The organism is Mesorhizobium sp. M1329 (assembly GCF_040318035.1).
GTDB lineage: Bacteria > Pseudomonadota > Alphaproteobacteria > Rhizobiales > Rhizobiaceae > Mesorhizobium.
On the sequence record NZ_JAMYLN010000009.1, the window covers coordinates 55,120 to 218,797 of the forward strand.

Annotated in this window: 145 protein-coding genes, 1 tRNA gene, 1 pseudogene and 1 riboswitch (1 of these 148 cut by a window edge); of the genes and pseudogenes, 70 read left to right on the forward strand and 77 right to left on the reverse strand. The window is 62.6% G+C overall.

Going from position 1 to position 163,678, the window contains the following annotated elements; genetic code table 11:
- Both NKH21_RS11500 and coaD read right to left on the reverse strand, forming a co-directional pair.
- On the reverse strand, nt 1-123 hold the start of the coding sequence (locus tag NKH21_RS11500; protein ID WP_352491575.1) for a peptidylprolyl isomerase. 468 nt of this gene lie to the left of the window's left edge; only the first 123 of its 591 coding nucleotides appear in the window; the start codon lies at nt 121-123; its stop codon lies off the left edge, out of view.
- Between the two features lie 75 nt (nt 124-198).
- Nucleotides 199-699 (reverse strand): pantetheine-phosphate adenylyltransferase, encoded by a 501-nt coding sequence (gene coaD, locus NKH21_RS11505; protein ID WP_352666537.1) that lies wholly within the window; start codon nt 697-699, stop codon nt 199-201.
- A 196-nt stretch (nt 700-895) separates the two neighbouring features.
- Here coaD and NKH21_RS11510 point away from each other — a divergent pair, with 196 nt between their 5' ends.
- Nucleotides 896-1,048: a hypothetical protein gene (locus NKH21_RS11510; protein ID WP_254817366.1), complete on the forward strand. Its 153-nt coding sequence runs from the start codon at nt 896-898 to the stop codon at nt 1,046-1,048.
- Nucleotides 1,049-1,104: 56 nt separating this feature from the next.
- On the opposite strand, the gene gyrA is transcribed toward NKH21_RS11510, so the two are convergent.
- A complete protein-coding gene (gene gyrA, locus NKH21_RS11515) occupies nt 1,105-3,891 on the reverse strand; it encodes a DNA gyrase subunit A (protein WP_352666535.1) in 2,787 nt (928 codons plus the stop codon).
- Nucleotides 3,892-4,039: 148 nt separating this feature from the next.
- Nucleotides 4,040-4,867 carry a helix-turn-helix transcriptional regulator gene (locus tag NKH21_RS11520; protein WP_352666534.1) on the reverse strand — a complete coding sequence of 276 codons (828 nt, stop codon included), beginning with the start codon at nt 4,865-4,867 and terminating at the stop codon, nt 4,040-4,042.
- Nucleotides 4,868-4,953: 86 nt separating this feature from the next.
- On the opposite strand from NKH21_RS11520, the gene NKH21_RS11525 reads away from it, so the two are divergent.
- Together NKH21_RS11525 and NKH21_RS11530 are read left to right on the forward strand one after the other, a co-directional pair.
- The gene (locus NKH21_RS11525) at nt 4,954-5,484 is read left to right on the forward strand and encodes a hypothetical protein (protein WP_352666532.1); all 531 of its coding nucleotides are present in this window, start codon (nt 4,954-4,956) and stop codon (nt 5,482-5,484) included.
- A 74-nt stretch (nt 5,485-5,558) separates the two neighbouring features.
- On the forward strand, nt 5,559-6,188 hold the full coding sequence (locus tag NKH21_RS11530) for a MarC family protein (protein ID WP_023674869.1): 630 nt from the start codon (nt 5,559-5,561) through the stop codon (nt 6,186-6,188).
- An 8-nt stretch (nt 6,189-6,196) separates the two neighbouring features.
- Here the strand turns inward: NKH21_RS11530 and NKH21_RS11535 are convergent, their stop codons facing one another.
- Nucleotides 6,197-6,622: an OsmC family protein gene (locus NKH21_RS11535; protein WP_352666530.1), complete on the reverse strand. Its 426-nt coding sequence runs from the start codon at nt 6,620-6,622 to the stop codon at nt 6,197-6,199.
- 123 nt (nt 6,623-6,745) lie between these two features.
- Nucleotides 6,746-7,258, reverse strand: coding sequence for a single-stranded DNA-binding protein (locus NKH21_RS11540; protein WP_352448761.1), 513 nt, complete (start codon nt 7,256-7,258; stop codon nt 6,746-6,748).
- A 209-nt stretch (nt 7,259-7,467) separates the two neighbouring features.
- On the opposite strand from NKH21_RS11540, the gene NKH21_RS11545 reads away from it, so the two are divergent.
- The 9 genes from NKH21_RS11545 to NKH21_RS11585 all read left to right on the forward strand — a co-directional run bounded on the left by NKH21_RS11545 (nt 7,468) and on the right by NKH21_RS11585 (nt 15,125).
- On the forward strand, nt 7,468-7,857 hold the full coding sequence (locus NKH21_RS11545; protein ID WP_352666528.1) for a cupin domain-containing protein: 390 nt from the start codon (nt 7,468-7,470) through the stop codon (nt 7,855-7,857).
- A gap of 82 nt (nt 7,858-7,939) precedes the next feature.
- Nucleotides 7,940-8,254 carry an ArsR/SmtB family transcription factor gene (locus NKH21_RS11550; RefSeq protein WP_352666526.1) on the forward strand — a complete coding sequence of 105 codons (315 nt, stop codon included), beginning with the start codon at nt 7,940-7,942 and terminating at the stop codon, nt 8,252-8,254.
- Nucleotides 8,251-8,775 carry an SRPBCC family protein gene (locus tag NKH21_RS11555; RefSeq protein WP_352666524.1) on the forward strand — a complete coding sequence of 175 codons (525 nt, stop codon included), beginning with the start codon at nt 8,251-8,253 and terminating at the stop codon, nt 8,773-8,775. The genes NKH21_RS11550 and NKH21_RS11555 overlap by 4 nt, the downstream gene beginning before the upstream one ends.
- 26 nt (nt 8,776-8,801) lie before the next feature.
- Nucleotides 8,802-9,407: an ATP-dependent Clp protease proteolytic subunit gene (locus NKH21_RS11560; RefSeq protein WP_254817374.1), complete on the forward strand. Its 606-nt coding sequence runs from the start codon at nt 8,802-8,804 to the stop codon at nt 9,405-9,407.
- 87 nt (nt 9,408-9,494) lie between these two features.
- Nucleotides 9,495-9,791 carry a hypothetical protein gene (locus NKH21_RS11565; protein ID WP_352666522.1) on the forward strand — a complete coding sequence of 99 codons (297 nt, stop codon included), beginning with the start codon at nt 9,495-9,497 and terminating at the stop codon, nt 9,789-9,791.
- A gap of 700 nt (nt 9,792-10,491) precedes the next feature.
- Complete coding sequence (uvrA, locus tag NKH21_RS11570) at nt 10,492-13,413, forward strand: excinuclease ABC subunit UvrA (RefSeq protein WP_352666520.1); 2,922 nt, start codon at nt 10,492-10,494, stop codon at nt 13,411-13,413.
- Nucleotides 13,413-13,823, forward strand: coding sequence for a DUF302 domain-containing protein (locus tag NKH21_RS11575; RefSeq protein WP_352666519.1), 411 nt, complete (start codon nt 13,413-13,415; stop codon nt 13,821-13,823). The genes uvrA and NKH21_RS11575 overlap by 1 nt, the downstream gene beginning before the upstream one ends.
- Nucleotides 13,820-14,290, forward strand: coding sequence for a GNAT family N-acetyltransferase (locus NKH21_RS11580; protein WP_352864994.1), 471 nt, complete (start codon nt 13,820-13,822; stop codon nt 14,288-14,290). The genes NKH21_RS11575 and NKH21_RS11580 overlap by 4 nt, the downstream gene beginning before the upstream one ends.
- 28 nt (nt 14,291-14,318) lie before the next feature.
- Nucleotides 14,319-15,125, forward strand: a complete 807-nt coding sequence (locus tag NKH21_RS11585; protein WP_352666515.1) for a DUF72 domain-containing protein — start codon at nt 14,319-14,321, stop codon at nt 15,123-15,125.
- A gap of 46 nt (nt 15,126-15,171) precedes the next feature.
- Here NKH21_RS11585 and NKH21_RS11590 read toward each other — a convergent pair whose 3' ends face one another.
- The 6 genes from NKH21_RS11590 to urtA all read right to left on the reverse strand — a co-directional run bounded on the left by NKH21_RS11590 (nt 15,172) and on the right by urtA (nt 21,366).
- The gene (locus NKH21_RS11590) at nt 15,172-15,372 is read right to left on the reverse strand and encodes a hypothetical protein (RefSeq protein WP_352666514.1); all 201 of its coding nucleotides are present in this window, start codon (nt 15,370-15,372) and stop codon (nt 15,172-15,174) included.
- A 217-nt stretch (nt 15,373-15,589) separates the two neighbouring features.
- The gene (urtE, locus tag NKH21_RS11595) at nt 15,590-16,285 is read right to left on the reverse strand and encodes an urea ABC transporter ATP-binding subunit UrtE (RefSeq protein WP_352491592.1); all 696 of its coding nucleotides are present in this window, start codon (nt 16,283-16,285) and stop codon (nt 15,590-15,592) included.
- A gap of 70 nt (nt 16,286-16,355) precedes the next feature.
- Nucleotides 16,356-17,102, reverse strand: a complete 747-nt coding sequence (urtD, locus tag NKH21_RS11600) for an urea ABC transporter ATP-binding protein UrtD (RefSeq protein ID WP_352666513.1) — start codon at nt 17,100-17,102, stop codon at nt 16,356-16,358.
- Between the two features lie 7 nt (nt 17,103-17,109).
- Complete coding sequence (urtC, locus tag NKH21_RS11605) at nt 17,110-18,342, reverse strand: urea ABC transporter permease subunit UrtC (protein ID WP_352666511.1); 1,233 nt, start codon at nt 18,340-18,342, stop codon at nt 17,110-17,112.
- Nucleotides 18,339-19,955 carry an urea ABC transporter permease subunit UrtB gene (gene urtB / locus NKH21_RS11610; protein ID WP_352864999.1) on the reverse strand — a complete coding sequence of 539 codons (1,617 nt, stop codon included), beginning with the start codon at nt 19,953-19,955 and terminating at the stop codon, nt 18,339-18,341. The genes urtC and urtB overlap by 4 nt, the downstream gene beginning before the upstream one ends.
- A gap of 100 nt (nt 19,956-20,055) precedes the next feature.
- On the reverse strand, nt 20,056-21,366 hold the full coding sequence (gene urtA / locus NKH21_RS11615) for an urea ABC transporter substrate-binding protein (RefSeq protein ID WP_376704326.1): 1,311 nt from the start codon (nt 21,364-21,366) through the stop codon (nt 20,056-20,058).
- Nucleotides 21,367-21,667: 301 nt separating this feature from the next.
- Here urtA and NKH21_RS11620 point away from each other — a divergent pair, with 301 nt between their 5' ends.
- Nucleotides 21,668-22,063, forward strand: coding sequence for a hypothetical protein (locus tag NKH21_RS11620; protein WP_352666508.1), 396 nt, complete (start codon nt 21,668-21,670; stop codon nt 22,061-22,063).
- 50 nt (nt 22,064-22,113) lie between these two features.
- Here NKH21_RS11620 and NKH21_RS11625 read toward each other — a convergent pair whose 3' ends face one another.
- Nucleotides 22,114-22,824 (reverse strand): purine-nucleoside phosphorylase, encoded by a 711-nt coding sequence (locus NKH21_RS11625; RefSeq protein WP_352666506.1) that lies wholly within the window; start codon nt 22,822-22,824, stop codon nt 22,114-22,116.
- 83 nt (nt 22,825-22,907) lie between these two features.
- The gene (gene cckA / locus NKH21_RS11630; protein WP_352865002.1) at nt 22,908-25,481 is read right to left on the reverse strand and encodes a cell cycle histidine kinase CckA; all 2,574 of its coding nucleotides are present in this window, start codon (nt 25,479-25,481) and stop codon (nt 22,908-22,910) included.
- Nucleotides 25,482-25,683: 202 nt separating this feature from the next.
- Between cckA and NKH21_RS11635 the strand changes: the two genes are divergently transcribed.
- Nucleotides 25,684-26,436 (forward strand): hypothetical protein, encoded by a 753-nt coding sequence (locus NKH21_RS11635; protein WP_352865004.1) that lies wholly within the window; start codon nt 25,684-25,686, stop codon nt 26,434-26,436.
- A gap of 82 nt (nt 26,437-26,518) precedes the next feature.
- On the opposite strand, the gene dksA is transcribed toward NKH21_RS11635, so the two are convergent.
- The gene (dksA, locus tag NKH21_RS11640) at nt 26,519-26,935 is read right to left on the reverse strand and encodes an RNA polymerase-binding protein DksA (RefSeq protein ID WP_023674847.1); all 417 of its coding nucleotides are present in this window, start codon (nt 26,933-26,935) and stop codon (nt 26,519-26,521) included.
- 260 nt (nt 26,936-27,195) lie between these two features.
- Between dksA and NKH21_RS11645 the strand changes: the two genes are divergently transcribed.
- The 4 genes from NKH21_RS11645 (at nt 27,196) to NKH21_RS11660 (ending at nt 30,977) form a co-directional block, all read left to right on the forward strand.
- Nucleotides 27,196-27,702, forward strand: a complete 507-nt coding sequence (locus NKH21_RS11645) for a SixA phosphatase family protein (RefSeq protein WP_352666501.1) — start codon at nt 27,196-27,198, stop codon at nt 27,700-27,702.
- Nucleotides 27,703-27,765: 63 nt separating this feature from the next.
- Nucleotides 27,766-29,244 carry a YcjX family GTP-binding protein gene (locus NKH21_RS11650; protein ID WP_352666499.1) on the forward strand — a complete coding sequence of 493 codons (1,479 nt, stop codon included), beginning with the start codon at nt 27,766-27,768 and terminating at the stop codon, nt 29,242-29,244.
- Nucleotides 29,241-30,335 carry a YcjF family protein gene (locus NKH21_RS11655; protein WP_352666497.1) on the forward strand — a complete coding sequence of 365 codons (1,095 nt, stop codon included), beginning with the start codon at nt 29,241-29,243 and terminating at the stop codon, nt 30,333-30,335. The genes NKH21_RS11650 and NKH21_RS11655 overlap by 4 nt, the downstream gene beginning before the upstream one ends.
- 87 nt (nt 30,336-30,422) lie before the next feature.
- Nucleotides 30,423-30,977, forward strand: a complete 555-nt coding sequence (locus NKH21_RS11660) for a hypothetical protein (RefSeq protein WP_352666495.1) — start codon at nt 30,423-30,425, stop codon at nt 30,975-30,977.
- A gap of 63 nt (nt 30,978-31,040) precedes the next feature.
- On the opposite strand, the gene NKH21_RS11665 is transcribed toward NKH21_RS11660, so the two are convergent.
- The gene (locus NKH21_RS11665) at nt 31,041-31,307 is read right to left on the reverse strand and encodes a hypothetical protein (protein ID WP_352491603.1); all 267 of its coding nucleotides are present in this window, start codon (nt 31,305-31,307) and stop codon (nt 31,041-31,043) included.
- 229 nt (nt 31,308-31,536) lie between these two features.
- On the opposite strand from NKH21_RS11665, the gene NKH21_RS11670 reads away from it, so the two are divergent.
- Both NKH21_RS11670 and NKH21_RS11675 read left to right on the forward strand, forming a co-directional pair.
- Nucleotides 31,537-33,372, forward strand: a complete 1,836-nt coding sequence (locus NKH21_RS11670) for a monovalent cation:proton antiporter-2 (CPA2) family protein (RefSeq protein WP_352865010.1) — start codon at nt 31,537-31,539, stop codon at nt 33,370-33,372.
- 17 nt (nt 33,373-33,389) lie between these two features.
- On the forward strand, nt 33,390-33,941 hold the full coding sequence (locus NKH21_RS11675; protein WP_502903419.1) for a DUF924 family protein: 552 nt from the start codon (nt 33,390-33,392) through the stop codon (nt 33,939-33,941).
- 24 nt (nt 33,942-33,965) lie between these two features.
- Here the strand turns inward: NKH21_RS11675 and folK are convergent, their stop codons facing one another.
- From folK to folP, 3 genes are read right to left on the reverse strand one after another with little or no spacing between them, the layout of a single operon-like run.
- Nucleotides 33,966-34,490, reverse strand: a complete 525-nt coding sequence (gene folK, locus NKH21_RS11680; protein WP_352666494.1) for a 2-amino-4-hydroxy-6-hydroxymethyldihydropteridine diphosphokinase — start codon at nt 34,488-34,490, stop codon at nt 33,966-33,968.
- Complete coding sequence (folB, locus tag NKH21_RS11685; RefSeq protein ID WP_023674838.1) at nt 34,474-34,833, reverse strand: dihydroneopterin aldolase; 360 nt, start codon at nt 34,831-34,833, stop codon at nt 34,474-34,476. The genes folK and folB overlap by 17 nt, the downstream gene beginning before the upstream one ends.
- A gap of 3 nt (nt 34,834-34,836) precedes the next feature.
- Nucleotides 34,837-35,682: a dihydropteroate synthase gene (gene folP / locus NKH21_RS11690; RefSeq protein WP_352666492.1), complete on the reverse strand. Its 846-nt coding sequence runs from the start codon at nt 35,680-35,682 to the stop codon at nt 34,837-34,839.
- Between the two features lie 96 nt (nt 35,683-35,778).
- On the opposite strand from folP, the gene NKH21_RS11695 reads away from it, so the two are divergent.
- Nucleotides 35,779-36,396, forward strand: a complete 618-nt coding sequence (locus tag NKH21_RS11695) for a DUF922 domain-containing Zn-dependent protease (protein ID WP_352666491.1) — start codon at nt 35,779-35,781, stop codon at nt 36,394-36,396.
- Nucleotides 36,397-36,597: 201 nt separating this feature from the next.
- The gene (locus NKH21_RS11700) at nt 36,598-38,079 is read left to right on the forward strand and encodes an MDR family MFS transporter (protein ID WP_352666489.1); all 1,482 of its coding nucleotides are present in this window, start codon (nt 36,598-36,600) and stop codon (nt 38,077-38,079) included.
- Between the two features lie 27 nt (nt 38,080-38,106).
- Here NKH21_RS11700 and NKH21_RS11705 read toward each other — a convergent pair whose 3' ends face one another.
- The 3 genes from NKH21_RS11705 to NKH21_RS11715 all read right to left on the reverse strand — a co-directional run bounded on the left by NKH21_RS11705 (nt 38,107) and on the right by NKH21_RS11715 (nt 40,004).
- On the reverse strand, nt 38,107-39,135 hold the full coding sequence (locus NKH21_RS11705) for an NAD(P)/FAD-dependent oxidoreductase (protein ID WP_352865015.1): 1,029 nt from the start codon (nt 39,133-39,135) through the stop codon (nt 38,107-38,109).
- Between the two features lie 82 nt (nt 39,136-39,217).
- Nucleotides 39,218-39,538 carry a 2Fe-2S iron-sulfur cluster-binding protein gene (locus NKH21_RS11710; RefSeq protein ID WP_023674833.1) on the reverse strand — a complete coding sequence of 107 codons (321 nt, stop codon included), beginning with the start codon at nt 39,536-39,538 and terminating at the stop codon, nt 39,218-39,220.
- Nucleotides 39,539-39,635: 97 nt separating this feature from the next.
- Entirely contained in the window at nt 39,636-40,004 is a 369-nt protein-coding gene (locus tag NKH21_RS11715; RefSeq protein ID WP_292660938.1) for an Hpt domain-containing protein, read from the reverse strand.
- A 284-nt stretch (nt 40,005-40,288) separates the two neighbouring features.
- On the opposite strand from NKH21_RS11715, the gene NKH21_RS11720 reads away from it, so the two are divergent.
- Nucleotides 40,289-46,870 (forward strand): apolipoprotein A-IV repeat region-like domain-containing protein, encoded by a 6,582-nt coding sequence (locus tag NKH21_RS11720; RefSeq protein ID WP_352865018.1) that lies wholly within the window; start codon nt 40,289-40,291, stop codon nt 46,868-46,870.
- A 211-nt stretch (nt 46,871-47,081) separates the two neighbouring features.
- Nucleotides 47,082-47,267, forward strand: a complete 186-nt coding sequence (locus tag NKH21_RS11725) for a macro domain-containing protein (RefSeq protein WP_352666486.1) — start codon at nt 47,082-47,084, stop codon at nt 47,265-47,267.
- A gap of 41 nt (nt 47,268-47,308) precedes the next feature.
- Here NKH21_RS11725 and NKH21_RS11730 read toward each other — a convergent pair whose 3' ends face one another.
- From NKH21_RS11730 to NKH21_RS11745, 4 genes are read right to left on the reverse strand one after another with little or no spacing between them, the layout of a single operon-like run.
- Nucleotides 47,309-47,965, reverse strand: coding sequence for an ABC-type transport auxiliary lipoprotein family protein (locus NKH21_RS11730; protein ID WP_352666609.1), 657 nt, complete (start codon nt 47,963-47,965; stop codon nt 47,309-47,311).
- A 37-nt stretch (nt 47,966-48,002) separates the two neighbouring features.
- The gene (locus NKH21_RS11735; RefSeq protein ID WP_352666484.1) at nt 48,003-49,376 is read right to left on the reverse strand and encodes an MlaD family protein; all 1,374 of its coding nucleotides are present in this window, start codon (nt 49,374-49,376) and stop codon (nt 48,003-48,005) included.
- 13 nt (nt 49,377-49,389) lie between these two features.
- Entirely contained in the window at nt 49,390-50,208 is an 819-nt protein-coding gene (locus NKH21_RS11740; protein ID WP_352666483.1) for an ABC transporter ATP-binding protein, read from the reverse strand.
- A 1-nt stretch (nt 50,209) separates the two neighbouring features.
- Entirely contained in the window at nt 50,210-51,394 is a 1,185-nt protein-coding gene (locus NKH21_RS11745; RefSeq protein WP_352666481.1) for an ABC transporter permease, read from the reverse strand.
- 78 nt (nt 51,395-51,472) lie between these two features.
- Here NKH21_RS11745 and dgcA point away from each other — a divergent pair, with 78 nt between their 5' ends.
- Nucleotides 51,473-52,456 carry an N-acetyl-D-Glu racemase DgcA gene (gene dgcA, locus NKH21_RS11750; RefSeq protein ID WP_352865022.1) on the forward strand — a complete coding sequence of 328 codons (984 nt, stop codon included), beginning with the start codon at nt 51,473-51,475 and terminating at the stop codon, nt 52,454-52,456.
- Here the strand turns inward: dgcA and NKH21_RS11755 are convergent.
- Nucleotides 52,427-53,644, reverse strand: coding sequence for an MFS transporter (locus tag NKH21_RS11755; RefSeq protein ID WP_352865025.1), 1,218 nt, complete (start codon nt 53,642-53,644; stop codon nt 52,427-52,429). The two genes, dgcA and NKH21_RS11755, sit on opposite strands and share 30 nt — an antisense overlap.
- A 127-nt stretch (nt 53,645-53,771) precedes the next feature.
- Complete coding sequence (locus tag NKH21_RS11760) at nt 53,772-54,593, reverse strand: UDP-2,3-diacylglucosamine diphosphatase (protein ID WP_352666476.1); 822 nt, start codon at nt 54,591-54,593, stop codon at nt 53,772-53,774.
- A 119-nt stretch (nt 54,594-54,712) separates the two neighbouring features.
- Between NKH21_RS11760 and NKH21_RS11765 the strand changes: the two genes are divergently transcribed.
- From NKH21_RS11765 to NKH21_RS11775, 3 genes are all read left to right on the forward strand, one after another.
- Nucleotides 54,713-55,492: an SDR family oxidoreductase gene (locus NKH21_RS11765; protein ID WP_352666474.1), complete on the forward strand. Its 780-nt coding sequence runs from the start codon at nt 54,713-54,715 to the stop codon at nt 55,490-55,492.
- Between the two features lie 20 nt (nt 55,493-55,512).
- A complete protein-coding gene (locus tag NKH21_RS11770; RefSeq protein WP_352666473.1) occupies nt 55,513-55,890 on the forward strand; it encodes a hypothetical protein in 378 nt (125 codons plus the stop codon).
- A gap of 200 nt (nt 55,891-56,090) precedes the next feature.
- A complete protein-coding gene (locus NKH21_RS11775; RefSeq protein WP_352666471.1) occupies nt 56,091-58,415 on the forward strand; it encodes an NADP-dependent malic enzyme in 2,325 nt (774 codons plus the stop codon).
- A gap of 12 nt (nt 58,416-58,427) precedes the next feature.
- Here NKH21_RS11775 and NKH21_RS11780 read toward each other — a convergent pair whose 3' ends face one another.
- On the reverse strand, nt 58,428-59,048 hold the full coding sequence (locus NKH21_RS11780) for a DUF1287 domain-containing protein (protein ID WP_352666470.1): 621 nt from the start codon (nt 59,046-59,048) through the stop codon (nt 58,428-58,430).
- A 266-nt stretch (nt 59,049-59,314) separates the two neighbouring features.
- Between NKH21_RS11780 and NKH21_RS11785 the strand changes: the two genes are divergently transcribed.
- Nucleotides 59,315-60,508, forward strand: coding sequence for a DUF2865 domain-containing protein (locus NKH21_RS11785; protein WP_352666469.1), 1,194 nt, complete (start codon nt 59,315-59,317; stop codon nt 60,506-60,508).
- Here NKH21_RS11785 and gltX read toward each other — a convergent pair.
- The 5 genes from gltX to NKH21_RS11810 form a co-directional block, all read right to left on the reverse strand.
- Nucleotides 60,426-61,799, reverse strand: a complete 1,374-nt coding sequence (gltX, locus tag NKH21_RS11790) for a glutamate--tRNA ligase (RefSeq protein ID WP_352865029.1) — start codon at nt 61,797-61,799, stop codon at nt 60,426-60,428. The genes NKH21_RS11785 and gltX overlap by 83 nt on opposite strands.
- A 133-nt stretch (nt 61,800-61,932) precedes the next feature.
- Nucleotides 61,933-63,738, reverse strand: coding sequence for an ABC transporter ATP-binding protein (locus NKH21_RS11795; RefSeq protein ID WP_352865031.1), 1,806 nt, complete (start codon nt 63,736-63,738; stop codon nt 61,933-61,935).
- A gap of 384 nt (nt 63,739-64,122) precedes the next feature.
- Entirely contained in the window at nt 64,123-64,536 is a 414-nt protein-coding gene (locus tag NKH21_RS11800) for a GNAT family N-acetyltransferase (RefSeq protein ID WP_352666463.1), read from the reverse strand.
- Nucleotides 64,537-64,562: 26 nt separating this feature from the next.
- Nucleotides 64,563-66,278 (reverse strand): NAD+ synthase, encoded by a 1,716-nt coding sequence (locus NKH21_RS11805; RefSeq protein WP_352666461.1) that lies wholly within the window; start codon nt 66,276-66,278, stop codon nt 64,563-64,565.
- A 65-nt stretch (nt 66,279-66,343) separates the two neighbouring features.
- Nucleotides 66,344-67,057: a DNA-3-methyladenine glycosylase I gene (locus NKH21_RS11810; protein ID WP_352666459.1), complete on the reverse strand. Its 714-nt coding sequence runs from the start codon at nt 67,055-67,057 to the stop codon at nt 66,344-66,346.
- Between the two features lie 83 nt (nt 67,058-67,140).
- On the opposite strand from NKH21_RS11810, the gene NKH21_RS11815 reads away from it, so the two are divergent.
- Both NKH21_RS11815 and NKH21_RS11820 read left to right on the forward strand, forming a co-directional pair.
- Nucleotides 67,141-67,704, forward strand: a complete 564-nt coding sequence (locus tag NKH21_RS11815) for a DUF1003 domain-containing protein (RefSeq protein ID WP_352666457.1) — start codon at nt 67,141-67,143, stop codon at nt 67,702-67,704.
- A complete protein-coding gene (locus NKH21_RS11820) occupies nt 67,701-68,288 on the forward strand; it encodes a DedA family protein (protein ID WP_352666455.1) in 588 nt (195 codons plus the stop codon). The genes NKH21_RS11815 and NKH21_RS11820 overlap by 4 nt, the downstream gene beginning before the upstream one ends.
- A gap of 3 nt (nt 68,289-68,291) precedes the next feature.
- Here NKH21_RS11820 and NKH21_RS11825 read toward each other — a convergent pair whose 3' ends face one another.
- From NKH21_RS11825 to NKH21_RS11850, 6 genes are all read right to left on the reverse strand, one after another.
- Nucleotides 68,292-68,879 carry a hemerythrin domain-containing protein gene (locus NKH21_RS11825; RefSeq protein ID WP_352666454.1) on the reverse strand — a complete coding sequence of 196 codons (588 nt, stop codon included), beginning with the start codon at nt 68,877-68,879 and terminating at the stop codon, nt 68,292-68,294.
- Between the two features lie 36 nt (nt 68,880-68,915).
- The gene (locus tag NKH21_RS11830) at nt 68,916-69,275 is read right to left on the reverse strand and encodes a diacylglycerol kinase (protein WP_352666453.1); all 360 of its coding nucleotides are present in this window, start codon (nt 69,273-69,275) and stop codon (nt 68,916-68,918) included.
- Between the two features lie 76 nt (nt 69,276-69,351).
- The gene (locus NKH21_RS11835; protein ID WP_352666451.1) at nt 69,352-69,771 is read right to left on the reverse strand and encodes a GFA family protein; all 420 of its coding nucleotides are present in this window, start codon (nt 69,769-69,771) and stop codon (nt 69,352-69,354) included.
- A gap of 149 nt (nt 69,772-69,920) precedes the next feature.
- Nucleotides 69,921-71,294, reverse strand: a complete 1,374-nt coding sequence (locus NKH21_RS11840; protein WP_352491633.1) for a class II 3-deoxy-7-phosphoheptulonate synthase — start codon at nt 71,292-71,294, stop codon at nt 69,921-69,923.
- A 179-nt stretch (nt 71,295-71,473) separates the two neighbouring features.
- A complete protein-coding gene (gene mfd, locus NKH21_RS11845) occupies nt 71,474-74,971 on the reverse strand; it encodes a transcription-repair coupling factor (protein ID WP_352666448.1) in 3,498 nt (1,165 codons plus the stop codon).
- Nucleotides 74,972-74,984: 13 nt separating this feature from the next.
- A complete protein-coding gene (locus NKH21_RS11850) occupies nt 74,985-75,272 on the reverse strand; it encodes an FAD assembly factor SdhE (RefSeq protein WP_352666447.1) in 288 nt (95 codons plus the stop codon).
- Nucleotides 75,273-75,363: 91 nt separating this feature from the next.
- On the opposite strand from NKH21_RS11850, the gene recG reads away from it, so the two are divergent.
- Nucleotides 75,364-77,472 carry an ATP-dependent DNA helicase RecG gene (recG, locus tag NKH21_RS11855; protein ID WP_352666445.1) on the forward strand — a complete coding sequence of 703 codons (2,109 nt, stop codon included), beginning with the start codon at nt 75,364-75,366 and terminating at the stop codon, nt 77,470-77,472.
- Here the strand turns inward: recG and NKH21_RS11860 are convergent.
- From NKH21_RS11860 to NKH21_RS11880, 4 genes are all read right to left on the reverse strand, one after another.
- Nucleotides 77,424-78,176: a DUF502 domain-containing protein gene (locus NKH21_RS11860; protein ID WP_352491637.1), complete on the reverse strand. Its 753-nt coding sequence runs from the start codon at nt 78,174-78,176 to the stop codon at nt 77,424-77,426. The genes recG and NKH21_RS11860 overlap by 49 nt on opposite strands.
- Before the next feature lie 80 nt (nt 78,177-78,256).
- On the reverse strand, nt 78,257-80,080 hold the full coding sequence (glmS, locus tag NKH21_RS11865; protein WP_352865036.1) for a glutamine--fructose-6-phosphate transaminase (isomerizing): 1,824 nt from the start codon (nt 80,078-80,080) through the stop codon (nt 78,257-78,259).
- A gap of 556 nt (nt 80,081-80,636) precedes the next feature.
- A complete protein-coding gene (gene glmU, locus NKH21_RS11875; protein ID WP_352865038.1) occupies nt 80,637-81,998 on the reverse strand; it encodes a bifunctional UDP-N-acetylglucosamine diphosphorylase/glucosamine-1-phosphate N-acetyltransferase GlmU in 1,362 nt (453 codons plus the stop codon).
- A gap of 130 nt (nt 81,999-82,128) precedes the next feature.
- The gene (locus NKH21_RS11880; protein ID WP_352667870.1) at nt 82,129-83,076 is read right to left on the reverse strand and encodes an AraC family transcriptional regulator; all 948 of its coding nucleotides are present in this window, start codon (nt 83,074-83,076) and stop codon (nt 82,129-82,131) included.
- Nucleotides 83,077-83,205: 129 nt separating this feature from the next.
- On the opposite strand from NKH21_RS11880, the gene NKH21_RS11885 reads away from it, so the two are divergent.
- Nucleotides 83,206-84,099 carry an SDR family oxidoreductase gene (locus NKH21_RS11885; protein WP_352667872.1) on the forward strand — a complete coding sequence of 298 codons (894 nt, stop codon included), beginning with the start codon at nt 83,206-83,208 and terminating at the stop codon, nt 84,097-84,099.
- A gap of 65 nt (nt 84,100-84,164) precedes the next feature.
- Here the strand turns inward: NKH21_RS11885 and NKH21_RS11890 are convergent, their stop codons facing one another.
- Complete coding sequence (locus NKH21_RS11890) at nt 84,165-84,911, reverse strand: cytochrome c biogenesis CcdA family protein (RefSeq protein ID WP_352667875.1); 747 nt, start codon at nt 84,909-84,911, stop codon at nt 84,165-84,167.
- Nucleotides 84,912-85,099: 188 nt separating this feature from the next.
- Between NKH21_RS11890 and NKH21_RS11895 the strand changes: the two genes are divergently transcribed.
- The 9 genes from NKH21_RS11895 to rpmG all read left to right on the forward strand — a co-directional run bounded on the left by NKH21_RS11895 (nt 85,100) and on the right by rpmG (nt 94,795).
- Nucleotides 85,100-85,477 (forward strand): COG4315 family predicted lipoprotein, encoded by a 378-nt coding sequence (locus NKH21_RS11895; RefSeq protein ID WP_352667876.1) that lies wholly within the window; start codon nt 85,100-85,102, stop codon nt 85,475-85,477.
- Between the two features lie 447 nt (nt 85,478-85,924).
- The gene (gene topA / locus NKH21_RS11900) at nt 85,925-88,540 is read left to right on the forward strand and encodes a type I DNA topoisomerase (protein ID WP_352667878.1); all 2,616 of its coding nucleotides are present in this window, start codon (nt 85,925-85,927) and stop codon (nt 88,538-88,540) included.
- Between the two features lie 6 nt (nt 88,541-88,546).
- The gene (rnr, locus tag NKH21_RS11905; protein ID WP_502903443.1) at nt 88,547-90,853 is read left to right on the forward strand and encodes a ribonuclease R; all 2,307 of its coding nucleotides are present in this window, start codon (nt 88,547-88,549) and stop codon (nt 90,851-90,853) included.
- Entirely contained in the window at nt 90,853-91,305 is a 453-nt protein-coding gene (locus NKH21_RS11910; RefSeq protein WP_352667881.1) for a DUF983 domain-containing protein, read from the forward strand. The genes rnr and NKH21_RS11910 overlap by 1 nt, the downstream gene beginning before the upstream one ends.
- A gap of 72 nt (nt 91,306-91,377) precedes the next feature.
- A complete protein-coding gene (locus NKH21_RS11915) occupies nt 91,378-92,112 on the forward strand; it encodes an NUDIX hydrolase (RefSeq protein ID WP_352865044.1) in 735 nt (244 codons plus the stop codon).
- Nucleotides 92,113-92,128: 16 nt separating this feature from the next.
- Nucleotides 92,129-93,304, forward strand: coding sequence for an MFS transporter (locus NKH21_RS11920; RefSeq protein ID WP_352667885.1), 1,176 nt, complete (start codon nt 92,129-92,131; stop codon nt 93,302-93,304).
- Between the two features lie 110 nt (nt 93,305-93,414).
- Nucleotides 93,415-93,876: a YqfO family protein gene (locus NKH21_RS11925; protein ID WP_352667887.1), complete on the forward strand. Its 462-nt coding sequence runs from the start codon at nt 93,415-93,417 to the stop codon at nt 93,874-93,876.
- Between the two features lie 51 nt (nt 93,877-93,927).
- Nucleotides 93,928-94,296 (forward strand): YybH family protein, encoded by a 369-nt coding sequence (locus tag NKH21_RS11930; RefSeq protein WP_352865047.1) that lies wholly within the window; start codon nt 93,928-93,930, stop codon nt 94,294-94,296.
- Nucleotides 94,297-94,627: 331 nt separating this feature from the next.
- Nucleotides 94,628-94,795, forward strand: a complete 168-nt coding sequence (gene rpmG, locus NKH21_RS11935; RefSeq protein ID WP_006201775.1) for a 50S ribosomal protein L33 — start codon at nt 94,628-94,630, stop codon at nt 94,793-94,795.
- A gap of 68 nt (nt 94,796-94,863) precedes the next feature.
- Here the strand turns inward: rpmG and NKH21_RS11940 are convergent, their stop codons facing one another.
- From NKH21_RS11940 to NKH21_RS11975, 8 genes are all read right to left on the reverse strand, one after another.
- A complete protein-coding gene (locus tag NKH21_RS11940) occupies nt 94,864-95,931 on the reverse strand; it encodes an ABC transporter ATP-binding protein (protein WP_352865050.1) in 1,068 nt (355 codons plus the stop codon).
- Nucleotides 95,932-95,935: 4 nt separating this feature from the next.
- Nucleotides 95,936-96,784, reverse strand: a complete 849-nt coding sequence (locus tag NKH21_RS11945) for a carbohydrate ABC transporter permease (RefSeq protein WP_352667893.1) — start codon at nt 96,782-96,784, stop codon at nt 95,936-95,938.
- Nucleotides 96,784-97,707 carry a carbohydrate ABC transporter permease gene (locus NKH21_RS11950; RefSeq protein WP_352667896.1) on the reverse strand — a complete coding sequence of 308 codons (924 nt, stop codon included), beginning with the start codon at nt 97,705-97,707 and terminating at the stop codon, nt 96,784-96,786. Before NKH21_RS11950 ends, NKH21_RS11945 begins: the two co-directional genes overlap by 1 nt.
- Before the next feature lie 172 nt (nt 97,708-97,879).
- Nucleotides 97,880-99,157 carry an ABC transporter substrate-binding protein gene (locus NKH21_RS11955; protein WP_254820140.1) on the reverse strand — a complete coding sequence of 426 codons (1,278 nt, stop codon included), beginning with the start codon at nt 99,155-99,157 and terminating at the stop codon, nt 97,880-97,882.
- Between the two features lie 29 nt (nt 99,158-99,186).
- Nucleotides 99,187-100,374, reverse strand: a complete 1,188-nt coding sequence (locus tag NKH21_RS11960; protein WP_352667898.1) for a PLP-dependent transferase — start codon at nt 100,372-100,374, stop codon at nt 99,187-99,189.
- Nucleotides 100,371-101,105: a FadR/GntR family transcriptional regulator gene (locus NKH21_RS11965; RefSeq protein ID WP_352865055.1), complete on the reverse strand. Its 735-nt coding sequence runs from the start codon at nt 101,103-101,105 to the stop codon at nt 100,371-100,373. The genes NKH21_RS11960 and NKH21_RS11965 overlap by 4 nt, the downstream gene beginning before the upstream one ends.
- A 462-nt stretch (nt 101,106-101,567) precedes the next feature.
- Nucleotides 101,568-102,941, reverse strand: coding sequence for a PleD family two-component system response regulator (locus NKH21_RS11970; protein WP_352667901.1), 1,374 nt, complete (start codon nt 102,939-102,941; stop codon nt 101,568-101,570).
- Between the two features lie 33 nt (nt 102,942-102,974).
- On the reverse strand, nt 102,975-103,391 hold the full coding sequence (locus NKH21_RS11975) for a response regulator (protein WP_352493125.1): 417 nt from the start codon (nt 103,389-103,391) through the stop codon (nt 102,975-102,977).
- A gap of 172 nt (nt 103,392-103,563) precedes the next feature.
- On the opposite strand from NKH21_RS11975, the gene NKH21_RS11980 reads away from it, so the two are divergent.
- Nucleotides 103,564-103,863: a DUF3572 domain-containing protein gene (locus NKH21_RS11980; RefSeq protein WP_352667903.1), complete on the forward strand. Its 300-nt coding sequence runs from the start codon at nt 103,564-103,566 to the stop codon at nt 103,861-103,863.
- Nucleotides 103,864-104,054: 191 nt separating this feature from the next.
- Here the strand turns inward: NKH21_RS11980 and NKH21_RS11985 are convergent, their stop codons facing one another.
- Both NKH21_RS11985 and NKH21_RS11990 read right to left on the reverse strand, forming a co-directional pair.
- The gene (locus NKH21_RS11985; RefSeq protein WP_352865057.1) at nt 104,055-105,593 is read right to left on the reverse strand and encodes a hypothetical protein; all 1,539 of its coding nucleotides are present in this window, start codon (nt 105,591-105,593) and stop codon (nt 104,055-104,057) included.
- Between the two features lie 82 nt (nt 105,594-105,675).
- Nucleotides 105,676-106,251, reverse strand: a complete 576-nt coding sequence (locus NKH21_RS11990; RefSeq protein ID WP_352667908.1) for a GNAT family N-acetyltransferase — start codon at nt 106,249-106,251, stop codon at nt 105,676-105,678.
- A 68-nt stretch (nt 106,252-106,319) separates the two neighbouring features.
- Between NKH21_RS11990 and NKH21_RS11995 the strand changes: the two genes are divergently transcribed.
- Nucleotides 106,320-107,648 (forward strand): DNA polymerase IV, encoded by a 1,329-nt coding sequence (locus NKH21_RS11995; protein WP_352865059.1) that lies wholly within the window; start codon nt 106,320-106,322, stop codon nt 107,646-107,648.
- Between the two features lie 3 nt (nt 107,649-107,651).
- On the opposite strand, the gene NKH21_RS12000 is transcribed toward NKH21_RS11995, so the two are convergent.
- Complete coding sequence (locus NKH21_RS12000) at nt 107,652-108,158, reverse strand: hypothetical protein (RefSeq protein WP_352865062.1); 507 nt, start codon at nt 108,156-108,158, stop codon at nt 107,652-107,654.
- 171 nt (nt 108,159-108,329) lie between these two features.
- Here NKH21_RS12000 and NKH21_RS12005 point away from each other — a divergent pair, with 171 nt between their 5' ends.
- Complete coding sequence (locus NKH21_RS12005) at nt 108,330-109,211, forward strand: DMT family transporter (protein WP_352865064.1); 882 nt, start codon at nt 108,330-108,332, stop codon at nt 109,209-109,211.
- A gap of 14 nt (nt 109,212-109,225) precedes the next feature.
- Here the strand turns inward: NKH21_RS12005 and dnaE are convergent, their stop codons facing one another.
- Nucleotides 109,226-112,753: a DNA polymerase III subunit alpha gene (dnaE, locus tag NKH21_RS12010; RefSeq protein ID WP_352865066.1), complete on the reverse strand. Its 3,528-nt coding sequence runs from the start codon at nt 112,751-112,753 to the stop codon at nt 109,226-109,228.
- 470 nt (nt 112,754-113,223) lie between these two features.
- A complete protein-coding gene (locus NKH21_RS12015; protein WP_352865068.1) occupies nt 113,224-115,236 on the reverse strand; it encodes an acetyl-CoA carboxylase biotin carboxylase subunit in 2,013 nt (670 codons plus the stop codon).
- A 212-nt stretch (nt 115,237-115,448) separates the two neighbouring features.
- Here NKH21_RS12015 and NKH21_RS12020 point away from each other — a divergent pair, with 212 nt between their 5' ends.
- From NKH21_RS12020 to NKH21_RS12045, 6 genes are all read left to right on the forward strand, one after another.
- Nucleotides 115,449-116,576, forward strand: a complete 1,128-nt coding sequence (locus tag NKH21_RS12020; RefSeq protein ID WP_352865070.1) for an S-(hydroxymethyl)glutathione dehydrogenase/class III alcohol dehydrogenase — start codon at nt 115,449-115,451, stop codon at nt 116,574-116,576.
- Nucleotides 116,577-116,647: 71 nt separating this feature from the next.
- On the forward strand, nt 116,648-117,217 hold the full coding sequence (gene gfa / locus NKH21_RS12025) for an S-(hydroxymethyl)glutathione synthase (protein WP_352492736.1): 570 nt from the start codon (nt 116,648-116,650) through the stop codon (nt 117,215-117,217).
- A gap of 66 nt (nt 117,218-117,283) precedes the next feature.
- The gene (locus NKH21_RS12030; RefSeq protein WP_352865072.1) at nt 117,284-117,751 is read left to right on the forward strand and encodes a YaiI/YqxD family protein; all 468 of its coding nucleotides are present in this window, start codon (nt 117,284-117,286) and stop codon (nt 117,749-117,751) included.
- 5 nt (nt 117,752-117,756) lie between these two features.
- Nucleotides 117,757-118,434 carry a DUF1345 domain-containing protein gene (locus NKH21_RS12035; RefSeq protein WP_352865075.1) on the forward strand — a complete coding sequence of 226 codons (678 nt, stop codon included), beginning with the start codon at nt 117,757-117,759 and terminating at the stop codon, nt 118,432-118,434.
- 101 nt (nt 118,435-118,535) lie between these two features.
- Nucleotides 118,536-119,414 carry a cytochrome b/b6 domain-containing protein gene (locus NKH21_RS12040; protein ID WP_352865077.1) on the forward strand — a complete coding sequence of 293 codons (879 nt, stop codon included), beginning with the start codon at nt 118,536-118,538 and terminating at the stop codon, nt 119,412-119,414.
- Between the two features lies 1 nt (nt 119,415).
- On the forward strand, nt 119,416-120,225 hold the full coding sequence (locus tag NKH21_RS12045) for a molybdopterin-binding protein (RefSeq protein WP_352865079.1): 810 nt from the start codon (nt 119,416-119,418) through the stop codon (nt 120,223-120,225).
- A 25-nt stretch (nt 120,226-120,250) separates the two neighbouring features.
- On the opposite strand, the gene NKH21_RS12050 is transcribed toward NKH21_RS12045, so the two are convergent.
- Nucleotides 120,251-121,249, reverse strand: coding sequence for a hypothetical protein (locus tag NKH21_RS12050; RefSeq protein ID WP_352865082.1), 999 nt, complete (start codon nt 121,247-121,249; stop codon nt 120,251-120,253).
- A gap of 213 nt (nt 121,250-121,462) precedes the next feature.
- Nucleotides 121,463-121,549, forward strand: a riboswitch (glycine riboswitch).
- Between the two features lie 148 nt (nt 121,550-121,697).
- On the opposite strand from NKH21_RS12050, the gene gcvT reads away from it, so the two are divergent.
- From gcvT to gcvP, 3 genes are read left to right on the forward strand one after another with little or no spacing between them, the layout of a single operon-like run.
- Nucleotides 121,698-122,816, forward strand: coding sequence for a glycine cleavage system aminomethyltransferase GcvT (gcvT, locus tag NKH21_RS12055; protein WP_352865085.1), 1,119 nt, complete (start codon nt 121,698-121,700; stop codon nt 122,814-122,816).
- Nucleotides 122,817-122,821: 5 nt separating this feature from the next.
- Nucleotides 122,822-123,190 carry a glycine cleavage system protein GcvH gene (gene gcvH / locus NKH21_RS12060; protein WP_352865088.1) on the forward strand — a complete coding sequence of 123 codons (369 nt, stop codon included), beginning with the start codon at nt 122,822-122,824 and terminating at the stop codon, nt 123,188-123,190.
- 16 nt (nt 123,191-123,206) lie between these two features.
- Nucleotides 123,207-126,017, forward strand: coding sequence for an aminomethyl-transferring glycine dehydrogenase (gcvP, locus tag NKH21_RS12065; protein WP_352865091.1), 2,811 nt, complete (start codon nt 123,207-123,209; stop codon nt 126,015-126,017).
- Between the two features lie 71 nt (nt 126,018-126,088).
- Here gcvP and NKH21_RS12070 read toward each other — a convergent pair whose 3' ends face one another.
- A complete protein-coding gene (locus tag NKH21_RS12070) occupies nt 126,089-127,258 on the reverse strand; it encodes a GGDEF domain-containing protein (protein WP_352865093.1) in 1,170 nt (389 codons plus the stop codon).
- Nucleotides 127,259-127,531: 273 nt separating this feature from the next.
- Between NKH21_RS12070 and parE the strand changes: the two genes are divergently transcribed.
- Together parE and NKH21_RS12080 are read left to right on the forward strand one after the other, a co-directional pair.
- A complete protein-coding gene (gene parE / locus NKH21_RS12075; RefSeq protein WP_352865096.1) occupies nt 127,532-129,583 on the forward strand; it encodes a DNA topoisomerase IV subunit B in 2,052 nt (683 codons plus the stop codon).
- A gap of 42 nt (nt 129,584-129,625) precedes the next feature.
- Nucleotides 129,626-131,692 (forward strand): FUSC family protein, encoded by a 2,067-nt coding sequence (locus NKH21_RS12080; protein WP_352865098.1) that lies wholly within the window; start codon nt 129,626-129,628, stop codon nt 131,690-131,692.
- On the opposite strand, the gene NKH21_RS12085 is transcribed toward NKH21_RS12080, so the two are convergent.
- A complete protein-coding gene (locus tag NKH21_RS12085; protein ID WP_352667944.1) occupies nt 131,689-132,810 on the reverse strand; it encodes a DUF2336 domain-containing protein in 1,122 nt (373 codons plus the stop codon). The genes NKH21_RS12080 and NKH21_RS12085 overlap by 4 nt on opposite strands.
- 110 nt (nt 132,811-132,920) lie before the next feature.
- On the opposite strand from NKH21_RS12085, the gene NKH21_RS12090 reads away from it, so the two are divergent.
- Both NKH21_RS12090 and NKH21_RS12095 read left to right on the forward strand, forming a co-directional pair.
- A complete protein-coding gene (locus tag NKH21_RS12090) occupies nt 132,921-133,412 on the forward strand; it encodes a MaoC family dehydratase (RefSeq protein ID WP_502903444.1) in 492 nt (163 codons plus the stop codon).
- Between the two features lie 3 nt (nt 133,413-133,415).
- Nucleotides 133,416-134,297, forward strand: coding sequence for an HpcH/HpaI aldolase/citrate lyase family protein (locus NKH21_RS12095; protein ID WP_352865100.1), 882 nt, complete (start codon nt 133,416-133,418; stop codon nt 134,295-134,297).
- A gap of 19 nt (nt 134,298-134,316) precedes the next feature.
- Here the strand turns inward: NKH21_RS12095 and NKH21_RS12100 are convergent, their stop codons facing one another.
- Nucleotides 134,317-134,901, reverse strand: a complete 585-nt coding sequence (locus NKH21_RS12100) for a nitroreductase family protein (protein ID WP_352667950.1) — start codon at nt 134,899-134,901, stop codon at nt 134,317-134,319.
- A 156-nt stretch (nt 134,902-135,057) separates the two neighbouring features.
- Here NKH21_RS12100 and NKH21_RS12105 point away from each other — a divergent pair, with 156 nt between their 5' ends.
- A complete protein-coding gene (locus NKH21_RS12105; RefSeq protein ID WP_352865103.1) occupies nt 135,058-136,023 on the forward strand; it encodes an RgsD C-terminal domain-containing protein in 966 nt (321 codons plus the stop codon).
- 118 nt (nt 136,024-136,141) lie between these two features.
- Here the strand turns inward: NKH21_RS12105 and thrS are convergent, their stop codons facing one another.
- From thrS to yidD, 3 genes are all read right to left on the reverse strand, one after another.
- The gene (gene thrS, locus NKH21_RS12110; protein WP_352865106.1) at nt 136,142-138,115 is read right to left on the reverse strand and encodes a threonine--tRNA ligase; all 1,974 of its coding nucleotides are present in this window, start codon (nt 138,113-138,115) and stop codon (nt 136,142-136,144) included.
- Between the two features lie 167 nt (nt 138,116-138,282).
- On the reverse strand, nt 138,283-139,098 hold the full coding sequence (gene blaOXA, locus NKH21_RS12115; RefSeq protein WP_352865108.1) for a class D beta-lactamase: 816 nt from the start codon (nt 139,096-139,098) through the stop codon (nt 138,283-138,285).
- 143 nt (nt 139,099-139,241) lie between these two features.
- Nucleotides 139,242-139,616 carry a membrane protein insertion efficiency factor YidD gene (gene yidD / locus NKH21_RS12120; RefSeq protein WP_352865141.1) on the reverse strand — a complete coding sequence of 125 codons (375 nt, stop codon included), beginning with the start codon at nt 139,614-139,616 and terminating at the stop codon, nt 139,242-139,244.
- A gap of 336 nt (nt 139,617-139,952) precedes the next feature.
- Between yidD and NKH21_RS12125 the strand changes: the two genes are divergently transcribed.
- Nucleotides 139,953-140,867, forward strand: a complete 915-nt coding sequence (locus NKH21_RS12125) for a LysR substrate-binding domain-containing protein (RefSeq protein ID WP_352865111.1) — start codon at nt 139,953-139,955, stop codon at nt 140,865-140,867.
- On the opposite strand, the gene NKH21_RS12130 is transcribed toward NKH21_RS12125, so the two are convergent.
- The gene (locus NKH21_RS12130) at nt 140,864-141,310 is read right to left on the reverse strand and encodes an iron-sulfur cluster assembly scaffold protein (RefSeq protein WP_352667962.1); all 447 of its coding nucleotides are present in this window, start codon (nt 141,308-141,310) and stop codon (nt 140,864-140,866) included. The two genes, NKH21_RS12125 and NKH21_RS12130, sit on opposite strands and share 4 nt — an antisense overlap.
- A 240-nt stretch (nt 141,311-141,550) precedes the next feature.
- Between NKH21_RS12130 and folE the strand changes: the two genes are divergently transcribed.
- The 3 genes from folE (at nt 141,551) to NKH21_RS12145 (ending at nt 143,748) form a co-directional block, all read left to right on the forward strand.
- Nucleotides 141,551-142,186, forward strand: coding sequence for a GTP cyclohydrolase I FolE (gene folE, locus NKH21_RS12135; RefSeq protein ID WP_352466975.1), 636 nt, complete (start codon nt 141,551-141,553; stop codon nt 142,184-142,186).
- A gap of 35 nt (nt 142,187-142,221) precedes the next feature.
- On the forward strand, nt 142,222-142,692 hold the full coding sequence (gene hisI, locus NKH21_RS12140) for a phosphoribosyl-AMP cyclohydrolase (RefSeq protein WP_352865113.1): 471 nt from the start codon (nt 142,222-142,224) through the stop codon (nt 142,690-142,692).
- Nucleotides 142,693-142,776: 84 nt separating this feature from the next.
- A complete protein-coding gene (locus tag NKH21_RS12145) occupies nt 142,777-143,748 on the forward strand; it encodes a patatin family protein (protein ID WP_352667965.1) in 972 nt (323 codons plus the stop codon).
- A 19-nt stretch (nt 143,749-143,767) separates the two neighbouring features.
- Here NKH21_RS12145 and recJ read toward each other — a convergent pair whose 3' ends face one another.
- From recJ to NKH21_RS12170, 5 genes are all read right to left on the reverse strand, one after another.
- The gene (gene recJ / locus NKH21_RS12150; RefSeq protein WP_352865117.1) at nt 143,768-145,552 is read right to left on the reverse strand and encodes a single-stranded-DNA-specific exonuclease RecJ; all 1,785 of its coding nucleotides are present in this window, start codon (nt 145,550-145,552) and stop codon (nt 143,768-143,770) included.
- 60 nt (nt 145,553-145,612) lie between these two features.
- On the reverse strand, nt 145,613-146,596 hold the full coding sequence (glpX, locus tag NKH21_RS12155) for a class II fructose-bisphosphatase (RefSeq protein ID WP_352865119.1): 984 nt from the start codon (nt 146,594-146,596) through the stop codon (nt 145,613-145,615).
- Between the two features lie 199 nt (nt 146,597-146,795).
- On the reverse strand, nt 146,796-148,109 hold the full coding sequence (locus NKH21_RS12160; RefSeq protein ID WP_352865122.1) for a homoserine dehydrogenase: 1,314 nt from the start codon (nt 148,107-148,109) through the stop codon (nt 146,796-146,798).
- A 276-nt stretch (nt 148,110-148,385) separates the two neighbouring features.
- Nucleotides 148,386-149,603 (reverse strand): LL-diaminopimelate aminotransferase, encoded by a 1,218-nt coding sequence (locus tag NKH21_RS12165; protein WP_023678886.1) that lies wholly within the window; start codon nt 149,601-149,603, stop codon nt 148,386-148,388.
- Nucleotides 149,604-149,643: 40 nt separating this feature from the next.
- The gene (locus NKH21_RS12170; RefSeq protein ID WP_352865124.1) at nt 149,644-149,964 is read right to left on the reverse strand and encodes a hypothetical protein; all 321 of its coding nucleotides are present in this window, start codon (nt 149,962-149,964) and stop codon (nt 149,644-149,646) included.
- A gap of 163 nt (nt 149,965-150,127) precedes the next feature.
- Between NKH21_RS12170 and phaC the strand changes: the two genes are divergently transcribed.
- From phaC to NKH21_RS12185, 3 genes are all read left to right on the forward strand, one after another.
- A complete protein-coding gene (gene phaC, locus NKH21_RS12175; RefSeq protein WP_352865127.1) occupies nt 150,128-151,963 on the forward strand; it encodes a class I poly(R)-hydroxyalkanoic acid synthase in 1,836 nt (611 codons plus the stop codon).
- Nucleotides 151,964-152,290: 327 nt separating this feature from the next.
- A complete protein-coding gene (locus NKH21_RS12180; RefSeq protein WP_352865143.1) occupies nt 152,291-153,409 on the forward strand; it encodes a YcbK family protein in 1,119 nt (372 codons plus the stop codon).
- Between the two features lie 176 nt (nt 153,410-153,585).
- Nucleotides 153,586-153,660, forward strand: a tRNA-Glu gene (locus NKH21_RS12185).
- Nucleotides 153,661-153,785: 125 nt separating this feature from the next.
- Here NKH21_RS12185 and NKH21_RS12190 read toward each other — a convergent pair.
- Nucleotides 153,786-154,082 carry a DUF982 domain-containing protein gene (locus tag NKH21_RS12190; protein ID WP_023678889.1) on the reverse strand — a complete coding sequence of 99 codons (297 nt, stop codon included), beginning with the start codon at nt 154,080-154,082 and terminating at the stop codon, nt 153,786-153,788.
- 296 nt (nt 154,083-154,378) lie between these two features.
- Here NKH21_RS12190 and map point away from each other — a divergent pair, with 296 nt between their 5' ends.
- Entirely contained in the window at nt 154,379-155,206 is an 828-nt protein-coding gene (map, locus tag NKH21_RS12195) for a type I methionyl aminopeptidase (RefSeq protein WP_352865130.1), read from the forward strand.
- A gap of 52 nt (nt 155,207-155,258) precedes the next feature.
- Nucleotides 155,259-156,005 carry a RadC family protein gene (radC, locus tag NKH21_RS12200; RefSeq protein ID WP_352865131.1) on the forward strand — a complete coding sequence of 249 codons (747 nt, stop codon included), beginning with the start codon at nt 155,259-155,261 and terminating at the stop codon, nt 156,003-156,005.
- 78 nt (nt 156,006-156,083) lie between these two features.
- On the opposite strand, the gene NKH21_RS12205 is transcribed toward radC, so the two are convergent.
- Nucleotides 156,084-157,613, reverse strand: coding sequence for an MFS transporter (locus NKH21_RS12205; protein WP_352865133.1), 1,530 nt, complete (start codon nt 157,611-157,613; stop codon nt 156,084-156,086).
- A 61-nt stretch (nt 157,614-157,674) separates the two neighbouring features.
- Entirely contained in the window at nt 157,675-158,118 is a 444-nt protein-coding gene (locus tag NKH21_RS12210) for a DUF417 family protein (RefSeq protein ID WP_352865135.1), read from the reverse strand.
- Between the two features lie 73 nt (nt 158,119-158,191).
- Here NKH21_RS12210 and NKH21_RS12215 point away from each other — a divergent pair, with 73 nt between their 5' ends.
- Both NKH21_RS12215 and NKH21_RS12220 read left to right on the forward strand, forming a co-directional pair.
- Complete coding sequence (locus NKH21_RS12215; protein WP_352865137.1) at nt 158,192-158,731, forward strand: MarR family winged helix-turn-helix transcriptional regulator; 540 nt, start codon at nt 158,192-158,194, stop codon at nt 158,729-158,731.
- Nucleotides 158,732-158,963: 232 nt separating this feature from the next.
- A pseudogene (locus NKH21_RS12220) lies at nt 158,964-159,128 on the forward strand (JAB domain-containing protein); the annotation flags it as partial.
- Nucleotides 159,129-159,209: 81 nt separating this feature from the next.
- Here NKH21_RS12220 and NKH21_RS12225 read toward each other — a convergent pair.
- From NKH21_RS12225 to NKH21_RS12235, 3 genes are all read right to left on the reverse strand, one after another.
- Nucleotides 159,210-161,789 (reverse strand): bifunctional diguanylate cyclase/phosphodiesterase, encoded by a 2,580-nt coding sequence (locus NKH21_RS12225; RefSeq protein ID WP_352667989.1) that lies wholly within the window; start codon nt 161,787-161,789, stop codon nt 159,210-159,212.
- A gap of 481 nt (nt 161,790-162,270) precedes the next feature.
- The gene (locus tag NKH21_RS12230) at nt 162,271-163,137 is read right to left on the reverse strand and encodes a class I SAM-dependent methyltransferase (protein WP_352865139.1); all 867 of its coding nucleotides are present in this window, start codon (nt 163,135-163,137) and stop codon (nt 162,271-162,273) included.
- Between the two features lie 233 nt (nt 163,138-163,370).
- On the reverse strand, nt 163,371-163,678 hold a 308-nt coding region (locus tag NKH21_RS12235; protein WP_352667984.1), incomplete at its 5' end, for a glycosyltransferase.

A 163,678-nucleotide genomic window follows, 5' to 3' on the forward strand; every position in this document is an offset into this window, starting at 1 on the left:
CACGTCACCGTCCTTCAACGTTACGATCATGGTGTTTTCCGGATCGGCGGCAAAGGCCGAGACGGATGCGGTCACAAGACCGGCGAGCACGGCAAGCAAGAAGGCAAGCTTTTTCAGCTGCATGGGATCTTTCTCCGAATATCTTCGTTCATGCATGGCGTTACCCAAAGCCGGGTTCCACTTTTGGGTGACATGCATTTATTTCGCGAATTTGGCGGTGAGCGCGCCGGCCACGGCCGCCGGCACGAAGGGGCGGATGTCGCCTCCCATCGAAGCTATCTGGCGTACAAGTGTGGCGGTAATGGTGCGCACTGAAGGGCTGGCCGGCAGGAAAACCGTCTGCAGCTCCGGCGCCATGGTCTCGTTCATGCCGGCCATCTGCATCTCGTAGTCGAGATCGGTACCGTCACGCAGGCCGCGGATCATGATCGACGCGCCATGCTTCCTGGCCGCGTCGATGACCAGCCCGTCGAAGGCGACAACCTTGATGCGCGCACCGTCGCTGCCGAATTCTGCCTTCGTTGCCGTTTCGATCAGATCGACCCGTTCCTCGAAGGAAAACAACGGCTTCTTGCCGGGATGGATGCCGATCGCCGCATAGATGGTGTCCGCCACGGCCAGCGACGCCTTCAGCACGTCGAGATGGCCGTTGGTCAGCGGGTCGAAAGAGCCGGCATAGAGGGCGATGCGTTCGGTCATGGCAGGTGCTTCTAGCGAGCCTCTCCCCTAAAGGCAAATCCGATCGGCAGGCCCTCCCCATGAACCTTTTGGCCGACGTGAACGACAGATGAATGTGCCGCTCACAACGGCTTCACGCAGTGTTCACTAAGTTGCAGCTGCAGAAGATGAAACCAAACACCCATCTAATCGTTGTTAGGCGCAGGAGAACACGCACATGCTGATCTACATGCTCGCCACCGCAATGACCGTCGCCATGCTGATCGCTACCGTATTCGGGTTGCATCAGGAAGCACAGCGCGTCCGCGCCAAGGCCAATACCAAGCGGTTCGAAGGCTTCGGCAACCGCAAGCCTTATCGCCACTTTTAGATTGCGGGGGTTTCTTCACAGCGCCGGCCCATAGGGCTGGCGTCGTCGTGGCAAACTCACTCGACGGTAGCGTCAGACTCCCCACCTTCGGCATCGACACTCTCTTCGATCTCTTCATCCGCTTGCGGTTCTGAAATTCGCTCCACCGAAACGACCTTCTCGCCCTCTGCGGTATTGAAAATGGTAACGCCCTTGGTGGCGCGGCTGGCGAAACGAATACCGTTCACTGGAACGCGGATAACGGTACCGCCATCCGAAACCAGCATGATCTGATCGTCATTGCCGACCGGGAAGGTCGCCACCAGGCGGCCGATTTCAGCCGTTTTCGAGACGTCGGTGGCGCGGATACCCTTGCCGCCGCGACCGGTCAGGCGGAAATCGTAGGACGACGAACGCTTGCCGTAGCCATATTCCGTCACCGTCAGCACGAACTGCTCATGCGCCTTGAGGAATTCATACCGCTCGTCGGACAGCTCCGCCTCTTCGCCGACCTCTTCATTGGTGAGCTGGATTTCTTCCTCCTCGCCGGCCGCGATGTCGGCAGCGAGCCGGCGTTCGGCCACCAGCCGCTTGAGGTAAGCGGCACGCTCCGCCGGCGGCGCATCGACATGCTCGATCACCGCCATCGAGATCACCCGGTCGCCATCGGCCATCGCAATGCCGCGCACGCCGACCGAATTGCGGCTCTGGAAGACGCGTACGTCGCTGACCGGAAAGCGGATGCACTGGCCGGAACTTGCCGTCAAAAGCACGTCATCATTGTCGGTGCAGGTCTCGACGCCGAGGATCTCGTCGCCTTCCTCGTCCAGCTTCATGGCGATCTTGCCGTTGCGGTTGACCTGGACGAAGTCCGACAGCTTGTTGCGACGCACGGTGCCGCGCGTGGTGGCAAACATGACGTCGAGTTCGCCCCAACTCGTCTCATCCTCCGGTAGCGGCATGATCGTGGTGATGCGCTCGCCCTGTTCGAGCGGCAGCATATTGATCAACGCCTTGCCGCGCGATTGCGGATTGCCGATCGGCAGGCGCCAGACCTTTTCCTTGTAGACGATGCCGCGCGAGGAGAAGAACAGCACTGGCGTGTGCGTGTTGGCGACGAACAGCCGGGTGACGAAATCCTCTTCCTTGGTCGACATGCCGGAGCGGCCCTTGCCGCCGCGGCGCTGCGCCCGGTAGAGCGACAGCGGCACGCGCTTGATGTAGCCGGAATGGCTGACCGTGACGACCATGTCCTCGCGCTGGATCAGGTCCTCGTCTTCCATGTCCGCCCCGCCCTCGGCGAGCTCGGTGCGGCGCGGTGTGCCGAACTCGTCGCGCACGGCGATGAGTTCGTCCTTGACGATCTGCTGGATGCGGGCGCGGGACGACAGGATGTCCAGGTAATCCTTGATCTCGTCGCCGATCGTATTCAGCTCGTCGGCGATCTCGTCGCGGCCGAGCGCGGTCAGGCGCTGCAGGCGCAGTTCGAGGATGGCGCGGGCCTGCTCCTCGGAGAGATTGTAGGTTCCGTCCTCGTTGATGCGATGGCGCGGATCGTCGATCAACAGAATCAGCGATTCCACGTCGCCCGAAGGCCAGCGACGCTCCATCAACTGCTCGCGCGCCGTCTGCGGGTCTGGCGCCGTGCGGATCAGCTTGATGACTTCATCGATGTTGGCAACGGCGATGGCAAGGCCGACCAGCACATGGGCACGGTCGCGCGCCTTGCGCAGCAGGAATTTCGTGCGCCGGCTGATCACCTCTTCACGGAAGGCGACGAACGCCTTCAGCATGTCGGTCAGCGTCAGCAATTCCGGCTTGCCGCCGTTCAGCGCCACCATATTGGCGCCGAACGACGTCTGCAGCGGCGTGAAGCGGTAAAGCTGGTTGAGGATGACATCGGCGACCGCGTCGCGCTTCAGCTCGATGACGACGCGGTAGCCCTGGCGGTCGCTCTCGTCGCGAATGTCGGAAATGCCTTCGATGCGCTTGTCGCGCACCAGTTCGGCCATCTTCTCGATCATCGACGCCTTGTTCACCTGATAGGGAACCTCGGTGATGACGATCGATTCACGGTCGTTGCCGCGCGCCTCGACGTTGACGCGGCCGCGCATGACGATGGAGCCGCGGCCGGTCGAATAGGCGCTGTAGATGCCGGAACGGCCAAGCACGATGCCGCCGGTCGGGAAATCCGGCCCCGGAATGATCTCCATCAGCGCCGGAAGGTCGATCGCCGGATTGTCGATGAGGGCAATGGCGCCGTTGCAGACCTCGCCCAGATTGTGCGGCGGGATGTTGGTGGCCATGCCGACTGCTATACCGCCGGAGCCGTTGACCAACAGGTTCGGGAAGCGCGCCGGCAGGACTTTCGGTTCGCTGCCCGACGCATCGTAAGTGTCCTGGAAATCGACGGTGTCCTTGTCGATGTCTTCCAGCAACTCATGCGCGACCTTGGTCAGCCGCGATTCCGTGTAGCGCATCGCCGCCGGAGGATCGCCGTCGATCGAGCCGAAATTGCCCTGCCCGTCGATCAGCGTCACGCGCAGCGACCAATCCTGTGCCATGCGCACCAAAGCGTCGTAGATCGAGGCGTCGCCGTGCGGATGGTATTTACCCATCACGTCGGCGACCGGGCGTGCCGATTTCACATATTTGCGGTTCCAGTGATAGCCGCTCTCATAGGCGGCGTAGAGGATGCGGCGATGCACCGGCTTGAGGCCGTCGCGCACGTCCGGCAGCGCACGGCTGACGATCACGCTCATGGCGTAATCGAGATAGGAGCGCTGCATCTCCTCAATGATGGATATCGGCTCGATGCCGGTGGGGCCGCCGTCGGCGCCGCGCGGTGTCTTTTGGTCGGTCAAATCGGATCACAATCTAATCAGGAATCACTTGGTGCTTATATAGGAAGCCGGCCCGAAACTCCAACAATCGCGGCCGTTTTCCAGTGTGGTTTTTAGCGGCAAATTCAAAAGGATAAACCAATTGCGACGATATGGCCGTGGCACCCTTTCACGGGCGTCGCCGGCGGGCGCGATAAGTACCCGGCGCCTCGCCCATCAGCCGCCGGAAACGACGATTGAAGGTTGATAGATCGTTGAATCCCGCTGCAAAGGCGATCGCCGAAATCGTCTGATCCGACGTCCGCAGCCCCACGGCTGCCCTGTGCAGCCGCGCTCTCAGCAGGAACTGGTAGGGCGTCATGCCGGCGACGTGCCGGAAGGTGCGCAGGAAATGGTAGGGGCTGGTAGCGGTCTCGTCGGCGAGTTCGGCAAGCGAGATCGGCCGGTCGGCATCGAGTTCGAGTCGCCGCACCGCTTCGGCAACACGCTTCTGGTCACGGCGGCTCGGCGTCCGTCCCCGATCCGTGGCGCTGCAAGCCGCTGTTACCGCTGCACCGGCAATGCGCAGCGCGAGTTCCTCGAACGAGCCGGTGTCAGCCATCTCGCGCGCCGCCTCCGCTTCGGCGAGCAGCGGCACCAGCGCCGGCGAGGGCGGCAGGCGTGGCGTGCCGAAATCGAGCGTCTTCGCGCCCGGCACGTCGGCGACGATCCGCTCCATATAGGCCGGTCCGAAATGGAAGGAGAGGCAGCGGTCGCCAGCGCAATGCTCATGCCCGCATTCATAGCATGTGCCGGGATTGCCGAGCAGGAGCGCGCCCGGCGCCAGCATCGCCGTGCCCTGGCGCGCACGATAGCGGAAGGTGCCGCTGGTTACGGCGGCAATGCAGAAATCCCGATGCTCCTCCTCGAATGGCCTGTCGGCGGCGCTGGCGGTGCAGATGACATCCGACACCTGCCAGCCTCGGCCCGACGCAAGCCTGTGCGCGCTCGTCGCCATCGCCGAAATATAGCAATTTTTCCCAAGCGCAGAACCCCTGTCGGCCTCTATGCTTGCCGGTCTCCTGACAAGATGAGAGCGAAGCCATGTCCAATTCCTTTGCCAAGGCCCTGCACAGCGATGGACCCGTACCGGCCCTTGCCGAGAAACTGAACCTTTACGGCCGCTTCGTCGGCGCCTGGACGTTCGACGCCACGCGCCATCTCGAGGACGGCCAGGTGCTGACCGGGCGCGGCGAGGTGCATTTCGGCTGGGTGCTCGAAGGCCGGGCCATCCAGGACGTATGGATTCTGCCCGCCCGTGACGCTGGCGCCTCGCCGTCGCTCGGCAAATGGACCTTTTATGGCACGACTTTGCGCGTCTACGACCCCGACGTCGACGCCTGGCACATCTTCTGGAGCGATCCGCGCAGCCAGTACTACAGCCGCCAGCTCGGCCGTGCCGAGGGCGACACCATCATCCAGCAAGGCGCAGACGGCACTGGATCTGCTGTGCGCTGGAGCTTTTCGCGCATCACCGAAAATTCGTTCCGCTGGCTGGGCGAACGCTCACAGGACGACGGCGCCACCTGGCGTCTCGAAGTCGAGTTCCTGGCGCGGCGCGCCGCGAGCCCGTGATCCGCACGGTTTCCACTGGCTCCGCTTTGCTCTACCAATCCCGATATCCGGCATTGCCGGCGGGGAGGGTCAGCATGCCGAGCTTCGACAGCCTGTTCAACGCCTTCGTCACCATACTTGTGACGATCGATCCGCCCGGCCTGGCGCCGCTCTTCCTCGCCGTGACCCGCGGCATGAACCGCGAGGAACGCAACCAGGTCTCCGTGCGCGCCTCGGTCATCGCCTTCCTGGTGATGGCGTTGTTCGCAATCGCCGGCGCGTCGATCCTGTCGGTCTTCGGCATCACCCTGCCGGCCTTCCGCGTCGCCGGCGGCTTTCTGCTGTTCTTCATCGCCTTCGAAATGGTGTTCGAGCGCCGGCAGGACCGCAAGGAGAAGATCGGCGACGTCGCCATCACCAGGGACATGATCCACAACATCGCCGCCTTTCCGCTGGCGATCCCGCTTATTGCCGGTCCCGGCGCGATTTCGGCGACCGTCCTGCTCTCAAGCTCGTTTCAGGGTTTGGGCGCGCAGACAGCCCTTGTCGGCATCATCGCCATCTGCCTCGTCATCACTTACCTGGTGTTCGTGCTGTCAGAGCGCATCGACCGTATCCTCGGCCAAACCGGCCGTTCGATCCTGACGCGGCTGCTCGGCGTCATCCTGGCGGCGCTCGCCGTACAGTTCGTCGCCGACGGCATCAAGGCGCTGATGGCGACTTAGGAGCTGCCCTACTTCGCCGTCGTTTCAATGACTTCGAAGTCGTGGGTAATCTCGGCAGTCTTGGCCATCATTGCCGAGGCCGAGCAGTATTTCTCGATCGAAAGCCCGATTGCCCGCTTCACCTTGTCGTGTGACAGCGCCCGGCCCTTGACGACAAAATGCATGTGGATGCGGGTGAACACCTTGGGATCGGCTTCTGCACGGTCGGCATCGAGTTCGACCACACAATCTTCAACTGCCTCGCGCCCCTTTTCCAGGATATGGACCACGTCATAGGCCGAGCAGCCGCCGGTGCCGATCAGCACCAGTTCCATTGGGCTCGGCCCCGGTGTCTTGCCCTCCGGCCCAAACGCAGTGCCTAGCACCAGCTTGTGCTCACTGGCGGACTCGCCAATGAAAGTGCGCTCCTCGACCCATTTGACCCTTGCTTTCAACTGATACGTCCTTTCACCGCTCAAACGCACAACGTCCCGAAAATCCAAGACAGATTTTCGGGACGCCATTTCGTGGCCAAGATGCCGGCGCTTTTCGCCGCAAGGGCAGTCCGCCCCGAGAAATCAGAACGGAATTTCGTCGTCCAGCTCGCGCGACGAACCACCGCCGCCGCCCTTGTTGGCGCCACCGCGATTGAAACTTTCGCCCGGGCCGGACTGGCCGAAATCGGAACCGCGGCTCGCACCACCACCGGCATAGTTGCCGACCTGGCCGCCGCCCTCGCCCCGCGCATCGAGCATCTGCAGCTCGCCGCGGAATTTCTGCAACACGATTTCGGTCGTATAGCGGTCATTGCCGGTCTGGTCCTGCCATTTGCGCGTCTGCAGCTGGCCCTCGACATAGACCTTCATGCCCTTCTTCAGATACTGCTCGGCCACCTTGGCGATCTGGTCGTTGAAGATCACGACATTGTGCCATTCGGTCTTTTCCTTGCGCTCTCCGGATGTCTTGTCGCGCCAGCTTTCCGACGTCGCGATGCGGATGTTGACGACCGGGTCACCCGAATTCAGGCGGCGGATTTCAGGGTCCGCCCCGAGATTGCCCACCAGAATGACCTTGTTGACACTACCCGCCATGACACTTCTCCGCGCTCATCCGAAACCAAAATTTTGTCGCTGCACCTTACAGGCTATGGATAATCCCTGCCTGATGTGGCTGCCTTTTCCCACAAGGTTTTTGTTCTCTATTCGTTCTAGGTTAAAGGCCCTGCACTCTCAATAGATGTCAGTAACAAGTAGTGTCCTGGCGTCGAATTTCCACGAACCCTGAGATCGAGGCGAACTCAATGAAGATGGTCGAGCATGACGATCAGCCGCAAGAAGAATGGCGAACGGGAGTAAAGACCCGCATGCATGTCTCGGCCTGCAACGGCGCAACTCAACTTTGCATATTTGAACAATGGGTCGAACCCACGGTTGGCGCCCCGACACATTGGCACCCGGTCGAGGAAGTGCTTACCGTCATCGCCGGCAGGGCCGAGATGTGGATCGATGATGAGCATCTCGTCTTGACTGCCGGACAGTCGCTTGTTGTTGCCGCGCACAGGCAACATGGCTTCCGAAACGTCGGCTCCGAACTGCTTCATATCCGTGCCGTGCTCGCGTCACCCGTTTTCGAGGCGACATTTAACGGATCTCCAGACATGGTGAGACGCTGGCTTCCGACGCGTTTGTAAAATCTCGCCCGTCGTAAAAAAACACTGCCTGTCCTCGAAACGCGACTTGCCAAACCGATAAGTATCGACTTATGCTTTTAGCATGATCGAAGCAGACATTTTTCGGGCACTGGCCGATCCAACGCGTCGCGCCGTCTATGAGCGGCTCGCCGACGGCGAGATGACGGTGTCTGAACTGCGCACTGACATGCCGGTATCGCAGCCGGCGGTATCGCAGCATCTCGCCGTGCTGCGCGGCGCCGGCCTCGTCATCGAGCGGCGGGCCGGCCGCAACGCCTATTACCGCGCCGATCCGAAGGGGCTTGCGCCGCTGCTCGGCTGGATCGAACGCTACCGTGCGTTCTGGCCAGAGCGCATCGAAAGGCTCAAGACGGTGTTGAAGGACATGGACCAATGACCAGCCGAGGCAAAGAACGCGCGGAAATGGCCGCAGACAAGATCGAGTTCGAGTGCGAACTGCCCGAGCCGCCGGAAAAAGTGTGGAGGGCGCTGACGGTGCCGGACCTGCTCGCGGCCTGGATGATGCCGAACGACATCAAGCCCGAAATCGGCAACCGCTTTGCCTTTAAAGCGCCGAATGCGCCGATCGAGTGCGAAATCCTCGACGCAGATCCAGGACGGCTGCTGCGCTATTCCTGGCGGGAGCGGCCGGCGCCCGGCGATACGCAGGTGCCGCCCGGCAGCCCCCTGGACAGCCCAATGAGCGACAACCCAGTGGACAGCATCGTCACCTTTACCCTCGACCGCACCGTTTCCGGCGGCACGCATCTGCGCATCGTCCATGATGGTTTTGCTCGGGCAGCAGTGCCGGAGATCGCGATGGCATGCGCCGGTTGCCGACTCTCGTTTGAAGCGCGTGCTCCCAGGCACAAGCAGATCGCCGCAAACACCCCGCGCCTCCTTCTGCGCGCGGCCTGAACACGATCAGCCTACGGAGAAAAATAATGAGCGGCCTTGCCAATTTGGTTCCGATGGTGATCGAGCAGTCGAGCCGCGGCGAACGTGCCTTCGACATATTTTCGCGGCTGCTGCGCGAGCGCATCGTCTTCATCAACGGGCCGATCGACGACGGCACCTCGGCGCTAGTCTGCGCCCAGCTTCTGTCGCTGGAATCCGACAATCCCGACAAGGAGGTCTCGCTCTACATCAACTCGCCGGGCGGCGTGGTGACCAGCGGTTTCGCCATCTATGATACGATGCAGTATATCAGCTGCCCGGTCTCCACCGTTTGTATGGGTTTCGCCGCCTCGATGGCCTCGTTCCTTTTGATGGCCGGCACACCGGGGCGGCGCATCGCGCTACCCAACACCAGCATCGTGCTGCATCAGCCTCTCGGCGGCTTCCAGGGCCAAGCCTCCGATATCCAGCGCCATGCCGAGGGCATCCTTCGCACCAAGCGGCGCATGACCGATCTTTACGCCCACCATTGCGGCCGCACCTACGAAGAAGTGGAACGCACGCTCGACCGCGACTTTTTCATGACTGCGCAGGAGGCCAAGGATTGGGGCCTCGTCGACCATGTTTTCGACACTCGCAAGCAGGCCGCATGAACGAGCCGGGCCGGCGGACGATCCGGCGCCTGCAATTTCAGCGCCATCGGTCTGGTCTTGCCGCTATCACGGCACTATACTCCGGCGATGACTGCCAGCCGTTCATCCAGCCTGTTATGCCTTGCTATCGCTACCGTGGCCGGCACGAACATGCTGGTGGACATGGCATTTGCCCAAGATAATTCGACGTCTTCGCAAAAGGGCGCCCTGCCCGGCGTGACCGGCGACTATCGCATCGCCGAGCCTACCCCGCAGCCTGAGCCAGACGACGCGGTTCCAAGCAGCGGCAACGGCACGTTCAAGATCGGCGATACCGACGTTCGCATTTCCGGCAGCATAACCATCGACGTCGCTACCGGCGGGATCAGGCCCCCCAGCCGGTAAGTTCGCCTGGTATGCACCACAAATGTGCGCTTCAAACGAACAGCCCCGCCATTGCTTGTGCAACTGACGGGGCTTCTTGGATCTGAAATCCAAATTGCCGGGAGTTTCATGCCGGCTTTTCATTTCGGATGCTTCGCGGCGTTCAGCCGACGATCCGACTAGCAGTCTCTGATTGTTGTGGGGATCGGCAAGTCAACGTTGGCAGGTAGCGCGCAAAACGCCTGACCTGGCCACTTATACCTGCCGCGGCTCCAGCGACACGTGGAGCCTCAAGGAACTATCCGGTGGAGTCATGCCTCTGCTCTCCTTCTGTTCGTTGCGACTGTCGTCGTCGAAGCGCTCATCGCAAACCCGCGGCGTCTCGCAGGCTAGCCCCAGGCCGCGAGGCCATCGAAAGACGGCCGGCTTCGTTGACGTCTGGAGTCTGCCCCCGTGACGCATTGACGTCAACCTTGAATAGCCGATTACCGAAAAATGTGATCGCGAGACGCGCTTTGTGAAGCCGGCTGTACGGGCAGCTTTTGTCAGGAGCGTGTTCGGCCTTTGTTCTTTCCGCTTGCCCGTTCGCGCGAAAGGCGGTTAAACGCTTTGGTCGAGAGTTGTGGCGTCTCTCGAAAAGGCGGCGAAATTACCTACATAGGGGATGGTCGGGAAAACCCGCCCATCCCACGAATTCCAGATTCTGAGGCGGCGACCGGCGATGGCCGACCATAAATATCTCTCCATTCGCGGGGCACGCGAACACAATCTGAAGAACGTCGATCTCGACCTGCCGCGTGACAGCCTGATCGTCATGACCGGCCTGTCGGGGTCGGGCAAGTCGTCGCTTGCCTTCGACACCATCTACGCCGAGGGCCAGCGCCGCTATGTCGAGAGCCTTTCGGCCTATGCACGGCAATTCCTCGAAATGATGCAGAAGCCGGACGTCGACCAGATCGACGGCCTGTCGCCGGCCATCTCCATCGAGCAGAAGACCACCTCGAAGAACCCACGTTCGACGGTCGGCACCGTCACCGAGATCTACGACTATATGCGGCTTTTGTTCGCCCGCGTCGGCGTACCCTATTCACCGGCCACCGGCCTGCCGATCGAGAGCCAGACGGTTTCGCAGATGGTCGACCGGGTGCTTGCAGTCGAGGAAGGCACCCGGCTGTTCATCCTGGCGCCGATGGTGCGCGGCCGCAAAGGCGAGTACCGCAAGGAACTGCTGGAGCTGCAGAAGAAGGGGTTTCAGCGCGTCAAGGTCGATGGCGTCTTCTACGAGATCGCCGACGTGCCGGCCTTGGACAAGAAGTACAAGCATGACATCGACGTTGTCGTCGACCGCATCGTCGTGCGCGGCGATCTGGCGACGCGGCTCGCCGATTCCATCGAGACCGCGCTGAAGCTTGCAGACGGACTGGCGGTAGCGGAATTTGCCGACAAGCCGCTCGACGCCAGCCAGACCGGCGAGGATTCGGTCAACAAATCGAAGAACGAGACGCATGAACGCATGCTGTTCTCGGAAAAGTTCGCCTGCCCGGTATCCGGTTTCACCATTCCCGAGATCGAGCCCAGGCTGTTCTCCTTCAACAATCCGTTCGGCGCCTGCCCGACCTGCGACGGGCTCGGCAGCCAGCGCGCCATCGATGCCAGCCTGGTCGTGCCCGACGAGAATGTCTCGCTGCGCGCCGGCGCCGTCAGCCCGTGGGCGAAGTCGACCTCGCCCTATTATGCGCAAACGCTGGAAGCGCTGGGCGTTGCCTATGGCTTCAAGCTCGGCGACAAGTTCAAGGATCTGAGCGACGAGGCAAAGCAAGCCGTCCTGCACGGCACCGGCGAGCGCGAAATCACCTTCCACTACGATGACGGCCTGCGCTCCTACAAGACGACGAAAACCTTCGAGGGCGTCATCCCCAATCTCGAGCGCCGCTGGAAAGAAACCGAATCCGCCTGGATGCGCGAGGAGATCGAGCGCTTCATGTCGGCCACACCGTGCCCGGCGTGCCGCGGCTATCGGCTGAAGGCCGAGGCGCTCGCGGTCAAGATCGCCGGCAAGCACATTGGCGAGGTCACCGAGCTGTCGATCCGCAAGGCCGACCAGTGGTTCACCGATCTGCCCGCTTCGCTCAACGACAAGCAGAACGAGATCGCGGTGCGCGTGCTCAAGGAAATCCGCGAGCGGCTGCGCTTCCTCAACGATGTCGGGCTCGATTATCTGACGCTGTCGCGCAACTCCGGCACGCTTTCGGGCGGCGAGAGCCAGCGCATCCGTCTTGCCTCGCAGATCGGCTCCGGCCTGACCGGCGTGCTTTACGTGCTGGACGAGCCATCGATCGGTCTGCACCAGCGCGACAATGCCCGCCTGCTCGATACGCTGAAGCATCTGCGCGACATCGGCAACACGGTGATCGTCGTCGAGCACGACGAGGACGCCATACTGCATGCCGACTACGTCGTCGATATCGGCCCGGCCGCCGGCATTCATGGCGGCCACATCATCGCCCAGGGCACGCCGCAGCAGATCATGGCGACGCCCGCTTCGATCACCGGCAAATATCTGTCGGGCGAGCTCGAAGTGGCAACGCCGGCAGCGCGGCGTGAGGCCAGGAAGAACCGCCGGCTGAAGGTCGTCGGCGCGCGCGGCAACAATCTGAAGAACGTCACCGCCGAAATCCCGCTCGGCACGTTTACCGCCGTCACGGGCGTATCCGGCGGCGGCAAGTCGACCTTCCTGATCGAGACGTTGTTCAAGGCGGCGTCGCGCCGTATCATGGGCTCGCGCGAGCATCCGGCCGAGCACGACCGCGTCGAGGGGCTGGAATTCCTCGACAAGGTCATTGATATCGACCAGTCGCCGATCGGGCGCACCCCGCGCTCCAATCCCGCCACCTATACCGGCGCCTTCACGCCGATCCGCGACTGGTTCGCCGGCCTGCCGGAGGCCAAGGCGCGTGGCTACCAGCCGGGCCGCTTCTCGTTCAACGTCAAGGGCGGCCGCTGCGAGGCCTGCCAGGGCGACGGCGTCATCAAAATCGAGATGCACTTCCTGCCCGACGTCTACGTTACCTGCGACGTCTGCCACGGCAAGCGCTACAACCGCGAGACACTGGACGTCCTGTTCAAGGGCAAGTCGATCGCCGACGTTCTCGACATGACGGTCGAGGAAGGCGTCGATTTTTTCGCTGCCGTGCCCGGCGTGCGCGACAAGCTGGAGACGCTGAAACGGGTCGGCCTCGGCTACATCCATGTTGGCCAGCAGGCAACGACCTTGTCGGGCGGCGAGGCGCAGCGCATCAAGCTTGCCAAGGAACTGTCGCGCAAGGCGACGGGCAAGACGCTCTACATTCTCGATGAGCCAACCACCGGCCTGCATTTCCACGACGTCGCCAAGCTGCTTGAAGTGCTGCACGAGCTGGTCGACCAGGGCAACACGGTCGTCGTCATCGAGCACAATCTAGAGGTGATCAAGACCGCTGACTGGGTTCTCGATCTTGGCCCCGAAGGTGGTGACGGCGGCGGCGAGCTGGTGGCGTCCGGCACGCCTGAGGACATCGTCCGCGAAAAGCGCAGCTATACCGGGCAGTTCCTGAGGGAATTGCTGGAGCGGCGCCCCGGAGGCAAGCGCGAAGCGGCGGAGTGATGGCAAAGAACGGTCTCATCACGGTCGAAAGCCATTTCGGCGTGACCGAAACCATCGATCGCCTGGTCGAGACTGTGGAACGTGCAGGATTGCTGGTCTTCGCCCGCATCGATCACGCCGCTGGTGCGCGCAGTGTCGAAGCTTCCCTGCGTCCGACCCAGCTCCTGATTTTCGGCAATCCGAAAGGCGGTACGCCACTGATGCAGGACCGGCAGCTTGCCGGTATCGATCTGCCGGTCAAGGCACTGGCCTGGGAGGACGAGCAAGGCAAGGTCTGGCTCTCCTACAATGACGCACACCGGCTCGCTGAGCGCCACGGCTTGGGCGACAGCAGTCGCAATGCCGTTGCCGCGATAGCGGCCGGCATGGACAAGGTGATTGCGGCCGCTGCCGGCGCGGGCCAGTTTTGATCATGAGAGCCGCTCGGGCCGATGATCTCCTCACGGTGATCTCGCTCACCACCGACGCCTACGCGCCCTACACTGCCCTGTTCGAAGCGCCGCCGATCCCCGTCACCGAAGACTATGCGCCGCGCATAGAACGCGGCGAGGTCTGGCTTTCGGAGCAGGACGGACAGCCGGCCGGCTTGATCGTTCTCGAACGACATGCGGACCATACAATGATCTTCAGCGTCGCCGTTGCGCCCGCCTTTCAGGGCAAGGGTTTCGGCATCGGGCTGCTCGACTGGGCCGAGCAACAGACGCGCCTGTGGAGCTTGCCTGAAATCCGACTCTACACCAATACCAGAATGGAACGGAACGTTTCGTTGTATAAGGCCTACGGCTTTCGCGAAACGGGTCGCCGGCCCAATCCATATCGGCCGGGATGGACGGTCGTCGACATGGCGAAAGCTATCGAGACGACCGCCATCGCGTGATCCTTTTCTGCAAACCGGGAGGACGACCATGACTCAATCAGGAACAATCCGCGCCGGCATGGGCGGCTGGACCTTCGAGCCGTGGGACACGTCCTTCTACCCGGACAAATTGTCGAAGGCCAAGCAACTGCATTATGCCAGCCGGCAGGTGCCCACTATCGAGGTCAACGGCACCTATTATTCGAGCTTCAAGGAGCCGACCTTCGTCAAATGGGCCAACGAGGCGCCGGATGGTTTCGTCTATTCGCTGAAGGGCAACCGCTTCGTCACCAACCGCCGGGTGCTCGGCGAGGCCGGGGAATCGATTATGCGCTTCCTCGGGTCGGGCGTCGCGGCACTTGGCGACAAGCTCGGGCCGATCCTGTGGCAATTCGCGCCGACCAAGAGATTCGACCCGGACGACTTCGAGGCCTTCCTCAAGCTGTTGCCGGAAAAGCAGGACGGCGTTGCGCTGCGCCACGCGGTCGAGGTGCGCAACGACAGCTTCGTCGTGCCGGAGTTCGCCGCCTTGGCGCGAAAGCACAAGGCCGCCATCGTCTATGCCGACCACGCCAAATATCCGGGGATTGCCGACGTCACCGGCGATTTCATCTATGCGCGGCTGCAGACCGGCAGCGACGACAATCCCGATTGCTACACGCCAAAGGCGCTCGACGAATGGGCGGCGCGCGCAAAAACCTGGGCGGAAGGCAAGGTGCCGGCCGACCTGTCACGCGCCGATCCTTCAACCGACGCGCCGGTCAAGCCACGCGATGTGTTCGTCTACTTCATCACAGAGGGCAAAGTCCGCGCTCCATTCGGCGCCATCGCGCTGATGAAGCGGGTCGCCGGCTGACGCCCCCGCTGTCGGTGGTCTGCCTGGCCGGGTCCGAAACTACCGGCTATGCGGCGCGCTCGTCCGGACGGCGATCAACCCTGAGGATCTCGTTAAAGGCATCAAGATCGACATAGAAGACCTTGGTGATCTCCGCGATGAGTTCGTCGTGTTCATATCCTTGCGATTTCAGAATGTTAATGGCTGTCAGGATGTCGACGCGCTCCGTGAGCCGTCGTTTCTGGTAGTCCTCGACATAGCGCTCCATCGACTGGCCCTGGCTCCCAAGCACCCGAAATGTTAGACGACAACAGACCGCTGGAAGGGAACGGCTTGCGCGCAAGCATGCCGACGCGAGCCGCGCCTTCCCCTGATCTGCCAAGTTGAAACTGGTACGGAAAGCGGCCGACTCACCAAGGCCAAGCAAAATCTAGCACGCAATCTGCAGCGCGCCAGAGTTGCAAAGTAATGGAATCAATAAGAATTCAGACAGTCAGGAATTTGCGGACGTCCGCCCGGTCGAGATCCTCGGCGGGGCCGGTATGGACGATCTGGCCGCGGTCCATGATGTTGACCTCGTCGGCCAATTCCCGGCAGAAATCGAGATATTGTTCGACCAAAAGCACGGCGATACCGGCCTGGTCGCGCAGATAGCGGACGGCGCGGCCGATATCCTTGATGATCGACGGCTGGATGCCTTCGGTCGGCTCATCGAGCACCAGCAGCTTCGGCCGCATCACCAGCGCCCTGCCGATAGCAAGCTGCTGCTGCTGGCCGCCGGAAAGATCGCCGCCGCGGCGCGCGAGCATCTGCTTCAGCACCGGAAACAATTCGAAGACGTGACCGGGAATGTTGCGATCGGAGCGCTTCAACGGCGCAAAACCTGATTCGAGGTTTTCCCGCACCGTAAGCAGCGGAAATATCTCCCTGCCTTGCGGCACGAATGCGATGCCCGACCGGGCGCGATCATACGCCGCGCTCCGGTCGAGCGCCTTCCCCTCGAAGGCAACGCTTCCGCTCGTCAGCCGATGATGGCCGACGATCGATCTCATCAAACTGGTCTTGCCGACGCCGTTGCGGCCGAGCACGCAGGTGATCTTGCCCGCCCCGGCCTTCAGCGAGACGCCGCGCAGCGCCTGGGCAGCGCCGTAGTGCAGCGTGGCATTGGAAACTTCGAGCATGGTCAGCGCTTTCTCCAACGCGTGAAGAACGAAAGGTCGAAATGATGGAACGGAACGCGCCAGACCATGCTCATCTCCCCAGATAGACTTCGACGACGCGTTCGTCGGCCGAGACGAAGTCGAGGCTGCCCTCGGAAAGCACCGAGCCTTCGTGCAGGCAGGTAACCTTGGCGCCGAGCTCACGCACGAAATGCATGTCGTGCTCGACGACGATGACCGAATGGTCGCGCGCGATGTCTCTGAGCAGCCGCGCGGTTTCCTCGGTCTCGGCGTCGGTCATGCCGGCAACCGGTTCGTCGACCAGCAGCAGCTTCGGATCCTGCGCCAGAAGCATGCCGATCTCGAGCCATTGCTTTTGGCCGTGGCTCAAATTGGCGGCGAGCTCGTCACGCTTGTCGCCAAGCCGGATGATGCCGAGAATGTCGTTGATCTGCCGCACGTCCGCGGCCGAGCGACGATGGAACAGTGCCGGGAAGATCGAGCGCGGGCCTTTCAGCGCCAGCATCAGATTGTCCTCGATCGTGTGGCTTTCGAAGACGGTCGGCTTCTGGAATTTACGGCCGATGCCCATCATGGCGATTTCGGCCTCGTCGTGTTTGGTCAGGTCGACCTCACCGTCGAAGAAAACCTCGCCAGCATCGGGTCGCGTCTTGCCGGTGACGATGTCCATCATCGTCGTCTTTCCGGCGCCGTTGGGGCCGATGATCGCCCGCATCTCGCCTTTGTCGAGCACCAGCGAAAGGTTGTTGATGGCGCGAAACCCGTCGAAGGAAACCGACACGCCGTCGAGATAGAGGATGGTGTTGCTCTTCGACATCAGGCCATCACTCCGCCGGCTGCGGTTCGGCGCCGGAGGCCGACCAGTCGCCCGGCCTTCTCGCCGCCGAGCGATCGGTTTTCGGCGGCACCGGCGTGTCAGGATCGATGCCGGCTTCCTCGGCGACCGAGGCCGCCCGCAGCGCCTTGGCGTTGCCGCGCCAGGAATCCCACATGCCGATGATGCCCTTGGGCAGGAACAGCGTGACGGCGACAAACAGTCCGCCTAGCGCAAACAGCCAGAATTCCGGCAGCACACCGGTGAACCAGGATTTACCGGCATTGACCAGAAGCGCGCCGATGATCGGCCCGACGATGGTGCCGCGCCCGCCGACGGCCGCCCACACCACCACCTCGATCGAATTGGACGGCTCGAATTCGCCAGGGTTGATGATGCCGACCTGCGGCACGTAAAGCGCACCGGCGATGCCCGCCATCACCGCCGACACGGTGAATGCGAACAGTTTGACGTTCTCCGCCCGCCATCCGAGGAAGCGTGTGCGGCTTTCGGCGTCGCGCACCGCCATCAAAAGCTTGCCGTACTTGGAACCGACGATTGCCCAGGTGACGAAGACGGCAAACGCCAGCATGACGGCGCTGGCCGCGAACAGCGCCGACCGTGTCATGTCGGCCTGCACGTTGAAGCCTAAAATGTCCTTGAAATCAGTCAGGCCGTTATTGCCGCCGAAGCCCATATCGTTGCGGAAAAAGGCAAGCAGCAGCGCATAGGTCATCGCCTGGGTGATGATCGACAGATAGACGCCGGTAACGCGGCTGCGGAAGGCGAACCAGCCGAAGACGAAGGCGAGCAGGCCAGGTACCGCAAGCACCATGATCGCCGCGAACCAGAAATGGTCGAAACCATACCAGAACCATGGCAATTCCTTGTAGTTCAGGAACACCATGAAATCCGGCAGCAGCGGATTGCCGTAGACGCCGCGCGAGCCGATCTGGCGCATCAGATACATGCCCATCGCATAGCCGCCGAGCGCGAAGAAAGCGCCGTGGCCGAGCGAGAGGATGCCGCAATAGCCCCAGACGAGATCGAGCGCCAAGGCGAGCAGCGCGTAGCAGAGGTATTTGCCGGTGAGCGCGACGATATAGGACGGCACGTAAAACGCACTTGTCGGCGAGACCGCAAGATTGAGCAGCGGCACGATGATGGCGACCGCCAGCAGGATGAAGATGGTGATGGCGACGCGGCGGTCGGCGCCGGCGGCAAAGAAGCGTCCCGTGATCATGCTTCCACCGACCTGCCCTTGAGCGCGAACAGGCCGCGCGGGCGTTTCTGGATGAACAGGATGATGAGAACCAGGACGACGATCTTGCCGAGGACTGCCCCAGCGTAGGGTTCGAGGAACTTGTTGACGATGCCAAGGGAGAAGGCACCGACCAGCGTGCCCCAGAGATTGCCGACGCCGCCGAAGACGACGACCATGAAGCTGTCGATGATGTAGCCGCGGCCGAGATTGGGCGAGACATTGTCGATCTGGCTGAGCGCGACGCCGGCAATGCCAGCTATGCCGGACCCCAATGCAAAGGTCAGCGCATCGACCCATGGCGTCCTGATGCCCATCGACGCGGCCATGCGGCGGTTGGCGGTGACGGCGCGCATCTGCAGGCCCCAGGGCGTGCGCTTCATCACATAAAGCAGCACCGCGAACACGCAGAGCGCGAATACCAGTATCCAGAGCCGGTTCCAGGTCACTGCAAGCTGGCCGATATCGAACGAACCGGACATCCATGACGGATTGCCGACTTCCTGGTTCGTCGGCCCGAAGATCGTGCGCACGGCCTGCTGCAGGATCAGCGAGACCCCCCACGTCGCCAGCAGGGTTTCCAGCGGCCGACCGTAGAGGTAGCGGATCAGCCCGCGCTCGATGACAAGGCCGACGAGCGCCGCCACCAGGAAGGCCAGCGGCAGGGCAATGACCAGCGACCAGTCGAACAGGCCGGGAAAGGAATTGCGGATCACCTCCTGCACAACGAAGGTCGTGTAGGCGCCGAGCATGACCATCTCGCCATGCGCCATGTTGATGACGCCCATGACGCCGAAGGTGATGGCCAGGCCAATCGCCGCCAGCAGCAGCACCGATCCGAGCGATATGCCGTACCAGACATTCTGGCCGGCATCCCACAGCGCCAGCGTCGAATTGATGTTGGCGATCGCCGCCGTCGCCGCGTCCTTCACCGCACCTTCGGAATTGGCCTCCACCGACGTGAGCAGCGACACCGCATCGCGGTCGCCGCGCGCGCCGATGAGCGCGATCGCCGCCAGTTTGTCGGCCTCCGGCCTGTCTGAAACGAGAACCGAGGCGGCGCGTGCCTGTTCGAGCAGCGCCTTGACGCTTGCCACGCTCTCATTGGCGATCGCGGTGTCGAGCGGCTCGATGTTCGCCGCGTCCGGCGTCTTGAACATGGTGTCGGCGGCGGCAATGCGCACGGCCGGGTCCTTGGAGCCAAGCGTCAGCGTGCCCAATGCATCGCGAATGACGCGGCGCAGCGTATTGTTGACCTTAATCTTGGTGATGTCGGCCTTGGCAACTTCGCCCGATCTTTCGCCGGTGAGCGCATCGAGCAGCTCGATGCCGCCGCCGCTCTCCTTGCCGACAAAGACCAGTGAATCGGCCTTGCGGACGTAAAGGCTGCCCTCCGCAAGCGCGGCAAGCGGCCGTTCTACGGCTGGATCGCCGGATGCCGCAAGCTCGCGCACCACGGCTTCGATCGCCGGAAAATTGGCGGTGGTGGCGAATTTGGCGACGACGGCGCGCAAATCTGCCTCGCTGGCGTTCGACGGCGCCAGCGTCCCCAGGAGGAGCAGCAGCATCAGGCCAATCGCGCGGATCAGGATCATTGGTTTCTGGTGGCTGTTGAAGGTTGAATGTCGCCTCCGGGCAGGCTGGAGGAGGAGCCTGCCCGGAGGCTTGCGGGTCTGGGAGGACAGACCGGGAGGATCAGTTGGTTCCCTTGCCGCCGCATTTGCCGGTGGCAACGTTGAAGTTGCCGCAGGACAGAGGCGCGCGCCAATCGGAGATCAGGTCCTTGGAGTCAGGCAGGTAGTCGGACCACTCGTCGCCCATCACGAGGCCCGGCGTCTGTGAGACGGTTTCGAACTGGCCGTCGGCCTGGATTTCGCCGATCAGCACCGGCTTGGTGATATGATGGTTCGGCATCATGGTCGAATAGCCGCCGGTCAGGTTCGGCACCGAGACGCCGACCATGGCGTCGATGACCTTGTCCGGATCGGTGGTACCGGCCTTCTCGACCGCCTTCACCCACATGTTGAAGCCGATATAGTGGGCTTCCATCGGATCGTTGGTGGTGCGCTTGTCGTTCTTGATGAACTTGTGCCAGTCGGCGATGAACTTCTCGTTCTCGGGCGTATCGACGCTTTCGAAATAGTTCCAGGCGGCGAGATGGCCGACCAGCGGCGCGGTGTCGAGACCGGCAAGCTCTTCCTCGCCGACCGAGAAGGCCATGACCGGGATGTCCTCGGCCTTGATGCCCTGGTTGCCGAGCTCCTTATAGAACGGCACGTTGGCGTCGCCGTTGACGGTCGAGACGACAGCGGTCTTCTTGCCGGCCGAGCCGAACTTCTTGATCGCCGAGACTTCGGTCTGCCAGTCGGAAAAGCCGAACGGCGTGTAGTTGACCATGATGTCTTCCGCAGCAACGCCCTTTGCTTTCAGATAAGCCTCGAGGATCTTGTTGGTGGTGCGCGGGTAGACGTAGTCGGTGCCTTCGAGCACCCAGCGCTTCACCGAACCGCCATCCTCGCTCATCAGATAATCGACGGCCGGAATGGCCTGCTGGTTCGGCGCCGCACCGGTGTAGAACACATTGCGCTCGCTTTCCTCGCCCTCATACTGGACCGGGTAGAACAGGATGTTGTCGAGTTCGCTGAACACCGGAAGTACCGACTTGCGCGACACCGAGGTCCAGCAGCCGAACACCGCCGCGACCTTGTCCTTCGAGATCAGCTCGCGCGCCTTTTCGGCGAACAGCGGCCAGTTCGAAGCCGGATCGACGACCACCGCCTCGAGCTTCTTGCCGAGCAGGCCACCCTTGGCATTCTGCTCTTCGATGAGCATCAGCATGGCGTCCTTCAGGGTCGTCTCCGAGATCGCCATGGTTCCCGACAGCGAATGGAGGATGCCGACCTTGATGGTGTCGTCGGCCGCCTTGGCGGGAACGCTCATCAGCAGGCCGGCGGTGACCACGCCGGCCGAAAACATTTTTGCTATTGTCGAGAAACTGCCCCTCATACTTTTAAACTCCCAAGCTGGTTAACTGCATCGGAACAGACCATGCAACGGCTGTGCCAATCACGGGAGCAAGCTCGGAGGATTTGAGATTTCCCAGCTCTGTCAGTCGGTTAATGTATTAGCCGCAGGAGATGAACCTCGCCTGCCATGTTCGAAACGAGAAAGGATCACCCATATCAGCCTAAGTTTTACTCACATACAGGCCAATGCCCGAATTTTGAGCAGCATCATATGAGCGCTGGCGAGGATTGCAGCGCCGCAGCGAAATGAGGCAAGTTCGAACCCTTAAGCGAGCGACGCCATGGCCTTCAGAACTTCTTGCACTTTCACCGCCATTCTTCTGCTGGCGACGACGACCGTAGCGCGCGCCGGCTTCAGCGACGGCAAGCTGCCGGACGGCTCCTATCATTGCGAAGTCTATCTGCTTGGCATGTTCCTCAGCCTCGGCGACATCACCATCAAGGGAAACGTCTATAGCGGTCCGGTGAGCTTCGGCATCGCGCCGCAAAGCTACAATTACCAGATGGATGCAGACGGCGTGATCACCTGGCTAGGTCCGCTGGGCGGCTACACCAGTGGCGGCAACTCGATCTCGCTTACGCAGGCGACGCTGGAAAGCGGAACTACCCCGTCCTTCGACATCATCATGAAGCAGCCAGACGGCGCCTTTACCGCCTCGACCTGCACGAAGCGTTGAAAAAGAGTACGGAACCGGGCGAGGTTTCGTACCCCGAAGCAGAAAGCCGCCTAGCTCTCCGCCGCCAGGTCGAGCGCCAGCCGGGTCATATCGGTGAAAAGCCCCTGGCGTTCGGAATAGTCGGTTTGCTCGCCGGTTGCCACGTTATCGACGACGGTCAGGACCGACAGCGCCCGGGCACCGAAATCGGCCGCAATGCGGTAGAGCGCGCTGGTTTCCATATCCACGGCGAGCGCGCCCTGGGCCTGCGCTTCGGCAAAACGTTCGCGCCCCTGCGGATGATAGAAAATGTCGCTGCAGATGGTCAGCCCGGCGCAATAGTCGATGCCGAGTTCAGCAGCCCGGGCCAACGCCTGGGCCAACAATGCCGGATCGGGGCCGGCATCGGCACGATAGAGCCCAAAAACCTGGCCGCTCTCGGCATTTTCGCCGCGCACCGATTGTGCGATCACCAGGCTGCGCAGCGCCATCTCGGCGGTCAGGCCACCGCAGGTACCAGTGCGGATCAACGTTTTCGCACCATAAGAGTCCAGCAGCTCATGCACATAGACCAGGAACGAAGGGACGCCGATGCCGGTGGACTGGATGCTGACAGGTTTGCCGCGAAACAACCCGGTAAAGCCGAGCGCGCCGCGGCGGTGGTTGACGCAGCGCGGCGCTTCCAGAAAAGTCTGCGCCATCCATTCAGCGCGCTGCGGATCGCCCGGCAGCAGCACCGTGCTTGCGTAGTCGCCCTTGCTTGCCTCGTTGTGTGGCGTCACGGCATGCTTTCCAAAACCCGTCGCCCGTTTCGCCTGCAATCATGGCAGTCTCACGACATTGCGCAAGCGGAGCATTGGAAAGGTCAGGATTCCAGCATGTCCTTTACAATGGTGGCCAATTGCTTGAGCGAAAACGGCTTCGGCAAGAAGCCGAAATGTGCGTCGGCCGGCAAGTTCTTGGCGAACGCGTCTTCGGCATAGCCGGACACGAAGATAAACTTGATGTCGGGCTGCCGTTTGCGCAATTCGCCAAGCAGCGTCGGGCCATCCATTTCCGGCATCACCACGTCCGACACCACGACGTCGACCTTGCCGCCGAGCGCTTCGTAGACTTCAAGCGCCTCGACGCCCGACGACGCCTCGTGGACGGTGTAGCCGCGCGACTTCAGCGCCCGCATGCCGCCCATGCGCACGGCGTCCTCGTCCTCGACCAGCAGCACCGTAGCCGAGCCCGACAGGTCCTTGGCTGAGTCGGCGATCTTGGCAGGGGCGGCCGGCACTTCTCCAGCCTCGCCCGCCTTCCTTGCCTCCGCAATGTGCCGCGGCAGGAAGATGCGGAACACGGATCCCTTGCCGACTTCGGAATCGCAGAAGATGAAGCCGCCTGTCTGCTTGATGATGCCATAGACCATGGACAGGCCGAGGCCAGTTCCCTTGCCAACCTCCTTTGTCGTGAAGAAGGGCTCGAAGATCTTTTTCAGCACATCAGGCGCGATGCCGCTGCCGCTGTCCTCAACCTCGACCAGCACATAGTCGGCCGGAGTAAGTTCGCGGTAGGAAAAGGTCTTGCACTCTCCGGCGCTGACGTTGCGGGTGCGTACGGTGAGGTCGCCGCCGGCCGGCATCGCATCGCGCGCATTGACCGCCAGATTGACCACCACTTGCTCGAACTGCCCGATATCGACCCTGACCGGCCACAGGTCGCGGCCATGGTCGATCTTGAGCTTGATGTCGTTGCCGACCAGCCGGGCAAGCAGCATTCTGAGATCGGCCAGCACGTCGGTCAGGTTGAGCACCTCCGGCCGCAGCGTCTGCTTGCGCGAGAAGGCCAGCAACTGCCGTACCAGCGAGGCCGCCCGGTTGGCATTCTGCTTGATGTTCATGATGTCCGGGAATGACGGATCGGACGGCCGGTGATTGGTCAACAGCAGGTCCGAGGCCATGATGATGGCGGTCAGCACATTGTTGAAATCATGCGCGATGCCGCCGGCGAGTTGGCCGACCGCCTGCATCTTCTGGCTCTGCGCCATCTGGCCCTCGAGGGCCTTTTGCTCCGTGGTCTCCACGGCATAGACGATGGCCGATTCCTCGGCGCCCTCGCCACCGGTACCGTCTGCGACCGCATTGACGTAGAAGCGTATGTGGCGCTCCTCATTTCCGGGCAGCACCGTATCGATCGGCTCGATGTCAGCCTGTTGCTGGCGCGCCTTTTCGAAGGCCGCGGCGAAAGCCGGCCGGTCGCGCTCGTGGATCACCGTATCCAGCCGCACACGCCGATCGACCGCGTCGCGGTCGACGACCGAGGAAAACAGCGACAGGAACGGCGCATTGGTGCGCAGGATGCGACCGGCATGGTCGACGCCGGCTATCGCCATCGGCGTCGAGTTGAAGAACCGCGTGAAGCGTATTTCCGATGCGCGGAGGTCGGCCGAAGCGTCCTCGCCTTGCGTCCGGTTGAGCACGATGGTGCGAGTCGGGCCGTTGAGGCCCTCTCGGCTGGCCGAGACACGATGCATGAAGCGCACCGGCAGCGCCTCGCCGGTCATCGTCGTCAGATCGAGGTCAATAACGGCATTGCGCGTGGTACCCGCGTCGGCCTTGACCGAACGGACCAGCGCCATGCCGTCGCCGGCGACGATCTCTGGCAGCGTGATGGCGCCGGGGGTGAAGCTGGCCAGGTCGATGCCAAGCCACTCCGCAAGGGTCGCGTTGATATAGGTGACGCGGCCTTCCTGGTCGGCGGAAAAGAACCCGGCCGGCGCATGGTCGAGATGATCGATGGCCTTTTGCAGGTCGAGAAAGAACCGCTCCTGCTCGGCCCGTTCCTGCGAGATATCGGCAAGCTGCCAGGCAAGCATGGGCAGCCGCTGGCCGGGAACGCTGAACGCGCGGGCCCGGACGCGGTACCAGCGGGCGCCCGGTTCGGCGCCTGGCCGAATGGACTGCGCGAGCCGAAACTCGCCGTCGCCCGGCTGGCCGTCGCGCAGGCCTGACGCCAACCGGTATATGGTCACCGAGGCCTCGGGAGCGTCTGAAAGCAAACCTTCGACTGTTTTGAGGTCGGCGGCCGACTCGGCACCCGTCATATCGGCATAGGTCCGGTTGGCGTAGATGATACGGCCTTTGGTGTCGGTGACCAGGAGACCCTGCGACATCGAATCGACGAAAGCTTTCGACAGTTCGTCGCTTGTCGAGCGCGGCGTGATGTGCACGAAGCCGATCGCAGTGGCGAATAGAAAGCCGACGCCGATCATCGCCAGCACGCCAAGCATGCCGAGCAGGAATGGATCGCCAAGTCGCTCGCGGAAAACGCCGAAGACGACCGCTGCCCCTGTCAGGACGACGATGAAAACGATGAGCCGGGTGACCGCTCCCGGTCGCGTGTTCTGGTCGACGATAGGTACCGGATAGAAATCGCCGCGCGCTTCCTTGGCCATGTGCCCCCTGCTCGTGAATACCGGTGTCGGTTGAATCATATTCTCAGGGTCGGGAAAAGGCCCGGCTGCAGATGTCCGCTAAAAATGACGCCGTTCGGCTTCCGGCGTTCAAGCTGTTCACGAAGCGTGAAAGGCAACTTGCGGTGGCCTGCCGCAACAGTCTAGTGTCGCCTCTCTTCGAAAGCTGATTTTGGGGGAACCAATGCTGCAATGGCTGGATGGCGTGGCGGGTCCTGGTTATGCCGCAGCAATCCTATGGACGTTTGCAGTACTTGTCCTTCTGCTCATCATTCTTCTTATCATCAGGCTGGTCCGCAGCCTGACATTCGGAACATTCGTCGCCGGCGGCAGGAACCGCAAGACGCGGCTGGCCGTCATGGATGCCACAGCGGTCGACAGTCACCGGCGGCTGGTGCTGGTGCGCCGCGACGATATCGAGCACCTGCTCTTGATCGGTGGTCCGACCGACGTCGTCGTCGAGCGCGACATCAGGCTCTCGGCGCTGCGCCGCCCGGCATTGACCGCAGACACCAGCCACCAGCCGGCAGCAAGGCCAGCTCAGACCACAGCCGCGCCGGTGAGGCAAGCGCCACCGCAGCCGGCAAGCGTGGCCGCAACCCCCGTCCGAGCCCGCCAGACGGCGACGATACCGGCAACAATGCCGGCGCCGGCGCCGAAACCGGCATCGAACGTCACACCGTTGCCAAGTTATGGATCCGTCAACGCCAATGCCTCGCGGCATGGGCAGCCGCCGGCAAGACAGGACTCCCCGGGAAGATACGAGCCGCCGGCACAGCATGAGTCGATTGACGATGCGCTGATGAAGGAGCTGGAGGTTTCCCTCGACGAGCCACGCTTCAGCCAAACGCCGAGCAAGCCGGTGGCGAAGGCATCGCCCTCTCTCGACGACGAGATGACGAAGCTCCTCGGCGAGTTGTCCAATCAGAAAAGATAGGCGGATAGCGAACGGCCAATGAAAATGGCCGGAAAACCGGCCATTTTGAACGCTTTACCGATGCCGCTGCTTTCCCGGCGACTCAGTCGTCGCGGTAGACCTTCTCGCGCCGCTCATGGCGCTCCTGCGCCTCGATCGACAAAGTCGCGATCGGTCGCGCGTCGAGCCGTTTCAGCGCGATCGGCTCGCCCGTCTCCTCGCAATAACCGTAAGTGCCTTCGTCAAGGCGCTGGAGGGCGGAATCGATCTTCGAGATGAGTTTTCGCTGGCGATCGCGGGCACGAAGTTCGATGGCGCGGTCGGTTTCCGAGGAGGCGCGATCGGCGAGGTCGGGGTGGTTGGCGTTTTCCTGCTGCAGGATTTCGAGAGTTTCGCGCGCTTCGCGCAAGATGTCGTTCTTCCAGGTGACGAGCTTCATGCGAAAGTAGGATTTCTGCCGCTCGTTCATGAACGGCTCGTCTTCGGAGGGCACGTAATCGGCGGTAACGATGTCGTTCATTCGACTCACCCAACAAACCCCAAATTTGGCGCCTATATATTCGCGGACCGAAAGCTGCACAAGGTCAATCGACGACAGTTTCACGCAATTGTTAGTCCCGGACAAACCAGCATCTGCGATGCCCTTTTTGCAAAGAATACGACCGAATCCGTACATGATTCGCTATGCTTGAGGGGCGCTTGCCATTGCGCACGGAGCTCTTCTGATGACAAATCCTGCGGCGTGCTGACGGGTTCGGTGCCCGGCACAACGGGGATCCGGTGACCAGACTTTACCTGCTGAGGCATTCGAAGGCCGGCTGGGCGCTGCCTGGCGTGGCTGACTTCGACCGCCCGCTCGATCCATCCGGCTTCGCCGATGCCGAAGCGATGGGCGTGCTGATGCGTTCCCGCAAATACGCACCGGCCCTCACGCTTTGCTCAAGCGCCAGGCGTGCCCGCCAGACGCTGGAAGGCTTGGCTGGCCACACCGACAAGGGCCGCCGGGTGCTGTTCCTTGACGCGCTTTACAACGACGATGCCGCCGCGTACCTCGCTGCCACCCGGCAGAATGGCGGGCTGGATGCCCTGCTCGTCATCGGCCACAATCCGATGATTGAGGATCTCGCCATGGCGCTCTCAGGCGACGGCGACGAGACCGCGCGGGCCATGCTGAACCACGGCTTCCCGACCTCCGCACTTGCGGTGGTCCGGTTCAACGGCAGTCTTGCCGAGGCTGCGCCGGGCGCCGGCTATCTCGAAGCCTTCCTGACGCCTGCCGATATCTGAGGCCATTTCAAAGCCGCGCATCAAAGCCTATATCGGGTCCTGACCGGCCCGCGAGAACAGATTTTGGCATCATCGCTGACGACTTTCACCGACGAGGCGAAGATTGCCTTGGATACGTTGTCAGGCCGCGCTGCGGGGCTTTTCGCTCCGTCGCTGCGTCTTGGCGTGACCGGGCTGTCCCGCGCCGGTAAGACGGTATTCATCTCGGCCCTTGTGCACAATCTGGTCCATGGCGGACGCTTGCCGCTGTTTGAGGCACAAAAATCGGGGCGCATCGCCCGCGCTTTTCTGGAAGAGCAGCCGGACGACGCCGTACCACGCTTTCAATACGAGGATCACATCGCGGCTCTTGTCGACGATCGCGTCTGGCCGGATTCGACGCGTGCGATTTCCGAGTTGAGGCTCACCATCGAATACGAATCGGCCTCTGGCTGGAGCCGCATGTTTTCCGCCGGAAAATTGTCGGTCGACATCGTCGATTATCCCGGCGAATGGCTGCTCGACCTGCCACTGCTCGGCAAGTCCTACGCCGATTTTTCGCGTGAGGCTTTCGAGATGGCCGTGTTGCCGGTGCGTGTCGATCTTTCGCGGGAATGGCGGGCGCTCTCCAATCCGGTCGACCCCAGCGCCGACGCCGACGAGATGACGGCGCGCCGTCTCGCCGAGAGCTTCGCCGCCTATCTCAAGGCCTGCAAGCTCGACGAGCGGGCGCTTTCGACCTTGCCGCCCGGCCGCTTCCTGATGCCCGGCGATCTTGAAGGCTCTCCAGCTCTCACCTTCGCGCCGCTCACGAATCTGGGCGGCCGGCGCGCCCGCTCGGGATCGCTGCAGGCTATGATGGAGCGGCGCTACGAGGCTTACAAGACGCATGTCGTCAAACCGTTCTTTCGCGAACACATCACGCGTCTCGACCGGCAGATCGTGCTCATCGACGCCTTGCAGGCATTGAATGCCGGCCCCGGCGCGATGGCCGATCTGGAACGCGCAGTCACCGAAATCCTGTCCTGTTTTCGGCCCGGCCGGGGCAACTTCCTGACCGACCTGTTTTCGAGGCGCATCGACCGCATATTAGTGGCCGCGACCAAGGCCGACCATCTGCACCACGAAAGCCACGACCGCCTGCAGGCGATCGTGCGGCGACTAGCCGACCGCGCCGTGGCGCGGGCGAATTTCACCGGCGCCGACGTCGACGTCGTGGCCATGGCGGCCATGCGCGCGACCCGTGAAGGCACGGTCAAGCAGGGCCGCGAGACTTTGCCGGTCATTATCGGTACGCCATTGCGTGGCGAAAAAATCAATGGCGAAACCTTTGACGGAAAGACCGAAACAGCCATATTTCCCGGTGACTTGCCGGAGAAAGCTGATGCGGTGTTCGACGTTTCCGAATCGGCCCGCCGGCAGAACAATGACGACCCCGCGATCCGCTTCGTGCGCTTTCGCCCGCCGAAACTCGAGCGCACCGCCGAGGGCGTCACGCTCTCGCTGCCACATATCAGGCTCGACCGCGCGCTGCAGTTCCTGATTGGAGATCATCTCGCATGAGTGCGCCCCGCAGACCGGCGGCCTTTCGCATCGAGCCGGAGGCCCAGCAAAAGGAAGATCCGACGGCTCGCCATGCTGCGTCCGAGGCCGCGCCGGCGCGAAAGCCGCGTACTGTGAAGGCGGATCTAGCCGTGGTCACACCGGCGGAGATCGACGTCTTCGACGAGCCTGATATCGTCGCTGCCGAACCGCCGCCGGCGATTGCGCCGCGAAAACGTTCGCTGCTTGGCAGCCTGTTCTTCGGCGCGCTTGGCGTTCTGGCTTCGCTCACTGTCGGCCTCTGGACCGACCAGCTGATTCGCGACCTGTTCGAGCGCGCCGAGTGGCTGGGCTGGCTGGCTGCCGGTATGGCCGCGATCGCCATCCTGGCGCTTCTGATCATCCTCGTGCGCGAATTCATGGCGATTGCCCGCCTTGCCGAGGTCGAAAAGTTGCAGAAGCGGGCGCTGGATGCGATTGCCCGTGACGATCCGAAGGCCGCCCGCGCCGTGGTCGACGAGTTGTCGGTCTTTGTCTCGGCCAAGCCTGAAACCGCGGCCGGCAGGCGCTCGCTGGCCGAATTGCGCGGCGAGATCATCGACGGCGGCAATCTGGTGCGCCTGGCGGAGACCGAGATCCTCGGCCCGCTCGATGCCCGCGCCAGGGTGATGATCCTCGAAGCGGCGAAGCGCGTCTCCCTCGTGACCGCGGTCAGCCCCCGCGCGCTGGTCGACGTCGCTTATGTGGTGTTCGAAGCCGGCCGGTTGATTCGCCGGCTGTCGGAGCTTTATGGCGGCCGCCCCGGCACGCTTGGCTTTTTTCGCCTGGCGCGCAGCGTTCTCGCCCATCTCGCGGTCACCGGATCGATCGCAGTCGGCGACAGTTTCGTCCAGCAGATCGTTGGCCACGGCCTTGCCGCCCGGCTCTCGGCCAAGCTCGGCGAAGGCGTCGTCAATGGCATGATGACTGCGCGCATCGGCATTGCAGCGATGGAAATCGCAAGGCCCCTGCCCTTTTACGCAGTCAGGCGGCCCGGATTGGGCGATTTCCTCTCCGCGCTGACCTCCTTTGCAGCAAAGAAAGAAAAAGAAACATCCGCTTCCGGAACGTGACTATTGCCTTGGGGTGACAAAGCATTAACCAATCTTGTCCATGGTCGGAAGCGTCCAAACCAGTCTCTTTGTTGCCGGGTGTCGTCGATGAAAAGCGTTATTCTGTCCAGCGGGCTGCCCGTGGCGCTCGCGCTTGTCGCAACCGTCGGCATTGCCGGAAAGACCTCGGCGGCGGAACCGGACAAGCAGTTCTTTCGATCGGTCGAAGGCAAATGGGTCGGCCCCGGGGAAATCGTTGCCGGCAAATACAAGGGCACGAAATTCACCTGCAGCTTCATCGGCTCGACGCCTGACGGCAAGGTCGGCATGTCGCTCGACGGCGGCTGCCGGGTAGGCATGTTCACCCAGCAGATGTCGGCAACGATCGAACACAAGGGCCGGCAGGGATACAAAGGCAGCTTTATGGGCGGGGCCGCCGGCTCCGGCCTCGACATTATCGGTGGCAATGTCGTCGATTCGCACAAGGTGGTTTTCACCATAAATCGCAATCAGTTGCGCGGCGTTATGCAGGCGCTTGTCCCCGACGACAATTCGATGACGGTGACCGTCGCCGTGCGCGTCGACCAGCAGTTGGTCCCGGTCATCGGCATGAAGCTGAAGCGGATCGATGCAGTCGAGGTCGGCTCCATAACTCCGAACTGACTTTCAGCGTGAGAAAAGGCGGCAACCAAACGGCGCCGCCTTCTTTAACATGCAAATGGGCGCTCAGCCCTTGATCGCGGCAATCACGTCGTCGTAGGCCTTGCAGGCCTCGGCCGCTGTCGTGCCGCCCTGATATTTGGTTGTGACCGCCTGGACCTTGGCCGTGAGGTCGGCTGCCTTGGCCGGATCCTTGGTAATTGCAGCCTGAAGTGCCGCAGTCATGTCCTGGGCCTTCTTGGTCAGCATCTCGGTCGTGCACTCGGGTGCCTTCGAACAGGCAGAGCCGGCAAGCGCCGCGATGCCAACGGCAACCAGCAAAAACGTCTTCATGTCAGTCATCTCCTCAAAAAAGGGCCGCGACCTAATCGTCGCTCACCCTCCACTGGCCGAAGCCGGGCGTCCTTAGCGCCGGATCGCTGAAACAAGCAACGCCAGGCACTCCATTATCCTGTGCAGTGCGCCTGCAATATCGCCTTCACAATGCGCCGCATTCGCACTGTTCGATCCGCCCCGAAGCCCCTATCTTGGCCGCTTGTTGCAAGAGAGCGGAATGGCAGGCATGGCGGCAGAGGCATCGAACAGCGATCTGATCCAGGTGGTGGCGCTGCTTGCCGCCGGCGTCGTTGCGGTACCCATCTTCAGGCGCATCGGACTTGGCTCCATCCTTGGCTATTTGACGGCCGGCGTCGTGATCGGCCCGTTCGGACTGCGCATCTTTTCCGAATCGGAAGCCATCCTTCATGTCGCCGAACTCGGCGTCGTCATGTTCCTGTTCATCATCGGGCTGGAGATGCAGCCGTCACGGCTATGGGGCATGCGCCGCGAGATTTTCGGGCTTGGCGCGCTGCAGGTCGGCGTCTGCGCGGTCCTGCTGACCGGCGTCGGGCTGGCGGGAGGTTTTCCTATCGCGCAATCCTTCGTCGCCGGCGCCGGTTTCGTGCTCACCTCGACGGCAATCGTCATGCAATTGCTGGAAGAACGCGGCGAACTGGCCACGCCCAAGGGCCAGCGCATCGTCTCGATCCTGCTCTTGGAAGACCTGGCCATCGTGCCATTGCTGGCGCTGATCGCTTTCCTCGCGCCGGGCGGCGCCGATATGAGCCTGTCGGATCGGTTGACGGAGGTCGGCATCGGCCTCGCCGCGATCGTCGGGCTGGTGCTTGCCGGGCGCTATCTGCTCAATCCGTTCTTTCGTATCCTGGCGGATGCGCGCGCCCGTGAGGTGATGACCGCTGCCGCCCTTCTGGTCGTTCTCGGGTCAGCGCTCGCCATGCAGCTTTCCGGCCTGTCGATGGCGATGGGCGCCTTCCTGGCCGGCGTGCTTTTGTCGGAATCGACCTTCCGCCACCAGCTGGAGGCCGACATCGAACCGTTCCGCGGCATTCTGCTCGGGCTGTTCTTCCTAGCCGTCGGCATGTCGCTTGACCTGCATGTGGTCGTCGTCAACTGGCAGCTCATTGCCATCTATGTCGTCGCCTACATGGTGATGAAAGCGATCGGCATCTATATCGTCGCCCGCGTCCTCAAAACCGGCCACCGGGAAGGGCTCGAGCGCGCGGTCTTCATGGCGCAAGGCGGCGAATTCGCCTTCGTCCTCTATTCCGCTGCGGCAGCGGTCGGGATCATCGACAGCCAGGCCAATGCGATGCTGACCGCCATCGTCATCATTTCCATGGTGCTGACGCCGTTGGCAATCATAGCCCTGCGGTATTTGACACCGCGTGACGAGCAGTCGCTTGAAGGCGTCGATGTCGCCGAAGGCCTGACCGGCAGCGTGCTGATCATCGGCTTTGGCCGGTTCGGCCAGATCGCAAGCCAGCCGCTTTTGTTGCGCGGGATTGATGTGTCGATCATCGATAATGAGGTCGAGATGATCCAGGCGGCAGCCGATTTCGGCTTCAAGGTCTATTATGGCGATGGCACGCGGCTTGACATCCTGCGTGCCGCGGGAGCCGGGCGCGCACGCGCCGTGCTGATCTGCGTCGACAAGCCCGATGCCGCCGTGCGCATCGCGGAACTGATCAAGGCGGAGTTTCCCTTGCTGACAGTGCTGGCGCGGGCCTTCGACCGCGGCACGGCGTTGCAGCTCATTCGTGCCGGCGTCGACTATCAGCTCCGCGAGACGTTCGAATCGGCGCTTGTCTTCGGCGGCTCGACACTGGAAGCTCTCGGCGTCGACCCGGAAGAGGTCGCCGAGGTAGTCGAGGACGTCCGCCGCCGCGACGCTGCCCGTTTCGAACTTCAACAGGCCGAAGGCATCCGCGCCGGACGGCGCTTCCTCAAAGGCAATATCGGCACGCCCATCCCGACGCCGCTCAGCACGCCACGGCGCGCGGGCCAGGCGCTCAACGAAGAGACCGCCGGCGTGCTGCAGAAATCCGAGCCGGCCGATTAAACCCTGGAAAGACGCGAATGATGAACGAACTGGACGAGCGCGCTCTCTCCGTCAGCGGATTCTGGCGCGACGCAGGGGAGGACGCGTGGTTCGAGAAGAACGACGCCTTTGATGCCGACTTCCGCACCCGGTTTCTCGATCTGCATTTTGCCGCCGCCCGCCGCGAATGCGACGGCTGGTCCGAACACGCGGAAGGGTCGCTCGCACTGATGATCCTGCTCGACCAGTTTCCGCGAAACTGCTTTCGCGGCACCGGCCACATGTACGCCACGGACCCGCTGGCGCGGCATTTCGCCGGGAAGGCGATCGCTGCCGGCCATGACCTGGCGCTCGACGAAGAGCTCCGCGTTTTTCTCTATCTGCCCTATGAGCATTCGGAGGACCTCGCCGATCAGCTCAAATCGGTGGAGCTTACCGCCGCCAAAGCCCCGACCTATCTGAAATATGCGATCGAGCATCGCGACATCATCCAGCGCTTCGGCCGCTTTCCGCATCGAAACAGGATGCTTGGCCGCGAGACGACACCGGACGAACAAATGTTCCTCGACGGAGGTGGGTTTTCTGGCTGACTTCGGGCATCGATGGCGGCAGCGTTAAGCCTTCCACCAATCCCGGCCCGACGGCAGCCGTTCAATGCCCGATGTGTCGACGGCGGCCAGCCGCTCCGACACGCTCTTGCCGTCGACCACAAGCTCCGGCGCAATTTCTGCCAGCGGTGCCAGCACGAAGGCGCGCTCCAGCATGCGCGGATGCGGCACCTCCAGTCCGGTCTCGTGGATGATGCGGTCGCCGAACACCAGAATGTCGATATCGATCAGGCGTGGACCCCAGCGCTCCTCGCGCACCCGCTTCAGTTTTCGCTCGGCGTCGAGGCAAAGGTCGAGCAAAGCCCGCGGCGCGAGCGCGGTCGAGATTTCGGCCGCCGCGTTGAGGAAATCCGGCTGATCGAGCTTGCCCCAGGGCGGCGTCCGGTAGAGCGACGAAACGGCAACGACGCGCGTGCTCTCGTCGGCATCCAGAATGCCCAGTGCCGCAGCCATCGACTTCGCCGGATCACCGAGATTACCGCCGAGGCTGAGATAGACAGTGTTACTGCTATTGCTATTCTGGCCAGACAACGGTCACCTCGACATGATCGAGCACACCCGGCACCGGAGCGTTCGGCTTGCGCACCGTGATCTCGGCCTTTTTGATCTGCGGAAACCGAGCCGTCAGCGCCCTCGCCACTTCGAGCGCCAGCGCTTCGATCAGAAAGCGCCGCTCGCCGGTAATGATCTTCTCGATGACCGCAAAAGCGATGCCGTAATTGACGGTGTCCTCGATGGAATCCTCGACCAGCGCTCGCCCGGGATCCACCGTGAGTGCCGCATCGACATAAAAGCGCTGGCCGAGCGTCTCTTCTTCGTCCAGCACACCGTGCCGGGCAAAGAAGGCGCAGTTTTTCATGCGGATGACATACATGGCTCAGCTTTCCCCGATCTCACGTGCCAGCATAGCATCGGCGATGGCCAACGCATCCACGTTGATTGCGACATCGTGGACGCGAAAGAGATGCGCGCCTTTGAGCCTCAGGATGACGCTGGTGGCCGCGGTTCCGGCGCCCCTTGCGGCTGCGTCGCGGCCGGTGACGGTGCCGATAAAGCGCTTTCGCGATGTGCCGGCCATCAGTGGAAAACCTAGCGCACGAAGCTCGGAAAACCGTGCCATCAGGTCAAGGTTTTCCGCTGCCGTCTCCTTGGCGAAGCCGAAGCCTGGATCGAGCACGATATGGTCGTCGGCAACACCGCTCCGCCGCCCGATTTCCAGCGACTTCCTGAGGAAGAAGAGCTGATCGGCAATCACGTCGGGCAGTTTCTGCCGGTCCCGTCCCGTGTGCATGATGACAAGCCCGGCGCCGGTTTCCGCCGCGACGCGGGCAATGCCCGGTTCGCGCTGCAGGCCCCAGACGTCATTGACGATATGCGCGCCGGCTTGGACGGCAAGCCGGGCCGTGTCCTCGCGGTAGGTATCTACCGAGATCAGCGTTCCGCCAGACGTCGCGAGCGCCTCGATGACCGGCAATATGCGGGCCTGCTCTTCCTTTGCGGAGACCGCAGACGCCCCGGGACGTGTCGATTCTCCGCCGATGTCGATGACGGAGGCGCCCTCCTCCACCATGCGGCGCGCCTGGGCCACCGCTTTTTCCGGCACATCGAACAGGCCGCCGTCGGAAAAACTGTCAGGCGTGATGTTGAGGATGCCGACGACCACGGCCTTGCCGCCAAGGTCGAGATGGCGTCCGTGCGCCAACTGCCATCGCCCTGTCATCATTGCCCATCAACCATGTTCGATCCCGCGGCGTGGCCGGGGATCAATTCCGTTGCGCCGGAGACGGCGGTAAAGCAAGGTGGGCAAAGAGGCAACACGATGAAACGATCCCTCCTCTGCGCCCTGATGCTCGCTCTGACCGCATTCCCGGCCGGCGCTGCAACTCTCGTCAAGACATATAGCTATTTCCCGATCGGCGGCAGGACGCTCGACGACATCGAGACCCAGCTGTCGAAACTCGGGCCTCAGGTGAAAAGCACCGGGTCGCGGCATCCAGGCGCTACCCAAATGGCGTTCACCACCCGCGTCAGCTATGCGCAGAAGCCGGGCTCGTGCTGGATTGCCGACGCTGTCGTCACCGTCAAGGTCAAGGTGATCCTTCCGCAGTGGCGCCGCCCGCGCAAAGCCGATGCCGGCGTCAGGCTGTTCTGGGATACGTTGTCCGCCGACATCAAGCGCCATGAGGAACGCCACGTCGAGATTGCCAAGAACCATGGCCGCGAACTCGAAGACGCCTTGAAGGCGAGCTACCCGGAAAACACCTGCGAACTGGCCAAAGCCAAGGCCGCGAAAATCACGGCGGCCATGCTCGCCAAGCACGACCAGGACCAGATGCGCTTCGATCGTGTGGAAAGCGTCAATTTCCAAAGCCGCATCCTGCGGCTTCTGCACTATCGCATCGAGCGCGTTGAGAACGGCCGGCTCGCACCCGGCTGAACTCCGCGTCGTTGGACAAAGCCAATTTTGCCGAAACATAGTGCCAGCTTCGGAAAACTTTCGAGCCGCTGTCGAAATCGGCCTATAGCGAACGACATATGCCAGGTTCGCAGGGATCAGCCTCCGGCAAACGCCAATCGGCGTACTGGATGCTTCCCAGCCCGTCGCGGAAGTGCACGCAGGCATAATGGATGAACAGATATGGACCAGGCTGTCGACAAGCAAGCGATGGTGGAAACCAGCGCGCCGCTGACCGAAACCGAGAAAAACGCCATCATCGGCGGCGTGCTTTTGTCGATGCTGCTGGCGGCGCTCGACCAGACCATCGTTGCGCCGGCGATGCCGACGATGGCACGTCTGCTCGGGCATGCCGAATATCTGCCATGGATCGTGACCGGCTATCTGCTGACCGCGACCGCCGTGGCGCCGCTCTACGGCAAGATCTCCGACATTTATGGTCGCCGGCCGACCGTCTATGCTGCAATCCTGATCTTTCTCGCCGGGTCGCTGGTTAGCGCCACGGCGCCCAACATGCTGGTCCTGGTTGTCGGCCGGGCGATCCAGGGCGCCGGTGGCGGCGGTCTTTTCGCCCTGACGCAGACCGTGATCGGCGACCTCGTGCCGCCGCGCGAGCGAGCTCGCTACGCCGCCTGGATCTCAGGCACCTGGGCTGTCGCCAGCATCGCCGGGCCGCTGCTCGGCGGCACCTTCGCCGAACATCTGCATTGGTCGCTGATCTTCTGGATCAACATTCCGCTCGGCCTGCTAGCGATGGCGATCATCAACAACCCGCTCAAGAAGCTGCCGATCGCCGCAAAACATCACCGCATCGACGGCCTCGGCGCGCTGCTTCTGGTCGCGGCCACCTCGCTGCTGCTGCTTGCCTTGAACTGGGGCGGCAGCGAGTATCGGTGGCTGTCGCCTGAAATCCTTGGACTGCTCGCCTGCTCGGCGGTGTTCTGGAGCGCGTTCGCGCTGCGGCTGATGCGCGCGGCCGAACCGCTGATCTCGCTCGAAGTGCTCGGCAATCCGATCGTTCTCGCCGGCACGCTGTCGATGTTCCTGCTGCAGGCCGCCAATGTCGGCTTATCGGTCTATCTGCCGGTCTACCTGCAATCGGTCGTCGGCCTGTCGGTCAGCGAATCGGGCACCGCATTGCTTGGGCTGATGCTCGGCACGGTGGCCGGTGCGACATTCAGCGCGCGAATGATCCCGCGCTTTTTCCACTATAAGCGCATCGCCATGATCGGAACTGTTTTCTCGATCCTGTGCCTCGGCGTGCTCAGCCTGGTCGCCGGGCATGCCTCGCTATTGCTTGTCGAGGTGTTGACGACCTGCATAGGGCTGGGCACAGGCACGACCTTTCCGGTTGCCACTGTCTCGGTCCAGAACGCCGTCGATCGTATGCACCTTGGCGTGGCGACCGGCGTGCTCACGTTCCTGCGCTCGCTGGGCAGCGCGCTTGGCGTCGCTATGCTCGGTGCCGTCGCCCTTGGTTATGGGCTGCCGCTGGCCAGCGAAGGCACGCAGCCGGCCGGCCATATCGCCTCGGCCATGCCGTTCGTGATGATCTTTCTTGCCGCGGCCGCGACCTTGCTGTTGTCGTTCATCACGCTCTGGCTGATGCCGGAAAAAACGCTTCGCGGCCATGCCGAGGCTGTGGCCCCAGCCCTGGCGGAGTAGACCGGCCCGACGAGCGTATAGCGAGGTTCAGTCGAGCACGCCGAGCTTCTTGTGCAGACTGGTCGACGAGGTCGTATACTGGAATACAATGCGCTCGCCGGGGCTGACGATGCGCTTGGCTGCTTGCGCCATCAAGGCGACCTCATGGAAACCCGACAGGATCAGCTTCAGCTTGCCGGGATACCAGTTGATGTCGCCGACGGCGAAGATGCCGGGCACCGACGTCTGGAATTTTTCGGTGTCGACCGGGATCAGGTTCTCGTGGAGATTGAGGCCCCATTCGGCGATTGGGCCGAGCTTCATCGTCAGGCCGAAAAACGGCAGCATCCGCGTACACGGCACTTCGATATCGCCCTCCGGCCCTTTGATGATGGCGGAGGCGAGATGGCCGTCGGCGCCGGTCAGGCCGGTCACCTGTCCGACCTGGAATTCCAGCTGCTTCATCTCCTGCATGGCATACATCTTGTTGACGCTGTCGGGCGCTGCACGGAATTCGGGCCGCCGGTGCACCAGCGTCACGCTCTTGGCCACCGGCTGCAGATTCAGCGTCCAGTCGAGCGCCGAATCGCCGCCGCCGACGATGACGAGGTCATGGCCGCGAAAGTCCTCCATCCGGCGCACCGAGTAGAACACGCTCTTGCCTTCATAGGGTTCGATGCCCGGAATCGGCGGCCGCTTCGGCTGGAAAGAGCCGCCGCCAGCGGCGATCACAACAATTTTGGCTTCGAACACCTCGTTTTCGTCGGAAGTGACGCGGAAGCTGCCGTCCTCCAGTCTTTCCAGGCTCGAAACCATGCGGTTATAGGTGAATTCGGGCTTGAACGGCGCGATCTGCTCAAGCAGCTTGTCGACCAGACCTTGCGCCGAGATCGAGGGCCAGCCCGGAATGTCGTAGATCGGCTTTTCCGGGTAGAGTTCGGCGCACTGCCCGCCGGGCCGGTCGAGTATGTCGATCAGATGGCACTTCATGTCGAAGAGGCCGAGCTCGAATACCGCAAACAGGCCGACTGGCCCTGCCCCGACAATGAGTACGTCCGGCTTGGTGATAGCAGTCATGAAGCATGCGCCTTTATGGGAAAACGGCGCGACACTGCATGACCATTGGCCCGCTGCCAAGCGGCAGCGGCAAAAATCGGCATCAGCCCTGGCGGGCCGGCACGCGCACGACCAGCCCGTCGAGGGCGTCGCGCACCTTGATCTGACATGACAGCCGTGAGTTCGGCTGGACCTCGTAGGCGAAATCCAGCATGTCCTCTTCCATGGCTTCCGGCTCGCCGACCTCCGCCGTCCAGGCTTCGTCGACATAAACATGGCAGGTCGCGCAGGCGCAGGCGCCGCCGCATTCCGCTTCTATTCCCGGCACCGCATTGCGGATCGCATTTTCCATGACGGTCGAGCCGTTTTCGGCATCCACGTCAAAATGCGTGCCGTCATGGGCGATGAAGGTCAGCTTGGTCATTTGTCACCTGAAGGGAGTCTGAGCCGACATAATCACTCTGCCGGACAAGTCAACTGCGGCGCGAAAGCGCCGCTGCGTGGCGTTTTGGAGATAAGTCCTATCGGCTGATGGCGGCGACGAAATCCCGCACTTCTTCGATCAGCGAGCCAAGCCGCTTCAGCGTGCTGGCGTCTTCTGGCCGGCATTCGATCGCGCTGGCGCAATCGGCAATGGCAAAGGCGCCGACCCCGCGCGCCGAGCCTTTGAGCCCGTGTGCCAATAGCAGCCGCTGTCTAACATCCGCATCGACGATCTTGTCGCGCACCGACAACGCCTGCTGCACGAACAGAGCCAGCACCTCCTGCTCGAGGCTCCGATCGCCCATCGTCTGGCGCGCAAGATGCGCCAGGTCGATCGGCCGCGCCCCGGCCGTTCCCGACACGTCGCCGCCGGGCATCGAGAAGGCAATGCCGTTTTCGCCACGTATCACTTTGAGACTCCGCTCTTCGACCGCCGCAAAAATAGGCGTATCCAGTGGACAACGGGTTAATGATTGGCCCGGAAAAATGTCGCGATAACGGCGCCGGAATCACGGCTGTGTTAACCTTATATTTAAAGTTTTACGTATCGGCCGGAATGCATGTTTTCTTTACCCGGCTGTGTCATTACGATACGACAGGTCCATTTTCAGCCTCCTGCGCGGGACACGCTAGGCAGAATCAATAAGCAGAACCATAAGTCCCGCCGCAGCTTGTACAGGGTAGCGAAGGCATGGCGAAGAAACCAACGACGACAAGAACGCTCGACAGCGACGTAGCCAGGGAACTCGAAAAGGCACTTGATATCGATCTGAGCGGCGATGCCGGCGGCGACTTCGACATGGCGGCATCCATGGAAGATCTGGAAGCGCAAATATCGCAAGCCGCCGACGAGCTGGCGCGCGAAGGTCGCAGCCAGAACGAACCGCCTGCCCCGGACCAGCCCCAGAACGCGGCACCAGCCGCCAATCAAAGCCAGAACGCAAATTCCGCGCCAAAGGCCAAGCCGGCTGAGTTGCGTCCTGTCGCAACGCGCAATGGCTCGCAGCCGGCAGCTTTCTCGCCGGCCAACGACGATCGTCAAAAAGACTATAAGACGCTCCTGCACACCCTCAATCGGCGCGCCTCGAACACGATCTATTGGGTCGTGGCTTTCGTTTCGCTGGCCTGGATCGCCGGCGCCGGCGGCCTTGCGAACCTGTTGTTCGGACCTGGCATCTGGAACATCCGCACCTTCGATCAGTTTTTCGCCCGTCCCGAACTGATCGGCCTGGCGGTCGCGGCAATCGTGCCCGTCATCCTGTTCTGGGCATTCGCAGTGATGATTCGCCGCGCTCAGGAGATGCGCCTTGCCGCGCAGTCGATGACCGAGGTGGCCTTCCGTCTGGCCGAGCCGGAAAATCTTGCCCAAGATCGCGTCATGATGATCGGCCAAGCGGTTCGCCGCGAGGTGGCGGCCATGGGCGAAGGCATCGAACGCACGCTTGCGCGTGCCGTCGAGCTCGAAACGCTGGTTCACAGCGAGGTGAACCAGATCGAGCGCTCCTATTCGGAGAACGAGTCCCGCATCCGCTCGCTGGTCGACGGGCTGGGCAGTGAGCGCGAAGCGGTCGTCACCCATGCCGAGCGCGTGCGCGCCTCGATCACCGGCGCCCACGAGACGCTGAAAGACGAGATCAACGCCGCCAGCGATATCATTCGCGACAGCATTCTCAACGCCTCGACCAAGCTGTCGATGACGATCAATGAATCCGGCGACACGCTGATCGACAGGATCAACGGAAGCTCGATGTCGATCTTCGATTCGGTGGAAGGCCGGCTCGAATCGATCACCGATCGGCTGTCGACGTCGGGCGAGGCCTTCGCCAGCCTGCTCGACACCCGCATCGCCAAGCTGACGGACACCACCGATGGCCTGACGCGGTCGCTGACCGACCTGCTCGACGACCGCACGAGCGGCATGGTGTCGCTGCTCGGCGGTGCTGCCCGCACACTTAATTCCGAATTCGAAGCCAGCCTCAACGGCATCGAGCGGACGCTTGCCGAACGTGGCCAGGCGCTGATCAGCGAATTCCAGACCCGCGCCGAGGCGCTCGACACCGGTACGCAGAAGCTCAACGCCGCGCTGGAGGCTCGCGCACGCCAGATCAACGAGACGCTGGTCGAGCGCGCGCGCGAAATCGCCCACACCTTCCAGGATAGCAAGGAGACGCTGTCGGCAATGATCGATCAGGGCAAGACCCAGATCGGCGCCGACATGGCCGACATCATTTCATCGACCTCGACGATGCTTGAGGCCCGCGCCGGCGATTTCGCCGGGCGCATGGAGGCGGCGCGCCATGTCGTATCGCGTTCGTTCGATACGGACATCCAGCGGCTTGCCGAGGCTCGCGCCGGCATCGAGGAAGCCGTCGAAAACCACAGCCACAAGCTTTCCGAAAGCCGCGACCGGATGGCGGCGGCAATGCAGGCCGATCTGGCGAAGTTCGCCGAGGGTCGCGCCGAAATCGACGCAGCGGTGGCCAACCAGGTGCAGAAGCTTGCCGAAGGCCGCAGCCTTATCTCGCGTGCCCTTGAGGAGGATCTGCGCAAGGTCAACGAATCGCGCGCAGCGATCGACGCTTCGCTGGGCAGCCATCTCGAAAGCCTTGAAGAGGGTCGCAACAGGCTTGCCCAGGCCTTGAACGAAGACTCTGGAAAACTCGTGCAAGCTCGTACGATAATTGATGAAATGGTTGCCGGGCACGTCGGCAAGCTCGCCGAAGGCCGCAGCATCCTTTCGCGCGCGCTCGAGGCCGACCTCGGCAAGCTGGCAGAGAGTCGCGCCAGCATCGACGGCCTAGTCGCCGGTCAAGTCGAAAAGATCGCCGAGGGCCGCGCCATACTCGCCAGTGCGCTGGAAGCCGACATCGCCGGCATCAATGGCCTCATCGAGGCGCATTCGGCCAAATTGGCGCAAGACCGCAGCGGCCTTTCCCAGTCGCTCGATAACGACCTGTCCGACATCAGGAGCCTGATCGCCGATCATTCTGGCAGGCTCGCCGATGACCGCAGCCTGCTCTCGAAGACGCTTGAAGACGATCTTGCCAAGTTGGCGGAAAGCCGGTCGAGCATCGATGGGCTGGTTGCCGGCCAGGTCGAGAAGCTGGCCGAAGGCCGCGACATCCTCAAGCGCGCGCTTGAATCGGACCTGAACGCGGTCAAGGGCGTCATCGCCAGCCAGTCCGAAAAGCTGGCGGAAGACCGTGGCCAGCTGTCACGGGCACTGGAGAGCGACCTGGAGACTGTGCGGGGCGTTGTCTCCGATCACATGAACAAGCTCACAGAGGACCGTTCGACCCTTTCGAAGGCGCTCGAAGACGATCTCGCCAAATTGGCCGAAAGCCGCTCGAGCATCGATGTGATGGTTGCCGGCCAGGTCGAAAAGCTGGCAGAAGGCCGCGACATCCTCAAGCGCGCGCTCGAAGCCGATCTGAGCACCGTCAAGAGTGTCATCGCCAGTCAATCCGAGAAGCTGGCGGAGGATCGCGGTCAGCTGTCGCGGGCACTGGAGACCGATCTCGAGGCCGTGCGGGGCGTCGTCTCCGATCATATGAACAAGCTCGCCGAGGACCGTTCGGCCCTGTCGAAGGCGCTCGAGGACGATCTCGCCAGGCTGGCAGAGAGCCGGTCGAGCATCGACGGGCTGGTCTCCGGCCAGGTCGAGAAGCTGGCCGAGGGTCGCGACATCCTGAAGCGCGCGCTGGAAGACGATCTTGCCAAGCTGGCCGAAAGCCGCTCGAGCATCGACGGACTGGTTTCCGGCCAAGTTGAGAAACTGGCCGAAGGCCGCGACATTCTCAAGCGCGCTTTGGAGGCCGATCTCAAGACCATCAAGGATGTTATTGCGGGCCAGTCCGAGAAACTGGCGGAAGATCGCTCAACCTTGACCAAGGCGCTGGAAGACGACCTTGCCAAGCTGGCCGAAAGCCGCTCGAGCATCGACGGACTGGTTTCCGGCCAGGTCGAGAAACTGGCCGAAGGCCGCGACATCCTCAAGCGCGCCTTGGAGGCGGATCTCAACACGATCAGGGGCGCCATCGCCGACCAATCGCAGCTATTGACTGATAATCGCGCGCAGTTTTCGCGTGCGCTGGAAGCCGATCTCGGTAACGTCAACAGCCTTGTCGCAACCCACGCAGAGAAGCTCGTCCAGGACCGCTCGACCCTGTCGAAGGCGCTCGAGGACGATCTCGCCAAGCTGGCCGAAAGCCGCTCGAGCATCGATGGGCTGGTCGCCGGCCAGGTCGAGAAACTGGCGGAAGGCCGCGACATCCTCAGGCGCGCGTTGGAAGCCGACCTGGAAAGGCTTGCAGTGAGCCGCAGCGAGGTCGACGAGATCGTCGCCGGTCATGTCGGCAAGCTGAGCGAGGGCCGCGACATGCTGACCCGCGCATTGCAGGACGATCTCTCCAGGCTCGCCGAAACGCGCAAGGATGTCGACCGTTCGCTGTCCGGCCATATCGACCAGATCGCCGCCAGGAGCACCGACATCTCCGATGCAATCGCTGCCGACGTAGAAAAGATCGAGCAGGTGTTCAGCCGGCAGACAGGCGTCATCGAGGAGCGCGCCAGCACCATGGAGCGGGCGCTGTCGACGGGTGTCGACAACGTTCGCAGTGTGCTCGAAAGAAGCGCGGTCTTCGTCGCCGGGGCGCTGCGCGAAAAGGTCATGGAAGTCACCAGCGCACTGCATGAGCAGGCGGGCGCGGCATTCAGCGATGCCGACCGCAAGATCGCCGAGCGCGCCGAGCAGACCTCGGCGGCCCTGCTCGCCAGGGCGGAGGACATCGCCCGCACCTTTGAAGAGGCGGATCGTCGCCTCGCCGCGCGCGCCGAGGATACGTCGAGCGCACTGATTGCCCGCGTCGACGACACGTCGAACACCTTGCTTGCGCGTGCCCAGGAGACGGCCGATCAGCTGGCAGCCAGAGCAAGTGAGATTGCCGGCACCTTCGACGCGGCGGACCATAGGCTGGTCTCTCGCGCCATCGAAACGGCCCAGTCGCTGGCTGCACGTGCCGGCGACATCCTGCGCAATTTCGAAACAGCCGACGAGCGGCTGGGCGTGCGCATCGGCGAATCCGCCGAAGCTCTCGCGGCACGCGCGTCGGACCTCGGTCGCATTTTCGATGCCGCCGACCAGCAACTTATCTCGCGCATTGCAGAAGGGTCCGAAGCACTTTCGGCCCGCGCGTCCGAGATCGGCCGCATCTTCGAGGAGGCGGATCATCGCCTGGTGTCCCGTATCGCCGACAGCAGCACCGCCATCGGCGAACATGCCGACACCATTGTCGGCGCCTTCACCAGCACCGAGCAGCGGGTTGCCGAACGCGCCAGGCAGACTGGCCAGGAACTCGCCGTCCATGCCCGTGAGATCGAGCAGGTGCTTGCCGGTGCCGACGAACGCCTGGCATCGAGTGCTGCTGTTACAGCCGCCCGCGTCGAGGAGCAGGTCGCCAGCGTCGAGAACCGCCTCGCCTACTCCGCCGAGACAATGGGCCAAAAGCTCAACGAACAGGTTTCGAATGCCGAGGCGCAGCTGGTCTCGCGTGCCAACACGATCGCCGAAACCTTCACCGCGGTCGGCCAGCATATCGGCCAGAGCACCAACGACGCTGCAAAGACCATCGGTGCCAATACTCGCGAGCTCAGTACGATGCTTGCGGCACGTTCGGCCGAAATATCGAAAATCCTGGACGAGACGGCACGGCCTCTGGTCGAGCGCTTCGCCCAGGGCGGCTCCGAGCTGCAAAAGAGCATGGAAGAGGTCACCGAACGTGCGACCGAGAAGCTGCGCACTCAAAACGCTGCCCTCGTCGACGCCCTCGCCAGCCGTACGGCCGAAACTCTGTCGGCCGTCGAAGGTGCGCGCTCGACGCTTGCCGACAGCGTTGCCGACCTCATCGGCCGCATGACCACCTCCAGCTCGCAGCTCGGTCAGTTGATCGAGCAGGCGGCGACCAATCTCGGCCAGGTCGACGAACGCCTGACCGGCAGCACGCAAAGCTTCGCGGCGACCACGGAAAAGACCGCGCAGACCTTCGCCAGTTCGGCGCGTCTGGTCGATTCGAACACGACGCGGCTCACCGAGCTGTCGTCGTCGACCTTGCGCGAGGTTGCTTCAATCGCGACCAAGTTCGACGAGCACAGCCGGTTGCTTTCCAGTGCCTCGGACCTGTTGAGCTCGGCCCAGAGCAATCTCGAGCACACGCTCGAAAGGCAATCGTCGCTGGAGGACCTCGCCGTCGGCCTTGTCAAGAAGTCGGAAGATCTCGAAAGGGTCATGCGCTCGTTCGAGAATCTGGTCGGCCAGACGCTGCAGAACGCCGAAGGCAAGACGCTGGAGTCCGCCGACAAGATCCGTACCGCGATTTCCGAAGTGGTCGATTCGGCCACCAAGCGCTTTGCCGATGCGACCGAGGAGATGCGGCGCACCGCCGGCTCGATCAAGAGCGAGCTCGACCTCACCCGAGCCGAGCTTAAGAAAGGCGTCATCGAGATGCCGGAAGAGGCAAAGGAATCAACCACGGCTATCCGCCGTGCCGTTTCCGAGCAGATCAACGCGCTGAAGGAACTTTCTGAAATCGTTGCCAAATCTGGCCGCAGCACCGACAGCTCGGAACAGCGCAACCTGCGTCCGGCGCCGCAAGCGCCTGCCGCACGCGCTGCTGAACCGCCACGTCGCCCGGCTCCGGCTCCCGAACAGCGCCGTCCGCCGCAGGCGCCTTCGGGCGAGACGGCGCTACGCGGCACGCTCGACCTCGAACGTCCCGCGGACCAAGCGCCGCGCCAGCGCGACCCCAACGGCCGTACGCCGCAGGGCGGCTGGGTGCGCGACCTCCTGACCGGTGCATCGCGCGAAGACGACGCCAAACCGGCGGCGGCTGCCGAAGCGCCGCGCCCGGCTCCCGCTGCGCGTTCGCCGCTTCATGTCGTGGAATCGCTGAACTCACTCTCTGTCGATATCGCCCGCGCCATCGATCACGATGCCTCGATCGAGCTGTGGAACCGCTACCGGCGCGGCGAGCGCGACGTCTTCACGCGCCGTCTTTACACGCTGAAGGGCCAGCAGACGTTCGACGAGATCCGCCGCAAGTATCAGTCGGAGGCGGAGTTCCGCGCTGCTGTCGATCGTTACTGCGACGATTTCGAAAAGCTGCTCAAGGACGTGTCGCGCAACGACCGCGACAACATCATGGCACAGACCTACCTGACTTCGGATACCGGCAAGGTCTACACCATGCTGGCCCACGCCAGCGGCCGCCTGCACTAAGCGGGCGACAGGAAAACTGGAAGGGCGTTCTGCCCTTTCAGTTTAGACCCGATATTGAAAAGATTGTCCCACTGCGCAAATCATCTGATCTGGTCGGATGTTTACGCGCAGGAGTTGAGGCCGGGATGTCGTGCAATGCAGACAATTCGCGGCGATCTACTTCAGCTTGCGCTCGACGGAACGTTCTCAGTTCCATTGGCAGGGCAAAGGCGTGAAGGCTGACTACCAGGCAATCCGAAAAGTCATGCAGGCAGTCAAAGGCAGATTCGCGGGCAAAAGAATCGGCTACCCGAAAATTGGCGCGGGGCTGGCTGGAGGTGATTGGGAAATCATAGGCTCAATCATCGATGACGAGCTTGCGGGCGAAGATCACACGCTCGTCGAATATGCTCCGTGAGTTGCTTCGGTCTTTGGCCGCTTCATAGCAGCTAGCCCGGTTTAGATCACAGTGTCGGTCCAGCGGACGATTTGCCCGGCCGCATCGCCGAACGCGGCATCGAGCGCGCCGACATAGGCCTGGTTGCCATTGCCCGAAACGGGCGCGATGGCGCTAAACGTCTTCGAAGCGCGCACTTCACCGTTGCGGTCGTTCAACAGGCGCACGAACAGCTCGACCTCGGCATGTTGGCCGCCATCGACACGCACCTCGAACGAGCGGATCTCGACGATCACCTGATAGTCGATCGCCAGCCCCTCGCCTGGCTTGCCGACGCCGGTGAAGCTGCCCGAGCGCTGGAACGTCTCTGCCAGCCGCGCCTGTACGATCATCGGCAGCCGGTCGGCCCATTGCGCGCCCTTGAGATACTGGATCGATCGCGGCGATGGCTTGATGACGATGTTCTGGCTATCCAGCGCCTTGAGCGCCGATGGCTGGGCGATGAGGATCTGGCGACGGCTGTGGGCACGCGCTTCCAGCGACGGCGCCGAAAGCTCGAACGTATCCAACGGCGCCGGTCCGCCGCCCGGCAAGGCCGCGCAGCTTGCAAGCGAAAGCGCCAGCAACACCGCCCCAACCTTAGACCCACCCGATGTGATGCTGCCTGAACTGATCGACTTCAAACGCGATCCCCCCCGGATCGTGGAAACAACGCGCATCTGCAAGCTATGTTCTTGCGGTGGTCGGGGATCGAAGTCAACGGCGCACCCTGCCGTCGAACTGCCGGACCTCGCCCTCGCCGCCGGACAAGATCCGTTGTGGGTTGCGGCTGAGATCGGTTACCGCCTCTTCGATGCGGGTGATCGAACGACGGCTGTCCTGGACCAGCGCTTCGACGTTTTGCAGCCCCTGTCCCGAGAATCGCGCCAGATTGTCGGTGATGGTACCGAGGCGGGCGTTCAGCGTATCGGCGACCTGCTTGAATGATCTCAGCGTCGCTCTCGCGTCGGCCATGACGCCGTCGGCCTGGCCGGAGCCGAGCAGTTTGTCGACCTTGGCAAGGATACCGTCGACTCGCACCGAGGCATCGTTGAGGCGTCCTGCGAGCTGGTGCGCGTCTTTGATGGTTTCGTCGATGTCGTCGGCTCGGTTGGCGAACTTGTTGGTCACCTTGGCGATGTCGGCGGCAGCCTCGTTGGCGTTTTCACTGGCCTTCTGGATATTGGCCAGCGCGGTGCGAACCTCAGCCGGATCGATGCCGTCGAGAACGCCGTCGACCTTGGCCAGCGTGCCTTGCGTCTTCTGGGCGAAGTCGTTGATCGAGCCGACCGCCGTGTCGACGTTCTTGATGACCGTGTCGAACTGCTTGCTGGTTTCCTTGAGATTAGCGGTGACCGTGTCGACGTTGGCGACGATGCTCTTGATCTGGTCCTTGTCGACGGCGTTGAGTAGCCCTTCCGCCGCCTTCAGCGTGCCGTCGAGCTTGCCCGAAACACCCTTCAGTTCGTCCGCCAGCGAGCTGACGCTGGCCAGGAACTTGTCGACGCCGTCCGCATTCCTGGCCAGTGCGTCGGAGAAGGTCTGGACATTGGTGACGGTCTGCGTCAGCGGCCCGCGAACATCCTTGGTGAAGCCTTCGAGCTCCGAAAGGACCTTGTCGGCGCGGGTGAAGATGTTCTGCGCCGTCTGCAGCAGGTTGGTGACCGCCGACGGGTTGGCAACGATCTCGGCGACACGGCCTTCCTTTTCCGCCTCGTCGAGGAGTTTTGGCTCCTTGGGGTCGGCGCCCTTGAGCTCGATGTTGGCCTGGCCGGTGAGGCCGGCAAGCCCGATATCGGCCTGCGTCGACTTGGTGATAGGCGTATTCCGGTCTATTTCGGTGTCGGCGATGGCAGCGGTCGGATTGTCGACGTCGATATAGACACGGCGCACGTCGCCGACTTTGACGCCGTTGAACAGCACGAAGCTGCCACGACCGAGCCCCGAAGCGGAGCCTGGAATGCGCACGCGCAGCACCGTCGTCTCACCCTTTTCGCCGATTGCCGCCGTCCAATAGACGAAAGCGAAAGCCGCGAGGATCGCGGCCAGCGTGAAAATGCCGACAATGACGTAGTTGGCCCTGGTTTCCATTGCTCACTTATGGCTATGCGCGCGCCGCAAGATCAAGTTGCCGGGCGCGTTTTCCGCGGAAATAGGATTTTACCCAGGGTTCCTCGCTCCTGAGCATGTCGTCGATCGTGCCCTCGACCAGCACTTTCTTGTTGCCAAGCACCGCCACGCGGTCGCACGCCGTAAACAGCGTGTCGAGATCGTGCGTGACCATATACACGGTCAAATCCATCGTATCGCGCAGCTTGACGACCAATTCGTCGAACTCAGCCGCACTGATCGGATCAAGCCCGGACGTCGGCTCGTCGAGGAAAACGATATCCGGATCGAGCGCCAGGGCGCGCGCCAGCGCAGCACGCTTGATCATGCCGCCTGAGAGCTCGGAGGGGAATTTTTGCGCCGCATCCGGAGGCAGTCCGACCAGCTCGACCTTGAGCATGGCAAGTTCGTCCATCAGCTTCTTCGGCAAATCGAGATATTCGCGCATCGGCACCTGAACGTTTTCGAGGACCGTCAGCGCTGAAAAAAGGGCGCCATGCTGGAACAGCACGCCGAGCCGCATGTCGATGCGAAGGCGCTCCCTTTCGGTTGCCTTCTCGACGTCGACGCCGAACAGTTTGATTGTTCCCGATTGCTTGCGCGTCAAGCCAAGGATGGTGCGCAAGAGAACAGATTTGCCGGCACCCGAGGCACCGACGAAGCCGAGAATCTCCCCGCGCCAGATATCGAGCGACAATTTGTCGAGAACGACCTGGTCGGCGAACGACACCGTGATGTCGTGCGCCGACAGCACGATCTCGTCTTCTTTGGCTTTCTCGGCCACCTTGGTCGTGTTTGTGCCCGGCAGCGCCATGTCAGAACTCGATCGCTGCATAGAACATGGCGAAAAGCCCGTCGAGGATAATGACCACGAAGATCGACTTCACCACTGAGGCGGTCACATGCTGGCCAAGCGATTCGGCGCTGCCGCCAACCTTCATGCCCTCGACCGAGGCAATTATGCCGATGATCATGGCCATGAACGGCGCCTTGATCAGGCCGGCAAAGATGGTGCTGAGGTCGATTGCGACACGTAGCCGGTCGATGAACGCTGCCGGTGCAATATCGGAGTAGAGCCATGCAGCCAGAATGCCGCCGCCGAGCGCGGCAAAGTTGGCGATGATCGTCAGGCAAGGCAGTGCGATCACCAGCGCGACCAACCGCGGAAACACCAGCACGCCGATGGGATTGAGGCCAATGACCTTCAGCGCATCGACCTCCTCGCGCATTTTCATCGAGCCGATCTCGGCGGTGATCGCGCTACCGGAGCGGCCGGCGATCATGATCGCCGTCATCAGCACGCCGAGCTCGCGCAGGATCAGCACGCCGACCAGGTCGACGACGAAGATGTCGGCGCCGAAATAGCTGAGCTGATAGGCGCCTTGCTGGGCAACGATTGCGCCAACGATAGCCGACATCAGCACCACCACTGGTATGGCGCCGACGCCCATGCGATCGATCTGGTTGAAGATCGCCGCCATATTGACGCCATGGCCGCGCCCAAGCTTCATCTGCGAGCCGCGTATCGTGGCGCCGAGGATGTTCATTGCGGCCAGGAAATCGTCGCGCATCTCATAAACACGCCGGCCAACCGCCTCGAGCCCACGAACGATGAAGTTGGGCGGCTTTGCCGGACCTGATTCGGGCTCCCGTCGAACGGCATCCCCGACGGCGCCAAGCAGGATCGAGGCGATCTCGCTTTGCCCCTGCATCGTGATCTCGACGCCCTTCTTTTCGAAGCTGCTAACCAGGCGGTCGATCAGCCACGCCCCGGCAGTGTCCATCTTCTCGATTTTTGAAAGGTCGAGCGCCAGCGTCTTGAAGCCGCTGCGCTTCTCGATCTTGCGCATCTCGGCATCGACCAGAGCCACGGTGCGTGTCGTCCAGGTTCCCGAGAAAACGCAGCCGAGAACACCGCCCTCCTCGCCGATCGCGACGCGCGGCTGGTGGTCGGGCTCCTTGGCAGGGCCGCTTGCGTCGCGTTTGCGGATGGTCAACATGGCGTCCTGTTTAGCCTGACGGGGCCGACCTGTCGATTTGCCGACATCCTCCTTGTTGCACAGCCGGAGCAGAAAAATATGGCGCGTGTCATTTCGGTCGAGGCCGAGCGCTTTCCCATCGCCGGAACTTTCACTATTTCGCGCGGCTCGAAGACCGAAGCTGAGGTGATTTCCTGCGCCATTGCCGAAAACGGCCAGACAGGGCGCGGCGAATGCGTCCCTTACAAGCGCTATGGCGAGACCATGGAGGGTGTGCGTGACGCGATCGAGGCGATGCGCAGCGAGATCGCGCGCGGCATCAGCCGCATCGCCCTGCTCGATGCCATGCATGCGGGTGCGGCACGCAACGCCATCGACTGCGCGCTCTGGGACCTGGAAGCGAAGATCAGCGGAACGCCGGTGGCGCATACGATACGAACCGTTCCGTTACGGGTGCTTGAGACGGCGTATACATTGTCGCTCGCCGAGCCGGAGGCGATGGCGGCGCAAGCCCGCGCCAACGCCCAGCGCCCGCTGCTCAAGGTCAAGATCGGCGGCGACAACGACATCGCCCGCATCCGTGCAGTGACGGCCGCAGCACCCGACAGCCGAATCATTCTCGACGCCAATGAGGGCTGGAATGACGGCAATATCGTCGCAAACCTCGCCTTTGCCGCCGAGCACGGTATCGCCTTGATCGAACAGCCGCTGCCGGCGGGACATGACGGTATTCTTCGCCACATCGCGCATCCGGTGCCGATCTGTGCCGACGAAAGCGTGCACGAGGCGAAGGACCTTGAAGCGCTTGTCGGCCTTTACGACGCCGTCAACATCAAGCTCGACAAATCGGGTGGCCTGACCGCTGCACTCGTGCTTCGCGACCGCGCCCGCGAACTGGGTCTTGGCGTCATGGTCGGCTGCATGGTCGGTACATCGCTTGCGATGGCGCCGGCCGTGCTGTTGGCGCAGGGTGCCGATTTCGTCGATCTCGATGGTCCGTTGCTGTTGGCCCGCGACCGCGTTCCAGGTCTCGTCTACCAGGGTTCGCTGGTGTCACCGCCCGAGCCGGCGCTGTGGGGCTGAACGCGCCGCAAGTCCGATCAGCACCAGGCCCGTCAGGGCGATCGGGATCATGGCAAAAAAGCCGTGTGCGCCGAAGCGATCGTAAAGAGGACCTGAAATCAGTGTCGCCACGGCCATGAAGAAGCCGTTGGAGAAATAGGCGATGCCTTGCGCCGCCCCGGTGCGTTCTTCCGCGATTGTCTCACCGATCATCTTTTGCAGGCCGATCAGCACGAGCGCCACCGAAAGCGCGTGCAGTGTCTGGATCGCGAAAAACCCGCCAACGCCAAGCCCAAGCGGCCAGATCAGAGGGAAAGCAATCCAGCGCACGATCGCGCCTGTCCCGGCAATCAGCATGATCGAGACAACCGAGAAGGAGGCGAAAGCCCGGGTGAAGACGACGAACATGCATATCTCGGCGACGACGCCCCACCCCCACAGCAGCCCGACAACCGAATCGCTGATGCCGATCGACTTCCAGTAGATCGACACGAAGCCGTAGAGAAATGCGTGGCTGGCGGTGATGACGCCGACTCCTGTCGAAAAATAGAGGAAGTACCGGTTGAGGAGTTTCGGTGCCGATTGCTGCATATCGGCGGCCGAAAGCGGCGAGGCGCGGCGCGGACGGCCGAGGCGCGGCGCGATCAGTCCGGCGGCCAGCGCGGCACACAGCGCCGCGAAGATAATCACCGGGACAGCCTGGGCACCGCTTGCCGAGAGGATGAAACCGCCGGCGAGATTGGCGCAGAGATATGAGATCGAGCCCCATTTGCGCATGCTTGCGTAATTCGAGCCGAAGCGGCGGACACCTGAAAGGGCGAGCGAATCGGCAATCGGCGAATGCGGCGTCCAGACGACCGTCAGCGCCAGGGATACGGCAAGTACCATTGCGTAGGTCGGCGGCAGGAAGTAGCCGGCGGACAGGATCAACGATGCGGCGACCAGCGCAACATAGACATTGGCGCGGTCGCTCGCTTTGTCTGCCAGAGCGGTAAGAAAAGGCGTCGTCGCCACGCGCAGGAACATCGGCGCGGCGAGGATCACGGCTATCTGCTCGGCGTGGAACCCCTTCGCCTGCAGCCACAGCGGGAAATACGGCACATGCGTCCCGAGCGGAACGAAGAGCGTGAAGAAGATCAAGCTCATGCGCAGTTCGAAATGGCGTGGCTTGACGAGCTGTTCGGGCGAAAGCGGCGGCAGCGAGGACATTAACAGGCGATCCGTCGGCACGGCATTCAGCCGGGTCGGCCCGCCACACCTGCCGCTGCTTAACACGGCGAAAAAGTCGATGAAACCGCTGGACTAACCGATTAAAGCGAGATGCGGCCGGATTTGGTCAAGCCGCCTGGACTGCCCTGCCCTTGATGTCGATCGGCACGAGCACCTCGCTGCCGACCGGAGCCTCCGGAAGGACATGCGCCCAGTGCAGGATCTCCATCCGGCCGTCAAAATGCTCGACCACCGCCGTGCAGCTCTCCACCCAATCGCCGGTGTTGATGTATTGCACGTCCTCGTAGCTTTCGATCGCGGCATGGTGGATGTGCCCGCAGATCACGCCGTCGACATGCGAGCGGCGCGCCTCCTCGGTCAGCACGGTCTGGAACGAGCCGATGAAGTTCACCGCCTTCTTGACCTTGACCTTGGCCCAGGACGAGAACGACCAGTAAGGCAGGCCGAGCACTTGGCGCAGGCGCGTGATGACGCGGTTGACCAGCATCGCCGCGTCATAGGCATAGTCGCCGAGATAGGCGAGCCAGCGCGCATTGTGGACGACGGTGTCGAACTGGTCACCATGGATGACAAGAAGGCGTTTGCCATCGGCGGTCTCATGGATGGCGCGGTCGGCGACGACGATGCCGCCGAAATGAACGCCCTGGAATTGGCGCGCGAACTCGTCGTGATTGCCGGCGATGTAGGTGATGTTGGCGCCCTTGCGCGCCTTGCGCAGCAACTTCTGGACGACGTCATTGTGGCTCTGCGGCCAATGCCAGCTCCGTCTCAAGCGCCAGCCGTCGACGATGTCGCCGACGAGATAGATGATATCGGCATCGTGATGGCGCAGGAAATCGATCAGGAACTCGGCCTTCGCCGCCTTCGATCCGAGATGGACGTCGGAGATGAACATGCTGCGGAAAGTGCGGGGCTCTGCGCCGGACATTATTTGTCACCGTTGCTTTCGGTGAGGCTATGCCCCGATTCATGCAACAACCGTATGACGGTTGCGATTGGTCCAGCCATCCGGATACGTTGCCGCGGCAATCAGAGGAGAAAATCACCATGGATCTCGGCATTCGCGGCAAGAAGGCCATCGTCTGCGCTTCGAGCAAAGGCTTGGGGCGCGGCTGCGCCATGGCGCTGGCGGAGGCAGGCTGCGATCTTGTCGTCAACGGCCGCAACGCCGACGTGCTGGCCAAAACCGCCGCCGAGCTGCGCGAGAAATTCGGCGTCAAGGTGACCGAGATTGTTGGCGACGTATCCAACCCCGACGTCCAGAAGGCGCTGCTTGCCGCCTGCCCCGATCCCGACATCCTCGTCAACAACAATGGCGGTCCGCCGTTTCGCGATTTCCGCGCGCTCGACCGGGCAAAGATCCTCGAAGGCGTCACCCAGAACATGGTGACCCCTGTCGAGCTGGTTCAGGCGGTAATCGACGGCATGGCGGCGCGCGGCTTCGGCCGCATCGTCAACATCACCTCGCTGTCGGTCTATGTGCCTATCCCCGGCCTCGACCTGTCGTCCGGCGCCCGCGCCGGCCTCACTTCGTTCCTGGCCGGCGTCGCGCGGACGGTGATCGACCGCAATGTAACGATCAACAACATGCTGCCGGGAAAACTCGATACCGACCGGCTGCGCGGCCCGCACGAGGCCGGCACGCCCGAAGATCCGGCCGCCGCTGCCTCGCGCAAGGCCAAGGCCGCGGCCAATGTTCCGGCCAAGCGACTCGGCACGCCGGAGGAATTCGGCCAGATCTGCGCCTTCCTGTGCTCGGTTCATGCCGGTTACCTGACCGGGCAGAACATACCGGTGGATGGCGGCCTCTACGTCAGCGCGTTCTAGCGGTGGAGTACAAGGTCGCAATGCAACATTCGTCCCTCATATCCTTCCTCAACGGCGAGAAACCAGCCGACGAACTTTGGCAGGAGATCGAAACCGAAGTGACCGAGTGCGCGACCGCCTCGACTACGCCTGGCTGCGTGGGGCATGTCATCATCACTGACGGACCAGATACGATCGTTAATCGTCAACATGTGGACGTGCTGCTTAGTCGGCTGGCCGACGGCATCCTGCCGGTCCAAGCGGCTGCCTACATCGCCGATGCACTGATAATGAGCGACGACTTCAACTTTGCGGACGATGGTGTCTCGGAGGCTTTGTTCTTCCTGTCAGACGAGAGCGCGCCCCTTTCGCGAGAAGATGTGCAAGCCCTGCGGAGCCGCCTTTCGACGGGAAAGTAATGCCCGCTTTGGAACAGGACGGCGGCATAGCTCGCCGCGGCACCCCCGCCTGCCGTCCCGACACTTCAGTGTCAGACACAGGCCGGGCGGCGATCCAAAGCGATAAGCTCGCGCTTGCGACATATCACCTCTCGAAAAGCCTCGGCTGCATGCTAAGAGACTCAAAACACCAAACGGACTGAACTGAGGAGGCGGCCGTCATGACAGGCGAAAGCAAGAAGGCGGCCCGATCCGACCTCGACGAAGCAGCGCTCTATTTCCATAAGCACCCCCGTCCCGGAAAGCTTGAAATCCAGGCGACGAAGCCGCTCGGCAACCAGCGCGACCTGGCGCTTGCCTATTCGCCGGGGGTCGCCGCCCCCTGCCTTGAAATCCGCGACGACCCGGCAACCGCCGCCGATTATACAGCCCGCGCCAATCTTGTCGGCGTTGTCACCAACGGTTCGGCGGTGCTGGGCCTTGGCAATATCGGTCCGCTCGCCTCCAAGCCGGTGATGGAAGGCAAGGCGGTGCTGTTCAAGAAGTTCGCCGGCATCGATGTCTTCGACATCGAGATCGATGCACCCGGCATCGAGCGCATGGTCGAGACGATCTCGGCGCTGGAACCAACCTTCGGCGGCATCAACCTGGAAGACATCAAGGCGCCCGAATGCTTCGAAGTCGAGGAGCAGTTGAAAGCCCGCATGGGCATACCGGTCTTTCATGACGACCAGCACGGTACCGCCATCATCGTCGCCGCCGCTGTGCTTAACGGGCTGGAATTCGCCGGCAAGTCCATATCCGACATCAAGATCGTCACGTCGGGCGCCGGCGCTGCGGCGCTTGCGTGCCTCAACCTTCTGGTCTCGCTCGGCGCGCGGGTCGAAAACATCTGGGTCACCGACCGGTTCGGCGTCGCCCATAAGGGCCGCGTCGAGGAGATGGATCGCTGGAAAGACCCCTATGTGAAGGAGACCGAGGCGCGTACGCTGGCCGACGTTCTGCCCGGCGCCGACGTGTTTCTCGGCCTGTCTGCCGCTGGCGTGCTGAAACCGGAACTGCTCCATCACATGGCGCCCAAGCCGCTGATCCTGGCGCTGGCCAATCCCAATCCCGAGATCATGCCAGAAGCGGCACGGGCGGCGCGACCCGACGCGATGATCTGCACCGGCCGCTCCGATTTCCCCAATCAAGTCAATAACGTACTCTGTTTTCCTTACATCTTCCGTGGTGCCCTGGATTGCGGCGCAAGCGCCATCAACGAAGAGATGAAAATGGCCGCCGTGCGAGCGATTGCAGCGCTTGCCCGCGAAGAGCCATCCGACGTTGCCGCGCGTGCCTATTCCGGCGAGACGCCGATCTTCGGTCCGGACTTCCTGATCCCGTCACCTTTCGATCCGCGGCTGATCCTGCGCATCGCCCCTGCCGTCGCCAAGGCAGCCTGCGAGACCGGCGTCGCGACCCGGCCGATCACCGATTTCGCCGCCTATATCGACAAGCTGAACCGCTTCGTCTTCCGCTCCGGCCTGGTCATGAAGCCGGTGTTCTCGATGGCCAAGACGTCGAGCGCCAAGCGCGTCATTTATGCCGACGGCGAGGACGAGCGCGTGCTTCGCGCCGCGCAAGTCGTGCTCGAGGAAGGCATTGCCGAACCGATCCTGATCGGCCGCCCGCATGTCATCGAGGTGCGGTTGAAACGCTATGGGCTGCGCATCAAGCCGGGCGTCGATTTCGGTTTGATCAACCCGGAAGACGATCCGCGTTACCGCCATTATGTCGATCTCTTGATCGAGCTTGCCGGCCGGCGTGGGGTGACGACGGAAGCGGCGCGCACCATGGTGCGCACCGACAACACGGTGATCGCCGCCCTTGCCCTGAAGCGCGGCGACGCCGACGCCATGGTCTGCGGCCTCGAAGGCCGTTTCGAGCGCCATCTGCGCAACGTCACGCTGATCATCGGGCCGCGCGCCGGCATTAGGGATCGCGACCTGTCGACGCTTTCCATGCTGATTTCGCAGCGCGGCATCATTTTCCTTACCGATACCCATGTCTCCGTCGATCCGACCGCCGAGGAGATTGCCGAGATGACCGTTTTGGCGGCCGAGGAGATTCAGCGTTTCGGCATCGAGCCCAAGGCAGCGCTGCTGTCGCATTCGGATTTCGGCTCCCGCGATTCGCCAAGCGCCATGAAGATGCGGCAAGCGGCAGCGATCCTGGCGCGCATCGCACCCGACCTGCAATGCGACGGCGAGATGCATGCCGACTCGGCACTGTCGGAACAGCTGCGCCAACGCGTCTATCCGCATTCGCGGCTGAAGGGCGAAGCCAATCTGCTGGTGTTTCCCAATCTCGATTCGGCGAACATCACGCTGACGGCACTGCGCACGATGATGGACGCGCTGCATGTCGGCCCGATCCTGCTCGGCACCGACAGCCCGGCGCACATATTGACGCCGTCAGTCACGTCGCGCGGCGTCGTCAACATGACCGCACTGGCCGTGGTCGAAGCCGCGCACAAGGCGCAGGCAATCGTTGAACTGGGCTAGCCATGGGCTTTCTCAGACTGGCTTGAACCGGAAATGCCCTGTCTGCCTGAAGGCAAACAAAGTGTCCTCTTCCCTGGCGCCGCCGCCGATATTGTGAATAACCAGCCTTCTTGTCGGCACCACAGTGGAGTGATTGGACGATACGATGGCAATATGCGACAGATTGCCGGGCAGCATCTGGGCGACGAGATCCCCAGGCCGATAGTCGGCGGGGTCTTGGCTGACGGGCAAGGCGGCACCGCGCCGCTCGAAATAGACCGCAAGATTGGGCACACGGCGGTGATCGATGTTGCGGTCCGGTGCTTTCAAGCCCCAAGCCTTCGGATAGGCGGCAAAATTGGCCCGCATATCCTCATGTACCAATTTTTGCAGGTCGAGATCGAAGGCGCGGCGATAGGCACGGATCACGACATCCGTGCACACCCCCCGCTCGGGCTCAACGTCCCCTCCCGGATAGGCCAGGCGTGTATAGGTCGGATCGTAGAGCGTGGTGACGCCGATCTGCTCACGGGCAGCTTCGACCAATTTGGTGCCCCAGTCCGGCGTGACGGGCTTTTCCTGCGCCATGGCGACCGGCATCGCCAGGCACAAAAGACCAAATTGCACCGCGGCTCGACGGGTAATCGCGGTCATGCCAAGCCTCCGGGCGCTACTGAATCCAGGCATTCTTCGGGGCGAATACGCCTTTTTCGTGCAACGCCAGGATGTCGCCGTTCTGGCTCGGTCCGAATACGTCGCGGGGCGTGGTCAATATGACAGCATTGGTCGTGGTCGAAGCCGCGCACAGGCCTAAGCCATCGCGCATTTGGGCTGAAGCCGGAATCGGCGGTATGCTAAACAAACGGTTAACCGCAAGCGCGGTAGCTTTCTGAACGATAGGCAGGCGGAGTTTCGGAGGGATGACGGGCGCAAGTTGGAAGCTGACGCGGGCCGCCGCGCTGCTCGGCGCCCTGCTACTGTGCGGCATTGCCGTCACTCAGGCGCAAGCCGCTTCGCGCCTCTGCCGCCAGCTTGAAGCCGATCTTGCCGCCGCTTCTCGTGGTGGCGGCGGCAAACCGGCCTTGCTCAGGAAATATGACGACGCGATCGTCCGGCAGCGCCAGCAGATTTCAAAGGCCGTCAGCCAGTCCAGCAGCGCCGGCTGCGGCTTTTCGCTGTCTCGCCGCAACGCCAACACATGCGCAGCACTCGACGCCACCATCAATCGCATGGCAGCCAATCTCGACGCCCTGCAGGCCAAGCGCGCCGATCTTGCCGGCGGTGGTTCGCGACGCGATCGCGCGCGCATATTGACCTTGCTTGATGCCAATGGCTGCCGCGATGATGCGGCGGCGCGGACGCGCGCGCCGGTCCGCGAAGCCAGCCGTGAAAACGGCAACCGAAACCTGCTTGACCAGCTTTTGGGCAGCCAGCCCGAAGAGCCCGACCAGGCTGAAGAACTAAGTCAGCCGCGCAACATCCGCACCGTGCTCAACAACGCCGATGAGTTGGGCCAGCCGCGAGGCGAATTCCGCACTATGTGCGTGCGGACCTGCGACGGCTATTTCTTCCCGATGTCGAATGCTGCCTCGCTGGGCGATTTCGAGCGCGATCAGAAGAATTGCGAATCGAGCTGCCCCGGCACCGAGATGCAGGTTTTCTACACGCGCGGCATGAACAGTGATTCGGCGTCCATGACGTCTTCGGTGACCGGCAGGCCTTATATCGAACTGCCGACCGCCTACCTCTACAAGCAGTCCGACATGCCGCGGCCGCCGGCCTGCGGCTGCAACGCCGCGCAGAATTTCGAAATCATCGCCGGCAACCCGCCCCCGCCCAGCCCGGAACAATCCGAAGCGAACGTGGGGGCCACTCCGTTCATTCCGCTGCCGGTTGCCAGGCCTGATGCGGGCGCCGACCCGGAGACCTTGGCCAATTCGGAGGGCGGCCTAGACCGCGAGGCGATCAGACGGCTTGCCGCCAAACCTGTGCCCTCGCCGACATCGTTGCCGCCGCCTGAGCAGCGCAAGGTCAGGGTCGTCGGGCCAACGTTCCTTCCCGACCCAGCAGCGGCAACAGATCTGCAAGCTCCGGACCCGAAGGCTGTCCCGTAAGCGCCAGCCTGAGCGGCATGAATAGCGCCTTGCCCTTGCGGCCGCTCGCCGCTCGGATCTTGCCGGTCCAGTCCTTCCAGACCGTGCCGTTCCAAGGCTCCTCCGGCAGCAGTTCGAACGCCTGGCGAAGAAAGTCGCGGTCATCGTCAGAAAACTCCGCCGGCTCCTCTGGACCGTCTCGAAGCGTACGCCACCAGATCGCCGCATCGGCCAGCCTGTCGAGATTGCCGCGCACCGCCAGCCAGAAAGGCTCGGCCTGTTCGCCAGAGATGCCGAGCACGATCAGCCGGTCGCGCGCCTCGGAAAACGGCATGTGGTGCAGCAGCGTCCGGTTGAGCACGAAGAGCTCGTCCGGATCGAATTTGGCGGCGGATTTCGATGTTGCCGCCGGATCGAAGCGCTCGGCAAGTTCAGCCATCGTCGGCACCGCCACGACGTTTTCCGAGGTACCGACGAGCACCGCCAGCGAAGCGACCGCCATTGGCTCGATGCCGCTCTCGCGCAGGCTCTGGATGGACAGCGCGCCGGTGCGCTTGGAAAGCCCCTCGCCTGATGCTGTTGTCAGAAGATTGTGATGGCCGAACACCGGCGGCTCCGCGCCAAGTGCTCGGAACAGGGCTATTTGGACGCCGGTATTGGTGACGTGGTCGTCGCCGCGAATGACATGGCTGACGCCCATGTCGATGTCGTCGACAACCGAAGGCAATGTATAGAGGTAGGTGCCGTCCTCACGCCGCAGAACCGGGTCTGAAAGCGAGGCGAGGTCTACGGTCTCTTCGCCGCGCACCAGGTCGTTCCAGTGGATTTCGGTGCGCTCCGGCTGCAGCGGATCGCTGCTGAAGTTGGGCAGCAGAAAGCGCCAGTGCGGCCGCCGGCCATCGGCCTCATATTCCGCGACCTGCTCGGGTGCCAGCGTCAGCGCCTCGCGGCCATAGACTGGCGGCAAGCCACGCGTGCGGCGCACCTTGCGCCTCAGGTCGAGCTCTTCAGGCGTCTCATAGCACGCATAGACGAGGCGGGCCTCCTTCAGCCTCTCCAGTGCGGCATCGTAGATTTCGACCCGCCGCGACTGATACTCCGTGGCATCGGGGAAGATGCCCAACCAATGCAGGTCGTAAAGGATGGCGTCGGAAAATTCCTGCGTCGAACGGGCGACGTCGGTGTCGTCGAAGCGCTGGATAAAGCGGCCTTTGTTCTTGATGGCGAACAGCCAATTGAACAAAGCGGTGCGCGCATTGCCGATATGGATGCGGCCGGTCGGTGACGGGGCGAAACGGACGGTAACTGTCATGAGCGGGGCGTACCGGATGGTTTTGCTGTTGACAAGACGCGCCCCCGCGCTCCGCGGCAGACATAGAACATGACGAAGGCGAAGAAAAGACGGCAGCGCCGCGCGTCTATCAAGACACGCGGCGCCGTAGCCGTCAGATCACCAGGCCTTTGGTCAGTTCAAGCGCCTGGCGTTCGAACAGCCGGCGGTAGATGCCGCCTTGCAGCCGGATTAGCTGGTCATGCGAGCCCTCTTCGACGATGCGGCCGCGATCGAACACCAAAAGCCTGTCCAGCGCCCGCACCGTCGACAGCCGGTGGGCAATGACCAGCGTCGTGCGGCCGACCATCAACCGCTCCATCGCCTGCTGAATCAGCACCTCCGATTCCGAATCGAGGCTCGACGTTGCCTCGTCGAGGATGAGAATGCGCGCATCGGCAAGGAAGGCGCGTGCGATTGCAACGCGCTGACGCTCACCACCCGACAGCTTTACGCCACGCTCGCCGACCAGCGTGCCATAGCCTTTCGGCAAATTGGCGATGAAGTCATGCGCGCTGGCCAACCGCGCCGCGTGCTCGATCTCGACCTGCGTGGCGCTCGGCCGGGCATAGGCGATGTTTTCGGCCAGCGACCGGTGAAACAGGATCGGCTCCTGCTGGACAATCGCGATCTGTGCGCGCAGCGACGCCTGCGCCACATTGGCAATATCCTGGCCGTCGATCAGGACATTTCCCGCAGTCACGTCATAGAGGCGCTGGATCAGCTTGACGAACGTCGTTTTGCCGGAGCCCGAATGGCCAACCAGCCCGACGCGTTCGCCCGGCGCGATGTCCACCGAAAACTCGCGATAGAGCGGCAAGCGGTGGCTGCCATAATGGAACGTGACATTGTCGAAGGTGATACGGCCATCGGTGATCCGGATCGGTTTGGCGCCGGGCCGATCCTCGATGCCGAGCGGTTCGGACTGGAAGTCGACCAGTTCCTCCATGTCGTTGATCGAGCGCTGCAGATTGCGAATATGCGTGCCGATGTCGCGCAGATAGCCTTGCAGCACGAAGAATGAGGTCAGCACGAAGGCGACGTCGCCGGCGCTCGCCTGCCCCCACGACCACAACAGCAGGGAGAATCCGATGACCGCTGCTCTCAAAAGCAGCAGCATCGTGCCTTGCGTGGTGCCATTGACGGTGCCGCGCACCCAGGTGCGCCGCGTGCGGCCGCGCCATTTGGCGACGACCTCGGCAAGCCGTGTCTCCTCGCGTTCCTCGGCGCCAAAACCCTTGACCACGGCGTTGCAGCTCACCGCATCGGCCAGCGAGCCGCCGAGCCGTGTATCCCACGCATTGGCAAGCCTTGCCGCAGGCGCGACATAGCCAAGCGACAGCATCGCCGTCACCGCGATGAACAGAACCGAACCGGTGGCGACGACAGCACCCATCAGCGGCCAGAACCAGCCAAGCAGCAGCGTCGAGCCGACGAGCATGACGACCGACGGCAGCAGCGCGATCAGGATCGTGTCGTTGAGCAGGTCGAGCGCCCACATGCCGCGCGTTATCTTGCGCACCGTCGATCCGGCGAAGCTGTTGGCGTGCCAGTCGGTGGAGAAGCGCTGGACGCGGTGGAAGGCGTCGGCGGCGATATCCGCCATCATCTTCAACGTCAGCTCGACAATGGCCATGAAGGCGAGATTGCGCAGCACGACACCGGTGAGCGCCAGGGCCACCAGCATCGAAAAGGCCGCTGTCGCCGCGTTCCACGCAACATCGTCGGCCGCAGCACTGCTGGCGACGGCATCCACCAGCCGGCCGGAATAGAGCGGCGTCAGCACGTCGGCCGAGGTCGACAGCAGGAAGGTGCCCATAATGCCGGCAAGCCGCCACGGCTGACGCCGCCAATGGCTGAGCGTGAAGCCAAGAACGCTGCGGAAGGCGGCCGCGCGCAAATCTATTCGAAAACGAGCCATGATGTCATTCGGGCGCAAACGAGCCCGATCCCACGAAAGTAGAAATTCAAAAAACCGCGTCGGCGCCGTTTGGCGCCCGGAGATGCGGAGGTTTGGCGTATTTGGCGGCCCTGTAGAGGGGCGGCGACCGGCAGCGGCGAAATGCCTGCCCTCGGTTCAGCCTTGCCGCGAGGCTATCTCGCGGCGCACTGACCAAGACCTAGGCTTCGCGGCCTCGCATAACGATGTCAAATCCTGGCATTCGGTTCCTCCTGAAGGAGAATCGCGGAGAGGCGTTTATAGAGACGCCTCAACGCCGCGCCAAGTCAGTAGATAGCCGAAAGCGCATCTGGTCCAACCAGTGAGGCGATTTTGCAACAACGGCCGGTTGTACGCCGCCTCTGTTCAAATTGCCGGGATACGGTCGAGGCGCATATAGCGGCCGTCCGTGGAAGGCCTGAAGCCGAGCTTCTCGTACAGGGAGTGTGCGTCGTTGGTCGACAGGCTCCAGTGGGTGACAGTCTTGCAATCCGGATGATCGATAAGCGCCTGGACAAGCCGGGTTCCGATGCCTTGCCCGCGATGCTCCGGCCAGACGATGACATCGGCTAGATAGGCAAATACCGTACGGTCGGAAATCGCCCGGCCAAAGCCTACCTGATTGCCGACGACATAGGCGCCGACGCAAAGCGAGTTGGCAAAGGCGCGGCGATGCAATTCGTCGCTGCGGCCACTGCCCCAATAGCTCTCCTTCAAAATGTCGGACGTCGCCCGGAAGTCGATCCGCGACAGGTCGAAGCTGATCTCAAAGTTGGCCATGGCTAAACCGTTATGCAGCCAATCGCCTACCCGCCATCCCTGAACCGGTTGGTGATGGGATAACGGCGGTCGCGGCCAAAGTTCTTCCTGGTGATCTTCACGCCGGGTGCCGCCTGCCGGCGCTTGTATTCTGCGACGTAAAGCAGGTGCTCGACACGCGCCACCGTCGCCCGGTCATGGCCGCGGGCAACGATCTCGTCGACGCCCATCTCGTTCTCGACCAGGCACTCCAATATGTCATCGAGCACTGGATAGGGCGGCAGCGAATCCTGGTCGGTCTGGTTCTCACGGAGCTCCGCCGAGGGCGCCTTGTCGATGATATTGTTCGGGATTACCTCGCCGGACGGACCTAGCGCGCCCGGCGGCACATGCGCGTTGCGCCAGCGCGACAACGCATAGACCTGCATCTTGTAAAGATCCTTGATCGGATTGAAGCCGCCATTCATGTCGCCGTAGAGCGTAGCGTAGCCGACCGACATCTCGCTCTTGTTGCCAGTGGTGACGACCATCGAGCCGAACTTATTGGAAATTGCCATCAGGATTGTGCCGCGTGCACGGCTCTGCAGGTTCTCCTCGGTAATGCCTTCCTTGGTGCCTTCGAAAAGCTGCGTCAGCGCGTGCAGGAAACCTTCGACCGGCTCGAAAATCGGCACGATATCGTAGCGGCAGCCGAGCGCGCGGGCGCAGTCCTCGGCATCCTTCAGCGAGTCCTTCGAAGTGTAGCGGTAAGGCATCATCACGGCGCGCAGCCGTTCCTCGCCGAGCGCATCGACGGCAAGTGCCGCGCAGATCGCCGAATCGATGCCGCCGGAGAGGCCGAGCACGACATTCTTGAAACCGTTCTTGTTGACGTAATCGCGCAGGCCCAACATGCAGGCGCGGTAGTCGGCCTCCTCCTTCTCCGGGATTTTCGACATCGGTCCATCGGAACAGACCCAACCCTCGGAATTATTTCCATTTTGCGCGCCTGCGGCGACGCGGCTTCGCTTCCAGGTGGTGACGTTGACCGTCTCCTCGAACTGGCTCATCTGGAAGGCCAGCGTCTTGTCAGCGCCTATGGCAAACGATGCGCCATCGAAAACCAGCTCGTCCTGGCCGCCAAGCTGGTTGGCATAGATAATCGGCAGTCCGCATTCGATGACCTGGCGGATGACGATCTGGTGGCGGACATCGACCTTGCCGCGGTAATAGGGCGAGCCGTTCGGGACCAGCAGGATTTCCGCGCCGCTTTCGGCCAGCGTCTCGCAGACGGCAACCTCGCCCCAGATATCTTCGCAGATCGGCACTCCCACGCGCACGCCGCGGAAATTGATCGGCCCCTGGATCTCGGGGCCGGCCTGGAAGACGCGCTTCTCGTCGAACTCACCGTAATTCGGCAGATCGAGCTTGTAGCGTTCGGCAAGGATCTTGCCGCCATCAGCAAAGATGATCGAATTGTGCGTGCCGGTCTTGCGCTTCAACGGCGTGCCGATAATGAAACCCGGGCCGCCGTCGGCGGTATCGCCAGCGAAATCCTCCGCCGCTCGCTCGCAGGCCTTCAGGAAGGCTGGCTTCAGCACCAGATCCTCAGGCGGATAGCCGGAAAGGAAAAGCTCGGTAAACAGCACGAGGTCGGCGCCCTGGCGGGCGGCATCCGCCCTCGCCTCGCGTGCCTTGGCAAGATTGCCGGCGACGTCGCCGACCGTCGGATTGAGCTGGGCGACGGCGATGCGCAATATGTCTGGAGCGGTCTTGTCTGTCATGCCCGTGGGTTTAGCGCGGCAAAATTCGTCGGGCAATGGCGTTCGTTTGGACCAAACAGTCGATCCTATTCGCCCATATATTCGCGCAAGGCTTCCGGCGGATGGTTCTCGCCGATCGACATTGCCAGAATGCGCGAAATGTGTCGGCGCGGCAGCCCGGTTTCCGCCGCCCAGGCGTTGATCTGCGCCTGGATCCTGCCCAAATCCGTCTTCGACGTCGGGCTCTCCGCAATGTCGAGCCCCGCATCACGCAGCGCTGCCGCCATGTCGGCCGAGACGATGAAGGCGTCCCAATCCAGCCAGCGCAGAAAATACTGGCCAGTATTGCCGCCGAGCCGGCTGCCGTGCTTGCTGAGATAGGCCATCAACCCGACCTGGTCATCCGCCGGCCAATTGGCCAGGAACTTGCCGAAGCTGCCATGCTCCTTCGACACGCGCTCGACGAAGGCTGCGTTGTCGCGTACGGACTTGATCTTCTGCGGATTGCGCACGATGCGCTTGTCGGCGGTGAGATCGTGCCAGAAATCGTCAGGCTGGAACAGCAGCCGCTTCGGTTCGAAGCCAAGAAATGCTTCCTCGAAACCCGGCCATTTCTGCTCGATGACGCGCCAGACAAAGCCGGCGGCAAAGACCCGCTCGGCCATGGTCGACAGGATCCGGTCGTCCGCAATCTTTGCTACCGCGGCATTGTCGGGCATAGGACCCAGCAGCGACGTCAGCGCTGCCTCACCGCCTTTGCGCTTCGCTGCACGGGCGCGAATTTTCTGAAAATCCACCATTGTTTCCTGACCCCATCGCGTCAATCTACCACTTCCCGTATGAACCGGCAGCTTCTACCTCATCGCTGACGACGGAGGCGACGATGAACAAAACGATCGAGGACCTGGCAAGCCGCTGGCTGAAGCGAAAGCCGGACGGCCTCAGCGCGCTCGAAAGCCGGGTGCTGCAATCTACGCTCGAGGGCACCACGATCTCCAAGGACACCAACAAGGCCGTCGCCTTTCACCAGACGTTTGGAGATCGCTTGGCCGACACCATCGCCCGGATCGGCGGCTCGTGGTCCTTCATCCTGGCATTCCTTGGCTTCCTGATCCTGTGGACGGCAGGCAATGTCTGGCTCTTGTCGCGCGCCGCCTTCGATCCCTATCCCTTCATCTTCCTCAATCTCGTGCTTTCCATGGTCGCCGCCCTGCAGGCGCCAGTGATCATGATGGCGCAGAACCGCCAGACGGAGCGCGATCGAATCGACGCCGCCCACGACTATGAGGTTAATCTCAAGGCCGAGATCGAGATCATGGCGCTACACGAAAAGCTCGACGAACTGCGCCACAGCCAGATCATCGGCATGCGGGACGAGATCGCCCGGCTGGCAGAGCAGGTGAAGCGCATCGACGACATTCTGTCGAAGCAGCGAACGTCTTCATGACGGAAGTCATCCATCGTCTCATTGAGCAATATGGATTGGTCGCGGTCTTTCTGGGCTGTGTCGCCGAAGGCGAAAGCGCCGCAATTCTTGGCGGTTTTTTCGCGCATCAGCATGTCTTCGTCCCGTGGCAGGCGTTTCTCGCAGCCGCGCTCGGCGCCTTCGGTGGCGACACGTTCTTCTTCATCTTGGGACGGAGCTTCGCCGATCATAAATTCGTGATCAGGCTCCGAGCCCGGCCGGGCTTCAGCCACGCCTACCGCCTTGTCACCTCTCATCCCAACATTTTCGTGCTGTCGAACCGCTACATCTATGGCCTGCGCCTGGTCGGCGGAATCGCGGCCGGGCTGTCGGGCATCGCCGCGGCGCGCTTCATCATCCTCAACGCCATCTCGTCGGTAGTCTGGGCGGCACTGTTCTGCACTGTCGGTTATGTCTTCGGGCTGGGCGCGGAGCGCATCGTTGGCCAGGCGCTGGCCCGCCACGAGCGGTTGCTGATCGCTCTGGCAATCGGCCTCGTTGTGGCCATCCTCGGCTGGCTCGCGGCCCATATCGTCGCCAAGAAGGAACTCCACAAGGGAAGCTGACCGTCAATCAATGCCGAGCGCGCGATCACCCTTCTCGAGGATCAGTGGAATGATCAGGTCTTCCTCGTCGGCAAGATGCCGGGTCAACATGGCGATCAGCCGGCTGTTCTCGTCAGCATAGGCATCGGCGGCGAAACGCTGTTTGTCTTCGCTCTCCTGAAGCGTGCGGATGAAGGCATTTGCCGCCTGGGCATTGCGCTCCAGTCCCTCATGGATTGCGTGGTGATCGGCATCGAGAATCTCGAAGCCGCGCTTCAGACGGGTCTCGGCCCTTGCGAAGACCGGGAAATAATGATGGTCCTCGACATTGTGGTGGCCGTCGAGATTGCCGAGGAAATGGTTGAGGCGCGGCGCGAACCAGCGCGCGAATTCCGGCGCGTTCAGCCTACCTTCTCGATAATCGCCAATACCATTGGTGAGCATGCCGCCAAGCTCGCGGAACAGGTCGTGCCGCTGCAGCCACATGTTGGCCATGCCGTGGATGTTGGCATGCGCCTGCCAATCCTCGCGCGGATATTTCTCGACCAGCCAGCGAAGATCGTCCGGCAGGCCCTCACGTTCAAGCAGCAGAAATCCGGCGGTATCGGCCATATCGGTCCCCTTAGACCATGATCCCGAAAGTGTACCTCAGATCGGTGCCCCTACGATCCGCTCGATGACGGCGACGCCCCAGACGCCGGCAGCGATCACCACCGAAATCAGCACCGCCAGCGAACCGCAATCCTTGGCCAGTTGGATATCGATGTTGAATTCACGGCTGAACGCGTCGCATGCCGCCTCGATGCCGGTGTTCAGCACCTCGATCATGATCATGAGCAGCACCGCGCCGATCAGCAGCGCATAGCCGCGCCACGATTCCGAAAGGAACCAGCCGAGCGGCAAGGCAAGCACGAGCAGTGTCAGCTCCAGCTGGAAGGCGGCCTCGCCGGTGGCCAGTTTGCGAAACGCCCGCACCGAATTGTAAAAAGCGTCGATCAGCCGCTGCATGCCAAAACCCTTCGGAATCACCGGCAGGGGATTAGCGCAATGGCTGGACCAAGGGAATAAGGCGACCTCTTCAAAATCAGTCGCCCGCCACCTTGATCGACGGCGTCGACTTCTCGAACTGCGGCAGCCCGTCATCGAGGGCGTAATAATCCCCCTTGTCGCCGACGAAGATATGGCATTCTCCTTGGAGCCCGGTTGGCGCGTCGAACAGGCCTGCCATGACCGAAACGTAGCCATCGTCGCTCGGCTTCCAGAACAGCAGAGAGCCGCATGTCTTGCAGAAGCCGCGCCTGGCGAACGAAGAAGCCTCGTACCAGGTGATGCTCTCCGCGCCGGTGATTGTGATGTCGCGGTCGGCAACGTTGGTCGCCGCATAGAAATGCCCGCTCTGCTTCCGGCACTGCGAGCAATGGCAGTAGATGACACCGCGCAGCGGTCCTCGTGTTTGGAACCGCACTGCCCCGCACAAGCATGATCCGATGTGACTGTCAGCCATGTCGGCCTCCCGATACAATTGCCATCGCCTGGCAGGATTCCAGTTTTGCGCGCGTTAGGCACGAGCAAATGCGACACCGGCGGGATTGAATACAAAAAGCGCCGGTTTTCGCCCGGCGCTTTTTCAATGACATCAAAGTTCAGATCGTATCAACCGTTGACGGCCTGCTTGTGCTGGACCGGATGGGTCTTCTTGAGCAGATCGGAGACCAGGAACGCCAACTCGATCGCCTGGTCGGCGTTAAGGCGCGGATCGCAATGGGTGTGGTAGCGATCCTGCAGCTCTTCGGCGGTGATGGCGCGGGCGCCACCTGTGCATTCGGTGACGTTCTTGCCTGTCATCTCGATGTGGATGCCGCCTGGATGCGTGCCTTCGGCGCGGTGCACCTCGAAGAACGTCTGCACCTCCTTCAGGATGCGGTCGAACGGCCGTGTCTTGTAGCCGGCGGCTTCGATGGTGTTGCCATGCATCGGGTCCGACGACCACACAACGCTGCGGCCTTCCTTCTGCACCGCGCGCACCAGCTTGGGCAGATGGTCAGCGACCTTGTCCGAGCCGAAGCGGGCGATAAGCGTCAGCCGGCCGGGCTCGTTCTCCGGATTGAGCAGGTCGATGAGCTGCAACAGGCCGTCCGGCGTCAGCGACGGCCCGCATTTCAGACCGAGCGGGTTCTTGATGCCGCGGCAATATTCGACATGCGCATGGTCGGGTTGGCGCGTGCGGTCGCCGATCCAGATCATGTGGCCGGAGGTGGCGTACCAGTCGCCCGAAGTCGAATCGACGCGGGTCAGCGCCTCTTCATAACCGAGCAGCAGCGCCTCATGGCTGGTATAGAAATCGGTCTCGCGCAGCGCATAATTGGTCTCCGAGGTGATGCCGACGGCCTTCATGAAGTCCATCGTCTCGGTGATGCGGTTGGCGAGCGACTCGTATTTCTCGCCCTGCGGGCTGTCGGACACGAAGCCAAGCATCCATTGATGTACGTTCTCCAGGCTGGCGTAGCCACCCTGGGCGAAGGCACGCAAAAGGTTGAGCGTCGCTGCCGACTGGCGGTACGCCATCTCCTGCCGCGCAGGATCGGGAATGCGTGATTTGGCATCGAACTCGATGCCATTGATGATGTCGCCGCGATAGCTGGGCAGCGTCACACCGCCCTTGGTCTCATTGTCGGACGAGCGCGGCTTGGCGAACTGGCCGGCGACACGGCCGACCTTCACCACCGGCTGAGCGCCGGCGAAGGTCAGCACCACCGACATCTGCAGGAAGACGCGGAAGAAGTCGCGGATATTGTCGGCGCCATGCTCGGCGAAGCTCTCGGCGCAATCGCCACCCTGAAGAAGGAATGCGTCACCGGCAGCGACGGCTGCAAGCTGCTTCTTCAGCTTGCGTGCCTCACCTGCAAAAACCAACGGCGGAAAGGTAGCGAGCTGGGTTTCCGTGTTCCTCAGCGCGACAAGGTCCGGATAGGCAGGAACCTGCTGGATCGGCTTAGCTCTCCACGAATTCGGCGACCATTTCGTCATCGAAGCACCCAACGCTCTTTCAGGCGGACGCCATCGCCCGCCAATCCACCCCATATGGGGTCGCGGCTCCATACACGAAGCCGATTTCCTATTCTAGACCGGAATCTCAGCGCTGGCGAACGACGGCCAGCGGCGAAAGTGCCAGCGCGGTTGTTGTCCAGAGCACCAGCGACACCCGGCTACGCCGCCTTCTCCACCAGCCGCGCCAGCTGCGTCATGACAACCGCTGAGCCTGCCAGCCGCTTTTCGGGCGTCGCCCAGTCACGGCTGAAGACGACGCTCTGGTCGGGTCGGATCTTGGCCAGCGAGCCCTGTTCGCCGATGAGCTTGACCAGCCCGACCGGATTGGGGAATTCCCGCTTGCGGAAATGGATGACGACGCCTTTCGGCCCGGCGTCGAGCTTCTCCACGTTGGCCTTGCGGCAAAGCGCCTTGATGAAGACGATCTTCAACAGATGTTTTACCTCTTCCGGCAGCGGCCCGAACCGGTCGATCAGCTCGGCGCCGAAAGCATCGATCTCTTCCGTATTTTCGAGATCGCCAAGGCGCCGATAGAGCGCCAACCTGAGCTGCAGGTCCGGGACATAGCTTTCCGGGATCATCACCGCCGTGCCGACGGCGATCTGCGGCGACCAGCCGCCGTCCTGCACCTCGCCGGAATCCTTCACTTCGGCCACTGCCTCCTCCAGCATCTGCTGGTAGAGTTCGAAGCCGACCTCCTTGATGTGGCCCGACTGCTCTTCGCCAAGCAGATTGCCGGCGCCGCGGATATCGAGGTCGTGGCTGGCCAGCTGGAAACCGGCACCGAGCGTATCGAGCGACTGCAACACTTTCAGCCGACGCTCGGCCGTATCGGTGAGCTTGCGGTTGGCGGGCAGCGTGAAGAGCGCATAGGCGCGCACCTTAGAACGGCCGACGCGGCCGCGCAGCTGATAGAGCTGCGACAGGCCGAACATATCGGCGCGGTGCACGATCAGCGTATTGGCGGTCGGTATATCGAGGCCGGATTCGACGATTGTGGTCGACAAAAGCACATCGTACTGGCCGTCATAGAAGGCGTTCATGATGTCGTCGAGCTCACCGGGCGGCATCTGGCCGTGAGCCACGGCCACTTTCAGCTCAGGCACGGATTCGCGCAGGAAATCATGGATTTCCGCGAGATCGCTGATGCGCGGTACGACGTAGAAGGAATGGCCGCCACGGTAGCGCTCGCGCAGCAGCGTCTCACGGATGACCAGCGGATCGAAGGGGGAGATGAAGGTACGCACGGCCATGCGATCGACCGGCGGCGTGGCGATCAATGACAGCTCACGCACGCCGGTCAAGGCAAGCTGCAGCGTTCGCGGGATCGGCGTCGCCGACAGCGTCAGAACGTGGACCTCGGTCTTGAGATCCTTCAGCCGCTCCTTGTGCTTGACGCCGAAATGCTGCTCCTCGTCGATGATCAGCAGGCCGAGATTCTTGAATGAGATCGCGGAGCCGAGCAGTGCGTGCGTGCCGATGACGATGTCGACTTGGCCCTCGGCGACGCCCTTCTTGGTCTCGGCCAGTTCCTTGGCGCCGACCAGCCGCGAGGCCTGGGCGACGCGGATCGGCAGGCCGGAGAAGCGCTGCGAGAAGGTCTTGAAATGCTGGCGCGACAACAATGTCGTCGGCACCACCACCGCGACCTGAAAGCCTTCCATCGCCGCGATGAAGGCGGCACGAAGCGCGACTTCGGTCTTGCCGAAGCCGACATCGCCGCAGATCAGCCGGTCCATCGGCTTTCCAACGCCCAGATCATCCATGACCGAATCGATCGCCGTTTGCTGGTCGTCAGTTTCCTCATAGGGGAAACGCGCTGCAAACTCGCCATAGAGGCCGTCCGCCGGCACCAGCGCCGGTGCGGCCCGCATTTGCCGCTCGGCGGCGATGCGGATCAGCTGACCGGCCATGTCGAGCAGGCGTTTCTTCAGCCGTGCCTTGCGCGATTGCCAGGCGCCGCCGCCAAGCTTGTCGAGCGTCGCCTCGGCCGAATCCGAGCCATAGCGCGACAGCAGCTCGATGTTTTCCACCGGCAAGAACAGCCGATCGTCGCCGGCATAGTGGATTTCGAGGCAATCGTGCGGCGCACCGACCGCCTCGATGGTGCGCAGCCCGATGAAGCGGCCAATGCCATGGTCGGCATGGACGACGATATCGCCTGAGGACAATGCCGAAGCCTCGGCGATGAAGTCGGACGCACGCTTCTTGCGCTTCGAGCGCCGGATCAGCCGGTCGCCGAGAATGTCCTGCTCGGCGACGACGACCAGTTTCTCCGTCTCGAAGCCGGATTCGAGCGGCAGCACGGCCAGTCCCGCCTGCCCTGGCTCAAGCTTTCCGGCTTCGGCAAGCGTCGCCACCGGCTTCAGATTGCCAAGGTGATGCTCGGCCAGGATCTGGCCGAGCCGGTCGAGCGAACCTTCAGTCCAGCCGGCGACGATGACACGGCGGCTTGCAGCGCGCTCGTCGGAAATGTGTTTGACGACGACGTCGAAGACGTTGGCGTTAGGGTCGGCGCGTTCCTCGACGAAGCTGCGACCATGGCGCGAGCCGGCATGGAACACCTTTTTCGCACCGGCATCGGGCGCGTCGAAGGAGGTGAAGTCGATGGCTTCGCGCGGGCCAAGCGAGGCAATCAGGTTCTCGGGCGACAGATAAAGCAAATCCGGCGGCACCGGCTTGTAGGGCACGGCATCCTTCAAGGCGCCGTCGGCCTGTTTTTTGCGCGCTTCGTAATGATCGAGAATCAGCGCATGGCGCTCGGCCAGTGCCTCATGCGCCAGATGATCAAACACCACGGGCGCATCCGGCAGGTAATCAAACACGGTTTCCAGCCGCTCATAGAAGAACGGCAGCCAGTGCTCCATGCCGGCAAACCGCCTGCCCTCGCTGACCGCCGCATAGAGCCCATCGTCGCGCGAGGGCGCGCCAAAGGCTTCGATGTAGGCGCGGCGGAAGCGGCTGATGGTTTCCGGCGTCAGCGCCACCTCGCTCATTGCCTGTAGCGCCATCGACTTGCGCTGGCCGATCGTGCGCTGCGTTGCGGTATCGAAGACGCGGATCGATTCCAGCGTATCGCCGAAGAAATCGAGGCGCAGCGCCTCCGCCCATCCGGGCGCGTAGAGATCGAGAATACCACCGCGCACCGCAAATTCGCCGATGCCGCGCACCGTCGGCACCCGCTCGAAGCCGGAAGTCTCAAGCCGCGACACCAGCGTGTTCATGTCGATCTGGTTACCGGGCTTGGCGTGAAAGGTCTGCGCCTCGACGAGTTCCGCCGGCGGAATGCGCTGAAGCAAGGCATTCGCGGTGGTCAGAATGACGGCGCGGTGCGGCTTCTTCGCCAGCGCGATCATCGCTGCCAGCGCATCGAGCCGCCTTGCGGCGGCGTCGGCGCCGGGCGAGACGCGGTCGTAAGGCAGGCAGTCCCAGGCCGGCAGTTCCAGCACAGGCAGGCCCGGCGCGGCAAAGGCAAGCGCCTCGACGATCGCCGGCAGACGCTGGCCGTCGCGGGCCACGAACAGCACCGGCTTGTCCGGTGCGATCTCATGTGCAGCCTGCACCAGCGCAAAGGCTTCGTAGCCGTCGGCGACGCCATCGACGATGAACTGGCCGGCGCGGCCTTTCGGCAGACCGATCGTAGGGATAAGGCTCATGGCTACACGTTGTTCAGAAGGTCATGTCCCGGCGCGAAGCCAGGATTTTTTGCAGGACGGCACAGTCGACATCCGCCGGAACCGGGCGTTCGCCAGTGACGAGAGGCAGGAATTCGGTGTCGGGAATGTCGAGGAGCCTCTCATATTGGTCGATTTCGTCGCCGGTCAAGGCGCCGATCTCGGCATCGGCGAAGCTGCCGAGTATAAGGTCCATCTCGCGCATGCCGCGGTGCCACGAACGAAACAGAAGCTTGCGGCGGCGGGCATCGAGGCCCTCGCTTGATCGTTTCGTTCCCGTCATCGTGCAACATCCTTGCCCAGGCGGCGCATATAGCGTGGATAGAAGGCGGTGTCAGCCTTGCGCTACAGTCGCCGCAACATAAGCTGACATCATGCGTCCCTCCCTCCTCGATCCTCTGTTTGTCCCGATCACCTCGCTTGCTGGCGTCGGGCCGAAGGTTGGCGCGCTGATCGAAAAAGTCGTAACAGCCGACCTCGGCGACCGGGCCGCGCGCGCCGGGGACCTCTTGTTCGTGCTGCCGCATACTGTCATCGACCGTCGCAACCGGCCGGGCATCGCCGGTTCGGCCGAGGGCGCCATCGTTACGCTCGACGTACGCATCGACCGCCACCAGCCGCCGCCACGCGGCAACAGGTCGGTCCCGTACCGGGTCTACGCCCATGACGACACCGGCGAGATCGCGCTGACCTTCTTCCATGCTCATGCTGCCTATCTCGAAAAAGCAATGCCCGTAGGCGAGCATGTCGTCGTCTCAGGCCGCATGGAATGGTTCAATGGCCGCCCGACCATGGTTCACCCCGACCATATCGCACTTGCCGGCGACGCAGAAAACCTCCCGCCGGTCGAGCCGGTCTATCCGCTGACCGCCGGGCTCTCGGGCAAGGTGCTGCGCCGGGCCATCGGCCAGGCGCTGGCCCGCCTGCCGGTGCTGCCCGAATGGCAGGACGGTGAGTTCCGGCGCCGCCATGCCTTTCCTGCTTTCGGCGATGCGCTCAACCGCATCCACAATCCTGCCGACCCGATCGACGTCTCTGTCGACGGCGCAGCGTGGCGGCGCCTTGCCTTTGACGAGTTCTTGGCCGGCCAGGTATCGCTGGCGCTGGTACGGGCCAAGGTCCGCCGATTATCGGGCCGGCCACTCGTCGGCGACGGCCGCATAGTCGAACAATTGCGCGCGGCACTCCCCTATTCGCTGACCATGTCGCAGGAAATGGCGCTTGCCGAAATCAACTCCGATCTCGGTGACCCCGAACGCATGCTGCGCCTTTTGCAGGGCGATGTCGGCTCCGGCAAGACGGTGGTCGCGCTGCTTGCCATGGCGCGTGCCGTCGAGGCCGGCGGCCAAGCGGCATTGATGTCGCCCACCGAAATCCTGGCGCGCCAGCATCTGGCAACGATTGCGCCGTTGGCGGAACGGGCCGGCTTGCGCATCGCCATCCTCACCGGCCGCGAAAAGGGCCGCGAGCGCGCCGACACGCTGACCGGGCTGGCAAATGGCGACATCGACATCGTGGTCGGCACCCATGCGCTGTTCCAGGAAACGGTGACGTTCCGTGATCTTGTGTTCGCCGTCGTCGACGAGCAGCACCGTTTCGGCGTCCACCAGCGCCTTGCGATCACCGCCAAGGGCGATGCGCCCGACATGCTGGTGATGACGGCAACGCCGATACCGCGGACGCTGGTGCTAACTGCATTCGGCGACATGGATGTGTCGAAGTTGACGGAAAAGCCGGCCGGCCGCCAGCCGATCCGCACCGTCACCTTGCCGCTTGAACGGCTCGACGAACTGATCGGCCGCATGCTCGACGCCGTCGCCGATGGCCAGAAAATCTACTGGATCTGTCCGCTGGTCGAGGAATCCGAGGAGATCAAGCTGATGTCGGCCGAGGACCGTTTTGCCTCGCTGAAGCCGCTGTTCGGCGACCGCGTCGGCCTGGTGCATGGCCGCATGAAAGGCGCCGACAAAGACGAGGCGATGCGCGCCTTCAAGCAGGGCGACACCCGTATCCTGATCGCCACCACCGTCATCGAGGTCGGCGTCGATGTGCCTGATGCGACGATCATGGTCATCGAGCATGCCGAACGTTTTGGCCTCGCCCAACTGCATCAATTGCGCGGCCGGGTTGGGCGCGGCGACAAGCCTTCATCCTGCGTGCTCCTCTACAAGGATCCGCTCGGCGAGACGGCCAAACGCCGGCTGTCGGTGATGCGCGAGACCGAGGACGGCTTCCGTATCGCCGAAGAGGATTTGAAGCTGCGCGGCGAAGGCGAGTTGCTCGGCACCCGCCAGTCCGGCACGCCGGGCTTCCAGGTGGCGCGCATCGAGGCGCATGCCGACCTGCTCGAGGCCGCTCGCGACGATGCGCGGCTGATCCTGTCGCGCGATCCGGAACTGCAGTCCGAACGTGGCGCGGCGCTGCGCCTGCTGCTCTATCTGTTCGGCCGCGACGAGGCCGTGCGGCTGCTGCGTGCCGGCTGAGGCATCGTGCCAAGCGGAGGATTGGCAAGCGCGCCGTGGATCTGCTCGCCGTTCACCGTCACCATTTTGACCGCCGGCGCCACCAGGCCGGCCGACACGATCAGCTTGGCTCCGTCCTCGATTGTCATGTCGAGCAGCACAATGTCGGATTTCGGCACATACATCAGAAAGCCCGTCGTCGGGTTGGGCGTACACGGCATGAACACGGCAATCAGCGGATCGCCTTCCCGGTCGAGCTTCTGGTTGATCTCGGTTTCCTTCTCGCTGGCGACGAAAACCAGCGACCAGACCCCCTTGCGCGGATATTCGACCAACCCGACCTGGCGGAACATGTCGCCCTTGTTCGACAGCACGGTCTCGAAAATCTGCTTCAGCGAACGGTAGATGCCGCGCACCAGCGGCATGCGGCCAAGCAGGCGCTCGCCGAAATTGACGATGGCGCGGCCAACGATATTGGCGGTCATAAAGCCGATGAAGGTGATGAGGATCAGGGCAACGATCAGCCCAAAACCCGGCACTGGAAACGGCAGGTAAGTGTCCGGATTGTAGCGTACCGGAATGTAGGGTTTCACCCAGGAATCGACCCAGCCGATCAGCGACCAGGCAATGTAGGCAGTAATCGCCAGCGGCGCGCAAACGACGAAGCCGGTCAGGAAATAGTTTCTCAGCCGGGTCATGCCTGAGGTCTTGAGAGCATCCGACATGGTTCACCGCAGCGTGTGTTTGCAGCGCGACACTACTGAACCCGAAGGCGCTTTGGAATGGCGAAGTTTTTAAACGAGACCTATTCCACCGTTACCGATTTCGCCAGGTTGCGAGGCTGGTCGACGTCCGTGCCCATGAACACGGCGGTGAAGTAGGCGAGCATCTGGATCGGCAGCGCGTAGATGATCGGCGAGATGATTTCCGGCACGTCCGGCAAAACGATCGTCTCCATCGTCTTCACCGTAGCGTGTGCCGCGCCCTTGCCGTCGGTGATCAGGATGATCTTGCCGCCGCGCGCCGCCACCTCCTGCATGTTCGACACTGTCTTTTCGAAGATGCGGTCATGCGGCGCGATGACGATGACGGGCATGTTCTCGTCGATCAGCGCGATCGGGCCGTGCTTCAACTCGCCGGCGGCATAGCCTTCGGCGTGAATATAGGAAATTTCCTTAAGCTTCAGCGCGCCTTCCATGGCCAGCGGAAAATTGGTGTCACGGCCGAGATAAAGCACGTTTTTGTAGTGCGAGAGGTCGCGCGCGATCTTTTCGATCTGCCCATCGAGCTTTAGCACCTGGTTCGCATAACGCGGCGCTTCCGACAGCTCGCGTATCAGCGTTTTCTCCTGCTCATGCGAAATCGTTCCGCGCGCCACGCCGGCCCGCACCGCCAGTGAGGCCAGCACGGAAAGCTGGCAGGTGAACGCCTTGGTCGAGGCGACGCCGATCTCCGGGCCGGCCAATGTCGGCAGGATGACGTCGGATTCGCGCGCCATGGTCGATTCGCGCACATTGACGACCGCGCCGATCTTCATGCCAGCCTTGCGGCAGTAGCGTAGCGACGCCAGCGTGTCGGCGGTCTCACCCGATTGCGAGATGAAGAACGCGGCATCGTTCTTCGACAGCGGCATCTCGCGGTAGCGGAACTCCGAAGCGACATCTATGTCGACCGGCAGCCGCGCATAGCGCTCGAACCAGTATTTGCTGATCAGCCCGGCAAGATAAGCGGTACCGCAGGCCGAGATCGCCAGCCGGTCGATCTTGGCGAAATCGAACGGCAGGTCGAGCGGCTTCGAGACCCCGCCGACGAAATCAACATAATGCGCCAGCGTGTGCGAGATCACTTCCGGCTGCTCATGGATTTCCTTTTCCATGAAATGGCGGCGGTTGCCTTTGTCGACCATGAAGCTCGTGCTGAGCGACTGTTGGCGTTTGCGGTCGACCTTGTTGCCGCCCATGTCGAAGATATCGACCTCGTTGCGGCGCACCACCGCCCAGTCACCGTCTTCCAGATAGGTGATCGAATTGGTGAAAGGGGCAAGCGCAATGGCGTCGGAGCCAAGGAACATCTGGCCATCGCCATGACCGACCGCGAGCGGTGGGCCGTTGCGGGCGCCGACGATCAGATCCTCGTCGCCCTTGAACATGATGGCGAGCGCAAAGGCGCCTTCCAGCCGCTTCAGCGCCTTGTGCGCCGCCTCAACCGGCTTCAGCCCCTTGGCCAGTTCGCGCGCCACCAGATGAGCGACGACTTCGGTATCGGTCTGCGACGTGAAGCTGTAGCCGTCGCGCATCAGCTCGTCGCGCAATTCGGCGAAATTCTCGATGATGCCGTTATGGACGATGGCGACGCCGTCAGAAAAATGCGGATGCGCATTGCTCTCGTTCGGAACGCCATGCGTGGCCCAGCGCGTGTGGCCGATGCCGATCATGCCGTCGAGTGGTTCGTCCTTCAGCCGGCGCTCGAGATTGACCAGCTTGCCCTCGGCGCGGCGGCGGTCAAGCCTGCCATGCTCGATCGTGGCGATGCCGGCCGAGTCATAGCCGCGATATTCGAGCCTTTTCAGCGCATCGACGATAAGCGGCGCGACCGGCGAGTTACCGACAATTCCAACGATACCGCACATGGCGCTTGCCCCCGATTCCGACCTTAAACCCGGCGCTATTTAGAGACTGCCGGGCTGTCGCGAAAAATCACATTCCATTTCGTCCGATATCAGCCGGACTATCCTGCACAGATGCACCATGACAGGGCGCACTTGCAATCCGGTTACTGCAATTGCTCAGTTTCTCCGCTTATGTATCCTATCTCGGCTCAACGGCTCCAGAAATCAGTCAAAGACATGATGCGGCTATGAACGAACGAATCGACACGGTGACGCTTTGGCGTCCGGTTGGCGAACTGGAGTTGATCCAGAAGGCAGGGATGCGCGCCTTTCCGCCTCGACTTGCCGATCAGCCGATCTTCTATCCGGTCACCAGCGAGGCCTATGCCACCCAGATCGCCCGGGACTGGAATGTGCCCGCGAGCAGATCAGGTTTCGTGACGCGTTTCGAGGTGCGTCGCAGCTTTCTGGACCGTTACAGCGTCCAGCATGCCGGCAGCCGGGCGCATCTGAAGACCTGTCGGCCTTCAACGATGCAATCGTTGGCGAAATCCAGCTTGTCGCTGAGTTCGCTAGTCTACCCTTTTTTGCGGACAGCCGCGGCCGAAGAAAAACGCTCCCGCAACGCCTTGCCCTTGCCGGGTAGAGTCCGCTGGCGGGCGCGGCCGAAGGCCAGCGCATCGTCGGGTACGCTTTCGGTGATGACGCTGCCCGAGGCGATGTAGCCGCCCTTACCGATCGACACTGGCGCCACCAGCGAGGAGTTCGAGCCGATGAAGGCGCCCTCGCCGATATCTGTGAAGAATTTCGAATAGCCGTCATAGTTGCAGGTGATAGTGCCGGCGCCGATATTGGCGCCTGCGCCGATGCGGGCATCGCCGATATAGGTCAGATGGTTGACCTTGGCGCCCTCCTCGACGATCGCCTGCTTTACCTCGCAGAAATTGCCGACCTTGGCCTTGTTTCTCAGATCGGCCCCTGGCCGCAGCCGCGCGAACGGGCCGACATCGCAGTTCGACGCAATGGTGGCGCCTTCGATATGGCTGAAGGCATGGATCTTGGCGCCCGTGGCGATTTTTACGCCCGGCCCGAACCAGACATTGGGTTCGACAATCGTGTCGGCGCCGATCTCGGTATCGTGCGAGAAGAACACGGTTTCGGGCGCAATCAGCGTAACGCCAGAAAGCATCGCCTCGCGCCGCCGGCGCGTCTGCCAGATACCTTCCGCCTGGGCAAGCTCGGCACGGTTGTTGATGCCGAGCGCGTTCTCGAAACTGGCTTCGGTGGCGACGACATCAAGTCCCTGCGCAGCGGCGATCTCGACGATATCGGTGAGATAATACTCGCCCTTGGCGTTCTTGCTGCCGACTTCATCGAGCAGCTTCAACGCGTGCTTGCCGGCGATCGCCATCAGCCCGCCATTGCAGAAGGTGATTTTCTTCTCCTCGTCCGAGCAGTCCTTCTCCTCGCGGATGGCCACGAGCTTGCCGGCCTTTTCGATAAGCCGGCCGTAGCCCGAAGGATTCTCTGTACGGAAGCCGACCACGACGACGGCCGCACCTTCGGCCAGCTTCAGCCGCGCCGCCGCGAGCGCTTCCGGATCGATCAACGGCGTGTCGCCAAACATCACCAAGATGTCGTCATAACCCTTTGATATTGCTGCGCGTGCGGCAAGCACGGCGTGCGCGGTGCCAAGACGTTTTTCCTGGACGAAAGCCTCGGCCTTCGGCGCAAACTTGACTGCGGCCTTGCGCATCTCATCGGCGCCATGGCCGATCACCAGCGCCAGATCGCCGCTGCCGGCGGCTTCAGCCGCCTTGACGACATGGGCAACCATCGGCAGGCCGGCGATTGTGTGCAGCACTTTCGGCACTGAACTCTTCATGCGCGTGCCTTCGCCAGCGGCGAGGATGATGGATAGGCAGGATCTCTGGCTCATGGGGACAGCAACCGTTGAAAGGGGTCTGGAATCGAAGCGTTAGTAGCACCGGCGGCATGCTGCACCAATGCGGTTAAATTCCGGTGAGACGGTAGAACCTCCAACCCGCGACACGCTCAAGCCGATCGGCTCAGGCGGCTTCCGCCTCGTTGCGTGATGCGAAGCTGGGGGCTCGGCCACGGCCGTATTGCCGTGGCGAACAGTTCATGACCCGCTTGAAGGCTGTGCTGAAGCCGCTTTCGGATTCGTAGCCGAGCGACAGCGCGATGACGGCGACGGGATCGCTGGAATTCGTCAGCCGGTCGCCGGCCAGCAGCATTCGCCAGCGCGTCAAATAGTCCATCGGCGACGCGCCAACCGTCTCCTTGAATCTGAGCGCAAAGGTCGATCGCGACATGCCGGTCCGTTCCGCCAGTTCCTGTAACGTCCAGCCATGCGCAGGATCGTCATGCATGGCGCTGATCGCCGCGCCGATCTGTTTGTCAGCCAGGGCAAAGAGCCAGCCGATGCCACCTTTCAATCCTTCCGAAAGATGCAGCCGCAGCGCCTGAACCAGCATCATGTGGGCGAGGTGCTGAATCACCAGAAAGCCGCCCGGCTGCGGCTCGCGCAGCTCCTGCATCATCCGCTCCACCGACCAGCGCAGCGCCGACTGGTCCGACTCTTTGCGGATATGCACAATGGCTGGCAGCATCCGCAACAGGATGCCGGCATGATTCCCGCCAAGCGCGAAGCGGCTGCTGACCAGAAAGAAATCACCACCGCCATTGTGGGTCACGACACCGCCGGCTCGCGCGGGCGGAAAAATCTTGACGGCTTCAACAGGCGTCAAGCTCATGTCGCTTGCAAGGCGGAAGGGCCGTCCACTCGGCAGCAGGAAGCAGTCTCCCGTCTCAAGGCGCACTGCGTCAGCAACGCCCTCCACAGATAGCCAGCACCGGCCGGAGACCACCGCTCCGGTCTTGATGCTTTGCTGCTGGTCGGGGAACTGGATCGACCATTCACCACCAGCATCGAAACCGGCCGACATATAGTTTCGCGGCTTCAGCAGCGAGAGCACATCTGAAAGGGGATCCACAGGTCATTCCGGACGATTGCGAAGATAATACGGACTCTACCGCATAGATCGTATTTTCTCAAGCGCCTATCACGATACAACCGAGCCGCGAGCATGGTCGTGGTCAGAAATGAACAAGGAGAAGTCGTGATGCGTGTTTTCGTTACCGGAGCGACCGGATTCGTCGGTTCTGCCGTCGTTCAAGAACTCATCGGCGCCGGCCATCAGGTGCTCGGCCTCGCCCGCTCGGCGGCGTCGGCCAAGTCGCTTGCAGCCACCGGAGCCGAGGTGCATCGAGGTGACCTCGAAGACCTCGAAAGCCTCAGTAGGGGCGCAGCGGCAGCCGATGGCGTGATCCATACCGGCTTCAACCACGACTTCTCGAAATTCGCGCAAAACTGCGAGATGGACCGGCGCGCCATCGAGGCCTTGGGCGGAGCACTCGAAGGCTCCGAGCGGCCCCTGCTCGTCACCTCCGGAACCGCGCTCCAGGCGCGGGGCCGTGTCGCGACGGAGGAAGATGCGCCTGTCCCCTCTTCCGCCTCGTATCCCCGCGCCTCCGAAGCGACAGCCGCCGCGCTGGCGGCACGCGGCGTGCGCGCGTCGGTTGTTCGCCTTCCTCCGTCGGTCCATGGCCAGGGCGACCACGCCTTTGTTCCGATCCTCATCGACCTTGCTCGCAAGAAGGGCGTGTCGGCCTATGTCGGCGAAGGGTTCAATCGCTGGCCTGCCGTGCATCGGTTCGATGCCGCCCGCGTCTACCGGTTTGCGCTCGAGCATGGAGCCGGTGGCGGGCGATATCACGCGATCGCCGAAGAAGGAGTGCCGTTCAAGGACATCGCCGGCGTGATCGGCCGTCGCCTGAACGTGCCGGTCGTCGCCAAGTCCGGGGAAGAAGCCGCCGATCATTTTGGCTGGTTCGCGATGTTCGCGGCGATGGATGTCCCGACCTCAAGCGAACGGACTCGCGCGCTGCTGGGGTGGGCGCCGAGCGGACCCGAGCTCATCGCCGATATCAACCAGCCGGGCTATTTCGAAGGTTGAACGGACCACGTAGCTGCGGTGCCTTGCACCGCAGCTACGGCCTCGCGCTTCGGCCGGGCGGGAACCTATCCCAATTGCCCCAGCACCGGAAAATTCTCAAGCAGCCAGTATGACACCGCCTGCACGCCGCCGGTCAGGAAAAACACGCCGGCGACCACCAGCAACCCGCCGATGGCCTTTTCGACGCGGCCGAGATGGACGCGGAATTTCCCGAGAAAGCGCATGAAGGCGCCGGAAAACAGCGCCGCAACGAGGAAGGGAATACCGAGGCCGAGCGAGTAGGCGGCAAGCAGCAGCGCGCCCTCGCCCACCGTCTCGCGGCCGCCGGCAAGCGTCAGGATCGGCCCCAGCACCGGGCCGATACAGGGCGTCCAGCCAAAGGCGAAGGCCAAGCCCATGACATAAGCGGCGATCAGGCTGGCCGGCTTGCCTTGTGACTGGAAGCGCGCCTCGCGTGAAAGCAAAGGGATGCGCAGTACACCGAGGAAATTCAGCCCCATCAGGATGATCAGCACGCCAGCCGCCATTGCCAGCGGCTCCTGCCAGACTCGCAGCAGATGGCCGATGGTCGAGGCGCCGGCGCCGAGCGCGACGAAGACGGTCGAAAAGCCGAGCACGAAGGCGATGGAGGAATTAACCAGCGCGCCGCGCGCACCGGCCTTTGCCGTAATGCCGGCCTCGCCGCGGAAATCGTCGACCGACACGCCGGCCATATAGCACAGGTAAGGCGGCACCAGCGGCAGCACGCAGGGTGACAGGAACGAAATTGCTCCCGCCCCGATCGCGCTGACATAGCCGACGTCCAATGCCATTTCCGTCTCCCGATGACTGCGCAGCCATATAGCTACGACAACGGCCGTCCGCCAATCACCATCGCGTGGCCCCATCACATTGGGTAGCAATGCCGACGCCCGCCCGGGAAGAAAGGGCAGCCAGGCAGCGTTGATCAAACGAAGCTGCGTTGTTCCGCGCGCTTTTCGAATGATCCAGGGAGAAGTCCATGAAAACGATCGCAATTGGCATGGCCGCGCTTTTGCTCGGCACCACGGCGTCCTTGGCCGCCGAGGCGTGGAAGGAAGCAGAACTCGGCGGCAGCAAGATCTACACCGACGCCAGCGGCATGACGCTCTACACCTACGACAAGGACGAGACGGGCAAGTCGAACTGCTACGACAAATGCGCCGCCAATTGGCCGCCGCTGAAGGCTGACGCCAACGCCAAGGCCGAGGGCGAATGGACGATCGTCGACCGCACCGACGGCACCAGGATGTGGGCCTACGAAGGCAAGCCGCTCTACACGTTCATCAAGGACAAGAAGGCCGGGGACGTCACCGGCGAGGGTGTCGGCGGCGTTTGGCATATCGCCAAGGCCGACTAAGCCTTGAGCTTCTGATCCGCTGTAACAGGCGGTAACACGGCTGGTCGCTGGGAACTCGACCCAACCGCCCCGGCGGCCAGCTTTTCAGCACGGTAATTCCTTGCGACTGTCCGAGCAAAATGCCGGGCTACCGATCACGCGCTTCACAGCATCTGTTCAAGCAGGGCTGGCGCGTGCTGGATGTTTCTCTTATATCCGCGGGAGAGTTTGTCCCGTTCTCCAGGATCAATTGCCGGGCTTGTCCAGCGATGGGCTGCCCATTTCCCTTGTCCAGGATTGCGGAAATCGCATGGCGCGCCGTTGGGTTGCGCATTCGGTACAGGGCCGCATTTTGACTGCTTGGCCTTGACCCGATGCAAAAGCGCGGCCATGTGAGCGACACATTGAACGAGATTTCGTCGCGCGCAGCGGAATTCTTCTGCCGCATCACAACTGATATGAGACCGTATGGACGTCGTCGTCGTCGAATCGCCGGCCAAGGCGAAGACAATCAACAAATACCTCGGCAAGAACTACAAGGTTCTGGCCTCGTTTGGCCATGTCCGCGATCTCCCGGCCAAGGATGGCTCGGTGCGTCCGGATGAAGACTTTGCCATGTCCTGGGCCGTCGACACCGCGTCTGGAAAGCGTCTCGCCGATATCGCCAAGGCGGTCAAGGACGCCGACGGGCTGATCCTCGCCACCGATCCGGACCGCGAGGGCGAGGCGATCTCCTGGCATGTCCTCGAAGTGCTGAAGCAAAAGCGCGCGTTGAAGGACAAGCCGGTCAGCCGCGTCGTCTTCAACGCTATCACCAAGGCGTCGGTGCTGGAGGCGATGGCCAATCCGCGCCAGATCGATGCGCCGCTGGTCGATGCCTATCTGGCCCGCCGCGCGCTCGACTATCTGGTCGGCTTCACGCTGTCGCCCGTGCTGTGGCGCAAGCTGCCCGGCGCCCGCTCCGCCGGCCGCGTCCAGTCGGTGGCGCTGCGTCTGGTCTGCGACCGCGAATCCGAAATCGAGCGCTTCATCCGCGAGGAATACTGGCAGGTCGCCGCCATCCTCGGCACGCCGCGCAAGGAAAATTTCGAGGCGCGGCTGACCGCCTTCGAGCGCAAGAAGCTGCAAAAGCTCGACATTTCCAACAAGGCGCAGGCCGACGACATCAAGGCGATGCTCGAAGGCGCAAGCTTCAAGGCGGCGTCGGTCGAAGCCAAGCCGACCAAGCGCAATCCCGGGCCGCCCTTCACCACCTCGACGCTGCAGCAGGCAGCCTCATCGGGTCTCGGCTTTTCGGCCAACCGCACCATGCAGGTGGCGCAGCGGCTCTATGAGGGCATGGAGATCGGCGGCGAGACCACCGGCCTGATCACCTATATGCGAACCGACGGCGTGCAGATGGCACCGGAGGCGATCTCTGCCGCACGCGATGCGATCGCCAAGGAATTCGGTGCCAAGTACCTGCCTGAAAAGCCGCGCGTCTATTCCGCCAAGGCCAAGAATGCCCAGGAGGCGCACGAAGCGATCCGTCCGACCGATTTCATGCGCACGCCGGCTTCCGTCAGGCAGTATCTCGACGCCGACCAGGCGCGGCTTTACGAGATGATCTGGAAACGCGCCATCGCCAGCCAGATGCAGCCGGCCGAGATCGAGCGCACCACGGTCGAGATCGAGGCCATCAACGGCCCGCGCACCGCCGAGCTTCGTGCTGTCGGCTCGGTTGTTCGCTTCGACGGCTTCCTTGCCGCCTACATCGAGCAGAAGGAAGAAGATTCGGAAGACGAGGAAAGCCGCCGCCTGCCCGAGATCCGTGCCGGCGAGCAGCTCACACGCGAGGCGATCAACGCTACCCAACACACCACCGAGCCGCCGCCGCGTTATTCGGAAGCTTCGCTGATCAAGAAGCTGGAGGAGCTGGGCATCGGCCGGCCGTCGACCTATACGGCGATCCTGAAGACGCTCGAGGATCGCGATTACGTCACCATCGACAAGCGCAAGCTGGTGCCACAGGCCAAGGGCCGGCTATTGTCAGCCTTCCTCGAAAGCTTCTTCGAGCGTTATGTCGAGTACGACTTCACCGCTTCGCTCGAGGAGAAACTCGACGAAATCTCTGACGGCAAGCTCGCCTGGAAGGACGTGCTGCGCGATTTCTGGAAGGATTTTTCCGGCGCCGTCGCCGACATCAAGGAGTTGCGCGTCACCGACGTTCTCGATGCGTTGAACGAGGAACTGGCGCCGCTGGTGTTTCCCGCGCGCGAAGACGGTTCGAACCCGCGCATCTGTCCGAAATGCGGCACCGGCAACCTGTCGCTGAAGCTCGGCAAGTTCGGCGCCTTCGTCGGCTGTTCGAACTATCCCGAATGCTCCTTCACCCGCCAGCTCGGCGACGCCGCCAATCCCAATGGCGAGAACGGCAATGGCGAAGACGGCACCAAGGTGCTCGGCAAGGACCCCTATACCGCCGAGGAGATCACGCTGCGCAATGGCCGGTTCGGCCCCTATATCCAGCGCGGCGACGGCAAGGATGCCAAGCGCTCCAGCCTGCCCAAGGGCTGGACTGTCGATTCGATCGATCATGAAAAGGCGCTCGCCCTCTTGTCGCTGCCGCGCGACGTCGGCAAGCATCCGGAATCCGGCAAGATGATTTCGGCCGGGCTGGGGCGCTACGGGCCGTTCGTGCTGCATGACGGCACCTACGCCAATCTCGACAGCATCGAGGACGTGTTCTCGATCGGCCTCAATCGCGCCGTCTCGGTGATCGCCGAGAAGCAATTGAAGGGCAAAGGCGGCCGCAATGGCGGCACAGCCGCTGCGCTCAAGGAACTTGGCGATCATCCTGCCGGCGGCGGCAAGATCGTCGTGCGCGACGGCAAATACGGGCCTTATGTGAATTTCGGCAAGGTCAATGCGACGCTGCCGAAGGGCAAGGATCCGCAATCGGTGACTATCGAGGATGCGGTTGCGCTCATTGCGGAAAAGGAAGCCAAGGGCGGCAATGGCGCCAGGAAGCCCTTCCGCAAAGCGGCCGCGCCTGCCAAGAAACCGGCTGCGGCCAAAAAACCGGCGGCCAGGAAAAAGGGATAGGACGGGTTGGCGCACAAAGTCTCCGGAAGAAGCCACGGCGATCTGCGCACCGCCGATACCCGCGCCAAGGTCAGGGACAATTACCGGCCTTCACGCGACGAGATACTGCGTTACATCGCCGAAAATCCGGACCGCGCCGGAAAACGCGACATCGCCAAGGCGTTTGCGCTGCGCGGCGAAGACCGTATCTGGCTGAAGGACGTCTTGCGCGACCTGCAGGACGAAGGCCTGCTGACCAAGGAGCGCAAGCGGCTTGCCCGTGTCGGCGCCCTGCCCCACGTCGCGGTGCTCGACATCTTCGGCCGTGACGCCGACGGTGTGCTGCTGGCGCACCCGACCGAAGCGATTGGCAATGGCGAACCTCCGGTCATAGCGATCCGCGTGTCGCGCGGCGGCAATGGCCCGACGCCGGGCATCGGCGACCGCGTGCTGGCCAAGACCTTTCCGACCGACGATCCGGCAGGCCCGGCCTATACCGGCCGGGTGATGAAGATATTCGAGAAGCGCACCGATTCGGTTCTCGGCGTTTTCCGTGTGCTGAAGGACGGCACGCTCCGCATCGAGCCGGTGGAAAGGCGCCAGCCGGAGCTGGTCGTCGACAAGGAATTCCAGAACGGCGCCAAGAACGGCGATCTGGTCGAGGTCGAGCCGGCGCGGGCCTCCCGCTACGGGCTGCCGCGAGCCAAGGTTCTGGCGGTGTTGGGGTCGCTGGCCAGCGAAAAGGCGGTCTCGATGATCGCCATCCATGCACACGACATTCCACATATTTTTCCCGCCGACGTTATCGCCGAGGCGGAGGCGGTCAAGCCGGCGACGCTTGCCGGCCGCGAGGATTGGCGCGAGCTGCCGCTGCTCACCATCGATCCGGCCGACGCCAAGGATCATGACGACGCGGTGTTCGCCATGCCCGACACCGACGAGAAGAACGCCGGCGGCGTGGTTGTCACCGTCGCCATTGCCGATGTCGCTGCATACGTGCGTTACGGCACGGCACTCGATCGCGAAGCGCTGAAGCGCGGCAATTCGGTCTATTTCCCCGACCGCGTCGTGCCGATGCTGCCGGAGCGCATCTCGAACGACCTCTGCTCACTGCGCGAGGGCCAGGATCGTCCGGCGATAGCGGTGCGTATGACTTTCTCGGCCGATGGCCACAAACTCAGACACTCGTTCCATCGCGTCATGATGAAGTCGGCCGCGAAACTTGCCTATCAGCAGGCGCAAGCGGCGATCGACGGCGCACCGGACGACACGACTGGCCCGATCCTCGATGCGGTGCTGAAGCCGCTATGGGACGCCTACGCGATCCTGAAGCGCGGCCGCGACACGCGCCAGCCGCTTGAGCTCGATCTGCCCGAGCGCAAGATCCTGCTCAAGCAGGACGGCACCGTCGACAAGGTCGTCGTGCCGGAGCGGCTCGACGCGCACAAACTGATCGAAGAGTTCATGATCCAGGCCAATGTCGCCGCCGCCGAGACACTCGAGGCGAAGCGGCAGGCGCTGGTCTACCGCATCCACGATGCGCCTTCGCTCGCCAAGCAGGAATCGCTGCGTGAATTCCTGCAGACGCTAGGCCTGTCGCTGGCGCGCGGCGCGCAGATGCGGCCGAACCAGTTCAACGGCATCCTCGCTCGCGTGCGCGGCGCCGACAATGAGGGGCTAGTCAACGAAGTGGTGCTGCGCTCGCAGAGCCAAGCCGAATATTCGCCTGCCAATATCGGCCATTTCGGCCTCAACCTGAAGCGCTATGCGCATTTCACCTCGCCGATCCGCAGATATGCCGACCTGATCGTGCATCGCGGGCTGATTGCCGCACTCGGCCTTGGTCCGGGGGGCCTGACGCAGGACGAGGCGGAGCGGCTGGAAGAGGTCTCGGCACTGATTTCCGCGACCGAGCGGCGCGCTATGGCCGCCGAGCGCGACACGGTCGACCGGCTGATCGCCGCCTATCTCGCCGAGCGCATCGACGACCGTTTCGACGCCCGCATCTCGGGCGTCACCAAATCGGGCCTGTTTGTCCAATTGCCGCAGTATGGCGCGGATGGCTTCATTCCGGTTTCAACCCTGGGCGGCGACTACTATATATACGACGAAACTGCTCGATCGCTTTTCGGAGAACGCACCGGCAAGGGCTATCAGCTTGCTGATCGCGTCGAGGTTCGCCTGATCGAGGTGGCGCCGATGGCCGGCGCGATGCGTTTCGAGATGCTGACCGAGCCAAAGCCGCTGCCCGGCTCCAAACGGTCGTTCCACAAGGCCAAAGGCCGCGCCCGGGCGTCGCAATCGCGTCCAGGCACGCGCGGCAGGAGACGGTAATGCCAACAGAACTGCAGGTGGAAGAACGGGTTTTCGGCGGCGAACATCACTCGGGCCGGACCGCCCGGCCGCTATGGACGGCAATGAAGCGCGGCATGCTCGGCCGCTGCCCGCATTGCGGCGAGGGCAAGCTGTTTCGCGCCTTCGTCAAGACCGTCGATAAATGCGATCGTTGCGGCGAGGAGCTCCACCACCATCGCGCCGACGACCTGCCGGCCTATCTCGTGGTCGTCATTGTCGGCCACATCGTGCTCGGCGCCTTCATGGGTGTCGAGGCGACCTCGACGCTGTCGACCTGGCAGCACATCGCCATCTGGGTGCCATTGACCATCATTCTCGCCGTCGTCCTGCTGCAGCCAGTCAAGGGCGCTGTCATCGGCCTGCAATGGGCCTTTTATATGCACGGCTTTGGCGGTGAAGAAGATCTGATCGAGTCGCATCCCGAGGCTTGAAACCGAGGCTGGCGCAATCGGCATGGCTGGACGCCACTTTCGCATCGGAGAAGATTCCGCTAGGTCGAGCGCATGGACGTTATGACCAAGGCGGAAATCGACAAGGTTGAGCGGATCGCGCTCGATGCCAAGCCTATACGCCCGCGTGACGCCGCGACGCTGATCCTGCTTGACCGCAAGGGCGACGAGTTCCTGGTGCTGATGGGCCGGCGCCACGCCGATCATGCCTTCATGCCGGGAAAATTCGTGTTTCCCGGCGGCCGCACAGATCCGGCCGACAGCCGCATTCCGACAGCCACCGCACTTCATCCTGAGGAAGAAGCGAGATTGACCGGCGGCATCGGCCGCACCAGCCCGGCCCGCGCCCGCGCCATTGCCATGTCGGCAATCCGCGAAACCTACGAGGAGGCCGGCCTGCTGATCGGCCAAAAAGGCGCCTTCGCGACCGCCAAGAGCGACTGGCAGGGCTTTGTCGAGCACGGCGTCATACCATCACTGCGAGCGCTACACTTCGTCGCACGCGCCATCACCCCGCCCAACCGGGTGCGCCGCTTCGATACGCGCTTTCTCGCGGCATGGCGCGACGATGTCGCGGTGCAACTGCCGGATGGCGGTCCGACCGATGAGTTGGAAGACGTCGTTTGGTTGCCATTGGCCAGGGCCAGGCAAGCCGATATTCCAGACATCACGCGCACGGTCCTGGAGGAGCTGGAAAAGCGGCTCGCCCGGGATCCGCTGCTGAGCCCCGGCGGTCCCGTGCCGTTCTACCGGCTTGTCCGCAATCGCTTCGTCCGCGAAATTCTCTAGAGCAGCCAGGCATTTCATGACAGTGGATACCCAGCGAGAGGTCGAGGAACGCGTACACTGGCTGCCGATGGTCGCGGCGATCTCGTCGATCAGCGTCGTCGGCATTGCCATCGGCCTCGGCATGCCACTGCTCAGCGTGATCCTGGAAACGCGTGGCCACTCCGCGTCGATGATCGGGCTCAACACCGCGGTCGCCGGCCTCGCCTCGATCGCCGGCGCGCCGCTCGCCACCCCGCTCGCCATGCGGTTCGGGGTCGCCTGGACGATGCTTGCCATGATTGCGGCCGGGGCGCTGGCCTTTGTCGGTTTCCATTTCGCACCAGCCTTCTGGATGTGGTTTCCGTTGCGCGTGCTGCTGCATATCGCGCTGACGGTGCTGTTCATCCTGTCGGAATTCTGGATCAGCACCTCGGCGCCGCCACACCGGCGCGGACTGGTCCTCGGCATCTATGCCACTGTGCTGTCTCTCGGCTTTGCCGCCGGGCCTTGGCTGTTCGCCCATCTCGGCAGCAGTGGCTTCCTGCCCTTCGGCGTTACCATCGCCTTGGTTACGCTCGCTGCCATACCGGTCCTGGCGGCACGCAACGAGAGCCCGACGATCGTCTCGGACGGCGAAACCAGCAATTTCCTGCGTTACATCTGGCTGGTGCCGACGGCGACCGCGGCCGTGTTGGTGTTCGGCGCGGTCGAGACCGGCGGCTTTGCCCTGTTCCCGGTCTACGGTAACCGCATCGGCTACTCGGAGGCGGACGCCGCCCTTTTGCTCACCATGATCGGGCTTGGCAACGTGCTGTTGCAGATCCCTATCGGCATGATCAGCGACCGCGTCAGCGACCGCCGCTATCTGCTGATGGCCTGTGCCACCGTCGGACTTGCCGGCACGGTCTTCATGCCGTTCTTCGCGCAGAACTGGCATTTGATGGCAGCGCTTCTGTTCGTCTGGGGCGGTGTGGTCGCTGCCATGTACACAATCGGTCTGGCGCATCTTGGCTCGCAACTTTCCGGCCACGAACTGGCCTCCGCCAACGCCGCCTTCGTGCTTTGCTACGGCGTCGGCATGGTGCTTGGCCCGCAGGCAATCGGCATCGGCATGGACGCTTTCGGGCCGTCGGGCTTCGGTTGGGCGCTCGGCCTGTTCTTCGCCTGCTATATCGTGCTGGTCGGCACCAGGCTGCTCCGCAAAATCCTCTGAGTCGGCTCAGCTGCCGACATCGCTCCCACTGCTGACCAACTCCTGACACAACCATGTCAGGAGGGCTCGAGTATATGCTCCCCCAAAGTGCATAAGCAGGGAGACCTCGGATGATCGATAGTGGCTTTGAAACAAAATCGCTGCGGATGGAATTGCTGCTGCTGGTGACCTTTCAGGCACCGGCAGCCGATGTCGACCGCATCATGGCAGCGGTGGTCGCGATCGCGCCGCTCAGAATGGGCAAATATGATAGCAATGCGTTTCAGTCGGCGGACGGCATCGAACGTTACCGGCCCCTTGAAGGTGCCGCCGCCGGCGCCGAGACGGAATTGCGCAGGCGGCCGGGCACTGTCGAAGTGTCGTTCGAACTGCCTGACGACCAGAAGCTCGCCGCTCGCGTCGTCGAAGCGATTTACCAGGTTCACAGCTATCAGGAGCCGGTGATCCGCATTCAGCCACTGCTTGCCAGCCGCTCCAAGGGCCTCGACGACCGCGCCAATCCGAACCGCTGGTGGAACACGACGGGGGACTGGAAGAAGGCGTTGCAACCGGAAACCGTCGCGGCGGAGTGACCGGAACCTGGTCGTATCTCGGTTTGAATTTGGCTGTCAGGAAGCCTGACAATGGATGATGAAGCAAACCGCAAACCGGCAAGCGATCCCCAGGACCTGGCGCGGCTGTTGGTTTCTCGCGAGCAAGCGGGAGACGCGGAAGGAATGGCTGCTCTTTACGAACCCGGTGCCATCCTCGATACCGGCAACGGACAGTTGGCCTGCGGCAGAGACGCCATCAGCCGATTTTACGCCAAGTTGGTGGCAGCGGGACGAACGTTTGATCTCGGAGATCAGCGTCCGGCTATCATCAACGGGGATTTGGCGCTCACTTCCACGCGCCTTGCCGATGGTGCGGTGACTGCGGAAATCGCTCGCCGGCAAGGTGACGGGAACTGGCTTTGGGTGATCGATCAGCCGTCCATCGCTCGATACTCATAGCCAGCATTCAAACTGAGACGCCACCCCGAGCCTGCTTAGGACGGCCGGAGGCACACAGGAGCCTCCCGCGGCCGTCGGCAGCCAATCAAGTTGTCGGGTTCTGGTAGCACATCAATTGTCCGCTTCATCCCCAGCCTCCATCGGCTGGCAATAAACCCGGACAAGCTCATGTGCTACCTAATCCGGACAACTCATCTGCCTGCGACACAGAACCTGGACAAGGGTTGACTTTCCGGGTGCGTTCTTTATGTGTCGCGGCAAGTTTCCCGCGTCCGGGTGTTTCCCCGTGCTCCAGCGGCCAAAACTCCACGAACATTAACGGACGAACATCATGGCCAAAGCCGCAAACATCAAGATCAAGCTTCTGTCGACCGCCGACACCGGTTTCTTCTACGTGACCAGCAAGAACAGCCGCACCAAGACGGACAAGCTGTCGTTCCGCAAATACGACCCGGTCGCCAAGAAGCACGTGGAATTCAAGGAAACCAAGATCAAGTAATCGGGTTTTCTCTCGCAGTACCGAAACGCCGCCTTCCGGGCGGCGTTTTTCGTTTCGGGGGTGCAGGACTAGCCGATGCGATCGCCGCTTGCCGGATCGAACAGATGCAGCGACGCCGGATTAGCCGACAGGCGCACGGCCTCACCCGGCTTCACGCTGGCCCGGCCCATGGCAAACACGCAGACCTGCTGGCCGGCAAGCCTGGCATAGAACTGGGTCGACAGGCCAAGCGGCTCCACCACGCCCACCTCGCCTTTCAGCGCACCATTGTCGGCGAGCCGGATATGCTCGGGCCGCAAGCCGACGGTGATCGCATCGCCATCCCTTAGCGGCATGCCGTCCGGCAGCCTCAGCTTCTGGCCGTCGGCCAGGATGGCATCCGGCTTGGCGCCCTTTTCAACCACCGCAGGCAGAAAATTCATGCCGGGCGAGCCGATGAAACCGGCAACGAACGTGTTGACCGGCCGGTCATACAGATCGAGCGGCGCACCGACCTGCTGGACGAGGCCGTCATGCATGACGACGATGCGGTCGGCCATTGTCATCGCTTCGGTCTGGTCGTGGGTGACATAGACAGAAGTGGTCTTCAATTGCTGGTGCAGCGCCTTGATCTCGGCACGCATGTGGACGCGCAGCTTGGCGTCGAGGTTCGAAAGCGGCTCGTCGAAGAGAAAGACCTTCGGGTCGCGCACGATGGCCCGTCCCATGGCGACGCGCTGACGCTGGCCGCCGGACAATTGCCGCGGCAGGCGCTGCAGAAGCGCATCGAGCCCGAGCCGCCTGGCGGCACCGTCCACCCTTGCATCGATCGCCGGCTTGCCGGCCTTTCTCAGCATCAGGCTGAAACCCATGTTCTTCGACACGTCCATGTGCGGATAGAGTGCGTAGGACTGGAACACCATGGCAATGTCGCGGTCCTTTGGCGCGATGTCGTTGACCAGGCGCTCGCCAATATGGATCTCCCCGTCGGAGACCTCCTCCAGCCCGGCGATCATGCGCAGCAGTGTCGATTTCCCGCAGCCGGACGGGCCGACCAGAACGACGAACTCGCCGTCTGCGATTTCGAGATCGACCGCGTGCAGGACGCGCACGGCTCCATAGTCTTTGCGGACTTTGTCGAGTGTGACGGAGGCCATCGATCTATCCCTTGACGGCACCGGCGGTAAGGCCGGTGACGAGGTAGCGTTGCAGGAAGGCAAAGAAGACGCAGACCGGGATCAGCGCCAGGATGGAAGCAGCCATCATCTGCCCCCAGTCGACCGCGAATTTGCCGATATAGGTGAGCAAGCCGACCGCGAAAGTCTTCTGGTCGTCGCTGGAAATCAGCATCAGCGCAAACAGCAACTCGCTCCAGGCGGCGGTAAAGACGAAGCCGAGCGTCGCGCCCATACCAGGCAGCGTCAGCGGCACGATCACCTTGCGCATCGCCTGCAGGCGCGTGCAGCCGTCGATCATGGCTGCCTCTTCCAGGTCTCGCGGGATGCCGTCGAAGAAGGATTGCATCAGGAAGGTCGCAAAGGCCGTATTGAACGCGGTGTAGATGACGACGAGGCCGGTCAGGCTGTTGATGAGGCCGATCTGTCCCATGATGCGGTAGATCGGCGGAATGACCATCACCAGCGGAAAAGTCTGGGTGAGCAAAAGCAGGATGGCCAAGGTTGCCTTGCCGCGGAAGGAAAATCGCGACATGGCGTAGCCGGCAAGCGTGGCGATGACGGTTACGAAGGCTGCCGTTGACACCGAAACGATAACGCTGTTCAGGAAATAGCGCGGAAAATCAGTGGCTTCGAGCACGGTGACGAAGTTCTGCAGCGTCGTTTGCGACGGCCAGAAACTGATGCCTTCGGAATAGAGCAGCCGCTCCGGCGTGACCGAGATCTTCAACGTCCAGAAGATCGGGAACAGCGCGAAGGCCATATAGGCACCGATGGCGCCGTAAAGGCCGATGCCGCCGAGAATGCGCGAGGAGACGGAGCGTCCGGCAATCATCAGACGTGCCTCACCAGCGAGCGGCGGATGCCTATCAGCGCAATCGCATAGACGATGAGCAGCACAAGCAGCAGCACCGCCACCGCCGAGGCATAGCCCTTGTCCAGCGACTTGAACGCGCTGACGTAGATATAGACCGGCACTGTGGCCGTCGAACCGGCAGGCCCGCCTTCGGTCATGACGAAGATCAGGTCGGCGAATGTGGCGATCCATATCGTGCGCAGCATGACGGTGATGACGATGGTCGGCGCCAGGAACGGCAGCGTCACCTTGGTGAAGCGCTGCCAGGGCGAGGCGCCGTCGATCGCCGCCGCCTCATGCAGTTCCGACGGGATCGACTTCAACGCCGCCAAAAGCGTGATGGCAAAAAAGGGAATGCCGAACCAGACATTGGCGACAATCGGTCCCCACATGGCTGTCGCGGGATCGGAGAGCACGTTGGTTGGCTCGGCTTTCAGTCCCAATGCATAGAGCCAGTGCGGCAGCGGTCCGATGATTGGGTTGAACAGCCAGGCCCAGGTCAGGCCGGAGAGGAAGGACGGCACCGCCCAGGGCAGGAACACCACCGCTTGCACGATCTTTCTGCCCCGGAACGGTGTGTCGAGCAGCAGCGCCAGGCCAAGTCCAAGGAAAAATTGGAAGAACAGGCTGGCTGCCGTCCACCACAGCGTGTTGACGAGCGCCTGCCCGAGCACGGGATCTGACAGCATCGCCTGATACTGCCCAAGCCCGACATATTCGGATTTGAAAGCGGAGAATCTGCGGAACGAGTAGCCGATGCCGATGACCAGCGGCACCAGCAGCACGACGACCAGCAGCACGATCGCCGGGCTGAGATAGAGCCAGGGCTCGATCGCGGCATGGGATAGCCGCTTCTTTCGCGGCCTGCCGGCGGATCGTATTTCGGACACGGCATAGGTCATTTGGTGCTGGACTGTCTCCTGAAGCAGCGTCGAGGACAGCGCGCTTCTCCCGTTACGGTGAAAAGATGCGTGCAGGCAGATGAGAGGCAACACGAGCCACGACAGGTTGGCGCCGCCCCTCATCCGTCACGTCGTGACACCCCCTCCCCTTGAACGGGTGAAGGAACAAAAGCTATTTCTTGTTCTTGGCCATCCAGTCCTGCTGTTCCTTGGTCAGGAACTTGGCCCATTCGTCAGCCACGTCCTTGGCCGCTTTCTGGCCAAGCAGCACTTCCTGAAAATTCTTGATCGCCACCTGGTCGACGAAATTGCCGAGATTTTCCAGATGCGTCGGAGGCGTCACCATCTCGTATTTGTCGCCGTTGTTCAGTTCCTCGAACCAGCCTTTGAACTGCTCGGTCCTGAAGTGAGCGTCCTGGTCGGCGCCGTTGTGGATTGGAATGACGCCGACTTCCTTTGCCCATTCCAGATTATCCTTGGGCGACAAAAGCGTTGCCATCAGCTTCCAGGCATCGTCCTTGTGCTGGGAATTGGCGAACATCGCCCAGCCGGCATAACCGAGCGTCGGGTAGGATTTGCCGCTCGGCCCGACCGGCATCGGCGCCACGGCGAAGTCGTCGGCGCTCATCTTATCGGCGATGCCGAGCAGCGCGTCAGGATCCTGGTTCAGCATGGCGCAGGTGCCGGAATAGAAGCCGGTGACGGTCTCGTTAAAGCCCCAGCTCACCGCATCTTTCGGCGCCAGGCCGTTCTTGTACATGTCGGCGAGCATCTGCAGGCCCTTTACCGAGCCTTCCTCGTTGATCGTCGAGGTGCCGTCCTCGTTGAAATAGCCGCCCTTGCCGGCGGCGATGTTCATGAACATATGCATGCCGTTGAAGGCGCCCGGGCCGCCGCGCAGGCAGTAGCCGTATTTGCCCGGTATCGCAGAGATCTTCTTGGAGTCCTCGACGAATTCATCGAGCGTCGCCGGCGGGCCGTCCAGACCGGCCTCCTTGAACAGCTTCTTGTTCCAGAACAGCGCGTTCAGGTAGTAGCCGTAAGGGATCATGTACTGCTTGTTGTCGACCGTCGAGCCGAACTGCTTGGCACGCTCGCCCAGCGTTTTGGCATCGTCCCATTTGGCCATGTATGGCCCGAGATCCTCGAGTTGGCCGTTGGTCGCATAGAGGCCCATCCAGCGTTCCGGCATCTCGACGATGTCGGGCGTGTCGCCGGCCTGCACCATGGTGAGGAACTTCTCGAACGCCTGGCCCCAGGGCAGCGATACCAGCTCGACCTTGACACCCGGATTGGCCGCCTCGAATTCGGCGATCTGCTTCTTGAGGAATTCGGTACGCGGCGGGCTGGTGATGACCTCGACCATCTTGACCGTGGAATCGGCCAGCACGCTGCCGGCGGAAATCGCCAGACCCGCGACGGCACCAAGAAGGATGCTCAGTTTTTTCATGTTCAGCACTCCCATTTTGAACGGCTCCTTTATCTTTTTGCTCTGTCGAAGGCCTGGGCAACATCCGCCCACAGGTCTTCGACACTTTCCAATCCGACACTGAAGCGGATGGTTCGGGGGCTGACGCCGAAGCGCGCCATCGAATTCAGGCCCGGCGTCTGCTCGAGCGAGGCCTTTGCCGGAACGACCAGGCTCTCATGGCCGCCCCAGCTGACGCCGATTCGAAAGAGCTTCAGCGCATCGACGAAAGCCGGGATGTCGATGTCTTCCGTCACTTCGAACGAGAACAGCCCGGCATAGCCGGCAAGCGTCGCCTTGCCTGGATGGTTGGAATAGGCCGGGTGGTTGACCCGCTCGACATGGCCATGCGCCTTCAGCCGTTCGGCGATGGTCAGCCCGCTCTTCATGTGATGCGGCAACCGCAGCGGCAATGTGCGCAGGCCGCGCAGCAACAGCCAGGCCTCGAAAGGCGAAAGTTTGCCGCCGAGATAGGAATAGGTCTGCTCGTTGATATGTCGGATATGGGCCGCCGAACCGGCCACCACACCGGCGACGGTATCGCTGTGGCCGCCGAGATATTTCGAAGCCGAATGCAGCACCAGGTCGACACCGTGCGAAATCGGCTTCTGGAACACCGGGGTCGCCCAGGAATTGTCGATCGAGGTGATGATGCCCTGCTCTTTGGCCAGCCGCGCCAGATGCGTTATGTCCTGAAGCTCGAACATCATCGACGTCGGGCTTTCCAGGTAGAGCAGCTTGGCGCCGGGAAGTGCCGCGGCGACCGTGTCCGGATCGGAACCGTCGACATAGTCGACCTTGATGTTGAGCCGTGGCAAAAGCCGCTCGAACAGCCGGTAGGCATCGCCGTAGCAATTGCGCACGACGACCATGCGCTCGCCGGCACCGACGAAAGCAAGCACCGTGGCGCTGATCGCCGCCATGCCGCTGGAAAAGCCGCGCGCGGCCTCCGCCCCTTCGAGAGCGGCGACGCGCGCCTCGAACTCCATGACCGTCGGGTTGTCGCCACGCGAATAGATCGGCTGGCGTCGCCTGCCCGCGAATGTGTCGGCCATCTCGGCATAATTGGCGAAGGTGAAGAGCGAAGTCTGGTAGATCGGCGGTACCACCGCGCCGCCGGGGAAAGGCTCGTCATGGGCGAGAAGCGTCGCCGCCTCGGCGAGATAGTCGTTTTCGAAATCGGCGGGATGGTCGCTCATTTCTGGCCCGAAAGTTTGAGTTTGGCCGCACCGCGCTTCAGATCGTCCTCGACGGTGGCGATCAGCTTGAGCGCCTCGGCCCGGGCTCCCTCCGGATCGTGCGTGGCGATGCGTTCGTAGATCGTGCGGTGGTAAGGAAAGCTGGCGTGGCCGAAGTCGCGCACGCCAAGCGGATGCTCCCAGAAACGATGGAACAGTTCGTGCATGGCGGCGATGATCTGCTCGAACAGTGGATTGCCGGACGTGCGATAGATCGACTGGTGGAATTCCCAGTCCTCCTCCGCCGACATGCCGGCGCGCGTGTGAAAGGCCTGCTCCATGACGTCGAGCTTGCGCGCGATCTCGGCGATCTCGGCCTGGCCCGCGCGGACGGCGCAAAGGGCTGCTGCTTCCGCTTCCAGTGCCCGGCGGATTTCCAGCGTCTGCATCAGGCTGGTGAAATCATTGCCGCCGGCCAGCGTCAGCGGCATGTGCAGCATGTCCAGCGAGACCACTCCCTTGAGATAGGTGCCGCTGCCTTGCCGCCGTTCGACCAGGCCGAGCCCTTCCCAGCGCGTCAGCGCCTCGCGCACGGTGTTGCGGCTCACCTTGAGGCGCTCGGCAAGGATGCGTTCGGTCGGCAGTCTCTGGCCGGGCCCGAGAGCTTCCCGCATCACAAAGCCGGCCAGCGCCTTGAGCACCGCGTCGTCACGAGCAGTTGCCTGTATGGGGGAAAGGCCGAATTCGGTCATGCCAACGGGTCACCAAATGGCTCAATGGTCCAACCAATTTCTGCATAGAAGACAGACCCTGTCAACCGACTGCGGGCGCATACGCTCTGCCCAGCCGGCTATTTCAAAGGGCGCTGTCGCTGCCGCGGCAAAAACCCAGCATCTTCGGGATGTTGACGCAGAATCCTGATGTGTTTTGAAAATTGGGGGCCGGCCGGCGTTTGGCAGCGGTACGAGGAGGCCACTATGTGCCAGCGCCGGCCGGCCGACCCCACGGACCCAGGAGATGCGGCGGACCTGAGCATCATGGGGTATTCTTCGGGTCGAACCGGCGATCTAGCCTCGTGCCGGTTACGTCTAAGGGCTGCACATTTGCGCAACAACTTATAGAAATCAACCGTTTCTTAACCAAGCCTCGCAAATCGCTTGGATTAAGGTAAATTCGTAACCTTGTCGCGTTGACCGGGCAATTGCTGTTCGGTGCTAAGCCGCCTTGGCGACGACGCGATTGCGGCCGCCGCTCTTGGCTTCGTAGAGCGCGAGGTCGGCGCGTTTCATCAGCGCCGAGACCGTGTCTACCCCTTTCAGCACCGACGACACGCCAACGCTGACGGTGACTTCGACGGCCTTGCCTTCGGTGCCGACGGCAAACGGCAGCTGGGCGATTTCGGCGCGAATGCGCTCGGCGACCTTTTCGGCTACCGCGCCGTCGGTGTCCGGCATCACCACGACGAACTCCTCACCGCCGAAGCGGCAGGCCAGGTCGATGCCGCGCACATTCTTGCGCAGCCGCCGCGCGAATTCGCGCAGCACGTCGTCGCCGCCGTCATGGCCATGCGCGTCGTTGATGCTCTTGAAGCGGTCCAGATCGGTGATCATCACCGACAGCGGCCGGCGCCGTGCCACGGCGCGGTCGAACAGCGTCTGCAAATGGCTGTCGAGATAGCGGCGGTTGTGCAGGCCGGTCAGGGCATCGGTCACCGCCATCTCGATGGTCTGGGTGACGCTGGCGCGAAGCTGGTCGTTGTAGCGCTTGCGACGCACCTGCGTGCGCAGCCGCGCCGTCAGCTCCTGCTGGTCGATCGGCCGCATCAGATAATCGTTGATGCCGAGTTCGAGGCCGCGGATGATACGCCCCTCCTCGCCCTCGTCCGCCAGAAGGATGATTGGCAGGAAACGGGTGCGATCAAGCGAGCGCAATTGCGAGCAGAGCCTCAGCGGGTCGAAATCGGCAAAGGCCGTCGAGATCATCACGCATTCGTAGGGCAGCTCGGCGGCCTGGAAGAAGCCGGCATGCGGATCGGTGGCGACGTCGAGATCGGCACTGCCGCGCAGCATCTTCTGGATGCGCTCGAACGAGGATTTGCGCTCGTCGACCAGCAGCACCTTGGGCACCGCATCGTCAGTAGCGAAGTTGCGGCTCAAAAGCTCCTCGATGCCGATATTGCGTGTCGTCGAGGCGCGCAGCCGCAGCTCGTCGGTCAGCGACTTCAGCCTGACCAGGCTCTTGACGCGCGTCATCAGCTGCAGATCGTTGACCGGCTTGGTCAAAAAATCGTCAGCGCCGGCCTCGAGGCCGCGCACCCGATCCGAAACCTGGTCGAGAGCGGTGATCATCACGACCGGGATGTGCGATGTCGCCGGGTCGCCCTTCAGCCGCCGGCAGACCTCGAACCCGTCCATGTCGGGCATCATCACGTCGAGCAGCACGACGTCGACCTTGCCGTTCTCGCAGATCTCGATCGCATCCGGCCCGTTGGTGGCGGTCAGGACCTCGAAATATTCGGCGAGCAGCCGAACCTCCAGCAGCCTGACATTGGCTGGGATGTCGTCGACGACGAGGATCCGCGCGGTCATTTCACAAAGCTCCGGCTCGGCTGGAAAGATACATCAGGCATCGCCCAGGTAGGATTTGATGGTTTCGATGAAACGCGGCACCGAGATCGGCTTGGAGATATATGCCTCGCAGCCGCCCTGGCGGATGCGCTCCTCGTCGCCCTTCATCGCGAAGGCGGTGACGGCGATGACCGGGATGACGTGGAGATCATCGTCCTCCTTCAGCCATTTGGTCACCTCGAGGCCCGACACTTCGGGCAGCTGGATGTCCATCAGGATGAGGTCCGGCCTGTGCTTCCGCGCCAGATCCAGCGCTTCCAGGCCGTTGCGTGTGCGCACCGTCTCGTAGCCGCTCGCTTCGATGAGGTCGCGAAAGAGCTTCATGTTGAGCTCGTTGTCTTCGACGATCATAACCTTCTTTGGCATCGATTTCCCGTCCCGGCTGACCTTCCACTCGAAGGGTGCCGTCATGCGCCCCTTGTCGGCACGCACCAAACCTGTTCCCACTATACGGCAATATGATTGACGAAACGGAAACCGGCCGCCCGAAAAGCGTTCGGATTCCAGGTCGGCGAGCTTGCTGCCGGCGACACTTGCCACTACTGCGAAAACAGAACGATTCCGCCCATGAAGGAAGGTAGCGATGGCAAACGCAGCGTCAATGCGCGAGGAAGCGGAAACGATCGCCGTAAAGGCGTTGGGCTTCGTCGCCGCCGATCCGGAACTTCTGCCCCGCTTCCTGGCGATCACCGGCATCGAAGCCCATTCCATCCGCAGGGCGGCCGGCGAGCCGGGATTCCTGGCCGGCGTGCTGCAGTTCATCCTTGCCCACGAGCCGACCCTGATGCGTTTTTCCGAGGAGACCGGAACGCCGCCCGTCGCAGTCGGCAAGGCATTGCGGGCGCTGCCGCTCGGCGACGACAATCATGAGCATTCGATATAAGGAACGATCCCGAGACAGCGGACAGATCGCCGCGGCGAAAACCGCGAGCGCACTCGGGCGTTAACGCCAGCCGGTTCTAGAGCAATTCCAGGAAAAGTGTGAAACGGTTTTCCGTCCGGAATTGTGCAAAAACAAAGACATGGAGCGGTTCGGCGTTTCCGTGAAACGATGAACCGCTCCAAGCTCGGCGCTTAGGGTTTCAACTTCGCCCCTGCCCCGCCATTGTCATTCTCGCCCGAGCCATGATCCGGAACGGTAACATCGCTTGGGTCCATGATGGGGTTGTCCTGAACGGCATCGGCCGGCTTCAGCATGGCGCCGTTGACCGTGACCGAACCGTCTGCCTTGGCGTTGACGACCCATTCCAGTCGACCATCCGGCAGTTCCTTGCCGAATCCTTTGACGGCGAGTGCGAACGGGAAATACTGTGCCGCTTCCGGTTCGGTCTTGGCCGCCGTCTGCAGGGACTCCACGATCTTGTCATAGCCCGCGACATGTACTGTCATCGTCGCCTCCGGCTTCATGCCCGGGAACGTCATCTCCCCTTCCACGGCAACTTCGACGTTGCCATTCTTGGCTATGCTGTGCTCGAGCACGATCTTCGGGTTGTTGGCCATGAAATCGGCGACCAGGGCATCGCCAAACTCGTCCGACAGCGGCGGATCCTTATTGAGATCAAAGGCTTCGATCGCTTTTTTCGCCATCGTGTCGAGATCAATGTTGTCGCCTCCGATGTTCAATTCGAGATCGGTTGGCAGCAAGGCGGCGCTCCAGCTTGGTAAGAGCTGCTGAGGAACAGTCAGCCCTGCCGCCGTGATGCTGTAGTCAATCTTTCCATGGCTGGAGATGCCGCCGATGCTGGTCGTTGCGCTCAAATCACTGAGCCGGAAATCACCCACAGCCGTTGCAAAGGTCAGGCCCTCAAAGCGGTAGGACTCTTCCAATCGTTCCCAAAGGGGCAATGCGCTTGTCAGTAGAGATTTGAGCTCAGCCTGGTTTGCCTTCAGTGAAGCTTCGTCCTGATTGGCGATGGCAAAACCGAGAAGATCGAGGAACGCCTTCGTACGCACGCCATTTCCGGTAATCTCGGCCGACACCCTCGGTGACTTCATCGTGACTGGCACTTTCAGCCCCGTCCCGCCTTCATCGACAATGGCCGTTTCGACGAAATCAGCGATCGTCTGTGTCATGGCAAAATCGACGCCGCCGCCTGCGGATTTGCTAGCGTTCAAGGTCGACGTGCCGGCGCCAATGCTGAGGTCCATCGGCTCCTTGGGATCTCTGGACGTCACTTGCATGCCGGCCATCGAGCCGGCTCCGCTGGTGAACGCCGTCAGCCCCGGATCGTAGATGCCGCTGAACGCGGAGCCGGAGACGGAGAAACGCACCCCTTGCGGTCCCTGGAGATCGACAAAAGCGTTGGATGCTAGATCTGACGACACACTCCAGCTTCCGTCACTGCGCGGTTTGACCAGCATCGCAAAGGGCGCGAGATTGAATGTCAGAGGGTCATTGTTGCGATTTGCCCTAATGAGGGCGTTGAAATCGAAGGCTATCCGATAGGCATCGCCGTCGGTCGAGATCTTCAAAATACCGCTGTCGAGCGCCTTCTTGCCAATGTAACGCGACAGATCATCCGAAAGTTGCTTCGCACCCTGACTATCGATGGCCTGCCCCCAGCTTGGCGTACCGAATGCAAGCAGCAAAACAAATGGCAAAACACGCTTCATGTTAACCCCCATTTTCGACCACTGAACTCAAAGTCGCTTCGAGATTGATCGCAAGATACTGTTACAGCCACGACACGACCAGCTAAAGCACCAGCCGCACCAGCGGCCGGCCCGGCTTGCGTTCGATCAATCGCTGGAACCCGGCCTTTTCGAAGACCCGCGACGAGCCGACGAACAGCCCGATCGAGCGCGAATCCTTCGACAGGTCGATCGGGCAGGCCTCGAGCAGCCGCGCGCCATTTTCCCGTGCGAAGTCGATGCCGCCTTGGACCAGGCGGTGCGACAGGCCCCTGCCGCGTGCCTTGGCGCGGATGAAAAAGCAGGAGATCGCCCAGACGTCTGGATCGCTGGCATCGGCGGGGTCGAGCGGCGCCGACCCCCGGCCCTGGTTATTCCACTCGGGCACGTCGGCGCGCGGGCCGATCTGCATCCAGCCGACCGCCTTGCCGTCCTCGAAGGCCAGCAGGCCAGGTGGCGGTCCGGCCTCGATCCGGGCTTTGATGTGGTCCTTGTTCCGCTCCCGGTTGCTCGCGCGGCGCGCTGCCGGCGACAGCCGGAAATGTGTGCACCAGCAGCCGTAGCAGGCGCCTTGCTTACCGAAAAGATCTTCGAAATCCGCCCAAAGCTCGGGCACTAGCGGCGCTATGGTCGTATTCATGAGCTCTCTCCCGGCCCACCGCCTTGTCGTGGCGTCCGTCGTGACGTACCATTGCATTTGTTCTCTTTATGTTCGCAGCGATGGCGGCTCCTGTCAACAATCCCGAACACGGTTTTTGCCGCGACTGCCTGAGTTTTCAGCGCAGCGAGGCACGCCGTTGCGAGCGCTGCGGCAGTCCACGGCTCGCCCGCCATCCCGAGCTTTACCGGCTGCGCCTTGCCCATATCGATTGCGACGCGTTTTACGCGGCGGTCGAAAAGCGCGACAACCCGGCGCTGAAGGACCGGCCATTGATCATCGGCGGCGGCAAGCGCGGCGTCGTCTCCACCGCATGCTACATCGCCCGCATCCATGGCGTGCGCTCGGCAATGCCGATGTTCAAGGCGCTCGAAGCCTGCCCGGACGCGGTGGTCCTCCCGCCGGACATGGAGAAATACGTGCGCGTCGGCCGCGAGGTGCGCGCCATGATGCAGGCGCTGACGCCGCTGGTCGAGCCGCTCTCGATCGACGAGGCCTTTCTCGACCTCGCCGGCACCGAGCGCCTGCATGGCCTGCCGCCCGCGGTGGTGTTGGCGCGCTTCGCGCTCAGCGTCGAAAAGGAGATCGGCATCACCGTTTCTGCCGGCCTTTCCTACTGCAAGTTCCTGGCCAAGGTGGCGTCGGACTTCCGCAAGCCGCGCGGCTTTTCGGTGATCGGCGAGGCCGAGGCTATCGGCTTCCTGGCCGAGCAGCCGGTAACGCTGATCTGGGGGGTCGGCAAGGCCTTTGCCGCCACGCTCGAGCGCGACGGCATCCGCACCATCGGCCAGCTGCAGCGCCTGGAACACGGTGACCTGATGCGCCGCTACGGCGTGATGGGCGACCGGCTCTACCGGCTTTCGCGCGGCGAGGACGACCGTCGCGTCGTTCCCGACCAGGACGCGAAAAGCGTCTCGGCGGAAACCACTTTCGACACCGACATCGCCTCCGTCGACGAACTGGTTTCGGTGCTGAGGGCGCTGTCGGAAAAAGTCTCCGCCCGGCTGAAAAAATCCGGCATTGCCGGACGCACCGTCGTCCTCAAGCTGAAGACCCAGGATTTCAAGATCCGCACGCGCAATCGCCAGCTCGGCGATCCGACCCGGCTGGCCGACCGCATTTTCTCGACCGGGCTCGAGCTGCTGCGCAAGGAAGCGGATGGCACGAAATACCGGCTGCTCGGCATTGGCGTCAGCGATCTCTCCGACGATGACAGGGCGGACCCGCCCGACCTGGTCGACGTCCAGTCACGCAAGCGCGCCATGGCCGAAGGCGCCATCGACACGCTGCGCGGCAAGTTCGGCCGCAGGGCGGTGGAGACCGGCTATACCTTCGGCAAGGGCCGCGATGCCCATCCGCCCGAACCGGTCGAGGAGTGATAGTCAGGTGCGCCGCAGATCGATCCGGGTGGTAATCACGCGCTCGCCGGTTTTCGGGTCGACGTCGATAACGGTCAGCCGCATGCCGTCCTCGCCGTTCTTCTCGACCGTCATTTGCGCCGTGCGATCGCCATTGACCTCCTTGGCCCAACGGATGCCGAGATTGATCGCGTTGCCGGAGCGGCTGCCGCTCAATTGCGCCGGCCCGGTGCGCGATCCGACATAGGTACCGCTGTATTTCGTCCCGTTGGACCTGAGATCCGCGCTGATGGCGCGCGTTACCACGATAAGACCGCGGCAACTGCCGTCGAGCGACAACGAGCTCGACGTCGCGTCGGAATTGAAGCGGCATGAGACATTCACCGTCGGCGCATCGGTGGTCACCTTGACGATGCCTTTACCGGCGAAATTCCCCTGGAATGAGCGAAGAAAATCCGGATCGTCGGCATGCGCTACGCCAGCCCCGGCCGTCAGGCAGCCGGCAAGTACAAATCGTGCAAGTGATTTCATCGGACCGCTCCTCGTTGGTATCCAAAACACAGCACGCAAACACTGAAGGACCAACGCTTCCCACAGCGGCGGGTTCCGGCTTCAACATCACTGTGCAACGCTGCACGGCTGGCCCAGCCGAATGCGCCGGCTAGCGGTTGCGATGAGCGCTCCGGCTTGCGACATAGCCGCATGGCACCCGCACCCTCGATCCCCAAGGCCGCGTTCTGGATGGCGCTGTCGATCGCCTCGTTCCTGGCGATGTCGGTGGCCGGCCGGGCCACGACGGCCGAACTCAACGTCTTCCAGGTGCTCGAGCTGCGCTCGGTGATCGGCTTTTTCATCCTGCTGCCGCCGGTCATGATGTCAGGCGGTTTTGCGGCGATGCGCACCGGGCGTCCGCTGGCCCATATCGCCCGCAACGTCGTCCACTATACGGGCCAGGCTGCCTGGCTCTACGCCCTGACGCTGATCCCGCTTGCGGTACTGATCTCGATCGAATTCACGACGCCGATCTGGACCGCTTTGCTGGCGGTCGCTTTCCTCGGCGAAAGGCTCTCCCGGCCACGGCTCGCGGCGATCGTGCTCGGGCTGGTCGGCGTTGTGATCATCGTGCGTCCGGGCGTCGGCGCGGTCAATCCGGGGCATGTTATCGTGCTGGGAGCCGCGGTCTGCTTCGGCATCTCGGTGGTCCTCGTCAAGTCGCTGACGCGGACGGACAGCGTCGTGCGCATTATCTTCTGGATGCTGATCATCCAGTCGCTGCTTGGCCTCGTCCCGGCGCTATACGAATGGCGCAACCCGCCGCTCGAACTCTGGCCGTGGATCCTGCTCATCGCCTTCACCGGCATGTCGTCGCATTTCTGCATGGCCCGTGCACTTGTTTATGCCGATGCGACGGTCATCTCGCCAATGGACTTTTTGCGCGTGCCGCTGTCGGCGGTGATCGGATGGCTGCTCTATCACGAGCAGATCGACGCCTTCACCGCTGGTGGCGCCCTGCTGATCCTGCTCGGCAATCTGCTCAACCTGCAGCGGAGAGCACCGCAACCGGCGGAGATCGCCGCTTCATAAGCGTGCGCTAACTCTTAGACCAGTTCCACCTCGACCACGCCCGGCACCGCCCGCATCGCCGACGCTATCTGCGGCGATACGCGGTAGCGGTTGGGCAACTCGATCTCGACCTCGCCCTCGCCGCCTTCCTTGATGACGATGATGCTCACCTGACTGTCGCCACGTTGGCCAAGCTGCGATTGGATTGTCGATGCCGGAGCGTCATTTCTGACGAAGATGCGCAACGCTTTCTGGATACGGCTTGCCTCGTCCTCCAACGACTGCACGGTCTGGATGCGCAGATTGACGCCTTCAGGCCTGTCCTCGGCCGAAACGGTGATCACCACCGAGCGGCCGGGTTCGAGCAGGTCGCGGTATTGCGCCAGCCCCTCGGAAAACAGCACCGCTTCATACTGGCCTGACGTGTCGGAAAACTGCACGACGCCCATCTTGTTGCCGGTGCGCGTCTTGCGCTCCTGCTTGGTGGTGACGGTACCGGCGAGCCGGCCGGCGGCAGCACCGCGTTTGACGGCGGCCGAAAACTCGCCCCAGGTCTGCACCCGCATTTTCTGCAGCGCCGCCTTGTATTCGTCGAGCGGATGTGCCGAGAGATAGAACCCGACCACCTGGAATTCGCGGTGCAGGCGGTCGGCGGCGAGCCAGGGCTCGGTCGCCGGCAGGTTGAGTGCCTGCGACTGTGCGCCGAGCGAGGCGCCAAAGATGTCGTGCTGGCCGGTGACGGCGTTCTGCTGCGCCAAGGACGCCAGCCCCATCATCCGCTCGACGCCGGCCATCATCGCCGCGCGGTCATGACCGAAGCAGTCGAGCGCGCCGGCCATGATCAGGCTTTCGAAAACACGTTTGCCGACGATCTTCGGATCGACCCTTTCACAGAAATCGGCGAGGCTCTTGAACGGTTTTTCGCCGCGCGTGGCGACGATGTGCTCGACCGCCGCATCGCCAACGCCCTTGAGCGCGGCCAGCGAATAGAAAATGCGGTTCTCGCCGACCTCGAAATCCCGGAACGACGTCATCACCGACGGCGCCACCACTTCGATGCCGAGGCGCAGCGCATCCTGGCGGAAATCGGCGAGCTTGTCCGTATTGCCCATGTCGAGCGTCATCGACGCGGCCAGGAATTCGACCGGGTAATGCGCCTTCAGATACGCGGTCTGGTAGGAGACGACGGCATAGGCGGCGGCATGCGATTTGTTGAAACCGTAGTCGGCAAACTTTGCCAGCAGGTCGAAGATGAAGTCGGCTTGCGGCTTGCCGACGCCGCGCTCGACCGCACCCGAAACAAAGCGCTCGCGCTGCTTGTCCATCTCGGCGCGGATCTTCTTGCCCATGGCGCGGCGCAGCAGATCGGCTTCGCCCAGCGAATAGCCGGAGAGCTCCTGCGCGATCTGCATCACCTGTTCCTGGTAGACGATGACGCCTTGCGTCTCCTTGACGAGATGGTCGATCTTCGGGTGGATCGACGCCATCTCCTCTTCGCCGTGCTTTCTGGCATTGTAGGTCGGTATGTTCTCCATCGGCCCCGGCCGGTAGAGCGCGACCAGCGCGATAATGTCCTCGATACAGTCGGGCCGCATGCCGATCAGCGCCTTGCGCATGCCGGCACTTTCCACCTGGAACACGCCGACCACCTCGCCGCGCGACAGCATGGCGTAGGTTTCCGGGTCGTCGAGCGGAATGTGGGCGAGATCGATCTCGATGCCGCGGCGGCGGATCAGCTTGACCGCCCTGTCCAGCACCGTCAGCGTCTTCAGGCCAAGGAAGTCGAATTTCACCAGCCCGGCCTGCTCGACATACTTCATGTTGAACTGGGTGACGGGCATGTCCGATCGCGGATCGCGGTACATCGGCACCAGCTCCGACAGCGGCCGGTCGCCGATGACGATACCGGCCGCGTGCGTAGAGGCGTGCCGATAAAGACCTTCCAGTTTCTGCGCCGTATCGAGCAGCGTCTGCACGATCGGCTCACGCTCCGCCTCTTCGGCAAAGCGCGGCTCGTTGGCGATGGCATCGGCAAGCTTGACGGGATTGGCCGGGTTCGACGGCACCATCTTGCTCAGCTTGTCGACCTGCCCGTAAGGCATCTGCAGCACGCGGCCGACGTCACGCAGCACCGCGCGTGCCTGCAGTGTGCCGAAGGTGATGATCTGGCCGACCTGGTCGCGGCCGTATTTCTGCTGGACGTAGCGGATGACCTCCTCGCGCCGGTCCTGGCAGAAGTCGATGTCGAAGTCGGGCATCGACACGCGGTCGGGATTGAGGAAGCGCTCGAACAGCAGCGAAAAGCGCAGCGGATCGATGTCGGTGATGGTCGTGGCATAGGCAACCAGCGAGCCGGCGCCCGAACCGCGGCCCGGCCCGACCGGAATGTCTTGCGCCTTGGCCCATTTGATGAAGTCGGCGACGATCAGGAAATAGCCCGGATATTTCATCTTCTCGATGACGCCGAGCTCGAAATCCAGCCTCTCGCGATATTGCTCGACGGTATAGCCGGGCGTCGGCCCGTGCGCCGCCAGCCGCGCCTCCAGCCCTTCATGCGCCTGCCTGGCAAGCTCGTGCGCCTCCGCCTTGACCGCAGCATCGGCGTCGGCGACATCGCGGCCGGCAAAGCGCGGCAGGATCGGATTGCGTGTCTTCGGGTAATACGAGCAGCGCAGCGCGATCTCGACGGTGTTGTCGATTGCTTCCGGCAGGTCGGCGAACAGCCTCGCCATGTCGGCCTGGCTTCTCAGGAAGTGGTCGGGCGAAAGGCGGCGGCGATTGTCGGCCGCAACCACGGAGCCTTCGGCGATGGCGATCAACGCATCATGCGCGTCATAGTCTTCACGAGAGAAGAAAAACGCCTCGTTGGTGGCAACCAACGGCAGATCATGGCGGTAGGCGAGATCGACCGACGACTGCTCGATCGCGCGGTCGTAGCCGGACACCCGCTCAAGCTCGACATAGAGCCGGTCGCCGAACAGGCCCTTGAGCGCCAGGAGCCGGGTCTCGGCGAGTTCGCGGCGATCCTCTTTCAAGGCAGTGCCGATCGGACCGCGCGGCCCGCCCGTAAGGCAGATCAGACCGTCGGAGTGGCCCTGCAGCATCTCGGTCGTCAGATGCACCGCTTCGCCGGGCGGTGTCTCGAGGTAGACGCGGCTGACCAGCCTGACCAGATTGCCGTAGCCGGCCTCGGTGGCGGCGATCAGGACGACCGGCCGCATCTCCGGCCCTTGCCGCCTGCGGTCGCGCTGGCTGTCGCTCGCCTCGCCGGAAAAGGCGAGGTCGATCTGGCAGCCGATGATCGGCTGGATACCGTCCTTTACCGCCTTCTGGGCGAATTCCAGTGCGCCGAACAGATTGTTGGTGTCGGTGACGGCGATTGCCGGGCACTCGTCCTGCACTGCATGGCCGACGATCTTGCCGAGCTGCAAGGCGCCTTCGAGCAGCGAATAGGCCGAATGCACGCGCAGATGAATGAACCGACGCGCCGCCGCCTCCGCCCGTGACGCCTTTGCATAGGCCTCGCGCAGCAAGGGATCGCGTGGAAGTCTCTCATCCGCCATGGTTTTTTCGCGCCGCCTCACAAGGACTCAGTTGATGAAGATGTATTGTCCGGCACCGGGTACCACGAGTCCAGCGGTAGCGATTGGAGCTTTGGACGTTTAGAGCAGCCGCCGCAACTGCCGATCTCCCCCCTCGTGGGGGAGATGTCCGGCAGGACAGAGAGGGGCGCTGTCCCGCCAACCTCGGGCCAGGAAACACAAAACCCGCCTCAAAGGCGGGTCGTTGGAGCCAATTAGCACCATACCCAAATTAGTAGCATAGCTGCCGGCACAAAGCAAGAACAAAATACGTTGTGGCGGCAAAAAAATGCGAATTCTGTCTCGTTGCCCAACGAATTGTCTGGTCGCGTTTCTTCGCGCCCCTCTCTGTCCTGCCGGACATCTCCCCCACGAGGGGGGAGATTGGCCGTCACCTCGGCTTTCGCTAATCTCCAACGTCCCAGGCTAGCCTCAGGCGGTTTTTTTCACCCTCACGCGAATTCCATGATCACCGCATCGACGGCAAGGCTGTCGCCGGGCTTGGCGTTGAGCTTCGAGACGATGAGGTCGCGCTCGGCGCGCAGCACGTTTTCCATCTTCATCGCTTCGACCACTGCAAGCGTCTCGCCGGCCTTGACCTCCTGCCCCTCGACAACGGCGATCGACACGACGAGCCCGGGCATTGGGCAGAGCAGCATCTTCGAAGTGTCCGGCGCGATTTTTTCAGGCATCAGCCTTTCGAGTTCGGCAGTGCGCGGCAGCATGGCGCGGGCTGTCACCGACATGCCTTTCCAGGCGATGCGGAACCCGTTCAGTACCGGCCTGACCTGCGCCGCGACCTTGCGACCGCCGACCGTGCCGCGCCAGATGAGATCGCCCGGCCGCCAGTCGGATGCCACGGTCAGCGGTTTGCCGCCGTCGATTGTGAGATCGAGCTCCATCGGAACGGAAATCATGCCTTCGACGATGGCGAGCGAAAGATAATCCCGGCCGATCTTCACCACCCAATCACGTTTCAAAGCGCCCGAATGCGGCGCCAGCCGCCCGCCCAGGCGGTCGAGCCGGTCGCGGCGCAGAAGTTCGACCGCGGTGGCAATCGCGGCCAGCACCGACTTCTCCTCGGCGTCTGGCACGATCGGCGCGAAGCCGTCGGGGTATTCCTCGGCGATGAACCCGGTCGATAGCCGACCTTCCCGCCAGCGCGGATGCTGCATCAGCGCCGCCAGGAACGGTATGTTGTGCTCGATGCCGTCGACGACGAAACTGTCCAGCGCTTCCGACATCGCGTCTATCGCCGCCAGCCGTGTCGGCGCCCAGGTGCACAGCTTGGCGACCATCGGGTCGTAGAACATCGAGATTTCCGAGCCTTCGGTGACGCCGGTATCGTTGCGGATGACGATTTCGCCGAATTTTCCCTCTTCCGGCGGCCGGTATTTTGTCAGCCGGCCGATCGACGGCAGAAAGTTGCGATACGGGTCTTCGGCATAGAGGCGGCTTTCCACCGCCCAGCCGTTCAACTTGACGTCGCTCTGCTTGATGGCGAGCTTTTCGCCGGCTGCCACGCGGATCATCTGCTCGACCAGGTCGATGCCGGTGACCAGTTCCGTCACCGGATGCTCGACCTGCAGCCGCGTGTTCATTTCCAGGAAATAGAAGTTCTTGTCGCTATCGACGATGAATTCGACCGTTCCGGCGCTCTGGTAGTCGACCGCCTTGGCCAACGCCACCGACTGCTCGCCCATGGCTTTGCGGGTCTTGGCATCGAGGAAGGGCGACGGCGCCTCCTCTACGACCTTCTGGTTGCGGCGCTGGATCGAGCATTCCCGCTCGCCGAGATAGAGCGTGTTGCCATGCGCGTCGGCGAGCACCTGGATTTCGATATGGCGCGGGTCGACGATGAATTTTTCGATGAAGACGCGGTCATCGCCGAACGAGCTTTTGGCTTCCGACCGCGCCCGGTCGAAGCCGTCGCGCACCTCTGCCTTGCTCCAGGCGATGCGCATGCCCTTGCCGCCGCCGCCGGCCGAGGCCTTGATCATCACGGGATAGCCGATTTCGCCGGCTATCCTTTCGGCATGGGCGGCGTTTTCGACGACGCCGAGCCAGCCGGGCACCGTCGACACCTTGGCCGCATTGGCGAACTTCTTCGATTCGATCTTATCGCCCATCGCCTTGATGGCCTTGGGCTTCGGGCCGATGAAGACGATGCCTTCCTGCTCCAGCGCTTCGCAGAAGGATGCCCGCTCCGACAGGAAGCCGTAGCCGGGATGCACGGCCTCGGCTCCTGTAGCCTTGCAGGCGGCGATGATCTTTTCCGGGACCAGATAGCTTTGCGCAGCAGGCGAAGGCCCGATATGCACCGCCTCGTCGGCCATTTCGACATGCATGGCGTCGCGGTCGGCGTCGGAATAGACCGCGACGGTGGCGACGCCCATCTTGCGCGCCGTCTTGATCACGCGGCAGGCGATCTCGCCACGGTTGGCGACCAGGATCTTTGAGAACATGCAGGCCTCGTCCCTCGACTGCCCGTCTTTTACGGGCTTCCCGTTTTATGGGCTTCAGGGGGCCGGTCAAGGCAAGTCGGAGCCTATCCCGGATGCAAATCGGCCGGCGCTGACGAAAATCCGGAGTCAGAACGTCGCTTCGTGCATAGCGCAGAGCTGAATGGTAAGTTAAATCTAACCTGGATTGCAGACTGTCTTGGGAGGATTGCCTGATGAAAACGCGCGCCGCTGTCGCCGTCGCCGCCGGAAAGCCGCTGGAGATCATGGAGGTCGACCTCGAAGGTCCCCGCGATGGCGAGGTGCTGGTCGAGATCAAGGCAACCGGCATCTGCCACACCGACGAGTTCACGCTGTCGGGTGCCGACCCGGAAGGCCTGTTTCCGGCGATCCTCGGCCATGAGGGCGCAGGCATCGTCGTCGACGTCGGCAAGGGCGTCACCTCGGTCAGGAAGGGCGACCACGTCATCCCGCTCTATACGCCGGAATGCCGGCAGTGCCCGTCCTGCCTGTCGCGCAAGACCAACCTCTGCACCGCCATCCGCGCCACGCAGGGACAGGGCTTGATGCCCGACGGCACCTCGCGCTTCTCGATCGGCAAGGACAAGCTGTTCCACTATATGGGCTGCTCGACCTTTTCCAACTTCACCGTGCTGCCCGAGATCGCGGTGGCCAAGGTCAATGCCGACGCCCCTTTCGACAAGATCTGCTACATCGGCTGCGGCGTCACCACCGGCATCGGCGCTGTGATCAACACGGCCAAGGTCGAGCAAGGCGCGACGGCCGTCGTCTTCGGCCTCGGCGGCATCGGTCTCAACGTCATCCAGGGCCTGCGCCTGGCCGGCGCCGACATGATCATCGGCGTCGACCTGAACAACGACAAGAAGGCATGGGGCGAGAAATTCGGCATGACGCATTTCGTCAATCCGAAGGAGATCGACGGCGATGTCGTGGCTCATCTCGTCAACATGACCAAGCGCGGCGCCGACCAGATCGGCGGCGCCGACTACACGTTCGACTGCACCGGCAACACCAAAGTCATGCGCCAGGCACTTGAATCGTCGCATCGCGGCTGGGGCAAGTCGGTCATCATCGGCGTTGCCGGCGCCGGCCAGGAGATCTCGACGCGGCCGTTCCAGCTGGTCACGGGCCGCACCTGGATGGGCACCGCCTTCGGTGGCGCGCGCGGCCGCACCGACGTGCCGAAGATCGTCGACTGGTACATGGCCGGCAAGATCGAAATCGATCCGATGATCACCCACACGCTGAAGCTCGAGGACATCAACAAGGGTTTTGACCTGATGCATGAAGGCAAGTCGATCAGGAGCGTGGTGGTTTACTGAGGAGGAGAAAGCCGCCGGCTAACCAGCCAGCGGCCGAAAAATGCAGATGTTCAAAACGGGAGGAGACAAAAATGCCGGAAAAACTGCATCCTAAAATCGACAATGGACTGCCACGGGAAAAGGCCGATTTTGCCGGCGGCACGCTGGTCTGCGCCTGCACCAGCAACCCGGTCAAGGTGAAGGTCAAGGGCCAGATCGCCCACAACCATGCCTGCGGCTGCACCAAATGCTGGAAGCCGGAAGGCGCACTGTTCTCGGTCGTGGCGGTTGCCGCTACAAACGACGTGACGGTGACCGAAAACGGCGACAAGCTGAAGGTGGTCGATCCGGGCGCGCTGATCCTGCGCCATGCCTGCACCGGCTGCGGCGTCCACATGCACGGCCCGGTCGAGCGCGACCACGCTTTCAAGGGGCTGTCCTTCATCCATCCCGAACGCTTCCAGGAAGACGGCTGGTCGCCGCCGGGCTTCACCGCTTTTGTTTCCTCGATCATTGAATCCGGTGTCGATCCGAGCCGCATGGACGGCATAAGGTCACAGCTGAAGTCGATCGGGCTCGAACCTTATGATTGCCTCAATCCCGGCCTGATGGACTATATCGCCACCTGGACGGCCAAGAGATCCGGCGCGTTGCCGGCCTAGTAGCCGCTCGGATATCATCGATCGAGCCGGGCGACATCGCCCGGCTCTTTCACATTTGGAACAACGATGCCCGCACCCGCCATTCTCGTCGATGCCGATGCCTGCCCGGTGAAGGCCGAGGTCGAAAAAGTCGCCGAGCGGCACGGCATCATCGTCACCTTCGTCTCCAATGGCGGCTTGCGTCCATCGCGCGACCCGATGATCCGCAATGTCGTCGTCTCCAAGGGTGCGGACGCCGCCGACGACTGGATCGTCGAAAATGCCCGGTCCAACGACATTGTGGTGACCGCCGACATCCCGCTTGCCGCCCGTGCGGTGGCGCTTGGCGCCCATGTGCTCGGCCCGACGGGACGCCCATTTACGCCGGAAACGATCGGCATGGCGGTGGCGATGCGCGACCTCAAGCAGCATCTGCGCGAGACCGGCGAAAGTAAGGGCTACAATTCGAGCTTCGCCCCGCAGGACCGCTCGCGGTTCCTTGGCGAGCTTGACCGCATCTTGCGGCGAGCGCTGAAATCGGCCTCAGCGGACTGAGAACCATGACGACCGGCACCCCGACCAAAATGCCCATGCAACGCCACACGCTGTTCGCGCTGTCGGCATGCATCGGCGTGGCAGCCTTTGGCGCGGCGCTGATCTGGCGCGCGCCGCTTGCCTATTCGATCGGCGCCAACGTGTTCTTTGCCGCCTATCTCGTTCTTGTCATCGCCCACATGCCGCGGCTTACCGGCAGCTATCTGCGCAAGAATGCAGGCGACACCGACCTGCCGGTACTGGCCATCTTCGCGGTCACTCTGGTTGTCGTGGCTATTGCCATCATTTCGTTGTTTCAATTGATCAACAGGGAGAAGGGCGTGGACGCCGTCGAGCTTACGGTGGCGCTGCTGTCTATCCCGCTTGGCTGGTTGACCATCCACGCCATGGCCGCACTTCACTACGCGCATCTCTACTGGATGGACGGCGATGCGATGGATGGCGACACCAAAAAGAGGATTCCGGTCGGCGGCCTCGACTTCCCGGGCGGCAAACGGCCGCAAGGCTCGGATTTCCTTTATTTTGCGACAGTGATCGGCATGACAGCGCAAACCGCCGACACCAACATCACGAGCTCGCAAATGCGCCGTGTCGTGCTTGTGCATTCGATCCTGTCGTTCTTCTTCAACACGGTCATCGTGGCAGCCGCGGTCAATCTCGCCGTCAGCCTCGGCAATCCGTAATAAATCCGTGATCGGGTGAAACATCGCTTAAGCTGGCGACGTATTGGGAGGAGAAGAGATCTGACAGGCCGCGGCGAACACGCGGCCGGAGGGAACAACAGATGGAATCGCTTGCCAGAAACCAAGCCGCCGGAGCAGATACCGCCGCGCCGAGCGATGCGACGCTGATCTATCGCCAGTCGCGCTGGACGCGGCTGACGCATTGGCTGTGGGCGATCGCGCTGTTCTTCATGCTGCTTTCCGGCTTGCAGATCTTCAACGCCCGCCCGCAGCTCTACGTCGGCAAGGAGTCGGGCTTTGGCTACAACAACACCATCTTCGCCATCGGCGCCGAGAACACCGCAAGCGGCCCGCGCGGCTACACCGACATCTTCGGCAAGCGCCTCGATACCACTGGCGTGCTCGGCTGGTCGGGTCCGGCCGGCCAGGAGACCTCCCGCGCCTTCCCGTCCTGGGCGACGATCCCTTCCTACTACGATCTCGGCACCGCGCGCGTCGTCCATTTCTTCTTCGCCTGGGTGCTGACCACCACGCTACTGGTCTGGCTGGTCGCCAGCCTGATCAACGGCCATCTGCGCCGCGATCTTGCTCCGCGCCTCGACGATTTCAAGCGCCTGCCGCGAGACATTGTCGAGCACGCCAGGTTCAGATTCCATCACACGCGCGACTACAACACGTTGCAGAAGATGGCCTATGGCGGCGTGCTGTTCGTGCTGCTGCCGCTGATGATCATCACGGGCCTTGCCATGTCGCCGAGCATGGATTCGGTGCTGCCGTTCCTCAACGACGTGCTCGGCGGCCGACAGACGGCGCGCACCATCCACTTCACGGTGATGCTGCTGCTCGTCGCTTTCTTCATTATCCACATCCTGATGATCCTGGCCGCCGGCCCGATCAACGAGCTGCGCTCCATCATCACCGGCTGGTACCGAACCGACCCGCCGGCACATGGCGACAATGCGCCAGAGAGGAGTGCCTGACATGGCGAAATTCGAGATCAGCCCCAAGCTACAGATAAGCCGAAGAAAATTCCTGACTTCGGCCAGCCTCGGCCTTTCCGGCATCATGCTGTCGGGCTGCGACGCCTTCGACGGCCAGCTTGGCGTCGGCGACAGCCTGCGTAGCTGCCTCGAAAGCGCCAATGGCCTGACCTGGCGGGCGCAGCGGTTGCTTGCCGGCCGTGATGCGCTGGCGCCGGAGTTCACCGAGGCCGACATTCGCCAGCCGCAGCGGCCGAACGGTGTCACCGCACCGGACGACGACTACTACAAGGGCCTCCTCGCCAGCGATTTCGCCGACTGGCGGCTGGAGGTTTCAGGCCTCGTCGAAAAACCGCTGTCGCTGAGCCGCGAGCAGCTGATGGCCATGCCGAGCCGCACGCAGATCACCCGCCACGACTGCGTCGAAGGCTGGAGCTGCATTGCCAAATGGACCGGCACGCCGCTGTCGCTGGTGCTCGACCAGGCCGTGGTCAAGCCGCAGGCGCGCTATGTCATGTTCCACTGCCTCGATACGATCGACCGCAGCCTTGCCGGCGATATCAAATATTACGGCTCGATCGACCTGATCGATGCCCGTCATCCGCAGACGATCCTTGCCTATGGCCTCAACGGCAAGCCGTTGCCGGTCGAGAACGGCGCGCCGCTGCGCGTCCGCGTCGAGCGCCAACTCGGCTACAAGATGCCGAAATATCTCTACAAGATCGAGCTGGTCGACGGCTTTGCCAATATCGGCGGCGGCAGAGGCGGCTATTGGGAGGACAATGGCTACGACTGGTACGGCGGCATCTGACGACCGACGAATTAGTGGCTTTTGTTCAGGCGACCTTGTCGATCAGCGGTTTGAGCGCCGGATGGATTTCCGGCGAGGCGTGCTTGATCAGCGTCAGCAACGCGCGCTCGTTCTCATGCAGCGGCCGGTCGCCGATGTGTTCAGCGAGCCATTTGGCCTCGCCGGCGTCGACCGTCTCGGCGCGGCGGGCCAGAGCCTCGGCTGCCTTGTTCCTCGATTCCCATTCGGCCTCGACGTCGCCCGGTGAACGATAGGCCTCCATGATGCCGGACAGGCCGCCCGACACCATACGGCTGAAGAAACCGCCGATCTCCGGATCGGCCTGCTCGAAGAACGAATCCCGGCGCAGCGCCACGTCGCGCACCGGCGGTTCGTAGCCGGCCGAACACATGACGAAATTGGCGATCGCCTTGACGAACAGATCGTTCCAGGACGGATCGTTGTCACCCGCCGCTGTCCGCTCGTTGATCTCGAACAGCACTTCGGCCTCGGCGCGGCTGATGGCGATGTTGCCATCGCCGCCATAGGCGTAAAGAATGCGGCGCAACAGCTCGACCTCAGCCTTGGCAATCGACCCAGGGATAAGCCTGCCGCCGGCCATTAGCGGCCCCTTGCCGTCCACGACCGCATGAGCGACCTGCTCCAGCGCATAGCCGGAAAGCGTGCTCGGCGATGATTTGGCAACTTCCAGCACATGCACCAGCAGCTCGAGTTCGGTCTGGCTGTCGACCATGCCGTCGCGCGAAATCGTCCGGATCAGCCAGTCGGCATTGTCCTGCGAAACATAGCCCGCCGGCTTTTCCTGGTGGACGATGAAATCGGTGACGGCCTCGACGAAAAACTCGAGCCATTCCGCGCATTTGTCCCTCGCCGTTGCATCCAGCGCAAACAGCGCCTCGGCCTCGCCGCGCGTTACCACGCCGTCGCCGAACACTTCGCGGCGCAGCATGACCACGTCTTCCGCCGTGATCCGATTTTTCGAAGTCAGCCCGGCCACCGGCGCGCTCATGATCAATTCGCCCATTTTCTTCCCCGCCCGCCGCCGGTAATTGCCGGCCCCTATCCGGTATATCGGCAAGGTCTTGAGAAACCGGCAAGCGGCGTGGTTAGCGAAGGCTTGCCTGTCTTGCCTCTAAAGAAGGCCCGCAGAAGACTTGCCAGTAAAAACGTCGCTGGCAGGTGACAAGGTGTCGTCCACGGGCTATGGATGACGAGTCGAGGGCTCTTGATCGAGTCCTACCTGTTTGCGGGAGAGAGCAGCGAGAGCTGCCGCCGAAGGGGAAATCGCCCGAAATCTCTCAGGCAAAAGAACCGTAGACGGGAAAGACACTCTGGAAAGTCGGGGCTTGCCCCCGCGCCGAAGGTGTAAGCGCTGCCGACAGAGTTACGGGGCGCGAGTCTCTCAGGCTTCAGACAGAGGGGCACGGACTGGTCGCCATTCGCGGCCGCTTGCGTGCGACTCTGGAGATGACATGACGGGCGACGACACCAAACACCTTCCCCTCGAAGATCTGCACATGGCAGCCGGTGCGCGCTTTGGCGCCTTCGCCGGCTGGTCGATGCCGCTGACCTATCCGGCCGGTGTGATGAAAGAGCATCTGCACAGCCGCGAGCATGCCGGCCTGTTCGACATCTCGCACATGAAGCTGTTCGAAATCAGCGGTCCGGGGGCAGCAGCGCTTCTGAACCGCGCCTGCCCGTTCGACGCCGGCGCGCTTGAGGTTTCCCAGTCCAAATACACGTTCTTCCTCAATGAGGCGGCCGGGATACTCGACGATCTGATCGTCACCAGGCTCGGCGCCGAGCGCTTCATGATGGTCGCCAATGCCGGCAACGCCGCCGCCGACGAAAAACATCTGCGCGCACTGGCCGGGGATTTCGATGCAGAGGGCGATTTCGACGTGAAGGTGGACGCACTCGACCGCGTCTTCCTGGCTATCCAGGGCCCCGAGGCGTGGGCTGCCCTTTCCCGCGCCGGCATCGAGACCGGTTCGCTGGTGTTCATGCACGGCATCGAGCCGCGCGAAAAATGGTTCATGAGCCGGTCCGGCTATACCGGCGAAGACGGCTTCGAGATCGGCCTGCCGGAAGCAGATGCAAGAAACCTCGTCGCCAAGCTGCTCGAGGACGAGCGCGTGATATGGGTCGGCCTTGCCGCCCGCGACAGCCTGCGGCTGGAAGCCGGACTGTGCCTGCATGGGCTGGACATTACGCCGGAGATCGATCCGGCCAGCGCCGGGCTGATGTGGGCCATTCCCAAGGAGGTGCGCGCCTCTGGCGCCTTCATCGGCGCCGATGCGCTGCGCGCCATCCTGGAGCGCGGCCCGGCGCAAAAACGCGTCGGCCTGAAGCCGGAAGGCCGCCAGCCGGTGCGCGCCGGCGCTGCCCTTTTCGATACTGACGGCAACCCTGCCGGCCATGTCACCTCAGGCGGCTTCGGCCCCTCGGCCGGTCATCCGGTCGCAATGGGCTACGTCCAGACGCCGCTTGCCAAATCCGGCGCAAAACTGTTCGCCGATGTCCGCGGGACGAAAATCCCGGTCGACATCCACCCCTTGCCCTTCACGCCCCATCGCTACCGCAAAGGATGATTTCAATGGCAAAGACCTATTTCACCGAAGATCACGAATGGCTGCGCGTCGAGGGCGGCATCGCCACGGTCGGTATCACCGACTACGCACAGCAGCAGCTCGGCGACCTCGTCTTTGTCGAGCTGCCGGAATTGGGCAGAAAACTGGCCAAGGGTGACACCGCCGTAGTGGTCGAATCGGTCAAGGCCGCATCGGATGTCTACGCGCCGGTCGACGGCGAGATCACCGAGGCCAACACCGCGCTGTCATCGGATCCTTCGCTCGTCAATTCGGCGGCAACCGGCGACGGCTGGCTGTGGAAGATGAAGCTGGCCAATGAAAGCCAGCTCGACGGGCTCCTCGATGAAGCCGCTTACAAAGCCCATATTGGTTGATAGCAGGACCAGGAAGATGACCGCAGCACCCTATCCCTTCTCGGCTCGCCATATCGGCCCGGGCCTCCATGACGTCAGAGCCATGCTGGCGACGATCGGCGTTCCTTCGGTCGAGACGCTGATCAGCCAGGCAGTGCCGAAGTCGATCCGGCTCGACCGGCCGCTGGCCCTGCCCGCGCCCGCAAGCGAAGCGGAAGCGCTGACCGAGCTCGCGGCGACGATGGCAAAGAACACGGTGCTGAAGAGCTTCATCGGTACCGGCTATCATGGCGTCCATGTGCCGCCGGTGATCCAGCGCAACCTGTTCGAGAACCCGGCCTGGTATACCGCTTACACGCCTTACCAGGCCGAGATCAGCCAGGGCCGGCTGGAAATGCTGTTCAATTTCCAGACGCTGGTGACGGAACTGACCGGCCTGCCGGTGGCGTCGGCCTCGCTGCTCGACGAGGCGACGGCGGTGGCCGAAGCTGTCGGCATCGCGCTGCGCCATCATCGCGACAAGCGCACCAAGGTGGCACTGGCCGGCACGCCGCACCCGCAGACGCTGGACGTCGTGCGCACCCGTGCCGAGCCGCTTGGCATCGAGGTGGACGGCGAGGTGATCGACGACAACACCGCCGCCCTGCTGGTCTCCTGGCCCGATACATTCGGCGTGTACGGCAATCACAAGGCAGCGATCGACAAGGCCCGTGCTGCCGGCGCGCTGGTCGTCTTCATCGCCGACCCGCTCGGCCTGACGCTGACCGATGCGGCGGCCAGGCTTGGCGCCGACATCGCCGTCGGCCCGATGCAGCGTTTTGGCGTGCCGATGGGCTTTGGCGGGCCGCACGCCGCCTATTGCGCCGTCTCCGACAGGCTGACTCGGCTGATGCCCGGCCGGCTCGTTGGCCAGTCGACGGATAGCAAGGGCCGTCCCGGTTACCGCCTCGCTTTGCAGACACGCGAACAGCATATCCGCCGCGACAGGGCGACCTCCAACATCTGCACCGCACAGGCGCTGCTCGCCAATATGGCGACGGCCTATGCGATCTGGCACGGCCCTGCCGGGCTGCAGGCGATTGCCGGCCGCGTCCACACGCTGGCCAACCGCCTGGCTGCCGGCCTCAAGGCAGCGGGCGTTTCGGTGCTCGGCGACAGCCGCTTCGACACGGTGACCGTGGAAGTGGAGGGCAGAGCCGGCGCGATTGCCGCCGCCGCAGAAAAGACGGGCCGGCTGCTGCGCGTCATCGACGCCGACCATGTCGGCATCAGCTTTGACGAGACCTCCACCGAAGCCGATCTGGAGGCAATCGCAGCACTTTTCGGCGCCAAGGCCGGCGTTGCCGCCGGCAGTTCCATGCCAGGAAAACCGCGTGGCAAGGAGTTCCTCACCCAGCCCGTCTTCCGCGAAAACCACTCGGAAACCGACATGATGCGCTTCCTGCGCCGGCTGGCCGACAAGGACCTGGCGCTTGACCGCGCCATGATCCCGCTCGGCTCCTGCACCATGAAGCTCAACGCCGCCGCCGAAATGATGCCGGTGAGTTGGCCTGATGTCGCCAACCTGCATCCCTTCGCCCCGGCAAACCATTCGATAGGCTATCGCGCCATGATCGAGGAGCTGGAAGGCTGGCTGGCGGAGATCACTGGCTTCGACGCGGTGACCCTGCAGCCCAATGCCGGCAGCCAGGGCGAATATGCCGGGCTGCTCGCCATTCGCGGCTATCATCTGTCGCGCGGCGAAGGCCATCGCACCGTCTGCCTGATCCCGTCCTCGGCGCATGGCACCAATCCGGCAAGCGCGGCCATGGCCGGCATGAGCGTCGTCGTCGTGCGCTGCACCGAAGACGGCAATATCGACATGGCCGACCTGCAAGCCAAAGCGGCCGAGCATGCGCACAACCTTGCGGCGCTGATGTTCACCTATCCTTCGACGCATGGCGTCTTCGAGGAAGGCGCGCGCGACCTTTGTGCCCTCGTCCACAGCCATGGCGGCCAGGTCTATTTCGACGGCGCCAACCTGAACGCGCTGGTCGGTCTCGCCCGTCCCGGCGATATCGGCGCCGACGTCTGCCACATGAACCTGCACAAGACTTTCTGCATCCCGCATGGCGGCGGCGGCCCTGGCGTCGGACCGATCGGCGTCAAGGCGCACCTGAAGCCATATCTGCCCGGCCACGTCACCGAAGGCTCGGCCCATGCCGTGGCGGCGGCACCGTTCGGCAGTGCCTGCATCCTGCCGATCACCTGGATGTATATTCGCATGATGGGCGCTTCCGGCCTGAAGCAAGCGACCGAGACGGCGATCATCTCCGCCAACTATGTGGCGACCCGGCTTGGCGAGTATTTCCCCCTGCTTTACAAGGGGCGCAACGGACGCGTCGCGCATGAATGCATCCTCGACACCCGCGTGCTCAAGGACAGCGCCGGCATCAGCGTCGACGACATCGCCAAGCGGCTGATCGACTATGGCTTCCACGCGCCGACCATGTCATTCCCGGTGGCCGGCACGCTGATGGTCGAGCCGACCGAGTCCGAGCCCAAGCGCGAGCTGGATCGCTTCTGCGAGGCGATGATCGCCATAGCCGGCGAGGCAGCCAAGGTGGCGAGGGGCGAATGGCCGTTGGCCGACAATCCTCTGGTCAACGCCCCGCACACCGCCGCCGAGGCATTGGCCGGCCAGTGGACCCATCCCTATTCCCGTCTGGAAGCGGCCTACCCCGCCGGCGATGCCGATACGGCGGCAAAATACTGGCCGCCGGTGTCACGCATCGACAACGTCGCCGGCGACCGCAACCTTGTCTGCTCCTGTCCGCCGCTGTCGGAATATCTGGGCGCAGCGGAGTAGATCATGATTCCGAAAAGGCAATCCGGTTTTCGGACAAGATCATGGGTCTAACAAGAAGATAGAAATCCCAATCAGGCAGAACGCAAGGCCGGCTCGTCGGCCTTGCTCGCGCGGTCCCGGGCGACGACGCGATTTCGCCCGGCGCGCTTTGCCGCATAGAGTGCTGCGTCGGCTTCGGCCAGCACATCGTCGAGACCGGTGCCGCTTGTTCCGCCAAAGCCGATGCCGCCGCTGACTGTGCTTCGCAACGGACCAAGTTGGGTGGCCACGACTTCCGTGCCGAAGGCGACGCTGATCTTGCTCGCAACATCATAGGCCTTCTCTTCCGTCATCCGCGACATGACGAGGACGAATTCCTCGCCGCCCAACCGGAAGGCGTCGACGCCGGTTCTGGCGTATTTCCTGATGACGGCGGCAAAGCGGCGCAGAACCTGGTCGCCGACCGGGTGACCGAATACGTCGTTCGTCCTCTTGAAATGGTCGAGGTCGAACATGGCGACGGACATGAACGGACCGAAGACCCGCTCGCCGTAGAGTGCCGTCAACGCCCGCCGGTTCATCAGCCCGGTCAATGGATCGGTCATCGTTTCGGCCTTCAATTCGATCTGCGCCTGCAAATGGTGCAGGGAGAGCGTCAATGCGCCGAGCCCGGTCATGCAGGCGACGGCTACGACGGAATTCACCCGCTCGGCCCAATTGTCCGGTGCTACACCGAGCACCCATTGGCCCTTGACCAACAAGACCGCGCCGCAAAGTCCGAACGACAGGGCACAGACGCCGCTCAGGAACGAGACGACCAGCAATATCCGGCGATCGTGACCACCCTCAATCCAGAACATCGCTCCGATGAGCGAGAGCAGCGCCGTTACCGTCGCGTAGGTGACAATAAATCCGACGCCATCAAACCCAAGATATGTCGCGCCCGCGCAAACAGCCATCGCAAGCAAGGTCGGCAAGATGGCGCGCCTGTAGTCGCGCATGCCGAGATATTGCATGGCCGACAGGCAGATAATCAGAAAACCGAGGCTGAGAAGCGCAAGCACGATCTGGCAAAGCCAGGCGCTTGGATCCCTGGTGTAATGCCAGAACAACACTACATGTGCGACGAGCACGAGAATGCCGCACGCCACCGTCAGCACAAAGCGTGCCTGTGGCGCGGTGAACCAGATCGCAAACATGGTGATGCTGAGGCACGTGCCCGACAGCGCCGCCGCGAGCAGGAGCGAACTGTAATCCAACATGCTTAAGCGACAGCCTCTTGAGGGTTCCGCTGCATTCTAGGTCAGCGACAGTTCGCGGATCTCGTTTTTCAGCCAACCTTGCGGCGTAACCTTCGGACAAGGTTTATAAAGCGTCGATGCTCTAGGCTTCGACCCCATTTCCGCCGCTTGGTTGTCGAATGGTTTTGCAGTAAGAGGCTCTATCCTCGAACGTAACAGGAACCTCCGTCGCCTGCCCGCGAAAAGCGTGGCAGTATCGGGTGGTGATTCGCAGCATCGGAATCCAGGACCGGCATGGACGACAACAACGATCTTTTCGCCAAATTGGACAAGCAGCCGCAACCGGCTCGCGCCGCCGCGCGCCCGGCCGACCCGCTGGTGCAGGCGGCGAAGCGGCCGGCGCCCCGCGACGCCAGCGAGAGCTACAGTGCCGCCGACATCGAGGTGCTGGAGGGGCTGGAGCCGGTGCGACGGCGCCCGGGCATGTACATTGGCGGCACCGACGACAAGGCGATGCACCATCTGTTTGCCGAGGTCATCGACAATTCGATGGACGAGGCGGTCGCCGGCCATGCGACCTTCATCGATGTCGAGCTTTCCGCCGATGGATACCTGTCCGTTACCGACAATGGCCGCGGCATTCCGGTCGATCCGCACCCGAAATTCAAGAAGCCGGCGCTCGAACTCATCATGACGACGCTGCATTCAGGCGGCAAGTTCGACAGCAAGGTCTACGAAACTTCGGGAGGTCTGCACGGTGTCGGCGTTTCCGTGGTCAACGCACTGTCCGACCATCTCGAGGTCGAGGTCGCGATTGGGCGCAAGCTCTATCGCCAGCGCTTCTCGCGAGGCGTTCCGGTGACCGGCCTTGAGCAGCTCGGCGAGGTGCACAATCGCCGCGGCACGAAGATCCGCTTCCATCCAGACGAGCAGATTTTCGGCAAGGGTGCTGCGTTCGAGCCGGCCCGGCTCTACCGCATGGCGCGGTCAAAGGCCTACCTGTTCGGCGGTGTCGAAATCCGCTGGACCTGCGATCCCTCGCTGATCAAGGAAAAGGACACGACGCCGGCCAAGGCAGAATTCCATTTTCCGGGCGGCCTCAAGGACTATCTGAAAGCCTCGCTCGGCGACGAATTCCAGGTGACCCGTGAAATGTTCGCCGGCAAGAGCGAGAAGCAGGGCGGTCACGGCTCGCTCGAATGGGCCGTGACCTGGTTCGGCGGCGACGGTTTTATCAATTCCTATTGCAACACCATTCCGACCGCCGAAGGCGGCACGCATGAGGCCGGCTTCCGCAACGTCCTGACGCGCGGCTTGCGCGCCTACGCCGATCTAGTCGGCAACAAGCGCGCCTCGATCGTCACTTCCGAGGATGTGATGATCTCTGCAGCGGGCATGCTATCGGTGTTCATCCGCGAGCCGGAATTCGTCGGCCAGACCAAGGACAGGCTGGCGACGATCGAGGCGATCCGCATCGTCGAAAGCGCTATCCGCGACCCGTTCGACCACTGGCTGGCCGATAATCCGCAGGAAGCGTCGAAACTGCTCGAATGGGTGATCGCGCGCGCCGACGAGCGGGTGCGCCGCCGCCAGGAAAAGGAAGTGTCGCGCAAGAGTGCGGTGCGCAAGCTGCGCCTGCCCGGCAAGCTCGCCGACTGCACGCAGAATGCCGCCGCCGGTGCCGAGCTCTTCATCGTCGAGGGCGATTCGGCCGGCGGTTCGGCAAAGCAGGCGCGCGACCGCGCCAGCCAGGCGGTGCTGCCGCTGCGCGGCAAGATCCTCAACGTCGCCAGCGCCGGCAGCGACAAGCTGGCCGGCAACCAGCAGATATCCGACCTCATCCAGGCGCTTGGCTGCGGTACGCGCTCGAGATATCGCGACGAGGACCTGCGTTACGATCGGGTTATCATCATGACCGATGCCGACGTCGACGGCGCCCATATCGCCTCGCTGCTGATCACCTTCTTCTACCAGGAGATGCCAAGCCTGGTCCGCGGCGGCCATCTCTATCTGGCGGTGCCGCCGCTGTATTCGATCCGGCAAGGCGGCAAGGTCGCCTATGCCCGCAACGATGCGCATAAGGACGAACTCCTGCGCACCGAATTCACCGGGCGCGGCAAGGTCGAAATCGGCCGCTTCAAGGGGCTGGGCGAAATGATGGCTGCTCAGCTCAAGGAAACCACCATGGACCCGAAAAAGCGCACGCTGCTGCGGGTCGATGTGATCGACGCCGAGGCGGCGACAAAGGATGCTGTCGACGCCCTGATGGGCACCAAGCCCGAGGCCCGCTTCCGCTTCATCCAGGAACGCGCGGAATTCGCCGAGACGGAAGTGCTGGATATCTGAGCTCCCGCCGCTAGCTTGGCCTTCTGAGCTGGAGACGAGCACTTGACCTGGGCGCGGCTGAAGGACGATATCGGCACGCGGATCGCTGGCCTGACGCGGCCGACGCGCTCGGACTGGATCTTTGCCCTGCGCACCGTTTCGGCCGGCCTCATCGCGCTTTTGGCCGCCTATGCGCTGAAGCTCGACCACCCGCAATGGGCGATGATGACGGTGTTCATCGTCGCACAGCCGGTCGCCGGCATGGTGCTGGCGAAGGGGTTTTATCGTCTCCTCGGCACGCTTGCCGGCGCGCTGGCGGCGATCGGCATTACCACTGTCTTCGGTGCCAACTCGTGGTTGCTGGTTGCAGTTCTTGCCGTCTGGATCGGCATCTGCACGCTGGTCTCGTCGCTGCTACGCAATCCGGAGGCCTATGGCGCGGCGCTTGCCGGCTACACCGCGATGATCATCGGCCTGCCGGCTTTCGGCCAGCCGCACCTCGTCATCGATCTCGCCGTGGCGCGCTGCGCGGAAATCGTGCTTGGTATCTTCTGCGCTGCGCTTACCAGCCGGCTGATCCTGCCGAAACTGGCCGCCGACGCCATCATTTCAAGACTGAAACGCAGCATTCTCGACCTGGCGGCCTACGCGGACGGCGCTTTTTCCGGCGGCGATACGGAAAAGCTTGCCGGGCTGCACAGCAAGCTGATCGGCGATGTCCAGACGCTCGGCGAGATGCGCACCTACGCAAGGCTGGAGGGGCCCAGCCTCGCCACCCGCGCCTATCCGGTCCGGCGTACCATCGGTCAGCTTCTGTCGGCCCTGTCAGCGGCGCGTGCGCTGCATGCCCATGCCGCTCCGAAGAATGCAGCCCTCATCCCCGTTCGCGCCGAGTTGCAGGCCGTTGTCGGCGAACTGGTAGCCAAGTCGGGCGCGCTGGACGATACGGCGCCCTGGGTGGCGCGGCTCGACGCAATCGCCGGCAAGGCGCGGCAGATGCCTGACATCGCGGCCGGGCAAGACACTGACTGGGCTGGCACTGTCACCCGCCTAACCATTGCCGCCGACTTCGCCGAGGCCATGCAGCAAGTGCTGCGCGGCCTGGATGCACTCCGCTCTCCCCCGTCTCGTGCCAGTCGCGAACGGCGGCAGCCGGCGCTGGTGGTGCACCGCGATTACCGTGCGGCATCGCGCAATGCCGTGCGCGCAGCAATCGCCACGCTCCTGGTCGCCGGCTTCTGGCTGGCTACGAAATGGTCGGACGCGACGGGCACGGTCATTCTGGTCGCCGTCGTCTCCAGCCTGTTTGCCGCTCGCCCCGATCCGATCCGGTCGGCATGGAACTTCTTCGAGGGCACGTTGCTCGCCCTGCCCTTTGCGTTTCTCATCGGCCAGTTGGCGCTTCCGGCTTTGCCAGGCTTCGGATGGTTCATGGTCTTTGTCGTCCCGATCCTGGTACCAGCGGCACTGGGCATGGCCAATCCGCGCTATGTCGGCGTGGCAACGGCCTTTGCCATCAATTTCCTCGCCTTCCTCAGCCCACATCAGGCGATGACCTACGATCCGTTTCCGTTCTTCGCCAATTCGGCATCGGTCCTGGTCGGCATTCTTCTGGCGATCGGCGTCTTCGCCATCGTGCTGCCCGCCGACCCCTGGGTCACCGTCAATCGCATCCTGCAAGCCATGCGCGAAGATCTTGCCCGCCTCTGTCTACATGAGCGTATGCCGCGGCGGCTGGCTTTCGAGAGCCTTGCCTATGATCGGGTCAATCAGTTGATGCCGCTGCTGCAGAACGCCGGCGAGAAAGGCGACGCCGTTCTCGCCGGCGGCATTGCTGCCGTTACTGTCGGCCTCGAAATCCTGCGGCTGCGCAACGCGCAACAGAGTTCCGCGATCCCGCCTGAAACAGCACTTTCCATCGCCAATTTCCTGCGCGGTGTGGCGCGCGAACTGCTGTTCAGGCGGCCCGGCGAGCCGCCGACGGCGACCGTCGCCGTCGCCAGGCAATATGCAGCAGGCATCGCGGAGCGAAGCGAAGCAGCCGAAATGCTGCAGATCGCCGCCTCGCTGCGCATCATCGCCGCCGCTATCGAGGATTTTCCGGATTTTTTCGCGAAGGACCGGGTTTAAGCAGCGGCGATCGCCAGCGCGTGGCCGCGCGCGTTCACGCGCAGCGCATCGAGGTGGATCGATTTGACCAGCCCGGCGAGATCGCCTTCGGCGGACTGCCCGCCCAATTCCTTCAGCATCAGCCAGCTGACTTCCTGGACGCCGGCGAGGCGTTTGCCATTGGCGACCTCGCGCCAGACCTTCAGCGCGCGCAGGATGATTGCGTGGGTGGCGGCGGTAAGCCCGGCGCTGCGGAACAGTGCCTGCAACGCTATGTCATGCCCCCCGGCCAGCAGTGCGCTCACCCGTTGTTCGGACTGCTGGCTGAGCGCGACCAGCGCCGAACCAAAGAAGTCGACCTTGCCGTGGGCGATGGTGCGGATGACGAAGCTTGCGGTCAGGTCGCCGCGCAGGCGCAGATGTTCGACAAGCGCTGTATGTTCCTCGGCACGCGTGCCTTCGATCAATGTCACGGAAGCTTTGACGCAGGCATCGCGGGTGACGCGCTCGGCCCTGGCGGCGCCCATCAACGCCAGCACCAGCGGCGAACCTTTGAGCGTCTCGCCCACTTTGACCAGCAGCAAATGCCGGCAATCGGCGGGCAGGCGTGCGTCGGCAATCAGCGCCTCGCGCACCAGAGGCAGATGGCCGTGCCGCTCGGCCATGCGGCGAAAGCTGATCGATGCGATGTCGGCGCCGCTGTTGGCGAGCAGCGTGGCGCAGGCTTCCGGCTCGCCGATCTCGGCGATCGCCGCCGCAACCGACATCGAGACGCGTGGCCGGTTGGCGATCACCTTCTGCGTCGCCTTCTGGCCGCCGGCAACCCGGTCGATCAGGTCGGCATCGGTAAGCAGCGGCGACCGCGCCAATACCAAAGCGGCCACCTCGGGCTGGTCCGAAGCCAGCGCGCTGACGATCTGCGGCGGCGCGTGGTGGCTCATGGAAAGCGCGTCGGCGATTGCCAGCCGCACCTTCGACGACGCGTCATCGAGCAGCAATGTCAGCGCCGCCTCGGCAGCGCAGCGGTCCTCGAAAGGCAAGTCCGAGTCGACATAGGCGCGAGCCAGCGCGCTTGCCGCCGCAGCGCGCTCCGACACCTTCGCCGTGTGGATCCATTTCAGGAAATGCGAAACGACCATGTCGCCTGCTTACGCCCTTTGCCAGAACGCTTCTGGCCCCTGTCGAGACCGTAGGCACAAATGGTTTACGAACGGTTCACCATGTTCGTTAACTGGCTTGCGAGCCCGGTATGCAACGCCTATCAACCCTTAAGCGGCGGAGGAGATCGACAATGGCCGGACTTTATTTGGACGAGTTCGTCGTCGGCCATGTGTTCAAGCACACGCTGCGCAAAACCGTGACCGAAAGCGACAACATGCTGTTTTCGGTGATGACGCTGAACCCGCAGCCGCTGCACATTGACTTCGACTTCGCGGCGAAGAGCGAATGGGGCAAGCCGCTGGTCAATTCGCTGTTCACGCTTGGCCTGATGATCGGCATTTCAGTCAACGACATCACCGTCGGCACCACCATCGCCAATCTCGGCATGAAGGAGACGGTATTTCCGCATCCTGTCTTCCATGGCGACACAATTCGCGTCGAGACCACTGTCGTCTCGGTGCGTGAATCCAGGTCGAAGCCGGACCGCGGCATCGTCGAGCTCGAGCATCGCGCCTATAACCAGAACGACGTGCTGGTTGCCAAATGCACGAGGCAAGCCATGATGATGAAAAAGGGATAGCCGATGCGTTCTCTTCTCTTCGTTCCCGGCGATTCGGAAAAGAAGCTGGAGAAGGGCTTTGGCGTGGGCGCCGACGTGGTCATCGTCGATCTCGAGGATTCGATTGCCGCGCAAGACAAGGATCTGGCGCGCGACACAGCGGCGCGTTTCATCGCCGGGCACAGGCACCGGACCAGCCCCGCGATCTATGTTCGCGTCAACGATCTTTCGACCGGACTGACCGACGACGATCTGGCGGCGCTCGTGCCAGCAAAACCAGACGGCATCATGCTGCCTAAGTCGAACAGCGGACTGGATGTCCAGCATCTCTCGGCCAAGCTCAGGGTGCACGAAGCTGAAAGCGGCCTGCCGGATGGAGCTATAAAGATCCTGCCGATCATCACTGAAACCGCCGCCGGCGTTCTGGCCGCAGCGACCTACGCCCATGCAAGCGCGCGGCTTGTCGGCGTCACCTGGGGCGCGGAAGATCTGTCGGCGGCAATCGGCGCGCGCGCCGCGCGCGACGCGAACGGCCGCTACACGGATGTGTTCCGCCTCGCCCGCACCATGACCATCCTCGCCGCAAGTGCCGCGGAGGTCGCGGCGATCGACACAGTCTTTCCGGACTTTCGTGACATGGCAGGCTTCGAGGCCGAATGCGCGGAGGCCGAGCGCGACGGCTTCACCGGCAAGATGGCGATCCATCCGGTGCAGGTGCCGGTCATCAACGCTGCTTTCACGCCTTCGGCGCAAGCGGTGAGAAGCGCGCTGGCGATCGTCGAGGCGTTTAAGGCGGCAGGGAATCCGGGCGTCGTCGGCATCAACGGCAAGATGTACGACCGGCCGCATCTCAAGCTCGCCGAGCGGCTCCTGGCGCGGGCCGGGGTGGCTGGGCTTGGCGCTTAAGCCTGTTCCGCGCCGAAAACTATCCCGCCCACGGCCCCGAATAATCGGCATAGAGCTTTGCCGGATCGGGCCGTGGCCGCTCCGGTGCCGGCCCGCGGTAGGAGCCGATATGGACGAAGCCGACGACCCGCTCATGCGGCGCCAGACCGAGGATCGCCCTGCCCTCGGGCACGTCGGAATACCAGTTGCTGATCATGTTGGTGCCGTAGCCCAGCGCATTGGCGGCAAGCATCAGGTTCATCGCTGCCATGCCGCCGGACAGGAACATCTCCCATTGCGGGATCTTTGGATTTTCCCTGGGGATCGAGATCACGCCGATGACCAGCGGCGCGCGTGAAAAGCGCGCCAATTCCTGGTTGCGGCGGCCTTCCGGCAGAGGCCCTTCGCGCTGTTCGGCAAGTGCCGCCAGCTTCTTGCCGATCTCGATGCGAGCCTTGCCGCGATACAGGATGAAACGCCAGGGCTCCAGCCGGCCATGGTCCGGCACCCGCGAGGCTGCGGCGATCATCGTCGCGATCTCCGCATCGCTCGGTGCCGGTTCTTTCAAATCCGGGATCGGCGCGGAATTTCGGGTCAGCAGAAGATCGATGATCGGCGACGCCATGGGCGCAAGTCTCCTGGAATTTGAGCTGAAGCGCACCATCGGGACATCGGGCGGCTTGGGCATTGGCGCGGCGCGCCGGACAAAGAGCCCTGTAGCAGAAGCCAACCGGACTCTTAAGCCTTGAAATTGCCACCGCCTTGGGCTTCAACGCAAGGCATGTTTGAGGGGACATTGCGTCTTTTCCTGATATCGCTCGCTGCCGCACTGTTGATGGTGCCGGTTTCGCTCGCCGTCGCCCAGGATGTGGACGGCCTCGGCGAGCTGAAACTTCCCGGAATTTCGGGCTATGCGCCTCCGAAAAGCGAGACATCGCTGGCGTTGGGGAGCAGCGGGCCAATCACGCTGTCGGCGCAATTGACCGACAAAGGCGCCGACATCACGCGCGGCATCGTCTGGCGCGTCTTCAAGCCCGAATCGGCCAGCGACGGCAAGCTGCCGATGGTCGCCTCGGCTCATGGCGGCACCGCCGTATTCCAGCTCGAGCCGGGTTCGTATCTGGTCCACGCCTCCTACGGGCGTGCCGGCGCCACCAAGCGCATCACCGTCGGCAAGGAAGCCAAGCGTGAGAGCCTCGTGCTCGATGCCGGCGGCCTCAAGCTCGATGCCGTGCTGTCGGGCGGGGTGCGCATACCGCCGAAGAAGCTGCGCTTCTCGATCTATGAGAGCCACGCCGCGGCCGATGGCGATCGCGCCCTGATCATACCCGATGTCGAGCCGAACAGCGTCGTGCGGCTCAATGCCGGCACCTACCATGTCGTGTCGACCTATGGTGCGGTGAACGCGGTCATCCGCTCCGACATCCGCGTCGAGGCCGGCAAGCTCACCGAAGCGACGGTCGAGCACCGTGCCGCCGAGATGACCATGAAGCTGGTGCGCGAGCCTGGCGGCGAGGCAATCGCCGACACCTCCTGGTCGCTGCTCAACGAATCCGGCGATCCGATCAAGGAAACCGTCGGCGCCTTTGCCTCGATGGTGCTGGCCGAGGGCGACTACACCATCATCGCCAAGAACCGCGACCGCATCTACCAGAAGGATTTTACGGTGGTGGCCGGGCACAACCAGGATATCGAGGTCCTGGCCACCGAGGCTTCGGCCATCGATTCCGAGGAAAGCGCCGACTGAGCGCTGCCTGTCTAAGCTGCCTTGCGCATGCGTTGCGCCAACAACTGCGCGCGGCGTGACGGGCACATGAAAAATGGCGGTGGATCGCTCCACCGCCATTCATTGCAGGTCGGCTGGTTCAGGCCGCGCGGCGCTTGCGGTCGGGTGTCACCGCCTCGTCGGCAAGCAGCTTTACGGCGGCTGCGAGGCCGAGCGATTCCTGGTCGCGCGACCCGAGACGGCGGACATTGACCGTTTCTTCCTCGGCCTCGCGCTTGCCACAGACAAGGATGACCGGGACCTTGGCCAGGCTGTGCTCACGGACCTTGTAGTTGATCTTCTCGTTGCGCAGGTCGGCTTCGGCGATCAGCCCGGCCGCTTTCAATTGCGCGACGACCTTTCGCGCGTAATCGTCGGCATCGGAAGTGATCGTCGCCACCACCACCTGCAGCGGTGCGAACCAGAGCGGGAAATGGCCGGAATAATTCTCGATCAGGATGCCGAGAAAACGCTCCATTGAGCCGCAGATGGCGCGATGCACCATCACCGGCTGCTTCTTTTCCGAATCCGAGCCGATATAAAAGGCGCCGAACCGTTCCGGCAGGTTGAAATCAACCTGCGTCGTGCCGCATTGCCAGTCGCGGCCGATGGCGTCCTTCAGCACATATTCGAACTTCGGCCCGTAGAACGTGCCCTCACCCGGATTGACGCCCGTCTTGATCCGGTTGCCCGACCGCGCCGCGATCTTGTCGAGCACGTCCTGCAGCACGCCCTCGGCATGATCCCACATCGCGTCGGTGCCGACCCGTTTTTCGGGACGGGTCGCCAGCTTGACGGTGATTTCGTCGAAGCCGAAATCGGCATAGGTCGACAGGATCAGGTCATTGATCTTGATGCACTCGTCGGCGAGCTGTTCCTCGGTACAGAAGATGTGGGCATCGTCCTGGGTAAAGCCGCGCACGCGCATTAGCCCGTGCAGCGCGCCGGACGGCTCATAGCGATGCACATTGCCGAATTCCGCAAGTTTTACCGGCAGATCGCGGTAGGACTTCAGCCCGTGCTTGAAGATTTGGACGTGGCCGGGGCAGTTCATCGGCTTCAGCGCAAACACCCGGTCGTCGTCTGTGTCGTCGCCAGCAACAGTCACCTTGAACATGTTGTCCCGGTACCAGCCCCAGTGGCCTGACGTCTCCCACAGGCTCTTGTCGAGCACCTGCGGCGCGTTGACCTCCTGATAGCCCTGCTCGTCGAGGCGGCGACGCATGTAATTGACCAGGTTCTGGAACATCCTCCAGCCCTTGGCGTGCCAGAACACGACCCCGGGGCCTTCCTCCTGGAAGTGGAACAGGTCCATCTCACGGCCGAGCTTCCTGTGGTCGCGCTTGTCGGCCTCCTCCAGCATCGTCTGGTAGGCTTCGAGCTGCGCCTGGTCGGCCCAGGCCGTGCCGTAGATGCGGGTCAGCATCGGATTGTTGCTGTCGCCGCGCCAATAGGCGCCGGCGACCTTCATCAGCTTGAAGGCATTGCCGATCTGGCCGGTCGAGGCCATATGCGGGCCGCGGCAAAGGTCGAACCAGTCGCCCTGTGCATAGATCTTGAGGTCCTGATCCTCGGCGATGGCGTCGATCAGCTCCAGCTTGTAGCGCTCCCCCTTGTCGGCAAAGATCCTTTTCGCCTTTTCGCGCGACCAAACCTCTTTGGTGAACGGCTTGTTGCGCGCAATGATCTCGCGCATCTTCTTCTCGATCACCGGGAAATCGTCGGGCGTGAACGGCTCGTTGCGGGCGAAGTCGTAGTAGAATCCGTTTTCGATCACCGGCCCGATGGTCACCTGCGTTCCCGGCCAAAGTTCCTGCACGGCTTCGGCCAGCACATGCGCCGCATCATGGCGGATGAGCTCCAGCGCGCGCGGGTCCTCGCGGGTGATGATCTCGACCTTGCCAGACTTGCCGATCGGGTCAGAAAGGTCGCGCAGCGTGCCGTCGATCGAGTAGGCGACGGCCTTTTTGGCCAGCGACTTCGAGATCGATTCCGCCAGGCCGGCGCCGGTCATCGCCGCGTCGTAGTCGCGGACGGAGCCATCGGGAAATGTCAGGGAAACGGAATTCAACATGAGCTTCTCCTATCCAGTCCCACAAACGAGCGCGGGTGGTGAAATGCATGTCGCCCAAAACTGCCTAGCGGTTTTGAGGCTACGACATGCATCAGTAAGAGCCGGATGCGTCCGGCGGCGAGCGGTCTTTTATGGACAGTTTTCGGCGCCGTAAAGCCGGATGTAGGTCACCTCAGGAGATTCGGCAGCTCTTTCAGGAACATCGCCCGCGTCTTGAGCCCCTTTGGCGTGTCGGAACGTTTCGTGTCGACTACCAGGCGGGCAAAGACGATCTTGCGAGCATCGGTCTTCGCCCAGCCGACAAACCAGCCAAGCGAGCGCTTGTCGGCGCTGTCGCCGAGCCTGGTCGTTCCGGTCTTGCCCTGCACCGTCCAGCCGCCCGACCGGAAGGTCGGGACAATCGCGTTGGTCATCGCATGCGCCTTGTCCGAGACCGGCAGTTTCCGCGCCAGCAGCTTGCGCAGGAAATCGACCTGCTCGACCGGCGATATCTCGAGCGAAGAATTCACCCAGGAACGGGTGAGGCCGTCATTCTTGCCAGGATTGCCGGAGACGTCGGTGTTGCCATAGTCCAATCTGGACACATAGCCGGCAAACTGTTTGCTGCCGAGCCGGCGCGTGACCTCGCGTGAGAACCAAAGGACCGAATCCTTTTCCCAGATCGTCGGGTCGACGGTCTTGCGGTCCCGTTTCGGCGCGTTGAACTCCGCTTTGTACTCCCAGCTCGGCGTGTGCTCGTCGCTCAGGATTCCGGCGTCATAGCCGATCAGCGCCAGCGGAACCTTGAATGTCGAGGCGGGGCTGAAGCGCTGGTTGCAGGTCCCTTGGCGATACAGCGTCTCGCCGCTTGCGGCGTCGACGATCAGCGTGCATTCGACGTCCGCGAGCGGCGCCGACTGCGCACGGATCGGAAAACCCAACAGCCACGCCAGGACATAGAGAACCACGGCGAAAACGAAGGGAAGACGATCTATCCGGCGCATTTGGTAATCTCCTGAAGGGTATCAGGAGCGGCTTAGCGAGGCGTCTTGTCTCGATTTTGTCTCAAATGCGCTATGTCCGCGCAAGCTGCGGTTAACCCTACCAGATCGTAAAAGCGGTCCGGTTGTGCACCGAAGAGTTGCGGTCAACTGTCCAGGTCGCCACGTTTTTTCCCGATCCGCCAGTACCGCCAGGGCGTGAACCAACGGTAGCGATCAGCCAAGATCTCCGGCACGCGGTCGATGCCGTGCGTGCCAAACGGCCCGCAGCGCAGCACCCGGAAAAACCCCATCCAGCCACCGGCCCACAGCCCATGCCGGGCGATCGCCTCGTGCGTATATTCGGAACAGGTCGGCAAATGCCGGCAGGAATTGCCGACGAAGCCGGACAGCGTCAGCTGGTAGAGCCGGACGAGCGACGTGCCGAGGAGGCGGCCTGGCGTCTTGCGCCACGGACCGGGCCAATTGCGTCCTTGTCGAATCGGCCTGGCGCCGTGCGCATGCCCATGTTGGCCGACCACCGCAGTCTCCACATCACGTTTCCCTACACGATAGATGTGCGCATCGGGCCAGGAACGCAATGCCGTCGGCAATCCCGTCATGGCCTCGTAGGGCGGACCGGGTAGCGGTCGGGCGTCAGTTTCCGACATAGGGCGATCCCGGTCGGCGGCCTCTCCTCGCGCCGATCCCTACGTGGTTTCTCGTCGCGCCACTGAAACGTCGCGATCCGCAAGACATCGCCCAGAATGTTGAGAAACTGGATCATCGCAGCACTCCTTGAGCACCGATTAGAGCGCCGCTGGCCTTGCTCTTCAAACGAGTATAACGTCCACGTCAGATAACTCTGAGTTATGCGAATGAAGCGCGGACACCTGCCCCTGACGGCTCTCAGAAGCTTCGAAGCAGCCGGTCGTCACCTGAGCTTCAGCCGTGCGGCCGGGGAGCTTTATGTTTCGCAGGCGGCGATCAGCCGGCAGATCCGCGAGCTCGAAGCCTTCCTGCGCCAACCTTTGTTCTTCCGCCATCATCGCCGCGTCGAGTTGACCGACACCGGCCGGCGGCTGCTCGACCAGTTGGTCAGAAGTTTCGAGGGCATCGACAGGCTGCTTTCGGAATTGACGGCGGCCCCGACGCAGTCCGTGGTCCGTGTCAGCGTCGAGCCGTCACTTGCATCCGTATGGCTGGTGCCGCGGCTCAACCGCTTTCGCGAGTTGCGACCCGATATCGACGTTCCCCTTGAGGTCGACCCGAGGTTGATAGAGTTTCGCAGCGATCAGCCCGAACTTGCCCTGCGCTTCAGTGCGCACGCCACCTCATGGCCACGCAGCGAAGCCGAACAACTTGCCGCGGTCGTCGATTCACCAGTTCTGTCGCCGGCACTTCTTGCATCCGGCCCAGCTCTGGAAAAGCCGATCGACCTTGGTCGCTATACATTGTTGCACGAAGAAAACCGCCAGGCTTGGGCGCGTTGGTTCGAAGCGGCGGGCGTCACGGCTGATGCCGTGCCTGCGCGTGGTCCGATGCTGGCGGATGCTTCGCTTTCGAAGCAGGCAGCCTTGCTTGGACATGGTGTCGCGCTCGGCGATCTTTTGCAGATCGGCGAAGAACTTGCGTCCGGCGCGCTGATCAAGCCTTTCGACATTGACGTCGCGTCGGGCGCCTATTGGCTAGTGGCCAGAAGGCTGAATGACCTTTCCGAGCCGGCCAGGGCTTTTGCCGACTGGGTCCGGGCGGAATTCGCCGAAAGCCGGCGTTTCCTTGCCGAGATCTAAGCCGCCTCTTCCGCCCGCTTCTTTTCGATCTGGCCGATCGCATCGACCACTGCGTCGAACGTCAGCATGGTCGAGGCGTGGCGCGCCTTATAGTCGCGCACCGGTTCCAGGTATTTCAGGTCGGCGAAGCGGCCTTCGGGCGGCGGGCCGTTTTCCTTCAGCATCTTCAACATCGTCTCGCGCACGCTGCGCAATTCTTCGGCGCTGGCGCCGACGACATGCTGCGCCATGATTGACGACGACGCCTGACCAAGCGCACAGGCCTTCACGTCATGCGCGAAATCGCTGACGACGCCATGATCCATCTTCAGATCGACGGTCACCGTCGAGCCGCACAGCTTGGAATGTGCTCGTGCGGTTGCGTCGGGCCGGTCGAGCCGGCCGATCCGTGCGATGTTTCCGGCAAAACCCAGAATTTTCGCATTGTAGACATCGTCGATCATATTTTTCCAATCCGTCGCCGCCCAGCGAACAGTCATTGCCGCTCTGGCGTCTTCCTTTCGCTCGGCACGAACATATATAATGGTGGTAGTCGGGTATCGACAAGGCGACCATAAACCTCGTCATACCCAATTCTGTTCACGCCACTTACGGGCTGGAAACCGGGCGAGTTTCTGACACCCGAAAGGTCGTGGTCCGTTCAACTCGTTCCTCCTGAGAGAGGAACTACGGGAGACGCCTTTATGGACGCCGTTATCAAGAAACTCATGCCGCGGTCCGCCTATATGGAAAAGCCGGTCACCGACCGGCCGAGCGAGGCCGAAGTCGAAGCCGCCGTGCGCACCTTGTTGCGCTGGACCGGCGACAATCCTGACCGCGAGGGCCTGATCGACACGCCGAAGCGCGTCACCAAGGCGTTCAGCGAAATGTTCAACGGCTATGATATGTGCCCAGCCGAGGAACTTGGCCGCACCTTCGAGGAAGTCGCCGGCTATGACGATCTCGTCCTCGTCAAGGACATATCCTTCCACTCGCATTGCGAGCATCACATGGTGCCGATCATCGGCAAGGCGCATGTCGGCTATCTGCCTGACGGCAAGGTTGTCGGCCTGTCCAAGATAGCCCGCGTCGTCGACATCTTCGCCCATCGCCTGCAGACCCAGGAAGCGATGACCGCGCAGATTGCCGGCGTCATCCAGGACGTGCTCAATCCGCGCGGCGTGGCCGTTATGCTTGAGGCCGAGCATATGTGCATGGCCATGCGCGGCATCCGCAAGCAGGGCTCCACCACGCTGACCTCAACCTTCACCGGCGTCTTCAAGGACACACCCGAAGAACAGGTCCGCTTCGTCACAATGGTGCGCGGCGGCAGGATCTGATCGGCCTGCCGGCTTCGCTAGATAAGGACCGGCGAATGTCGGCATTGGAATTCCCAAAAGCTCCAACAGACAAGAAGGCACTCGAAGAAGGCGCGGTCCTTTCGCCGCGCTTCGATGCTGCCGGCCTCGTCACTGTCGTGGTCACCGATGCCGAAGACGGCATGCTGCTGATGGTCGCGCATATGAATGCCAAGGCGCTGGCGCTGACGCTCGAGACCGGCATCGCGCACTACTGGTCGCGTTCGCGCAACGCGCTGTGGAAGAAGGGCGAGACCTCTGGCAATGTCCAGCAGGTCGTCGAGATGCTCACGGATTGTGACCAGGACGCGATATGGTTGCGCGTCAAAGTGCTGGGTCATGAAGCAACTTGTCACACCGGCCGACGTTCATGCTTTTATCGGACGGTGGGGCTGAGCGATGGCAAAGGGACGCTTGCCAGCGACGGCAGCAAGCCGCTGTTCGATGCGGAAAAAACCTATCAAAAGCCCAATACACCATCAATATGAACCATTCGCAGCACTTCAGCCACGTATATTCATGATTTCGATACGGCCCGCCTGTAGGATGACCGTGGGACAAGGGAGATTGTGATGCTCGACTGGGCGTCATTGCGCAACAGACCTGACGTTCGGGAGGCCAATGGCCTCTCCTCGGCCGCGGGCGCATCCGAAACCAAATCTCCGGGCAAAACGGGGATTTCGCTGGCATTGGGTGGCGGCTGTGCGCGCGGCTGGGCGCATATCGGCGTGCTGCGCGCGCTTGACGAAGCCGGCATCGAAGTGTCGATGATCGCCGGCACCTCGATCGGCGCGCTGGTCGGCGGCTGCTATGTTGCCGGCAAGCTCGACCAGCTGGAAGAATTCGCGCGCAGCCTGACCAGGCGGCGCATTTTTGGCCTTCTCGACCTCAATCTACGCGGCAGCGGCCTGTTCGGTGGCATGAAGCTCGATGCGCGGCTGCGCGAGCACATAGCCGGCATCCGCTTCGAGGACCTGCCAAAACCATTCGTCTGCGTCGCTGCGGAAATCCGCACCGGCCATGAGATCTGGCTGTCGAGCGGCTCGTTGAGCACCGCCATGCGCGCCTCCTACGCGCTGCCCGGCGTGTTCGAGCCGGTCGCCTGCAATGGGCGTGTGCTGGTTGACGGCGCCCTGGTCAATCCGGTGCCGGTCTCGGTCTGCCGTGCCTACGAGCAGCCGCTCGTAGTCGCGGTGAACCTTCACTACGATCTGTTCGGCCGCGCCGCGGTGATCAAGCACAGTGCCGGCGAGCTGGTCATTGAGAAAGACGCGCCGAGGGCGGGCCACGCCGATCCCGAACGCCAGTCGCGCGAGACGCGGCTCGGCATTACCGGCGTCATGGTCGAGGCCTTCAACATCATCCAGGACCGCATTTCGCGCGCCAGGCTGGCCGGTGACCCGCCGGACATATCGCTGCAGCCGAAGCTCAGCCATATCGGCCTGACCGAATTCCACCGCGCCGACGAAGCGATCCGTATCGGCTACCAGGCGACGATGGCGCAGATCGGCGACCTGACCCGGCTGCAGACCGTCCTCGCTTAGGCAGGGCGGCAGCGAGCTCTCAGGCAAGCGCCGCGTCGACGATACGAAATTGCACCGTGCGGTTGCCGTTCCAGTGGTTGCCCGACAGCGAGCCTGCGACATGCACCGGCTTGCCCCTATTCTTGAACAGGAATTCGCCGAGCGCAGTATCGACGGCGCGAAAGGCGATCGCCTGGATGCGGCCGCCGCTTTCCGACTGCAGGTCGGCGCGGATGTGGTTGCTGCCGACCGCCCGCGCATCGACAAGCCGATGACGCGGCAGCGCGAACACCGGCGCGACATGCCCTGCGCCGAACGGCCCTGCCCTCTCAAGCGCATCAAGCAGCGCGAGCGTCGCGCCCTCGGCGGCAAGGGCGCCGTCGATCGCCAGGCTCTCCTCGCCTTGCAGGCGGAACACATCCACAGCCGCGCGCTCTTCGAAGAAAGCCCTGAGTTCGCCGAGCTTCGCCCGTTCGACGGTGATGCCGGCCGCCATTCCGTGGCCGCCGCCCTTGACGATCAGCCCGGCATCGGCAGCCTCGCGCACCAGCCGGCCGAGGTCGAAGCCAGACACTGAACGGCCTGAACCGGTACCGACACCATTGGCGTTGAAGGCGATGGCAAATGCGGGCCGGCGCGCATGGTCCTTGAGCCGCGAGGCAAGCAGGCCGACAATGCCCGGGTGCCAGTTGCTGCTGGCTGTGACCACGATTGCCGGACCATTGCCGCCGGCAAGCTCGGCGTCGGCCTCTGAGCGCGCCGCGGCCAGCATCTCCTGCTCCATCGACTGCCGCTCCTGGTTGAGCCGATCCAGCGTCTCGGCGATGGTGCGGGCTTCGACCGGGTCGTCGGTTGCAAGCAGGCGGCTGCCAAGTGCTGCGTCGCCGATGCGCCCACCGGCGTTGATGCGCGGACCGATCAGAAAGGCGAGATGGAATGTGTTGATCGGCTCGCCTATACGTGAGACCCGCGCCAGCGCCGCCAGCCCTTCGTTTCTCTGCTGCCGCGCCATCTGCAGCCCCTTGACCACGAAGGCCCGGTTGACGCCGGTGAGCGGCACCACGTCGCAGACAGTGCCCAGCGCCACCAGGTCGAGCAGGCCAAGCAGGTCCGGCGGTGCGGCATCCGGCAGGCGGCCGCGCAGGATCTTCGCCGTCTGCACCAGGCAAAGGAAGACGACGCCTGCGGCACAGAGATGGCCTTGCCCGGAAAGGTCGTCCTCGCGATTTGGGTTGACGACCGCAGCAGCCGCCGGCAACAGCCCGCCGACCTGATGGTGATCGAGCACCACGACGTCGGCGCCGGCGGCCTTCGCGGCGTCGATGGAAGCAGCACTATTGGTGCCGCAATCGACGGTGACGATCAGCGTCGCGCCGCGCGAGACGAGTTCGCGCATCGCTTCCGGATTGGGGCCGTAACCCTCGAAGATGCGGTCCGGTATATAAATCTCCGACGGCACCGAGAAATGTGCGAGGAAGCGCTTGAGCAGCGCCGACGAGGCGGCGCCGTCGACATCGTAGTCGCCAAAGATCGCCACCTTTTCCCTGGCAACCACCGCCTGGGCGATGCGAGAGGCCGCCTTGTCCATGTCGGTCAGCGATGCCGGGTCGGGCAGCATGTTGCGGATGGTCGGATCCAGGAACCGCTCGGTCTGATCGGCGGTGACGCCGCGCCCGGCCAGCACGCGCGCCACGATGTCGGGCACGCCATAACCTTGCGCGATGGCGAGCGCGGCCATGTCCTGGCGCTCGGTCAGCCGGTGTTCCCAGGAAACGCCGGTGGCCGATTGCCTGACATCGAGGAAAAAGCGTCTTTCCCCCGTCACGTGACGCGCCGTCTGCAATTTGTCATTGCCCACAATATGCAACGGCTAACTGAGTCGAAATCAAAACTTTTCCAGATCCTGGTGCCTGGCCTTGATCTCGCGCACGGTCCGCGATGACGAGCGCAGCACGATCGTATGCGTGGTGATGAAATTGCGGCCGAACTTGACGCCGGCCAGCATGTTGCCGTCGGTGACGCCGGTCGCGCCAAACAGCACGTCGCCGCGTGCCATGTCTTGCGTGTGGTAGATCCGTTTGGGGTCGGAGATGCCCATCTTGGCGGCGCGCGCCAGCTTTTCCGGCGTGTCGAGCATCAACCTGCCCTGCATCTGGCCACCGGTGCAGCGCAAGGCGGCAGCTGCGAGCACGCCTTCCGGCGCACCTCCGGTGCCGAGATAGATGTCGATGCCGGTCTCGTCCGGATCGGTGGTGTGGATAACCCCGGCGACATCACCGTCGCCGATCAGACGGATTGCGGCTCCGGTCGCCCGCACGGCTTCGATCAACGCGCCATGGCGTGGCCGGTCGAGAATACAGGCGGTGATCTCCGCCACCGGCACGCCCTTGGCCCTGGCCAGGCTGGCGATGTTTTCGGCCGGCGAGGCATCGATGTCGATGATGCCGTCGGCATAGCCCGGGCCGATCGCGATCTTGTCCATATAGACGTCCGGCGCGAACAAAAGGCTGCCTTTTTCGGCAATGGCGATAACGGCCAATGCGTTGGGCAGGTTCTTGGCGCAGATCGTCGTGCCTTCGAGCGGATCGAGCGCGATGTCGACAGCCGGACCTTTGCCGGTACCGACCTCCTCGCCGATATAGAGCATCGGCGCCTCGTCGCGCTCGCCTTCGCCGATCACCACCGTGCCGTTGATGGCAAGACGGTTGAGCTCCTGCCGCATGGCATCGACCGCGACCTGGTCGGCCGCCTTCTCGTCGCCGCGTCCGCGCAATCTGGCGGCCGCGACCGCGGCGCGTTCCGTGACGCGCACCAATTCCATGGTCAGTATCCGGTCGAGGCCGGCGACAATGTTCTGGGCCACATTCATCGATGGACAATCCTCGTTGGCACTTTGTTTTTATGCATGTCGTTGTCCCGAAACCGCCGCACACTTTTGGGCGACATGCATTAGCCTCCCGCCAGAGACGCGCTTCTTGTGTCAAAGCCCCGTGACAACAGCAAGACCTGCGCTGGACCTTTTTGAAAGCGCAGCAATATCAATCGATTAAACGCAAAATGTGAGACTGCTATCCGGCCCGCTCGATGCGGATGACTTGCGGCTTGTCGGTCAGAAGGCTGTCCCTGGTGATGCCGTCGACGGCCTTGCGCACCGCCGCCTCGGTCGTCTCGTGGGTCACCAGGATGACGGTCTTCTGTGCCTCGGTTTCCGGCCCGGTGGCATGCTGGACGATCGACTCCAGCGAAATGTCGTTGTCGGCCATGCGCTTGGCTATTGCCGCGAAGACGCCGAGGCGGTCGTGCACGGTCAGCCGGATGAAATAGCCGCCGGCATGGCTGCGCATCTGCGCTTTCTTGTAAGGCTTCAGTTCCTTCGCCGGCCGGCCGAAGACCGGACCATGCTGGAAGCCAGGCCGGCTCTTGGCGATGTCGGCAATGTCGCCGATCACCGCCGACGCGGTGGCGTTACCGCCGGCGCCAGGGCCGGAAAGCAGCAATTCGCCGAGGATGTCGGTTTCTATCGCCACCGCATTGGTGACGCCGTGCACCTGCGCGATGACCGAGGCCGTCGGCACCATGGTCGGATGCACGCGCTGCTCGATGCCGCTTTCGGTGCGTTGGGCGACGCCAAGCAGCTTGATCCGGTAGCCGAGATCTCCGGCCGCGCGGATGTCGGCCTGGCTGATGTTGGAAATGCCTTCCATGTAGATATCGTTGGCGGCGATCCTAGTGCCGAAGGCAAGGCTGGTCAGGATCGACAGCTTGTGCGCGGTGTCGTGGCCCTCGATGTCGAAGGTCGGGTCGGCTTCGGCATAGCCCAGCCGTTGCGCATCCTTCAGGCAGGCATCAAAGGACAGGCCCTCGGCTTCCATGCGCGTCAGAATATAGTTGCAGGTACCGTTGAGGATCCCGAAAACGCGGGTCACCGAATTGCCGGCCATCGCCTCGCGCATTGTCTTGATAACCGGAATGCCGCCGGCCACCGCCGCTTCGTAATTGAGCAGCACGCCTTTCCTCTCGGCGATCTCGGCCAATGCCACCCCGTGCTTGGCAAGCAACGCCTTGTTTGCGGTGACGACATGTCGGCCGGCCTCGAGCGCCGCTTTGACGGACGAGCGTGACGGGCCTTCGTCGCCGCCGATCAGCTCGACGAAGACATCTATCTCGGCGGTCTGCGCCATCTTGACGGCGTCGTCGAACCACTGTGCTGTGCCAAGATCAATGCCGCGGTCGCGTTTGGGATCGCGGGCCGAAACCGCCGACACGACGATGTCGCGTCCGCACTGCCGCGTCAGTTCGGCCGCCTTGTCGCGCAGCACGCGGGCCACCGACGCACCGACGGTGCCGAGGCCGGCAATTCCAACACGCAACGCTTCAGTCATCGGAGAGTCTGTCCGCCAGCTAGAATTGATTTTCGACCGCAACCCGATAGTCGTCGTTTTCATCAGGCTTCCGGATCACGGTGACTATAGTCCCGGGCTGAAACTCCCACACTTCCGAGGCTGGTATGGGCTGGTCCAAGATGAGGTATGTGGTCGGACTAATTTGTTTTGCTTGCACCGGCCGCCAAACGGAAACCGACTCATTGACTAGCCTGACATAAACGACGGCTTGGACGTTCATGCTGGCAGGGTCGGTCATGGCTGTGACTGAACCACTCAGCGATGCGCGGCGAGCGGCACGACATTGTTTGGCTGCTTGGCGCTGGATGCGAGGAAGCGCTTGATGTTGCGCGCAGCTTGCCGGATCCGGTGCTCGTTTTCAACCAGCGCGATGCGCACGTGATCGTCGCCATGTTCGCCGAAGCCGACGCCCGGCGCCACCGCGACGTCGGCGTGCTCGATCAGGAGCTTGGAGAATTCGAGCGAGCCGAGGTGCTTGAACGGCTCCGGGATCGGCGCCCAGGCGAACATCGACGCCGCCGGTGCGGGAATGGTCCAGCCGGCACGGCTGAAGGCGTCGACCATGACATCGCGGCGTTTGCGGTAGACGTCGCGCACTTCGGCGATGTCGGCGCCGTCGCCGTTGAGTGCATGCGCCGCCGCCACCTGGATCGGCGTGAAGGCGCCGTAGTCGAGATAGGATTTCACCCGCGTCAGCGCCGAGATCAGCCGTTCATTGCCGACCGCAAAACCCATGCGCCAGCCCGGCATAGAAAAGGTCTTCGACATCGAGGTGAACTCGACCGCGACGTCTATGGCGCCCGGCACCTGCAGCACCGAAGGCGGCGGATTGCCGTCGAAATAGATCTCCGAATAGGCAAGATCCGACAGGATGATGATGTCGTTCTTCCTCGCGAAGGCCACCACTTCCTTGTAGAAATCGAGCGAAGCGACCAGTGCCGTCGGGTTGGACGGATAGTTGAGGATCAGTGCCAGCGGCTTCGGGATCGAATGGCGGATGCCGCGCTCCAGGGCCGGGATGAAGCCGTCGTCCGGCTCGACCTGCAGCGAGCGGATGACGCCGCCCGACATGATGAAGCCGAAGGCGTGAATCGGATAGGTCGGGTTGGGGCAAAGGATCACGTCGCCGGGGGCGGTGATCGCCTGCGCCATATTGGCAAAGCCCTCCTTCGAGCCGAGCGTCGCCACCACCTGGCTGTCCGGATCGAGCTTCACGCCGAAGCGGCGGGCATAATAGTTGGCCTGGGCACGGCGCAGGCCCGGAATGCCGCGCGACGACGAATAGCGGTGCGTGCGCGGATCGCGTACCACCTCGCAGAGTTTGTCGACGATGGCTTTGGGCGTCGGCAGGTCCGGATTGCCCATGCCAAGGTCGATGATGTCGGCGCCGCGCGAACGGGCGCTGGCCTTCAGCCGGTTGACCTGTTCGAAGACATAGGGCGGAAGCCGGCGGACCTTGTGAAATTCTTCCATGGCAGTTCCAGACAGTGAGGTTGCGGTCGCGCGTATAAGCCTATTTGCAATTAGGGTCGAGAGCGGGGTCGCATTTGCCTTCGATCTGCTTCAGCGCCTCGGCGCCGTGTTTTTTTGCGAGTTGGTCCAGCGCTGCCTGGTCCGCGACCTTGATGCCGCCGCCCTTCGCGGCCTGGCTCTGCTCCTCGGCCTTCAGTTGGGCGAGCTTGGCGTTCTTTTCCTCGTCGGTGAATTGCTCGGCCGCCACCTGCGGCCGGATATTCAGGTTCGGATAGGAACCGGTATCCTTCGCCCCGACAAGGCCGGTGGTGGGCGCCGCACCTTCTATGTTGCTGCTCGTGCAACCGGCCATCGCCAACATGACGAGCGCCATGCGGCAAAAACGACCAGTGCCGGAAAAAACGTTCTTGCCAATATTAATCGTCATATTGTTTTCCTGGCGGCCGGGTTAGAGCACATTGGACCCTGTCCGATATCCCATGGTAATATGTCAACAAAACGCTTCGGGAGGAACCCCGCGAACCATGTCCAAAACACCCGATTCGGGCAAAGCGGAAGATGACCAACCTTCGACCGTCGAGCAATATCTGGTGAAGGACCCGGAACGCTTCGCTCTGAACATGGCCCGCGTGATCGAGCAGGCCGGCAAGGCCGCCTCGGCATGGGCCGAGCCGCGGGAAAAAGGCGAGGTACGCGATCATGTCGCCGAGCCGTTCGTCGACATGGTGAAAACCTTCTCCAAGCTCAGCGAATACTGGCTTTCCGACCCGCAGCGCGCGCTTGAGGCGCAGACGCGGCTGTTCTCCGGCTATATGACCGTCTGGGCCAACTCCATCCAGCGTCTCAGCGCCGGCGGCGAAGATGCCGACGACGCGGTCAAGCCCGAGCGCGGCGACAAGCGTTTCCAGGACCCCGAATGGGGCCGCAACGCTTTCTTCGATTTTCTCAAACAGGCCTATCTGGTCACCTCGCGCTGGGCGGCCGAACTGGTCGAGCACGCCGACGGCCTGGACGAGCACACCCGCCACAAGGCCGGCTTTTATGTCAAGCAGGTGTCCAATGCCATCTCGCCGTCGAATTTCATCCTGACCAATCCGGAATTATTTCGCGAGACCGTCGCCTCGAACGGCGAAAACCTGGTGCGCGGCATGAAGATGCTGGCCGAGGACATTGCCGCCGGGAAGGGCGACCTGAAGCTGCGGCAGGCCGATTATTCACCCTTCGAGATCGGCAAGAATCTCGCCGCGACGCCCGGCAAGGTGGTCGGCCGCAGCGACATCGCCGAAATCCTGCAATACGAGCCGGCGACCGAGACCGTGCTCAAGCGGCCGCTGCTGATCTGCCCGCCATGGATCAACAAATACTACATTCTCGACCTCAACCCGCAAAAGTCCTTCATTCGTTGGGCAGTCGAGCAAGGCCACACCGTCTTCGTCATCTCCTGGATCAACCCGGATGAGCGGCACGGCGCCAAGAGCTGGGAGGCCTATATCAGGGAGGGCCTGCAATACGGCCTCGACACGATCGAAAAGGCCACCGGCGAAAGGCAAGTCAACGCCATCGGCTATTGCGTCGGCGGCACGCTTCTGGCGGCGGCCCTGGCGCTGATGGCGCAGGAAGGCGACCACCGCATCAAATCCGCCACCTTCTTCACCACCCAGGTCGATTTCACCTATGCCGGCGATCTAAAAGTGTTCGTCGACGAGGAGCAGGTCGCGGCCGTCGAAAAGGCGATGAACGAAAAAGGCTATCTCGACGGCACCAAGATGGCGACCGCCTTCAACATGCTGCGCTCGGGCGACCTGATCTGGCCCTATGTCGTCAACAACTACATGCGCGGCAAGGATCCCCTGCCCTTCGACCTGCTCTACTGGAATGCCGATTCGACCCGAATGGGCGCTGCCAATCATTCTTTCTACTTGCGCAATTGCTACCTCGAGAACAGGCTTTCGCAAGGCATGATGGAACTGGCGGGCCGCACGGTTTCGCTGAAGGACGTTACCATTCCCGTCTACAACCTCGCCTCCAAGGAGGACCACATCGCGCCGGCGCTGTCGGTATTCCTCGGCTCGAAATATTTCGGCGGCGAGGTCGACTACGTCATGGCCGGCTCCGGCCATATCGCCGGGGTCGTCAATCCGCCGGCGGCGCAGAAATATCACTACTGGACCGGCAGCAAGCCGGCCGGCGACTTCGACCAGTGGCTCGCCGGGGCCACCAACCATCCCGGTTCCTGGTGGCCGCACTGGCAACGCTGGATCGAAGCCAAGGACAATACCCGCGTACCGGCCCGCAAACCGGGCGAGTATATGCAAGTTCTAGGCGAAGCCCCCGGCACCTATGTCAAGGTGCGCGTGTAACCATCTGTAATGTGTGGTGAGTTGACGCGCCGCCAAAAGCGGGCGAAATGGTGCCGTCAACCCTGAGCAGCCTTGATTCATCCTCTAGCCGCCAAATTACTTTGAGGCTTGCAGATTTGACACAGGTCTCGTTTCCGGTTCGGGGAACAAGGGTCATTTCGACGAGACGTTTCGACGCCGCGCCAATGACGAACCGGTCGGATATCGAGGGGGAATTTTGTTTTGAGATCAGCAGGATCGCGCCTCGCGAAGGGAGAAAGCCGCGCCATTGTGGCGGCGCTTTTCTCGGTGCTCCTGGCGTCCTGCACCTCGGCTGGCGACCCGACCATGTCGGTCGGCATGCCAGGCTATAATACCTCGGCTACCGAAATCAGCACGGCGGCCGGTGCGCCGCAGGCCAGCACGGCCGCGTCATCGTCGCAGATGACAACCGCACAAATGACGATGAATGCCGAGGGCGACGCCAACCTTCCCGAGCAGGTGGCCTATGTGCCAGTGGCCAAGCCAGGGGCCAAGCCCGATGCCGGCTTCCCGATCGCCGTTCCCACGGCAGCCGAGACGATCGCGCGACAGACGCCGCAGCCGCTGCAACCAAACGCCCAGACGGCCGATCAGGCCGTGGCACAGAACAGTGCCGATGCATCGAAGCCCGACGCCAAGGCCGCAGCGCCGGCGATGAACAACCCGGTCTATGTGACCGCCGGCGAGATGCCGCAGCCACAGGCCTACGCACCGAAGAAAAACTTCCTGGCCTCGCTGTTCAGCGCCACGCCTGCTTCGGCGGCACCTTCTTCGCCGGCCAACAGCAGATCGGGCGGGCAGGCAACCGTCGTGCAGGCCAAGGCGACGCCTGCGACGAAACCCACCGTCACCCTGGCCTCGGCCGATCCGGCTGAAAAGCCGGTGCAGTTGGTGTCGACGGGCGATACCAGCCACTTCACGGCCGATGCGCTGCCCGGCGTGCGCCAGACGGCGCTGTTCGAGATCAAGCGCAAATCCGGCCTCGACGATGAGAGTGATGTCGATCTCAACGAAGACGAAGGTTCGGGTGGCGCCTACCAGGTCGCCTCCGCCGCCGGCCTCGCCCGGCTGGCGCCCAACGGCCTCCTGAAACAGAACGAAAGCGTCGATGTCGCCTGCTTGAAGCCGTCGCTGGTTCGCGTGCTGAAGACGATCGAAGGCCACTACGGCCGCAAGATGACGGTCACCTCCGGCTATCGCGATCCGGCCCGCAACCGCCGTGCCAACGGCGCCAAGAATTCGCTGCACATGTACTGCGCCGCCGCCGACATTCAGGTCCCCGGCGTCTCGAAATGGGAACTGGCGAGCTACATCCGCACTATGCCGGGCCGCGGCGGCGTCGGCACCTACTGCCACACCGAATCCGTTCACGTCGATGTCGGCCCGGAGCGCGACTGGAACTGGCGCTGCCGCAGGCGCGGCTAGGGCGAGGTTCTTCCGCCACTGCGAAGGCCCCCTTCGGCGGCGTTGCATCATGCCGCAAAAACCAGCTTGGCTGTCGGAAGGACGCGGTTTGGAGCCAAAGGAAAAAAGTTGTCGCAGCCGGCGGCAGACGGGTTGCCGGTTTGTCGCGACGCAACTATAAGCGCTCACATCTGAACGCGCCCATCGTCTAGCGGTCAGGACACCGCCCTTTCACGGCGGTAACAGGGGTTCGATTCCCCTTGGGCGTACCAGCATTTCAACTTGGCATATGTCTATCGCCAGCGTGATGCTGCGCAAGCTTTGCTTGACCCGCCACTCCGATGGGGATGTCGGCAAAGGAGGGGCGAAGACGACTGAGGATTACGTCGAAGGCTTTCTACGCCCGCAGTCCCCTCGCCTCGCCGCCGCGCTTGCGCGGAACCATCATGTCCCTGGCCAGCAGGCCGCTCACCCGGCAAAAGGCCATGAAGGCCCGCCATGCGTCTTCGGTCTCGACGATGTCCACCGTGGCGCCAAAACAGGCATTGAACGCGGCCTGGTAGGTTGGTCCCTTCCGGCGAACCGGCCACGTTTGCAGGAAATCGAGCGCCTGCTCGACACTGTAGATTTCCTCGACCGGCTGGCCGGGCACAGGCGCGATCCGCACCGGCACCTCGAATTGCAGTCTGTCCATTCGATCTCTCCCGAACCGACGCCCCGCAGCAACGCCGTTGGTCGCAAAAAAAATGCGGTGGCGGCTTAACGCTTGGGCCGCTTCTTGCCTAAAAATGTGTCGTCACTACGGTAGCCAATGAACCCGGCGAAGCGTGGGCCGCAACAGGCAAGGAGAATACCTCACGCGTGAATATCGCCGGTCTTCGGCTGTCGGCGGCAGTTCGTCCTTGAACCTTGCGCTTTCCAGTGCCAAATCTGGGGGAATTTCTCTCGCGGGGCTCATCCAGGCCTCGCATCCCTGCAAGACGGATAAAAATGGTCACCTATCTCGACGCCGCCACGGCACCGCTCAGAAACACCGGCCAGATCCGTCTTTACGACGAGGAAGGTTTTGTCGGCATGCGCAAGGCTTGCGATCTCACCGCGCGCTGCCTCGACGAACTGGTGCCGATGGTGGCGCCCGGCGTCACTACTGAAGCAATCGATCGCTTCGTCTTCGAGTTCGGCATGGACCACGGCGCGCTTCCGGCGACGCTCAACTACCGCGGCTACACGAAATCATCCTGCACCTCGATCAATCACGTCGTCTGTCACGGCATACCCGACAACAAGCCGTTGAAGGATGGCGACATCGTCAATATCGACGTCACCTATATCCTCGACGGCTGGCATGGCGACTCCTCGCGTATGTATCCGGTGGGCACGATCAAGCGTGCCGCGGAGCGGCTGCTCGAAGTCACGTATGAGTGCCTGATGCGCGGCATCGCGGCAATCAAGCCGGGCGCGCGCACCGGCGCCATCGGCGCCGCCATCCAGACCTACGCCGAAGCCGAGCGTTGCTCGGTGGTGCGCGATTTCTGCGGCCATGGCGTCGGCCGGCTGTTTCACGACGCGCCGAATATCCTGCATTACGGCAGCGCCAGCGAAGGCGTCGAGATGCGGCCGGGCATGATCTTCACCGTCGAGCCGATGATCAATCTCGGCCGGCCGCATGTGAAAGTGCTGTCGGACGGCTGGACCGCGGTGACGCGCGACCGTTCGCTGTCGGCGCAGTACGAACACACGATCGGCGTCACCGAGACCGGCTGCGAGATCTTCACGCTATCGCCAAAAAACCTCGACCGCCCCGGCCTGCGGGCCTAGTGTCTGGCAGATCGGGCGTTACCTTGCCCGGTAAATGCTGGGTGGGGCAGCCATGAATGGTGACGACGACGAGCGGGCCTTCTTTCCCGAAAGGCCGGTGCGATCGCCCGCGAAGGCGGTGGCCGCCGACAAGCCACATTATCTCGGCCATCGCGACCGCTTGCGCGAGCGCTTCGCCGCCGGTCCCAACACCCTCCCCGACTATGAACTGCTCGAGCTTTTATTGTTTCGGCTAATCCCGCGCGCCGATACCAAGCCGGTCGCCAAGGCATTGCTGGCACGCTTCGGTACATTGGCCGAGGTCCTCGGCGCGCCCATCGAGCGCCTGCAGGAGGTGAAGGGCATCGGCCCGGCGGTGGCGCTCGACCTCAAGGTGGTTGCGGCAACGGCGCAGCGCATGGCGCGCGGCGAGATCGCCGGCCGCGAGCTGTTGTCGACCTGGACGCAGGTTCTCGAATACTGCCGGTCGGTGATGGCGTTCGAGGAGCGCGAGCAGTTCCGCATCCTGTTCCTCGACAAGAAAAACGCGCTGATCGCCGACGAAGTCCAGCAGGTCGGCACCGTCGACCACACCCCGGTCTATCCGCGCGAGGTGGTCAGGCGCGCCTTGGAGCTCTCTGCCACGGCGATCATTCTGGCGCATAACCATCCGTCGGGAGACCCGACGCCATCGCGCGCCGACATCGAGATGACCAAGCTGATCATCGAGACGGCCAAACCGCTGGGCATTGCCGTTCACGACCACATCATCATCGGCAGGAAAGGCCACTCCAGCATGAAGGGCCTGCTGCTGATTTGATCGAGAATGCCTGCATCACCGCGATCGCGCGCGCACGATGAAGACAAGCGACGATACTGCACTTGGCCAGGCGAGGCGTTATCCCTGCGTCTTCAGCCCCCGAAGCATTGTCACCGCGACAATTGCCGTCAGCAGCACAATCCCCGCGGCAGTCAAGAACGTGATGTCCGCCGCGCTCGTGTACGCGCTTTGCGCTGCCAACAATAACGCGCTGCCGTCGCCGAGACTTGGCGCAAGGCTGCTCGCTGCCCCAATACCGCGTAGCGCGGTCTCTATTGTGTTGGCGGGAATACCCGCGGGCATGGTGACGCCGAGTGCAGAGCGATAAAGGAGGGTGGCAAGACTGCCAAGCAAGGCGATGCCTAGCGCGCCACCGAACTCGGAGGCCGTCTCGGAAAGGGCCGAGGCAGCGCCGGATCGCTCCTTGGGTGCCGCGCTTACGACGAGGTCCGCGACGATCGCAATTCCGGGAGCCGAGCCGATCGAGAACAGCACGTTTCCCAGAACAATCAGAACCAAGCTGTGTATTTCCCCGGCGTGTGCCATCAGGGCGAGACCGCCAGCAGCAAGCGTCAGGCCGAAGCCGAGGACATAAGCTGGCCGCATCAACCTGAGCACAGCCGAAGTCAACAATGATCCCACGATGAAGCCGAGCCCGGCCGGGATGCTCCAGAGGCCCGCTTCCAGGGGGGTTAGCCCCAAGACCAACTGGAGATACTGGGCGACAAGAACGAGAATTCCGAAGCCAACGAAGAAGTCGAGGACGTTAATGCCGAGCGCCGCCACCACAGCCGGCCGCTTGAACAGGCGCAAGTCAAGCAGCGGATCGGGCAAGCTCATCTGCCGCCTCGCGAACACCACTCCGAACAACAGGCCTAGTGCGACCGCGGATGCCGCCCACACGACACTGCCGCCCTCAGCAACTAGCTTGATCCCGAAGACGATCGGCAACACAGCTGCCAGAGACAAGGCAGCACTCAGGATATCAAGTCGCCCGGCGTTTGGGGTCCTGTGCTCGGGCAGCAATACCGGTCCGACTATCAGCAGAAGCGCCGTAATGGGGAGAGGCACCAGAAACACGGCTCCCCACCAGAAGTGTGATAGAAGCAGACCACCAACGACCGGGCCGATCGCGCCGCCAAACGAGAAACTCGCGACCCAGACGCTTACAGCGAAGGTCCGCTGACGGTCATAGCGGAACATGTTGCTGATGAGAGATAGCGTCGAGGGCGCCAGCGTTGCGCCAGCAATCCCGAGCAGTGCCCGAGCCAGGATGAGCATCTCGGCACTGCGCGCAAAGGCTGCGGCCAGCGACAGGAGCCCGAAAGACGTAGATCCAATCAGCAGCAGCTTCCGCCGGCCGATGCGATCGCCAAGAGCTCCCATGATGAGGAGCGACCCGGCCGCCAGGAAGCCGTAGATGTCCACGATCCAGAGCAGTTGCGCGGCCGTGGGCTTGAGGTCGGCGCTTAGCGATGGCACGGCCAGGTTCAGCACGGTCAGATCCATCGCGTAGAGTATGCAGGGCAGCGCTATGATGGCGAGGCCGATCCATTCGCGATGCGTGGCTCGGCCCGAGTGCAGGCCGGTGGTGTCGGATGTGCCCATTGCCATCTCCCGATTGTTGAGGTCCGCTGACGGATTGCCTGGCTGCTTACGCCGCTATCATTCAAAGCGAAGACACGCGCGGCTTTGTGGCCTCCAAGGCCTCACCAGCGGACCAAAGCGCAACCCCGAGAAGGGTCAGGTCCTTGACGATGAAGGCGCCAAGCGCCGGGTCGAGTTGCGGCGTGGTGACAAGGAAACTCAGCGTGACCACCAGCGAGGCAGCGATGCCGTAACTGCCAATTGCCGAGACCCATGGGGTAAAGGGACGCGAGGCCATCATGAGAGCCAAGGCGATCTCCACAACGCCGATGAGGTCCGAGGACAGTTGCTGATTAAGCAGTCCGGGGAGCCAGAATAAGAACGGGCTGTGAACAAGCAACGGATGAATCGCAGTCGCTTCGGCCGCAGTGAACTTCGCCACTCCGAACAACACGAAAAATAGGACAACGCTATATCGAGCTACCACCTGCCCTGCCTCCAGGGTCCATTTCCGCAAAGTTGTCATGACTTTTTCCCTTGAAAAGTGCGTGCTACACGCACATAATAAGTCATATAATTGCTAGCGCCGTCAACCCCTCATGATAAAGACTGCCGCCATGACACGTTTGAGAACCGCCAATATGCTTGCCGCCTTCGCTGGCGAAATCGCTGAGCGCGTGGACGCGACCCTCAAAAGTCACCCCAACCAAACCGACTCTGCCTCAGCTGCGCTCAACATCATGGGCTTTTGGGAGGGCATCACCAACGCGCAGCTCGCGCGGGCGCTAAACCTCTCGCACACTGCGACGGTGCGTCTGGTCGACAAGCTTGAGGCTCAGGGTTTCGTCGAAGCTCGCAAGGGTGAAGACAAGCGTGCTACGCACCTCCACGTCACTCCGGCCGGCCGCGAAGCCGTATTGCCCGCTCTTGTCGCACGTTGCGCGGCGGTCAATGACTATCTTGGGGTCCTCACCGCGGCTGAAGAAAAACAACTCACCGCCCTTCTCGAAAAGCTAATGCGCCCACTAGCGACGGATGCATACGGCGTCAGCCATTTTTGTCGCCTCTGCGAATTTGCGGCGTGTCCCGGGGACCAGTGCCCGATGCACGCCAACATAGAGTCTTGGCCCGAAATTTGACGGACCATGTACCTTGCGTCGCGATATCCGGACGCCGACTCGGCGACGTCCCGAGGGGAGAAGCACCACGGCAACATTCGCTGGACGTCTGATATTTCTCGATGAATGAAGGTGTGAGGGAGCGTGAAGGGTCACGTGGTTCACGCACTACGGATCCCAGGCCCATAACCCCAGCGATTTCTCCAAATCATGACAATTCTGTCAGTTCAATGCGATGGGTCCTGAGGGGAGACTGCTCCACAACCATCCGTCGGGCGACCCGCCGCCGTCGCGCGCCGACATCGAGATGACCAAGCTGATCATAGAGACGGCCAAACCGCTTGGCATTGCCGTTCACGACCACATCATCATCGGCAGGAAAGGCCACTCCAGCATGACGGGCCTGCTGCTGATCTGAGATTTGCTGTTATCAGCTTTGTTGCGCAGATGTACTGCGACGCTCAAGGCGGATCGGGTCGGCAAACTCTGGCGCCGAGGCTCAGCTGGCCGTGCGCAGGCGCCGCGATCGGACAAAGGTCTCAAGTCCCGCGGAATCGAACGCGTGGCCAAAGGCATAACCCTGCAATATGTCGCAGCCCAGGCCCTCGAGTAGCCGCGCGTGCTGCATCGTCTCGACGCCTTCCGCCACGACCTCGATACCCAACGACTTGCCGATTTCAATAATCGACGAGACAACCTGCCTTCTCTGCGGCGATTTGACGATTGGGGTAACCAGCTGCCGATCTATCTTCAGCCGGCGAGGCTGCAACTTCAGCAAACTGACTATCGAAGCGTAACCGGTACCAAAATCGTCTATTTCGATGTCAATCCCCAGTTCTTTTATCTGCTCGATGTTCCAGGTGACAAGATCGTCGTTCTCGTCCAGGAAAATCGACTCAACGAGCTCAAACGAAACTGTTCCTTTCTTGATATTTTGTTCTCGCAGGCTCTTGATGAGCTCTTCGTCTTGAAGGCGCCTCGCCGAGACATTGACCGACACCCGTGGAATGTTAAGTTTTGCCGCGGACCACTCTTCGAAATCCGAAAGCGATTGCTTCAATATGGCTTGATCGATGATCGAGACGACGTTCAGTTCTTCTGCAATCCTCAGGAAGACGTCGGGCGCCAAAATACCCTTTACTGGATGTCGCCACCTCGCAAGCGCCTCAACCCCAACGATTTCGAGCGTCTTTGCGTCAAATTGGGGCTGGTAGAACGGAATGAACTCGTTGCGCTCGAGGCCGCCGAGAATTTCGTCGGCAATCCGCTTTGTGTCGACGATTTCGCTTTGCATCGCGTCGGTGAAGAATTCGTATCGATTGCGCCCACGCCTCTTTGCTCGGTAAAGCGCAATATCGGCGTTCACCAGCAGGTGTTTGGCTTCGACATCTTTTCCGTTGTCGACAGCTATACCCACGCTGACGCCAAAACGGCATCGATGGCCTTGATAGTAGACCGGTTCGCGCATCTGGCTGATGACTCGACCGGCAAGCAGCGCCAGTTGCTTGGTATCGTCGCGTACCACGCACAGAACGATGAATTCGTCTCCTCCGATGCGGGCGACGAATCCCTCGTCGCCGACCTTCGATCTGAGGACTGTCGACGCGTGAACCAACATTGCGTCACCGGCGGCGTGGCCCAGCGTATCGTTGATGTGCTTGAACCGATCCAGATCGATGTGAAGCAGTGCCGCATGCCCGCCTGAGCGCCTGGCGTTTGCCGCGTAGTCTTCCAGTACCTGGTCGAGGTAACGCCGGTTGGGCAAGCCGGTCAGCGAGTCATGAAGCGCGATGTGCTCTATGCGCGCCTTGGCTGACTCGAGTTCTGCATTTTTCGACTCGGACAGCTGTTTTGCGCGAACCAGATCCTTGTTCAGCAGGACGTCGGCAGTCACATCCCATTCCGCGCCGATCATTTTTGGGGTGTCGTTTGTGGCACGGTAAAGGATCGCCTTGGACCGGACATGACGGATTTCGCCATTCGGGCGCACAATCCGGTACTCCGACAAATAGGGTCGTCCGCTGGCCACCGCCCTATCGAAATCTGCGTTGGCGCCAGCCAGATCATCTGGATGGATCGCTCCCGCCCAGTCTGTGTAGCCCCGGTGCTCCCCCGCTGGTTTGCCATATATTTCATTGACGCGTTCATCCCATGTAAGCTCGTTGGTCGCGAGATCGTGTTCCCAAACCCCGATAGCCGAAGCTTCCAGAGCGAGTTCAAGGCGCCGAGACAATCGGCGCAATTCCGCATAATTGCGCTGTCTTTCGCCTATCAGACGACCAGTGACCAGGAAGGGGAACACAACCAAGGCCCCGGCCGTCGCCATGATCGCGCGCAACAACCATGCGTTACTTGGCGTCGAAGGCCAGCCATTCTTGGGAATGGCAGCCAGCTGCCACGAGCCGGAAGGAAGCAAAACGTCAGCCGTCACCGGATCGCTTTTGCTGATCTCCTCATTGCCGTAGAATTGACCACCACGGTGACCAAGGGCGTCCCTGCCGATCAGCGCGACGTCGATCCCGAGATCGCCGTCAAGCATGCCGCTCGCTCTGTAAAGGCGCTGCACGTCGACAACGGCGGAAATGATGCCCCAGAACCTTTCCGTGTTGCCCGCGCTCGGCACGAAAACCGGAAAGCGGCCGATGAAGCCTTGTCCTCCCTGCTTCAGCTCGACGGGACCGGCAAGCACCAGCTTGCGTTCATCTCGCGCCCTTAGCGCAGCCGCACGCTGCCGCTCGTTCTTGCGGTAGTCCAGGCCCATCGCCTGCTCATTACCCTCCATCGGGTACATCAGGGAAACGACCAGATCGGGCGCGCCGGCAATATTGTTCAATTGCGAGTCGGCGCCAAACAGATTGCTCGCCAGCGAGGCGAAGCGTTGCTGTCCCATATAGGGTTCGGTCACGACCGCAGCGACCAATCCACGCACGAGTTGAAGGTTTCCGTTGATATTGCCTTCGAGCTTGGCGCGGATGAGATTGACCTTGGTCAGCACGTCCGCACGGACGGCCTGGTCCGAGACGACTTTGTTCTGGTGCTCCGCGAACGCTGCGCTGATAAGAATGACGACAAGCGCGATCGTCGCCGGAATATTTGCCGACGAAAAGACGACCTCCTTGATGCCGCCGAACCTAGCGCGGAAAAAAGCCAATAGGCGATTCCTCAAGTGCCATTTCAGGTTCCCGGGTCGACCCGATGAGGAACATTAGCGTTCAATGTTTAATTTGACCTTCACGCTCCTTAGAGCTTTTGCACTTTCCGACCGTTGCTGATGTTGCAGGCCCGAGCGGTTGGAGCCAGCCGCCGACTTCCACTGACATGGCCCCACCGATTGAGGTGCGCTGGTGCCGACGATCCAGCGTTTGTCGACCATTCGCGAGGAAGGGAGCAGGAAGCGGCGGCCGGCCGCCGTTTCCTGCTCATCTCGAGGCGTTCGTCTGTGGAAACGGAACCACAGAGAGGCCAGCTAGATCAGGCTTGCTCGGAAGATCGAGGAGCGCGAGCGCAATTGCACACGTCGACGCGCTCCGAACCGAGTACTCAAGCGTGTTGGACCTGGACTAGTGCCCCTCAATCGACTTGGGAGATACAAGGTATGGTATCTTGCCGACGCTGCGCTTCGTCGCGCCAATGGAATAAGCCATCGGTATCTTGGGAGAGTTCTCGGGCAAGCCGTACATGTCCTTGCCGGCCCGTACGGCAAATGAAAAGTGCTGCCATGAAACCGTGTCGTGCTCATTGAGAAAATCGAGCGTCAGACCAGCTGAAATCAGCGCATTCACCACGTCACTGATCGGGTGAATCCACTCATAATATCGAGGATGCTTCAAGATGCGATCATCGCCGGTGTAGGTCAGTTCCTCGTTCCAGGCGAGCGGCCGAGCTATCGGCGTTCGCCAGTCGTGCTTCAATTCGAGGGCCGCGGCCTTTCGATCGCACTGAAACATCAATGGATGGCCCTCGGCCATATAGAGGCGGCCGCCGGGTCGCAGGAGATCGGCAACCACCCGCGCCCAACGGAACACGTCGTCCAGCCAGTTTACCGAACCCCAGGTAACGTAAGCGATGTCAAAGGTCCGGCCGAGCGCTTCCACCGCCTCGAACAGTGGCGCCTCCACGAAGCGCACGTCGGTGCCTGCCTTCGCAGCAAAATCCCGCGCCGCCACGATCGCCGTCGGTGAAAAGTCGAGCCCGGTCACGCTGCCCGCGCCAAGATTCTTCAGGCTGATCGTGTCAAGACCGATGTGACACTGCAGGTGGACGATATCCTTGCCGGCGATATCGCCGAGCTCGCGCATTTCCAGCTCATAGAGATTGGATCCGCCGGCCAGCACATTTTCGATGTGGTAGCTGCCCGTTGTGTCGGTCGAGTGCAGTTCGGCCCGATCATCCCAATTAAGGCGGTTCACGCCCAGAAACCGTTCCAAATTCCCCCACCCCTGACTGACGCATGGTAAACAAGTCGTTAAAGTACCTTTGCAGCGAAAGTATCGCGCGTCAATCCGGACCGGGCGGCAGTGCGCCGCCGCTCGCGAAAGCATTAGCCCCGGGAAGGCTTGCTGCTGATCAAGGGTTCTGGCGCAGTCGCCACGCCCGGCGACAAGGCCCCGCACGCGCCCTGACGTCACCCTAAGTGGTCGGCATGTGGATTAGTCGGTTCTCAGCCCGGCACAGCCACCATTGCGATATTTCTGGAGAGCTCGTTTGTGGGGGCAACTGCGCGTGCTGTGCTGCTCGTGAGTGCTCGGTAGAGTGCCACATAATCGCTGCACATGCGCTCGACCGTGAACCGCTTCTCGAACGTCTGCCGCACTCGTGCGCGATCGAGGCTGTCTATGCGCCGGAGCGCGCCCACAGCTTCCTCCACCGTATCCACGATCCATCCGGACACACCGTCATCGATGATCTCCGGGACGGCGCCACGCCGGAACGCAACCACCGGCGTACCGCAGGCCATTGCTTCGATCG

Coding starts and splice junctions, on each gene's coding strand:
- NKH21_RS11915 (WP_352865044.1), top strand. CDS start 91,378: ATGGACGTTATGACCAAGGCGGAAATCGACAAGGTTGAGCGGATCGCG.
- NKH21_RS11890 (WP_352667875.1), bottom strand. CDS start 84,911: ATGGCATTGGACGTCGGCTATGTCAGCGCGATCGGGGCGGGAGCAATT.
- NKH21_RS11820 (WP_352666455.1), top strand. CDS start 67,701: ATGACGGAAGTCATCCATCGTCTCATTGAGCAATATGGATTGGTCGCG.
- NKH21_RS11710 (WP_023674833.1), bottom strand. CDS start 39,538: ATGACCAAGCTGACCTTCATCGCCCATGACGGCACGCATTTTGACGTG.
- NKH21_RS11700 (WP_352666489.1), top strand. CDS start 36,598: ATGGACCAGGCTGTCGACAAGCAAGCGATGGTGGAAACCAGCGCGCCG.
- glmU (WP_352865038.1), bottom strand. CDS start 81,998: ATGAGCCAGAGATCCTGCCTATCCATCATCCTCGCCGCTGGCGAAGGC.
- NKH21_RS11805 (WP_352666461.1), bottom strand. CDS start 66,278: ATGACAGACAAGACCGCTCCAGACATATTGCGCATCGCCGTCGCCCAG.
- gcvP (WP_352865091.1), top strand. CDS start 123,207: ATGACCGCAGCACCCTATCCCTTCTCGGCTCGCCATATCGGCCCGGGC.
- parE (WP_352865096.1), top strand. CDS start 127,532: ATGGACGACAACAACGATCTTTTCGCCAAATTGGACAAGCAGCCGCAA.
- folB (WP_023674838.1), bottom strand. CDS start 34,833: ATGTATGTCATCCGCATGAAAAACTGCGCCTTCTTTGCCCGGCACGGT.
- urtA (WP_376704326.1), bottom strand. CDS start 21,366: ATGAGGGGCAGTTTCTCGACAATAGCAAAAATGTTTTCGGCCGGCGTG.
- NKH21_RS11920 (WP_352667885.1), top strand. CDS start 92,129: ATGACAGTGGATACCCAGCGAGAGGTCGAGGAACGCGTACACTGGCTG.
- NKH21_RS12165 (WP_023678886.1), bottom strand. CDS start 149,603: ATGGAAGAATTTCACAAGGTCCGCCGGCTTCCGCCCTATGTCTTCGAA.
- coaD (WP_352666537.1), bottom strand. CDS start 699: ATGACCGAACGCATCGCCCTCTATGCCGGCTCTTTCGACCCGCTGACC.
- NKH21_RS11755 (WP_352865025.1), bottom strand. CDS start 53,644: ATGTCCTCGCTGCCGCCGCTTTCGCCCGAACAGCTCGTCAAGCCACGC.
- NKH21_RS11830 (WP_352666453.1), bottom strand. CDS start 69,275: ATGCAGCGGCTGATCGACGCTTTTTACAATTCGGTGCGGGCGTTTCGC.
- NKH21_RS11925 (WP_352667887.1), top strand. CDS start 93,415: ATGATCGATAGTGGCTTTGAAACAAAATCGCTGCGGATGGAATTGCTG.
- NKH21_RS11545 (WP_352666528.1), top strand. CDS start 7,468: ATGAAGATGGTCGAGCATGACGATCAGCCGCAAGAAGAATGGCGAACG.
- NKH21_RS12020 (WP_352865070.1), top strand. CDS start 115,449: ATGAAAACGCGCGCCGCTGTCGCCGTCGCCGCCGGAAAGCCGCTGGAG.
- phaC (WP_352865127.1), top strand. CDS start 150,128: ATGTCCAAAACACCCGATTCGGGCAAAGCGGAAGATGACCAACCTTCG.
- NKH21_RS11620 (WP_352666508.1), top strand. CDS start 21,668: ATGGCCTTCAGAACTTCTTGCACTTTCACCGCCATTCTTCTGCTGGCG.
- NKH21_RS12030 (WP_352865072.1), top strand. CDS start 117,284: ATGCCCGCACCCGCCATTCTCGTCGATGCCGATGCCTGCCCGGTGAAG.
- NKH21_RS11780 (WP_352666470.1), bottom strand. CDS start 59,048: ATGACCGCGATTACCCGTCGAGCCGCGGTGCAATTTGGTCTTTTGTGC.
- mfd (WP_352666448.1), bottom strand. CDS start 74,971: ATGAGCCTTATCCCTACGATCGGTCTGCCGAAAGGCCGCGCCGGCCAG.
- NKH21_RS11540 (WP_352448761.1), bottom strand. CDS start 7,258: ATGGCGGGTAGTGTCAACAAGGTCATTCTGGTGGGCAATCTCGGGGCG.
- NKH21_RS12035 (WP_352865075.1), top strand. CDS start 117,757: ATGACGACCGGCACCCCGACCAAAATGCCCATGCAACGCCACACGCTG.
- NKH21_RS12005 (WP_352865064.1), top strand. CDS start 108,330: ATGGCACCCGCACCCTCGATCCCCAAGGCCGCGTTCTGGATGGCGCTG.
- NKH21_RS11810 (WP_352666459.1), bottom strand. CDS start 67,057: ATGGTGGATTTTCAGAAAATTCGCGCCCGTGCAGCGAAGCGCAAAGGC.
- NKH21_RS11660 (WP_352666495.1), top strand. CDS start 30,423: ATGAAAAGCGTTATTCTGTCCAGCGGGCTGCCCGTGGCGCTCGCGCTT.
- NKH21_RS11705 (WP_352865015.1), bottom strand. CDS start 39,135: ATGACTGCTATCACCAAGCCGGACGTACTCATTGTCGGGGCAGGGCCA.
- radC (WP_352865131.1), top strand. CDS start 155,259: ATGAATGGTGACGACGACGAGCGGGCCTTCTTTCCCGAAAGGCCGGTG.
- NKH21_RS11950 (WP_352667896.1), bottom strand. CDS start 97,707: ATGACCTATGCCGTGTCCGAAATACGATCCGCCGGCAGGCCGCGAAAG.
- NKH21_RS12105 (WP_352865103.1), top strand. CDS start 135,058: ATGTTTGAGGGGACATTGCGTCTTTTCCTGATATCGCTCGCTGCCGCA.
- NKH21_RS11590 (WP_352666514.1), bottom strand. CDS start 15,372: ATGGAGCGCTATGTCGAGGACTACCAGAAACGACGGCTCACGGAGCGC.
- NKH21_RS11530 (WP_023674869.1), top strand. CDS start 5,559: ATGCCGAGCTTCGACAGCCTGTTCAACGCCTTCGTCACCATACTTGTG.
- folP (WP_352666492.1), bottom strand. CDS start 35,682: ATGATGACAGGGCGATGGCAGTTGGCGCACGGACGCCATCTCGACCTT.
- NKH21_RS11910 (WP_352667881.1), top strand. CDS start 90,853: ATGCCAACAGAACTGCAGGTGGAAGAACGGGTTTTCGGCGGCGAACAT.
- NKH21_RS11665 (WP_352491603.1), bottom strand. CDS start 31,307: ATGAAGACGTTTTTGCTGGTTGCCGTTGGCATCGCGGCGCTTGCCGGC.
- NKH21_RS11860 (WP_352491637.1), bottom strand. CDS start 78,176: ATGTCGGATGCTCTCAAGACCTCAGGCATGACCCGGCTGAGAAACTAT.
- NKH21_RS12000 (WP_352865062.1), bottom strand. CDS start 108,158: ATGAAATCACTTGCACGATTTGTACTTGCCGGCTGCCTGACGGCCGGG.
- NKH21_RS11675 (WP_502903419.1), top strand. CDS start 33,390: ATGATGAACGAACTGGACGAGCGCGCTCTCTCCGTCAGCGGATTCTGG.
- NKH21_RS11565 (WP_352666522.1), top strand. CDS start 9,495: ATGACTGCCAGCCGTTCATCCAGCCTGTTATGCCTTGCTATCGCTACC.
- folE (WP_352466975.1), top strand. CDS start 141,551: ATGGACGCCGTTATCAAGAAACTCATGCCGCGGTCCGCCTATATGGAA.
- NKH21_RS11965 (WP_352865055.1), bottom strand. CDS start 101,105: ATGACCGAATTCGGCCTTTCCCCCATACAGGCAACTGCTCGTGACGAC.
- NKH21_RS11970 (WP_352667901.1), bottom strand. CDS start 102,941: ATGACCGCGCGGATCCTCGTCGTCGACGACATCCCAGCCAATGTCAGG.
- NKH21_RS12125 (WP_352865111.1), top strand. CDS start 139,953: ATGAAGCGCGGACACCTGCCCCTGACGGCTCTCAGAAGCTTCGAAGCA.
- NKH21_RS11550 (WP_352666526.1), top strand. CDS start 7,940: ATGATCGAAGCAGACATTTTTCGGGCACTGGCCGATCCAACGCGTCGC.
- gltX (WP_352865029.1), bottom strand. CDS start 61,799: ATGACAGTTACCGTCCGTTTCGCCCCGTCACCGACCGGCCGCATCCAT.
- hisI (WP_352865113.1), top strand. CDS start 142,222: ATGTCGGCATTGGAATTCCCAAAAGCTCCAACAGACAAGAAGGCACTC.
- urtB (WP_352864999.1), bottom strand. CDS start 19,955: ATGATCCTGATCCGCGCGATTGGCCTGATGCTGCTGCTCCTCCTGGGG.
- NKH21_RS12170 (WP_352865124.1), bottom strand. CDS start 149,964: ATGTTGGCGATGGCCGGTTGCACGAGCAGCAACATAGAAGGTGCGGCG.
- NKH21_RS11975 (WP_352493125.1), bottom strand. CDS start 103,391: ATGACGGCACCCTTCGAGTGGAAGGTCAGCCGGGACGGGAAATCGATG.
- NKH21_RS11940 (WP_352865050.1), bottom strand. CDS start 95,931: ATGGCCTCCGTCACACTCGACAAAGTCCGCAAAGACTATGGAGCCGTG.
- urtC (WP_352666511.1), bottom strand. CDS start 18,342: ATGATCACGGGACGCTTCTTTGCCGCCGGCGCCGACCGCCGCGTCGCC.
- dnaE (WP_352865066.1), bottom strand. CDS start 112,753: ATGGCGGATGAGAGACTTCCACGCGATCCCTTGCTGCGCGAGGCCTAT.
- NKH21_RS11885 (WP_352667872.1), top strand. CDS start 83,206: ATGCGTGTTTTCGTTACCGGAGCGACCGGATTCGTCGGTTCTGCCGTC.
- NKH21_RS11655 (WP_352666497.1), top strand. CDS start 29,241: ATGAGTGCGCCCCGCAGACCGGCGGCCTTTCGCATCGAGCCGGAGGCC.
- NKH21_RS11985 (WP_352865057.1), bottom strand. CDS start 105,593: ATGAAGCGTGTTTTGCCATTTGTTTTGCTGCTTGCATTCGGTACGCCA.
- NKH21_RS11850 (WP_352666447.1), bottom strand. CDS start 75,272: ATGACGGGAACGAAACGATCAAGCGAGGGCCTCGATGCCCGCCGCCGC.
- NKH21_RS12215 (WP_352865137.1), top strand. CDS start 158,192: ATGATAAAGACTGCCGCCATGACACGTTTGAGAACCGCCAATATGCTT.
- NKH21_RS11930 (WP_352865047.1), top strand. CDS start 93,928: ATGGATGATGAAGCAAACCGCAAACCGGCAAGCGATCCCCAGGACCTG.
- NKH21_RS12090 (WP_502903444.1), top strand. CDS start 132,921: ATGCAACGCCTATCAACCCTTAAGCGGCGGAGGAGATCGACAATGGCC.
- cckA (WP_352865002.1), bottom strand. CDS start 25,481: ATGGCCAAGGAAGCGCGCGGCGATTTCTATCCGGTACCTATCGTCGAC.
- NKH21_RS11735 (WP_352666484.1), bottom strand. CDS start 49,376: ATGGAAACCAGGGCCAACTACGTCATTGTCGGCATTTTCACGCTGGCC.
- NKH21_RS12180 (WP_352865143.1), top strand. CDS start 152,291: ATGTCGGTCGGCATGCCAGGCTATAATACCTCGGCTACCGAAATCAGC.
- urtD (WP_352666513.1), bottom strand. CDS start 17,102: ATGTCGAAGAGCAACACCATCCTCTATCTCGACGGCGTGTCGGTTTCC.
- map (WP_352865130.1), top strand. CDS start 154,379: ATGGTCACCTATCTCGACGCCGCCACGGCACCGCTCAGAAACACCGGC.
- NKH21_RS11990 (WP_352667908.1), bottom strand. CDS start 106,251: ATGAATACGACCATAGCGCCGCTAGTGCCCGAGCTTTGGGCGGATTTC.
- NKH21_RS11960 (WP_352667898.1), bottom strand. CDS start 100,374: ATGAGCGACCATCCCGCCGATTTCGAAAACGACTATCTCGCCGAGGCG.
- NKH21_RS11720 (WP_352865018.1), top strand. CDS start 40,289: ATGGCGAAGAAACCAACGACGACAAGAACGCTCGACAGCGACGTAGCC.
- NKH21_RS11840 (WP_352491633.1), bottom strand. CDS start 71,294: ATGACGAAATGGTCGCCGAATTCGTGGAGAGCTAAGCCGATCCAGCAG.
- NKH21_RS11560 (WP_254817374.1), top strand. CDS start 8,802: ATGAGCGGCCTTGCCAATTTGGTTCCGATGGTGATCGAGCAGTCGAGC.
- NKH21_RS12040 (WP_352865077.1), top strand. CDS start 118,536: ATGGAATCGCTTGCCAGAAACCAAGCCGCCGGAGCAGATACCGCCGCG.
- NKH21_RS11945 (WP_352667893.1), bottom strand. CDS start 96,784: ATGATTGCCGGACGCTCCGTCTCCTCGCGCATTCTCGGCGGCATCGGC.
- NKH21_RS11770 (WP_352666473.1), top strand. CDS start 55,513: ATGCAACATTCGTCCCTCATATCCTTCCTCAACGGCGAGAAACCAGCC.
- NKH21_RS11785 (WP_352666469.1), top strand. CDS start 59,315: ATGACGGGCGCAAGTTGGAAGCTGACGCGGGCCGCCGCGCTGCTCGGC.
- NKH21_RS12045 (WP_352865079.1), top strand. CDS start 119,416: ATGGCGAAATTCGAGATCAGCCCCAAGCTACAGATAAGCCGAAGAAAA.
- NKH21_RS12205 (WP_352865133.1), bottom strand. CDS start 157,613: ATGGGCACATCCGACACCACCGGCCTGCACTCGGGCCGAGCCACGCAT.
- thrS (WP_352865106.1), bottom strand. CDS start 138,115: ATGTTGAATTCCGTTTCCCTGACATTTCCCGATGGCTCCGTCCGCGAC.
- NKH21_RS11575 (WP_352666519.1), top strand. CDS start 13,413: ATGGCAAAGAACGGTCTCATCACGGTCGAAAGCCATTTCGGCGTGACC.
- urtE (WP_352491592.1), bottom strand. CDS start 16,285: ATGCTCGAAGTTTCCAATGCCACGCTGCACTACGGCGCTGCCCAGGCG.
- NKH21_RS11730 (WP_352666609.1), bottom strand. CDS start 47,965: ATGCGCGTTGTTTCCACGATCCGGGGGGGATCGCGTTTGAAGTCGATC.
- dksA (WP_023674847.1), bottom strand. CDS start 26,935: ATGAACGACATCGTTACCGCCGATTACGTGCCCTCCGAAGACGAGCCG.
- rpmG (WP_006201775.1), top strand. CDS start 94,628: ATGGCCAAAGCCGCAAACATCAAGATCAAGCTTCTGTCGACCGCCGAC.
- NKH21_RS11955 (WP_254820140.1), bottom strand. CDS start 99,157: ATGAAAAAACTGAGCATCCTTCTTGGTGCCGTCGCGGGTCTGGCGATT.
- NKH21_RS11775 (WP_352666471.1), top strand. CDS start 56,091: ATGACAGGCGAAAGCAAGAAGGCGGCCCGATCCGACCTCGACGAAGCA.
- NKH21_RS11825 (WP_352666454.1), bottom strand. CDS start 68,879: ATGGCCGATACCGCCGGATTTCTGCTGCTTGAACGTGAGGGCCTGCCG.
- NKH21_RS11980 (WP_352667903.1), top strand. CDS start 103,564: ATGGCAAACGCAGCGTCAATGCGCGAGGAAGCGGAAACGATCGCCGTA.
- NKH21_RS12210 (WP_352865135.1), bottom strand. CDS start 158,118: ATGACAACTTTGCGGAAATGGACCCTGGAGGCAGGGCAGGTGGTAGCT.
- NKH21_RS11760 (WP_352666476.1), bottom strand. CDS start 54,593: ATGTCCGGCGCAGAGCCCCGCACTTTCCGCAGCATGTTCATCTCCGAC.
- NKH21_RS12160 (WP_352865122.1), bottom strand. CDS start 148,109: ATGACTGAAGCGTTGCGTGTTGGAATTGCCGGCCTCGGCACCGTCGGT.
- NKH21_RS11555 (WP_352666524.1), top strand. CDS start 8,251: ATGACCAGCCGAGGCAAAGAACGCGCGGAAATGGCCGCAGACAAGATC.
- NKH21_RS11695 (WP_352666491.1), top strand. CDS start 35,779: ATGAAACGATCCCTCCTCTGCGCCCTGATGCTCGCTCTGACCGCATTC.
- NKH21_RS12145 (WP_352667965.1), top strand. CDS start 142,777: ATGCTCGACTGGGCGTCATTGCGCAACAGACCTGACGTTCGGGAGGCC.
- gcvT (WP_352865085.1), top strand. CDS start 121,698: ATGACGGGCGACGACACCAAACACCTTCCCCTCGAAGATCTGCACATG.
- NKH21_RS11670 (WP_352865010.1), top strand. CDS start 31,537: ATGGCGGCAGAGGCATCGAACAGCGATCTGATCCAGGTGGTGGCGCTG.
- NKH21_RS11800 (WP_352666463.1), bottom strand. CDS start 64,536: ATGGCCAACTTTGAGATCAGCTTCGACCTGTCGCGGATCGACTTCCGG.
- glmS (WP_352865036.1), bottom strand. CDS start 80,080: ATGTGCGGTATCGTTGGAATTGTCGGTAACTCGCCGGTCGCGCCGCTT.
- NKH21_RS12085 (WP_352667944.1), bottom strand. CDS start 132,810: ATGGTCGTTTCGCATTTCCTGAAATGGATCCACACGGCGAAGGTGTCG.
- NKH21_RS12070 (WP_352865093.1), bottom strand. CDS start 127,258: ATGTTGGATTACAGTTCGCTCCTGCTCGCGGCGGCGCTGTCGGGCACG.
- glpX (WP_352865119.1), bottom strand. CDS start 146,596: ATGAATGTGGCCCAGAACATTGTCGCCGGCCTCGACCGGATACTGACC.
- gfa (WP_352492736.1), top strand. CDS start 116,648: ATGCCGGAAAAACTGCATCCTAAAATCGACAATGGACTGCCACGGGAA.
- blaOXA (WP_352865108.1), bottom strand. CDS start 139,098: ATGCGCCGGATAGATCGTCTTCCCTTCGTTTTCGCCGTGGTTCTCTAT.
- topA (WP_352667878.1), top strand. CDS start 85,925: ATGGACGTCGTCGTCGTCGAATCGCCGGCCAAGGCGAAGACAATCAAC.
- NKH21_RS11815 (WP_352666457.1), top strand. CDS start 67,141: ATGAACAAAACGATCGAGGACCTGGCAAGCCGCTGGCTGAAGCGAAAG.
- NKH21_RS11585 (WP_352666515.1), top strand. CDS start 14,319: ATGACTCAATCAGGAACAATCCGCGCCGGCATGGGCGGCTGGACCTTC.
- NKH21_RS11520 (WP_352666534.1), bottom strand. CDS start 4,867: ATGGCGACGAGCGCGCACAGGCTTGCGTCGGGCCGAGGCTGGCAGGTG.
- NKH21_RS11795 (WP_352865031.1), bottom strand. CDS start 63,738: ATGGCTCGTTTTCGAATAGATTTGCGCGCGGCCGCCTTCCGCAGCGTT.
- NKH21_RS12130 (WP_352667962.1), bottom strand. CDS start 141,310: ATGATCGACGATGTCTACAATGCGAAAATTCTGGGTTTTGCCGGAAAC.
- NKH21_RS12050 (WP_352865082.1), bottom strand. CDS start 121,249: ATGGGCGAATTGATCATGAGCGCGCCGGTGGCCGGGCTGACTTCGAAA.
- NKH21_RS11745 (WP_352666481.1), bottom strand. CDS start 51,394: ATGTTGACCATCCGCAAACGCGACGCAAGCGGCCCTGCCAAGGAGCCC.
- NKH21_RS11895 (WP_352667876.1), top strand. CDS start 85,100: ATGAAAACGATCGCAATTGGCATGGCCGCGCTTTTGCTCGGCACCACG.
- NKH21_RS11510 (WP_254817366.1), top strand. CDS start 896: ATGCTGATCTACATGCTCGCCACCGCAATGACCGTCGCCATGCTGATC.
- NKH21_RS11635 (WP_352865004.1), top strand. CDS start 25,684: ATGCTGCAATGGCTGGATGGCGTGGCGGGTCCTGGTTATGCCGCAGCA.
- NKH21_RS11740 (WP_352666483.1), bottom strand. CDS start 50,208: ATGGCGCTGCCGGGCACAAACACGACCAAGGTGGCCGAGAAAGCCAAA.
- NKH21_RS11995 (WP_352865059.1), top strand. CDS start 106,320: ATGTTCGCAGCGATGGCGGCTCCTGTCAACAATCCCGAACACGGTTTT.
- NKH21_RS11765 (WP_352666474.1), top strand. CDS start 54,713: ATGGATCTCGGCATTCGCGGCAAGAAGGCCATCGTCTGCGCTTCGAGC.
- NKH21_RS12095 (WP_352865100.1), top strand. CDS start 133,416: ATGCGTTCTCTTCTCTTCGTTCCCGGCGATTCGGAAAAGAAGCTGGAG.
- NKH21_RS11835 (WP_352666451.1), bottom strand. CDS start 69,771: ATGGCTGACAGTCACATCGGATCATGCTTGTGCGGGGCAGTGCGGTTC.
- NKH21_RS11525 (WP_352666532.1), top strand. CDS start 4,954: ATGTCCAATTCCTTTGCCAAGGCCCTGCACAGCGATGGACCCGTACCG.
- dgcA (WP_352865022.1), top strand. CDS start 51,473: ATGGCGCGTGTCATTTCGGTCGAGGCCGAGCGCTTTCCCATCGCCGGA.
- NKH21_RS12190 (WP_023678889.1), bottom strand. CDS start 154,082: ATGGACAGACTGCAATTCGAGGTGCCGGTGCGGATCGCGCCTGTGCCC.
- NKH21_RS12015 (WP_352865068.1), bottom strand. CDS start 115,236: ATGTTCTCAAAGATCCTGGTCGCCAACCGTGGCGAGATCGCCTGCCGC.
- gcvH (WP_352865088.1), top strand. CDS start 122,822: ATGGCAAAGACCTATTTCACCGAAGATCACGAATGGCTGCGCGTCGAG.
- uvrA (WP_352666520.1), top strand. CDS start 10,492: ATGGCCGACCATAAATATCTCTCCATTCGCGGGGCACGCGAACACAAT.
- NKH21_RS12100 (WP_352667950.1), bottom strand. CDS start 134,901: ATGGCGTCGCCGATCATCGATCTTCTGCTGACCCGAAATTCCGCGCCG.
- recG (WP_352666445.1), top strand. CDS start 75,364: ATGCGTCCCTCCCTCCTCGATCCTCTGTTTGTCCCGATCACCTCGCTT.